The sequence below is a fragment of the Photobacterium proteolyticum genome, from assembly GCF_001939735.1.
GTDB lineage: Bacteria > Pseudomonadota > Gammaproteobacteria > Enterobacterales > Vibrionaceae > Photobacterium > Photobacterium proteolyticum.
The window spans coordinates 57,672-256,083 of the sequence record NZ_MJIL01000101.1; the positions used below are offsets into that span (position 1 = coordinate 57,672).

The window sequence follows — 198,412 nt, forward strand, 5'->3', positions numbered from 1 at the left end:
TACATCCTTGAGCTTAACCCGGAGCACGCTCTGGTCAACAAGATGGCCGATGAACCTGATGAAGAGGCATTTGGCCGCTGGGTTGAAATGCTGCTAGGTCAGGCAATGCTGGCAGAACGTGGTTCGATGGACGATCCGTCTCAGTTCCTGGCCGCCGTTAACAAGTTGCTGGCATAAATTTGCTAACAGGTGTCGATGTGACTAAGGTCTTATCGATTCTATTGTCAGCTTCAAATAGTATTCTGATAAAGCATGTAATCCAGGCTCGGCAATAGTGCCGGGCTTGCGACTGCGGGCTAATCAGTGTATTTTTCTGTTTTTTGAAAAACTCCATCTTATTTAAAGGGGATCAAGATGCGCATCATTCTTCTGGGCGCTCCAGGTGCAGGTAAAGGTACTCAGGCACAATTCATCATGGAGAAATTTGGTATTCCTCAAATCTCTACTGGTGACATGCTACGTGCGGCGATCAAAGCTGGTACTGAGCTAGGTAAGCAAGCGAAATCAGTAATTGACGCTGGACAGTTGGTGTCTGACGATATCATTCTTGGTCTGGTTAAAGAGCGTATTGCTGAAGACGATTGTGCAAAAGGCTTCCTGCTAGACGGCTTCCCACGCACAATTCCTCAGGCTGATGGCCTGAAAGAAATTGGTGTAGCTGTTGACTATGTTATCGAGTTTGACGTTTCTGACGATGTTATCGTAGAGCGTATGGCTGGCCGTCGTGCCCACCTGGCTTCAGGTCGTACTTACCACACGGTATACAACCCGCCGAAGGTTGAAGGCAAAGATGACGTAACGGGTGAAGATCTTGTTATCCGTGAAGATGACAAGGAAGAGACAGTACGTGCTCGCCTGGGTGTTTACCATGACCAGACTTCGCCTCTTATTGCTTACTATGGCAAAGAAGCAGAAGCGGGTAACACTAAGTACCTGAAGTTTGACGGTACGCAGCCTGTTGCTGCAGTAAGTGCTGAACTGGAGAAAGCACTGGCTTAATCGACGCTTCGCATCGAATCGAAAAAACGGGTTAGCTTTAGGGCTAACCCGTTTTTTATATGCATGATTTTATTAAAGCTGATAAAGTTAAGCCGTCAGCGCATTTTTAAAACGCGAAGGAAAGTATGAGCGAAAAAAATAATAATTACGGAGTATTGCTGGTTAACCTGGGGACGCCGGACGAAGCCTCGCCTGCAGCCGTTAAACGCTTTTTATCTGAATTTTTGCATGATCAGCGAGTCGTCGATATGTCTCGCTGGCTATGGTGCCCGATCCTTCATGGCGTTATCTTGCCGATTCGTTCTCCGAAAGTCGCCAAGCTATACCAGTCTGTCTGGATGGACGAGGGTTCACCCCTGATGGTGTATTCCCGACGCCAGCAGAGGCAGCTGGCTGAAGCCTTGCAGGTGCCTGTCGAGTTGGGAATGACTTACGGTAACCCCTCGCTTGCGAGCGGTTTGGAGAGCCTGAAGCAGCAGGGCTGCCATAGGGTACTGGTTCTGCCGTTGTATCCGCAGTATTCACAAACCACAACCGCCGCAGTTTTCGATAAAGTGGCAAAGGTGCTCAAGTCCTGTCCGGAAATTCCTGAACTGCGCCTTGTGCACAACTATTTCGATCATCCCGAGTACATTAGTGCGTTGGCAGAGTCAGTGACAGAGTTTTGGGATGATCACGGCAAGCCGGATTACCTGTTATGTTCCTACCATGGCATTCCCAAGCGCTACGCCGATAACGGTGATCCGTACCCGCAGCACTGTAACGGTACGACTGCGTTGCTAGCGGAAAAACTTGGTCTGCCTCGCGAGCAGATGAGTATGAGCTACCAGTCCATCTTTGGTCGGGAAGAGTGGTTAAAGCCCTATACCGAGCAAACTATCTCGGAGCTGGCCCAAAAGGGGATAAAGCGACTGGATGTGATGTGTCCGGCTTTCTCTGTCGATTGCCTCGAAACGCTGGAGGAGATTGCCGAACAGTGCAGGGAAACCTTTATCGAGGCAGGTGGAAAGGAGTTTAATCTGATCCCGTGCCTTAACGATAATCCCGCTCATATTGCAATGATGGCGCAGATCGTCAGTCAAAATACCCAAGGCTGGTAAAGCCGTGTACAGACTGTACCTAATACTTTCCTCTTAAAAAGTTGAAGCTCTCAAAAACTGTGAGAGCTTTTTCTTTTCTGTTCTATATTCTGTGATAGAATTCGCAAAATTTTCCCAACTGACAGCTCATTGACATGAAATTTCCAGGCCAACGAAAATCGAAGCATTACTTTCCCGTACATGCCCGTGATCCTCTTTTGAGTCAAGCCAAACAAGAAAAGCGCCTCACACGTACGCACGTTGTGGGCATCGATCAGACTCTGGTGGATATCGAAGCATGTGTTGATGATGAATTCCTGGAACGCTATGAGCTAAGCAAAGGCCACTCTTTGGTTATTACCGATGATAAGGCCGAAGCGCTGTATCAAGAGCTGAAAGAAAATGACCTGATCAGTCATGAATTTGCTGGTGGTACGATCGGTAATACCCTGCACAACTATTCTGTTCTGGCTGATGACAAGTCGGTGTTGCTCGGTGTAATGAGCAAAGATATCGAAATCGGCAGCTATGCCTACCGTTATCTTTGCAATACCTCGAGCCGTATGGATATGAACCACCTTCAGCCAGTACATGGCCCTATCGGTCGCTGTTTTGCACTGATCTCGAAAGAAGGCGAGCGGACATTTGCGATCAACGAAGGCCGAATGAACCAGCTGGATCCGAATAGCATTCCAGAGAAGGTATTCGAAAATGCTTCTGCTTTGGTACTGACTGCTTACCTGGTGCGTTGTAAAGAAGGCGATCCGATGCCAGAAGCGACCATGCGTGCGATTGAGTATGCGAAAAAGCATGATGTACCTGTGGTACTGACGCTGGGTACTAAGTTTGTTATTGAAGACGATCCGCAGTGGTGGCGAGATTTCCTACGCGACCATGTGACGGTTGTTGCGATGAACGAAGATGAAGCCGAAGCACTGACTGGCGAAGCAGATCCGCTTGTTGCCTCTGAGAAAACCCTGGAGTGGGTTGATTTGGTACTGTGCACCGCAGGCCCTGTTGGTCTGTATACTGCGGGTTATACCGAAGATGATGCGAAGCGCGAAACTAGTTTGCCGCTGTTGCCGGGTGATATCCCTGAGTTCAACCGCTACGAGTTCAGCCGTCCAATGCTGAAGAAAGAATGTGAGCAGCCATTGAAGGTCTTTTCTCACATTGCACCGTACATGGGTGGCCCAGAGCGCATCAAAAATACCAATGGTGCCGGTGATGGTGCACTGTCAGCCCTGCTGCACGATATGTCAGCAAACCGTTACCACAAAGAGAACGTGCCTAAATCAAGCAAGCACCAGCATAACTTCCTGACCTATTCGTCGTTCTCACAGGTTTGTCTGTACTCGAACCGCGTAAGCTACGAAGTGCTGGCGCAGCACTCTCCGCGTCTGTCCCGTGGTTTGCCAGAGCGTGAAGACAGCCTGGAAGAGGCATACTGGGAGCGTTAATCCCCAGAGGCGAGGTGTTAGTTCCTAGTCTCGAGAAGAAAAACCGCCGGAAGGCGGTTTTTTATGTCTGTATTTTGTGAGTTAACCCCTCCCAGCCTCCCCTTGAAAAGGGGAGGGGAAAGGCAATGAGAGCAAAAACAAAAACGAGAGCGCAAGGCTCTCGTTTCAGTATTTAGATGATAACTGGGCCGTTAGGCTTTCTGCTCATAAGCTTCGTTGTGAACGGCAGCGACAGCACGGCCTGATGGATCGGCACTGTTCTTGAAACTCTCATCCCATTCAATGGCCTTAGCACTTGAACAGGCGATTGACGGGCCGCCAGGTACACATTTCGCGGCATCTTCAAGCGGGAACAGCTCTTCAAAGATTTCACGGTACATATAGCCTTCTTTGGTTGTCGGCGTGTTGTACGGGAAACGGAACTTGGCTGTTTCAAGCTGCTGCTCGGTGACCTTGGCTTCTGCAACTTCTCTTAGTGAGTCAATCCAGCTGTAACCAACACCATCAGAGAACTGCTCTTTCTGACGCCATGCAACGGATTCTGGCAGGTAGTGGCCGAAGCATTCACGGATGATGTGTTTCTCCATCTTGCCATTACCGCACATTTTATCTTCTGGGTTCAGGCGCATTGCCACTTCAAGGAATTCCTTGTCCAGGAACGGTACACGTGCTTCGATGCCCCAGGCAGCCATTGACTTGTTGGCACGGGCACAGTCAAACATGTTCAGTGCCAGCAGCTTACGTACTGTTTCTTCGTGGAACTCTTTTGCGTTCGGTGCTTTGTGGAAGTAAAGGTAGCCGCCGAAGACTTCATCTGCCCCTTCGCCGGAAAGCACCATCTTGATCCCCATAGCACGGATCTTACGTGACATCAGGTACATTGGCGTTGAAGCACGGATTGTCGTGACATCGTAAGTTTCAATGTGGTAAATCACATCACGAATGGCATCCAGGCCTTCCTGAACTGTATAGGTCAACTCATGGTGAACGGTACCAATGCTGTCTGCTACCACTTTAGCCGCTTTTAAATCAGGCGCGCCTTCAAGGCCGATAGCAAAGGAGTGCAATGTCGGCCACCATGCTTGAGATTGCTCGTCATCTTCGATACGACGGGCCGCGAACTTTTTGGTGATAGCGGAGATGACAGATGAATCCAAACCACCTGACAACAGCACACCGTATGGAACATCTGTCATTAGCTGACGCTTAACCGCACTCTCTAGTGCATTGGTCAGTGCAACTTTATCGGTCTTTGCGTCGGCAACGGTATCAAACTCCATCCAGTCACGCTTGTAGTAACGCACCGGCTCGCCTTTCTTGCTCCATAGGAAGTGGCCTGGAGGAAACTCGCTGATGGTTTTACAAACCGGTACCAGTGATTTCATTTCAGAAGCAACATAGTAGTTACCGTGCTCGTCATAGCCGTGGTACAGCGGGATAATACCGATATGGTCACGACCGATCAGATAGGCATCTTCCGTCTCATCATAAAGGATGAAGCCAAAAATACCGTTGAGGTAGTCAAGCAGTTCCGGGCCTTTCTCCTTGTAGAGCGCCAGAATAATTTCACAGTCAGACTCAGTCTGGAAAGGGTAGTCGGGTGCAAACTCAGCCTGAAGTTCTTTGTGGTTGTAAATTTCACCGTTTACCGCAAGAGCATGTGTTTTATCTTCGTTGTACAGAGGTTGCTCACCGCTGTTTAGGTCAACGATAGCCAGGCGCTCGTGCACCAGAATGGCTTTATCTGACGAGTAGATACCTGACCAGTCAGGACCGCGATGACGCATTTTCTTGGACATTTCTAGCGCGGTTTCGCGCAACGCTGCTGCATCACTCTTGATGTCTAAGATACCGAATACTGAACACATACTTCTGACTCCAACTTTTAAATCGCTTGTCGCTATCCATAATTGTTTGGGAGGGAGTAAGAATTGAGTATCTAGTTCCTAGTCTAGAGACTTAATTCTTACTCCTTGCTGCTAACGTCTCCCGTTCTTAATTGTTAAAATTGCGTATTCGGTAAAATAAAGCAACCTTTAATCTCTATTCAATTGAAGAAAAGCCTTGTCGGTGAATATTATCTAATAAAAAAGACTTTATCTGAATTTTATCTATTATTAGCTGGTTTTTTGAACGAAAAAACAAACGGCAGCCGAGGCTGCCGTTATAAAAAGTGAAGAATGGTTGAGGGGCTAGAGTGGTTTTATATCGGGCGACAGGTGCTCACAGACATGGCGGGCAAACCCACTACCTGCCTCGTTGTAAATGTTGAATGCCGCATCGACTCCCAGTTCGCTGAGCAGGGCTTCATCATCACTGTATTTGGCTATCGCCGCGATCTTACCTTGGTAATGACCTTCTCGAATCTGTTCCAGGGCAAAGCTGTTGGCCTGGCTATGAGGCATTGCCAGCAAAATCAGTTCGGTGTTGTGGCGTGAGATAACTCGAGCCCAGAAATCGGGGTCGGTAGCGTCGCCGTGGATCACATTGCGCCCGGCGGCTCGATGGAGCTGGACGGAGTCTTCACGGGTTTCGATACCAATGACTTGCTCGCCATAGCGTGCGACTAGTTCGTCGTAGGCACCTGAACCAATACGGCCCATGCCCAGAATCATGATTTTCTTGTTTCCGAGGTCAATCAGTTTATCGCTCGAATTAAGTTTGTCTGGCTCAAACTCTTTTAGCCACTTCGAAGCATCTTTGTATAACCGGTGGCCGATGCTATTGAGTGGAGCCGCGATCAGGAATGACAATGAGACGGCAATGGCGATGGCAACCAGAAAGTTGCCAGGCAGCATTCCCAGACTGTACGCTAGCCCGCCGACAATGAGGCCGAACTCGCTGTAGTTGAACAAGGTGAGCGTACCAAGCAGTGATGTCCGGACCCGGTAGCGGAACAGGTTAAAGATGATGTAGTAGAGGATGCCTTTTATCGGCAGCAGCAGAAGTAGTAGAATGGCCATCAGGAAGCCGTCGAGGGTCGGCTCTTCCGACAGACCTATGTTGAGGAAGAAGCAGACAAGCAACAGCTCTTTCAGGTTGAACAGTGATTTTGACAGCTCCGAGGCCTTAGGGTGAGCGGCTAGCATCATCCCCAGGATCAGAGCGCCCAAATCGGCCTTCATGCCGACAGCCTCGAACAGGCCTGCACCGGCGACCAAGGCAAGGAAAATCCCATATAGCACCAGCATTTCCCCGTGGCCGGCCTTGTCGAGAATTTTAAACAGTGACGGACGCAATAGGGGCAGGGCAAACAAGGCCAGTGCAGTGATCTCGGGCACCTTGCCGGTTGAAACGGTCAGGAAAATAACGGCAAAAATATCCTGCATGACCAGTACCCCAATGGCAAGGGTACCGTAGGTAGAGTTGAGCTCGCCTTTTTCCTGCAGCGCCTTGATCGCAAAAACGGTACTTGAAAATGAGAGTGCGAAGGCAAGCAGGCCAAGCTGCACCATATCCAGCTCGCTGAGCATTCCGAGGCCGAGTTGTTTCAAAGCCAGCAGGGCAAGGGTAAAGAGGCCGGTTGTCAGCAGGTTATGCAGTGTCGCCCCTCCCCAGATTTCTTTGGCAAGCAGGGTTTTGACATCGAGTTTGAGGCCTATCGAGAACAGTAGCAGGGTAACGCCGAGATCGGCCAGGACACTGAGGACCTCGGTTGACTGGTAGCCTGCGCTATTGAGGGCAAATCCCGCGACAAGGAAGCCTACCAGAGGAGGAAGCTTGCACCTCAGGGCTATAAAGCCAGCCAGGAAGGCGGCTATGATAAAAATAAGTTCCATGTTGAGACTAATTATCCTTTCTTATTGTGTTCCCGGTAGCGTTATCGCATAAGCCATAGTGTAGTTTGGGTGTAGAGGCTTAATTTTTTGCGCAATATACCACAAGGGGCATGTACCTGTCCGGTACATGCCCCTTTTTAGTGTGGTGAAAAAGCTGCTGTGCTATGAGCTTGGCTTGCTGTCAGGCACTGTGGTGTCGGGCCTAATCTTCAAGTAGTCGTTGAAGCAGCACGCCGTTAAGCATAGCACGCTTGATCATTGAAAATGCCCCGATGGTAGGCTGGCTATAGAGCTCAGATTCTACAATCGGCAGATCTTTATGGAACGTCGACAGTGACTGGGTTTCAACGCAGCGGCGAATAGCCGGGAAAATGACATCTTTGGCCTGGATGATATTGCCGGCAACCACGATTTTTTGCGGGTTGAATAAATTAATCGTCATAGCCAATGCCTTGCCGAGTTGATTACCGACCTTGATCAGTACCTGGCAGGCCAGTTCGTCACCCTTGTTGGCCGCTTCGCAGATGGCTGGCATAGTGACTTCCTCCAGCTCCTGCAGGCTGCTACGGTAACCTTGGGCCAGCAGGCTCTGAGCCTGTTTGATGATGGCCGGATCTGCCGCCACTGTTTCCAGGCAGCCGAAGTTGCCGCACTGGCACTTGTCACCGAGCGGATCAATCTGGATATGGCCTATCTCACCGACATTACGGTTAAAGCCAAGGAATACCTGTCCGTTCACGATGATCCCGGCACCGGTACCGTGGTGGACACTGATCAGGATTGAATCTTTACAGTCCTGGCTCGCGCCGAAATAGTGTTCGGCTAACGCCAGGCCTCGGATGTCGTTACCGACAAAGCAGGAAACGCCGAATTTCTCGCTGATAATTTCCGAGAGCGGAAAGTTATCCACCTCAATATGTGGCATATATTCGACCACGCCGGTTTCCGGATCAATCAGTCCCGGCAGGGTAATACCGAAAGCGACCAGCTCACGCATGATATTTTGGTTGTCTGCGATGAACTGGCGGATATGGCCAAGCAGGCCGTCGGTCAGTTCTTGCTGGTTGGCGTAGTTAAACTGATGAGCGGCGCTGGCTATGTGCTTGCCGCTCAAGTCGTAAATGGTTAATTCGATATAGTTGCGTCCAAGCCGGATAGCAATCGAATGGAAAGGCGCTGACTCTGTCGTCAGCGAAATGGCACGTCGTCCACCGGTGGAAGCCTGCTGCGCGACCTCTTTGATCAGGCCGCGTTCAAGCAATTGGCGGGTGATTTTAGTAACGCTTGCAGGAGCCAGCTGACTTACGTCTGCTACCTGGATACGTGAAATAGGGCCTTGCAAGTCAATGAGTCTGTAAACAGCTGCACTGTTAAGCTGCTTTACCAGATCTACATTACCAATTTGTCCGCCTGTCATAGTTAGTTCTGCTCGTATTCACCGTTAACAACAGTCGCCCGAACATGGTAGTCACGATCAAAAATAGCCAGGTTAGCAACCATGCCTTTTTTGATGGCCCCCAGTGTCTTGTCCGCACCAATGGCACGAGCAGGATACAGGGTTGCCATACGAATCGCTTCGTCCAGGGCGATACCTGCATGCTCGACACTGTTTTGAACTGCTTCTATCATAGTGAGTGCCGAACCGCCAAGTGTGCCATTTTCATCAACACACTTGCCATCACGGTAATATACTTTCTTACCGACAAAAATAAAGTGATCAATGTCTGCTCCTGCTGGTGCAGTTGCATCGGTGACCAAAACAAGTTTTTCGCCTTTCATCCTGTGAGCCATACGAATATTGGCATAATCTACATGAAAACCGTCCGCTATCACCCCGGTGTAGACATCCGGCGTGTCGTAGATGGCCCCGACCATGCCTGGCTCGCGGCCGGCAATCGGTGTCATGGCATTAAACAGGTGGGTCGCAAAGCTGATACCGGCCTCAAAGCCTTTGCGCGCCTCGACATAGGTCGCATTGGTATGGCCTGCAGAAACAACAATACCGGCCTCGGCCAGATGTCGGATATGCTCGTGGGAGTTTTGTTCCGGTGCCAGTGTTACCTTGGCCACGATATCGGCATTGTCACAGATGGTCTGGATCATGGCGTCATCGGAACGACGGATGTGATCGACACTGTGGATACCTTTTTTCATCACGTTCAGGTAAGGACCTTCCAGGTGCAAACCGAGCGAGTGGTTTTGATACTGGGCATGATATTCGCGGGCTGCGGCAATGACCGTTTTCATATCTTCGTCAGACGAGGTGATCAGCGTCGGCAAGAAGCTGGTGCAGCCTGATTTCAGGTTGGCGCGGTGCATGGTATGGATGGTATCGGCATTGATCTCATCGTTTAGCATGACGCCGCCGCAGCCGTTGAGCTGCAGATCGATGAAGCCTGGTGTCAGGTTGGCCCCGTCCAGATCCAGCGTTTCAATATCTTGAGGTAGCTCGTCGGCAGGGCAAATAGCGTGAATGTTCACGCCGTCAATAATGACGGCGTGGTTACTCAGCACATCGCTACCGGTAAAAATACGGCAGTTGGTAAGCGCGTACATGAACAACTCCTATTACAGGTTCTTGATGTTTTCAGCTTCCAGTTCCTGGAAGTATTTCACAGTTTTGACTTTCAGCTCCTGTGTTGACGGCTCGTCACAGACAATCAGTGATTTAGGGTGTAGCTGAAGGGCAGATACCGTCCACAGGTGGTTAACCGAACCTTCAACGGCGGCTTCAAGAGCCTGGGCCTTGTTGTGGCCGGTAACCAGAATCATGATTTCCCGTGCATCCAGCAGCGTACCAACACCGATGGTTAGTGCGTACTTTGGTACCTGATCCATATCACCGTCAAAGAAGCGCGAGTTTGCAATACGTGTGTCTTCGGTCAGTGTTTTGATACGGGTGCGTGATGCCAGCGAAGAAGCCGGCTCGTTGAAGGCAATATGTCCGTCATTGCCTACACCGCCCATGAACAAATTAATTTTACCGTAAGATTTGATCTTGTCCTCGTAACGCTGACATTCTGCTTCGTGATCGTCAGTATTACCATTCAGGAGATTGATGTTTTCTTCTTGAATATCAATGTGTTTAAAGAAGTTGTTGTACATGAAGCTGCGGTATGACTCAGGGTGGTCGGCCGAGATACCGATATACTCATCCATGTTGAAGGTAACAACGTGCTTAAAACTTACTTCTCCAGCTTCATAAAGCTCGATCAAACGCTTGTATGTTGCCAGTGGAGTACCACCAGTCGGTAAACCTAATACAAAAGGACGGTCGGCTGTTGGCTGAAATTTATTAATAGAATCAGCGATATAGCGAGCGGACCACAAACCTACATCTTTAGCTTTATTCAGCGGGATTAGTCTCACGGTGATACCTCATTCCTAGTAGAAAATACGATTAAATCTTAGCGGCATATTACCTTTGTTTTGGATAATAAAATAAGTTTTATGATCGGGCTAGCAAAATCGCTCTATTGTTAGTTAATCAGGTGATAAAGATCACAATTGATGAGGTTTTAATTTGCGGGGCGAAATTAATCTCTTACACTGCAAATGACTTAATCGGATAACTAAAAAAAGTTATCTGGATCGCATCTAAGAAAACCATAGGGGGAACTAAGGGTGAATATTCTTGGATATTTTCAGAAAGTAGGTAAGGCGCTGATGGTACCTGTTGCCACGCTGCCTGCCGCCGCAATATTAATGGGTATTGGTTACTGGATTGATCCGAACGGCTGGGGTGCAAACAGTGCACTGGCAGCCTTTTTGATCAAGGCTGGTGCCGCTATTATTGATAACATGTCTGTACTGTTCGCAATCGGTGTTGCGTACGGTATGTCTAAAGATAAAGATGGTGCAGCAGCACTTTCTGGTTTTGTTGGCTTTTTAGTCGTTACAACGCTGCTGTCTCCGGGCGCAGTTGCACAAATTCAAGGCATTGACCCTAGCGCAGTGCCTGCAGCATTCGCGAAGATCAATAACCAATTTGTCGGTATCTTAGTCGGTATCGTATCTGCTGAAATCTATAATCGCTTCTCTGCTGTAGAACTTCACAAAGCCCTGGCATTCTTCTCGGGCAAGCGTCTGGTTCCTATCCTGACGTCATTCGCAGGTATCTTTATTGCTTTCATTCTGATGTACATCTGGCCAGCTGTTTATGGTGGTCTTGTGAACTTCGGTGAAGGTATCCAGGGTATGGGTGAGCTAGGTGCCGGTATCTATGCATTCTTTAACCGTCTATTGATTCCTGTTGGTCTTCACCACGCACTGAACTCTGTATTCTGGTTTGACGTTGCCGGTATCAACGATATTCCTAACTTCCTTGGTGGCGCGAAATCTATTGCTGAAGGTGTGGCGACTCCGGGTGTGACCGGTATGTATCAGGCAGGCTTCTTCCCAATCATGATGTTCGGCCTGCCGGGTGCGGCACTTGCGATGTACCATACAGCGAAAGCCAAGAACAAAGAAAAAGTTGCTTCAATCATGATTGCAGCCGGTTTCGCATCATTCTTCACCGGTGTTACTGAGCCGCTAGAGTTTGCCTTCATGTTCCTGGCACCTGCGCTATACGTTGTTCACGCAGCACTAGCTGGCTTGTCTGTATACATTGCGGCATCAATGCAGTGGATTGCTGGCTTCGGCTTCTCGGCTGGTCTGGTCGATATGGTGCTGTCGACGCGTAACCCGCTAGCGGTTAACTGGTACATGCTAATTGTTCAAGGCCTGGTATTCTTCGGTCTGTACTACGCAATCTTCCGTACTGTCATTGTTAAGTTCAACCTGAAAACACCGGGTCGTGAAGACGATGATACGGAAGAAGGTTCAGTTGCTGGTTCAGAAGAAACGGGTGAGCTGGCTAAACAGTACCTGAAAGCGCTGGGTGGCCACGGTAACCTTGAGAACATCGATGCATGTATCACGCGTCTGCGCCTGACACTGAAAGACAGCAGCCTGGCTGATGAGAAAACTCTGAAGGCTCTGGGTGCCATGGGTGTGGTTAAACTTGGTACCAACAATATTCAGGTTATCCTTGGCCCGCTGGCGGAAATCGTTGCTGGCGAAATGAAAAAAATCCCGGCATCTGAAGATCTCTCTTCGGTAAAACTGCCTTAATGACCTAAAGCCGGGCTCCTGGTCAGGGAGCCTGGATAACGGCGTGAAGAGCGGCCTCTTGTTGGAGGCCGTTTTTTTTCCAAAACAAGATTACAATGAGGCTTGGCCATCGCTACCGCAAGGCTCCGCTCTGGTTCGGCGGGTTGTGCCTTGCTAGTTTCCGAATACGCTTTCCCCGAAGTGTATTCCGAAGCTGCCCTGGTAGTTTTAGGCTTGGGTTGCCCTGCATCTTGAGGTTGCTTGGGTATAGTGATGCTCGAATTGGGTGTCATCTGTTTATATTGCCCTGCGATAGCGGGGTTTTTTTATACATATCGACAAACAATGCACACTATTTGTTGAGTCGTGCACCATATTTATGGATCATAGAGGGTTCTAAAATCCTGTAAGCACACGAGGTGTAATAGATGAGTGAATCTGAAGCTCGTCCAACTAACTTTATCCGCCAGATCATTGATGCGGATTTAGCAAGTGGCAAACATACAAGCGTACATACCCGATTCCCGCCGGAGCCGAACGGCTACCTGCACATCGGTCATGCTAAATCAATTTGTTTGAACTTCGGTATTGCTCAGGACTATCAGGGTCAATGTAACCTACGTTTCGACGATACTAACCCTGAGAAAGAAGACATCGAATACGTTGAGTCTATTAAGAACGATGTTAACTGGTTGGGCTTCGAGTGGAGCGGTGAGATTTGCTATTCATCAAACTACTTCGACAAGCTATACGGGTTTGCTATTGAATTGATTAATAAAGGCTTAGCGTATGTTGATGAGCTAAGTCCAGAGCAAATGCGTGAATACCGCGGCACATTGACTGAGCCGGGTAAACACAGCCCATACCGTGATCGCAGCGTTGAAGAAAACCTGGCGCTGTTCGATAAAATGAAAAATGGCGAAGTGGAAGAGGGCAAGATGTGCCTTCGCGCCAAGATCGACATGGCTTCACCGTTTATGGTGATGCGTGATCCGGTTATCTACCGTGTGCGTTTCGCCACTCACCACCAGACTGGCGACAAGTGGTGCATCTATCCGATGTACGATTTCACGCACTGTATCTCTGATGCGTTGGAAGGTATTACGCACTCTATTTGTACCCTGGAGTTTATGGACAACCGTCGTCTGTACGACTGGGTGCTGGATAACATTACGATTGACTGCCAGCCGCGTCAGTATGAGTTCAGCCGCCTGAACCTTGAGTACACGGTTATGTCCAAGCGTAAGCTAAACCAGCTGGTAACCGATAATCTGGTTTCTGGTTGGGATGATCCGCGTATGCCGACTATCTCTGGCCTGCGTCGTCGTGGCTTTACTTCTGCCTCTATCCGCGAGTTTTGTAAGCGCATTGGTGTAACCAAGCAAGACAACACCATCGAGATGGGCTCACTGGAATCTTGTATCCGTGATGATCTAAACGAAAATGCACCTCGTGCAATGGCCGTTCTGGATCCTGTTAAAGTTGTTATCGAAAACTTTGATGGTGAAGCGGAAATCTTGAATGTAGCGAACCATCCGAATAAGCCTGAGATGGGAACCCGCGAAGTACCTTTCACTCGTGAGTTGTATATCGAGCGTGAAGACTTCCGTGAAGAAGCTAACAAGAAGTACAAGCGTCTGGTGCTGGGTAAAGAAGTGCGTCTACGCGGTGCCTATGTGATCAAGGCTGAACGTATCGAGAAAGACGAAGAAGGTAATATCACTACCATCTTCTGTACTTACGATAACGAAACGCTGGGCCAAAACCCAACAGACGGCCGTAAGGTGAAGGGCGTGATCCACTGGGTATCAGCGGAAGCGGGTATCCCTGCTGAAATTCGTCTGTACGATCGTCTGTTCACTGTACCGAACCCTGGCGCTGCTGATGACTTTGTTTCTGTGATCAACCCGGAATCACTGACCACTAAGCAAGGTGTCGTAGAGCCGTCGTTGGCTGATGCTGAAGCAGAGAAAGCATTCCAGTTTGAGCGTATGGGTTATTTCTGTGCAGATAGCAAAGACTCTTCTAAAGAGAAACTTGTGTTTAACCGCACGGTTGGCCTGCGTGATACTTGGGCTAAGATTGGCGATTAATAGCAAAGCCAGCTAAGGCTGGCTTTTTGATCCCATAAAAAAAACCAGCCGCTTGGCTGGTTTTTTGATTTAGAGTCAAGCGCCTAAGCCGCCATCTGTCATAGTCAATATATCGCAGTAAAGGCTTAGGGCATTAATTATTTTTGATCGTGCAGCTCTGGGTTTTCGTTACAGTCACCTTCCATGCAGTGACCATAGAGGTACAGGCTGTGGTTAGTCAGGCGAACGTTGAAGCTGGAAGCAATCTCTTTCTGGCGCTGTTCGATAACTTGGTCAGAAAACTCAATAACTTTTCCACAATCAAGACAAACCAGGTGGTCATGATGGTGCTGAGTGGCCAGTTCAAATACTGATTTACCGCCTTCGAAATGGTGGCGAGTCACAATACCAGCATCATCAAATTGGTTCAGTACGCGGTAAACCGTTGCCAGGCCAATCTCTTCACCAATATCGATTAGTTTCTTGTATAAGTCTTCAGCACTAATGTGTTGGCAATCAGGCTGCTGCAATACTTCCAGAATTTTAAGACGCGGAAGCGTAACTTTTAAGCCTGCTTGTTTAAGTGCGTGATTATTATCTGACATCCGAGTTTCCTATTGGCTAGCCGCAACAACATGAAGCGGTAGTCTTTCTCATATCTATTTATTATAAGTGACGACAAGGTAACAATAAACCTTAAAAAGCGATGAATCTACCTGATATGTAACTTTTCTTTACTTTGCAGGCTTGTTACAAAAATGTTGGTGTGCTCTTCGTGCTAGTGGCTAGGGGGGGCTGAGGATGAAAGAGATTTTCCGGCTGGCTAGTATAGCGTTGCCCCTAAAGAAGTGGCGGCTGCTCTGGGGAATGAGGTTCGGAACATCATATACTTCCCAATACTGCTGTTATTTCAGAACTTGTCTGAAGTTAACGTAGTGGAATATAAATGCTAATCGTACTCAATACCGCCGTGAAATCTTCTCATGAATTGAGTTGTTATATGCGCTTTTGTTTATATGCGGTTAGGGTATGTAAGCTATATCGAGGTATGCAGATCTGATTGCGATTACAGAAATAAAAAACGCGCCAGAGGGCGCGTTTATTGGGCATAACAGTGACGATTAGTCGGCCAGTTCAGCCAGGCACATTTCGTCATAGATTTGGTTTACCCACTTCTCTACGCGCTCGTCAGTCAGTTCCGGCTGGCGATCTTCATCGATGCAAAGGCCAACGAAGTGGTTGTCGTCAACAAGTGCTTTTGATGCTTCAAACTCAAAGCCTTCCGTCGGGAAGTGGCCAACGATAGTTGCGCCGCGGCCTTCTACGATTTCGCGAACCGTACCCATAGCGTCACAGAAGTACTCTGCGTAATCTTCTTGGTCACCACAACCGAAAATAGCAACAAGCTTAGTCGAGAAGTCGATACCTTCCAGCTCAGGGAAGAAGTCATCCCAGTCACACTGCGCTTCACCGTAGTACCAGGTAGGGATACCTAACAGTAGCAGGTCGAAGTTGTCGATATCTTCTTTGCTGCTTTTAGCGATATCTTTTACTTCAACCAGTTTTTTGCCCAGTTGCTTCTGGATCATTTTAGCGACAGCTTCTGTATTACCTGTGTCGCTACCAAAGAAGAGTCCTACACTCGCCATAGTAGAGATTACCCGTATTAGTTGTTGACCGTTATCCTTGATGATAACGATATACATAAATCTTATCAGGACGCTGGTCCTGAGTTTCAATGATCACTTATCAAGCGGTGACACTTGTCACTTGAATGCTCGATGCTGTTTTATCTGATGACCACTAGCTCTTTGTCAGAGCATGTTCTATTTCATGATTCGGCTTTGTTGCACGCTCGGCAGTCGCTGAATTCAGCTATAAATGTTAACCAATGCCAGCGCCTTCCCAGCTAATCTGGATCAGGCCCTTGGTGATAAACCCGGCGCAGCCCAGAAAAAGGACAAGCCAGACAATTTTGCGGCCAAATGGTGGCACATTACCCTGCTTCAGTACATCCTTTATGGCCATGCCGATAAAGAAAAATATTGCGGCGAACAACAAGTCCAGCCCAATCGATTCAAGCAGTTCCATGTGCTCGTATAACATTTCTGTCTCCTTACAGCCGTTGAAGCCGAGCTAGGCGCGCACTATAACACAGACAGTAGGTGCCTGTTAACGGTATAGGGGTGCTTGATTCGCCTTAAGCTGATTGTAAGAAGTTCAGAATTATACGGTTTACTGTCTCTGGTTTCTCGGCATGCAGCCAGTGTCCGGTATTTGCCACCATGTGGGCCTTGGCCGAAGGAAACTGGCGTGCGATAGATTCTCTGTGCTCTGGCAGGATATATTCGGACTCCTGCCCCTTGACGAACAAGGTCTTACCTGTGAATTCAGGCACTTCCTGCCACCCCATAATGGTATCGTAGTTGGCGATCAGGCCCTCGACATTGAAGCGCCAGTTATAGCCGCTGTCTGTCTTGGCAAAAGACTTGAGCAAAAATTGCCTTACACCCGGTTCGAGCACATGTTTAGCCAAGTGAGTTTCGGCTTCACTGCGTTTGCCAACGGTGTGCCTGGCGACTTCCCGCAGGCCGGCAAAGACATTTTGGTGGCGGTGTACGTGGTAATGGACCGGCGCCATATCCAGGACGATTAAATGGTTAAAGCGGGGCGCTGCCAGCTCGGTCATTGCCATGGCAACTTTTCCGCCCATAGAATGGCCAATGAGCGAGAACCGCTCTATATCACATAGGTCGATGACCTTCAGGACGTCGGCAGCCATTTCGCGGTAGGTAAATGTATCTGAATGGGGGGAGCGGCCATGGTTTCGAAGATCGATGCTGATCACTTTATATTTATCTTTCAACGATCTGGCGAGCAGTCCCAGATTGTCGGCACTGCCGAAAAGACCATGGATCAAAATGATCGCTTCACCTTGTCCGTCCACTTGGTAATGAAGATTCACTGACTATTTTCTCTTGTTGATAACGCTTTACCGTAGAGTATAACCTCGGATCACGTTATAATCTCACGGTGATTTTCAAACGGAACGATAATGAACACTACGATGAAGAGTATTGAGGTAGACGAAGAGCTATATCGTTATATTGCCAGCCAAACCCAGCATATTGGCGAGAGTGCATCCGACATTTTGCGCCGCCTGTTAATGGTGCCAGAGCAGAGCGAACAGCAGCCAGAGGTTGTTATGCCTGTTCGACCTAAGGGTATCGTGGTAAGTAAAGACGCGGGTAATGTAACGAAAATGGATCGTGTAAAAGAGATGCGATCGTTGTTGATTTCAGATGAGTTCGCCGTCCAGGAAAAAGCCATCGGCCGCTTCATGATGATCTTGTCGTCGCTTTATCGTATCGATCCGAAAGGCTTTACAGAAGCTGCGGCAATCAAAGGTCGTACCCGCATTTACTTTGCCGAGAGCAAAGACACACTGCTGGCGAGTGGTAAAACGACCAAGCCGAAAGCGATTCCCGAGACCCCGTTCTGGGTAATAACGAATACGAATACTGATCGCAAACGTCAGATGGTTGAGCAGTTGATGGGCAAAATGAACTTCGGTGCAGATATCATCGACAAAGTTTGCGGTGAAATTTAACTGGCGTTTCGCCTTTTTATTACAAGGATAAGTTAATGGCAATCCATCCTCGAGCCGGGCAGCGTGCCCAGCAAGAAGATATGCATAACATTCCCGCATTAGTGGCAAATTATTTTCTTATTGAGCCGAGCGTTACTCAACCACAGCAGAAAGTTGCCTTTGGGACTTCTGGTCACCGTGGTACGGCTGATAAAGGTACATTCAACCAGCACCATATCTGGGCTATCGCCCAGGCTGTTGCTGAAGTACGTGCTGCTAAAGGTGTGACAGGCCCGCTGTTTTTGGGTAAGGATACTCATGCGCTGTCTGAGCCTGCGTTCACTTCTACGCTAGAAGTGCTGGTTGCGAACAATGTGAAGGTAGTGATCCAGCAAGGGCGTGGCTATACCCCGACTCCGGGTGTCTCACACGCTATTTTGTGCCATAACAAAGCCAACGCCGATAAAGCTGATGGCATTGTGATCACCCCGTCTCACAACCCGCCTCAGGACGGTGGTATCAAGTACAACCCTGTCCATGGTGGTCCTGCCGAAGGTGAACTGACTACCGCGATCGAAAAGCGTGCCAACGAGATCATTGCCAATGGCATGGTCGATGTGAAGCGTGTGTCGATTGAGCAGGCATTTGCCAGTGAGCTGGTGGTCGAGCAAGAGCTGGTGTCACCTTATGTCGATGATTTGGTCAACGTTATCGATATGGCTGCAATTCAGAAAGCCAACCTTAAAATCGGTGTTGATCCACTTGGTGGTTCTGGCATTGAGTATTGGCGTCAGATTGCCAGTCATTACGGGCTGGATCTGACGCTGGTCGACGAGTCTATCGACCCGTCTTTCCGCTTTATGTCGCTGGACAAAGACGGTGTGGTCCGTATGGACTGCTCGTCGCCTTATGCGATGGCTGGTCTGCTGGCACACAAAGACAGCTACGATCTGGCTTTTGGTAACGACCCTGACTACGATCGCCACGGTATCGTTACGCCTGCCGGCCTGATGAACCCTAACCACTTCCTTGCAGTGTGTATTGACTACCTTTACCGTCACCGTCCGGACTGGAGCCAGGAAGTGGCCGTTGGTAAAACACTGGTATCCAGTGCGCTGATTGACCGTGTTGTGGCTGATCTGGGCCGTGAGCTGTGTGAAGTACCGGTTGGTTTCAAATGGTTCGTTGACGGTCTGTACTCTGGCGAGCTAGGTTTCGGTGGTGAGGAAAGTGCTGGGGCATCTTTCTTGCGCATGGACGGTACGCCTTGGTCTACCGACAAAGATGGTATCTTGCTATGTCTGCTGGCGGCTGAAATCACGGCTGTTACCGGTAAGAACCCGCAGCAGTACTACGAAGAACTGGCTGACAAGCACGGCGCTTCGCAATACAACCGTCTTCAGGCTGTCGCCAACGGTGAGCAGAAAGCGGTACTGAGCAAGCTGTCTCCTGAAATGGTGGCTGCAGAGACTCTGGCTGGTGATGCAATCACAGCCCGCCTGACACATGCACCGGGTAATGGTGCGGCGATTGGCGGCCTTAAAGTGACCACCGAGAATGGCTGGTTCGCTGCGCGTCCATCAGGCACCGAAGATATCTACAAGATTTACTGCGAAAGCTTCAAAGGCGAAGAGCACTTAGCCCTTATTGAGCAAGAAGCGCAGGAAATTGTCAGTAAGGTATTTGCCGACGCTGGTCTGTAAGATTATTTAGCTGATAAAAACGCCCTTCGAGGGCGTTTTTTTATGCCTGTAAAAAGTCATTAACGGTCTCTGTTATGCGTTGGCCAGTGATCGGGCACCACAAACCAGACTTGGTCATCAGGGCTGACGGCTTGTGTCGGGATCGACAGCTCACAGGTATCAAGATACATTTTGAGATCCTGGTAACAGGGGGGGCTGATCCACTGGGTCTTGCTCAGTTGCCTCAGTTGTAAATCTGGTGCCTGTGACTGATAACACCATTTGCCGTTCAAAGCATCCGGGTTGATGGCTATACCTGAACCTAGATCTGAACCTGAGCTGAGCTTGTCATGGGGATAAAAGAGTCGTCCCTGCATGATCAGGCGCTTGATAGCGGGTTGGCCGAACTGGGGAGCAAGTTGGTGTCTAAAGGCTGGATGGTCACAGAGCGCTAACTGGTGCTCCAGCATGCGAGCCGTTTTTTTATCCAGGTTGTCGCTGGCATTCGGGCCGGGCCAGCTGTTCTGGAAAGCAAGGTAGAACTTAATGGCGACTTCCCAGTGTTCGAGCTGGCCGGTGATTGTATTTTTGATCAGAAAATCGATAGCGCCGAGTGTTTGCTTGTTCCACTTTAGCTGAATTTCTTCAGCCACGAGCAAATAATCGGGATGTGCTGCAATCAGTTGTTGCCATAACCACTGGTAATAAAAGCCAAGCCGTCTGTTGCCCTGGTAATCGGTGTGATCTGGCATGGTTGCCTTAGCCCTAAAATTAGACAGCCAGGCCTCATCGGCGACAAACGGTTGGCCACAGGTGAGCGACGGGCAGGTAAGCACCGCATTGATGTCGTTTCTAAATTGTTCCTTGCTTGTTAGCTTACTGTAAGTACATGACATGTTGGGACTTAGTTTACTCATCAATTATAAAATTTGGTCGAAAAGTGTGCGTTGTGATGCAGTGCGACAATATTATTTAGATTATTGTTTATACAGGTTAGACCAGTTGTTGAGGCCCTTATGTACAAGTCATTTTCTAAGATCCGCATCTTGTTTCGCCGGGTGTTTGTCGTGCTTGTCGGCGTCATTAGCTTCCCTGTTATGATTTTCTTGCCGGTCGATAAGCGTTCTCGTTTTTATAGCTACCTGCATCGATTTTGGGTTAAAACCAGTACCAAGCCAGTGTGGCTCGAGGAGTCTGAACATGGCTCACAAGATCTATATTAGCTAGCTGCTAGTTAGAATATTGAAAAAGCTGCAGTGATGCAGCTTTTTTGATCTTGCGGGTGGGGAAGGCCGGTCCTTGTCTGAGTTCTGCATTTTGAGGGGATTTGGGTATAGAATAACGCTAACTGAAAAAAGGAAGCGATAATGAATAACCTTAAATTGGAAGCAGTACTCAACGGGCTGCTGAGCCCGCATCTCATCAAAGACTATTGCCCGAACGGCCTACAGGTGGAAGGGAAGTCAGAAGTAAAAAAAGTGATCACTGGGGTGACGGCTTGCCAGGCCCTGATTGATCGCGCTATTGAAGAAAAGGCTGATGCAATCCTTGTTCATCATGGTTACTTCTGGAAAGGTGAGCCGGCAGAAATTCGCGGTATGAAGTTTCGTCGTATCAAGGCATTGATAGAAAACGGGATTAACCTGTATGCCTATCACTTGCCGTTAGATGTTCATCCTGAGCTGGGTAACAATGCCAAGCTGGCCGAGCTGCTTGAAATTGAAGTGCTGGGGGGAATGGAAGAGGGCAATCCACAATCTGTTTCTGTTTTTGGTCAGTTTGAGCAGCCGTTGACAGGGGAAGAGCTGGCCTCGCGCCTGTCGATTGCACTTCATCGCGAGCCGTTACATATTGGCGACAATGCCCCGGCTGAAATTAAAACTATCGGCTGGTGCACCGGCGGCGGACAGGACTTTATTGAACTGGCAGCTCACAAAGGGCTGGATGCCTTCATCTCCGGTGAAATCTCTGAACGTACCGTTCATACGGCAAGAGAGTTGGGAATTCATTATTTTAGTGCCGGTCATCACGCCACCGAGCGCTATGGTATTCTGTCACTGGGAGAGTGGCTGGCTGACGAGCACGATCTGGATGTCCGGTTTATTGATATCGACAACCCGGTTTAGTGGTTGTAAAAAAAGGCGAATAAAAAAGGTTGAGCATTTCTGCTCAACCTTTTTTGTTTCAGGCTCGAGAACGGTTATTCGCGTTCGTGGATCGGGCTGAACTCACGCTGCGTGTAACCGGTGTACAGCTGGCGAGGACGGCCGATACGGTTGCCCGGATCGTTGTGCATTTCGTTCCAGTGCGCAATCCAGCCGATAGTACGGGACATCGCGAAGATCACGGTAAACATAGACACTGGAATACCGATCGCTTTCAGGATAATACCTGAGTAGAAATCAACGTTCGGGTACAGTTTCTTGTCGATGAAGTATTCATCTGAAAGTGCAATACGCTCCAGTTCCATAGCTACATCAAGCAGTGGATCCTGAATGTTCAGTTCTTCCAGTACCTCATGGCAAGCTTCACGCATTACCGTTGCACGTGGATCGTAGTTCTTGTAGACACGGTGACCGAAGCCCATAAGGCGGAATGGGTCATCCTTGTCTTTCGCTCGTTCGACATATTCTGGAATATTGTCGACACTGCCGATCTCTTCCAGCATCTTCAGGCAGGCTTCGTTGGCACCGCCGTGTGCAGGACCCCAAAGCGAGGCAATACCGGCTGCAATACAGGCAAACGGGTTGGCACCCGACGAGCCCGCCAGACGTACAGTTGACGTCGAGGCATTTTGCTCGTGATCAGCATGCAGGGTAAAGATTTTGTCCATTGCCCGTGCAACAACTGGGCTGACTTCGTATTCTTCACATGGTGTCGCAAACATCATATGCAGGAAGTTCTCTGCATAATCAAGATCATTGCGAGGGAAGATAAACGGCTGACCAATTGAGTATTTGTAACACATTGCAGCCAGTGTCGGCATTTTTGACAGCAGGCGGAAAGCCGTAATTTCACGGTGGGTATCGTTATTGATATCCAGTGAGTCATGGTAGAACGCTGCAAGCGCACCAACTACACCACACATAACTGCCATTGGGTGAGCGTCACGGCGGAAGCCGTGGAAGAAGCTGGCAATCTGTTCGTGGACCATGGTATGGCGAGTAACAGTAGTACGGAATGTTTCGTACTGTTCGCGCGTAGGGACTTCGCCGTACAAAAGAATATAACAAACTTCTAAATAATCAGCGTTATTCGCTAATTGGTCGATCGGGTAGCCACGGTGAAGCAGCACGCCTTTATCGCCGTCAATATAAGTAATTTGAGATTCACATGATGCAGTGGCTAGAAAACCAGGGTCGAATGTGAAGTAACCGTTCGCGCCAAGTTTACGCACATCGACTACATCTGGCCCTTGTGAGCCCCCGAGAATCGGCAGTTCGACTGGTGCTTCCCCTTCAATGTGAAGAGTAGCTTTCTTGTCTGCCATAACAATCTCCTTTGCTTTTTTATAATCCTAATCCAAAGCGGATGTGCATTTGTTGTACCGATTGAGACGCCATTTGTCAATTTTTGTGCCTGTTTGTGTGCGCTTGTTAATAACTTTGATTGAAAACGTGCAAAATTTCCAAATCGTGTTAGAGGTCATGTAACGGGATTTGTAATTGGTTGTTACGGGGCGTATACTCGCCGCAGGTCTCTGGTTCTGCAGCTGCCAGGAACGAATGCTTAAGTTGTCAGCAATATTAGTCACTTAGGTTGCTTTTTGTTTTTAGGTCCCCGTTAAAACATTATTGCAACTAAAGGTTACAAAGATGTTAAGTTTGTTTTTCTGGCTTAAGCGGATCGGAGAATTCTATAAAAAAATAAAATGCTTCAATGGAGCTGAGTGGGCAAACCGTGAAAGTAAATAAGCCAAGACCTGTCAACCTCGACCTACAGACGATTCGCTTTCCTCTGACGGCGATTGCGTCAATCCTGCACCGTGTATCAGGCGTGATCACATTTGTTTCTGTTGCCATCCTACTTTGGCTATTAGGCCTTTCCCTTTCCTCCCCTGAAGGTTTCGCAAGCGCTGCCAACATTGTTGACAGTTTTTTTGTGAAATTTGTTTTGTGGGGTGTACTGACTGCATTGTTCTATCACATTGTGCTGGGCGTGCGTCACCTGTTGATGGATATGGGATATTTTGAAGAAATGGATACCGGCATTGCGAGCACCAAAGTGAGCTTCGCAATCGTCGCAGTTCTAGCTATCTTCGCTGGAGGCCTAGTATGGTAAACAACGTATCGACAATCGGCCGTAATGGTATACACGATTTTATTCTGATTCGCGCAACAGCAATCATTCTAACCCTTTACACCATTTATATGGTCGGATTCTTCGCCTTTGGCCCGGATCTAAACTATGAAACATGGACCGCCTTTTTCGGCAAGCTGAGCACCAAGGTCTTTACTATGTTGGCTCTGCTGTCGGTTCTGATCCATGCCTGGATCGGTCTGTGGCAAGTGCTGACTGACTACATTAAACCTGCCGCCCTACGAGCAGGTATTCAGTTTGGTGTTGTAGCCGTCCTTTTTGTATACCTGTTTTCAGGTTTCTTCATTGTGTGGGGTGCGTAAGTGAGCATTGCAGTTCGTGAGTTTGATGCCGTAGTAATCGGTGCTGGTGGTGCAGGTATGCGTGCCGCACTACAAATTTCTGAACAAGGTCTGAAATGTGCCTTGTTGTCTAAAGTTTTCCCTACCCGTTCACATACCGTGTCGGCGCAGGGCGGGATTACCGTTGCGCTAGGTAATTCGCACCCGGATAACTGGCAGTGGCATATGTATGACACTGTAAAGGGCTCTGACTACATTGGCGATCAGAATGCCATCGAATATATGTGCCAGAACGGTCCTAAGTCGGTTATCGAGCTGGAGAAAATGGGCTTGCCGTTTTCTCGTTTTGATAACGGTACTATTTATCAACGTCCATTCGGTGGTCAGTCCAAAGAGTTCGGTGGCGAGCAGGCAGCACGTACTGCCGCGGCGGCTGACCGTACCGGTCATGCTTTGCTTCATACGCTTTACCAGCAGAATGTTAAGCACAAGACCACGATTTTCTCCGAATGGTATGCATTGGATCTGGTGAAGAACCAGGACGGTGCGATTCTGGGCTGTACTGCGCTTTGCATGGAAACCGGTGAGATTTGCTACTTCAAGTCGAAGGCAACCATCTTGGCTACCGGTGGTGCAGGCCGTATCTATGCCTCGACCACAAACGCCCACATTAACACTGGTGACGGTGTTGGCATGGCATTGCGTGCCGGTGTACCGATGCAGGATATGGAAATGTGGCAGTTCCACCCGACAGGAATTGCCGGTGCCGGTGTACTGGTGACCGAAGGTTGTCGTGGTGAAGGTGGTTACCTGTTGAACAAAGATGGCGAGCGCTTCATGGAGCGTTATGCGCCGAACGCCAAAGACCTTGCCGGTCGTGATGTTGTTGCCCGCTCGATGATGGTCGAAATCCGTGAAGGCCGCGGCTGTGACGGTCCGTGGGGCCCACACATCAAGCTGAAGCTGGATCACCTTGGCAAGGACGTGTTGGAGTCGCGTCTGCCGGGTATCTGTGAACTTTCGCGCACCTTTGCCCACATTGACCCGGTGAAAGAGCCTATTCCGGTGATCCCGACCTGTCATTACATGATGGGTGGGGTACCAACTCAGGTATCAGGGCAGGCTGTGAAGCAGAATGCGGCTGGTCAGGACGAGGAAGTCCAGGGCTTGTTTGCTTGTGGTGAGATTGCCTCGGTATCGGTTCACGGTGCCAACCGCCTGGGTGGTAACTCACTGCTTGACCTTGTGGTATTTGGCCGTGCAACGGGTCTGCACCTTGGTGAAACCCTGCTGGCACAGGCTGAGGCCCGTCCTGCTACCGATTCTGATATCGAAGCTTCCCTTGAGCGTGTTAATCGCTGGAACAGCACTCAGAAGGGGGAAGACCCTGTTCAAATTCGTAAAGACCTGCAGTCGTGCATGCAGAATAACTTCTCGGTATTCCGTGAAGGTGACGCAATGGCGACCGGACTGGAAGAGCTTAAAGGTATCCGCGAGCGCCTGAAGGAAGCGCGTCTGGATGATACGTCTACCGAGTTCAACACCCAGCGTATCGAATGTCTGGAGTTGGAAAACCTGATGGAAACGGCCTATGCAACGGCTGTTGCAGCAAACTACCGTACCGAGAGTCGTGGTGCCCATGCCCGATTCGACTTCCCTGAGCGTGACGATGCAAACTGGTTATGTCATTCAATTTACAACCCCGAGACAGAGCAAATGTCGAAGCGTGATGTAAATATGTCACCTGTTCATCGAGAGGCGTTCCCGCCTAAAGCACGTACTTACTAAGGGAGGGATGAAAGATGAACTTGAATTTCTCGATTTACCGCTACAACCCAGACGTAGACAACGCCCCGCACATGAAAGGCTACACCCTGGAGGTGCCTGACGGTTCGGACATGATGGTATTGGATGCGTTGATCCTATTGAAAGAGCAAGATCCGACGCTTGCCTTCCGCCGCTCATGCCGTGAAGGTGTCTGTGGGTCGGACGGCATTAACATGAACGGTAAGAACGGCCTGGCGTGCATTACACCGCTATCGGCACTGACTGGCGAGAAGACCATTGTGATCCGCCCGCTGCCTGGCCTGCCGGTTATCCGTGATCTGATCATCGATATGGATCAGTTCTATACTAACTATGCCAAGGTTAAGCCGTTTCTGATTGACGACGATGCGCTGCCACCATCACGCGAGAACCTGCAGTCGCCGGAAGATCGTGCCCACCTCGATGGTTTGTATGAGTGCATTATGTGTGCGTGCTGTTCGACATCTTGTCCTTCGTTCTGGTGGAACCCGGATAAATTTATCGGTCCGGCAGGTCTGCTGGCAGCCTATCGTTGGCTAATTGACAGTCGTGATACTGCAACAGATGAACGATTATCAGATCTTGACGACGCTTTTAGTGTTTTTCGTTGCCATGGCATCATGAACTGTGTAAATGTTTGTCCTAAGGGATTAAATCCAACGAAGGCGATAGGCCACATTAAATCAATGTTGCTAAAACGCGCGGTATAAATTAGTCGAATTATCGATATGCTGGCTTCTTGACTCGCTATCGGAAGCCAGCTTTAAAGCCCGGCCTAGAGACCGGCGCAAATGGCGATAACTAGTGGTTAAGGGAAAAAAATGCAGAACGGCGTTATGAAGGCTTGGCTTGAGTCTTCACACCTGGCTGGCGCCAATGCAACTTATGTAGAAGACCTCTACGAGTTGTATCTTAGCGACCCAGAATTAGTCGACGAAAAATGGCGTCATGTATTTAGTGATTTGCCTGTGGTGAGTGAAGTTGCTGTCGAGCAACCGCATTCGCGTGTTCGTGATTACTTCCGACGTCTGGCTAAAGAGACAACCCATCTAAGTGCTTCCGTCAGCGATCCAGATGTTGATGCTAAACAGGTTAAGGTATTGCAGCTTATCAACGCATACCGTTTCCGTGGCCATCAGCATGCAAACTTAGATCCGTTAGGGCTATGGCAGCAGGAGCGAGTGCCTGATCTCGAACCTGAATTCCATAACCTGACCGCAGAAGATTTTAACGAAACCTTCAATGTCGGCTCTTTCGCTATTGGCCAAGAGACGATGAAGCTTTCTGAAATCTATGATGCGCTGAAAAAAACCTATTGTGGTTCGATTGGTGCTGAGTACATGCACATTACCAATACCGATGAAAAACGCTGGCTTCAGCAGCGTCTGGAATCGGTAGTGGGTCAAGGTGCATTTTCGAAAGACGAAAAACTGACTTTCCTCGATGAGCTCACAGCTGCCGAAGGTTTGGAGCGCTATCTGGGAGCCAAATTCCCGGGTGCCAAGCGTTTCTCCCTGGAAGGTGGTGATGCGCTTATTCCGATGGTGAAGGAACTTATCCGCTACGCCGGTACAAACGGCGCCCGCGAAGTGGTCGTCGGTATGGCGCACCGTGGCCGCCTGAATATGCTGGTTAACGTGTTGGGTAAAAAGCCGCAGGACTTGTTTGACGAATTCGCCGGTAAGCACGGTGAATCTTGGGGAACCGGTGATGTAAAATACCACCAGGGTTTCTCTGCGGATTTTGCAACGCCAGGTGGTGATGTACATTTAGTTTTGGCATTTAACCCATCTCACCTTGAAATTGTGAACCCGGTGGTTGTCGGGTCTGTGCGTGCAAGACAGGATCGCCTTGGCGATAAAGACGGCTCGCAGGTGCTGCCGATCACCATTCACGGTGACTCCGCAATTGCTGGCCAGGGCGTGGTAGCTGAAACATTCAACATGTCTCAGTCACGTGGTTACCGAGTCGGTGGTACGGTTCGAATCGTGGTCAACAACCAGATTGGTTTCACGACCTCAAACCCGAACGATACCCGTTCTACCCAGTACTGTACTGATATTGCGAAAATGGTCCAGGCACCAATTTTCCATGTTAATGCCGATGATCCTGAAGCGGTAGCCTTTGTTACACGCATTGCACTGGACTTCAGAAATACCTTCAAGCGTGATGTTGTGATTGATTTGGTGTGTTACCGCCGACATGGTCACAACGAAGCTGATGAGCCAAATGCAACTCAGCCGCTGATGTATCAGAAGATCAAGAAGCACCCGACTCCGCGTAAGATCTATGCTGATGCGTTGACAGACAACGATACCGTTGATCTGGAAACAGCGACATCACTGATCAATGAATACCGTGATGCGCTGGATCGTGGTGACTGTGTCGTCAAAGAGTGGCGGCCGATGAAGCTCCATTCAGTTGACTGGGCGCCGTATCTGGGTCACGACTGGACGGCGGAATGGCCTAATACCATTGAAGCATCTCGTCTCACAGAACTTGCTCAGCGTGTTTGTCAGTTCCCGGAAAGCCATAAGCTGCAAAGCCGGGTCCAGAAACTGTACAACGACCGCCAGGCCATGATCGCAGGCGACAAGTTGGTCGATTGGGGTATGGCCGAAACATTGGCTTATGCTACGTTGGTTGATGACGGTAACCGTATCCGGATCACCGGCCAGGATTCGGGGCGTGGTACTTTCTTCCATCGCCATGCTGTCCTGCATAATCAAAGCGATGCCAGTACCTATGTTCCGCTTGCCAATGTTCACGATAAACAGGGTGCATTCCAGGTTTTTGACTCGGTATTGTCAGAAGCTGCGGTATTGGCATTCGAATATGGCTACGCGACGGCTGAGCCTGGTGGCTTGACTGTTTGGGAAGCGCAGTTTGGTGACTTTGCCAACGGTGCCCAAGTGGTCATTGACCAGTTTATCAGCTCCGGTGAGCAGAAGTGGGGCCGTATGTGTGGCCTGACGATGTTGCTACCACACGGCTATGAAGGGCAGGGGCCGGAACACTCGTCTGCACGTCTTGAGCGTTATCTTCAGCTTTGTGCGGAACAGAACATGCAGGTGATTATCCCGTCGACTCCAGCGCAGGTTTATCACATGCTTCGCCGTCAGGTGCTTCGTCCGATGCGCCGTCCGCTGATTGTAATGTCTCCGAAGTCCTTACTTCGTCACCCTCTGTGTGTGTCGACGATGGATGATTTGGCTAGCGGTAATTTCTTGCCGGCTATTCCAGAAATTGATGACTTGGATCCGAAGCAAGTTAAACGCGTGGTGTTCTGTTCCGGTAAGGTTTACTTCGACCTGCTAGAACAACGCCGTAAAAACGAGCAGACAGATGTAGCTATTGTTCGTATCGAACAGCTATACCCATTCCCGAAAGAAGACGTTGAAGCCGCGTTGGCTGATTACCAGCACGTGACAGACTTCATCTGGTGTCAGGAAGAACCGCAAAACCAAGGTGCCTGGTATTCAAGCCAGCACAACTTCCGTTCGGCAATACCGCAAGGTGCTGCCTTGAACTATGCGGGCCGTCCGGCATCTGCTTCACCGGCTGTAGGTTACATGTCGGTTCATTTGAAACAACAAAAAGCGCTCATCGAATCAGCGTTGACCATAGATTAACAAGAACTGGAACAATAAGGACAAAACCGATATGACGATCGAAATTCTGGTTCCCGATTTACCTGAATCAGTTGCAGATGCGACAGTGGCAACTTGGCACAAGCAGCCTGGTGATGCCGTTACGCGTGATGAAGTTCTGGTTGATATCGAAACTGACAAAGTGGTGCTGGAAGTTCCGGCACCTGAAGACGGTGTTCTGGAAGCAATTCTAGAGACAGAAGGTACTACTGTATTAACCAAGCAGTTGATTGGTAAAATTAAAGCCGGTGCTGTTGCCGGTGAACCTACGGCCGATGTTCCTGCTGAAGCAGAAGCCTCGCCAAACAAGCGCAATACTGCGTCACTGTCTGAAGAAACGAACGAAGCACTGAGCCCGGCGGTTCGCCGTCTGCTTGGCGAGCACAGCATCAATGCTGCTGACGTCAAAGGTACCGGTGTTGGCGGCCGTATCACTCGTGAAGATGTCGAAGCGTATGTCAAAGAGGGTAAAGCACAGGCACCTGTTGCGGCACCTGCACCTGCTGTCGAGGCTAAGGCAGAAGCGCCTCTGGCTCACCGCAGTGAGAAACGTGTTCCGATGACACGCCTGCGTAAGCGTGTGGCAGAGCGCCTGCTTGAAGCGAAGAACAGCACAGCGATGCTTACAACGTTCAATGAAGTGAACATGAAGCCGATCATGGACCTTCGCAAGCAGTACAAAGACATCTTTGAAGAGCGCCATGGTATTCGCCTGGGCTTCATGTCTTTCTACGTCAAGGCTGTTGTTGAAGCGCTGAAGCGCTACCCGGAAGTGAATGCATCGATTGATGGTGATGACATTGTTTACCACAACTTCTTCGATGTAAGCATTGCGGTATCAACGCCACGCGGCCTGGTGACTCCTGTTCTTCGTGACTGTGACAAGCTTAGCCTGGCGGAGATCGAGAAAGGTATTCGTGAGCTCGCTATCAAGGGCCGTGACGGTAAGCTAACCGTTGATGAGCTGATTGGTGGTAACTTTACTATCACTAACGGTGGTGTGTTCGGCTCACTGATGTCGACCCCTATTATCAACCCGCCGCAATCAGCTATTTTGGGTATGCACAAAATTGCTGACCGCCCAATGGCCGTTGACGGCAAGGTTGAAATCCTACCTATGATGTACCTGGCACTGTCTTATGATCACCGTTTGGTTGATGGTCGTGAGTCGGTTGGGTATCTGGTAACGATTAAAGAACTTCTAGAAGACCCAACACGTCTGCTACTGGACGTTTAATACTTAAAGCTAAGCCGGGCAAGGCTCGACGCCCGGCTTTAACACGGTTTTAGGTATCATTGACGAAGAAATACCCAAGAGTATTTCAGATGGAATAACAAGTCCCCAAGGGATATAAAACGGATAGAACATCATGAATCTGCATGAATATCAGGCAAAACAGCTGTTTGCTGAGTACGGTCTGCCAGTTCCAGAAGGCTATGCTTGTGATACTCCACAAGAAGCTGCTGAAGCTGCTGGTAAAATCAGTGGTGACAAGTGGGTAGTTAAGTGCCAGGTCCACGCTGGTGGCCGCGGTAAAGCGGGCGGTGTTGAGCTGCACGATACCAAAGAAGGTATTAAAGAGTTTGCTCAGAAATGGTTGGGTAAAAACCTGGTGACTTACCAGACAGATGCCAATGGCCAGCCGGTAACGAAAATTCTTGTTGAAGAAGCCTCGAATATTGCCAATGAACTGTACTTAGGCGCGGTTGTTGACCGTGGTACTCGTCGCATTGTGTTCATGGCATCGACTGAAGGTGGTGTTGAGATCGAGAAAGTTGCGGAAGAGACACCGGAGCTTATCCATAAAGCCGCAATTGATCCTTTGGTCGGCCCTCAGCCATACCAAGGCCGTGAACTCGCATTCAAACTGGGTCTTAAAGGCGACCAAATCAAGCAGTTCACCAAGATCTTCCTGGGCCTTGGCAACATGTTTGCCGATTACGATTTGGCATTGCTTGAGATCAACCCGTTGGTTATCACTGGTGATGACAATCTGCTGTGTCTTGACGGCAAAATCAATATCGACTCCAACGCGATGTACCGTCAGCCTAAGCTACGTGAAATGCACGATCCTTCGCAGGAAGACGAGCGAGAAGCACACGCGGCGCAGTGGGAACTGAACTACGTAGCGCTAGATGGCAGCATCGGCTGTATGGTTAACGGTGCAGGTCTGGCGATGGGTACGATGGATATCGTTAACCTTCACGGTGGCCAGCCAGCAAACTTCCTTGATGTCGGCGGCGGCGCAACCAAAGAGCGTGTGACTGAAGCATTCAAGATCATCCTCTCTGACAGCAACGTAAAAGCTGTACTGGTTAACATCTTCGGCGGTATTGTCCGCTGTGACCTGATTGCTGAAGGTATTATCGGCGCTGTTGAAGAAGTGGGTGTCGAGGTACCGGTTGTTGTCCGTCTTGAAGGTAACAACGCTGTACTGGGTGCAGAGACACTGGCTAAGAGTGGCCTGAATATTATTGCTGCGACTTCCCTAACTGAAGCAGCGGAAAAAGTAGTTGCTGCAGCGGAGGGTAAATAATGTCAGTTCTAATTAATAAAGATACCAAAGTCATTTGTCAGGGATTCACTGGCGGTCAGGGAACTTTCCACTCTGAGCAGGCGATTGAATACGGAACGCAAATGGTCGGTGGTGTTTCGCCAGGTAAAGGCGGTACAACCCACCTTGGTCTGCCTGTCTTTAACACTGTGCGTGAAGCTGTTGAAGCGACTGGCGCAACAGCAACCGTAATCTATGTACCGGCACCATTCTGTAAAGATGCCATCCTTGAAGCAATTGATGCGGGAATCGAGCTGATCGTTACGATCACCGAAGGTATCCCTACGCTTGATATGCTGGATGTCAAAGTACGCCTGGACGAAGCTGGCGTGCGTATGATTGGCCCTAACTGTCCGGGTGTTATCACGCCGGATGAATGTAAGATCGGTATCATGCCGGGCCACATTCATAAAGCCGGTAAGGTTGGTATCGTGTCGCGTTCAGGTACGCTGACTTATGAAGCGGTTAAGCAGACTACGGATGAAGGTTTCGGCCAGTCAACTTGTGTTGGTATCGGTGGCGACCCAATTCCTGGCGCAAACTTTATCGACGTCCTGGAGATGTTCGAGAAAGATCCAGCGACTGAAGCCATCGTGATGATTGGTGAAATCGGTGGTACGGCTGAAGAGGAAGCGGCAGCTTACATCAAAGAGCATGTCACCAAGCCTGTAGTTTCGTACATTGCAGGTGTTACAGCGCCTCCGGGTAAGCGTATGGGCCATGCCGGTGCGATCATCTCTGGTGGTAAAGGTACCGCTGATGATAAATTCCAGGCGCTTGAATCTGCCGGTGTTAAAACCGTCAAGAGCCTGGCTGATATCGGTAAGGCACTGCGCGAAGTTACTGGTTGGTAATATTTGCTGCAAAGATGATGAAAACCCGCCACCTGGCGGGTTTTTTTGTTTGGTATTACCCTCAGTTTGTACAAGCTTGGAAATAAGCGAAAAGGGTAGGCAGAAATGAAGTGGCTGAGCGGTATTATCATCATTGTTTTGAGTTTGCACGTCGGTGCGAAAGAAGACAAAGCTGGCTATGAAGATTGCATACTGGCGCATGTATCCAGAACGGAAGATACGTTGGCTGCCAACTTGATGACCTACGCTTGCCATCGCCTATATATCGATAACTTTATGCTCTCCGAACAGGATCAAGGTTATTACCAGTGCCTGTTGGAGTACATGCCTGATGCCAAGAAAGCTGAAATTACACTTCAAATCAAACGCACCTGTAACGACAAGCACCGAAGCTTGTTTCGTTAATTAACCCTAATGATACTAAAAAGCCAGCAAAGACTGTCTGCTGGCTTGATAATGACAAGGCTAATATACCTGCTTAAGCGTCCGTTCTTTTAAACTGGCTGAGAATAAACATTGCAGCGGCGGCAACTACAACGGAAGGGCCGGCAGGGGTGTCGTAGTGCCATGACATGGCAAGGCCGATCATTACGGCAACGCAGCCGATAGCTGATGCTAAGCCAGCCATAAACTCTGGACTGTGAGAAAATTTCCGTGCCGTTGCGGCAGGGATAATCAGCAGCGAGGTGATTATCAGCGCACCGACAAATTTCATGGCAATGGCAATGACCATACCGACCATCAGCATCAGCAACAGACGCATAAAATCGACATTGACGCCCTCAACCTGGGCAAGCTCTTCGTTGATCGTCATCGACAGCAGAGGACGCCAAAGGAAAGCTAACAAAGCCATCACAACAGCGCCGCCACCATAGATCCATAACAGATCGGTAGTGGTGACTGCCAGTAGATCACCAAATAGGTAGGCCATTAAATCGATACGGACATGATCGAGAAAACTGACGGCAACCAAGCCTAGCGACAAGGCGCTGTGGGCAAGGATACCCAGCAGGGTGTCAGTTGCGACATACTTTTGTTTCTGCAGGCCTACGAGGATCACGGCAAGTGCCAGACAGCAGATAACCAGTGCCAGATTGAGGTTGATATTGAACAGAAAGCCTAGGGCAACACCCAATAAAGACGCATGAGATAGGGTATCGCCGAAATAAGCCATTTTTCGCCAGACGACAAAGGAGCCCAGTGGCCCGGCCAGGGCGGCAATACCGATGCCTGCAATCAGTGCCGGCAGGATAAAATCAAGCATTGTGTTTCTCTTGTTGCTCGTGGTGATGGTGCTGACAAGGCCCTACCGGGCTACCGGCAAGATCATGTTCATGATTGTGGTGGTGGTGATAAAGTGCCAGCTGCTCGCTTTGCTGTGCCCCAAACAGGGCTACATACGACGGGTGATTGGTAATAGCTTCCGGCGCGCCTGAGCAGCAGATATGATGATGCAGGCAGATCACATTGTCTGTTTTTGCCATGACTAGGTGCAAGTCGTGCGAGACCATCAAAATAGCACAATTGAGCTTATCACGCAGTGACTGGATCAAACTGTATAGTTCTAGCTGGCCATTAACATCTACGCCTTGTACTGGCTCATCAAGTACCAGTAAATCAGGGCGCTGGAGCAGTGCCCGGGCCAGCAGAACACGCTGCATTTCCCCGCCTGAGAGCGAGTGCATATTACTGTGGTGCAAATGCGCACCGCCAACCAGTTTAAGGGCATCGATCCGGTCGTTATTCGTATATCGCCCTGCGAGTCGCATAAAGCGGTCAACACTGAGTGGTAGTGATGCATTTAGCTGTAATTTTTGCGGCACATAGCCTATCCGGAGTCCTTTCTGACGAATGACCTTCCCTGCAGTGGGCTTGCGTAGGCCGGTGATGACTTTCACCAGGGTCGATTTGCCTGCACCGTTGGGACCGATCAGGGTGGTGATCTGGCCTCGTTCAAGTTTTATCGAGACTTGATCAAGCACGTGCCGTTCCGAAAAAGTCACGGTAACGGTCTGTAATTCAACTAGAGTAGTCATAAAAAGTGCTTCAAGGTATTTGCCAAAGTGAGATGTTATAATATAACATTTCAACTCTACTTGTAATCAATTATTATTTCGGAAACCATTATGCGCCGTTTGTTACTTTGCATCAGCTCTGTTGCTCTGCTCTTCTCATCAGCCCTTTCAGCCAGTGAGTTTAAGGTGGTGACAACCGTTAAACCCCTAAATTTGATCGTACAGGAGCTAACTGACGGCGCGGCAACCAGTGAGGCCATATTACCACCAGGTGCATCCCCGCACGATTACGCATTGCGTCCGTCAGATGTAAAGAAGCTAAGAGACGCCGACTTGGTCGTTTGGGTTGGACCAGAGCTGGAGATGTTCCTGTCAAAAGTGCTGGATGCGAAAGGTAACAGCTTGGCACTGACGGAACAACATACAATCGATCTTCGCTCTTATGAAGAGGGTGCTGAAATTGACCACGGTGATCACAGCCATAGCCATGACGGGGTTGATCCGCACCTGTGGCTGGGGCCAAAGCAAGCGATTCAGGCGGCGAAGGTGATTTCTGAGGCGCTTATCAAGTTTGATCCATTGCATAAAAATAAATATGAAGATAACCTTTCTCGGTTCGTGTCTGAAGTGGAACTGGCCATTGACGAATTGAACACTGAGCTGAAACCACTAGCCAGCCGGGGCTATTATGTTTTTCACGATGGCTACGGCTATTTCGAAGCACAGTTCGGACTGAATAATCTCGGGCACTTTACTGTTGACCCCGATCGTCGTCCGGGTGCGAAAACATTAGTTTCTATCCGTCGCTCATTACAAAACAAACAGGCACAGTGTGTATTCAGTGAGCCGCAATTTTCACCGGCTGTAGTAAAGAGTGTCGTTAGTGGCACAGAAGTCAATATTGGAACCCTTGACCCAATGGCAACGGAGATTGCAGAGGAAAAGGGAGGTTATGTCCGATTTTTGCAAGAATTGGGGCAGAGTTTTACCAAGTGTCTTAAATAATAATGAAAATATTCAAGGTTGCGGCCTTAACAATTAAACAATTACCCCGCCAGCATCGAATTGCTTTAGCCTCAACCTCATTGATCGTCGTGGCTGCCTTGGTATGGCAGCCTTCATCGCCGCTTAAGCAAACTGTAACCTATCAGTCTGATCAACGTATTGACGTTGAGATCCCGCTTGAAGAGTTAGATGTCCTGTCTGAGCAGAACAGCGAGCCGATGGGTGCTGTTCTTGATCCCGAAGATCCGGAGTTTTTGGCTCCGAAAGATGAGCTGGAGCAACAACTCGAAGAAGTGGTTGATATCGCTCATAACCATAAGGTGGCTTCTGGCGAGACATTAGGCGCGATATTCTCACAGTACGCGTTGCCCCTCGCTGATATGTACCGTTTGATCAAGGTGAACAAGTCGATCCAGAACCTCCGCGTGGGTCAGATGATTGAGTGGTCTGTCGATGACGAGGGCCGGGTCACAGAGTTCAGCATCAAGCGCAGTGCAAAATTGACTGATTTATATACGCTTGCCGGGCCGGGCTATGAGTTCAAAAAGCTGGAAGAAAACGGCGAAATCAAGCCGGTAATGTTAACCGGGCGGATTTCTGGCAGCTTTTATCAGTCGGCACGCGCCGCTGGCCTGACGCCCAATCAAATTCAAACCGTGGTTCAGGCACTGCAGTGGCGTTTTGATTTCGGCCGGGAGGCGCGTAAAGGCGACCGGTTTGCTGTTTCTGTCGAGCGTGAGTTTATTGATGGAAAAGCGGTAACACGGGGCGATGTGAAGTCGCTTTATTATTTGAGTGGTTCTCGCGAAGTGTTCGTGATGCGCCATGAAGACGGCCTGTTCTATGATGCCGAGGGCAAGAGCCTGAACCGTGCGTTGCGCCGGATACCGTTAGCCAAGCGTTACCGAATCAGCTCGTCGTTTAACCCAAGGCGTAAGCATCCGGTTACCGGGCGAATATCTCCGCACAACGGAACGGATTTTGCCACACCGATAGGCACGCCTGTGCTTGCTGCCGGTGACGGTGTGGTCGTCAAAGCAAGAAAGCACCCGTTGGCTGGCAACTACGTGGTTATTAAGCATGGTCGGGAATATATGACCCGCTATCTCCATTTACACAGACTGCTGGTGAAGGTTGGAGACAAAGTGACGATGGGCCAGCGTATTGCGCTGAGTGGTAATACCGGGCGATCAACCGGACCTCACCTTCATTACGAGTTGATCAAGAAAAATCGTGCGGTAAATGCGATGAAGGTTCCCTTGCCGCAGGCCGAGCCTATCTCGTCAAAACTGCGAGGTCGTTTTGTTCAGCTTGCCAGCGACGAAAGACAGAAGTTACTGGCGGTAATGCCGGGCTGATGAAAAAGCGCACAAAAGTGCGCTTTTTTTATGTCTCACCACTCATTTTATAAAATCATCCTTATACAACAAGTCAACTTACTTCATAATGTTTCGTTACGCTGTTGTGAGTTATTGCAGGGATACGCTGTACCAATAGTTCCTGGTTGTTATGAATAAAGCCTTTTTCATATTTTCCTTCTGTCTGTCAGTACTGTTGCACTGTAGTTTTGCTACAGCAGAAAACAGTCATGCCTTTTATCCGCTTCCTCATCAGGAACGCGGAAGCTTTGTGGCAGCCCAAAAGGTCATTGCCAATACCAACGGTGGGCTGTGGCTCGTTGATGCTCAGGGGGCGCTGATTTTCTATGACGGTGAGCGGTTAGACAGGGCGGTCGACCAAACCGGCGAACCGATCACCGGTGTCACAGACGCTGTTATGCAAGGACAGACGCTGTGGCTGGTAAAAGACGGCTATGCCTATCGCTTCCTCCCTACAACTGCCGAGCTAAAGCGGTTGAAGTGGCAATCGGCGCCGCTTAGATATGTTATCAGCCATCAGGCAGGTATCTGGTTTGCCAGCAGTAAAGGTTTATATGTCATTACGGATGAGCATCGGCAGCCGGAGTTTGTTTCGGTTCCAGAGTCACTCACGGTTACTGGTCTCTATAGCGCGGGCAATTCATTATTTGTTGCTGGGGAGCTGGGCATCTATGAGTTTAGAGACCGCCAGTTCTTAACTCCGCGTTTGTATCCGAGGCACAGAGTTACAGCGGTTTTTGAAGACAGCACAGAGCAGTTATGGTTCGGAACTCATTCCGGCTTGTTTTTATCCCGTCAGGTGCGCCCCGTTCTTTCTTCTCAAGATTCATCAAGACATCAGCTTTCGGTTTCAGCGATTGCCGAAACAAAATCCGGTATCTGGGTGGGGACTGCGCAGGGACTTAAGCTGATTGATAAGTCGTCATCGGCCGTGAGCCATTATCGTGCCGACGCTGATGATGAATATACGATCAATAACAACCGCGTGATGGCACTGCTTGGTGATGAGAAGTACGGACTGTGGATTGCCACCGAGAGCGGTATTAATTATTTACCGGCCTCAACGTCGGCCTTGAAAAGGTTTCCTTATGGCTCTGGGGGTAATAATGCAATAAAGGTCGGTCGAATTAATCAACTTCAGCAGATTGAAGATGGCAGCATCTGGCTTGCGACCGACAAAGGGCTGACAGAGCTTGATGATAGTTTGGGGATTGTGCGCCAGCTACCTTTATCTGGAGGCGTTGACTCTTTTGCATATAAAAAGGGGACTTTCTGGCTTGCAACCAGAACGGGACTGAAAGCTTATTCGTTAGTTGATAATGAGTGGTTGGCGCTATATTTTCCGAGCTGGTTTGAAGGTCAGTCGATAACCAGCGTGATGGTCGATCACTACAATTCGGTCTGGATAGGTATGGAGTCGCACCTTTACCGTTACTGGCCAAAAACGTCAGAGCTTAATTCGTTTGGTAGTCATTGGTTTCAGGCTCCTTACGGCAGCGAGGCCGTCACTGTATTGTTCGAAGACAGCCATCACAATATTTGGGTCGGTACGGATTACGCTTTATACCAGTTTGATACCGGGCTGCTTAGCATGGTTAAGCAAACGGCTAGCCTGGGCGGCGTGATCGACATCTATGAAGATATACTGGGCCAGCTATGGGTGGTAAATAATCATAGTCTTCAATATTCACCGAAGCAGGACAAGTTGCCACTGGAGCCGATTGTTCTCAACGGAGCCTATGCAAAGCCATATTGTATCGATGGTGACAATGGCGGGAGTTGGGTGACAACGAGCCAAGGGCTGTCGTACTACTCGCTATCCGCACAGCTGAGGTTGCACCTTCCGCCCTTGGTCGGCGGGGTTGAAAAAGAATCGTATTCACAAGCGTGTGAGATCTTGCAATCAGGAAAATTACTGCTCGGGGGAAAGAAAGGGCTGCTTGAAATTGATCCGAAGAAGTTACTTGCTTCGGAAAAGCAGCAGTTTTCTATTATTGTTGGCAATATCCGGGTCGATAATCAGCTGGCACGTTTGGCCGGTGGCTCTGAAACCTTGCTTACCGTGCCGTATGGTTCTTCGGTAAGCTTTGATATTGGCGTGCTGCCGTTTTCCGGATTTACCAAGCTGCAATATCGCTTGATAGGGGAACGGGAAGTGCCTTGGGTAAGCTTTAGTCATTCCTCATTGTTTTTTGATAACCTGAACCCCGGTGATTACCTGCTGGAATTGCGCTTTGATGGTGAAAACCCGCAGGATCAACCCGAAATTCGTTATGCTTTCCAAGTATCTGGCCCCTGGTACCTATCTTACTGGTCAACCTCGTTGTTGGTTGCGTTATTGGCCCTGTTGCTGTTTCTCTTTATTGGCTGGCGAGCACGCGCTTATCACCGTCAGAATCTAGCGCTCAAGCAGGCGGTCTTTCGCAGTACGGCCAGAATAGAGCTGCATAAAAAGCAGCTTTACGCCAGCAACAAACATCTGCAGCGTATATTGCATATGCGGCAAAATTTCATGGCCCAGCTATACAGTGAGCTGCGATCACCTTTGTCATTGATCCTTGGACCCATTCGGAAGATGCAGGCTACCAGCCATGGCGAAGAGAATGAACAGCTTCATCTGGTTGCTAACAACATAGAGCGCTCGCTGCATTTGGTCGAGCAGCTACTTACCCGAGATGCGCAAGCTTTCATTGAGCCTGAAAAGCGATGTGAACAATGGATTAGCCCGATCATCCAGGCCTGTTGCCTGAGTTGGCAGCTAGAGGCCGAACAGAGGGGGATTGCGCTCTGCCTTGAGGATGAGACTGACGGGGTGAGTGTGAAGGTGGCTCCGTATCATCTTGAAATTATGCTCGGTAATCTATTATCCAATGCCCTGAAATACACCCCCCGGCTCGGTTGTATCAATGTGGTGGTGAAGAGTATCGATCACAGGCTGGTGATGTCGGTCAGTGATACCGGCAAAGGAATGTCAGAAGAAGTCAGGGACAACATTTTTGATAGCTACTTCAAAGAGGATACCGACTTTAATCCGGAGGCCGGCTTTGGCCTGGGACTGAGTACTGTCAAGCAGCTTGTCGAACTCTATGAAGGAGAGGTTTCCGTTGTTAGCTACCCGGGAGTCGGCAGTGAGTTTGTGATAACCCTGCCTTTGTACCGTGAAGGTTGTACGAAGCCCTTGGCTGTCGAAGAGAATAGGGAGGTATCTGCTGCGCCACAGGACGACTTGCCAAAGCTGTTGATAGCATCGACGGACGAGGAGGTTGTAGCGTGCCTGACTGCTTTGCTTGAGGAATACCCCCTGTTGGTCGCAAGCGACGGTTATGAGGCGGTTTTTTTAGCGAAAGAAAATCAGCCCGACATGATTCTGTGTGATTTGGACTTACCCGGGCTTGGCGGGCTCCAAGTACGAGAAAGGTTGCAGGAAGATCCGAGAGAGTGCCTGCCTGCGTTCGTGCTCATGGTTGACAATAGTCCTCAGGAGCATATAGCAGCTGGCGTTGACTCAGTGCTAACTAAGCCTTTTGAGCCAGGTGATGTCCTTAATCATATCCAGTTTTTGCTAAGCGGTGAGTGTCCGCCTTTTCAGGCACTGATCTCCAGCCAGGCAGGGCTACCTGCTGAGGTTGTTGAAACCTCCTGGCGGCAGAGTGTGATGAGCTTGGTTGAGGAGCAATTTGATCAGGCGAACTTCGGTACCGCCATGGCTGCCAATGCCCTGTATATGTCGGAGCGTAGCTTACAGCGGAAATTTAAGCAGGAGTTCGGTATGTCGTTTAAAGACTATGTTAGTCAGTTCCGTTTTGAGCAGGCCAAGCGGAAGCTTAAGCATGGAGAACGTGTCTCGGATGTGGCGCTTTCCTGCGGCTTCAATGATCCGTCATATTTCAGCGCACGCTTTAAAGGTAACTTTGGTATCACACCTTCCCAATATGCAGCCCAGCATCAGCACTGATAGCCGATGACGCTACCTCTGACGTAAAGATTCCAATACTAAAAAAAGAACGTGATATGGTCAGCCCGACCATATCACGGGTACCAATGGCACCTTCGCTTGCTGCCGGCAATATGACGGGCGCCATATTGCCTTAGGAATAGGAGCAGGCCTCGTTGCCTGTTGGTGGCGCACTATACCGTTGTTGATAATAGGTAGCCATAAGATATGCGACACGGTGCATTAATAGTGCGCCAAGATGACAAATGCGGGGGGAAGCAGCTGCAGCGTTAAAAACTGCGAGCGGGTGTTAACAACGTCAAATTCGTCATTTTCATGATATTTGGGAATGCGATAGGTCGGTATTGACAGCCTTAATAGACATACAAACACCATGGTTTTTTGATTTAAGACAATACGCAAGATGTTTCAAATTGTGTAATATCGCGTATAGGAATAAAAATAATTCTTATTAAGGTGTGAGAAATGAAACTGTCCGAGTTGTCGTGCGGTGCAAACGGAATCGTAACCAGCTTGTCTGAGCTTCCTTCCGCAACGCGCAAGAAGCTAATGGTTATGGGGATGTTGCCTGATACTCAGGTGACTGTTGTTCGTTTGGCGCCGTTGGGTGATCCCCTACAGGTGCGTGTCCGTGGTGTCGATATTGCGTTGCGTAAGCAGATTGCGGCCAATATCGAAGTGGAGGTACGCTGATGCAATACAATATTCTGACTGTTGGTAACCCTAATAGCGGGAAAACAACATTATTTAACGGTCTGACAGGCGCCAAGCAGCAAGTGGGTAACTGGGCGGGTGTGACGGTCGAGAAGAAAACCGGCAACTACCAGTGTGCCGGTGACGACTTTGCCCTGACGGACCTGCCGGGGATCTACAACCTGGACAGTGCCAATGATGCCAACAGTTTAGATGAGGCCATTGCCTCTCGCGCTATTTTGACCATGCCGGCAGATGTGATCATCAATGTGGTTGACGCTTCTTGCCTGGAACGCAGTCTGTACATGACCTTGCAGTTGCGAGAGCTAGGTCGCACGATGATTGTTGTACTTAATAAGATGGATGTACTACAACGTCAGCGTCAGGTACTGGATATCAAGGCTCTGGAAAAAAATCTGGGTTGTCCGGTACTGTCCCTGTCTGCAAACAATCTTAAGCAGGTACAGGAGTTCAAGACCCAGCTTCACAAGATGCTGGCGCAGGGGATCGCTGTTAACGATCTCAGCCTGAACTACGGTGATCAGTTCGAGACTGCGATTGGCGAGCTTGAGTCAATGTTTGGCAGTGAAACACTGAACGTGCGTGCCCAGGCGATCCGCGTGCTTGAAAATGACACTTTGGTAATTAACGGATTATCTGAAAACGAGAAAAACAAGGCGTGTAACATCCGTAACAAGCTGATGGTTGATGTTGACCCGGATATTCAGGTTGCCGATGTCCGTTATACCTATCTTCACCAGTTATGCCAGAAGGTACGTCGTCAGGAAGGCAAGTTAAGCCGTAGCCTGAGTGACAAGATTGACCGGGTTCTGTTGCACCGCGCTTTTGGTATCCCATTTTTCTTTATTGTCATGTACCTGATGTTTATGTTCTCTATCAACATCGGTAGCTCGTTCATTGACTTTTTCGATATCAGTGCAGGGGCTCTGCTGGTTGATGGCGGTCATTACCTGCTCGATGATCATCTGCCGGTTTGGTTGGTAACGATCATTGCCGATGGTATCGGTGGCGGTATCCAGACAGTAGCCACTTTTATTCCTGTTATTGCCTGTCTGTACCTGTTCCTTGCGGTACTGGAAAGCTCGGGTTATATGGCGCGAGCCGCTTTCGTACTCGACAAAGTGATGCAGAAAGTAGGCCTGCCGGGCAAGGCATTTGTTCCGTTGGTGCTGGGTTTTGGTTGTAACGTTCCTTCTATCATGGCAACTCGTACCTTGGAACAGGAGCGTGAACGCAAGCTTGCCGCCGCAATGGCACCGTTTATGTCATGTGGTGCACGTCTGCCGGTATACGCGTTATTTGCAGCGGCATTCTTCCCTGAAAGCGGTCAGAATGTCGTGTTTGCTCTTTACCTACTAGGTATTCTCGCCGCTGTTATGACTGGCATGATCCTGCGTAGCACGCTGTACCCGGGAACAAGTGATAGTTTTATTATGGAAATGCCGGACTACGAATTGCCGACTATGCGTAACGTAGGCATCAAAACTTGGCAGAAACTAAAGAAGTTTGTTCTGGGTGCCGGTAAGACAATTGTGGTCGTGGTAGCTTGCCTGAGCTTCTTTAACTCGCTGGGGGCAGATGGCTCGTTTGGCAACGAAGATACAGAAAACTCGGTACTGTCCAAGGCGGCTCAGGTGGTGACACCGGTGTTGGCGCCAATTGGTGTGAAGGAAGATAACTGGCCAGCGACTGTCGGTATCATTACGGGTATTTTTGCCAAAGAAGCCGTTGTCGGTACGCTAAATAGCCTTTATGCGCCGTCAGAAGGCGAAGAGGGTGGCGAGTATGATCTGCTGGCAAGCCTGCAAGAAGCGGTTGAGACGATTCCGGCTAACCTTGCTGATCTAAGTTATTCTGATCCTCTGGGTATCGAAGTCGGTGAGTTGAACGATCTTGATACTGTTGCCGAAGATCAGGGTGTGGAAACGTCAGTCTTTGGTAATATTCAGCACCACTTTGTGAGTTCGGCGGCGGCAATGGCTTATCTGGTCTTTATCTTGCTTTACACGCCTTGTGCTGCAGCGATGGGCGCCTATGTACGTGAGTTCGGCCAGAAGTTCTCGGCCTTTATTGCTGGTTGGACGATGCTGCTAGCCTACACCTTCGCTACGGTCGTGTATCAGGTGGCCCACTTTGCTGAGCATCCTGCTACCAGTATGCTGTGGATTGGGTTCTTTGCCTTGATTAATATTGGCTTATATATCTTGTTCAAGCGTCAGGGTCAGAAACAGCCGGAAGAGGTGTTGGCACTGTGATCCTTCAGCGACTGAAACAGTATATTGAGCAGCATGGCCGCTCCAGCAGAAAGGATCTGGCCAATCACTTCGGTATGAGCGAGGACGGGGTCGATACCATGCTGGATGTCTGGGTACGCAAAGGAGCAATCAGCAAAGAGCTGATAGGCTGTGGCAAAGACATTTGTTGTCAGAGTGCCGAAGACGTCTGGTATCGGAGCCAGAAGGCCGATGAGCTGTCGGTGACTGTTTTGCGCTGATGAAAATGAAGAGGCAGCCTTTAGGCTGCCTTTGTTTTATTTGCCCTCAGACAAATATGTTCGGTTAAATAGCCTTGAACCCGTCGATATTGGCTAGCTCGTCCCGTAGCTCTTCTGCCAGTGCTTGCTGTATCCCTTCTTCTCGCTGTGTTCCGTCGGTATTTCCCCATATCGGTCCCGGCCAGGCTATGTCCGACTGAAATCTTGCAATATGGTGAACGTGCAGCTGGGGAACCAGGTTGCCCAAGGCACCGATGTTAATTTTATCTGCTTTGTAGTCGGTTTCCAGCAGGCTGGCAACCGCACTTGATTCGCGTATCAGCTGAAGCTGATCCAGTTCGGGCAGGTGGTGAATTTCGGTGATCTCGTTTCTACGTGGAACCAATATCAGCCAGGGGCCCAGTGCTTCTTTTGACAGTAACACCCGGCATAACGGCAAGTCGCCAAGAACCGTAGTATCTGCTGCCAGTCTCGGATGGAGTGAAAAATGCATTGTTGTATTCCTTAAATGTATTGTGCGGCTCACATGCTGGAACATTGTTCATCGTTATCGGTGAAGGCTGCTTGTATGCTGGTAATACCACAGAAGGATAAACAGTCTTCTAACTACTCATGTCATGGTAATACCAATTGAAATAAAGACCAGTATTGATAACCACAGATTGATGAAATCGGTGGTAGTTGGGCGGTGGCGAACACATTGAGCTTGCGATAATCGTTGGGGGGTAAAGTATGGTCGCGGAATATCAGGAAGTTCTGGATTTTTGGTTTGGCGAGCTTGGTGAGGAAGTTCCGGCTACCGATCGAAATTCGCTCTGGTTTCAGGGGGGAGAGGAAACGGATCAGCTTATTGCCAAACGTTTTCAGCCTCTGGTGAGCCGGGCCGGGCTCGGTGAGTTGAGTCACTGGGCGGAGGAGCCGAAAGGGGCATTGGCCATGATTATCTTGCTGGACCAATTTACCCGCAATATCTACCGTGGCCTGAGCGCGGCGTTTCGTTATGACTCCTTGGCGCTGGCAATTTGCAAGCGGGGGCTGGCCAACAATTTCGATGAGCAGCTTAGCCCTATTGAACGCGTCTTTTTTTATCTGCCGCTAGAGCATTCGGAAACGGTTGAAGATCAAGAAGAGTGTGTGTTTCGTTTTGACCGTTTGCGCCAGTCTGTCTCGCCGGCACATGCCGTTGTTTTCGAAGGGTTTTACCAATATGCCGTGAGTCATCACGATGTGGTTAAACGCTTCGGTCGATTTCCGCATCGCAATGCGGTTCACGGGCGACTGTCTACCCAGGAAGAGCTTGACTGGCTCCATGGCGGGGGCCAGCGCTTCGGGCAGTAAAAGCGGCCATTCAATAAAACCACCACCGTACCTGAAGAGTCCAGGGGTAGGGTGGTGTTTTTGTTTCAATCTGCTGCCAGGGTGAACAACAATCAGTTGATGGGAAGTACCCGGTTTCTTCCCAGTTGCTTGGCTTGATTGAGGTGGCTGTCGGCGCGGGCAATCACATCGGCCGTGGTTTCGTCTTCCTGCTTGGTGGCAATACCAAACGAGGCGGTAACAGAGTTGATCCGCTTACCTGATTTTTTATCCAGCACCGATATTTTCTCGATGGCACGGCGTATAGTCTCAGCCTGCTGCCTTGTCGAGGATAATGTTTTGTGCGGCAAGATGATAACAAACTCCTCACCACCAAAACGATAGGACTGTGCATAGTCACGGCTGCACTCAAGCAGCCGGCGAGCCACGATTTTGAGTACCTGATCACCGAGCAGGTGGCCGAAGTTATCGTTGAAGTCTTTGAACTTGTCGATATCCATCATGATAAGGCTGTAAGGGATTTGGTTATCGGAATAACTGTGGATATCTCGTTCAAAAGCCCTTCGATTGTTAAGGCCGGTCAGGGCATCCTGGTTTGCTTCTTTTTGGCTTTCGCTCAAGGCTTCCCGTAGCGCGGCAATCTCTTGCTGGGCATTGCTTAGCTGACCTTTAAATGTGCCGGTCGTTAGCTGGATCTGACGGGATTCCCGAATGAGCTCGCGAACAAGTGTCATCGTGTCTTCCAGCGACAGTCCCTCTCTTTCGGCCGACTCCAGTTTGCTGAAGGTATGGCTCAACGCCCCCTGGAATGTCTCGGCATTAGACAGCGTATCTGACATTGTACTGGTTAGTTCCTGCATCATTGCCGTCAGGCTTTGCTTGAGCTGAGCCACGTCCTTATCGGTCTGGCTGGCCAGGTGTTCCTGATACAGGCTGTCACACAGCGTCGGCGTGCAATGCCCTAATGCCTCGATTCCCTGATCAACTGCGTGGTTGAGTGTTGGCTGTTGCTGAGTAGCATAGGTATACCAGAGCGCATAGTTGGTCGGGGTGGTTGGTACTTTGTGTTTGATCATCAGGGGAACCGTTTTTTTCAACGTTTCCGTCGATTCCACAAAGCTGTCTTTGCTCATACTTTGAATTCCATTTTTGTCGCAAATACAAAAGCAAACTGATTGAATGCTGGTAGCATAAAAAAAGCCTTCTAAGGATACCCTAGAAGGCTTTGGATTTTTAGTATGTAACAGGTTATTTCTTTGAATGAAATAGCAAAAATTACATACGTTCTAGTGTATCAATACCTAGCAGATCAAGACCTTGCTTGATAGTGTTAGCTGTCAATAGTGCCAGTTTCAGACGGCTTTGCTTCACCGCTTCCTCAGCATTGAGGATAGGGCAGGCTTCATAGAAGCTAGAGAACTTGCCGGCCAGCTCGAACAGGTAGCTACACATTACGTGAGGGTGACCTTCGCGAGCAACGGTCTGAACGGCTTCTTCGAACTGAAGCAGGGTAGACAGAAGTGCCTGCTCTTTTTCTTCGTTGATCACAACAGGGTGAGTCAGATCAGCGAGCTCAACATCGGCACGCTTGAAGATAGAAGCAACACGTGTGTATGCATACTGCATGTATGGTGCCGTGTTTCCTTCAAAGGCCAGCATGTTGTCCCAGTCGAAAATGTAGTCAGTGGTACGGTGCTTGGAAAGATCTGCGTATTTAACCGCGGCCATCGCTACCGTCTTGGCAATGTTCTCTTTCTCCGCTACATCCAGATCAGGGTTCTTCGCTTCGATTAGCTTCGCTGCGCGCTCTTCTGCTTCGTCAAGAAGATCGGCAAGACGAACGGTACCACCAGCACGAGTCTTGAACGGACGACCGTCTTTACCTAGCATCATACCGAAGGCGTGGTGCTCCAGGGTAACGTCTTCAGGCACATAGCCAGCCTTACGAACAATCGTCCAGGCCTGCATCAGGTGCTGATGCTGACGTGAATCGATGAAGTAAAGCACACGATCAGCGCCCAGCTGCTCGTAACGGTATTTGGCACAGGCGATATCTGTGGTGGTGTATAGGAAGCCGCCATCGCGCTTCTGGATGATAACACCCATTGGCTCGCCGTCTTTGTTCTTGTATTCATCCAGGAAGACAACTTGCGCGCCGTCGTCTTCAACCGCCAGACCTTTTTCTTTCAGGTCAGCAACAATGCCTGGTAGCATGTCGTTGTACATGGATTCGCCCATGACGTTATCACGGGTCAGGGATACATTCAGGCGATCGTAGTTATGCTGGTTTTGGACCATAGTAACGTCAACCAGCTTCTTCCACATTTCAGCGCAGTACTCGTCGCCGCCCTGTAGCTTAACAACGTAGTTACGTGCGCGTTTTGCGAACTCTTCGTCTTCGTCGTAAAGTTTTTTGGATTCGCGGTAGAAGGCTTCAAGGTCGGACAGCTCCATCGACACTTCGCCAGACTCTTGCTGAACACGCTCCAGGTTGGCAATCAGCATACCGAACTGAGTACCCCAGTCACCGATGTGGTTGGCACGCACGACTTTGTGACCCAGGTGCTCAAGGGTACGAACAACAGCATCACCAATGATAGTCGAGCGCAGGTGGCCCACGTGCATTTCTTTGGCAACGTTCGGTGCTGAGTAGTCAACAACAATGGTTTTCTGCTCTTCCTTGGCTACGCCAAGACGTTCGTCAGCCAAAGCTTCTTCCGCACGCTCGGCCAGCCAGGTTTTGCTTAGGAAAATGTTGATGAAGCCAGGGCCTGCGATTTCTACTTTCTCTGCGATACCGTCAAGATCCAGTACGTCGATAACTTTCTGTGCGAACTCGCGAGGGTTAGTGCCAAGCTTTTTGGCAACGCCCATGACACCGTTAGCCTGGTAGTCACCAAACTGTGCCTTTGCAGACTGGCGAACCGCTGCTGGGCTACCTGCTGGTGCGCCTGCGGCTTCTAATGCCTGAGATACTTTATCGTTAATTAGTGCTTGAATGTTCACACGCTTATCCTTTAAATCATTTAGTTCGCCAGCAGTTTCGTTGTACTGGCGAGGCAAAAACGTCACGGTATTCAAGAGCTGCCAGAAGCAAAACCGTCAAAAATAATCACGTAAGCAGGCCACATCAATTGCAGCATAATGAATGCTGGTGGGGATCACATGAGTATTTTTGACGGGACACTCTCTTGGATCAGAGGTGATATCTTGAATACGTACATTGCATTGCCTTAATAATACCCACAAAGTTAGGTGTTTTGGCAACCCGAAAAAGGCATTGTTTGCGATTTTTTTTTCGTTTTGGCTAGAACGTGAAAATTATGCACAAATCAAGCAGCAACAAGGCCTGTCGTCGCCTTGGACGGGGTTTCTATAAACCTAAAACTGTGGATAATTATGCGTTCGTTTCCCGATGTAGTATTAACTGGAGAAAAAACATGCAGAAGCTAATTGATGCCGGTCTTCACCCCGAACAAATGCTGGCAGGGCTGCCTGCTTTTGGTGCGCGTATCGAGTCTCTGGCGCAAGAGATGAATATATCGTTGTCTGGTTACCGGGCTGATCATATTGCATTACGGGTAAATGACCTTGAAGTGGCCAAGGCGCTGCATCAGGCCTGGCTGGAATACGGCGAGGAGTGGTCGAATAATGAAATCAACGGTCGGCCGATTATTGTAATCGGTTTTCACCAGCCGCTTGAGGTAGGGAGCTGGCGTGTAGAGGCACTGGAACTGCCGTATCCGGGCGACAAGAGCTACCCGCAGCAAGGCTGGGAGCATATTGAGTTTGTTATTGCGGCCAAGGCGAACAATACCGATGAGCTTAAAGTCAAACTGGATGAGGCGTTTCCGCTGTTGCCGTGGGATAAACTGGCTGAGAAAAATATTAAGGTAAAGGCCAGCATGCCGTCGGGTGAAAAAGAACGCCTGCCGAATCCAACGTATGCCTTTAAGAAGCAGGGTGTGTGTATCAAGCTACATCCTTGTTCGCTCAAAGATGTGATTGCAAGTGAACAAGGCTAGTTCAGAATGAGCATTGTGTAGCGGGCCAGTTAGCAGCCCGCAACGTAAAAGGTATTTGTTGTTAGAGAATGACGGTGCGGTTTCCGTGTACAAAGACCTTGTCGTCAAGCACCAGGCCAAGTGCCTTGCTCAGAACCGACTTTTCGACATCACGCCCTGATCGGGCCATATCGCCAGCGCTGAAGTTATGATCCACATTGATGACATTCTGAGTAATGATCGGGCCTTCATCTAAATCATTGGTTACAAAGTGGGCAGTCGCCCCGATGATTTTTACCCCGCGATCGAATGCCTGCAGGTACGGCTTGGCACCGATAAAGGCCGGCAGGAAGCTGTGGTGGATATTGATGATTTGGTGCGGGAACTGGGCGACAAAGTTTGGCGTCAGGATCCGCATATACTTGGCCAGTACGACATAGTCGGGACTGTACTGCTTGACTGCCTCAAGCATTTTTTCCTCGTGAGCTTCGCGGCTCAGCCCTTCATGGCAGACATGGTGGAACGGGATATCAAATTTCTCTGTTAGTCCGGCCAGCGTATCGTAGTTGCCGACAACGGCTGCAATCTCAACATCCAGGGTCCCGTCGAAGGCTTTGACAAGAATGTCACCCAGACAGTGCGCTTCCTTCGTGACCATAATGACAATGCGTTTGCGGGCCGAGCTAACCAGACGGCGGTAGCTGCCTTCAGGCAGCGCACGATCGAGATCGAACAGGAAGGTTTCGTCGTTAAATACCCCCTCCAACTCCGTACGCATAAAGAACCGGGTATGGGAGTGATCAACAAATTCATTATTGTGGATAATGTTTAGCTGGTGTTTGTAACAGATGTTGGTGATTTTCGATATTAAACCCATTGCATCTGGGCAATCGGTGAGAAGGGTTTTGGTTTCCATGTGCTTCCTTGAACTACTATATTTATATTTCCGTTCTCTTTTATTTACCGCGTATTTATTTCAGGGTCAAAACAAAATTTCGAATTAGTTTCAATGATAGTTGCCATTTGTACACTAATGAGTTGCATTATCTAGGAGTAAGCTATGTGGTCACAACGGCTGACATATTTTTTGAAAACCCTTTTGCTCGTCCTACCGTTTCTTGGTATCGGCTTTGCCTATGCTGACAGTCATTCCCAGGACACCAAGTCGCTGTATACCCGGCTGGGGGGGCTGCAGCCTATTTCGGTTGTCGTCAGTGATTTTATTGATGTGATAGTGGTCGATGATACCCTTAATGCCAACCCGGCAATTGATGCAGCACGAAAAGTGGTTCCGGCGCCCTACCTGAAATACCAGGTCACGGCGATGGTTTGCAATGCTACCGGCGGTTCGTGTAAATACCAGGGGCGGTCCATGAAAGATGCCCATGGCCACTTGAACATTTCGGAGAAAGACTGGCTGCAGATGGAGGGAGGTCTTGCTGAAAGGGGTACTGGACAAACATGGCGTGCCGGAAAAAGAACAGCAAGAGCTGATGGAAATTGTCGGCTCGACCAAAGGCGATATTGTTACAGCGCCCTAATTAGTATCTCTGGTTGCTGATATTGCAACCAGAGAGCTGCTCGTCTAATACGTTGTCACCCTGAGTATAAATAACCGTAGTCGCAGGCTGGCAAACTTGGCATAATGTTATTTTCCTACTGTATATATAACCAATAAGCTCGTTGGAATGATTGCCAAGTTTTTCGCCTCAGGTGGCGCACTCGACAAAGCCATACCGGGTTTCCAGGCTCGCCAGCCGCAGATTGATATGGCCCAGGCTGTCGATGATGCAATTTGTGAACAGACCCAGCTGGTGGTAGAGGCGGGGACGGGGACCGGCAAGACCTTTGCCTATTTAGTTCCGGCGTTGGTTCGCGGTAAAAAAACCATTATCAGTACCGGCTCGAAGAACCTGCAGGAGCAGCTTTTTCACCGGGATCTGCCTTTGATGGCCGATGCCCTGGGCTTTACCGGGTTGGTCTCCCTGCTGAAGGGACGGGCCAACTACTTGTGCCTCGACCGCTTGAGTCGCCAGATCACCGAAAGTCATGGTACGCATGTCGATCCTACCTTGTTGAGCCAACTGGTGAAGGTCCGCAGCTGGTCTTCGACCACCCACACCGGCGATCTTGGCGAGTGCGAAACGATTGCCGAAGACAGTCCGGTGATCCCGATGATCACTTCAAACAACGACAACTGCATCGGCCGGGAATGCCCGTCCTATGAGGATTGCTTTGTTGTCAAAGCGCGCCGCAAGGCAATGGAAGCGGATGTCGTTGTCGTGAATCACCACCTGTTCCTGGCGGATCTGGCCATCAAGGAAACAGGGTTTGGTGAATTAATTCCTGAAGCAGAAGTCTTTATCTTCGATGAGGCTCACCAGATGCCGGATATTGCCAGTCAGTATTTTGGCCAGAGCCTGACCAGCCGCCAGGTGCAGGAACTGGCAAAAGATGTCGAAATAGGCTATCGCACCGAAGCAAAAGATATGCGTCAGCTGCAGAAAACGGCCGATAGGCTTGCCCAATCAGCTTCGGATTTACGTATTGTGCTGGGCGAACCCGGTTTTCGAGGCAACTGGCGCGAAGCGGTAACCAGCCCGGCGATTCAGCGTGAGCTGACCCGGTTAAATGACGCGCTTGATCTTACCCATGAGGTGCTTAAGCTGGCTCTTGGGCGCAGCCAACTGCTCGATGCGGCTTTCGAACGGGCGACCTTGCTAAAAGCAAAGTTGGCCAGACTTTCCGATACCTCGATCACCGGCTATTCCTACTGGTATGAATGTACGCCGCGTCATTTCAGCCTGAATATCACCCCGCTGTCGGTGGCGGAAAAATTCCGTGAACAGATGCAGTTGCAGCCGGGAGCCTGGATATTTACCTCAGCCACCCTGGCGGTCGATGACGATTTTAGCCATTTCAGCCATCGCCTTGGGTTAGAGCCCAAGCAGCAGTTTGCGCTGGAAAGCCCTTTCGACTATCAGCAGCAGGCCCTGCTGTGCGTGCCCCGTTTTCTCCCCGAGCCCAATAGCTTTGGTATTGCCGACAGGCTGGTGGAGATGCTGGCTCCGGTCATTGAGGCCAACGAGGGCCGCTGCTTCTTCCTGTGTACCTCGCACCAGATGGTCCGTGAGCTGGCAGAAGGGTTTCGGGCGGTACTGGATTTGCCGGTACTGGTTCAGGGAGAAACGACCAAGCAAAAGTTATTGGCGGAATATCTGGAACGTGGCAATGCCTTGTTGGTAGCGACAGGGGCATTTTGGGAAGGCGTCGATGTTAGAGGACAAGCCCTTAGCTGTGTTATCATCGACAAATTGCCCTTTACAGCACCGGATGATCCGTTGCTGAAAGCGCGAATCGAGGATTGTCGCCTGCGTGGCGGGGACCCCTTTTCGCAAGTTCAAATACCCGATGCAGTGATCACCCTGAAACAGGGTGTTGGGCGTCTTATTCGCGATAAGCAGGATAAAGGCGTGTTGGTCATCTGCGATAATCGTTTGGTAACGCGTCCGTATGGCGCGGTATTTTTAAGAAGCTTGCCACCAATTCCGCGTACGCGGGATGTTGATGGTGTCGGGCAGTTTTTGTCTGCAGTGAACGGAAACGCGAGTACTGTTCAGTGCGACGACCAGCATTCAGAGGCTTGAATGAGCACCAAAATCCTTGCAGTCGATACTGCAACCGAAAATTGTTCTGTTGCCCTAATGGTAGGCAACGATGTCATTTCACGTTGTGAGTATGCCCCGCGTGAGCATACGACGAAGGTTCTGCCGATGGTGGATACCGTTCTGGCCGAAGGCGGCCTGAAGCTCAACCAGCTAGACGCACTGGCCTTTGGTCGTGGACCTGGCAGCTTTACCGGTGTCCGTATCGGTATTGGCATCGCTCAGGGATTGGCCTTTGGCGCGGACTTGCCGATGCTTGGCGTCTCGACGTTGGCTGCCATGGCTCAGGGATCCTATCGCCTGCATCAGTCAGAGCAGGTATTGGCGGCCATTGATGCCCGTATGGGTGAGATTTACTGGGGACAGTACCAGCGCCAGGCCGATGGCGACTGGCTAGTCGTTGACAACGAGCTGGTTATTCGCCCTGAAGGGTTGCTTGAGCAGTTCCGCGCTGATAATGGCCCTTGGTTAACAGCTGGTACAGGTTGGGAAAGTTATGCTGAACCTCTCGCTCAGCTGAAGGTCCAAATGGAAAAAGGAACTGTTTTATATCCGGATTCGCAGGATATGGTTCACTTGGCGAAATTTGCGCTGGCTCGAGGCGAGGCCGTTGATGCAGAGCATGCCAGCCCGGTTTACCTACGTGATACGGTCACCTGGAAGAAGCTGCCTGGCCGTGAGTAATAACTAGAATCAGGGTGCCGGGCTTCGAAAGCACAGCACCCCGATCTTAAGTACCGTAATGAGCCCTGTTTGGCTCTTCTGTCGGTCTTTGAAATCAGCTGAAGGATCCACTCTGCCGATAGGTATTGCATTATGGTTTCAATTCAACGTTTACCAACATCAATACACTCCCCGCACAAGCCCCGGGTCAATAAACCGGTACAGGCACCAGTGGCTGCCGAACAGACGGTGGTCGCAAAAGCGGTGGCCAAATCGGTCCGTGATCCGGAGCTGATCCAAGATGCCCATTCCAAAATTCAGTATGACGAACCTGAGGGCAAGAATCGCCAGGCCCTAGATTCCTACATGGGTGTAATGTATCAAAACCGTAAAGAAGAGCTATCCTCTCTGGTTGGTGTCGACGTCTACGTTTAGCCTGTCTGACAATCTGGAAAGTTGACTGGATAATGAGCATTTGTCTAGGAGTATCTGATGTTTAGAGTGCTATTTCTTGGGCTGTTAACGGTCTTTATGGTAGGCTGCGCCAGCGTGCCTGAAAGCTTGCGCACTCAGTCAGAGAGCCCCATCACCGACTTTATGCTTATACGCGATAATCCTGCGATTGCTCAGGATCAGGAAGTGAGACTCGGTGGCGTTATCGCTGCTATCCGCAATGAGAAACGACGTACTCGGATCGAGATAGTCAGCCTGCCGTTGACCAGCGATGGCAGACCCAAGATAGATGCAAAACCGCAGGGGCGCTTTGTCGGATATGCCGAAGGGTTTATCGAACCGTTGGAATACCGTCCCGGTCGATTACTGACCGTGGTCGGCAAAGTCAACGGTCAGGAGCAGGGGACAGTGGGCGAGTTTGACTACCAGTTTCCTGTCGTGGTTATTTCCGGTCGGCAGTTATGGCAGGTCAAGCAGGAGATTCGGATTGACGATTTTGCTCGCTACCATGACTGTATTGGTACACGATGCTCGTTTATGAGCTACGGCGTGGGCTTTACCCGGGGCGAGGTAACGCAACGGGTGACCAAGTAGATTGAGAGTGTTGTGTCGAGTGTAATGTACAATACACACTTCCGGCTGGCGGAGATAACGCTGGCGGGATTGTGTTCATTTCAGCATCTGGGCGAGGTTGTTTCACCTTCATCGCCGCTGACCTACCCGTGTGATCAAAAGCCGATATTACTGTTCTTGCATGGTTGGCAGGATAATGCCGCCAGCTTTGACGCCTTGTTTGTGACGCTGGCCGAAAAGTTTCATCTGATTGCGATTGATTGGCCGGGCCATGGTTATTCTCAGCCTAGGAGCAAGGATAACTATTACCATTTTGTTGATTATATTGATGATCTTAATCAGCTGATGGCCTTGTTGCCAGACCGGGAGGTTTTTCTGGTCGGGCATTCGCTGGGGGCGTTGGTTGCCGGCTGCTATGCGGCTGTCTTTCCGGACAAGGTTGCCGGGGCTGTGCTGATTGAAGGGCTTGCTCCGCTGCACGAGTCGCCGGAGCAGGCGGTACAACGCCTGCGTGACGGGATCGCCAGCAGGCAGCGCTACCGTCGCCGGGCCGAGCGATGGGGAAAGGGCAGGGGAATGTCGTCGTTCCAGGAGGCCTTGCAGTTACGCTGTGTAGTCAACCACCTGTCGGCAGAACAACTTGCCCCTTTGGTGGCAAGAGGCACCTATCAGGACGGCTCGAACTGGTATTGGCGGCATGATCATAAATTGCGCTGTGACTCCTTGTATCGCATGGCCAAAGAGCATGCCAAGACACTGGCGTCGCAGATCCAATGTCCGGTGCTGTCGATTCTTGGTCGGAGCGGATTTGAAGCCCTGCGTCAGCCGGGGGGCGGAAGATATTGGTTGCAGAATGGCTCACAGGTGGTGGTTGGCGGTGCTCACCACTGTCACATTGAAAGCCCGCAGGCGGTTTGTGAACACATAGTGGTATTCACATCAAAATTCAGATAACTGGTCCAATCAGTTGTTGTTAATTATTTGTTAGTTATGTTGTAATGGCGGTAACAAACACTTGTTTGAATTAGTCCCCTACAACAAGCTTTGGGCGATGACGCCAGATAATATAAGGAGAGTGCAAAGTGGATAAGGTTTGGCTTAACCGCTATCCGGAAGATGTACCGGCAGAAATTAACCCGGACATGTACCCGTCTCTGGTAGAGATGTTTGAGCAATCTGTACAGAAGTATGCAGACCAGACAGCCTTTATCAATATGGGGCAGGTCATGACCTTCCGCAAGCTGGAAGAGCGCAGCCGTGCTTTTGCTGCATATTTGCAAAATGAGCTCAAGCTGAAAAAGGGTGACCGTGTCGCAGTGATGATGCCGAACCTGCTGCAGTATCCGATCGCCTTGTTTGGAATTTTGCGTGCCGGTTGTGTGGTGGTTAATGTTAACCCGCTGTATACCCCGCGAGAACTTGAGCATCAGCTAAACGATTCCGGCGCCAAAGCGATTGTTATTGTTTCGAACTTTGCACACACTCTAGAAAACGTGGTGAAAAACACCGGTGTCCAGCACGTTGTCCTGACAAGGCTGGGTGATCAGCTCTCACGGCCGAAAGGTACGCTGGTTAACTTTGTCGTCAAGTACATCAAGAAGATGGTGCCGAAGTACCACCTTCCCCACGCTACCTCGATGCGATCGGCGCTGAGCAAAGGCCGCCGGATGCAGTATGTTAAGCCGTTCATGTCCGGCGACGATACCGCCTTTCTGCAGTATACCGGTGGGACAACCGGTGTCGCCAAAGGGGCGATACTGAGTCACCGCAATATGCTGGCCAATGTGATGCAGGCCAAAGGGGCCTACGGGCCGGTACTGACCGAGGGACGTGAGCTGATTGTGACGGCACTGCCGCTTTATCATGTCTTTGCGCTGACGGTGAACTGTCTGCTGTTTATTGAAATGGGCGGCCGAAATCTACTGATCACCAACCCGCGTGACATTCCGACTTTTGTCAAAGAACTTCAGCGCTACCCGTTTACGGCGATCACCGGGGTAAATACGTTGTTTAATGCCCTTGTGAACAATGAGGACTTCCACGAGCTTGACTTTAGCAACCTGCGCCTGTCGGTGGGCGGTGGCATGGCCGTACAGCGAGCCGTGGCTGACAAGTGGAAGCAGATGACTGGCAACTACTTGCTGGAAGGGTACGGTTTGACGGAATGCTCTCCGCTGGTAGCAGCTTATCCCTATGATCTTGTTGATTACAACGGTTCTATCGGTCTACCGGTACCGTCTACTGATGTGCGTATGGTAGATGACGAAGGCAATGTGCTGGGTAACGATCAAACTGGTGAGCTGCAGGTCCGTGGTCCTCAGGTGATGCAGGGCTACTGGCAGCGTCCGGAGGCGACCAAGGAAGTACTGACGGACGATGGCTGGCTATCAACCGGCGATATCGTTCGCTTTGACGAGGACGGCTTCTTGCATATTGTCGATCGTAAAAAAGACATGATACTGGTCTCGGGTTTTAATGTTTACCCTAACGAAATTGAAGATGTTGTAGCCCTGAACAGCAAGGTTCTGGAAGTGGCCGCGATTGGTCTGCCGCATGAAGTCTCCGGCGAAGTGGTGAAGATTTGCGTGGTCAAGCGGGATCCGAATCTGACCCGCGATGAGCTTCTGATGCATTGCCGCGAGCACCTGACCGGGTATAAAGTACCAAAGGTTGTCGAGTTCCGTGACGAGCTGCCGAAAACCAATGTCGGTAAAATCTTGCGCCGAGCTTTGCGTGAAGAGTCGGATAAGCAGCCGCAAGAAGCATAAGCTGCCAATTCAGGTTACAATGAGATTAATTCGAGTGCCGGCTATAACGCCGGCACTTTCTTTCGGTTAGTCATAGCTGATAAAAAAGGTTTGCTGTGAATTTTGAAATCATAACAACAACTGAGCGGTTGGAAATTGTCTGCGAGCATGCCCGCACCAAGGCGGCAGTCATGCTTGATACGGAATTTGTCCGCACGCGCACTCTGTACCCCAAGCTCGGATTGATCCAGCTGTTTGACGGGGACAGTTTGGCTTTGATTGATCCGCTGGAAATTGACGATCTAGAGCCGCTATGGGCCCTGCTTCGCGACCAGTCAGTCACCAAGGTACTGCATGCCTGCGGCGAGGATCTGGAAGTCTTTCAGCATTACGCTGGCTGCCTGCCGACACCAATGATCGATACCCAGGTGATGGCTGCGTTTCTTGGCTATGGCGTCTCTGCCGGTTTCGGAACCCTGGTTAATGACTTCCTGGGGATAGAGCTGGATAAAGGCGAAGCTCGCACTAACTGGCTGGCTCGTCCGCTATCGGCAAAACAGCTCGATTATGCGGCGGCAGATGTATTTTATCTGTTGCCGCTGTATCAGAAGCTCTCGGCACAGGTTGAAGAGAAAGGATGGCAGGATGCATTGGTGCAGGAGTGTGCTGCGCTGATGTTAAAGCGCATTAAGCCGGTTGATCCCGAGAAAGTGTATCTGGATATCAAGAATGCCTGGCAGCTTGAACCCAAGCAGCTGGCCGTGTTGCAGAAAGTGGCCAAGTGGCGTTTGCTGGAAGCCCGCAAGCGGGACTTAGCCCTGAACTTTATTGTCAAAGAGCTGCACCTGTGGAAGTTGGCGCGCTATAACATTCGCTCCAAGGCCGTTATGGCCAAAGAGGGCTTTGATAATATGGAGATTCAGCGCCATGCCAATCGCCTGTTGAAAATGGTGCATGATGTTGATGATATGCCTCCTCAGCAGTATCCGGAAAAAATCGTTCGGCTTGTTGATCTGGCTGGCTACAAGCAGCTGGTGAAGCGGATAAAGGATGAAGTCGCGAAAGTTGAGAAGGAAACAGGTCTTGCCCCGGAGTTTCTGGCCTCCAAGAAGCAGGTCAACCAGCTGATTTCATGGGCGTGGAAAAAGCAAAGGCCTGACGATGATCGTCCCGATATGCTAAAGAACTGGCGAAAGGAGCTGTTCGAAGCACGTGTGCTCCCTTTGTTGGACAGATAACCGTACGGATATGGCTGGCAGATAAAAAAAAGCCCCGGTTCAGTGACCGGGGCTTTGATTTTGAATAACCGTTATTTTTCTTCTTCCGGCAAGGTGACATTGAGTTCCAGAACAGAGAGATCTTCTTCTTTCTGATCTAGGTTGACACTGACTTGGTCCGGAGTGATCTCAACATATTTGCGGATCACCTCAAGAATATCTTGTTTTAGCTGCGGCAGGTAGCTAGGCGTGCCTTGGTTGGCCGTACGCCTTTCGGCAACGATGATTTGTAGCCTTTCTTTGGCTACGCTCGCCGTTGTTGGTTTCTTGGGGCGGAAGAACTCTAGCAAAGCCATAGTGAATTAGCCTCCAAACAAGCGTTTAAGGAAGCCTTTTTTCTCTTCCTCTAAGAAACGGAACGGGCGTTCTTCACCCATTAGACGGCCGACAGTATCTTCATAGGCCATGCCTGCGTCTGATTCCTTGTCGAAGATAACAGGCTCACCTTTGTTGGAGGCATTAAGTACCGCCTGACTTTCAGGGATCACGCCCAACAGTGGAATGTGTAGTATCTCTTCGACATCACCAACACTGAGCATTTCACCCAATGTCACGCGAGCAGGGTTGTAGCGGGTCAGAAGCAAGTGTGTTTTCACTGGCTCCAGCGAGTTTTCCGCACGGCGCGACTTGGAATCGAGAATACCCAGGATACGGTCGGAATCTCGGACCGAAGAAACTTCCGGGTTCGTAGTGACAATCGCTTCATCGGCGAAATACAGCGCCATCAGCGCACCAGTTTCAATACCTGCCGGCGAGTCACAGATAATAAAGTCGAAGCCCATCTCATCCAGATCATTGAGTACACGCTCAACGCCTTCACGGCTGAGGGCGTCCTTGTCACGTGTCTGGGAGGCCGGCAGCACGAAGAGGTTCTCGACGCGCTTGTCTTTGATCAGCGCCTGGTTGAGGTTGGCTTCACCGTTAATCACATTGACAAAGTCATATACGACACGACGCTCGCAACCCATGATCAGGTCAAGGTTACGCAGGCCGATATCGAAATCAATAACTGCAGTTTTTTTGCCGCTTAAGGCAAGGCCCGATGCGATAGCTGCACTGGAGGTTGTTTTACCAACGCCACCTTTCCCCGAGGTAACAACGATAATACGTGCCATCTATAAATTCCTTATCAAACGTTATAAAGCCAAATGCTCTATGTTTAAATTATTTTCAGCAAGTGAGATAACGACACCTTTACCCCAGAACTCAGCTTCAATTTTATCACTTAGCCAGTAGTTTCCGGCAATGGAAATCAGTTCAGATTGCAAATTTTGACAAAAAATACGCGCCTGTTGCTGGCCGCTGGCCCCGGCAATTGCCCGGCCGCGCATTGTACCGTAGATATGGATACAGCCATCGGCAATAATTTCGGCACCGGCACTGACATGGTTCATGACGACCAAATCACAATTTTTGGCATAGATTTGCTGGCCTGAGCGTACTGGCGTGCGAATAATCCTGGTTGGCTCCATGGCCGTTTCGGCCGCTTTAGTTTGTCGTGCAGCATTCATGATAGCAAACCCGGCGCGCTTTGCCTGACTTTGCAATTGAGTATCTTTACAGCCACTTATCCCTACAGGGATCATTCCTGCCTTTTGCACTTCCGATTTTAACGTACTGAAGTCGATGTTGTTGCCGGCTTGGCTAATGTCGATGACGACAGGTGCAGCGGCGAAGAAATTGGGCGCCTGACTGACTTTTTCTTTTAAGAAGTCTGTCGCCTTTTCGATGTCCCCATCAACAAGATGCAGGGCCGAGAGCGTGAAAGAGCTCCCTTTCAGTTCTGCTGGTTTTGTCATACTCATTTAATGACTGTCGCTTAATTAGCCGTTAAGGCTCGTTATCACATAGATACTTGCATGTTATATTCCCAAGGGTATATCAGCAAGCTATCCTTGCTTTAGCGTTGGAAATTCAGACAAGCGTCCCATCTGTGCCGTCTTAGACTGGCTATTCGAGGGAATGATTTCGCAAAATCGCGGTCTGAATGAGATGAAAGCTTTAACTAACAGGCTATTTTTAATGTTTTGTGCAATCTACAAAAGCCCTAAGAAAGAAAACACATATCTATATATCAATACTAAAGATGACTTCTCCGATGTTCCTGAGAGTCTGATGGCAACCTTTGGTACCCCGCAGTTTGTGATGGTACTTAAGCTTGATAATGGACGTAAATTAGCACTGGCTGATGTGGAGAAGGTAAAAGAAGCTCTGGCGACAGTTGGTTATTACCTTCAGGTTCCACCGCCAGTTACGAATTTGCTTGAGAAATATAAGGCCGACAAAGTCGGAAAAGATGCAAAAGGGTAACTATGCGTAAGAGATTGATGTCGGCCCTGGTGGCCTTAGGTTTAGGGATCTCGTCATCGGCCTTCGCGGCTGATGCAGGGTTTGACGAATATGTACTCGGGCTGAAAGCCGAAGCCCGGGAAAATGGAATTTCAGAGTCGATAATCAACTCTGCTTTTGACGGTATTACATTTACCGAGCGTGCCGTTAAGGCTGATAAAAACCAGCCTGAAAAAAAGTTGACCTTAGATGAATATATCCCCCGGGCAGTCCCTAAATGGAAAGTTAAGCAAGCAAACCAGTTATATCGGAAGCACAAAACGGCATTGGATAAAATTGGTCAGCAGTTGGGCGTACAGCCAAGGTTTATTGTTGCCTTGTGGGGCGTAGAAAGTAATTTCGGTCGTCTGATGGGAAATTACAATGTGATTGAAGCGCTCTCTACATTAGCTTATGAAGGGCGTCGAGAAGCTTTTTTCCGTAGCCAGGTGATGGCGGCGTTAGAAATTTTGGATGCCGGACATATCACCCCAGCTAAGATGAAAGGTTCCTGGGCGGGAGCAATGGGGCAGCCTCAGTTTATGCCGACGTCATTTTTGGCCTATGCAGTCGATGGAAATAATGATGGTCGCATTGATATTTGGAACACGGAAGCAGATGTATTTGCCTCGGCAGCCAATTATCTGAGCAAGTCAGGCTGGGATGATAAATATACCTGGGGACGGCAAGTGAAAATACCGAATGGTATAGATGAGTCACTTCTGGGTATTGAAAAGGATAAAGGCCGCCCTCTGGCAGAATGGCAACAGCTAGGTGTCAGAAGATTAAATGGGCAGCCTTTACCCAAGGCTGATATTAAAGCTTGGCTTATTCAACCCGATGATAATCATGGCAGGGCATACTTGGTATACGGAAATTACCAGACATTGCTAAAGTGGAATCGGTCGCATTATTTTGCGCTCGCTGTCAGCCACCTGGCTGATCAAATTCGATAAGGTCGAAAAGAAAGCCAGACATTATGTCTGGCTTTCTTTTCTCTGATAAAACACGCTGAGTACTATCGCCAGAGTTATTTGTTCTCTGAATGGTATATACCTTCGAAGAGGCGAGATCCCCCTTTTAGCCTGACAGGTATGTCTGCCAAGGCCAGATACAAAAAAGCCTGGAATTATTCCAGGCTTTTGTTCAGCTTATATTCAGCGATTATTTGATTTCGAAATCTTCTAGAGATTTGCCTTCATCAAGTGCTTTCTTCAGTGCACTTGGTGTACGGCCTTGACCTGTCCAAGTCTTTTCTTCGCCGTTTTCATCAAGGAATTTATATTTAGCAGGACGAGCAGCACGTTTTGCTTTAGGAGCTTTGCTTAGTGTTGCTAGTAATTCTTCTGGGTCGATGCCGTCAGCTAGAAGCATTTCACGGTATTGAGCCAGTTTCTCGTTACGCTCATTTTCTTTTGCACGTTCTTCAGCTTCAGCTTCTTCACGTTCAGTAACGACTGTTTGTAGTTTCTCAAGAGCTTCTTGAAGTTGTTCTAGAGTATATTCACGTGAAAGAGCGCGAAGGCTACGTAGGTTTAACAGCGCTTTCATTGCATCAGACATTTTTAATTTCCTGTTGGCCTAAAACTATTTTAAATAATAATAGCAGTCACAAATCAATAATTGCAATAATAATACTTTTAATACCCTGATGCCAAATAAAATATCCACTCTATATTTGAATTTTTTCTAATTGAGTTCAAATAATCTCATTTGTAATAACATCTAATCCATGCTGTTAGTGCAATTAATCAAGAGAAGAGTGGTATTGAGCAGAATAATGAAGTGCGTGCTATTTCATATTATGGCAATATAGAGGCTCGATAGTTGGTTGTTTTTTCAGCATGCAGGCAAGATTATTCACTATTCGTGTTAATTTTTTCACTTGAAGTTGTTGCAAATGAATCGCTATCCCGTAGAATTAGCCATTCCTTGACTAAGGGTAGAGGCGCATTGTCTATAAGTAGCAGGTTGGAGGGTGATTCCAATGATGATCTGCAAAAGGAGCCAATGCCGAAGTAAGTAAGGATTATCACTCCTTCTTGCTGGGGTTGTCACCGAATAGGGGCAACACTGCCATAGTATATAATTACATTAACTATGGAGCGCTACTGTGGGGTCGGAAAAGGTAACATCCTCTTCTTATGCTCTTTTCTCGCGACATTGTCGTGTTCAGCAGTAGATCTCCAACCAAGATCGGTTGTTATAGAGATCATGAACATTGTAGATTTTTCCCATTCTTCTATTTCGCTTCTACCGCCACTGGTGGCGTTAGGCCTAGCGATTTTAACTCGCCGCGTTTTGATTTCATTAGGCGTTGGTGTCCTTCTCGGCTCATTGTTATTGACTGACTTTTCCTTCGGTGAAACGGCAGGATATGTCGGCAGCACAGTGAAGGGACTTTTCATTGATGACGGAGCAATTAATAGCTGGAATATGAGTATTGTCGCCTTCCTTATTTTACTGGGGATGACGACGGCGTTATTGACTCTTTCGGGCGGTACCCGTGCATTTGCCGAGTGGGCGCAGACCAAAATTAAAAGTAAGCGTGGCGCTAAGCTGCTGGCAGCTTTCCTGGGTGTATTCATTTTTGTCGATGACTATTTTAATAGCTTGGCAGTCGGCTCGATTTCTCGCCCGGTAACTGACCGCTTTTATGTGTCTCGTGCAAAACTGGCCTATATCCTTGACTCAACGGCTGCTCCGATGTGTGTGCTGATGCCTGCATCCAGCTGGGGGGCTTATATTATTACCCTGATTGGCGGTATTCTGGTTTCACATGGCATTACTGAGTATTCAGCATTAAGTGCATTTATTCAGCTTGCCCCAATGAACTTCTATGCGGTCTTTGCACTATTAATGGTATTTGTTGTTGCCTGGTTCCAGCTGGATATCGGTGCAATGAAAAAGCATGAACTTCAGGCGAGCCATGGCCATGGTTTTGACGAAGGCGATGACGACAGCCAGGCAAAAGATTTGAATGACGAGCTGGAAATTGAAGAAAGCGACAAGGGACGTGTATCCGATTTGATCATGCCAATCGTTGCCCTGATCTTCGCGACCTTCTTCTTTATGATTTTCACTGGTTACCAGGCGCTGGCTGCCGACGGTCTTGCCTTTAATATTCTGGGCGCGTTTGAAAATACCGATGTTGGTATGTCGCTGGTATACGGCGGTATTGTCGGTCTGCTGGCTGCGCTAGTACCAGTATTGCGTCAGCGTCTGCCAATGGCTGATGTTGCCAGTACGATGTGGATTGGTGCGAAGTCAATGTTTGGTGCCATCCTGATCTTGTTGTTTGCCTGGAGTATCGGTAGCGTGATCAGCGATATGGCAACGGGTAAATACCTTTCGACCTTGGTGCAGGGCAATATCAACCCGATGCTACTTCCGGCAATCCTGTTCCTGCTGGCAGGCCTGATGGCGTTCTCGACCGGTACCTCTTGGGGGACATTCGGTATTATGCTGCCAATCGCCGGTGACCTGGCGGGAGCGACTGAGATTGCTCTGATGTTGCCGATGCTGGGCGCAGTACTGGCTGGTTCGGTGTTTGGCGACCACTGTTCGCCAATCTCGGATACGACAATTCTGTCTTCGACCGGTGCACGCTGTCATCATATTGACCACGTTGCAACGCAGCTGCCATATGCTGTAGCCGTGGCGGTGGTATCGACAGTCGGCTTCCTGGTGCTGGGTTTGACCAGCTCGATGGCTGTGGCATTCATGGCGGCAACAATTACCTTTGTCCTGGTTTGTCTGCTGCTGATGTGGTTGTCCCGTCGCCCTTCAGCGCTGGCCGCTAATATGAAAAGCTAATAGATCCCAGCCTTTGTTTTGATGAAAAGCCTGCAATGTGATTGCAGGCTTTTTTCTTATCTTCCGCTTAGTAATTGTTACCTTTTCATTGATTCTGACGCTTTTAATTCGGTGCTATTTTCTGTAGCATTTCGGCAGTTTTTTTGCGCTTGGACGGGGAGCCTTATGGCCCAGATGTATTTCTATTACTCGGCAATGAATGCGGGTAAGTCGACGACGTTATTGCAGTCATCTTTTAACTATCGTGAGCGTGGAATGACTCCGGTAATTTTTACCGCTGCTATCGATGACCGCTACGGCAAAGGCAAGGTGAGCTCGCGTATCGGGCTACAGGAAGATGCCGAACTGTTTAACTCGAAGGATGATTTGTACTGTAAGCTTCAGGATATTCATGCAACAAATAAAATCGACTGTGTATTAATTGATGAGTGCCAGTTCCTCACCAAAGAGCAGGTATATCAGTTGACCGAGGTGGTGGATAAAATGCATATTCCTGTCTTGTGTTACGGCCTTCGCAGTGATTTCCGTGGTGAATTGTTCGAGGGAAGCAAATACTTGCTGTCATGGGCTGACAAGCTGGTCGAGCTGAAAACAATTTGCCATTGTGGCCGAAAAGCCAATATGGTGATCCGACAGGATGAAACCGGCCGTGCGATTGCCGATGGTGATCAGGTCGAAATTGGCGGTAATGATCGATATGTGTCTGTTTGCCGCAAGCATTATAAAGAAGCGCTTGGCCGCTAATTTCCGGTAGAAACTGGCGGTAGATTCGAAAAAGCCTGAGTCATGGACTCAGGCTTTGTTATTTCTACGCCGCTAACGGAACCCGTTCGGCAGGGCTCCGGTTATCTATAGCTCCGGCTTATTTATGGCGCTCTTGCAGCTTGGCTGTGACATCAGATAAGGAGAGTCCTTGGTCCTGAAGCAAGACGATCAGGTGATAGATCAGATCGGCCGACTCGCAGACTAGCTCCTTCTTGTCACCCGACGTTGCCGCAAGCGCGACTTCAACGCCTTCTTCGCCCACTTTTTGCGAAATACGCTTGGTACCACGGGCGTAGAGGCTGGCGGTGTAGGAGGAGTCAGGATCGGCATCTTTACGAGCAGCCAGAACTTGTTCAAGTTGATGAAGGAACACCAGGGCAGGTTGCTCGTCCTGTCCTTCGATGGCGTTATCGCTGTCAAAACAGGTGGTGGTACCCAGGTGGCAGGTCGGGCCGACAGGATTTACCTTTACCAGCAGGGTATCCTGATCACAGTCTAGCTTGATGCTTTTTAGCTCCAGCACGTTGCCTGAGGTTTCTCCCTTGGTCCACAGGCGGCTCTTGGTACGTGACCAGAAGGTAACCTGCTTGGTTTCCAGAGTTTTATTCAGAGCCTCGTCATTCATATAACCCAGCATCAGCACCTGGCCGCTGGTATTGTCCTGAACAATGGCGGGGACCAATCCGTCTACTTTTTCCCAGTTAATACTTGTTGTTAGGCTCATAGTCGGATCTCCACGTCCTGTTGTTTCAAATACTGCTTAAGTTCACCGATATTGATGACTTGTTTGTGGAAGACAGAAGCGGCTAGGGCACCGTCTACATTGGCTTTGTTGAAGGCGTCGGCAAAGTGAACCATCTCACCGGCACCGCCGGATGCGATAAGCGGGACATGGCACACTTCACGTACCATATTAAGCTGAGTCAGATCATAGCCGTTGCGAACGCCGTCCTGGTTCATCATGTTCAGGACAATCTCGCCGGCACCGCGTCGCTGCACCTCCTGTACCCAGTCGCGCGTTTCCCACTGGGTCGCCTTGGTACGGGCCTCGTCACCGGTAAACTGGTACACCTGATACTTGCCGGTATCGGCATCGAAGTAGGAGTCAATGCCGACAACGATGCACTGCACGCCAAATTTATCGGCCAGTTCGGTGATTAGCGCCGGGTTGGCTAGAGCCGGTGAGTTGATAGAGACTTTATCGGCGCCAAATTGCAGGATGCGGCTGGCATCTTCTGCTGACTTAATGCCGCCGGCGACACAGAACGGGATGTCGATAACCTCGGCTACCCGGGCCACCCAGCTTTTGTCGACCACCCGGCCGTCGCTTGAGGCGGTGATATCATAGAACACCAGCTCGTCAGCCCCTTCTTCGGCGTAGCGCTTGGCAAGCGGTACAATGTCACCGATGATTTCGTGGTTGCGGAACTGAACGCCCTTTACCACCTGTCCGTCACGGACGTCTAAACAAGGAATGATTCGTCTTGCTAGCATACTGTTACTCCTTGTCTGTTAGTTGTTCCAGCACTGAAAAGCTTCTTCAGCGCTGAACTTTCCATCGAGTAGTGCACGACCGACAATCACGCCCGCTACACCACTTCCCTTGAGGGCTTCGATATCTTTCAGGCCGCCGATGCCGCCCGAAGACTGGAACTGCACCTGCGGATACTGGGCACAAAGATCGACATAGAGTTCGACATTTGACCCGGCCAGTGTGCCGTCACGGGAGATATCGGTACACAGTACATGCTTGAGGCCGACGGTGAGGAAGTCATCCAGCAGGGCTTCGATACTGACCCCTGAGTCTTCCTGCCAGCCCGAAATGGCAACATGGCGGTTGCCGTCTTCGTCGATGTTGACGTCGAGCGCCAGAACAATATGTTCCGGGCCATATTTTTCCATCCAGCCTTTAACCAGCTCCGGCTGTTTTACCGCTGTCGAACCAATAACCACACGCTGGGCACCGGCTGCCAGCAGATCAGCGACGTCCTTTTCGGTTCTTACTCCGCCGCCAATCTGAATGTTGGCAGGGGTACTGGCGAGCAACTGGCTGATCAGATCCAGCTGACGTGCCGAGGTGTCTTTGGCCCCGGTCAGATCGACCAGGTGCAGCCAGTCAGCCCCGGCCTGGTTATAAAGCTTGAATTGCTCGGCAGGGTCGATTTTATATTCTGTGACTTGGCCGTAGTCGCCCTGAAAAAGGCGAACAACCTGGCCGTTAATTAAATCAAGTGCGGGAATAATCATCCTAAGTCCTTTTGATGTGTTTTAGCTCGCTAAATTATCAAGTCACATCTCTAAAAAGTTTTTAATAAGCTGGGCACCGGCTTTGCTGGAGCGTTCCGGGTGGAACTGTACGCCATAGTAATTCCCGCTCTGTACCGCAGCAGTAAAAGGTTGCCCATATTCACAGCGGGCGATGGTATAGCCGCCTTGCTCTGCCTCCTCGGCAGAAACCGGCATCGCATAGCTGTGAACAAAATAAAAATAACTACCGGCTGGAATGTCCTTAAACAGCGGGTGTCCTTTTGCCGGAGTGACAGTATTCCAGCCCATGTGCGGCAGCGGTAGCGCGCCAGTCTTCAGCTTTTTGATCGGGGCATCACAAAGAGCAAGACACGGGACGAGCTCGGTACCGCTCTGGCCCTGCTCCTCAGAGAAGGCGCCCAGTAGCTGCATCCCGAGGCAAATACCCAGCAAGGGTTTGTCGACCTGTTTGACAAGCTCGACCAGTTCACGTTGCTCCAGGTTGTTCATCGCTTCGCTGGCGGTGCCGACACCCGGCAAAAACAGCTTGTCAGCCGCCAGTACGATGTCTGGTTCCTTGCTGACGGTGACGCTGTAGCCAAGGCGCTCGATGGCAAACCGGACCGATGAGACATTGGCGCAGCCTGTATCAATAATGACGACTTTCTGGTTCTCGCTGGCCATTACAGTACTCCTTTACTGCTCGGTAGTTCGGTCCCTTCAACCCGGATAGCCTGGCGTAATGTGCGGCCAAACGCCTTGAACAGGCTCTCAACGATGTGGTGATCGTTCTCACCCGTCGAAGACAGGTGCAGGGTACAGGCCAGAGTATCGGTGAGTGAACGGAAGAAGTGCGACACCATCTCCGTCGACAAATCGCCCACTTGTTCGCGACCAAACTCGGCATCGAATTTCAGGAACGGGCGGCCGGAGAGATCCAGCGCGCATTGCGCCAGGCACTCATCCATCGGCAGGCTGAAGCCGAAGCGGCCAATTCCGCGTTTGTCGCCTAAAGCATCTTTCAATGCTTGCCCGAGCGCCAGTGCGGTATCTTCGACACTGTGGTGGTCATCAATGTGCAAGTCTCCCTTGACGGTCAGCTCCATGCGGAAACCGCCGTGGGTAGCAATTTGATCCAGCATGTGATCGAAGAAGCCAAGGCCGGTTTCGATCTTGTTGCCGCCAGCCTCATCAAGGTTAACCTTGACCCGGATATCGGTTTCCTTGGTGGTACGAACGACCTCGGCGATCCTTGGGTTAGTGGTCAGATCTTTAACGATCTGTTGCCAGTTCATGCTTTTCTCGTTTAAGGGATTAGGATTGTACTGGATCCCACGAATGGCCATATTCTCAGCGAGCTGCAGATCGGTCTGGCGATCGCCGATAACCGCCGAGGTGGCGAAGTCCACACGCCCTTGTTGCAGGTACCCTTTAACAAGGCCCAGCTTTGGTTTGCGGCAGCTGCAGTTGTCTTCGTCGAAGTGCGGGCAGATCAGGACATCATCGAATTTGACGCCCTGTGATTCGAAGATTTCCATCATCATGTTGTGCGGCGCATCGAAGTCTGGTTGCGGGTAGCTGTCTGTGCCCAGGCCATCTTGGTTGGTTACCATGACAAGTTTATAACCCGCATCCTGAAGCTGAAGCAGCGCCGGGATCACGAAAGGCTCAAGCTTGAGTTTATCCAGGCGATCAACCTGGAAATCTTCAGGCGGCTCGACAATCAGGGTGCCGTCGCGATCAATAAATAAAATCTTTTCCTTGCTCACAATGTTCTTCCTTTAATGCTTAATTCTGGGTCAGCTGCTCGCGGATAAATGCCAGCGTCTTTTCACATTCATCGCGGTTGCCGATACTGATGCGAATACAGTTTTCAATCGGGGAGCGTCGCAAAATAATGCCATGGTCCCACAAGGCTGCGAACAGGGCGTCTGCATCCGGGAATTTCACCAACAGGTAGTTGCCATAGCCGTCGAAGACAGTGACACCTTCGAGCATGCTCAATCCGGCCTGCAGGTAGGCACGGTTGGCGTTGAGATCGAGCACCTGGAACTTGGTCTTTGCCAACCCGGCAGGTGAAAGAGCCTGTACGGCAATGTCAGTGACAGGAACTGGCACTGGGTAGGGGGCAATGACTTTGAGCAGTAGCTCGATAACTTCCGGATTGGCCAGTGTAAATCCACATCGTAGACCAGCCAGTGCAAAGGCTTTTGACAGGGTACGCAGGATGACCAAGTTCGTGTAGCGATCCAGTAAATCGACCGTGGAGGCTTCCGGGCAGAAATCAATGTAGGCTTCGTCGACCACAACCAGCGCATCGTCTGCCGTCATATCAAGCAGTGCCTCAATATCCTGGCGGTTAAGCAAGTTGCCGGTCGGGTTGTTCGGGCTGCAGACAAAAATCAGCTTTACACCGTTGAGGTTGTCGCGGATGGTGGCGAGATCCAGCTGCCAGTCGGCGGTCAGCGGGACCGTTTTGGCGCTGACATCAAATGTTTCGGCGCTGATCGCATACATGCCATAGGTCGGCGGGCAATACAGGATGCTATCCTGATTGGGCTCACAGAAGGCACGGATCAGAAGCTCAATACCCTCGTCCGCCCCACGGGAAGTGAGCACCTGCTCTTTCTTTATTCCCGCGTAGTCGGCATAGGCCTGGATCAGCTCATCCGGCTGGCAGGTACTGTAGCGATTGAGGCGATCACACTTGATGTTGTATTCATTGGCGAAGGGAGACTCGTTGGCATTGAGCCAGATATCACCGCTGCCACCGAGGCGACGGGCTGACTGATAGGGTGTCAGCTCCCGGACTGTTTTTCTCGCTAGCTTTGAAACTGTCATACCTATGCTTCCTTTGCTGCTGTCTGGACGGCTTGCTGAGTCTGTAGTTTCTCGACCCTGATCGTGACGGCACGTTTGTGGGCATCGAGGCCTTCTGCTTCGGCAATCGTCACCACTGTCGGTGCCAGCTGCTGCAGGCCGTCGGCACTGAGTTCCTGTACGGTCATGCGCTTGGTAAAGTCGGCCAGTCCCAAGCTGGAATAGGTTCGAGTATAGCCATATGTCGGCAATACGTGGTTGGTTCCTGATGCATAGTCACCGACAGATTCCGGTGACCAGTCGCCGAGGAAGATGGAGCCCGCATTGTCTAACAGTGGCACCAGCTCACGCGGATTCCGAGTCTGGACAATCAGGTGCTCGGGACCGTAGTGGTTCGAGATAGCAATACACTGGGTCAGGCTGTCGGCCACAATCAGCAGACTTGATCCGAGTGCCTGGCGGGCAATCTCGGCCCGTGGCAGCTCGGCTAGCTGCTTCTGGATAGCATCGGCAACGCGATCGGCGATACTTGGCTCCGGAGTAACCAGTACAACCTGGGAATCAGGACCGTGTTCGGCCTGGCTGAGCAAATCAGCGGCAATGAAATCTGGGTCTGCCGTTTCGTCGGCAATCACCAGAACCTCAGAAGGGCCAGCAGGCATATCGATTGCCGAGCCGCGGAAGTCGTTGCTGACCTGACGCTTGGCCTCGGTAACAAAGGCATTACCCGGCCCGAAGATTTTATCTACTTTGACTACCGATTCTGTGCCGTAGGCCATTGCGGCAACAGCCTGGGCCCCGCCGACATTGTATATGTCGCTAATGCCGCACAGCTTGGCCACGTACAGAATTTCATCGGCGATAGGCGGTGGCGAGCACAGAACCGCCTGGCGGCAACCGGCAATTTGTGCCGGTACACCGAGCATCAGCACCGTGGATGGTAGCGGCGCACTGCCGCCGGGAATATACAGGCCGACCGTGTTAATCGGACGCGTTACCTGTTCGCATACAACGCCTGGCTGAGTTTCTACCCGCAGCGTCGGTTGCTTTTGTGCTTTGTGGAACGTCGCGATGTTGTCATAGGCCTGCTTGAGGGCCTGCTTCATTTCGTCGCTGAGGCGCTCTGCTGCCGCTTCCACTTCCAGGTTGCTAACCTTGATTGATTCCGGGCGGATCTTGTCGAATTTTTCGGTCAGCTCCAGCAGGGCTTCATCGCCGCGTTGACGGACACCCGCAATCACGTCAGAGACGATCGCCGTGATATTGGCCCCTTCGGTGATCGCCGGACGCTGGAGCAGGGATTCCTGCTGGTTATCGCTTAAAGATTGCCACACAACCGTCTTCATGGCTTACTCCATCATCTTTTCAATTGGCAGGACAAGGATTGAGCTTGCGCCAAGCTCTTTAAGCTGTTCCATGGTTTCCCAGAACAGGTTCTCTGAGCTGACAAGATGGATGGCCACACGGCTTTTATCAGCAGCAAGCGGCAGCACGGTCGGGTCTTCGGCGCCTGGCAGCAGTGCCGTGATTTGGTCCAGGCGATCTGTCGGGGCGTGTAGCATGATGTACTTCGACTCTTTGGCCTGGATAACACCCTGCATTCGGGTAAGAATACGCTCGATGAGTGCTTGTTTGTCTTCGCTGAATTCACCCGTACGCTGGATCAGGACTGCCTTGGAGCGCAGAATAACTTCGACTTCCTTCAGGCCATTGGCCTCGAGGGTCGCGCCGGTTGATACCAGATCACAGATAGCATCGGCCAGGCCTGCTCGAGGTGCGACTTCGACTGAACCGTTTAACATACAAGGGCTGAACTCGACACCTTGCTCGTCCATATAGCGCTTGACCAGCTGTGGGTAGGTGGTAGCAATACGCTTGCCATGCAAGTCTTGCGGGCCGGTATATTGCTCGTCCTTGTCGATGGCAATCGACAGGCGACAACCACCAAAATCAAGTCGGCGCAGTTTGGTGTAGTCGCACGGCTCATTAAGGGCGGCACGTTCAAGACCGACTTCCTCAAGCTCATTTTCACCGATGACACCTAAATCGACCACGCCATCCATGATCAGGCCCGGGATATCATCATCGCGTACCAGCAACAGGTCGATAGGCATGTTTTCAGAGTGTACGACCAGGCGCTCACCCATCAGGTTGAATTTAATGCCGCAGCGTTTGAACAGGTCCTGGCACTCTTTGCTCAGGCGTCCTTTCTTTTGAATCGCGATTCGTAGTCGTTGAGTCTGCATCGTTGTGTTCCCTGTATCGATTATTCTTAAAGCCTGAAAACGAAAAAACCCTCGGAAGTGAGTTCTTCCGAGGGTCTGAATTCTGTTATTTCTAATGACCGCTGGAAGAGTTTTTGTCCGTCTTCCAGAGCGAGGCGTATCCTCCCGAAAGACTAGTCAGGATGATGATGGTGATGTAGGTTTACCATTGGGATACGCATAATTATGTACTCTGTTTAAATCGTTATTAACTCGTTGCTTGCTATTCACACTAACCAAGCTAATTTGATTTTGCAACAGTATTTTTACCGAAATGTTGATTTATTAAAAAAAGGTAAATAAAACAGGTGCAAACGGCTCAGGACCAGTGAGTTATCGAATGGGGTCCCTGAGCAATAAAATGAAATATTTAACATTTGCCGCTAATGGTAGGCATAAAAGCTAAACATAAATATCAAGCAGGCCTTTGGGCGGGCGCTTTTGGGATTGCTCCTTGGGGGGATCCTGCTTGTTGTCTTCGCTTTTGGCTTCGACTTTTTGTTTGCGTTCATCAATCAGTGATGCCTGGGTAACTTTCTTTAGCTGTTTATGAGCGTTCAACGGCAGATTGTTATTGGGGTTTATCATGTCATTGCCTCATTTCTTTAAAGAGTCATGGTCAATTTATCGTCAATGAGGTATTGATATTGAGTGTTTTTTGTTCATCATATCTGTGTTGTTAGACAAAATGTGACCTTGCTCAAACTGTTACGGAGAATCGTGATACTTATTCGGAGAAGCCGATCAGACAACAGTGAAGGGGGAAATCGTCAGTTGGGTAATAGAGTGAATGGGTAAAGAAGGGTTGGAAGGGGTAAAAAGAAGCCCGATAATTCGGGCTTCGAGCTGGGCTTACCTGTTAGCCGCAGCACTTTTTGAATTTTTTGCCGCTACCGCACGGGCATGGGTCATTACGACCGACTTTATCGCTGATAGCCGGTGTTGGTGCCTCAACTGGCTGTTCTTCTGCCGGTTGCGGGTACTCCCCGTCGATATAAAACCACTGGCTTTCCTCACCGACAGGCTCGCGTAGGAAGCGTGACTTTTCTTGCAGGCAAAACTCATCGTCGCCTTCTTGATAATAGGCCTTGAATTCAACATACCCTTCACCGTTTTCGGCAACTTCGCTGCTGATCACTTCCAGGCCCAGCCAGTGAGAATGTACTGATTCGGCAATGGCCTCGCGGTATTGCTCTGCCTCGCAGCTTGGATGATAGGTGGCAACGACAAAGTCAACAAGACCAAGGACATGTGCACTGTACCTGGCGCGCATTAGTTGCTCAGGGTGATGGGCTCGTGATGGTTGTTGATGGATGGGCTGGCAGCAAGTTATTAGTGTTTTCTTGCTGCCGCACGGGCATTGCTGGTCTGGCGTAGACATGGATTAATCAGTCGCTGTATGTTCAAAGTAAGAAGACCATTTTAAAGACTCCAGATACAGTTCTGCAACGTCTGATTCATTGATTTGGAGTTGTTTGCTCAGCAGGCTAACAGCTTCCCACTGGGCTTTGTCATACGCTGTAATTAACTTGAGAATAAGCCCCAGTGGACCGGTTTGGTGCACCAGTGCCTGCTGGACTTGCTTATCCAGAGGAAGCAGGGTGATCACTTCCTCAATCGGCTGGTCGAGCAGGGAGTCCAACAGCGAGAACAGTCCGGTCAGGAAGGCCTGGTTCCCGATGATGTCGGTTCTTGCCAGATTACTCAGGCGCTCGCAGAAATGGGCTCGCTGCAGCGACAGGCTATAGAGTGACTGCGGTTTTTTTTCGGTGGCATGGGCTGTGGCTACGAAGGTAACAAATCGTCTCAGGCGCTCTTCACCGAGATAGACAAGCGCCTGTTTGAACGAGGAGATCGGTTTGGCCCGGGTATATGTCAGGTTGTTGACATGGCGCAGCAGCTTGTAAGACAGCGAGACATCGGTGGCGATGATACTTTCGATGGTGCCAAAGTCGACGTCGGAAAGGGTAATCTCCTTGTACAGGCGCAGCGTGGTCAACGCATAGGGCGTCAGTGTCTTACGCTGCAATAATTCCGGCTTGCTGAAGAAAAAGCCCTGGAAAAGGTCAAAACCTGCCTCGCAGGCTTCGGTGAACTCGTCGTGCGTTTCTACTTTTTCGGCCAGAAACAGGATCTTGTTCGTCTTGTCCTTATGGTGGCGGATAAAAAAGCGGGCCTTGGCAATAGGTACCGTGCGAATATCAAATTTGATGATATGGATATACGGCAGGAAACGCTTCCACTCGGCACTGGGAACGAAGTCATCCAGCGCAAGGGTATAGCCTTTGCTGTTGAGTTCGATCACCGCTTCGAGTAATTCGTCACTGGGATCGCAGGTTTCAAGGATCTCGATAACAAAGCTTTTTTTAGGGAACATCAGCGGGGTGCGCTGAATGAGGCTGGTATAGGGAAAATTGACGAAGGCTTTTTTCCCTGATGTTGCTTCTATGGCCCCCGAGGTAAAGAAATTATCAGCTAACAACCGATTGGTTGCATGTTCGTCACCAACATCCGGAAAACAATTATTAGGGCCATCACGGAACAGCAACTCGTAACCAACGGTTGCTTTGTCTCTGTTTAAAACAGGTTGTCGAGCAAGATATGAGTGCATGAAATCTGACGTAATCTATTGATATTGTAATTAATGAGCCGTCCGGCACCAGAGTTTGCTTGGCAGGCGATAAAACGCTTTATCAGGCTGCCTTAAAGACAAAATACTATAAATGATGATGGTTTCACAGAGTGTATCCAATAGCAAATCACGTCTGTGACCAGTAGCATAGAATTAATCACTAAGTTAATCCACAATATAGTCCCTTTTGAGAAAATTTTGTGCAAAATATGACAGTCTTTACAGTCATACAAGCTGGATTGCTTGTAGGTGGAGGCATTTTTGTTGTCATGCTGCTAAATGCGTGGCGCAAAAATCGTAAGCAGGAAGCGCAAACTAAGATTTTTCCGATTGGCCTTATTGGTGGCTTTGCCAATTTTTGCGATACCCTCGGAGTGGGTAGCTTTGCAATTAAAACGGCCGGGTATAAACAATTCAAGCTCGTTGATGACAAGCTCCTGCCCGGCACCCTGAACAGTCAGGCTGTAGTAGCGACTGTTGCCCAGTCACTGATCTTTTTAACCGCGGTTGATGTTGACGAAGTTACCATGGTTAGCCTGGTCCTGGCTGCCTGTCTTGGGGCGACGGTTGGCGCTCGGCTGGTATCCGGCTGGGATCGCCAGCTGATACGGTTGGCGATGAGTGCGGCGTTGCTGGTGGTTGCCACTCTGATGCTTGCCGGTCAACTGGAGCTGTTCCCGCTTGGCGGATTGGCCCTCGGGCTGAGCGGCTGGAAGCTGGGGGTTGCCATTGCCGGTAACTTCTTGTTCGGGGCGTTGATGACGGTGGGAATTGGCTTGTATGCGCCGTGTATGACGATGGTGTACCTGCTGGGCATGCATCCGTTGGCAGCCTTCCCAATCATGATGTGTTCCTGTGCGTTCTTGACGTTCTTCTCGGCCGGCAGCTTTATCCGAATGAACCGTATTAACAGCCGTGCGGCCTTGGTAGTAGCGATAACCGGACCGATCGGGGTGGTGATTGCGGCATACCTGGTTAAGTCGCTAAATCTGCAGTTGTTAGCCTGGCTGGTGATTGGCGTTGTGCTCTACACCTCGTTCTCTATGTACCGCTCATGGGCAGGTGAACGCGCAAAATTGAGCTCCGCGCACTCACTATCCTAGCCGTTAGAATCAGTCGCAAACACAATAAAAAGGTACGCGATGGCGTACCTTTTGAGTGATGAGCAAAAGGCGAGCGGCCCGGCTGAACCATTAACGCTCAGGGAGACTGGGTAAAGTCGCGCGTTTCCAGTTGGCAGCCGCCAGGTGTGCAGACCAGTACCGAGCCATGATCATACCAGTCACCCAGTACCGTCCTCGATGCAGGCAGGCTGCCGACATTTAGGTGATGGATTGCCGGGCGATGGGTATGGCCGTGGATCATTGCCGTTACCTGGTACTGCGCCATGATCTTTTCCACCTCATCCAGGGTGACATCCATGACATCCTGCGCTTTTTCCTGGTTCGTCATGCTGCTGTTACTGCGCATCTTGTTACCGATTTTCTGTCGGTAGGACAGCGGCAAGCGGAAGAACAACCATTGAATGAATCGGTTATGTACTTTTTTCCGGTAGCGTTGATACTCTTCGTCCAAGGTGCATAGTGTATCGCCATGGAGGATCAACGTCGGCGTACCATACAAGTCGATCACACTATGCTCCGGTAGTAGCTGGACCCCGGTTTCCCGGCTAAATCGCTGCCCGACCAGAAAATCACGATTACCGTGGATGAAGTAGCAGGGGACTCCCGAGTCAGTCAATTGCCTGAAGGCTGACTTGATTTGTTGGTGGAAGGGAGAGTCGTCATCGTCGCCAATCCACATTTCGAATAGATCACCCAACACGTACAGGGCATCGATCCCCGTGGTTTCTTCTTTCATGAAAGTAAGAAAACAGTCGGTGATATCGGTACGCTCGGCACTGAGGTGCAGATCAGAAATAAACAGTGTTGTCATAAGGAAGGGAGGGCGGCCGTAAGGCCACCCTGAGAGTATGGATTACTCTTCGATAGTGACGCTGTTGATGACCACTTCTTCAACAGGTACGTCCTGATGCACATAGCCCCAGTTACCGGTAGAAACCGCTTTGATTTTGTTAACAACGTCCATGCCTTCAACAACTTCTGCAAATACACAGTAGCCCCAGCCGTCAGGTGTTTCTGATTTGAAGTCCAGGAACTTGTTGTCGTTTACATTGATGAAGAACTGCGAGCTTGCAGAATGCGGCTCCATAGTACGCGCCATTGCCAGCGTACCGACTTTGTTGCTTAGGCCGTTGTTCGCTTCATTTTTGATTGGCGCGCGAGTTTCTTTCTCTACCATGCCAGAAGCCATGCCGCCGCCCTGGATCATGAAACCATCGATAACACGGTGGAATAGTGTATCGCTGTAGAAACCGTCACGGCAGTATTGCAGGAAGTTTGCACACGTTTCAGGCGCTTTTTCTGTGTTTAGCTGAATCTTGATGTCACCAAAAGTAGTGTGAAGCGTTACCATGAGCTTGTCCTTTAATGGATGTTTATTGCTTTAAATACCGGATTTTATACCCAAGCTACCTCAAGATGCTAGTTTCCGCGAGAATTACTACCATCATTTTCCTTGAACTGAACCCGCTGGTCTCACTCTGAATACTGCCTATTGAGGTAGCTTGGGTATATAACTAAGGAAAGGCGTCAACATGATCTCTCATCATTCTCCGTCTATGGTGAAATAAGATGATTATTTCACCGAATTTCATGCCAAACCAATAAGTAACCACATTGGTATAACTATAGGTGAACCGTGATGAAAGCGGGAAATCAATTACCCTGCGATTGCGGACTTTCCGGCACAGTGGTTGTTTTCTCTCCCTGGCCGGTATAAACCGCGTCCTGAGCGTATTTTTCCTTGCCTTCATTAGTTATTAGAGGTGTAATTACTCCTCTTAAAGTAACCCCATAAAATGAGTAACTACGAGACATGTTAAAGATCTATAACTCGCTCACTAGACAGAAAGAGGAATTTACACCCATCCAGCCTGGTAAAGTAGGCATGTACGTCTGTGGGGTTACCATTTACGATTTGTGTCACATCGGTCATGGCCGTACTTTTGTTTCGTTCGACGTGGTTTCGCGCTACCTGCGCTATTCCGGTTATGATCTGACCTTTGTACGTAATATCACCGACATCGATGACAAGATCATTAAGCGTGCGGCAGAAAATGGCGAAAGCTGTGATTCGCTGACCGAGCGCCTGATCGGTGAAATGCACGCCGACTTCGATGCGCTGGGCATGAAGCGTCCGGATATTGAGCCTCGTGCTACGGACTATATCGCTGAAATTATTGCCATGTGTGAGCGCCTGATCGAGCGTGGTTTTGCCTACGTTGCCGATAATGGCGATGTGATGTTTGAAGTCAGCAAGTTTGACGAATACGGCAAGCTGTCCAAGCAGGATCTTGAGCAGCTGCAGGCCGGTGCCCGCGTTGATATCGAAACGGCCAAGCGTAGCCCGCTGGATTTCGTGTTGTGGAAAATGTCCAAGCCGGGTGAGCCGACGTGGGAATCGCCATGGGGCGCAGGTCGTCCGGGCTGGCATATTGAATGTTCGGCAATGAACTCGGCGATCCTGGGTGATCACTTTGATATCCACGGTGGCGGTTCTGATCTGCAGTTCCCGCACCATGAAAATGAGATTGCCCAGTCATGCTGTGCAACAGGCTCGCAGTATGTGAATACCTGGATGCACAGTGGCATGGTAATGGTTGATCGCGAGAAGATGTCCAAGTCTCTGGGTAACTTCTTTACCATCCGTGACGTACTGGGTTATTTCGATGCCGAAACCGTACGTTACTTCCTGATGTCCGGTCACTACCGCAGCCAGCTGAACTACAGCGAAGATAACCTGAAGCAGGCTCGCTCAGCCCTTGAGCGCCTGTATACCTCGCTACGCGGTCTGGATGCCGACGCACCAGCAGCTGGCGGCGACGAGTTCGTGACTCGCTTCAAAGAAGCGATGGATGACGATTTCAATACGCCGGAAGCGTATTCTGCACTGTTTGATATGGCACGTGAAATTAATCGCCTGAAATCGGATGATCTCGCTGCGGCATCGGCACTGGGCGCACGTATGCGTGAGCTGGCTGATGTTCTTGGCCTGTTGGCGCAGGAGCCGGAAGCCTTCCTGCAGGGTGGTGCCGGTGAAAGTGATGACGTGGCTGAAATCGAAGCGCTTATCCAACAGCGCCTTGATGCGCGTGCAGCTAAAGACTGGGCGGCAGCCGATGAGGCCCGTGACAAGCTCTTGGCAATGGATATCATCCTTGAAGATGGTCCTCAGGGCACGACATGGCGTCGTAAGTAGTTGTATATAATAACTGCCCAATAGATTGAAAACCGGAGCTTTTTGCTCCGGTTTTTTATGCCTGACGATGAGGCCTGAGCTTGAGAGGAAAGTGCAGGTAGACCTGTATAGATTGACGGACGAGGTAACACATTTCGAACGAGTATGGAAATGGACCCAATATCACTATTCGAAACTATTATGTGGTTATTCGAATGTATCTGATCACGTTTAGAGTAAAAGTTCAGAAATTGTCATCCAATAGTGCTTATTATGATTGCCGTTGTATAAGCCGGTATTGGCTTTGCTTCCCCAGATAAGAGCACCGAACGTTAAGGATTGATAATAATGAAAAAAATATGTCTTGCCGCAGCTATTGCCAGCACTTTGCTTGCTGCTCCTGCTTTCGCTCAATCAGCCCCTGACTCAGACAAGATAGTTGTCGCCCACCGTGGCGCTTCCGGATACCTGCCAGAGCATACTCTACCGGCCAAAGCGATGGCATACGCGATGAAGCCTGACTATATCGAGCAGGATGTGGTCATGACCAAAGATGACCGGTTGGTGGTACTGCATGACCACTACCTGGATCGTGTGACTAATGTGGCCCAGGTCTTCCCTGATCGAGCCCGTGAAGACGGCCGTTATTATGCGATTGATTTTACCTTGCCTGAAATCAAGCAGCTGAGCGTAACCGAAGGCTTTAACATTAAAGACGGCAAACAGGTTCAGGGCTTCCCTGAGCGTTATCCGATGTGGCAGTCGGACTTCAAAGTACCGACTTTCGAAGAAGAGATCGAGATGATCCAGGGCTTGAACAAGTCGCTGGGCTATGACATCGGTATCTACCCAGAAATCAAAGCGCCATGGTTCCACCGCCACGAAGGCAAAGACATCAGTAAAGCGGTGCTGAAGGTGCTTAAAGACTATGGCTACATCAGCAAAGATAGTAATGTCTTCCTCCAGACGTTTGATTTTAATGAACTCAAGCGTATCCATGACGAGCTGATGCCGGCCATGGGAATGGACGTTAAGCTGGTGCAGCTACTGGCCTACACCGACTGGAACGAAACCATGGTCTATGACGGCAAAGGACTGGCCCAGCCATATAGCTATGACTGGATGTTTGCCAAGGGCGGAATGGAAAAAGTGGCCAAGTATGCCGACGGCGTGGGTCCTTGGAAGCCAATGGTGGTATCTGACAAGTCAACCAAAGGAAACATCAAGCTAACTGGTTTGGTGAAAGCCGCTCATGAGCAAGGTATGCAGGTTCACCCTTATACCTTCCGTGCCGATACCGGCCGCATTCCGGCTTATGCCAATGACTTCAACGATATGCTGGATATCTTCTACAATACGGCCAATGTAGACGGTGTCTTTACCGACTTCCCGGACAAGGCCGTGGGCTACTTGTCATCTAAGGGCCGTAAATAAGGATGTGACTGCGGATAAAGGGTCAAACTGGCTCTTTAGTCCAGCAACGGCAAAGGTGAGTCAAGAAAAGGCGATCTAAATGATCGCCTTTTTTTAGGCGTAATTACAATGATTACTCCAAAGCTGTTTGTTCGGGAGTGTCATTAATCCATAAGGTCGAGAAATCACACCAACCTACGTGATTGACCTCGAGTCCCTGGAGCTTGATCGGTGCGGTAATCGAGAAACCCTTGGCGTTCAGGCGACGGATAACCTTGATCTCCTCCAGCCAGTCAAGCAGGCCTACTAGCATATCTAGCGCCTTCTTTTCTACGGGCTGAAGCTGGGTTTCGAGCAGTTTGCTTCGAAAGAGTTGGTATTCGGGCTTTGTCAGAATTGCCTGCCAGTTCATATCGCATTGGAAAAAGTAGCGCAGGCTGGTGATTTTACAGCCTTCTGTCCTTATTGCGCCAAGCAGCACATCTTCGTTGCTGTTGCTATCGTTGATGCAGCGAGAAGAAAAGGTCAGTTCAGAGTCGCTATCCTGCGCCGCCTTGATTTCTTCGGCCTGCTTGCGACCGTCATTATTGTTTTCGACCGCAATGTGGATATTTCCTTTTATCGGCTTATCAGCCGGATTGCCGAGTAGCAGGTTGCCGATGTCAGCGATAACCGGGCTGTCTCGGCATTCCCTATTTGTTGTTAGCATATAGAAGATGCCGCCGCCGGAGCGACTGACGGTGTAGACCGGTTGGTGCTGCTCGAGAAAAATCAGGTGCTCCCGGCATTCTTTCAGATCTTCCCACTCATTGTGAAACCATATTTCGATCACCGGGGCGAGAGCAAGCTGTCCGACATAGCTGGGGTTGCGTTTTAGCCTCAGCATTCTTGTCGATACGACATCGGGGTAGAAAGGTCCGGATCCGACGGGGCCATCTTGCACCGTGGCCGTCTTGATCGTGGCCGAACTCATGATCGAGGCTTCCGGTCTTGCAAGCAGCCGAGGCAGGCACCAGTCAGGATGTGACAACCTGACCGTTAAAGTGGTCGAGGAAATGATATCGATGCCGGTGATGTGACCGTAAAGCTGTTGCCAGAAGGGGCGCCTTGCCAGCCATAACAGACTGGCTTTAATGTCTTTGGCACTCAGTTCGCTCTGATTATGAAAAAAGACGGAAGGGCGCAGATGGAATGTCCATTCATCACCCGTTGAGTTCGACTGCCAGTGATGGGCGAGATCCGGCATGACCTTATCATTTTTATATTGCGTAAGGCGCTGGAAAATTTGCAATATCAAATGGCGTTCGGTGCGCTCGAATGCCAAATGGGGGTGAAGCGATTTTAACTGACGATGAAAAGGGATCCGAATGGCGGACTGGCTTCTGTCGAGAGACGATGCCAGAAAATGTTGAAGCTCGGTAGATAGCTTGCGGTCATTGAAGTCCATAAGCTTGATCGCGGCTTCCGTTTTTCCCTGTGCCATCAACTGGTCAACAAGCTGATAACAGGCATCGGTGGGTTCTATTTTGCACGTTATCTTGGCTCGTTTGCCCCGGCCGGGAGCTGCCTGCCAGTCAATCCAGTCCATATCGGTGAGCTGGTGCAGCAGATTTCGCGCATGGCGTGGTGAACAGAAAACAATTTCGGCTACGTCTGAAAGCTGCGTATCGACACAGCAGGGACCAAAGCGTCTGAAAAGTCGCTCGTAGTTCTCGAGTGCGCGCTTGTAGTTCATTGAGGTGGTGCTTTCCTTATTCCTGTGGACTTGCAGCTGTGAATGCTGCTAGGGGCGATCAAGTTCCCTCTCATCCGCCTGTTTGAATCCAGTATTCTGGGTTGGTTACAAGCGGAAAAATAGAGAAGGAAACGAGCAACAGTTCCGTAAATTGATAATATGCCTGAGACATCAAAATGACAGGCTCGTGACTAGGGATGCTGAGGTAATTCGGCTCCGCATTTTCTACAGTAATTGGCATCGGTTTCATGCCCGCTGGTGGCACAGTTCAGGCAACGAAGAAGATCACGCTGAGTCTTCATTTCCTGACTGAGTTCTGCGGTGATAATACCAGTGGGCACGGCCAGGATGGAGTAACCGAGCAGCATGGTAAAAGCGGCCAGTGTCTTGCCGAGATCCGTCTGCGGAACTATGTCGCCGTAGCCGACGGTGGTGATGGTGACGATAGCCCAGTAGATACTGGTCGGAATGCTGGTAAAGCCGTTATCCGGTCCCTCAATAGCGTAGAGCAATGCACCCAGTACAGTGACAAGGATGGCGACGGTGCTGAAGAAAACCAGGATCTTCCGTTGCGCCATTAGCAGGGATCTAAGCAGGATATTGGAGTCTTTGAGAAAGCGGGCCAGTTTCAGGATCCGGAATATGCGCATGACCCTGATCAACCTTACGATCAATAGATAATTCGATCCCGGGAACAAGAAGGCGATATAGCTCGGCAGGATTGCGATGAGGTCTATAACGCCATAAAAGCTTTTGGCGTATGCCCAAGGGCGCGGCGAGCAGTAGAGCCGGGCGATATATTCGACGGTAAATAACAGGGTAAAAACCCACTCCATGACGAATAGAAGGCTGGAGAACTCTGCCGCCACACCTTCGAGCGACGAGAGGATGAGGACAAGCTCAGAGCACAAGATTGCAAGGATCAGTATAATGTCAAAGTACTGCCCGGCTTTGGTTTGGGTGCCAAAAATAACTTGATAGAATTTTTGCCGAGTGTTGAGCGTAACCATAAAACCCTGAAATGAAAATAGAAGTACTATTAATTAGGATAATGAACATTAAAGGGGGTTACCAGCTAACGGCAAGGAGTACCTCTCCAAAATGAGATGGAGAGGTACAATTGTGCGGAGACTCCGCGGGAAGTGTGTTAGGCGAGACCCGGGAATAAGGCGCGAAGGCCGTTAGCAATGAACTCAATGCCCAGGGCTGCCAGGATCAGACCCATGATACGGGTGATAACATTGATGCCGGTTTGACCCAGAAAGCGAACGATAATTGGGGCTGCGCGGAACAACATCCAACAACAAAAGGCAAATGCCACTATCGTAGCTGCAATTCCCAGCGTACTGGTCATGCCCGGGTAACGTGAGCTATAGACAATTGTCGAGCTGATTGCACCCGGACCGGCCATAAGCGGCATAGCCAGCGGGACGACACCAATTTGCTCGCGGCTAATTGATTCTGATTTTTCCTGCTTATTCTGTTTATCCTCACCCAGCTTACCGCTCATCATCGAGAAGGCGATTGTCAGCAGCAGTAAACCACCGGCAACGCGGAACGAGTCGAGGGAGATACTGAACATATCCAATAAAAACTGCCCGGCAAGCAATGAGACGATAAGGATAACGCTGACGGCGAGACTGGCGGTATAGGCTGTTTTGTTTCTCTCCTCGGTATTCATGTGGCCGGTAAGAGAAACAAAGATAGGCATAATACCGATCGGGTTGACGGCTGCGATCAGACCGACGAAAAACTGTAAGAAAATGGCAATTTCGATTGTTTGCATTGTGGGATCATCTAACAAACGTAAAAAACAAGAAGCTAACTTCCTCCTCTTTAACAGGTTGCCATGTAATATCTGAAGGTGCTTAGAAAAAAGGCGTAAAAAGCAGTGCGTGAAAAGTGCTGCTTTGGGGCCTGAGTTGCGATGATATTAGGCGGCCTCCTGTTATTTGGCGCTACTTTAAGCTAAAGCTTGACGTCAGACCAATTAAAAATAGTTATCTCTACCCTTATTAATAATTATCGGTAAATTATGTGTTACACCCCTGTAAAAAGGCGGTGTTTTGGATTACTCTTTATGGGCAGTCGGCGTGCCACACGCAATGTAATTAAGGTAACTGTATCCTGCTAAACCTGTGATTTGCTTCACATTAAGTGTTTAAAGTGGCCAGTTGTGTATGTTTGTTACGTAATATTTGTTACTTGAAATGTCGCTTTATGAAGTAATTTGATAGAATTTCAATATTGCCGGTCACATTCTGAACGTTTAAGTTCTTGAATTAACATGACGCAGCTCGGATTTTGACAAAAAGTACTCCTATAGGGTTACAAGTGATCTAAATCAATTTTTTTCGGGGTGTGAAAGAATATAATCAGTTTTGAAAGCAATTTACTAAGTATGTGTGTTGTCGGGGCGTTAAAAGCAGGGCTTCCCTGGTAGCGATAAGTCGAAAGAAGCGGCGACAGATTCTTACTAAAAAGTTTTTAATATTAAGTTAGGAGTTAACTATGCCTGTAACAAATATGGCTGAACTAGATGCAATGATTGCACGCGTTAAGAAAGCGCAAGAAGAGTTCGCTACTTACTCTCAGGAGCAAGTAGACAAAATCTTCCGTGCAGCTTCTCTGGCAGCTAACCAAGCTCGTATCCCGCTAGCACAACAAGCGGTTGCCGAGTCTGGTATGGGTATCGTTGAAGATAAAGTAATTAAGAACCACTTCGCATCTGAATTCATCTACAACAAGTATAAAGATGAGCAAACTTGTGGCATTCTTGAAGAAGACGACAACCTGGGTACTATGACTATCGCTGAGCCTGTAGGCATCATCTGCGGTATCGTACCAACGACTAACCCAACTTCTACTGCAATCTTCAAATCTCTAATCTCTCTGAAGACTCGTAACGGTATCATCTTCTCGCCACACCCACGTGCGAAGAACTCTACCAACGACGCCGCTAAACTCGTTCTAGATGCAGCAGTAGCCGCTGGTGCGCCAAAAGACATCATCGGTTGGATCGACCAGCCATCTGTAGAGCTTTCTAACGCGCTAATGAAGCACGACGACATCGCTCTGATCCTTGCAACTGGTGGTCCAGGTATGGTTAAAGCTGCTTACTCTTCAGGTAAGCCAGCAATCGGTGTAGGTGCAGGTAACGTTCCTGTTGTTATCGACGAAACTGCTGACGTAAAACGTGCAGTTGCTTCTATCCTGATGTCTAAGACTTTCGATAACGGTGTTGTATGTGCTTCTGAGCAGGCAGCAATCGTTGTTGACGAAGTATACGACGAAGTGAAAGAGCGCTTCGCTTCTCACAAAGCATACGTACTGAGCAAAGCAGAAGCTGAGAAAGTACGTAAAGTGCTTCTAATCGACGGCGCACTAAACGCGAAAATTGTTGGCCAGCCAGCTGCGGCAATCGCTGAGATGGCAGGTGTTTCAGTTCCAGCTGACACTAAAGTACTTGTTGGTGAAGGTCTGGGTAAAGTGTCTTACGACGACGCATTCGCTCACGAGAAACTATCTCCGACACTTGGCCTGTTCCGTGCCGATAACTTCGAAGACGCTGTTGCTCAGGCTGTGACTATGGTTGAGATCGGCGGTATCGGTCACACATCTGGTCTATACACTAACCAAGATGTAAACGCAGACCGTATCCGTTACTTCGGCGACAAGCTGAAGACAGCTCGTATCCTAATCAACATTCCAACTACTCACGGTGGTATCGGTGACCTGTACAACTTCAACGTTGCACCGTCTCTAACACTAGGCTGTGGTTCTTGGGGTGGTAACTCAATTTCTGAGAACGTAGGTCCTAAGCACCTAATCAACAAGAAAACTGTTGCGAAGCGAGCTGAAAACATGTTGTGGCACAAACTACCTAAGTCTATCTACTTCCGCCGTGGTAGCCTTCCAATCGCTCTTGGCGACCTAGAAGGTAAGAAGCGTGCATTCCTGGTAACTGACCGTTTCCTATTCAACAACGGTTACGCAGATGATGTTGTTCAGCTACTGAAAGCACAGGGTATGGAAGTTCAAACGTTCTTCGACGTTGAAGCTGACCCAACGCTAACAGTTGTTAAGAAAGGTGCAGAAGCAATGCAAAGCTTCCAGCCTGACGTAATCCTGGCTCTAGGTGGCGGTTCACCAATGGATGCTGCGAAGATTATGTGGGTAATGTACGAGCACCCAGAAACAGCATTCGAAGAGCTGGCAATGCGCTTTATGGATATCCGTAAGCGTATCTACAAGTTCCCTAAAATGGGTCAGAAAGCTGAGCTTGTATGTATCACTACCACTTCAGGTACGGGTTCAGAAGTTACTCCATTCGCAGTTGTTACCGACGACGAGACTGGTGCTAAGTACCCACTGGCTGACTACGAGCTAACGCCACAGATGGCTATCGTTGATGCTAACCTGGTTATGAACATGCCTAAGTCTCTGACAGCGTTCGGTGGTTACGATGCAGTAACTCACGCACTGGAAGCTTACGTATCTGTTCTTGCTAACGAATACTCTGACGGTCAGGCTCTGCAAGCGCTTAAGATGCTTAAAGAGTACCTACCTTCAAGCTACGCGAATGGTGCTAACGACCCAATCGCTCGTGAGAAAGTACACAACGCAGCAACTATCGCTGGTGTAGCATTTGCGAACGCATTCCTGGGTGTGTGTCACTCAATGGCTCACAAAATTGGTGCTGAGTTCCACCTACCTCACGGTCTGGCAAACGCGCTGCTTATCTCTAACGTTGTACGTTACAACGCGAACGATAACCCAACTAAACAAACTGCGTTCTCACAGTACGACCGTCCACAGGCACGTCGTCGTTACGCAGAAGTTGCTGACCACCTAGGCCTAAGCCAGGCTGGTGACCGTACTGCTCAGAAGATTGAACGTCTTCTAGCATGGTTGGACGAGCTTAAAGGTGACCTAGACATCCCAATGTCTATCCAGGCAGCAGGTGTTTCTGAGGCTGATTTCAATGCGAAACTGGATGAGCTATCAGTAGAAGCGTTCGATGACCAGTGTACAGGTGCTAACCCTCGTTACCCTCTAATCAGCGAGCTGAAAGAAGTTCTTCTAGCTTCGTACCACGGTACGCCTTACGTTGAAGGTGAGACTTTCGAAGGTACAACTGTAATCAAGAAGAAAGCTGACCAGAAAACAGCTGAAGCGCCAAAAGCTGCAGCAAAGAAAGAGACGGCTAAAGCTTAATCATTGTTTTAGCTAGCGCACTTTAAGCCCGCCATTTTGGCGGGCTTTTTCGTTTTATCACGATAAAGAAGTGCAAATTAGAAACCAAACCTGATGACGGCTATTTCGCTTACCCAACTTCGGCCTCTATCATTCGGCCATTAAAATAGTCGTTGGCGACAATGTATTCGGCGCTTCTGACAATTTCGTACTGGAGTGGCTGGCTGAGTAAGTTACCGAGCGGTGGGTGGTCATCCTCGTGGGCAAAGCTTAATGGAACAACGCCCCCGACCCGGATATTGAACTCTGCCAGTTCTTTGGCCCAGCTCTGGGTCAGCCCCGAAATCATGGCTTTCGAGCCGTTGTTGATGGGCTGATGGGTGTTTATCAGATTCGCCGCCAGATTGACGATGACCCCTTCACAGTGATGTACCCGCATGTAATTGGCGGCCTGTTTGCCAAAAATGAAGAAGGGGGTTGCGCCTTCTGACATGGAGCGGCAAAACTGATCGACAGAGGACGGGCTGAATAAAGTGGGCAGATCTGAGCCGAACCAATAGTTAATCAATACATCAATAGTGCCAAAGCGATGATGGACCCTATCGATGAGGTTGGAAATCGATACTTCATCTTGGCATTCAAGCAAGAAGGGGTGAGAGTTCCCTCCTGCTGCCAGGCAGGCTTGCTGTGTTTGCTGCAAGCGGTCAGCTTCGACATCCACAAGAGCTAGCTTAGCTCCTAATGACGCGAAGTGGAGTGAAATCGCTTTGCCCATTGGGCTGCCAGCGGCAGTGATTACAATGACAGATTGCGCGATATTCATAACTCGTTCTTTCCCCCGTTTGTACCGGATGGTGCGCTGCGTGATAGCAGTTTCTGGGCACTTCGAAAGTCAAAGGTTTTCAATTTGGCCTTGTTAGGATGTCGCGTTAGTTATTGCCAAACTCCCTTAACCCCAAAGTTACGCACTTGGCCGATAAATCGATCATCAAGTAAACGAAAAAGATAATTATATACTGAAGCCTTGGGCGGGGATTAACTGTGAAAAGGCGCCCAATTTGCCCCAAACCGCCACTAAATGTTAGTGAATTGTGAGCAGTGTGCTGCCGGGAAATAACAAAGCTATGATGGTTGTCACGAAAATACGGATACTGTGAGCAACGGGGGAGTTTGGTTGCAATTTAGGCAGTTTGATACATTTCGGCAAAGCGTTTGGCGTGGATCAGTGACAGGTACAAATCCTGTGGCGATGCCTTAATGGTCGCGTCTTCCTTCGGGGGAAGCATCCGGCGTTCATGGCCGGACAGGTTATGATACACCTCCTCCGGCATGCCCTTGGTACCCTGCGGCGGAAAGTTGAGTGCCGTCGGCTGCAATTCGTGGAGCAGACGGGCGTCGGCAAGTCCGCTGGTATGAAAGGCTTTGGCTTGTGCTGCGCCATTATCATAACAGTGCTCGGTAGTGCTTAGCGGCTGTGGATCTTGCAGCTCGAAGTAGGCGCGCAGTTCGGGTTCTGTCTTGCCGGGCTTGGGCAATGCGTCAACCGGGATAGTTTCCAGATGATCCGGCGACAACATGGCGAGCATCAATGCAAAGTCGGCACGGCGGCCACCTTCAACCGCATGGTTGAGGTTGTTGCCGAGCTGCACTTCATTTATGAGCTGCGCTTTGTCTAACGTATGGATCTGCATTGTCTGAGAAAAATAGGTTCCCGGTTTGTAATACTCCTTTATCGGGTTTAATTGTCAGAACTTTAGCAGTATTTTTATTTCGTCTGACCTAGCTCATCGATGGCTGTACGCATTCTGCGCAGCCCTTCATCCAGCGTATCGCTCCGGCAGGCAAAATTGAGTCGCACAAAGCGGGAGTTGCCAAAATCGGCCCCCGGTGACAGCCCGACACCGGCGCTTTCGAAGAATTTGAACGGACTGGTTACCGGTAGCGCCGAGGCATCTATCCAGGCGAGGTAGGTTGCCTCAATCGGGTGAAGCTTGAGATACGGCATCGCATTGATGGCCTGTTCGACTTTTGTCCTCTGATGGCGAAGAAAATCAAGCTGCTGATCGAGCCAGGGCTGACAGTTCTCGTAAGCCGCCTGTGCCGCTGTATAAGCCAGCACATTGACATCCGGAACGATACCGGCCTTGGCCCGGATAAACTGCCTGCGCAGGTCCGGATTTGGGATGATGGCCATCGAAGCGCCCAGACCGGCAATATTGAAGGTCTTGCTCGGTGCGATGAGTGTCACCGAACGCTGGGCAGCATCTTCGTTCAGGCTGGCAAAAGGAATATGCCGGGCGGTTTCATCGAGAATTAAGTCACAGTGAATTTCATCGGAGCAGACATAAAGATCATGTTTCTTAGCAAAGTCAGCCAGTGCTAGCAGTTCATCGCGGCGGTACACCGTCCCACCGGGGTTTAACGGGTTGCAGAGTAACATCAGTTTGGATTCAGGCGTGACCTCCGTCTGCGCTAAGTCTATCCGCCAGCGATTATTTTGCAGGGTAACCGGAGCGACGGATAATGATCGCTTGGCCAATCGTACCGATGACATAAACGGCGGATAAATTGGCTTGGGGCTGATCACGCCCTGGTCAGCTTCGGTCAGGGCTCTGACTGCAAGGTTAAGTCCACAGACCAGCCCCGGCAGGTAGGCAATCCATTCAGGCTCTATATCCCAGTCATAGCATTGCTTCATCCGCTCGACAAGCAGCTCGGTAAGGCGTTCAGGTGCCTGCCCGTAGCCAAAAATACCGTGTTCAACATGCTGGTGCAGCGCGGCTGTAATGGATTCCGGCACGCGAAAGTCACTGTCGGCTACCCACATTGGCAGAATATCCCTGCCTTTGTATTTGTTCCACTTTATGCTGTTGGTGTTGATACGGTCGATAGGTTGCTCGAAGAGCTGGAAAGGGGAGTGCGTCATAGTGAGTCCATTCATGATGCTGTCGGGTGAGTATTATCTTATACCAACTGAGTTAAACGTTTGATTTTTTAGCTGCGTAGTCGTGGATAAGATTGATAAAAAAGCCCTGATGATGAGATCAGGGCTTTCGTTTTTAGCGGTATGCTCAGAAAGTGGACTTGGTGCCAAACTGTTTGGCTGCGTAAGCCACACGCTCTTCCGGCGTCGGCGGGGTATTCGGGGTACCGAGGTTCTCGATGTGATGCAGACGGGGTAGCAAGCCACAGCCGTTGGCAGTCTGGATAGCCAGTCCGGGGCGCGCATTGAGTTCCAGCACCATCGGCCCCTGTATTTTATCCAGCACCATGTCGGTGCCCATGTATCCCAATCCGGCCATCTCCCAGGCGCTGGCAGCAAGGGTTAGCAATTTATGCCAATTAGGAACGGCCAGCTCGCTAAGCAGTTTACCGGTATCCGGGTGGCGCTCGACCGGTTGATCGAACTGTACGGCCCGGATCGCCTTGCCGGTGGCAATATCGATACCGACCCCAACGGCCCCCTGGTGGAGGTTTGCCTTGCCGTCCGAGGCTGCCGTCGAGCAGCGCATCATGGCCATCACCGGATAGCCCTTGAAGACGATAACCCGGACATCGGGCACACCCTCATAGCTGAAACCGTCAAACACGTCATCAAACTGGATCAGGTTCTCGACCATGGCGACGTCATTCTTTCCACCGAGCGAAAAGAGGCCCGCCATGGTGTTGTTGATATGGCGCTCGACATCCTGCTTGTTGATCTCAACACCGGATGGCTTGGTGTAGACGCCATCCTTATGCTTGGTAATCACTAAAATGCCCTTGCCGCCAGAGCCCTGGGCTGGTTTGATCACAAAGCCCGGCCAGTCTTTTACCATGTCGTGGATTTTCTTCACATCAACCTGGCTGTCAATAACGCCAATCAGCTCGGGAACGGTCGCTCCCGCCCGCTGGGCGATATGCTTGGTCTTGAGCTTGTCATCCACCAGCGGGTACAGGCTACGGTCGTTGTAGCGGCCGATATAGCTGTGGTTGCGCTGGTTCATGCCCATGATCCCGCGCTCACGTAGCTTGAACGGAGAGGTAAACTGTGAAAATAGAGACATAGTTTAGCTCTCCGCGAGTGGTTTAAAGCGACGAAGCTCACTGAGTCGGTAGCCTGTGTAGTTACCCAGCATCAGGATTAATGCCAGAATAATTAGCTGGATACCAATAAAGTTAAACGTCAGGTGGCGAACCAGGCCGTTAGTCATCGCCAGGTAGACCAGAATTGCGGTAAGCAGTGAGCCGCCACCCTGGATCAGTACTTCCTTGGCACCTTCCTCCTCCCACAGGATCGACATACGCTCGATGGTCCATGACAGGATGATCATCGGGAAGAAGGTTATGGACAAGCCCTCAACCAAGCCGATCTTGAAGGCAACGACGGTAAAGACCGAAATGATCATGATAACCGTAATGATCACTGCGGATATTCGGGCAACCAGCAGCAGGTTGAGTTTCGACAGGTAGCTACGGATAACCAGGCCGGTACCGACAATCAGCAGGAAGCCGAGAATACCGGTGACTAGCTGAGTCTGAACAAAGGCAACCGCAATCAGAACCGGCATAAAGGTACCGGACGTTTTCAGGCCGACGATGATCCGCAGGAAGACGACAATCAGGGCACCGATCGGTACCAGCATGATGGTCTTGAACATCGCCTGTTCTTCAACCGGCAGACTGTGAATGGAGAAGTTCAGCAGATCTTCTGCCTGGACTTTTTCCCGGGTGGCCTGCTGTGGCGTGATGTCCTGGGCGATGATCGAGAAGCTGATATTGGAGTTACGGCCGCCAATGACATCCAGCAATGAGTGACCCTGCTGGTTCCATACCAGGATGTCATCAGGCTTGCCCTCCTGCCCGGTCTGGATATTGAACAGTTGCCATTTGGTACCGTCCCAGACTTCAACCATCGGATTGATACTTTGTCGGCGGCGACCGTCTTCAAGCAGCAGGCCGCCGACAATGCGCGCATGGATGTTTTCCAGCGACAGCAGGTTGATAATGGCCTGCTCGCGGCTCAGGCTGTTGAGCAGCAGCGAGGCATTCTGGTTGGTCTTGTCGTTGAACTGTTTGATGAGTTCGCGGGCGAGGGTGATATTGTCGGCAGACAGGCTGCGCGCCTGGCTAATCAGGGCCGTTGCTGCTGTTTGCTGCGGGTTATCCAGGCTGACAGAGACTGTTGCACCTTTCGGAGGCTCGGCAGAGAAGGTTGCCTGCTGGTCAACCAGCATTTGGGTTTTGTAGTAGAGGATTTGCTTACCGCTGGCTTCACGGATCGACCACTCGGCTCGGCGTCCCATGTCGGTATCAATCAGGGCAACGCCATAGCCTGGTGACGACGTGCTCTCGTCGATGAGGGTAAAGCCCTGCTGGGTTTCCGGGGCCGCCATTGAGACTTTGACCGGATCGCCGATAGCATCAAACTCGATACGCGCTTCCAACTCCCATAACGCGCGCTCTTCACCTGGTGTCCACGGCACACCGTAGACATCATGACGGTACATGCTCAGCGCAGCCCCGGCAATGACGAGCAAGGTGATTAAGAAATAAAACGGAATTCTTGACGTCATGGCATCCTCATCAATTAATTAGTCGTTGTTAGTATTTGTTGCTCATTCATTCCCTGAACGAACTTTTTGCCGACATCAACTAAGGCGATATCTTTGAAGAACTCGCGGCCAAGCAACACCGGGTAGGTCATGTGGCTGCGATCAGCCAGCGTAAACTGGGCTTTTTCGTGCAACTGTCCAAGTTTGACCCAGGCTTCGATAACTGGCCGGCGCTCTGCCTGTTCCGCTGTCGACTGACGAACTTTTACCCAGCGTACAACCGGGGCTTCGACAATTTCGCTATTATCACCGTTTCCTTCAAATGTATGGTTTAGATTGAAACGAGCCCACTCTTTTCCATCACGTTCGAAGATCTGAATATCGATTGCATTGAGAGAGGATGTCGTTGCACCAGTATCGATTCTGGCTTTGAAGAATGATTGTATTGAGTCTAGCCAAACCCATTCTTCCTCGCCCAATATGACTTTACCGTGAGCCACTTTGGTATCAATAACCGGCTCTGCAGCGGCAACGGCTTCCTCTTCTTCAACCATCGTCTCGACTACCGGAGCAACATGTACCGGCGGCCGTGACAATTCTTCTGAAATTGATGATAACTCTTTTTCTAGATTAGCAATATATTCATTTTGTTCATTAATTTGCTGAATCATTGTCGCAAATTGAAAATTAACACGCTCTTCCATCGTATTGATGGCGTTCATTGTTTTTTCATGATTGGCTGATTGCGTGAGAGTGCAGCCGGAAAGTAAAGCAATAGTGAGTAATGGCACACAGCGGCGAAGCATTATGTCTCCTAGAAGTACTTCTTATTTTTCTATAGGCGGCAATATTTTAACGTACAAAAAGGGATGCGAATAGCATCCCTTGTCAATAGTTAGTCAGGATTTCTGGCCACCAGGACCGCCCGTTTGGGGGCTGGGTAGCCTTCTATTGTCAGGCTTGGGTTTTGCGGGTCTAAATATTCAGGAAGTGAATTGTTGGTCATCCAGTCAGTCGACCTTTGCTCGTCGGTTGTGGTGACACATTCGTCGACAATGCGAACGTCCTCAAAACCACATTTCTCCATCCACACCTTGAGTGCTTTTGCCGACGGGAAGAAGTAGACATTGTGCATCTGGGCATAGCGGCCGGTTGGTACCAGGACGTCATTTTCATCGCCCTCGATAACCAGGGTTTCAAGAATAACTTCGCCACCTTTACGCAACTGGTTCTTTAGCTGAATGATATGATCAAGCGGTGAGCGGCGGTGATACAGCACGCCCATGCTGAATACAGTGTCAAAGGCTTTCAGCTCCGGCAGCTGCTCGATGCCGAGCGGTAGCAGAAATGCACGGTTATCCTGGCCCATCAGGCGGCGTATGGCCTCGAACTGGATCAGGAACAGATTAGACGGGTCGATACCCACAGTCAGTTTGGCACCTTCACCCAGCATGCGCCACATGTGGTAGCCGTTGCCGCAGCCGACATCAAGCACCGTCCGCCCTTTTAGTGGCGAGATATGCGGCAGGACGCGATCCCATTTCCAGTCTGAGCGCCATTCGGTGTCAATGTGGATGCCGTGCATGTTGTACGGCCCTTTGCGCCAAGGATGAAGCAGGCGAAGCAGGCTTTCCAGACGTTTCTGTTCGCCATCGGCAATTCCGTCTTCATAACAGACACTGACTTCATTTTTCAGGTCGATGATATCAGGCGTGGCAGTCGGGAATTTTTGCAGTGCGCGCATCCAGCGGCCCATGTCGCCATGCTCGGCCGCTTCCCAGTCACTTAGCTGCTTAGGCAGTGTATTGAGCCAGGGACGCAGTGTTTCATGTTGGGCAATGAGTTGATAAAACTCAGAAAAACTAAACATAGTGGAACGAAATACCTTATTTAATGGCGAACATAGAGCCGAAGTTGAAGCATTGGAACCAGACTTCAGAGCTGCTGAAACCGATATCGGCAAAGCGCTGCTTATGGGTGTCGATGCTATCAGGGCGCATGACATTTTCAATGGCACTGCGCTTTTGGCTGATTTCCAGCTCGCTGTAGCCATTGGCACGTTTGAAATCGTGGTGGAGATCGATCAGCAGCTCGTGGGAGCGCTCATCGTCAAAAATGTACTTTTCAGACAGGATTAGAATGCCACCGGGACGCAGGCCGGCAAAGATTTTTTCCAGCAGTGCCTGACGATCTTCCGGTACCAGAAACTGCAGAGTGAAGTTCAGCACCACGACCGAGGCATCGCTGATGTCAATATCGCGGATATCGGCTTCGATAACTTGTACCGGGGTGTCAGAGCGGTAGGCGTCGATATGCAGACGGCAACGTTCAACCATGGCCGCAGAGTTATCAACGGCAATGATCTCGCAACCTTCCTGGTTGATGTGGCGGCGCATAGATAAGGTTGCGGCACCCAGGGAGCAGCCCAGATCATAGATTTTGGAGTGTGGCTTGGCAAAGCGTTCGGCCAGCATGCCGATTGCAGAGATGATATTGCTGTAGCCAGGTACAGAGCGTTGGATCATATCCGGAAACACTTCAGCAACGCGTTCATCAAATGTGAAATCGCCGAGCTTTTCTATTGGCGCAGCAAAAATGTTGTCGTGGCCTGCCATTCTCACGAACCTCTTATCATGTATAAAGAACTGGGATCCCTAGATTCAATTCGGGCGATCCATCACCGTCTGAAAGGTCGCGTATTGTAGAGAAAATGTGGCCATTTGTCTTTAGTGAATTGCTTCCCCTATCAGAACGACAATATGAACTTGGGTTACATGGCTCAGATTTGCAGTACACGATGTTTTGAAAGAAGGCCCACATTATAGAAATAACCATTTAGCATGATGGAGAGTAATTCATTCCTAGATGGTGTTTAGAATAAAGTAATTCTCAATTTCGTATATTTATTTATTGTGAAAAATAGTGAGGTGAAAGAGGTGGCGGATATGCAATCAAGTGTTTTGTTTTTATCGGTATATATATTATAAGTGATTATAAGGATTTTTATATGACACAGGTTTAGCAATAATCACTTATATCTTTATCATTAATTTGAGGTCCGTCAACTTTATAACTGCTGTCATAATTTTGTTGGTTTTGTTTTCGTAATTAATCGTTACAGTGGATTTGAATGAGTAGTAAAGAAAAGGAAGTTCAATGAAACTACAACAACAATTAATAAGTGGCTTTGGCTTACTAATAGTTCTGTTACTTGCACTGTCTATCTCATCATTCTTTCGGTTTAGTACGACACTGGATGGGTTTGTTGAGTATAGAGGCCTTGCAATATCAAGTGTCTCTTCAGGTCGCATTCAAGCCAATATTTTAGAGGCGCGATTAGCGGCTAGTAAATATATAAAAAATCAGTCAGAAGATCTGAAGCAAGCGATTAACAATCGTATCGATATCGCCATGGGGTTGTTGGACCAGGAGCTGGCGGCTGAGTTGGAGCCGGAGCTACGACGCCGATTCCAGGACATTAAAACGGGAGTCGAGAACTATCAGCAAGGTTTTGATCAAGTAGAAACCCTAATAGAAGAGCGTCATCAAACTGTCGAGAACAGGCTTGATCCTAATGGTTTAACCATGCGGAAAATGCTAACTGATATTGCACACACTGCATATGATGATGGTGATTTAGAAGCGGCCTTCTATTCCGGTGAATTACAGGAAAGTGTCATGTTAGCGCGGCTATATGTGACTAAATATCTGGTAAGTAATGATGCTGCGGATAAAGAAAGAGCATTATTAGAATTTGATAATATTAAACGTCGCGCTGGAGAATTAATTAATCAGATTCAAAACCCCAAGCGAATTGAGTTATTTGGAAGTTTTGAAAAATCCTTTTCTGCTTATCGGGTTGCATTTAACGATACGTCAGACATTATCGAGAAAAGAAATAACTTGGTGGCTGAAGTTTTAGATGTGGTCGGGCGAGAATCGGCTGCCTCAATTGAAGAGATAAAGTTAGAGGCAAAGAAACATCAGGATGAAATTGGCCCCGCTTTACAGAGTGATATTATTAATACCAAGTATATATTAACTATTTTATCTATAGTATCTGTCATTATTGGTTTGTTATCTGCTTTATATATCTACAAAGGCGTGATGCGTGTTGTGGGTGGCGAACCAAGCCAGATAGCAGAAATGGTGAAGAAAGTCTCCGAGGGAGATCTAACCTCTGATTTTACTGTCAGTGGGAAAGAAACCGGTATTTACGCCAATACAATTGCTATGCACCGGGAATTGAAGCGGATAATCGCAGGCTTTCACTCTATTTCTGACAATGTCTCCTCGGCATCGGTCGAGCTGACGGCAGTGATGGCGGAGTCTAAGGCCAATTCGGAGCAGGAGCTTGCTCAGGTGGAGCAGGTGGCAACGGCGGTGAACGAGTTATCCAGTACCGCGGCAGAGGTCAGTGCCAATGCTGCCAGCGCTGAAGAAGCGGCGAATGTGGCGGGAAGAAATGTTGCCGACGGACAGCAAGCCTTGCAGCGTTCGGATAAGATTTCGGAACCAATTAATAGTTCGGTGCAAGAGTCAACACAAATCGTCAATCAGCTCAAAGACTACTCGAATGAAATTGGTAGTGTGGTTGATGTGATTAATGGGATCTCCGAGCAAACAAACCTGTTGGCACTGAATGCGGCTATTGAGGCGGCTCGGGCCGGAGAGCAGGGACGTGGATTTGCTGTGGTAGCTGATGAGGTACGCTCGCTAGCGGCCAAGACGCAGCAGTCGACCATTGATATTCAAGAGATTATTTCCCAGCTTCAAAGTCAGGCTCAAAAAGCGGATGACTTTATGCAGTCCAATGCCGAGCTGATTGCGGAATCGCTGGTTATCACTCAGCAAGTCGGTGAGGCGTTTAGTAGTATTTCCAGCTCCGTCGCCCAGATATCGGAGCTCAATACCTTGGTCGCGACAGCTTCTGAAGAGCAATCAGGTGTGACCAAGGAGATCTCCGAGAACGTTGAAACGACGTCTGAGATTGTCCATCAGAATGTGAGCGGCATTACTCAGAGTTCCCATGCAAGCGAAGAGCTATCGCGTTTGTCCGAAGAGCAGAAGTCGCTATTGGCGTACTTTAAAGTGTAGCGATTGAAGCAAAGTGATTGGTTGTTACTGATAGCGGCGATAACCGCGCTTAATCATCCGAAGAGTTGCCCTTGCCACTGGCAGGGGGGGACTTTGGGGCGGTTGGCTATATTGGACTACAGGTTGTTATGGCTATGTCGATAGCCACAACTCTTTGTTATTCAAGGTTATAGCAAATCAAATTGCGGATTGGCCTCGGTTTTCGGGGGAAGCTTGTGATCCGGTAGCTGGAGTGAACCGGACATTTGCTGCTGTAATTGTGCGTAGAGACGGACGGCCAGCTCCGGAGCATGGTTGTTGTCGGGTGTGTGGATAAAAAGATAGGGCTGCTTGCCATTGTCCAGCCATGCGGGCAGGCGTTTAAGCCAGTTGGCAAAGAACGCATCATTGCTGGGATCGTCAGGATGGCCGATAAACCGGATCATCGGGTTATCGGCTGTCGCAATGGCATGCACCGGAATCTGTGGCTTTTTCTGATGGGCATCAATGACGGCCTCGGAAGTCGGCGGGGCGGCAAAGACCGGGCGGCTATCCATAATAATGCGGTTGGCCTTGTTGTTGACCAGTAGCCGGTTCAGTGCTTTTTCTTCTTCCCCTTTGGCAAAGAAAGCTGGATGGCGGACCTCGACACCACAGGTAAAGTGAGTGGGCAGTTTTTGCAGGAACTTTTCAAGGGCTGGCAGAGCCTGCGGGCCGAAGTGGGCGGGCAGCTGAATTTTCCACAGCCCGACCTTTTCTTCGAGCGGACTCATCACCGTCAGAAAATCTGCCAATAGCTGATCACAATGCATCAGCTGGTTCTGGTGGGTGATGGCAGACGGTAGCTTGAAGGTAAAGCGAAAGTCATCTGGTGTCGTGTCATGCCATTTGCGGACTGTCGTGATGGCCGGCGTTGCGTAGAAGGTGGTATTGCCTTCTACGGTATCAAAGGTCTCTGCATAGCGGGCAAGGCGCTCACCGGTCTTGCAGCCTGTACCATACAGGCTCTGCTGCCAGTGGCTGTGGGACCACATGGCCAAACCAAGACGCAGTGGGCGGGCAGAAAGTACAGGCATAATCAAAACCGTGTATTTGGTTGAAATTGAATCAATGGCTGAGACGTCGAAATGCTGCTAATGATTCATTGTGAATAGTTTGTTTGCGGTAAGTCAATCATCGCCCAAAAGAATAGGGGATTTTTGCTTGATTTCGGGGCGCTATTTTTCCTACAGTGACGTTTTTGCTTTATAATACCTCGTTATTTTTGCCTCTCGGCCAGTGTTAATCCCCTATTTCGGATAAAGATTGAGCATTCTGGGCCGGGATTGAATCAGCCTGTGAAGGAAAGTGACTAGCAAATCTAGTTCACCCACAGGATAGTAAGTAAACAGATCGGGAATTTCATATGCGCACCCAATATTGTGGTCACCTGAACAAGTCCCTAGCAGGACAAACAGTAGAGTTATGCGGCTGGGTTAATCGTCGCCGTGATTTAGGCGGTCTTATCTTCATCGATATGCGAGATCGTGAAGGTATTGTTCAGGTAGTTGTCGACCCGGATATGAAAGACGTATTTGAGGTGGCTAACCACCTGCGCAACGAATTCTGTATCCGCCTTACCGGTGAAGTACGTGTTCGCCCTGAAAGCCAGGTCAACAAAGATATGGCGACGGGTGAAGTAGAAGTCTTGGCTAGCGGCCTGGAAATCATCAACCGTTCAGATGTGTTGCCACTGGATTTTAACCAGAAGAATACTGAAGAGCAGCGCCTGAAGTATCGTTACCTTGATCTTCGTCGTCCGGAAATGAGTGATCGCATCAAGCTGCGCGCTAAAGCGTCTAGCTTTGTTCGTCGTTTCCTTGATGACAACGCATTCCTGGATATCGAAACGCCGGTACTGACCAAAGCGACACCGGAAGGTGCCCGTGACTACCTAGTACCGAGCCGTGTTCATAAAGGCAGCTTCTACGCACTGCCACAGTCTCCGCAGCTATTTAAGCAGCTGCTGATGATGTCTGGCTTTGATCGCTACTACCAGATCGTAAAATGTTTCCGTGATGAAGATCTTCGTGCTGACCGTCAGCCTGAGTTCACCCAGATCGATATCGAAACGTCATTCATGTCTGCCGAGCAGGTACGTGACGTAACTGAGCGTATGATCACTGAAATGTGGCAGGAACTGCTGAATGTAGATTTGGGTACTTTCCCAATTATGCCATTCGAAGAGGCAATGCGTCGCTTCGGCTCAGACAAGCCGGATCTTCGTAACCCGCTGGAGCTGGTAGATGTTGCTGATCTTGTTAAAGACGTTGACTTCAAAGTATTCTCTGGCCCGGCTAACGACGAGAAAGGCCGTGTTGCAGTGATCCGTGTACCTGGCGGTGCTTCTCTGTCTCGTAAGCAAATTGACGAGTACGGTAAGTACGTGGGTATCTACGGTGCCAAAGGTCTGGCATGGATGAAGGTGAACGATCGCGAAGCGGGCTTCGACGGTGTTCAGTCTCCGGTTGCTAAGTTCCTGAGCGAAGATGTGGTTGCGGGCATTCTTGACCGCACCCAGGCGCAGACTGGCGACATCATTCTGTTTGGTGCTGACAAGAAGCGCATTGTTGACGAAGCGATGGGTGCACTTCGCCTGAAACTAGGTACTGATCTTGAGCTGACAGATACGTCTGCATGGGCTCCGCTTTGGGTTGTTGACTTCCCGATGTTCGAGGAAGACGACGAAGGCAACCTGCACGCGATGCACCACCCGTTCACCTCTCCACTAGGCGTTAGCCCTGAAGAGCTGAAGGCAAGCCCTGCAACAACCAACTCAAACGCCTACGATATGGTAATCAACGGTTACGAAGTGGGTGGTGGTTCTGTACGTATCCACAACGCTGAGATGCAGTCGGCGGTATTTGACCTTCTGGGTATTGAAGCCGATGAGCAGAAGCTGAAGTTCGGCTTCCTGCTAGATGCGCTGAAGTTCGGTACACCTCCTCATGCTGGTCTGGCATTCGGTCTTGACCGTCTGGTGATGCTACTGTGCGGTACCGAGAACATCCGTGACGTGATTGCATTCCCTAAAACAACAGCGGCGTCTTGCCTGCTGACAGATGCGCCAAGCCTTGCTAATCCAGCGGCACTTGAAGAGCTGGCTGTGACTGTATCTGTTGCGAAAAAAGAAGAAGCGAACCAGGAATAATTGATTCGCATACTGGCCAGCCTTTGTCACCTTCAGGGGGGGCAGGCTGGCCATATTTATTTTTGTGAAACTTGAAGCCACTTAGGCTACATATACGGAGCGTGTTATGGCAGGTCATAGTAAATTCGCCAACATCAAACACCGTAAAGCAGCACAGGATGCTAAACGCGGTAAGATTTTCACCAAGCTTATTCGTGAAATTGTCGTCGCGGCCAAAGAAGGCGGCGCAGAGCCAGAAAATAACCCGCGTCTGCGTGCCGCAGTCGACAAAGCACTGTCAAACAACATGACGCGCGACACCATTAACCGTGCGGTTAACCGCGGTGCTGGTGGCGAAGGTGACGAAGGCGTCGAAACTGTTATCTACGAAGGCTACGGCCCGGCAGGTACGGCTGTGATGGTTGAGTGTATGACAGACAACCGTAACCGTACGGTTTCAGGTGTGCGTCATGCATTTAGCAAGGCTGGTGGCAACCTTGGTACCGATGGTAGCGTAAGTTACCTGTTCGACAAAAAAGGGGTGATTTCTTACGCTCCGGGTCTGGACGAAGATGCCATTATGGAAGCGGCGCTGGAAGGCGGTGCTGATGATGTCGAAACCAATGATGACGGCTCGATCGATGTCTACACAACGCCGGCTGATTTCGGTGCAGTAAAAGATTCGCTGGATGCTGCGGGTTTTGAAGCGGCCAATGCAGAAGTAACCCTTGTGCCATCCACCAAGGCAGATCTGGATGCTGATACGGCACCTAAGCTGCTACGCCTGATTGACGCGTTGGAAGATCTTGATGACGTTCAGGAAGTCTATCATAACGGTGACATCTCTGATGAGGTTGCAGCGCAGCTTTAAGTTCATAAGAGCTTTAGGCTTGCAGCAGCTTCCTTGCAAAGGAGCGTGACTGAATGTCAGTCATCTTAGGGATTGACCCCGGATCGCGAATTACCGGTTACGGCGTAATTCGGCAAGTCGGGCGACACCTCGAATATCTCGGCAGCGGGTGCATTCGTACCTCTGTCGAAGATATCCCCGGCCGGCTAAAACAGATTTATGCCGGTGTATCAGAAGTTATCACCCAGTTTCAGCCTGATTTTTTTGCCATTGAAGAAGTGTTTATGGGCAAGAATGCCAGTTCGGCACTTAAGCTAGGCCAGGCGCGCGGAAGTGCGATTGTCGCAGCCGTGAATGCCGACCTACCTGTCAGCGAGTATGCGGCACGCTTGATCAAGCAGGCGGTGGTTGGCAGCGGGGGGGCCGATAAAGCTCAGGTACAGCATATGGTGTGCTCAGTGTTGAAGCTGCCGGGTAAACCCCAGGCGGATGCTGCCGATGCCTTGGCTGTTGCAATTTGTCATGCCCATACGCACAAGACATTGATAGCGATGTCTGGTCAGGCACGCGGTGCTCGTCGCGGGCGGTATCGATAATAAGTGCGATAACAATTTGTTATCGATGTACTATCTCAGTTGCATAGTGATATCTTGATCAAAAAAGCAGCCATTGGCTGCTTTTTTCTTTTGTTAATTTATTGTTTCTTGGCATATATTGGTCGGAGGTCATACAAGTGATAATATTATTGATAAGGATGTGATTAATGACCCCACTGGCGATATGGCGAGCCCTGTTCTTGCCGTCTTCGCATAGCTGGCAGGGAGAACACGCCCGCTATGTCGATACTCTTCTTTTTTTCACCCTGCTGTCTTTCTTTGTTGGGTGTTACAGCTTACTTAAATGGTTTAATCACGATCACTCTCTGCTGGTCATGACATCAATGTTGCTTATCGGTTGCGAGCTGATGGCTGGTGTGATTTTACGCCTCGTACGTTCACCAGTTCTGGCCCTGAACGTTGGTTTTTTCGGTATGGTTGTCCATGCGATGAATATTGTCTATCAGAGCGGCGGCATTGTGGTATCGACACAGTCGTTTTGGATGCCGTTGTTGATTGTTGCCTTTTTTCTTGCGGCCAAGCCGGTTATGGCAGCTATTTGGAGCATCGCTGTGGTGATTGTGTCGGCCTGGATGATTGGCCAGCACTTGTCCGGCTATGCATTTCCGCACCTAGAACTGATCGATACGGCAGCGGCTGTTGAAGTGTGGTCAGGCATGCTTATGCCGTTGGTAGTGATTGGGATTGCGCAAGCTTATACCGTTAGGCAGCGGCAGGCTGCGATTCAGTCATCCGAACAGGCTCAGCAGTCTAGTCAGTTGCTTGCCGAGCAGGCCCAGCAGGGGGAACATCAGCTTTCCTCGGTATTGGCACAGGCTACAGATAATGCCACACAGCTTGGCCGGGTTGCCGAGCAGCTAGAACAACAGTCGGGCAGCCTCCATCAGCAAGTGACTGATCTGAATCTAAACTGTGACTCGCAGGCTAGCGCGGCTGAGCAAATGAGCCAGCAGTTGGCGCAGATGACCTCAGGGATAGACGAATCAGACTGTTTTGTCGGTGAGCTGAAAAACCGTAGTGAGACTATTCGTGCCCAGGCCGAGAAAAGCTCTGCCTCGCTGAGTGCGTCTACCGAGGCGATAGCTCAGATTCTGAGCAGTAATGACGAGATTATGTCGGTCGCTGATCTCATCACCTCGGTGGCAGAGCAGACCAACTTGCTGGCGCTTAACGCTGCCATTGAAGCTGCGCGGGCCGGTGATCAGGGACGTGGTTTCGCCGTGGTTGCCGATCAGGTGCGTGAGTTGTCCGCTAAAAGCAACAGCTCGGCTGTCGAGATCCGTGCCTTGCTGGATAAAAGCCGGCAGGAAGTACAGCACGGACAGGCGGTAATAGAGGCCAGCGCCAATGAGCTGTCGGGGATCATCGAACAGGTGGGAAGCATCTCGGGTGATGTGAACAAACTGGCAGACATTATCGGCCATCAGGTCCATGCCCTGAAAGAGCTCAATACGGCCAGCAGCAATGTAGCAAATGGTGTGGTGGAGACCAATCAGGTTTCTGACTTGGTTGCCACGCAGGGCACCCAGTTGGCCGAGTTGGTGGAAACGTTAAAGACACTGGCAGATAGCCTGAATACGGTGGTGTCAGCCAAGCCCCATACGTACTGATATTCTGTCGAGATAACCTGAAAAAAGAGCTGGATATATATCCAGCTCTTTACTATCCTAAAGCCTATTTTGTGAATCAATAAAGAGATGTTGCTGTGATAGGCCGACTACGTGGAACGATTTTAGAAAAACAACCGCCTGAAGTACTGCTTGAAGTAGGTGGTATTGGCTATGAAGTACAGATGCCGATGAGTTGTTTTTATGAACTACCGGAAGTTGGTCAGGAAGCGGTGATCTCCACGCATTTTATCGTTCGAGAAGATGCCCAGCTACTTTATGGCTTTAACAAAAAAAGTGAGCGAGAACTGTTCCGTGAAGTGATAAAAGCCAATGGTGTCGGGCCTAAGCTGGGACTGGCTATTCTGTCGGCGATGACTGCCAGCCAGTTTGTGCTTAGTGTGGAAAATGAAGATATTACGACTCTGGTGAAAATCCCGGGTGTGGGCAAGAAAACCGCCGAACGTCTGGTAGTTGAAATGAAAGATCGTCTGAAAGGCTGGGGCGAGGGTGACTTGTTTACGCCGGCACTTGATTCGGCGGCGTCCAATGCGCCGGTTGAGGATCATTCTGCTGCCCGTGCTGAAGACGAAGCAGTGAGTGCGCTGATTGCGCTGGGATATAAACCTCAGCAGGCATCGAAAGTGGTGTCTCAGGTCGCACAGCCAGATATGTCTAGTGAAGCGATGATCCGCGATGCACTGCGTTCCATGGTTTAAGGTGTAATATTCGATGATTGAAGCAGATCGACTTGTTTCGAATGATTTTCCTGTTAGTCGCGAAGATGACATTATTGACCGCGCGATTCGCCCGAAGCTGCTGGACGATTATCAGGGGCAGGATCATGTCCGTGATCAGATGGAAATCTTTATCAAAGCGGCCAAGCTTCGCGATGAGGCGCTGGATCACCTCTTGATCTTTGGCCCTCCCGGGCTGGGTAAAACAACATTGGCGAACATTGTTGCCAATGAGATGGGCGTGAGTATTCGGACGACATCAGGCCCGGTGTTGGAAAAGGCGGGCGATCTTGCGGCATTGCTGACCAACCTTGAAGAAAACGATGTCCTTTTCATCGATGAGATCCACCGTTTGAGCCCTCAGGTCGAAGAAGTACTATACCCGGCGATGGAAGATTACCAGCTGGATATCATGATTGGCGAGGGCCCGGCAGCACGTTCGATCAAAATTGACTTGCCGCCTTTTACCCTGATCGGCGCGACAACACGTGCTGGCTCGCTGACATCACCGCTGCGTGACCGTTTTGGTATTACCCAGCGTCTCGAGTACTACAAGGTTGACGATCTTAAGGATATTGTACAGCGCAGCTCAAACTGTTTAGGCCTGTCGATGGAAGAGGCCGGGGCGATGGAAGTGGCCATGCGTGCCCGTGGTACGCCTCGTATTGCCAACCGCTTACTGCGACGCGTCCGCGATTATGCAGAGGTGAAAGGGAATGGTCATATCTGTCCGGACATTGCTGCCAAAGCGCTGGATATGCTGGATGTTGACAGCAGTGGCTTTGACTACATGGATCGCAAGTTGCTAATGGCGATTATCGATAAGTTTATGGGTGGGCCCGTCGGTTTGGATAATCTGGCGGCAGCGATTGGTGAAGAAAAAGATACCATTGAAGATGTGCTGGAACCGTATTTGATCCAGCAGGGCTTTTTGCAACGTACTCCCCGCGGGCGCATTGCGACCCAGCGTGCGTACCTGCATTTTGGTTTGGATCTTCCTGAAACCCGTTAACTCTATCCACTAGACTGTCAAAAATAGAAACGAGGCCCGGAGGCCTCGTTTTTTTATTCTCTCTTTTCTGTTACAGCTGGGTGAAGCCTGCCGCACGCATTTTGCTGACGACGTCTGCTTTTTGCTCGTCGGTCAGAGGCTTAAGCGGAAGACGAGGATCACCGGCATCAATATCATGCAGTGCCATTGCCGCTTTGCCAGCCGCGACTCCGCCGTATTGAACGAGTACTCGGATCAGCGCAATAACACTGTCCATATCTTTATAAACAGCTGCCTGATCGCCTTTGGTGAAATCGTCGATGATTTTATGGAACAAAGGGGCGGCATAGTTATAAGTACTACCGACAGCGCCGGTTGCACCAACAGCTAAGGCACCCGGCAAGTGCTCATCAACCCCAAACGGAATATCAAACTTGCCGTTGCAGGCGCGCAGGCAGCGTTGGTACTCGTAAAGATCACCGCTATTAAATTTCAGGCCGTATAGATTCGGAATGCGCGGCTCTGCCTTGATAAGGAACTGCTCCATATCCAGGTTCACCCCGGACATACCCGAGTGATAATAGTAAAAACCTTTGGAAGGGGCAGCCGCGGCCACTTGCGCGCAGTAGTCAACGAGATCATCGACAGAGCCGGGTTTGAAGAAACATGGACCAATGGCAGATGTTGCAAAAATGTCGAGCGTTTCAGCGTGGCGGGTTAATTCCAGGGTATCAACAATACTCAAGGCACCAGTATGGACGGTAATTTTTAGCTTTCCTTCGGCTGCACTTACCCAGCGCTCGGCAATAGCCTTACGCTCCTCAACCGAGCAGTGGATACCTTCACCCGTCGTCCCGCAGATATAGACGCCGTTAACACCATCGCTTATCAGGTGTTGGGCGATTTGATCAATGACGGAGAAGTTAACATTGCCGTCAGCATTAAACGGCGTATGCGGAGCGGCGATAAGGCCTGTGAGTTTTTCCATTGTGTGGCACCTCTAAGCAATGAAGCCAAACTTCATTGTTTGGTTAATATTTGGAGTTTTGGTTTATTCTATGGAGTAAAATTTCATCTGACAATCATGTTCGAAAGTTTTTTTCTACCGTGGCTTAAAAATGTGACACCGCTTACAAAGCCTCATTTTTGCGACAATAGTGGATAAAATAGGTGAGGCAAAGGTGATTGGCTGCATATTTTTTCGATATCTACGGAGTAATACTTCACAATAAATGGAGCTCATGGGAAAATCACTGCAACGAATAAGACTTAGTCGATAGCCAGAGGTAGAAGGATGGTTATGCAACATATTCCGGCAAAAGCAGGGAAAGTGCTTGATATGATGGGCAGCCTGCATGAGAGCCTGACTCCATCGGCAAGACGTATATCCGATTTTGTCTTGGCCAATCCCGCTGAAGTCACCAAGTTGTCCATTGCGGAATTGTCTCACACGGCCAATGTCGGTGAGGCGACGATCATTCGATTTTGCCGCACGCTTGGCTTCAAAGGATTTCAGGACTTTAAGATGGAGCTGGCCATTGAGCTCTCCAGCCACAGCAAAAATGAGAAATCGATTCTTGATACCGATGTCACCCCAGAAGATGATGCTGAGCTGATCGGACAGAAACTGCAGACCACGATAAACAGTGTATTAGCTGAAACACTTAACTTGCTCGATTTTACGACCTTAGAGAAAGTGGCTGAGCAAATTCGCACCTCGCGGGCTGTTTATTTCTTTGGTGTCGGCTCGTCCGGTATTACGGCAGAGGATGCCAAGAATAAATTTATGCGGATTGGCTATAACGTGGATGCACTAACCAATAATCACTTTATGTATATGAAGGCTGCGTTACTGCAGCCCGATGATTTGGCAATAGGTGTGAGCCATTCAGGTAGCTCTGCAGAAACCGCCAAGGCGTTGAAACTGGCGAAAGAAACTGGAGCCAAGACAGTTGCGATAACCCACAATCCGCGCTCGACTATTACTGAGCATGCCGATTGGGTGCTGGTGAACGGTAACCGCCAGGGCAAGCTGCAGGGAGACTCCATTGGTACCAAGATCTCTCAGCTTTTTGTATTGGATTTGGTGTATACGTTGCTGGTCAGAGATGATGTTTCCGGCGCTCAGGTCAAGAAGCTAAAGACAACAAAAGCTCTGGAGTCATAGTAGAAGCACTATATTAGGTGCAAAATTTTACTAGAGCCGTGCCCGGCTATTGATAATTAGCCGGGCTTTAGGTGTATGTGTCAGTTTTGCTCTCGGCTGAGGTTTAGGCTTAGCCTTTCCCAATACTTGCCTTTTCTCACATTTAGCTTTCCCGCCATTTGTTTTTTCTTTAAGCATTATCTCTGCTTGTAGAGTGAAGTCGCTTCTTCATCCCAACTACACTTAACATCCCCTACATTTCTTGTCTGTCAGTCTAAGGTACACCGCTTATCATGAGTGGAGGGTAGCTTTGTAGACACCTATATGGAGTATAACTCCATTGCGATCTGTGCTGATGACGGTAAAGTTTGCGCGTGATCGCGTTTATTGTGAAGTTTTTGGTCAAAAGTGGGCTTGAGATCGCTGTTTTGAGTTAAAGGTGTTGAAGTTTAACTCCGCAGTAAATAAATTGGAGTTAAACTTCATTAGTAAATATTATGCCGGAGTGGTGCTACACATGACTGCCATATCTAAAAACTGCTTTCTTGCCTTGCAACAGGGGTTTGTTGCTTCCTGTCAGCCTGTTGATGATGGGCCGATGGATTCTCCTGAAATTGTGGCTGCAATGGCGCAGGCTGCCGTTGCTGGTGGGGCTGCTGGCCTCAGAATTGAGGGGATCGATAACCTGAAAGCCGTTCGAGCGGCTGTATCCGTACCGATTATTGGGATTGTTAAACGCGATCTTGCAGGTTCCGAGGTTCGCATTACCCCTTATCTTGAAGATATCCGGGCCCTAAAAAGTGCTGGGGCGGACATTATTGCTATTGATGCCACGGAGCGCGAGCGCCCGGTGCCGGTATCCGAGTTGATCAATGAGATCCACCGACTTGGCTGTATGGCAATGGCTGACTGCGCAACATTTGAAGAGGGAGTGCGCTGCCATCAACAAGGTGTAGAGATTATTGGATCGACTTTGTCGGGTTATACCGGTGGTCCGGTTCCCGAGGAGCCTGACTTCGAACTGGTTCGTCGGCTCAAAGAGGTCGGGTGTAATGTGATGGCGGAAGGGCGTTACAACACACCGGTGCTTGCTCGTAAGGCAATAGAAGCAGGAGCTTTTTGTGTGACTGTCGGCTCGGCAATTACACGTATCGAACACATATGTGACTGGTTCCGCTCTGAAGTAGATCTTGGTCGACAGCATGTTTCACAAGCTCAGGCATCGTAGGTGTCGTTATGAAAACATATTTAGCCGTTGACCTGGGTGGAACAAAAATCGCTGCGGCATTGATTCGAAATAATACCATTGTTCGGCGAGAGCAGATAGAAACCCCGTCATCACAATCACCAGCAGCGCTTTCTGATGCTTTGAAAGCCTTGTTGTTACCTCTTTCTCATGAGGCTGACTCCGTCGCGATTGCCTCGACGGGGATCATCGACAACGGGGCTTTGACAGCACTTAATCCGGATAACCTGGGTGGCCTGAATAACTACCCGTTGCAGGACGTTGTTGCTGATATAACGGGGTTGGAGACAGTTGCGATCAATGATGCCCAGGCAGCGGCATGGGCTGAATATAAGGCGCTGTGCCAACCTGCTGAAAATATGGCTTTTATTACTGTATCGACAGGTGTAGGGGCCGGATTGGTCATTGATGGAAAACTACTGGCCGGGCCTCGCGGCGTAGCTGGTCATGCCGGGCATATGCTGGCAGATCCTAATGGGCCGATGTGTGGTTGTGGCCGCAGAGGGTGTGTCGAAAGCGTGGCATCCGGCAGAGCTATCGCACGAGCGGGAGAAGCTTATTTCGCTGCCGGTTGTAGCGGATATGCGGTTTACCAGCAATTTCTGGCGGGCGATGAAAATGCCGAGGCGATTATCCACCGCTCTGCAAAGGCGATAGCCAATTTGATTGCTGATCTGACTATCAGCCTTGATCTTGACGTCGTGACGCTCGGTGGCAGTGTCGGGCTCGCTGAAAACTACCTCGATCTGGTTCAGTCATATTTATCCCAATTGCCTGCAATTTACCAGCCCAGGTTGATCCCGGCAGTAACCGGGGCAGACGCAGGCCTCATCGGCGTCACCCGATGGGCTGAAGCCAATACCTAAAACAGAATAAATGAATCAACTTACCTCAACCTACTTTCATTGACAGGAGTTAAGGCATGGAAATGCATGCATTTGGTACCCTCAATTATATCGTTTTGCTGGTGTATCTCGCCGCCATTATGCTCGTGGGGGTGTATTTTGCGCGTCGCCAAAAGTCAGCGGATGACTACTTCAAGGCGGGGGGCCGTATCCCCGGCTGGGCTGCCGGGATCAGTGTTTTTGCCACAACATTAAGCTCGATCACCTTTATGTCGATCCCGGCCAAGGCCTATACCGGAGACTGGACGTTTCTGATTGGCCAGTACATCGCGATCCTGATTTTGCCGTTCGTGTTTATGTACTATATTCCGTTCTTCCGTAAGCTGAACCTCACCTCGGCCTATGAGTATCTGGAAAAGCGTTTTGATATCAAGATGCGACTGTTTGCCAGCATCTCTTTTATGCTGTTTCACATCGGTCGTATTGCAATCATTACCTACCTGACGGCGCTGGCACTTATCCCTTTCATCGATATCAACCCGCTGACCATTGTCTTCCTGATTGGTGTTCTGTGTATTATTTATACCTTTATGGGCGGGATTGAAGGCGTTATTTGGACCGATGTGATCCAGGGGATAATGCTCTCTGTGGCTGCGGTGATGATTTTTGTCATGATCTGTTTCAATGTCGATGGCGGAATGACCGAGATATTCAGCATGTCAGCACAGGCCGACAAGTACTTCCCGTCGGAAAAGTTTGCCTGGAGCTGGTCTGAAAGTACGATTCCGGTACTGATGATAGGGTTCCTGTTCGCCAGTCTGCAGCAATTCACGGCCAGCCAGGATGTTGTCCAGCGCTACATCGTAACCGATTCCATTGATGAGACAAAAAAGGCCCTGGTGACAAATGCAAAGCTGGTTGCCTGCATCCCGGTATTCTTCTTTGCGGTAGGGGCGGCGCTATACGCCTATTACACTCAAAATCCGTCGTTACTGCCTGAAGACTTTAATACCGGCGGGATCCTGCCTTTCTTCGTCATTTCGCAGATGCCAGCCGGGATTGCCGGGCTTATCATTGCCGCTATTTTTGCCGCATCACAATCAAGTATTTCTAGTAGCCTGAACAGTATCTCGGCCTGTTTCACTTCTGATATCTACAACCGTCTCGGCACGACCAAGACGCCGGAAGAGAATCTGAAGGTAGGGCGAATCGTGACAGTGCTGGCCGGTGTCTTTGGCGTACTGGCATCAACCTATCTCATCATGTCGAATGAAAGCGAACTGTGGGATGCCTTTAACAGCCTGATTGGCTTAATGGGCGGCCCGATGACAGGTCTGTTCATGCTGGGCGTCTTTGTACGCAGAGCCAATGCCAATAGTGCTTTGGCTGGTGTGGTTGCCGCCGTTGCCTCGGTGCTGTGGGTTCGCTCGACAACCGATCTGAACTTCTTCTTCTATGGTGTTATCGGTACCCTGGTGGTGGTCATCGTCGGCTATCTGACTGCGCCACTATTCAAAAACACTCACGCGAAAGAAGAGATTGAAGCCCTTACGATTCAGGGCCAAAACTAACCGCTTGATTTGAATTTCCTCCAATTCCCCCGGAAGGCTTAAGTCTTGATGGCTTAGGTCTTCTCTTTTAGAGAGTCAGACAATGATATTAGGTCATATAGAACAGCCGGAGAGCTATGCCTTTCTTCCTGGTGCAATAAAAAAGAGCCTCGACTATTTACGCGCTACCGACTTACAGGCACTTGAGCCTGGTCGGCATGATATTGATGGCGACAAGATCTTTGCTAATGTGATGGCATTTGAAACTACTAATGCCAATGAGAAACTGGCCGAGGTCCACAAGGAGTATATCGATATCCAGTACTTGATATCAGGTACCGAGCGAATTGGCTTTGGCCTGCCGTCAGCGGCTAATCAGGTAGCCAAAGAATATGATCAAGCGGACGATTACTATCTGGTTGAAGGTATGGAGTGCGAATCTGAAGTGAACCTCGGACCGGATATGTTTGCCATATTTTTCCCGGAAGAACCTCATAAGCCGGGTTGCCGTTGTCAGAGCAGAAGTTCTATCAAGAAAGTGGTGGTCAAGGTACATAAAAGTTTATTGGCCGCCAGTGCATAGGGATAGCCTTTCACCTTCAGTGAGCCGGTTGGACTAAAGTGAGTAGGCATAAAAAAACGAGGCACGATGGCCTCGTTTTTCGTTTTTGCTAATCCCAGAGCATATTAATCGCTTAACGTGTTCCTGTTCCGTTTACATTACGTTGACAATTCACATAGTGGCCTTGAGCCCTTTGAGTTTTGCCAAGTGAGTTAACGGCGATTAATGGGGCGTTTTTAGCCCAATTTAATGATTGCTTTTGTACAACTCGGCAAAGCTTGGTTGGTACAGGGCAATCACTTTTTCAAAAATACGAGCCATAACTACTTCCTCAATCTAAAAACAATTCTGATGGGGAAACAGCTTACAACCCGCCTAAAAGACGTCTTTTACTGTCTGGGCGGCTTAATCTGTTTCTGACGCTGATTATAGATATTTATTTGTCATGCAAAAGCGAGATAAATTCTGTTTTGACATTAATTTTTCTAATCTGAAATATTATGACTATGTTCTCGCATATTAATGTTTTATAGCTTTTATAGAGAGTTGCCTGAGTGATTTATTGATACTGTGATCTCGATAGCCCTGTTTTTTCTAAGCCATTTCTTTGATGAATATGACGATTTAAAACAGATTGTGACCATGTATTAACTGGTCGTTTTTAGTATGAAAGATCGTGTTTTTTTCTATTCACAGAGAGATTTATCTAGTTGTGGCTTTGGTTGATCTAAATCAATTAAAATCGATGTGTATAAATCTTGAGCGGCGTTTCTTGATATTTATCAAAGCAAATTGTGAGATAAATAGATTGAGCGGGGCGGAGAATATCAGTAATATTAGCAATGACTTTATTAGCTGTAGCTTAACAACAAATTAACTAATTTGGCACATGACTGCAACATAGAAAGGAAGCCATTGATTCTTAATAAAATGGCTACCAGGAAGGTGACCTAAATAAGCGGTTTGTAAGCTACATTTTGCTAGCCCAACCATTGGTACACAGTGTAGTACTGTCGTCAGTCAGCCTGGCGAAAAAAGGAGTTCTCAATGTTCACTGATATCGTCGAACTATCGCGGTTACAGTTCGCATTAACTGCGATGTATCACTTTTTGTTCGTCCCCCTGACTCTTGGTATGGCGTTCCTGCTTGCCATCATGGAGTCGGTTTATGTAATGACCGGAAAGCAAATCTACAAGGACATGACTAAGTTCTGGGGTAAGCTTTTCGCCATCAACTTTGCCTTGGGTGTTTCCACGGGTTTAACCATGGAGTTTCAGTTCGGTACGAACTGGGCTTACTACTCCCACTACGTAGGTGATATCTTCGGTGCCCCGCTGGCTATCGAAGCACTTATTGCCTTCTTCCTTGAATCTACTCTTGTCGGCCTGTTCTTCTTCGGCTGGGATCGCCTGTCTAAGCGTCAGCACCTTGCTGTAACTTGGTTGGTGGCTCTTGGTTCCAACTTCTCGGCATTGTGGATCCTTATCGCAAACGGCTGGATGCAGAACCCTGTGGGTGCAGAGTTCAACTTCGAAACCATGCGTATGGAAATGGTGAGTTTTGCCGAAGTGGTGATGAACCCTGTTGCTCAGGTGAAATTTGTTCACACCGTCGCGTCTGGTTATGTCTGTGGTGCGATGTTTATCATGGGTATCAGTGCCTACTACCTGCTGAAAGGCCGAGATATTCCGTTTGCTCGCCGTTCCTTCGCGATTGCCGCTTCTTTCGGTATGGCGTCAATTCTGTCGGTTATCGTGCTGGGTGACGAATCTGGTTATGAGCTGGGTGACGTACAGAAAACCAAGCTGGCTGCTATCGAAGCCGAATGGCACACAGAAGAAGCACCGGCAGCGTTTACGCTATTTGGTGTTCCTAACCAGGAAACCATGGAAACGGACTTCGCGATTAAGATCCCTTATGTGATGGGGATTATCGCTACGCGTTCTTTTGACACCGAAGTGACTGGTCTTCGCGATCTTAAGGCCGAGCACGAAGTGCGTATCCGTAACGGTATGGTGGCCTATGGTCTGTTAGAAAAGCTGCGTGCCGGTGATAAGACACCTGAAAACATTGCAGCCTTCGATGAAGTGAAGCATGACCTGGGTTATGGCCTGCTACTTAAACCGTACGCTGACAATGTAGTTGACGCGACAGAAGCCGATATTGCCCAGGCAGCAGATGATTCAATCCCGACGGTTTGGCCACTATTCTGGAGCTTCCGTATCATGGTGGCTTGTGGCTTTATTATGCTGGGTATCATTGGTGCTGCATTTATTCAGACTTGCCGTCATAAGATCACAGGTAATAAGTGGGTACTAAAAGCAGCACTTTTCGGTATTCCTCTGCCTTGGATTGCTATTGAAGCGGGCTGGTTCGTTGCTGAATATGGTCGTCAGCCTTGGGCGGTGGGTGAAATTCTGCCGGTTTCAATGGCTGTGTCGAACCTTCAGGCCTCTGACATCATTACTTCCATGTTGGCTATTATCGCCTTGTACACCGTGTTCCTGATCGCTGAGATGTACCTGATGATCAAGTTCGCTCGTCTGGGTCCAAGCAGCCTGAAAACAGGTCGTTACCACTTTGAAACAACCGATGCACCGCAAAATGTGGTATCGCGTCAGGTTGAAGCGTAATCAGGGAGAATTAGGCAATGTTTGAATATGAAGTATTGCGATTTATCTGGTGGGTGTTGATCGGTGTGCTATGCATCGGCTTTGCAGTCACGGATGGTTTTGATATGGGTGTTGGTGTTCTGTCACGAATCATTGGTAAAACAGACACTGAGCGCCGAGTAATGATTAACTCGATCGCCCCGCACTGGGACGGTAACCAGGTTTGGCTGATCACCGCAGGTGGTGCGCTATTTGCGGCGTGGCCACTGGTTTATGCAACGGCATTTTCTGGCTTTTATTTTGCCATGATCATCACGTTGGCTGCGCTTTGGCTGCGTCCTATTGGTTTCGATTACCGTTCGAAAATTGAAAACCCACAGTGGCGTGAAACATGGGACAAGGCGATCTTTGTCGGTAGCTTCGTACCACCTGTGATCTTTGGTGTAGCTTTCGGTAACCTGCTGCAGGGTGTTCCGTTCGAGCTAAGCGATCTGTTGATCCCTACTTATACCGGTTCGTTCTTCGCGCTGCTTAACCCGTTCGCACTATTGTGCGGCATCGTGAGCATCCTGATGATCACCACCCAAGGTGCGGCTTACCTGCAGATGAAGACATCTGATGCGATCCGTGAGCGTGCTCGCCGCGTCGCAATGATCACTTCGATCGGTACAGCAGTGTGCTTTGCAATTGCCGGTTTCTGGGCCCAGAGCATTGAAGGTTATGTGATCACCTCTGAAATCATGACCAATGCGCCATCTAACCCTCTGACCAAAGAAGTCATGCGTCAGTCTGGTGCACTATTTGCCAACTTTGATGCCTATCCGTTGTTATGGATTGCGCCGGCACTGGCGGTATTCATGCCATTGCTGACAGTACTGGCTTCACGTGCGAACAGCGGTGCGCTGGCATTTATCACCTCTAGCCTGACAATGGCGGGTGTGATCCTGACAGCAGGCTTTGCGTTATTCCCGTTCATCATGCCTTCAAGCACGGTTCCTAATCACAGCCTGACAATGTGGGATGCGACGTCATCTGAGCTGACGCTGAACATCATGACGGGGGTTGCGGCGGTAATGGTGCCGATTATCCTGGCGTACACCTCATGGTGTTATTACAAAATGTTTGGCCGTCTTGATAACAAATATATCGAAGACAACAAGACTTCACTGTACTAAGGAGACAGACTATGTGGTATTTCGCTTGGATTCTCGGTGTTCTGCTAGCCTGCTCTTTCGGGATCATCAATGCCCTGTGGCTTGAGACAACCGAAAATATGGATGAGAACGGTGAGTAAGGTCGACCACTGGGTGAAGCGTGGCCATCAGTTGCTGGATAACGGGCTATTGCGCCTGTTATCCATGGCACTGTCGATGTCGGCAGCAGGACTGGTGATATGGGAACCCACACTCTTTGCCCAGGCAATTGGTGGATTCGGACCGATGATCTCACCAGCCCTGATATGGGCGACATGTACAGCAATGATTTTCGGTGTGGGTTTCGTCCCGCGCCGTTGGTACTGGCAGGTGTTCTTCACCCCGTATCTGGCATTGCCGATTTTGTCCTATATCATGTGGTTACGTCTGTTTCCTTCGGTGTAATCGCCGAAACAGACAGATAACGATAATTCACACAATGAAACAGCCCATTACAAAACAGTAGTGGGCTGTTTTTTTATACGTCTGTTAGTGTTTGTTGCCTAGATAAGTGTGCAAAATGCATATGCTGACACGAATTATGCAGTGTGAACGGTAACGAAATGACAAGCTTGTCAAAAAATCATCGCTTTTGTGAGTGTTAGTAAATGCGGCGTTTTATAAAGCTGCGCAACTTCGGTATAGTAAGCGATTATTTGAAGATCGGGCGAGTACCTGGCGGGTACTGGCTGTTATGTGATTGCATGGATATCTGATGACCGAAGAAAGTGCCTTTGAGTGGCCAATCACTATTTATTATGAAGATACCGATGTTGGTGGGATTGTTTACCATGCCAACTACCTGAAATTCTTTGAGCGGGCGAGAACGGAACTCTTCCGCAGTCATGATGTCAGTTTACAGGCATTATTTGCACAAAATGTTAGCTTTGTGGTGCGCCATATGGATATTGACTTCCTGAAAGGCGCCAGGCTCGATGAACGGCTGGTGGTCAGGACATGGCCGGTTAAAATACGCCGGGCCTCGATCGAATTTTGTCAGGTTTTAGTTAACAATGCCGGCCAAAACTTGTGCAAAGCGATGGTTCAGGTAGCCTGTGTGCATCCTGAATCCATGAAACCTATTCAGATCCCAGAAAATATTAAGTCGGAGATATCTAAGTGACTGCTGAACTATCGATTTTAGATCTTTTTTTACAGGCCAGCCTGCTTGTTAAGATCGTGATGCTTATCCTGTTAGGTATGTCTGTCATTTCCTGGGCGATGATCATCAAGCGCTCCTCGGTGCTGTCGGATGCCGCCTCCAAAGCGGAACGCTTTGAAGACCGTTTCTGGTCGGGCATTGATTTGTCACAGCTTTACCAGGAAGTGCAGGCAAGAAAAGACAGCCTGACAGGCTCAGAACAGATTTTCCATGCCGGCTTTAAAGAATTCGCTCGCCTGCACCGCAGCAATGGCAAAGTGCCGGAAGCGGTAATGGAAGGAACGGGACGTGCAATGCGTGTTGCCCTGTCTCGTGAAGTGGACGATATGGAAACCAACCTGCCGTTCCTGGCAACGGTGGGTTCAATCAGCCCGTATATCGGCCTGTTCGGTACGGTATGGGGTATTATGCACGCCTTTATTGCGCTGGGCGCGGTAAAACAGGCGACACTGGCTATGGTTGCCCCGGGTATTGCTGAGGCGCTGGTCGCTACGGCAATGGGTTTGTTTGCTGCAATCCCGGCAGTGATGTTCTACAACAAGCTGACCAACCAGGTGTCGAAGCTAGAGCACACCTATGCCACTTTCATGGAAGAGTTCTCAAGTATTCTACACCGCCAGGCATTTGCCGCTGCGCAGGAGTAATAAGCAATGGCTTATCAACCGAAAAAGCGCAAAATGACGGCGGAGATCAACGTCGTACCTTATATCGATGTGATGCTGGTACTGTTGATCATCTTCATGGTAACGGCCCCGTTTGTGACTCAGGGGGTCGATGTCGAGTTGCCGTCTACTCAGACGGCGAAGACCGCAGCTGAGCTGGTCGGTGATGAAAACAGCAATGCACCGATCATTGTTGAAGTCGACCAGGACGGTAATCTGGGTCTGAGCGTCGATAACGGCGACATGCTTCGCGGCCTCAGACTGAATGATCTGCTTACCCGGGTCAGGGCCGAGCTTCAGCTGAATCCAAAATCGACCGTCCTGGTCGGCGGTGACAGCCGTGCTCCTTACTCTTACATTATCGAGACGCTTGATGCACTGAATCAGGCCGGAGTAGGTTCTGTAGGTTTGATGACCGAACCTTTAGAGAAGTAGGCAGGCTTGCGGATGAAAAACAATAATTACAGCGCTGCCGTCATTATATCGTTACTTCTTCATGGTTTATTGTTAGCAGCTTTGTTATGGGGAACGGATTTCACCATGGACAAGCCAAAGACGTCGGGTAATACGATCAAAGCGGTTGTTGTCGACCCGGCGTTGGTTAATCAGCAGGCCAAGCAGATCCGCCAACAACGTGACGCGGCGAAAAAAGCCGAGCAGGATCGCCTGAAGCGACTTGAACAACAGGCTGCAGCGCTTGAACAGCAACGCCAGGCTGAAGAGAACAAGTTGCGCCAGCTGAAAGCCGATAAGCTCAAGGCCGAAAAAGATGCCCGTGCTGCAGAAGCTGAACGCAAACGAGTGGCTGCCGAGCAGAAGAAAGTGGCTGCGGCAAAACGCAAGGCGGAAGAAGAGAAGCGCAAAGCTGACGAAGCGGCCCGCATCTCTCGGGAGAAAGCAGCCCAGGCGGAAGCAGAGCGTAAGAAACAGTTAGCCCAGCAGCGCAAGGCCGAGGAAGCCAAGCGCAAAGCGGAAGAGCAAAAACGTCAGGCGGAAGCCGCTGCTCGTAAGGCAGAAGAAGAACGTCAGGCGAAAATTGCCGCGAAGAAAAAAGCGGAAGAGGAAGCCCGCAAGGCTGAAGCAGAGCGAAAAGCGAAGATCGCAGCGAGGAAGAAAGCCGAAGCTGAAGCTCGCAAGGCAGAAGCAGCCCGTAAGGAAGCCGAGCGTAAAGCGGCGGAAGCCCGCGAGAAGCAGCGACAGCAAGAAGCGGCCCTCAACGATATGTTCGCTGGGTTGGAAGCCGAAACGGAGCAGCGCGGCGGTGCCCGCGGCCAGTTTGTTGCCGATGAAACCCAGCGTTACGGTGCCATCTATACTCAGATGATCCAGCAGAACTTGCTGGTCGATCAGACTTTCATTGGCAAAGAGTGTGTTATTCGCATGCGCCTATCTACTAATGGTCTGGTACTGGATGCATCGAATGATGGTGGTGATGCAGCGCTATGCCGCGCAGCTAAAGCTGCTGTGGTAAAAGTGAGCCAGTTCCCGATGCCGGAAGATCCGACGGTAATCGAGAAGCTTCGTAGTATTAGATTAACAGTAAGCCCACAATGATGAAGGAGTTGTTATGAAACGTTGGATAATGGGCTTGTGTATTGCTCTTCTGAGTTTTAGCCAAATCGCACAAGCAGAATTGGAATTGGTGATCACTGAAGGTATTGATTCTGCCCGTCCGATAGGTGTGGTGCCGTTCCAATGGGAAGGCGAAGGCAAAATGCCGTCGGATATTTCCGCGGTGATTGCATCGGATTTGCGTCGCAGCGGTAAATTCAGCCCGGTCGCGACCAGTAAAATGCCACAGACGCCATATAGCGAAGATCAGGTCGATTATAATGCCTGGACATCGCTAGGGGTTGATGCGCTGGTAACAGGTAAAGTTAGCCTGAATGCCGATGGCAATTATGTGATTAACTACCAGCTGGTAGACGTGGTGCGAGGCCAGTTGACCAGTGGCGAAAGCCGAGGTCTGGAAAATGGCGAGCTGGTATTGACCAAAGATCATGTACTTTATTCTGGTCGTGCTGTTGTGAAAAAGAGCCGCCTGCGTCAGTATGCTCACCGAATTTCTGACATTGTTTATGAAAAGCTGACAGGTGAGAAGGGTGCATTCTTGACTCGCATTGCCTACGTGGTGATTGACGATAAGGCCAAGTATCCGTATCAGTTGCGTATTGCTGACTATGACGGATTTAATGAGCTTTTGGTACTGAAATCACAGCAGCCGCTGATGTCACCGTCATGGTCGCCGGATGGCAGCAAGCTGGCCTATGTCAGCTTTGAAAACAAGCAGGCGCAGATTTTCGTGATGGACATTTACAAGGGTAGCCGCGAGATGGTTGCGTCTTTCCCACGTCACAATGGTTCACCGCGTTTCTCGCCAGATGGCAAAAAACTTGCCATGGTGCTGTCTAAGAGTGGCAGCTTGCAGATCTACATTTTGGATCTGGAAACGAAAAAAATGACCCAAGTTACCCGTGGTCGGGCCAATAATACCGAGGCATTTTGGGATCCAAATGGTCAGTCTATGATCTTTACCTCAGACAGAGGTGGTAAACCCCAGATATATCGAGTAAATTTAGCAGATGGTTCGACCGAACGCCTAACTTGGCAAGGAAGTCAGAATCTGGGTGGTCAATTGACGCCTGATGGACGGTTCCTGGTAATGGTACACAGATCAGACTCTGGGTATAACATTGCCAAACAAGATCTGAAAACAGGTGCGCTTCAAATTTTAACGAAGACATTTTTGGATGAGTCGCCAAGTATTGCACCGAATGGCGGCATGGTGATATACAGCTCAGTTAATGATAAATCCAACGAGCTGTCGTTAGTGTCGATTGACGGGCGCTTTAAGGCACGATTACCTGCGACGAACGGGCGGGTTCGGGCTCCATCCTGGGGGCCGTTCCTCTAACGTTCACCGTAATTAGCGATATAAAAGGAAAAAAATAATGCAACTGAACAAAGTTCTAAAGGGGCTGGCAATTGCGCTGCCAATGATCACTCTTGCTGCGTGTAGTTCAACAGAAAGCACTGATAGCTCAGCTGCGTCTGAGTCAACTACTGGTACAGGTACTACTGCTACTGAGCAAACTACAGTTGCAACACCAGTAGAATCAGGTTCTGCAGCTCTGTCTGAGCAGGAGCTACGCAGCCAGCAGCTACGTCAGGAGCAAACTGTATACTTCAAGTTTGACAATGCTGAAATTCAGTCTGACTACCAGGAAATGCTAACGGCTCACGCTGACTACCTGCGTGACAACACAGCAGTTAAAGTGATTGTTGAAGGTCACGCTGATGAGCGCGGCACGCCAGAGTACAACATTGCACTGGGCGAGCGTCGTGCGGCAGCCGTTGCTAAATACCTTCAGGCTCTAGGTGTTTCTGCAAGCCAAATATCAATTGTCAGCTACGGTGAGGAAAAGCCTTTGGTACTAGGCCACTCTGAAGCTGACTATGCTAAGAACCGTCGTTCGGTTCTAGTTTACTAATTTATAGGTAAACACGATGAACAGTAACAAAATGCGGACCCTCGCGTTGACGTTGCTGGTTGGTGCGGCGACCCAGGTGGTCGCCGCACCTGCTCCTGTTACCGAACTTAACGGAAACAGTGCACAGGGCGGAGATAATAGCCTTGCGCGTTTGGAGCGTATGATTGAGGCGCGAAACCAGGTGCAGATTGATATGCAGCGTCAGCTGGATCAGCTTGCATCTGAAATGGATGAACTGCGCGGTCTTGTCGAGCGCAATAGCTATGACCTGAGTCAGATGCTGGAGCGACAGCGAGAATTGTACCGTGAGGTTGATGCACTTAGCCGCCAGCCTCAGAAAGAAGTCGACGAAACGTCAGATTCCACTCCGGCTTCTACTGAGACGTACACCAGTAACGTGAGTGAAAACGAAGCCTATGAAAGCGCCGTTAACCTGATCCTCAAGGAAAAAGATTATCCTGGTGCGGTCAAGGCATTTCAGGCGTTCTTGTCGGCTTATCCTGAATCTGTATACAAGCCCAATGCCCACTACTGGCTAGGTCAGCTGTACTTTACTCAAAGTCAGCTGAAAGAGGCCGGTGAGCAGTTTACGGCTGTGGCTAGTTTCAGTGACTCTAACAAGCGGGCTGATGCCATGCTGAAGCTTGGCGTTATCGCCGAGAGGAGCAAAAAGCCGGATGAAGCCAAGAAGTATTACCAGCAGGTAATTGAGCTTTACCCGGGCTCGACCAGCTCCCGCCAGGCTGAGAAAAACCTCAAGGCGCTTGCTAAGTAGCCATGGTGCAGCCATTGATAAAGGCCAGTTTTTACTGGCCTTTTTTATATCTGTAACGAAACAGTAACAGTGTGATTGCCAGAAAGGTGATTATTTCGATGTTTGCGGTGTATAATGCTCGGATTAGTAAGGACGAGCTGATAGAGCAATCGAGAAATGAGCCTGACATTTGATCCCTCAGAAATGGTGTATCCGTTTCCACCGAAGCCAACGCCGCTGACTGTTGATGAGCAGCTGGCATACAAAGAGAAAATCAAAGCCCTGTTGAAGGAAAAAGACGCGGTTTTGGTTGCCCATTATTATACTGACCCTGAAATCCAGGCACTGGCCGAAGAGACCGGTGGATTTGTCGGTGACTCTTTGGAAATGGCCAAATTCGGTAACCAGCATCCGGCGAAAACCCTGGTGATTTGTGGTGTTCGTTTTATGGGGGAGTCAGCGAAGATTCTGACGCCTGAAAAGCGCGTACTGATGCCGACGCTTGAAGCTGAGTGTTCTTTGGATCTTGGTTGTCCGGCAGATAAGTTTACCGAATTTTGTGATGCCCACCCTGACCATACTGTAGTTGTCTATGCCAATACCTCTGCAGCAGTGAAAGCACGTGCTGACTGGGTAGTCACATCAAGTATTGCGCTGGAGATTGTCGAGCACCTCGATAGCGAGGGCAAAGACATTATCTGGGGGCCGGACCGCCACCTTGGCTCTTACATCCAGAAGCAAACAGGCGCTGAAATGCTCTTGTGGCAGGGCGAGTGTGTGGTGCATGACGAGTTCTCGTCCAAGGCGCTGCGTGACATGAAGAACCTGTATCCAGATGCGGCTATCTTGGTTCACCCTGAGTCACCGGCATCTGTAGTTGCGCTGGCTGATGCGGTCGGCTCGACGAGCCAGCTGATCAAGGCGGCGAAAACCTTGCCGAACAAGCAGCTGATTGTGGCGACTGATACGGGTATCTTCTTTAAGATGCAGCAGATGGTGCCTGACAAGGAACTGATTGAAGCGCCGACTGCCGGTGCCGGGGCAACCTGCCGTAGCTGTGCCCACTGTCCGTGGATGGCAATGAACGGTCTTCAGGCTATCGAGCAAGGTTTGCGTGAAGGCGGCGAGCAACATGAAATTTTTGTTGATGAGTCACTGCGTGAAAAATCACTTATCCCGTTGAACCGTATGCTGGATTTTGCGGCAGAGCTGCAATTGAAAGTGAAGGGCAACGCGTAATATTATTGCAGAATAATTAAGATGAGAATGGCGACCTTATGGTCGCCATTTTTATCGGCTATAGTTCGACAGTTATTAATACTGGTATCACAAGGATAAACAACAATGAGCCAGACAATGTTAACCGTGGCATTGCCAATTGCCCTCGCATGGATGATGTACTGTGTCGGGCTGACGCTGTCTATCGCTGACTTTAAGCGGGTCGGGCAATATCCGGGCCGGGTACTAATGGGGCTGGTGACCCAGTTGCTAGGGTTACCGTTGCTGGCATACGTCATTATTACCTTGTTTGCGTTGCCAGAGCCGGTGGCGATAGGCCTATGGTTATTGGCACTGGCACCGGGTGGGGCCTCGTCGAACGCAATCACCCACATGAGCGGTGGCGACTCGGCGCTTTCTATCAGTATGACGGCGGTTAGCAGTCTGATCATTCCGTTCAGTCTGCCGCTGATGCTGGTCTTGCTTGTACCGGATGCCCAGCTGATCTTCCCAGTAAAAACGGCGATTTTACAACTTACGGCTGTCACCCTGGTACCAGTGTTGCTGGGCATGGCGACCCGGCATTGGGCGAAGGGGCGCTGGTTTGAAGGTTTTTCCCATTTTGCTGGCCGCTCGGCGCTGGGGGCGCTGTTTTTGACAGTCATGGTGACGGTTGCTGCCAATACTGGCGTTTTTCACCAGCTTTTCTCGGTCGCATCAGTAGCTGCTATTAGTCTGTGTGTTACGGGCATGCTGCTAGGTGCCTTTGTGGCTAAAATGCTGCGTGGTGACAAGGTACTGGCAAAGACACTGGCCATTGAAGTCGGGGTTCAGAATGCCGGGACGGCTATCTTCGTTGCGGTGGTACAGTTGCAACGCCCGGAGTTGGCTCTGACGCCGTTATTGTATGGATTGTTGATGAACTTGCCGGCTTTTGGATTGATCTACGTTTTTCAGCGCCGTAAGTTGGCTAGCGTCTGACAGGTCTTGGAGGGAAGCCTGGGTAGCAGGCTACGAAATGAGATATTAATAGCATTTCGTAGCCAATCATTGTTATTGCTCTTGCACCAGTGCCTGCGCTTTTATTGTCAGGCCGCAAAGCATGGTCGGAACCGATGTGAAGATTTCTTCGAACTGGGCAAGGCCGTCAGCACCTTCCTGAGACAGAGCTTCCATCGCATTTTCAGGATCATAAAGCAGGCTGAAGCATAGCAATACACCACCGAGCAGTGCATTGTCCTCACTGCCTTCCGGCATGATGGTATCCCAGTCGTCACGGGAAAGCTGCCAGCCTTGTAACATACCTTCTGCCAGCTCACGGGTTGCTTCGGTGACCAGCTCCTTGTCATCCAGCGCACAGCCTTCCGGCCATTGCCATTGGCCTGTCAGCAAGTCCTCGCGGCTTTGGTTCCACATATTGACGATTTCATTGGCGTAGGCTTCAAGCTCTTCGTGGCTTTCAAACGGTGAGGTTTCATCGCCTCCCCACAGAAAAGCCAGCCACTCGGCCGGATCAATCAGGTGTGGTGCTGCTGCCATCGCTGTAACAAAACCTCGGGTCTGGGCTTCGGACAGAAGTTGCTCGGCCAGCTGTGGGTTTTTCAGTAACTCACTTAGCGGTGAAGACATAATACAATCTCAGTTCGGTTGTATGTTTTCCCTCTACGCCGACATTGTCTGGCATAAAGTGTTAACAGTAATAGATAGAATGGTTGCAATGCTGGCTATTGTAGCAGCCTGCGGTGCTCAGCACAGCTTAAGTACTCTTTTTATCGTCGTGATGGCCAATACCGTCGTAAAAATAGACACCTGACAGCGTAAATATTGATTTTTATTGACCTTCCACCGCGAGAGCACTATAGTAGCCCTCCGTTGAGAAAATAGCAGCTTGTTCCTATCGCTCAACAACAAGATGGTGAGGTGTCCGAGTGGCTGAAGGAGCACGCCTGGAAAGTGTGTATACGGCAACGTATCGAGGGTTCGAATCCCTCCCTCACCGCCATCAAATTCAGAGAAAACCCGTTGAGTATCAACGGGTTTTTTCGTATCTGGCGCATGTCAAATCACTTTGGTTGACGGGATGCATTGCCCGGCACTTATTCATCCCCCCGTTTTATTTTCCGTAATGCCAGAGGCGATACGGAGAAAAACTCTTTGAAGCAGCGACTGAAATAAGTTGTGGTGACAAATCCGGATGCTGCTGCGATGGTGGCTACAGAGTCATTTGATTGCAGAAGCAACTGTCTGGCATGGGTTAGGCGTAACTCCAGATAATACCGGGAAGGAGACGTTTGCAAGTGGATACGGAACAAGCGTTCCAGCTTACGTCGCGAAGAGCCTATCCAACTGGCCAGTTCATCGATGGAAAGAGGCTCTTCCATATTGCCAGTCATTAATTGTACGGCGTCCTGTAGCATTTGCGGTGTTGACGGTGCAAACACTTCCCGAAATTTTGGCAGTTCGGTGGGCTGGGTAGCACGATCACAGGACAGGATTTCTTTGACGGCATTAACAATCTCTATCCCTTGCAGCTGCTCTATCAGTACTAGCATCATTTCCAGGGAGCTACTCGGACCTGCTGCAGAAATGATCTTATCTTCAATGACATAAGCTAACTCGGTGATCTTGCTGGCAGGAAAGTGTTCTCTGGCGTAGGCATGGTTGTCAGGATGCAGGGCATATCTGACTTCTTTGAGTACGCCGGCGTGGGCCAGAGCAAGCGCACCATTCCATATTCCCCCAAACCTCGCTTTTCGAGCTGCAATCTGGCGCAGTTTACGGGACAGTTTCGGTATCTCTTCAAGTTGGCTTCGGAACCCGCCGCAGACGACCAGTAAATCAATTCTTGTTTCATAAGAAAGTTCATCCAACGTTTGATCCGCCGAGATTTTGATCCCCAAGTCACTGGTAATTTGCGTGCTATCGATCCCGACGGTGGAAAACGTAAACCTCTGTGAGGTCGTTACCAGGTTAGAAGTTACCAGGGTATCGGCGGCACTGGTGAACGACACTAATGAGAAATGCTCCAGCAGCACAAAAACAACATGGAGTGGTGCGGTGTCCGGGCGTTGAGGGGGAAGAAAAGAGCTGTTGGTATCCCGTAGTGCGCCGGTAAATTGTCTCTTCTGGCTCATTGAATAGCTCTTCTTGTTAAGGGTTTGTTGGTGCTTTGTTGGTGGTTAAGGATAAATTAAATGATGAATTTACATCATTTCAAATAATGGCGAAACAGTTATGTTTAAGAGGCTTAAAGCTAATTGATGCCTGATATTAATGGGGTTTGATGTGATTTTGAACGATGGTATTAAGCAGTATTACTATTTTAAGCTGTCGCAAAATTAGCATTTATCGCCGTAAATGGTCACTCGTTCATCGTGTCTGCCTTGTAATATCAATCGTGATTTAACAATTTCTTTACAGGTTTCGCCTGTAAGTATGTTTCACCTGACGGAGTGCAAGGCATGTTTTACAACAATGATCGTATTCAAGGATTTGACAACGAATTGTGGCAGGCGATGCAGGCGGAAGATGTGCGCCAGCAAGACCATATTGAACTTATTGCTTCTGAAAACTACACCAGTAAGCGAGTGATGGAAGCTCAGGGAAGCCAGCTGACAAACAAGTATGCCGAGGGGTACCCGGCAAAACGGTATTACGGTGGTTGCGAGCATGTTGATGAGGTCGAAGAACTGGCTATCGAACGTGCCAAAACTTTGTTTGGTGCAGACTATGTTAATGTCCAGCCGCATTCTGGATCCCAAGCCAATGCTGCCGTGTATATGGCGTTGTTGAATCCGGGCGATACCGTTCTGGGAATGAGCCTGGCCCATGGCGGCCACCTGACTCATGGAGCCAAGGTTAGCTTCTCAGGAAAAATTTATCATTCTGTGCAATACGGCTTGAATGAAGCGACTGGCGAGATTGATTTCGATGAAGTTGCGGCGCTGGCCCGTGAACACCAACCCAAAATGATTGTGGCGGGCTTTTCGGCTTACTCTCGGATCATTGACTGGCAGCGTTTTCGTGATATTGCCGATGAAGTCGGTGCCTATCTGTTCGTCGATATGGCCCATGTTGCCGGGCTGGTAGCAACCGGGCATTATCCAAACCCTATTCCCGTTGCTGATGTGGTTACCACGACTACACACAAAACCCTGCGCGGCCCGCGTGGCGGTCTTATCCTGGCTCGCCGCAATGAAGACTTGGAGAAAAAACTGAACTCTGCTGTTTTCCCTGGCGGACAGGGAGGGCCATTGATGCATGTGATAGCCGCTAAGGCGGTTGCTTTTCGCGAGGCATTGTTGCCCGAATTTACCGACTACCAGGCACAAGTGGTGAAAAACGCCCAGGTTATGGCAGACGGCTTCATTAAACGCGGCTATGACGTCGTTTCCGGTGGCACCGACAATCATCTATTTCTGGTCAGCCTTATTCGTCAGGGCATTACCGGCAAAGATGCCGATGCCGCGCTAGGCCGGGCCCATATCACTGTAAACAAGAATGCCGTGCCCAATGATCCGCAGTCGCCCTTTGTGACCAGCGGGCTCCGTATCGGTACCCCGGCGGTGACATCACGTGGCTTCAAAGAAGAGCAAGTTGCGCTGCTGACTGAGTGGATTTGCGACATTCTTGATGCTCTTCACAACGATGACGTGATCGCAACAGTTCGAAGTCAGGTTGCTTCACTTTGCGCTGAATATCCGGTTTATCGCTGAGCAGAAAGGAAAACGGGCCCTGCTAGCGGGGCCTGATGGAGGATATTGTGATGGCTATCAGTTTGTTTGACATGCTGAAGATCGGTATAGGCCCTTCCAGTTCACACACGGTCGGTCCGATGCGTGCTGCCAGGCGTTTTGCCAGTCAGCTGCGCTCTGAAGGGGGGCTAGCGTGTACCCGGCGGGTCAGCTGCCATTTATACGGTTCACTGGGAGCCACCGGAGTCGGGCATGGCACCGGGCCTGCGGTGTTGATGGGATTGGAAGGCCATGAGCCTGAAACTATCGACCCGGATAGTGTGACTGAGCGGGTGGCGGCGATTTATCACCAAGGTCTGCTGAACCTGGCTGGCGAACAAAAAATTGATTTTTCTGACACCGCTGACTTGCTCTATATCCCGCTTGAAAGCTTGCCGGAACATCCCAACGGCATGCGTTTGAGAGCCTTTTCAGAAGGTGGAGATGTCTTGCTGGATAAAGCCTATTACAGCATTGGTGGTGGGTTCGTATTAGATGAGGAGGAGATCGGGCAGCCTGCTGCCAATGAGCAGAACGAGTGGCCGTATCCGTTTGCTTCAGCTGATGAGCTGCTGTTGCTGTGTAAACAGAATGGGTTGCGGATCTCCGAGCTGATGCTGGAAAACGAAAAGGTACTCCGTCCCGATCACGAGGTTCGTCAGGGCATCCTGGCTTTTTGGCAGGTGATGCAGGGGTGTGTTCAGCGCGGCCTTACCCAGGAGGGGATTTTACCCGGCGGGCTTAAAGTGAAGCGTCGAGCGGCGGCCATGCACCGCAAGCTTATCGAGGAATCAGGCCGTGTGAACAATCATCATCTGGCAGCAATGGACTGGGTCAACCTTTATGCCCTGGCTGTCAACGAAGAAAATGCCGGTGGTGGAAGGATTGTTACGGCACCGACCAACGGGGCCGCAGGCATCATCCCTGCTGTGTTGCACTACTACGTGAATTTCTGCGATGGCGCTGATGAAGAAGGCGTGATCCGTTTCTTGCTGACAGCATCTGCCATTGGGGCACTGATAAAAATGAATGCGTCGATATCCGGGGCAGAAGTTGGCTGCCAGGGCGAGGTGGGGTCGGCTTGTGCGATGGCGGCGGCGGGATTGGCCGAGGTGCTTGGAGCGACGCCTGAGCAGGTGGAAAACGCGGCGGAAATAGGCATGGAGCATAACCTGGGGCTGACCTGCGATCCGATTGGCGGACTGGTACAGGTTCCTTGCATCGAGCGAAATGCCATGGCGGCGGTGAAAGCCATAAACGCCGCGTCTATTGCCATGCGGGGAGACGGTGAACATTTTGTCTCGCTTGACAGTGTGATCCGCACCATGCGCGAAACCGGCAAAGACATGATGGATAAGTACAAGGAAACATCTCGTGGCGGCTTGGCTGTGAATGTGATCGAGTGCTGAGTCAATCCTATTCGGTGCAGGCAAGAGCTATCTGTGCCGCACTAAGGAAGGTGAAAAATGAACAACTATTCTGGATTTGGGCTGTTCAAACATGCCCTGAGCTACCATGAAAACTGGCAGCGGGTGTGGCGCAACCCCACCCCGAAAAAACAGTATGACGTAGTGATTATCGGCGGTGGCGGTCATGGTTTGGCAACCGCATATTATCTGGCAAAAGAACACGGGATCACCAATGTTGCCGTGATTGAAAAAGGGTACTTGGGGGGCGGTAATACAGCCCGTAACACGACCATTGTGCGTTCCAACTATCTGTGGGACGAAGCTGCCCATTTATATGAGCACTCTATGAAGCTCTGGGAAGGCTTATCCCAGGAACTCAATTACAACATGATGTTCAGCCAGCGCGGGGTGTTGAATCTGGGGCATACCCTGCAGGATATGCGGGATATAGAACGCAGGGTGAGTGCTAACCGACTGAACGGAATTGACGGCGAAGTGCTCACCGCTGCCGAAGTGCAGGAGATGGTACCGATTCTCAATTGCTCCCCGGATGCCCGTTACCCTGTACTGGGAGCCAGTTGGCAGGCTCGTGGCGGTACTGCCCGCCATGATGCGGTGGCCTGGGGCTTCGCTCGTGCCGCCGATCAACTGGGGGTTGATTTGATCCAGCAAAATGAAGTTACCGGTATCCGTGTCAGTGGCGGCAAAGTGGAAGGGGTGGAAACCCAGAAAGGGTTTATCGGTGCCCGTAAAGTCGCCTGTGTCGCTGCCGGGAACTCGGGGGAGCTGGCGAAAATTGTGAATATGACCCTGCCGCTCGAGTCACACCCGTTGCAGGCGATGGTGTCGGAACCGCTGAAGCCTTGCCTTGATACTGTGGTGATGTCGAACCATGTCCATGGTTATATGAGCCAGTCAGATAAAGGTGATTTAGTGATCGGTGCCGGGATCGACAGTTACCTGGGGTATGGTCAGCGTGGTTCGTTCCCGGTTATCGAGCATACAATTGCCGCGATTATCGAAATGTTCCCGATTGTCAGCCGGGTTCGCCTGAATCGTCATTGGGGGGGCATTGTTGATACTTGTCCGGATGCCTGTCCGATTATCAGCAAGACCCACATCGACGGCCTTTATTTCAACTGTGGCTGGGGAACTGGTGGATTTAAGGCGACCCCGGGATCGGGCCATGTGTTTGCCCATACGGTTGCCCATGATGAACCGCACCCACTTGCCAAGCCATTCAATATCGACCGCTTTGTTACCGGCCATCTGATTGATGAGCATGGTGCTGCGGGTGTCGCGCACTAATCCAGGGAGGAGAAACGATGTTGCAAATATACTGCCCTTACTGTGGCGAGGCGCGTGAAGAGGAAGAGTTCCACTATGGCGGAGAAGCCCATATTGTGCGACCTGTCGATCCGGAGTTACTCAGTGATGAAGAATGGGGCCATTACCTGTTTCACCGCAAGAACATTAAAGGCCGCCATCAAGAGATGTGGTTCCACGCTGCGGGATGCCGCAAGTTTTTTAATGTCACCCGCAATACGGTGACCTATCAAATCGAGCATGTGTACAAGATAGGCGAGAGTGCACCGGCTGAGAGTGAGGAGGCCCAGGGATGAGCCAGAAAAACCGACTTGATAAAGGCGGGCGGATTGACCGCCGAGCCGCCATGCAATTTACATTTAATGGCCAGCAATATCAGGGCTTTCAGGGCGATACCATCGCATCGGCTCTGCTGGCAAACGGCATCGATGTTGTTGGCCGAAGTTTCAAATACTCGCGTCCACGAGGCATCCTTGGCGCTGGGGCAGAGGAGCCGAATGCCATTTTGCAGGTCGGCAGCAATCAAAGCACGACAATTCCGAATATCCGGGCAACCCAGGCAGAACTTTACCCGAACCTGCAGGCAACGTCAGTGGCCGGCTGGCCCAATGTCGACTTTGACATGATGGAAGCGGTGGGCAAAGTGGGGGGAGCCATGATGCCGCCGGGGTTTTATTACAAAACGTTTATGCAGCCACAGAGCCTGTGGCCGACCTATGAGAAGTATATCCGCAAGGCGGCTGGTTTGGGCAAGGTGCCCGGTACCCCTGATCCCGATACTTACGACAAAATGAACCATCATTGTGAAGTACTGATTGTCGGTGGAGGAGCGGCTGGCCTGGCTGCGGCGCGGACTTTATGCGGCGCTGGCCTGCGGGTGGTACTTGTTGATGAGCAAAATGAGTTTGGCGGGTCGATGCTGTCGACAACCCTGACTCTGGATGGACAACCTGCGACGGCATGGCTAGCGGAAACACTGGAGATGCTGTATGCCGATCCGGACTTTACCTTGTTGCCTCGCACCACGGCTTTCGGCTATTACGATCAGAATTTTGTTGGTGCCGTCGAGAGGCGTACTGATCATTTGGGTGAGAGTCTTCCGGGGGCCCGCCAGCGCCTGCATCGCATCCGGGCTCAAAAGGTGATCCTTGCTACGGGCTCGCTGGAGCGCCCGTTAGTGTTTGCCAATAATGATGTGCCGGGTTGTATGCTGGCCTCCGCTGTGTCTACCTATATTCAGCGTTATGCGGTGGTACCTGGTGACAGGTTGGTGCTGATGACTACCAACGATCACGCCTATCATGCCGCGATTGACTGGCATCGTGCCGGCCGGGAGGTGGTGGCGGTGATCGATACACGCCAGCAAGCGGAAAGCGAGCTACCGACACGGGCCCGTGAACTGGGGATCAAGGTGATCACTGGTCATGCCGTGATAAACGTTCAAGGCAAAAAGCGGGTGAAGGCGGCAGAGATTGCGCCAATCAGTGAGGATGGCAGTAAGCTGACCGGCAAAGTGATGTTGCTTGATTGTGACACGATTGCCAGTTCCGGGGGCTGGAGCCCGGTGGTGCACCTGTCTTGCCACTCAGGTAGCAAGCCGGTCTGGCGCGATGATATTGCCGGGTTCGTACCGGGTGCGACTCTGCAGCAACATCTCAATGCCGGAGGTATCGTCGGAACCTATAAGCTGACCGAGGTGTTGGCGGAAGGGGCGGGAGCCGGATTAACGGTCGGAGAGGCGCTGGGGGGGATGTTGGTTGAGTGTTATTTTTCGACACCGATAGCCAATGATCCCGAAGAAGCCCCGGCAATGGCGCTGTACCATGTGCCGCATACCCGGCCAACCAGTCGGGCGCCAAAGCAATTTGTTGATTTTCAGAATGATGTTACGGCAGCAGGGATTGAGCTGGCCACCCGTGAAGGTTTCGAGTCGATAGAGCACGTCAAGCGTTATACAGCGATGGGTTTTGGCACCGATCAGGGCAAGACCTCGAATATTAATGGAATGGCAATTGCCGCCAAATCGCTGAACCAGACGATTGAACAAACCGGTACGACGATTTTCCGCCCTATGTATACCCCGGTGACTTTCGGGGCTCTGGCTGGGCAGGATGCCGGACACCTGTTTGATCCTGCCCGGTTTACTGCAATGCACCTGTGGCATATTCAGCACGGCGCTACCTTTGAAGATGTTGGGCAGTGGAAGCGACCGTGGTATTTCCCGAAAGAAGGGGAAACCATGCAGCAAACACTTAACCGCGAGTGCCTGGCGACGCGGCAAAGCGTCGGTATCCTTGATGCTTCTACCCTCGGCAAGATAGATATCCAGGGCAAAGATGCCCGGGAGTTTCTTAACCGTGTCTACACCAACCCCTGGAGCAAGTTGGCTCCTGGACGCTGTCGATACGGGATCATGTGTAAAGAAGACGGCATGATCTTCGATGATGGCGTGACATCCTGCATCGATGATAACCATTTCATTATGACCACTACGTCTGGAGGGGCGGCAGCGGTGCTGGAATGGCTGGAACTTTGGCACCAGACGGAGTGGCCCGAGCTTGAGGTCTATTTTGCCAGCGTGACCGATCACTGGTCGACGATGACCGTATCCGGCCCGAACAGCCGCAAATTACTGGAAAAGCTGGTTGATGGCCATGATGTATCGAATGAGGGGTTCCCGTATATGAGCTGGCAGTCCGTCAAGGTTGCCGGTGTCGATGCCCGGGTGTTTCGGATCAGTTTTACCGGCGAGCTATCGTTTGAAATCAATGTTCAGGCCAATTACGGGCTGTATGTCTGGGAGCAGGTAATGGCTGCCGGTAAAGAATTCGATATAACCCCGTATGGCACGGAAACCATGCATATTCTGCGGGCCGAGAAGGGCTTTATTATCGCCGGGCAGGATACGGACGGTTCGGTCTCGCCTCAGGACATGGATATGAACTGGATTGTCGGCAAGAACAAAGCGTTTAGCTATATCGGCAAGCGTTCGTGGGCCCGGCCCGATAACCTGCGAGATGACCGTAAGCAGTTTGTCGGTCTGCTGACGACCGATCCGAAACAAGTGCTGCCGGAGGGAGCACAGGCGGTGCGAGATCCTAATGAGTCGATACCGATGACCATGGTGGGGCATGTCACTTCCAGCTACTACAGTGCCTGCCTTGGCCACTCGATTGCTCTCGGTGTGATTAAAGGTGGTTTGTCCCGTATTGGCGAGAAGGTGTACTTCCCGTTGGCAGATGGCACGACGGTCGAGGCCGAAATAACCAGTTCTGTATTCTATGATCCTAAAGGAGAGCGCCAGAATGTCTGATGTTACAGCTGTCAACGATGTAAAAAGCAAAGTGAAGGTGCACTCTGGAGCGGCTTGGCTGCCACGGGCTGAGTCCCCTTTGCACCATGTTGAAGTGGTGAAGTTGACCCAGCCTTCGCAGCAACCGACTGTAAATATCGAAGAGCTGAAAGGGATGAGCCACCTGGTACTGAGAGGCAATGCTGCCAACGCTGATTTTGTCTCAGGGGCAGAAGCCGTGCTGGGTATCGGATTGCCACTTGTCCCTGGGACTTCAGTGCAGAATGAAGCATTGCGGGTGTACTGGCAGTCTCCCGATGAGTGGCTGATTATTGGTGAGCCGGAGCAAGCTGTCTCAATTGAAACAGCGTTGCGCGAACATCTCAGCGGACATTTTGCGGTGACAGATGTCAGCGGCGGACAGACGCTGGTGTCATTATCCGGCTCTAATGCTGAAAACGTGCTGAAAAAGTCGACTCATTATGATGTGCATATTCGTCACTTTCCCATCAATAAGGTGGTAGGCACGTCATTTGCGAAATCGCAAGTCCAGCTGCGCCGAACCGGTGAACAGGCTTTCGAGCTGATCCTGCGCCGTAGTTTTGCTGACTATCTGTGGATGTGGCTGCTGGATGCCTGTCAGGAGTATGGTGTGGCGTTCCGGCGGTGAGGCTTCTGTAATTGCTTCGGCAGTTTGGATCCCCAGGGAGCATGCTGCCGGACTTGATACTGAATAGGATGAGGATATGAACCAGCAAAGTTTGACTTATATATTGACTGCGAGCTGCCCCGGACGTTCGGGAACCGTGGATGTTGTCACCCGCTTCCTGCGAGAGTTTGGTTGCTATATCACCGAGCTGAATTCCTTTGATGATTCGCTGAATCACCGCTTTTTTATTCGTGCGGTCTTTCGCGTTGAAGATAATGATCCGCTTGACCAAACGGCGTTTTGTACCGACTTTGCCGAACGGGCCAAAGCATTTGATATGGAGTGGGAGCTCACGGCGTCAGACTATCGGCCTAAAGTAGTGATCATGGTATCTAAATACGATCACTGCCTGAATGATCTGCTATATCGCTACCGAACCGGTAATCTTCCGGTTGATATTCGAGCGATAATTTCCAACCACCCCGATCTTCAGTCACTGGCCCAGTGGCATGAGATCCCTTATTACCACTTTCCAATCACCGCCGCTACTAAACCGGAGCAGGAAGCTCAGGTACAAGCGGTACTAGACGAAACCGGGTGCGAGTTGCTGGTACTAGCCCGTTATATGCAGGTACTCTCCCACGAAATGTGCGTTCGCTGGGCAGGAAAGGCGATCAATATCCATCACTCGCTGTTGCCGGGCTTCAAAGGAGCCAAACCCTACCATCAAGCCTACAACAAAGGGGTAAAGCTGGTGGGGGCGACAGCCCATTATGTCAGTGATGATCTCGACGAAGGGCCGATTATTACTCAGGGAATGGAAACAGTAAACCATACCTATTACCCCGCTGATTTGGCCAGAAAAGGGATGGATGTCGAATCCCTGACGCTGGCCCGGGCCATTCAGTATCACGTTGAGAAGCGCGTATTCCTGTTTAACGACAAAACCGTGGTGTTCGAGCGTTCGTGAGCTAACGGTACGTCTCGCCAACAGGTTCGCTGAGAGGATGTAGCGGGCTGTGGCAATCAGCTGTAAACGAAACAACTAAAGGAAAGGGTTGTCAGGCAGGCAGATCTCTGCTGACTGGCATGCCCCGGGTGCTTGCACCTGTTATTCGGCAATAAACTTGAAACAAGGAAGATGAGGTATGACAGAACATAGTCAAAGCGCAAAACCCAGCTTGATGATGGCACTGCTCCCGATAGTGCTAACGTTGTCGATACTGGCAGTCCAGCTGTTTATATTTGATGATTTCACTCCGCATATACCGCTAGTGATAGGTATCGGGCTGACGGCTTTTCTGGCCTGGATGCGGGGCTATCGCTGGCATGATATTGAAGATGGCATGCTGCACACCGTGCGGGTCGCACTGCAGTCGATTGCTATCTTGATGCTTGTCGGGATGATCGTGGGTGTGTGGATAGCCAGCGGCACTGTGCCGATATTGATTTACTACGGCCTGAACACCTTGAGCCCTGAAATATTCTTGGCTGCCAGCATGTTGCTGTGCTCGGTTGTTTCGCTCTCGCTGGGAACGTCCTGGGGAACAGTGAGCACCGTGGGTCTGGCACTGGTTGGGATAGGCGTCGGTTTTGATATTCCGGTTTACTGGACGGCTGGGGCTGTTGTGTCGGGGGCATTCTTCGGTGATAAGATGTCGCCCCTGTCAGACACTACCAACCTTGCCCCAGCCGTTATCGGGGTGGGCCTGTTTGACCATATTAAAAACATGCTGCCCACCACGGTGCCTGCGATGCTTCTGGCTTTTGGTATCTACCTTTTTGTTGGCTTTGATGCCAGCGGTTTACAGTCTACCGATTTTGCCAAGGTGGCGCTGATCACTGAGGGTATTGAAAGCAACTTTACTTTATCTGGCTGGTTGCTACTGCCGCCGCTGCTGGTTTTCGGGTGCTCGTTCGCCCGTTTGCCGACTTTGCCGTCGCTGTTTGTCGGTGTTGTCAGTGGTGCGGTGCTGGCCATTGTCGCCCAAGGTGCAACCCTACATGATGTATTCCGTTACATGCAGAGCGGATATGAGATCAATACAGGGGTATCGGAAATTGATTCGCTTTTAGGGCGGGGCGGTATTCAGTCGATGACCTGGGTGATCACTCTGGTGATGATTTCTCTGGGATTCGGTGGTGCTTTGGAGAGAACCCGCTGCCTCGAAACCATTGTCGAAGCCATTCTCAAGAAAACGCAGTCCTTCGTTCGCCTGCAAAGCTCAGCGATTGGTACCGCAATGGCGACGAACCTGGTTGCCGGCGACCCGTACCTGTCTATTAGCCTGCCAGGGAGAATGTTTGCCCCCGTTTTCACCGAGCGTGGGTATTCGAAGTTGAATCTTTCTCGCGCCGTAGAAGAAGGGGGGACGCTGATTTCGCCGTTGGTACCGTGGAATGCGGGCGGCTCGGTAGTGATCAGTGCGTTGGGGTTGGGTATAGCAGAAGGCAACATAGAAAACCTGCTATATATACCGCTGGCATTTGCCTGCTGGATTTCGCCGTTGCTCAGTATTGTGTATGCAGCGACTAACAAGTTTACTGTGCTGGAACCTTCACCCGGTGAGCCTCAGGTGGAGATAAAATAACAGTTCGACCCTTGATAGCTAACAGTAAGGGGAGCTTAAACGTTTCCCTTGCTGTGCTTGTCCTTGGCCAAAGTTCAGTTTGCTTGCATAGCCTCCGTTTCTAATAGCACTTTAGCCTTCATCTCTTTATATCCCAATGGTTTGTCTTGTCTTACTCTCTGATTTTCAGTTTCATTTGTGTAATTAAATTACACTTAAATGTGCTGAACTTTTGACGTTAATCAGCTGTTATCAAAGGGCTATTGTTGGTACTTATCATAAATGCTGTTGCTTTTAGGTGGAGGGAGAAGTCAATAATATCAACTTAAATCAGGAGTGTAATGAAATCAGGTAGTACCAGAATAAATGTATTCACTTATAGCGTTAAAAAAGTCGTATTGTTGGTTTTTTATTGATATTTTGGGCTTTTAATTCGTTTGGGGGTGTTATATTTTAATAAAATAATATCGATATTAATCAGTTGTTTAGTGTGATTTTCTCTTCGGTGATTAAAGGTGATTGTTTTTTGACCTTGAATTTTTTAGGGTTTAAACTGACTGTTGATGCTAATTCTCTTCTTTCTTTCCTTTAATGCTCGCATTTCAGCTAAAACTGTAAAGTTTAGTGAGTGTTTTGCAGCCTCTTTCTACCAAATTTTAACATGCAGCACGGCAGTGCCGCCTTTGTGGTGATTTGTGCCAATTTGTATGTCAAAAGCAGATGTAAGTTAACCAGATAAATAGATCTTTGGTGATTAATTCTAGTTAAAACCTGTTCTAATACGCAAATCAACTGGTTAAATGCTCTTTATCCAGTGAATGAGTCTTTTAATTCTGTTTTTTCTGGCCTTATTTTCTATTTTTGGAGGTTTGCGGTATGTCTGTTAAAGGTCAATTCAATATGCGTAATGCGGCTGCTGATACATTTGCTATGGTAGTTTTCAGTTTTGTGACTGGCATGTTGATTGAGGTGTTCGTGTCGGGGATGACATTCGAACAATCTTTAGCATCGCGAACCTTATCTATCCCGGTCAATATTGCGATTGCCTGGCCATACGGGCTTTTCCGTGACTTTGTGATTCGCTCAGGTTATCGCTTTTCACCAACCAACGGGATGAAAAGCCTGTCTGATATGGTTGCCTATGTACTGTTTCAATCGCCGGTCTATGCAGGCATTTTGTTTGTTGTTGGGGCTGATTTCGATCAAATCATCACGGCTGTAACCAGTAATGCATTTGTATCTGGCGCACTGGGTGTGGTGTATGGCCTGTTCCTGGATAGCTGCCGCCGTATGTTCCGTGTACCTGGTTATTATCACCAGCAAGCCTAATAGGCCATAACGGCACAGTGTCAAAAAGCTCCTACGGGAGCTTTTTTCGTACCTGGACAGTAGATATTGTTAGTAAACATAATATGCAACCAGTTATGTAACCTGGTGCCGAAATGGAAATACTCCCACATTTAGCAAAATATCCTGAATATCTCAATATGGCAGCGGAACTAGTTGATAGTTTTCAATATTTGAACTTCGTCAAGGTTTTGAGTTATAGCGTATTCGGTTATGCCTTTCTTTCAATATTCCATTAGTTTGTGTGCCTATACTTCAGTATTCCATCTGGGAACATTTTGTATTGAATTTGGCAGCGGGGCTTTATGGAAAGAAGCCGTTTTTTATGGGTACCTGTAGGACTGTCCAGTGTTGCGGCAACTGGGGTACTTCTGGTAGGCGAAGTCAGTGATCTGTCTTGGGTAATTGCTGGCGGACTTATCTTAAGCAGCTATTTTGCTGCGCGTTTTCTGCTCGCGGGCTATGACAGGGCGATGACAGATATTCGTGACAGGCAATGTAACGAGTTGCTGTCTAAACAGCAACATGCTCAGCAAGAGCTAAAACAACTGATTGATTTGTGCTTGCAGATCTTGCCTATCTGGCAGAGGCAACTATGTACCGTCAGGGTGCAAACCGAAACGGAAGTGACAGCTCTGTCGCAGCGTTTTTCTGAAATCATCAATGAATTGGATCAGGCCGTTGCCGAATCACAGAATGTTGCCGGTGGTGGGGCGGATAAAAGCGACAACGGTGTGTTTGCTGTACTTAACGACAGTGAGCTGCGGCTGGGCCAGGTTATCGAATTGCTTCGCTCGGCGATGCAGGCAAAAGAAGAAATGCTGGCTCAGGTTCGTCATTTGGCTAGCTATACCGAAGAACTCGATAATATGGCGGTTGATGTCGCCAAGATTGCCGAGCAGACGAATTTACTGGCCCTGAATGCAGCGATTGAGGCGGCGAGAGCGGGTGAGCAGGGCCGGGGCTTTGCCGTCGTCGCCGGTGAAGTGCGCAAGCTATCGCAGCTCTCCGGTGAAACAGGGAAGCATATCCGAGACAAGGTCCAGCTGATCAATCAGGCCATGGACGATACCGTCAGTATTGCCGAGCAGAGTGCCCGCCAGGATGCTCAGGCTGAAGCGGCATCTGAAGCCAACATAGAATCAATACTGGCGAACTTCAAACAGCTGGCCACCGAGCTCACTGACTCGACCTCATTACTTCAAGATAAAAATCTGGATATTCAGCGCGAGATATCCGGTGTGATCGTGTCGCTGCAGTTTCAGGATCGTGTCAGCCAAATCATTACCCAGGTAGAAAAAAATCTGGACAAGTTGCAGGTAGAAATCACTGACTATGAGTCAGAGCAGCATAGTGATGACGAGGCTCACCGCCTTGATGTGACCAACTGGCTCAATGAAATGAAGCGAGACTATGTTGCCCAGGAGCAACACCATAATCATGAAAAAGGTGAGGCGACGACAGCTTCTTCTAAAGATAGCGAGATAACTTTCTTTTAACCCTCGGAGAGTACTATGGCTAAGACAATTTTGATTTTGGATGATTCGGCGCCGATCCGTCAGGTCGTTGGAATTGCCCTCAGAGGAGCTGGCTATGAGGTGATTGAAGCGAATGATGGTGTTGACGGGCTGGGTAAACTTGACGGCAAGAAGGTGAACCTGATTATTACCGACGTCAATATGCCGAGGATGGACGGGATCACGTTTGTCAAAGAGGTCAAAAAGCTGCCTCGCTATAAGTTTACCCCCATCATTATTCTCACTACCGAGTCGCAGGACCACAAGAAACAGGAGGGAAGGGCCGCGGGAGCCAAAGCCTGGGTGGTCAAGCCTTTCCAGCCTCCTCAGTTGCTTGATGCCGTCTCCAAATTGATATTGCCTTGAGTGGGAACTACCAATGGACATCACGATTGCACAGGAACAAGCGGGTACGCAGTGCAGGCTAAGCCTCAGTGGGGAGATATCTATCTACAATGCCGCCGAGCTAAAGCCTCAACTATTGGCCTGTTTACAGGATGCAGAGTCACTGGCTCTCGATCTTACAGAGGTCTCCGAGCTGGATACCGCCGGTTTGCAGCTGCTATGGCTGTGTCAGCAAGAGGCTGCACTGACAGGCAAGACCTTTGCTATCACCGCTACCAGTGCAGCGGCAATGGAATCCATCGCCTTGCTGCGACTCGAGCCGCCGTTTAACTTACCGCCGATGTAGCCGCCGGGTTTCATTGCCCCATGATCAAGGAGCGAAAATGGAAGAGATGGAACATGCCCAAGAGATGTTTGTCGATGAGAGCCTGGACTTGCTGCAGGAGATGGAATCGGCTTTAAACAAGCTGAAGGCGGCCCCGGAAAACATCGAGATGATCAACTTGGTATTTCGTGTTGCTCATACCATCAAGGGGGCGGCAGGACTGTTTGGTTATGACAACATTGTTGCCTTTACCCACACGGTTGAAAATGTCCTGGAGAAGGTCAGAGGCGGTGAGCGTTTTTGCGACGATACGCTTATTGCTGTGTTGTTAGATTGCCGGGATCATATTGAGAGCTTGATTGAACGGCTTGGCAGTGAGGATTTGTCGGGCGAGCAGGAACTGACACAGCAAGGGCAGGCATTATTGGCGCAATTGTCGGGATCGGCGGATCCTCAGCAAAACTGCAGCGTTAATGATCTTTCATCATTGGGCCAATATACCGAGCATTTGCCGGGATTGGATCACAGTAATATCAACCGAGCAGCATTCAACCCCTATTGGCATTTTTCGTTGCGGTTCGGCGAGGATGTGCTGCGTAACGGTATGGATCCGTTGTCATTTTTACGATATCTCCGCTCCTTGGGAGACATCGTGGAATTGGTTCCCTTGTTTACCTTGCCCGGCAGTAGCCTGATGGATCCCGAGTCCTGTTATCTTGGCCTGGAGCTGCTACTTGATAGTGATGCTGATCAGCCAACTTTGGAGTCGGTGTTTGAGTTTGTTGCCGACGAGTGCCAGATCCATATCATTCCTCCCCATAGTGATCTTCAGCAGTATGTCTCGCTGATAAAGGAGCTTGACCAGGAGGTTGATGAACTCAGTCAGTTGTTTATTCAGTGTGGTGCGCTGACACAAGAAGAATTGGCCTATGTGATGGAGGCACCCCAAACTGACATTATCCAGCCTGCTCAGTCTATGTATAAGCCTGAGTCAGAATCCCAATCACTGTCACAGCAACAACTAGAGCCACAGATACAGCCACAAACGCTACTTCAGTCGGAAGTCGGGGAGCCTGCGCAGCAGTTATTGCCTCAAGAAACAACTTCGAAAAAAACTTCAGCAGGTCTGCCTGATCTCAAGCGCCAGGAGAGCCGCAGCCTCAGGGTTGATGCCCACAAGCTGGATCAGTTGATTAACCTGGTGGGGGAGCTGGTGATTGCCGGTGCCAATACAAGCTTGCTGGCGAAACAAAATGGCGATCCTGAACTGATGGAATCCAGTGCGGCAGTTTCTTTGCTGGTTGAAGAAATCAGAGGGCTGTCGTTGCACCTGAGGATGATACCGATAGACGAGACCTTCAAGCGCTTTCATCGTGTGGTCCGGGAGATCAGCCGGGATTTGGACAAAGATATCCGGCTGACGATTGAAGGTGGTGAGACCGAGTTGGATAAAGGTGTTGTGGAGAAAATCAACGATCCACTGATGCACTTGGTTAGAAATGCGATTGACCACGGTATTGAAGCCAAGGAAGAGAGGCTTGCCAAAGGAAAGCCTGTCACCGGTACGGTGATCCTCCGGGCCTATTACGATTCGGGCAGCATAGTGATTGAAGTGTGTGACGACGGGGGAGGTATCGACCCGGTCAAGGTACGGGCTAAGGCGGTCGAAAATGGGCTTATCAGCGCAGAACAGCCAATGAGCGAGAAAGATATTCTGCGGCTGATATTGGAGGCTGGTCTGACGACCAAAAACGCCGTGAGCGATCTTTCGGGACGAGGGGTCGGCATGGATGTGGTCAAACGTAACATCGAGGCGCTGCAGGGCAGCATCGAGGTTGAGAGCAGGCTGGGTGAGGGTTCTCTGCTGCGCCTTCGTCTTCCTTTGACGCTTTCTATTATCGACGGCTTTGCGGTCGGGGTAGGGGCATCGAGCTATGTTATCCCGCTAGATGCGGTTGTCGAGTGTATCGAGTACAGCGAAGAGCACAGTAAAAACGGTAATTACGTTAATCTGCGGGGGGAAATCCTGCCCTTTATCAACCTGAGGCAGCGATTCAAAGAAAGCTATATTGACGTTAAACAACGCAACATCGTTGTGGTACAGAGCGGCGAGCAAAAAGCCGGGTTCGTCGTCGATCAGTTACAGGGCGAGCTGCAAACCGTTATTAAGCCGCTAAGCAAAATCTTTTCCCATCTTAGCGGGATCAGCGGGTCGACGATCCTTGGCAGTGGCGACGTGGCAATGATCCTGGATGTCCCGGCACTGATCCGGGATGCAGAAACACATTGCTCACCGCGATATATCGGCCATGGCGAGGTAGTGCCTTAGCATGGGATCAAAGCCACAACGGTGTACAGCTCGAAGTCTGAATAAATGGGTATTTAGCCTGGTTGTAGCATATGAAGGGGGGCGCAATGACGCAAAGCCTAACTCTGGCAGAGCCCAGAGGCCAAGAAGATAAGGACGTTGATATTACACATGAGCAACAGCAGTTCCTGACATTTGTTCTGCGGGAGGAGCTGTTTGCTATCAATATCCGTCCCATAAAGGAAATTATCGAGTATGGCCAGCTGACCGTGGTACCCATGGTGCCTGAGTTCGTCCGCGGCGTGATTAATGTACGCGGCAACGTCGTTCCCATTATTGACCTGGCAGTACGTTTTGGCTGGCCGACCACAGAGGTGACCAAGCGCAGCTGTATTGTGATTGTCGAGGTGGAAAGCGAAGGGGAGCGGATCGAAATTGGCGTAGTGGTTGATGCCGTCAGTGAAGTGCTTGATATACCGCTGGCTGATATTGAGCCGGCACCGAGCTTTGGTGCCCGGCTCCGGACTGATTTTATCGAAGGAATGGGCAAAGTGAATGATGAGTTCATTGTGTTGCTCAATGTTGGACGGGTGCTGTCAGTGGAAGAGCTGTCATCGCTAGAGGCACTGCAGGAATAGCCGTTCATATGCGGTTGCTGTTGGTTAGGCTGGCTGCAAAAGCGGGTGATTATTGAATAATTAATAACCGGAATATTAATCCAGGGAGGCGTTATGCTCCGTTTTAGTGACATCAGGATGAGACCTAAGTTGATCGGCCTGTTTTTGCTGGTCAGTCTTATTCCATTGGCTATCGTTGTATTCATTGCCGTAAAAGCGGCTGCCGATGCGTTGACCACAGAGTCTAACCATCAGCTTATCGCTATGCGGGATGTGAAAAAGTCTCAGTTAGAGTCTTATTTTGCGGAGCGTCAGAGTGACTTAGGCGTTTTGATCGATACAGTCGATACGCTACGTACTAATACGCTCAATAAGCTGCATGCAGCAAAAGAGAGTAAGCGTGCCCAGATAGAAGGGCATTTTTCGGCGCTGCAGGATGATATCGTTATTCTGGCGGAAAGCGATGCAGCCTCCGAGGCGTTAATTGGTTTTGACATTGCCTATCGAAATGCTGGTTTGCAAGCCGGTGGTGTTGATTGGCAAGCCGTAGATAGTCAGTACGGGGCATGGCTGACTCGCTATACCGAACACTACGGTTTTTATGATTTGTTTCTGGTGAATGTCGACGGTGAAGTCGTTTATTCAGTGACGCAGGAAGCTGATCTCGGGCAAAACATAAAGTCCGGCCCTTTACGTGACAGCGGTATTGGCCGGTTATTTAGCAAGGCCCAGTCAGGTGTTGCGATTGAAGATTTCTCCCCCTACGCCCCGTCCAATAATCAGCAATCAGCATTCATTGGTGCGCCCGTTATTGTCAACGAGGAGCTGCTAGGGGTGCTTATCATGCAGATCCCGACTGAAGGTATTGATGCCATCATGCATCGGGATGACAATTTGGGTGAAATGGTGGAAACCTATCTGGTCGGGCAATACTCCGGCAGTAATACCTTGCGCAGTAATTTTATCGGCACGGATGGAACAGAGCATCAAATTGGTATGCCTGCCAATGATCTTTTTGTCGAAGAGTCTTTGGCTGGCAAGGTGGTAGACGGTGCCTATACCGATCAGAGCGGTCGGCTTTTGATGGTATCGGCTTCTCCGCTTGAGATATATGGTCTCAACTGGGCGCTGGTATCGGCCATGGATCTGGAGCAGGCGTTCATCAGTATCAAGCCCGGCGAGACAACGGATTTTCTGGCAAATTATAGCCAGAAGTACGGTTACTACGATCTTTTCCTTATCCACCCGGACGGTGAAGTGTTCTATAGCGTGAGCCATGAGGCGGACTATAAGAGCAATATGGTGGATGGAAAATATGCTGATTCCAATCTGGGTCAACTGGTTCGGCAGGTCTTGCAGACGCGGCAGTACGGCCTGGTTGATTTTGCCCCCTATGCACCGAGCAACGATGAGCCGGCCGCCTTTATTGCCCAGCCGTTGATTGAACATGGCGACATTGAGCTGGTGGTGGCTATTCAGTTGCCGCTGGAAGCGGTTAACACCATTATGCAGCAGCGAAGCGGGATGGGTGCGACGGGAGAAACCTACCTGGTGGGTATGGATAAGCGGATGCGATCTGACTCATTCCTTGATCAGGAAGGACGTTCGGTGAAAGCCTCTTTTGCCGGTACGATTGCGCGTAACGGGGTCGACACCCAGGCAAGTAGCGCCGCCTTGGGTGGTGAAACTGGCATTGCCCGGATTCAAGACTATAACGGTAACAATGTACTGTCGGCCTATACCCGGGTCGATGTCGGGGATACTCATTGGGCACTGTTGGCCGAGGTAGATGTCGCCGAGGTGAACGAACCTATCGATAATTTGCTGATGATGGTCGGTATTGTTATTGCTGTGGCGGTTATTCTGATAGTGCTGGTGGCTATGATGGTTGCCTCGACTATTACCCGTCCGTTGGCGACAGCGTTGCAGGTTGCCGATGCCATGGCGAACGGTGATCTCAACAGCAAGATTGAAACCAGCAGCAAAGATGAAACCGGCCAGTTGCTAAGCCGAATGGGGCACATGAGCAACCAGCTGCGCCAGATTGTCGGCGATGTGAACAGCAATGCCAACGGTTTGGCCAGTGCCTCTGAAGAGATCAGCGCGACTGCGCAGTCCCTAAGCCAGGCTGCCAGCGAGCAGGCCGCCAGTGTCGAGGAGACCAGTGCCTCTCAGGAACAAATAGCCGCATCTGTGCAGCAAAATGCCGAAAATGCCAAGGTCACAGACGATCGCGCTACTAAGGCGTCGAGTCAGGCAGCCGAAGGCGGACGGGCAGTCAGTGAAACCGTGGTAGCCATGAAGGAGATTGCCGAGAAAATCAGCATTATTGAAGATATTGCTTATCAGACTAATCTGCTGGCACTGAACGCTGCCATCGAAGCAGCCAGAGCTGGCGAACATGGCAAAGGGTTTGCGGTAGTGGCAGCTGAAGTGCGCAAGCTGGCGGAACGCAGTCAGGTAGCCGCACAGGAGATTAGTAATCAGGCCGGAAGTAGTGTTCAGGTCGCCGAGCAGGCTGGCCACTTGCTTGATGAGATTGTCCCCAGTATTACCAAAACGGCTGAGCTGGTGCAGGAGATAGCGGCAACTTCGGATGAGCAGGCTAGTGGCGTGACCCAGATCAGCGTAGCGATGGGACAAATGGATCAGGTGACTCAACAAAATGCCTCGGCGTCTGAAGAGCTGGCATCGACGGCTGAAGAAATGAGTGCGCAGGCCGAGCAGTTACAACAGCTGATGAGCTTCTTTACCATCAATGAGTCGCCTGCTGTTGCCCCTGCTCCACATACAGCAAATGTGGCTGGAAAACGGACTGTTGTTCCATCCGCGCTCGCTCCGAAAAAGCCGGCCAAGAAACTGGAGAGCAGGCACCAGGAAATCATTGAGGAGGATTTTGAGGCATTTTAGCCGTAGCGAGTACGATTTCTGACACAGATAGCGCCTTGTTATCGTGATGACTATTAGCAAGACCAAGGCGCTTGTCAGGACAATAGGGAAATGATTGTTGTAATGGCGAAAGGGGGGACAACATGGAGTCAAAACATGCAGTCCAGAAACGGTCTGGTGATTTATTCAATCAGAGCGCCATTACAGACTGGGAGTTCGCACGGTTTCGGCAGCTTATCTTTGATTTGGCTGGTATTACCCTTAGTGAACATAAGAAAAACCTGGTTGCTGTCAGGCTGGCAAGTCGGCTCCGATATTATTCTCTAACGAGTTTTGCCGATTATTACCGGATGCTGATAAATGCCCCCCCGGAGGGGGAGCTGCAAACAGTGGTTGATCATCTAACCACCAACGAAACCCACTTTTTCCGGGAGCCTAGACATTTTGGCTTCATTAAGCGGCATATTCTGGACAACACCTCATCGCAGACGCCTTTACGTTGCTGGAGTGCCGTCTGTTCTACGGGCGAGGAGCCGTATAGTTTGGCAATGCTGCTAGCAGAGCATTGTGGTTATACGTCGGACTGGCGTGTACTGGGGTCTGATATTAACTCTAATGTGTTGGAACAGGCGCGTAACGGGTTATATCTAAACTCGAGGCAGGCTGAAATTCCGAGACGGTATTTGCAGAAATACTGTCTGAAAGGGGTGCGCTCCCAGCAGGGGACATTGTTAATCAACAACAAGGTGCGGGAGCATGTTCGTTTTAAACAGATCAACCTCAATACATCGTTGCCAAACGTTGGCTTCTTCGACCTGATATTGCTACGCAATGTGCTTATCTATTTCTCTGCAGAAACCAAGCATGAGGTTGTGTTACGGGTGGTAGAAAAGCTCAAGCCCGGCGGCCATATATTGGTTGGCCATTCAGAAACTATAACGGGGATCAGTGATCGGCTGCGTCTGATAAAGCCCAGTATCTACCAAAAGGTATGATGAGAATCACATCAAGGATGGCATTTTAGGTAGGTCATATGAGAAGAAAAAAAATACAGGTCATGATTGTTGATGACTCGGCTGTGGTGCGCCAGGTTATCTCTTCTGTCTTGAAGACAGACAGCGAGCTCGAGGTGTGTGGCGCTGTTGCCGATCCGCTGTTTGCAATGACGAGGATGCGGATGCAATGGCCGGATGTCATTGTCCTCGATATAGAAATGCCGCGGATGGACGGGATCTCTTTTCTTAAGAAAATCATGGCTGAACGACCGACACCGGTGGTCATTTGCTCGACACTGACTGAGAAAGGAGCGGAAACGACGATGCAGGCAATTTCAGCCGGTGCCGTCGAGATCATCACCAAGCCCAAGGTGGGGTTGAAAGGCTTTCTCCATGACTCGGCAAAGGTATTGATAGGTGCCGTCAAGGCGGCCAGCAAAGCTAATCTCAAGCCGATTCAGGCTGCCTCGGTTAAGGCTTCAAGCCTAAAAGTGAAGCCTAAATTGAGTGCCGACACCATACTCGCTGCCGGCAAGCTCTCGATACTTAAGACTACGGAGCAGGTCGTTGCCATTGGTACCTCGACAGGGGGGACTCAGGCGCTGGAACTGGTATTAAAGGCGTTGCCGCGATTGTCTCCGGGCATTGTTGTTGTGCAGCATATGCCTGAGAAGTTTACGGCGGCCTTTTCTGAGCGGCTGAATAGTTTATGTGAGATCAGCGTCAAGGAAGCCCGGCATAAAATGCGGGTGCTGCCTGGCCAGGCGCTAATCGCGCCCGGGGGAAAGCATATGCTGCTCAAGCGGAGCGGGGCGCAATATTATGTCGAGGTGATTGACGGGCCGTTAGTCAGCCGCCATCGTCCTTCGGTTGATGTGCTGTTTCGTTCGGTGGCCCAGTCGGCAGGGGCCAATGCGCTTGGGATCATTATGACCGGCATGGGGGATGATGGCGTCAAGGGGATGCTCGAGATGCGGCAGGCCGGCGCTTTGACGCTGGCACAGGATGAAGCAAGCTGTGTCGTTTATGGTATGCCCAGGGAGGCCGTAAACCGTGGTGCGGTTGAGCGCAGTCTGCCGCTTGTTGAGGTCCCGCAGGCTATATTGGATTACAGTCAGTAGCAGAGTCATTAAGCCAGCGTCTTATCTTAAATGAGCCGAGCTTAGTGGCTAAGCGGATGAGCTTGTTTCTTCTTGATGGTAACTTCCAACTGAGGATGGGCAATGGAGATATTGTGCTGGATAAACTTGGTTTTTATTCGATTGTGCAGGTCATGAGTCAGGCTCAGCCGGTGAGCGGTTTCTGCCGCGTAGGCTCGGACTTCGAAATTTTGGCTGTCGGCGGTCAGGGTCAGGAAAAAGACTTCAGGCGCCGGGTTATCTAATACCAGGTCGCATTCTTCGGCGGCTTCAAAGAGCAGCTTGGTGACTAACTCGCTGTCAGCGAGATATTTGACGCTGATAGAGATAGTCACTCGGGTAATGGGATCGGACAGCGACCAGTTTATAAACTGCTCGGTCACAAATGCCTTGTTCGGTACAATCACCTCTTTTCGGTCCCAGTCAACAATCGTGGTAGCACGGGTTTTGATTACTGCCACAACGCCGGTCAGCTGGCGGATAGTGACGGTATCTCCGATGCGGATAGGCTTTTCGAACAAAATGATCAGGCCGGAAATAAAGTTGGCGAAGATTTCCTGCATGCCAAAACCCAGCCCGACGCCGAGCGCGGCAACCAGCCATTGCATTTTTGACCAGTCGAAGCCGATAAGCCCCGAGCCAATGATGATCCCGAGGAAAATAGCGACATAGCGGGTTAGCGAAGTAATGGCATAACCAGTTCCCGGCGAGAGATCTAAATGTTGCAGGATCAGCAGCTCCATTGCACCCGGCATGTCGCGGGCAATGATGGCGGTGAGCCAGAAGGCCAGAATAGCAAGCAATAGGCTTTTTAGCGAGATAGCACTGAGCTCGTCGATACCGTCAATGGTACTGGTCACGTCCCAAAGCGTTATGTCTTCAAGAAAGGTAATGGCCTGATAAAAATCTGACCATACGACGGCCACGACAGACAGGTAGATTAATAACAGCAATGAACGTAGCAGGCGTAAAGACTGGGCACTGATTTTTTCAAGATCGACTTCGGGCTCCTCGATTTCAATCTGCATTTCGCTGCTGCTGAAGCTGTCTTCCTTCTCTTCTTTCATTTCGGCTAATCGTTGAGCCAGAATCTCTTGTCGTTTGGCCTTGGCCCGGTCAAAAGCCAGACGTCTTTTCTGAATGAGCATCAGGCGTTTGATCAGGTAGTAAACAAGCAGAGTGACCACCCCAAGAACGGCTGATACTTCAAGCTTGGCCATGACGGACTGGGATGAGGTTAGGTAGCCCTTTAATGCCGTGTAGTTGAGAACCTGAGGGATGATGATCAATGCCCACCAAAATAAATTATGGCCGATGTGGGCTTTGCCCTCGGGCACCTCACCGTATGTCATGGGGATTTTTTCGTGATATAGCCGCCAGAGGAAAAAACTGATAGCGATATTGCTAATAACAAAGGCCAGACGGCCCAGGGTGGCACTGACGTCAATATCACTGTAGAGGTTGGCAAAATCCTGTATCACCATCATGGGAAAGTAAACCCACAATAGCCGCCGATAGTGGGCAAAGCAGCGATGGACAAGGCCGAGATCCCAGCCAAAGTGGCTGATGAACAGGCCATCGCTTCGGACAAGCTCGCGAATAAAGCAGAACACTGCCAGTGCTACCGGGATGGCAAGCGCCTGACCGAGGTGATGAACAAACGGGTATTGCCAGGCTGAGCTGAGCAATACACCGACAAGAGCAACAATAAAGGGAAACGGCCAGGCCAGGATAAAAGACGCACAAACATTTAAGGTACTGAACCGAAATTTATCCTGTGTGACCTTGCCTATCTGCTGGCTGGTGGAGGCAAGGTATTTTTTCCAGTGTTTTCTTATCCAGCTGAGTAAAATGATGATGACGCCAATAAAGCTCATCACAAAAATCAGGGTAGATATATCGACAACAGTGGGAACTTTTATCAGGTTTATCCATTGAAAAGGAGAGAAAAACCATTTTAACTTTTCCCAGGTATTGGTAATCAGGTTTACGCTAAGCGGGTTGGCATTTGGTGCCCAGAACAAGCGTTTGTTCGCCTGGCTTCTCAGGTCATTGAGGTTGGTATTGAGGTTTTCATAGGCAACTTTTAAGGTTGCCTGTTGATAGATAAGGGCATCGGATCTGTCGAGCAACCTGTCTATCAGGGTGAGATTGGTCTCAATCAGTTCCTGTTCCTTTTTTTGCTGATCGGGCGTTAGCTCTTTGGTACGTGGCCGCAGGGCGAGTTCTTTAAGAGAGTCATACTGTTGCTGGTATTCATATTTCTTAATTTGGTTCTGGGCAATGTCCTTATCAAGCGCGTCGATAGGGGGATTCGACGGCAGCCGGTTAAGCCGGGTCCGGAGGTTTTCGCTAAAGGCAGGACTGAGCTTTAGCCACTCGGCCATTGTCTCTAGGTCATCGGCAGTACTGTTCACCGTTTCGGTTTGCTCGGTGGCGGCCTGTTGTTGTTGTTGAACTTGCTCGGTTTTATCCGAGATTGTGGCAAGGTCACGGGTATAGCGTTTGTTTTCTTGTAAAAGACGTTTGAGGGCCTTGGGTTGGTCGTCAAGTTCCTGTGACAGCTCTTCGTTACTCTGGGAGGGCTCGGCGGCATTGGTTCGCATGACACGACTTAGCCTACGTTGCAGGTTGTTGCGGTAGGCCTGACGAGCTTCGATTTTGAGGTTATTGAGCTGGATGCGCTGTTTGGCTAATGTCCGCCGGTTCCCCGCACTGAGCTGTTTGGCCTCAAGGGCGTAAAGCTGGCTGACATAATACTGATGGGCGATTTCCAACAGTAGCAGGGCGTCCTCACTATCAGTCTGCTGCTGTTCATGTTTGAGCTGGCTTTCTGCTTTCTTGATTTTTTCGCGCAGTTGTTCGGATAAATAGGCAAACTCATCAATACCTTGCTCGACAGCTTGCAGTTCGTTTTTATTATTACTTCGGCTTTGCTCAAGCTGCTCTAGCCTTTTGTCCTGTTCGGTAATCTCCTGGGTCAGCTTTTCTTCTTCCCAGTTGCTGAAATCCGGAAATTCGGTAGTAGAAAAAGCCGATATCTGTTCAGCAAGCGCCTGTGTTTGTTCGCTAAAGTTGGTGACCAGCTCACGGTATCTTCGGGTTTGGTTATGAAACTCAATGGTTTTTTCCAGCTGGTTTTTTGCTTCGGTCAAGGAATCAAGGGTCTTGATGACCTCTGGTGTTTGATTTTGCTGGTGAAGGGCTTCTATTTTTTGATCGAGCAGTGTCAGGCGGGACTCATTCTCTTCCTTGACCGCGAAGGTCCAACCCGAGGTGATACTGAATAGGAAGAGTAGGAGTGAAAACCATATTCTCATCACTGATTCCTGTTGCTGGTGAGAAACTGCATAGTGCTTATCTTAGAGAGTGCGATTCTTTGAAGTGTAGCAGCGAATAAAAACAATCGATTGGGCTAAGAATGGAACGAATTGATCCATTCGTCGGCAGTCGTGAATAATTTCAATAAAAGCGCTTGACCCTAAGGCCCTAAGCCATTACATTAGCCGCCGTTGAGACGCACAGCGTCGAACAACAATGTGGTGAGGTGTCCGAGTGGCTGAAGGAGCACGCCTGGAAAGTGTGTATACGGCAACGTATCGAGGGTTCGAATCCCTCCCTCACCGCCATCATCTTTTAAGATGATACAATTCGGAGAGATGGCTGAGTGGTTGAAAGCACCGGTCTTGAAAACCGGCATACGTTTGTAGCGTATCTAGGGTTCAAATCCCTATCTCTCCGCCACTTTAAAAGGAAAAACCGCTGTTTTACAGCGGTTTTTTCGTTTTTATACCTCAAGAATCGACAAATACAAAAAGATGATACAGATGTATTTGTCGAGACCTCCAGACAGCGTGTACTACACGCGTGTAGCAACCCCTCTTTCTCTTCGCTCTATGGGATACNAAAAGGAAAAACCGCTGTTTTACAGCGGTTTTTTCGTTTTTATACCTCAAGAATCGACAAATACAAAAAGATGATACAGATGTATTTGTCGAGACCTCCAGACAGCGTGTACTACACGCGTGTAGCAACCCCTCTTTCTCTTCGCTCTATGGGATACCCAAAGGAGATCCGTTTCTCTTTATTTACTCACGAAAGACGATTGGCATACTTGCGCAATGTCAGGCAGACCAACACTTAAAAACGCCGTTTCCAACCGAGTGATACCGATATACAAGGAACTGCTCCATTCTGGCTTTCTTGCCTATGAGGAACAACGAAAAACAACAAGGTGCTATTCAGCTTATTGACCTCACGCACCGTGGTGATGACCTATGGGCATTATGCTAAACCACTCTCTCCAGAAGAGTTGGTTGATGCCGTGAATCGCTTCAAATTAAGCCTTAATTAGTTCGCTCATCTTTGGCACTGAAACTGTTACTGATGGCGCTTTCAGTGCCAAGTAAAGAGTGTAACGCTATAGCAACCCGCTGCATTCCCGTCATACTTTTGCTGCGCAAAAGATGAACGCGAGCTGCGGGGAAGAGAAAGCTCTCTTAACTCTTTGCCATATGTGCCTTTTAGGTAGGGATGAAAAGGAAAAAATCGGCAAGTATTTATCAGTTTTGCACACGGCTAAGAATTAGTCATAAATTGGTCAATCCTTGCACTTGACTCCATGTATATATGATTAATGTCATTGTTGTTCATGATTAACCAAAATTAAAACAAAAGCTTATATATACTTGCCACCTGAATAAAAGCGTTTTTGTATTTAAAGTACAATTGGCTAAATAATATAATGGACGATTTCAATTATGTTTAAGAAAAAGTTGGTTGGAGTCATATCTGCGCTTACTGCTATGACCGTGCTAACTGCTTGTGGTGGAGGTGACGGCGGCACAACTGCGGGTGGAAATACTGATCCAAATACGCCTAATAATAGCGGCTCAGAAATCATGCCGTACAGCGCCGAGCGCGTAGTGCAAAAAACATACGACTCTCTTGGTGCTGACATTCAGTACGTTAATGAGACTAACGATGAGCGTTGTACTTATAGCGCATTTGTGGGCTCTTGTGAGCACTACAGCTACAAAGATGTTGCGTACAATATTCCTCTCTCAGAGAGGACGAGCATGGATGATATCGCCACAGTAGCCTTTACGCTTCAGGGTTACATTGAAAAGCAAGCAGAGCTTTGGGGTTACGATAGCACCACTGACCTATTGTCAGCAGTATCTTTCACGTTCAAGCTATTTGACGAGGAAATTGCAGAGCTAGTCGCTTATGATCTTGACCGTCAAGATGCATTTATGCCGACAGTAATTGATTCTGCCATTCTAGCGGACGCAAAGAATGTTTCATTTGGGGGTAAGACTTGTTCAGAACTGGGCTACGGTGCTTACACGGCAAACCACTGTAAAGCAATTCGTTATCTAGATTCAATCAAGGCGCAGCAACTTGATTGGCAAGTTACAGCAGGCAAAATCCTTCGCTCAGTATCGGTTAAGCATGAAGAAAATGTAAGTTACTTCGATGGCTTGTGTTCAAGCGTAACATCTGCTCAAGTTATGTGTAATTTTCAAGGTAACACTAACGAGTTTATTCTGAATCAGATGACTTCTGTATTTGGTGCAAACAAGTCCGCTCAAATCTATGTTACAGGCTTTAACTACCAAGGCGATCAGGTAAAAGGCAAGTACAACCAAGGTCAAGACATTAACATGCCGAACAACCTTAGCTCATTCCCTGAGTTTGACGCAAAGGTATTCAACCATGAGCTAACTCACATGATGGTGTACACTCAAGCTCTTGAGCTATCACCGCTAATCTTTGACACTCTTGAGACGCGGTTCATGGAAGAAGGTATTCCAGTTGTATTCGCTAAGCAAGAGTTATGGACATGGGCTAAAATGGCAGAACTGGCACAAGGTGGAGTAGACAGCTTGCTTACATCAGGTGATTACACAACTCGCGGCTCTATGGTTAACTATCTTCTAGTAGCTAAGACTACAGCGGAAGCGCAAGCAAAGCATGAAGCACTGGTTAAATTCATTAAGACCATTCGAGTTCATGACAATGTGCCTGATGCGTTCAATAATGCAGGATTCACAAACCACAAGGGTGAAGCGATTACAATTGACTCCTTTGGTGACAATATTGCAGTGTGGATTCAAGAGCTAGCGAACGATCCTCAAGTGCTAAGCTACAAATCACTTGCTTACAATAACTTTAAGTAAGTAGTAATGGAAATAGTGGCTGTGAATTATTCTATATCAAGTGATTGATTCTTAGCCCGATATATGTTTTGTCTGTATCAGACACATGTCAAAATCGACTTTGGATGGCTTGTTTTAACTATTGTAAATAATTAGTTTAATCTTGTGGGCATAGCTTTCAAATCTCTATCTCTCCGCCACATTCTAAAGCCCCAGCAGAAGAGCGCTGGGGCTTTTTCGTTATGTCCTGCTTAGGGTTTTATATTCTGGTTCAGGTGAAACAGGTTGTCGATGGTCATGCCGTGTTTACGTGTAAGCCAGCCAAACCCGCCACCGATCGTAAGTCCAGAAATTCCGGTAGTAGAATTAATACCAACAGGTGTTGCCAGGCCATGTTCCTGTACTGCGGCACCGTGCCCCGCTGTCGGTAGTGATTAACCATTGGGAGTTTAGTCAAAACACCGGACATTAAGTCTTTGGTCAATACTGATATCGATCAAGATATAGCTTCTATTTCAAAAGATATCTTTTTAATGCACCTTTTGTGGTGTAGGATCACTCGTACGATAAAACACTACTTTTTGTAGTTCTATACCACTAGTACGCGAGGCGCATATGGCTAACATCAATACTTATATGACTCAACATCACAGAAGCTGTGACCACCTGTTGGTTGAGGCAGAAGGCCCGCTAGCCGAAGGTAACTGGACGGCATTTAGTCAGGCGTGGAGTCAGTTTGAAGCCGAAACCTTGCACCATTTCGATCTTGAAGAAGACATTCTTTTTCCTGCATTTGAAGCCCAAACAGGCATGACGTCGGGACCGACCATGGTGATGCGTCAGGAACATGCCCAGGTTCGCTCTCTGTTTGAGCAGATGCAGCAAGCCATTAGCGAGCAGGCCACCGAGCGTGCTATGGGAATTGTGGAAAGTACCATGCTGCTTATCCAGCAGCATAATATGAAAGAAGAGCAAATTCTTTACCCGATGTCGGATGCCCATTTGGCTAACAGTGAGGAAATTGTTGCCCAGATGGACGCCAAGCCTAACAACGCAGCGTCCTAATCACGGAGGCAGATCCTATGGATTCTATTATCACTCTGGATGTTAGTGAGCTTGAGCCGCCTCAGCCGATGCATAAGATCTGCCAGACTCTGACCACCTTGCAGCGAGGCCAGTTGCTGCATGTCAGGCACCGGCGAGAACCTGTTCCGCTGTTTGCCATTCTTGCCCAGCAGCAATTTGATTATCGTCATACCGAAGAAGAGGCGGGTAAGCACCATATCTGGATTTGGCACCAGGGTGATGAGCAAGCTTATAACTGCTTGATGAGAAAGAGCGATGAGACTGACCGGGCTTAACTTCGATGATATTCCGCAGCTGGACGTGCCGCTGCGCTTTTACCTTACCGCACCGTTGTTTGCTGTGATTGCCTCACTGATGCTGATTTGGCAAGGTGACGCCATCTGGCTGGGACGTTGGCTGCCTGCTTCTCTGGCGATCACTCACCTTGTAGCGATAGGTATGATGGCAATGATCATGATTGGGTCGTTGTTTCAAATTATGCCGGTATTATGTGGCGCTCCGATCACTATCCCACCTATACCTCTGTTTCTGATGCAGGCAAGTTTAATTCTCGGTACGCTCGCCCTAAGTGCCGGTTTTTTTGGTTTGCCAACGTTTAGCGCTAGCTTTGTCTTATTGGGCCTGAGTTTGGGCTATTTTGTTATTTCACTGCTGGGTGTACTGCTGCGAAAAGCAGGCGGGCAACAGACCAGGGGTCCTATAATGCTTGCCGGGTTGGCACTTGCCGTTGTTGTGCTGGCCGGATTGTTGCTGCTGGCGGGTTACCTGTGGGGTTATTTCCCGTTCGCCGGTAAGAGCCTGACTAACTTTCATGCCAGCACGGGCATTTTTGGCTGGGTCTTGTTGTTGATAATGGCGGTCAGCTTTCAGGTGATCCCGATGTTCCATGTTACGCCTGAGTTTCCAAGGCATTGGCGTATCGCGCTGCCTGGCTTGCTGGTCGTCGGTTTGGCTTCCCTCGCAGTGGCGAGTGTGTTCCAGCTCAGCCTTTATTACAGCACTGCCTTGATAGCGGCCGTAGGGATTCTGTATGCAGTGATCGGATTACATCGACTCCGACAGCGAAAGCGCAAACTTCCGGATACCGTCGTCAGTTATTGGCAATGGGCGTATTCATGCCTGATTTGTGGATGCGTGCTGGTGATTTCCATGCCGTTGATCCCGTTTCATCTTCAGGGCAGGGCAGGGCAGAGGTCTTTATTGCGCTTATTATCGGCATGGGATTTGTCCTTGGGGTGATCCAGGGCATGCTGCTGAAAATTGTCCCGTTCTTGATCACTCTGCACCTTCAGCCTATTGCGATGGCTAACCCTAGTGCCATGATGCTGCTGCCTGATCACTATAGCTTGATCAGTCGGCAACAGATGAAGATCCAGTTTCGGTTATACCTACTGGGATTGTTGAGTATTGTGGGTTCGTTGTGTTTCCCGCAATTAACGGTGAGCCTCGGCCTGATGATGCTGCTTAACTGGTTGTGGATTGGTTATAACATTGCCTCTGCCAGTATCACCTATCGCAACGTACGCCAGGAGATGATGGCGAGCTAAAACTGAATTAGCCCGCCTGATTTATCAAACAGAGTGCTTTCAGGTAGTGGGTTATTGGAGCGGGCCTTAACCGGATGAAATCAGTATCTGTTCATCTAACAGTTGCTGGATTTCAGATATGCAGCTGCCGCAACCCGTTCCGGCCTGTGTATTACGACTTATCGCTTCGACTGAAGATAATCCCTGTTCTTTTATCGCCTGGCAGATGGTGTTTTTTCCTACTTGCTTGCAGGCACACACTGTTTTGCCGCCAGCCAACTTCCCTTCAACTCGCCCAGAAATGAGGCTGCGTTCTACCGATGAATCAATGGGTTCATCTAACAGGTGATTGAGCCAGTCCACATCTTGTTGCTGCAAGTCTGATGCTATCAGGTAGCAGCTTCGCAGGCGCTGTTGCTGAATATTCGCATAGCGGTAAGGCCCGTTTTCTGCGCCGCTGTAGCTGAGCTCTTTGCCGTTTTCGTATTGGCAATAGCGGGCAAGCCGGGGCATTAGTTGCTCAGGGGGCAGAATACTGGCGATGCGATATAAATATCCGTTGCTGACTTTTTGCTGCACCCAGTAGTCAAACTCGCTGATGTCCCGGGGAGTATTTAACAGCAGTATTGCTTCACTACGAAAAGATAACGGTGCGACAGAGGCCGGGGTGAACTTAAATTCAGGCTGGCCCGATAGTGTATCGGTATCCGGGGTTATCAGGCTGCAGACCTTACCGGCACTGGAGGTTGTGTCATTCCAGTGAATTGGGATAAACAACTCTCCCGGCTTTACGTTTTGGGTGATGTCTACCCTGACCGTGGCTTTGCCATATTCACTGGTAACCGCAGCTATCTGGCTGTCATTGAGCCTATAGCGTTTGGCATCCGTGGGGTGGATGGAGACATAGGGCTCTGGGGTATGTTCGCCAAGTCGCGCCGAGAGCCCGGTCCGGGTCATGGTATGCCATTGGTCGCGAATACGACCGGTATTTAAGACTAGCGGATAGTCCTTTCTGGTATGGCTTGCAGGCGGCTGGTACCTGACCGCAACAAACCGGGCCTTACCGGAAGGGGTTGCAAACACGCCGTCGGTAAAGAGTCGCTTGTGGGGAAGGTGTTGCGGCAGCTCCTGGCTGTGGTGATGAAGTTCGCTTTTATCTGCGACGGGCCACTGTTGCGGACTGAGCTGGTGGTATTGCGCTGGCGTTAAGTCAGATAACCCGGACAGGTTAAGAGGGCGCTGATCTGAACCATGGTTCCCTAGCCCTGTCATCTTGCAGTATTCGTGGAAAATATCGGCTTCATGCTGATAGTAAAAAGCATGGCCAAAGCCCATTTTTTTGGCAACCTCGCTGATGATCCACCAGTCGGGTTTGCCTTCGCCGGGGGTTGGCAGTAGTCTGCGCTGGCGGGAGATACGTCGCTCCGAGTTGGTAACCGTACCGGATTTCTCACTCCATCCCTGTGCAGGAAGCAGTACATTGGCGTGGCGGGTAGTATCAGTATCGGCAATACAGTCCGACACAACCACTAATGGACACTTCTCCAGTGCCCGGTTTATTTTTTCGCTGTCGGGCAGACTAACGGCTGGATTGGTGGCCATTACCCAGACAGCTTTGACTTTGCCGCTGTCGATGGCATCAAACATGTCGATAGCTTTCATACCCGGTGCGTTTGACAAGGTGTCGGTTTGCCAGAAATCGCTGATCCGCTGGTGCTGGGTCTCGTTACCAAATTCCATGTGGGCAGCCAGTGTGTTGGCCAGCCCGCCAACTTCCCGTCCACCCATGGCATTGGGTTGGCCAGTGACCGAGAACGGTCCGCTGCCGGGGTTACCAATTCGCCCGGTGGCGAGGTGGCAGTTGAGCAGGCTGTTGACTTTGTCTGTGCCATGCGTTGACTGGTTAACCCCTTGAGAATAGACAGTGACGACCTTTTCAGTATTGCTAAAGAGCTGGTAGAAATCGGTGAGCTGCTGCGGTGATAATCCGGTAATGCATGATAGTGTATTATTGTCCTCAGCATCTTGGCGGGCACCGGCTAAAGCGAGCTCAAAGCCTTCGGTGTGCGCGGTGATATAGTCAGGGTCGAGTTGTCCATGCTCGGCGAGATAGGCCAGCAGGCCGTTAAACAGGGCGACATCGCTGCCCGGCAGAATTGCAAGATGAAGATCGGCGATTTCACAGCTGCTGGTCACTCGGGGATCGATGACAACGACCTGCAAGTTTGGCCGCTCGGCTTTGGCTGTTTTGATCCGCTGAAACAATACCGGGTGGCACCAGGCCAGATTAGATCCGGTCAGAATGATCAGATCTGCCATTTCCAGATCCTCATAGCAACCGGGAACACAGTCAGCACCAAAAGCCCGTTTATGGCCTGCCACACTCGATGACATACAGAGACGGGAGTTGGTGTCGATATTGCTGCTGCCGATAAAGCCTTTCATGAGTTTGTTGGCGACATAATAGTCTTCGGTCAGTAGCTGACCGGAGACATAAAAAGCCACGGCATCGGGGCCATATTCCCTGATGATCGAATTAAATTGTTCGGCAACAAAACCCAGCGCCTGATCCCAGTCACACTCTTCGCCGTTAATTGACGGGCTCAACATGCGTCCCTGATGGGTGACGGTTTCACCCAGTGCCAATCCTTTTGAGCAGAGACGACCATAATTGGCAGGGTGCTCGGCATCCCCGCGGATCTCCAGTCGCCCGTCAGATGTCGGTTTCGCTTCTATACCACAGCCTACGCCACAGTATGCGCAGGTGCTCTTTATCCATCCATTGCTATTTGTTATGCCCAAAGCATCCCTCCTGAGCCCAATAAGCTGTCGTTATCTCAATCCTTTCATCATCTATATATCGTTACAGCAATAACCAAGCCAGCTTCGTCGCTATAGAAGGAAAAGAGGGAATACAAGGAGGGAATAGACGAATATAGGCTTTCCAAATGGAATATTTTTCTGTTTCTACCACTAAAGTGGTAGTTTTGGTGGTGTTTGATATCGGTAATTTTACTAAAGCGATGCATTATTCTGGTGTGTGATGCACTAAATATGTGCGAAGCCCTGACAACCAGGCTATGTACTATCGGAGCAATAGGCGAGGAAATAAATTAAATTTTATTTATAAATCATGTAAATACAGTTTCTTGTTACATGGTTTGAACGGTAGTGGCACCTTCCTTGCTCTGACGAGTACAGAGCAAATAAAGACGTACACGGAAGGTACGTAAGGATGAGAGATGTCACTAATTCCAAAGATTGCAAACAAGACGACAGAGGTTGTCAGTTTCACGTCTGTCGCCGTCAATGAGCCTAGGCAATCTGGCCGTGTGAGTCTGGTGGGAGCAGGCCCCGGCGATCCTGATTTACTGACAGTAAAGGCACTGCGGGTGATCCAGCAGGCTGATGTGATTGTGTATGACCGCTTGGTAAGCAAGGAAATCTGCCAGCTTTTCCCACCATCAACACCAACGATTTATGTCGGCAAGGCGAAAAATCATCACAGTGTGCCTCAGCAGGACATTAATGAACTCCTGATCATCAAGGCCAAACAAGGGTTGAATATCTGTCGCCTGAAAGGCGGCGATGCCTTTGTGTTCGGTCGTGGTGGCGAAGAAATGCTGGAGCTTAGAGAGCAGGGAATCAAGGTCGACTTGGTCCCCGGTATCACTGCGGCGGCCGGTTGTACAAGCTATGCCGGGATCCCGCTTACCCATCGCGGACTCTCGCAGGGTTGCACCTTTGTCACGGCACATGCCGAGAAAGATCTTCAAATCTGCTGGCAGTCGCTGGCCCAGCTTAATCATACCCTGGTGTTTTATATGGGGTTATCCAAAGCCGAGATGATTGCCAGCAGCCTGACTCAGGCTGGTTTGTGTGCCCATACCCCTGTCGCGTTGATTGAAAATGGCTGTTGTCCTCAGCAGCGGGTGATCCGTGGCGAGCTGCATCAGCTAGCCGACTTGGTTACCCGGGAGCAAGTGAAGTCACCCGCCTTGATTGTCGTCGGCAAGGTGGTGGCCTTGGCTGAGCAGTTGCAATGGTTTGCTGAAATGGCCAGCCAGCAGGCGAACAGATTGTCCGCGTAGAAATATTGTCGGTATACAGAATTAGAAACAGTGAGGAAGTTATATGAGTAAGCAGCGTGTTGTGGTGGTCGGCAATGGAATGGTTGGCCACAAGTTTATCGATGATTTGGTACAGCGGGACAAAGACGAACAGTTTGAGGTTATTACTTTTTCTGAGGAGCCGAGACTTGCCTATGACCGGGTTCAGCTCAGCAAATACTTTTCCGGGGCAACAGTGCAAGAGCTGGCACTGACCAATGAAAATTACTACCAGGAGTGCGGAGTCAGTTATGTTCTCAATGAAAAGGTGACAGCCATTGATAGTGAGCAACGCCAGGTGATCACCGCCTCTGGCAGGGTGGAGAGCTATGACAAGCTGGTACTGGCGACAGGATCTTATCCGTTTGTTCCGCCGATCCCGGGCAATGACCAGTCACACTGCCATGTTTATCGGACCATCGAGGATTTGGAGGCAATTGAAACCTCCGGACGTCAAAGCGAGGTGGGCGTGGTAGTTGGAGGCGGGTTGCTGGGGCTGGAGGCCGCCAATGCATTGCAAAGTATGGGATTGAAGACCCATGTGGTTGAGTTTGCGCCGAGACTGATGGCGGTACAGCTTGATGCCGGTGGCGGTAAGTTGCTCGAGCGAAAAATCTCTGAGCTGGGGGTTGAGGTACACACCGAAAAAGCCACTACGGAAATCGTTGCCGGTGAAACTTGCCGCTACCGAATGAATTTTGCCGATGGTAGTTTTCTCGAAACGGACATGATTGTGTTTTCGGCCGGGATCCGGCCGCAGGACGAGCTGGCACGACAGTGCGGGCTGGAGCTTGGCGATCGGGGCGGTATTGTCATCGATGATAGCTGTCAGACCAGCGTGACCGATATCTATGCCATCGGTGAGTGTGCACTGTGGCAGGGGCAGATTTTTGGTCTGGTGGCACCGGGCTACCAGATGGCGAAGGTTGTCGCCTCGCAATTGTGCGAGAAGCCGGGAAGTGAAGCTCAGAATGCGTTTACCGGTGCCGATATGAGCACCAAGCTGAAATTGCTGGGCGTAGATGTAGCCAGTATAGGCGATGCCCACGGTAATACACCGGGCGCGCAGTCGTATACCTTTAATGATGAGATAGAGCAGGTCTATAAGCGGCTGATTGTCTCTCAGGACGGCAAGAAGATCATTGGAGCCGTATTGGTCGGAGATGTCGAGGCATACAGCAGTTTGCTGCAGATGAAGCTCAATGATATGCCGTTGCCGGAAAACCCGGCAGTACTGCTATTGCCAGCGATAGGCGATGAAGAGGGGGCGGCGACCATGGGGGTGGAGGCGTTGCCTGACAGCGCGCAGATCTGTTCTTGTTTTGATGTCACCAAGGCTGATATCAAGCAGGCCGTGGCTGGTGGATGTACTGATATGGCGAGCCTGAAAGGGAGCACCAAGGCATCAACAGGATGTGGTGGTTGTTCGGCGCTGGCCAAGCAGGTGCTTGATGCCGAGCTGGCAAGCCTAGGCTTTGAGATTAATAATCATCTTTGTGAGCACTTTGCCTACTCGCGTCAGGAACTGGCCGATATTGTCCGGGTCAAGCAGATCAAAACCTTTGATCAGTTACTGGATGAGTATGGACAGGGTTTGGGCTGCGATGTGTGTAAACCCACAGTAGGCTCTATTCTGGCTTCATTTTGGAACGACTATGTGCTGGATGAACAGCATATCGGTCTGCAGGATACCAATGATATTTTCCTCGGTAATATGCAAAAAGACGGTACCTATTCGGTCGTGCCTCGGGTCGCTGGTGGGGAAATCACCCCGGATAAGCTGATCGTACTCGGCGAGGTGGCCAAAGAGTTTGACCTGTATACCAAGATCACCGGTGGACAGAGGGTGGACTTGTTTGGGGCACAGCTACATGAACTACCGCTAATCTGGCAAAAGCTGATTGATGCCGGTTTTGAGACCGGCCATGCCTACGGAAAATCGGTGCGAACGGTTAAGTCGTGTGTCGGGAGTACCTGGTGCCGCTACGGAGTGAAGGACAGTGTGGGTTTTGCGATTGAATTGGAAGACCGTTACAAGGGATTACGTGCGCCTCACAAGTTGAAGTTTGCGGTATCGGGTTGTACTCGCGAGTGTGCAGAAGCGCAGTCTAAAGACATCGGTGTGATTGCGACTGAGAACGGCTGGAACCTCTATGTGTGCGGAAATGGCGGTATGCGTCCGCGTCATGCAGATTTGTTTGCGGCTGATCTGGATGACGAAACGCTGGTGACCTATATCGACCGTATTTTGATGTTCTATATTCGGACCGCAGATCGCCTCCAGCGCACGTCGGTATGGCTCGAAAATCTTGAGGGAGGTCTGGACTACCTGCAACGAGTTGTGATTGAAGACAAGCTAGGCATTGTTGCGGAGCTGGAAAGCGAAATGGCGCATAACCTCAGTCAGTACCAGTGTGAGTGGAAGACAACACTGACTTCTCCCGAGAAACTGAAACGCTTCCAGCATTTCGTTAATAGCGAGGCAACAGATAACAAGCTCAGCTACGTCACCGAGAGAGGGCAGCGCCGGCCGAGGAACAAGCTTGAGCAGATTGAAATTGTCGATGTAACCGAATAGGAGCAGGGAATGATGGAACAGGTAATTATAGAGCCGGCCACTCAAGGCTCGGTATTGAAAGAAAAGTGGCAAACTATCTGTAAACACAGCGATCTGGTGAAAAACACCGGCGTATGTGCCCTGGTGGATGACGAGCAGGTGGCTATTTTCTATTGTGGCCGCAGTCAGTCTGTCTATGCTCTGTCAAATTATGATCCAATTGGTGATGCCAACGTGATGTCGAGAGGGATCATCGGTTCAGTTGAAGGTGAGACGGTAGTGGCATCACCGCTCTATAAACAACACTTTAGTTTAACGACTGGTGAATGCCTTGAGGATCCTCAGTTCAGCTTAAAAACCTACCCGGTGCGAGTAGAAGAAGGGGAAATCCAGTTGCAGGTATAATGGGTATTTTTCGGTAAATATTTAAAAATGGAGCTTTTTAGCTCCATTTTTTGTATTGAATTCCTTGGAAGACCTATTTTTAATGGGGTGGCCGTTGGCAAAAAAACACAAAACCCATAATAAAATGAGGGTAATTGCCAGTAAATGGTGCACTCACGCACCAATATTATGATTATTATCTTGTGAGGTTTGCTTTTATTGCGCTTGATGATTTTAAGTTGTTGTAATTGCATGGTTTAGATTTGTGGCATGATAACTGCTAATAACTTATCAGAGAGTCAATAAAGGAATTGAATAATGACAGATACAGGTAAGTTCAACATATTCTCCATGACCGGAAAAATGAAGATCCTTCATTACAGCTGGTTTGCATTTTTTATTACATTTATGGTGTGGTTTAACTTTGCGCCCTTGCTTCAGGCGGTGAAAGAATCGCTTGGCCTGACCACCGCCGAGATTAAGACCCTGCTAATTTTGAATGTCGCCTTTACGATACCGGCTCGGGTTATTATCGGGATGTTAACTGATAAATATGGGCCCCGGATCGTCTATTCGGCGCTGCTGGCAATTTGCTCCATCCCCTGTTTCATGTTTGCTTTTGCTGATAGCTTTGTCCAGGCCGCGATAGCACGTTTTGCCCTCGGGCTTATCGGTGCCGGTTTTGTTGTGGGGATCCGACTGGTGTCGGAATGGTTCCCTCACAATGAACTAGGAACCGCGGAAGGAATATACGGCGGCTGGGGGAACTTTGGTTCTGCAGCGGCTGCTTTTACACTGCCGACCGTCGCTGTGATGTTTGGTGGTGAGGATGGCTGGCGTTACGCGATGGCGATTACTGGTGCCATGAGCCTGATTTTTTCCTATATCTTTTATATCAATGTTACCGATACGCCGAAGGGGGCGACATATTTCAAGCCTAAGAACTTAGGGGCCATGGAAGTAACCTCTAAAGGCGATTTCTTCTTATTGCTGCTAATGAAGTTGCCGATGTATGGTGCCCTGGCGCTATTGGCCTGGAAACTGTCTCCAAGCGGTGTGTCTATGCTTAGCAGTGAGATGGTTAACGGCATTTACGTGTTGCTTACCCTGATTTATTGCTACGAGATCAGCCAGGCTTGGAAGGTCAACAAGACGGTATTCAAAGAACCAGTCCCAGAAATACACCAATATAAATTCAAGCAGGTTGCCATTTTAAATGTGCTCTATTTCGCTACTTTTGGCTCGGAGCTGGCTGTTGTCTCGATGTTGCCGTTGTTTTTCTCAGATACCTTCGAGCTGACTCCGGTAATGGCCGGGATGGTGGCATCTGCCTATGCATTCATGAACCTGATGTCACGACCGGGTGGCGGCTGGATCTCCGACAAGTTTGGCCGTAAGCCAACATTGCTGATTTTAACTGCCGGACTGGCGGCGGGTTATTTCCTGATGGGACAGGTAGATGGAAGCTGGCCAGTGTGGCTGGCAGTCGCAGCGGCTATGGCTTGTTCGTTCTTTGTTCAGTCGGGTGAGGGAGCGGTATTTGCAACAGTGCCTCTGATCAAGCGTCGCATGACAGGTCAGATAGCCGGGATGACAGGGGCGTACGGTAACGTTGGTGCTGTTTGTTATCTCACGATTTTGTCACTGGTGGATTACAGCACCTTTTTCTATGTGATTGCGGCAACGGCAGTGCTCGGATTTGTCACCTTGCTGATGATGGAAGAGCCTTCTGGCCAGATTGCGGAAATCAATGAAGATGGCAGCGTCACCATGATTGATGTAGCCAAAAGCTAGATGCCAAACGTCTAACTAGATGATGGGTAATGTAGTGGTGGCCTTCTTTGAGAGGCTGCCACTCAGTCGTACAAGGATATAACGATGGCAGAGACAATGGATATCTCGCAGGCTGTGGCTGAGGAGTTACAGGTTTCGGTAGGGGGCTTTTCCAGTGCCGGCTGCCGGGAAGCCAACCAAGATGCTTTTGCTGCGAAACATGCGGTGCGCAAAAATGTCGCCAAGTATAAGGGAGTGGTGGCATGCATTGCAGACGGCGTCAGTTGCAGTGATAACGGACAACAGGCTAGCCATACCAGTGTGACTCAGTTTATCGATGACTACTACAGTACACCGAATAGCTGGGGAGTCAGAAAGTCAGCGGCTAAGGTGCTGACCGGGCTGAACAGCTGGTTATATCATCATGGGCTGCAAAGTGATCTGCGACATAACGGGCTGGTGAGTACTTTCAGCAGTGTAATTGTCAAATCCAATACCGCGCATTTGCTTCATGTTGGTGATAGTCGAATTTACCGTTATCGGGCTGGGAAACTTGTTCAGCTCACACAGGATCACAGTCGTAAGCAAGGCGGGCGTAGTCATTTCCTGACCCGGGCGCTGGGGATGGATAGTCGGCTCGATGTGGATTATCAGCAGGAGCCTGTCGAGGTAGACGATGTATTGGTACTGACCACCGACGGCCTGCATGATTGGCTGAGCAAACAAGAGCTAGAAGCACTGCTATCGCGAACGGAGCTGACAGCCGAAGAGTTGGCGCATCTGATCGTGCAGTACGCCATGAAAAATGGCAGTGATGACAACCTTACCTGCCTGCTGGTGAAAATTGACGCGTTGCCGCAAGAGGATCTGCAAGAGGCGAGCAGACAATTGACACAAAGGGTCATTCCACCGGTATTGGCCGAAGGGAATCGGATCGATCAGTATGAAATTCTAAGGGTGTTGTACAGCGGTACCCGGAGCCATGTCTATTTGGCCAAAAGCCATTTTGACAAAAAATGCTATGTACTGAAGGCACCTTCACCGAACTTTGCGGATGATTTTGTCTATTTGCAGGGGTTTGTCCGGGAAGGCTGGGTTGGAAGGCAAATAGATCATCCGTCGGTGATGAAAATCCATCCCTATGCCGATGCATCGCCGTTTTTGTACCATGTCTGTGATTATGTGGAAGGCAAAACACTCAGGCAGTGGATGATTGATAATCCGGCACCGAGCCTAGAGAAAGTACGTCAGGTGGCAGCTGAAATAGTAAAGCCAATTCGTTTTTTTCAGCGAATGGGTATCGTCCACCGCGATTTAAAGCCTGAGAATATTATCCTGACCGAGAATGGCAGGGTAGTGTTAATTGATTTTGGTACGGCACAGGCGGAAGGGTTCGATGAAATTTCCACTGTCATCACTGAGGACGTCCCGGTTGGCGCAACAGACTATATTGCCCCCGAATATTTGGCGGGCGAAAAAGCGACAGCCTATTCAGATTTATTTTCCGTTGGGGTGATTGTATATGAAATGCTGACCGGAAAATTGCCATACCGCTCTCGACATTCTCAGGTATTTGATGGAATAAAGCCTCATTACTATCAATATATTCCAGCGACTAAATACAGATCTGATTTACCGGCATGGCTAAACTTGGTATTAAAAAAAGTCTGCCACCCTTTTCCTGATATACGCTATCAAGTCATTTCTGAATTTATTCAGGATTTATCCACACCTAACCAGAAAATACTTAAAGAGTTGAGAGAGTCACCTTTGATCCAGCGTAACCCATTGCGGTTTTGGAAGATCATGGTGTTGGTACTAGTAATGGTTGTTTGTATAGAAACATACATTATTGCCCTTGGGTAGTGATTGGTTTATTTAAAGTAGGAATGTGTTTTGCGATAGTAATATATTCCAATTATATTCATAGGGGTGATTAATTAACTTTTAAATATCTTTTGCTAATTATTAATATCATGGTTTATTCTGATTGATATAATTGTATTGGGACTATGATTCCATAATATCATCTCGTTTTTTGATAACTGCAAAATTATGCCTATAAATACCCCTGTCAGCTAAAGGCAACTGATTTGAAAAGATCAGGCGCAAAACTACCGACCTAAAGAAAAACAACTATGTTTATATGGTTTTATTTCTATGGCAGCGGAGTTACCTGATAGGAATGAAGTAGACAATACCAAGCTGGATAAGTAGATGATCTATTTTTTATGAGGGAAAATTGCCAAATACAAGGCGGAAGTCGCAGTAACTAGTGGTTCTAATTACAAGACTTCCAACAAAGTAGTTGGTGATTTTAGCCATAAAGAGTGATCAGATATTTATTTAGCTTGGTATAAGCAGTGGCTATTTTGTTTCCCGCTAGCTGGCTTCCCAACCATTCATTAGGAAGCTAATAAAATGAAAAGAATAATGACTCTCTCTTTTGCAGCCAGCTCTGTACTGGCTGCATTGGTGCCTATCCAGGCAAGTGCCCATGGATGGGCAGACTTTCCCAAAGCCCGTCAAGTGATCTGCCAGGAAGATGGCGGCCACTGGGGCGCGCCGGATGGTTCGCAGATCCCTAACGAGGCATGCCGGGCCTCTTTCCAGGAGTCCGGGACGTATCCTGTTGTGCAGGTCAACGAGTTTGCGACTTTGGTAAAGGACTACACCAATATGGATGCGGTAAAGGCCGCGGTGAAGGATGGCCTGATTTGTTCCGGCGGTGACGAGCGAAAAAGCGGTATGAGCGTTGCGTCGCAGTATTGGCAGCGGACCGAGATGCAGTCGGGCGAAACTTTCACCTTGAAATACCGCGCTACAGCGCCGCATAACCCGAGTCATTGGCAGATCTACCTGACAAAGCCTGGCTATAACGCAGCCCATAGTCGCCTTGGCTGGGATGATCTTGAACTGATCCAGGAATTTGGCAACATTGAGAAGGTTAATGTCGATGGTGCCAATTACTACTTCATGAATGTTACCTTGCCAGCCGGGCGAAGCGGGGATGCTACCTTGGTAACCCGCTGGCAGCGTAATGATCCCGCCGGTGAAGGCTTCTATAACTGCAGTGATATTAAATTTGAGGGGGATACGCCGCCGCCAGAGTGGTCGGCAATCGGTTCGTTTGTCAAACCGGGAGTTGTTGCCGATGAAGGCGACGTGGTGTTGTTCCGAATTTTCTCTGCGCAGGGCAACCAGGAGCTAGTGTCTGAGAAGCTGCCGATCACTGCGTCAAATAGCGATGTGAATGCCTGGTCCTATGAACTTGCGCAGCGAGTGAATCAAGAGCACAGCGCCATCACGCAGATCGGTATCGAGCAGGATTCTGGCGATATTGTGTATAGTCCGGAAGACATGTATGCCAACCAAGTCTTTGTGACCAATCCGAATTATAGCTATGCGGTAGATGTTCGCGATGGCGATACTATTGAACCGGCACCTCTAACGGTGATAGGCCTGCAGGATGAATATACCCAGAATGAAGAAGGGCTTGCATATATCAGTGCCGCTGTTGAATCTGAAGGCCGATATCTTATTAACATGAAGCTGCTGGACAGTACGGGTCATCAGCTGTCACTGGCGAGTGACATCGTTGATAACGGTAAGATCGATCTGGCAGTGTTCACCTCCCAGTTGGGGGATTTCACCATTGAGGTATATGCCGCCGAGCAAGATGCTGAACACAAGTTGATCGAAACCAAGTCTGTCACAGTGAAGGTCCCGTCAGGAGGGGGAGATTATGACTATGCCTATCCTGAAGGCATCGGCCAGTATGTCCCGGGTGAAACACTGGTATTGGGGCGCGATGGTAGTACCTATCAATGTCGTCCATTCCCGGAAGGCGGCTGGTGTAACATCGACTCGGCTATCCACTATGAGCCAGGTTTTGGCTCGGCCTGGGAAGACGCCTGGATCCGCCAGTAACGATTGATGATCTTTTAATTAAAGCTATGAGAAAGCGCTGACATGTTTCGGCGCTTTTTTGTGTGCGGATCCTCTCATTTAATGGACTGAATCTATGACGATACGAAAGAGAATGTTTCCATGAGTGAACAATTCTGAGTGCATTTTTAGTGAAAAAGTGATCGAATTCAAAAAAAACAACGCTGACCAGTCACTTTTTTTCATAAATTGTCCGAGATCAAATTGTTGCACATTTTGAAAGTGTTAGATATGTATGCCTAGCCCGAATGGGGTATGCGGGATACTCATTACAGGTAGCTTTTTAATCCGCAAAGAGATTGGCGGTTTAGTTGGTTAAAGTAATTAGTATTTGATAATTATGGAGAATTAGATATGAGCAGTGCATTTTTTATCCCTACAGTTAACCTAATGGGTGCAGACTGCCTAGTTGAAGCGGCTGATGCAATTAAAGCACAAGGCTTTAAAAAAGCACTAATCGTTACCGATAAAATCCTAAGCCAAATCGGTATGGTTAAGCAGGTTGCTGATCTGCTAGCAGAACGTGAAGTTGAATCTGTTGTTTTCGACGGTACACAACCAAACCCAACAATTGGTAATGTTGAAGCGGGTCTTGAGCTGCTAAAAGCGAACGAGTGTGACTTCGTTATCTCTCTAGGTGGTGGTTCTCCACACGACTGTGCCAAGGGTATTGCACTTGTAGCCTCTAACGGCGGCAAGATTGCTGACTACGAAGGTGTTGACCAGTCTGCGAAGCCTCAGCTTCCGCTAATTGCGATCAATACTACAGCTGGTACGGCTTCTGAAATGACTCGTTTCTGCATCATCACTGATGAAGCGCGTCACATCAAGATGGCGATTGTTGACAAGAACACTACACCGCTGATGTCTGTTAACGATCCTAAGCTAATGCTGGCTAAGCCTGCGTCTCTGACTGCGGCAACAGGTATGGATGCACTAACTCACGCTATCGAAGCATATGTGTCTACTGCGGCAACGCCAATTACTGATGCGGTAGCAATTAAAGCAATTGAGCTTATCCAGGCGCACCTACGTACAGCCGTTAAAGATGGCCAGAACCTGGAAGCTCGCGAGCAAATGGCATACGCTCAGTTCATGGCAGGTATGGCATTCAACAACGCATCTCTAGGTTACGTACACGCAATGGCGCACCAGCTAGGCGGTTTCTACGACCTTCCACACGGTGTTTGTAATGCCGTTCTGCTTCCGCATGTACAGCGCTACAATGCACAGGTTTGCCCTGAGCGTCTGCTGGATGTTGCAAAAGCAATGGGCGTGAACGTTGAAGGCATGACAGCTGAGCAGGGTGCAGAAGCGGCACTGGAAGCGATTCAGGTTCTGTCTAAAGACGTAGGTATCCCTGCAGGTCTTACAGAGCTAGGTGCTAAAGCAGAAGACATCTCAGTTCTGGCTGATAATGCGCTGAAAGATGCTTGTGGCTTCACTAACCCTAAACAAGCAACTCACGAAGAGATTTCTGGTATCTACGCTGCAGCAATGTAAGCTGATAGAAAACCAAACTATTCCCAATAAAAAGCGGTCTTCTGACCGCTTTTTTATTTTGGGTTGTAGACAAACAAGACCTCAGCTCATTACTCGCTGGTTATCAGGCAACGAAGATAATGTACGGTAATGCAATAGGCCATCTTTTCCTTGTTGTTTGACCTCGTACATCGCAAAGTCGGCCTGTTTCAGGACTTCAGAGACAGACTTGGCTTCTTTGGGAAATTGGCTGACCCCGATACTGGCCGAAATCGGATGAAATGAACCGGCAAACATGGCTGGCTTTCTGAAGATCTCTGCTAACTGCTCACTGATACAGGAGCTGTTGTCGCCAGTCGGCTGGCAAAGCTCAATAACGGCGAACTCGTCACCGCCCATGCGAGCAGCACAATAATGCTTGCAACGTAGTCTCGATAGTCGTCGGGCAACTTCGATCAGCAATTCATCCCCGGCGTGGTGGCCCATGGTGTCATTGATCCGCTTAAAACCATCCAAATCTATAAGATAAAAATGAAAAGAGGTGTTGGTCTGTCCAAGCTCACAGAGCTTTTGGTTGAGCCAGAGTCGGTTGTGAATACCTGTCAGGGAGTCTTTCATGGCTAACGCATGGTGTGAATTGGACTCTCGAAGAAGAAGATACGTCATAAGCGCCCCCATCAGCAGTGTTGTCAGAAGTAGGTAGCGAATGACAGTTTCAACTTCCGAGATCGCTGTGATCCGATCCCCAAGATCGCCGCTTGATAGCCGGAACTTGTAATTGAGGAAAACTATTAGTTTTTCGTAGTCTTCCCTAAATATTTGCAGTATCGGCTGAGTATCCTGCGGAGAGGAGAGAGCAATAAGGCGAAGCTCGAGGATTTTCACACGCTCAAAATGGCTGTTAATTTCATCAATTGCGCCTTTAAATTGGTCAAAGTGCATGATTTGACTGTTGCTTACAATGGTATTGAAACGACTCCAGAGTATTTCATACTGGATCATCATTTCGTCATGGCTGCTATTCCCGAATTGGTAGTTTTGTAACTGGTAGACAAATTCTGAGTACTCTTTTGTCAGCTGCAGAACGAACCATATCGCTTCATTTTGGCTTTTTGATACGATTTCGGAGTTGTTTTTCAAATGGTTGACAGCAACCAATGTACTGGCAATCAGTAACGGGGTGATGATATATAAAATCATCTTGACCCATTTTTTCTTTGAAATTCTAGAACTGCGTCGGATCATAGCTTATTCCGCTTTGATAGTTTCCAGCTGCCAGACCATTTTAGCCAGGTTTTTTCGTTGGCCGAGCTCTGGATATTTGTCGATAGAAAAAACTAGCCAGTAGGGGCCGTAGTCGCGGATTTTCAGGTATTGGTTGTTTTTCTTAATTGCAATAATCGGTTCGTATTTGCTGATGTGCTTCCAGCTTGATGATGCTGAGTAGTCATTCAGGGCGCTCATTAAAACCTGGGTGGGCTTTAGCTGATAGGCCCTAAGCAGGGTGGTTAGCTTTACACCTTCAAACTCAGCTTGCCCCTTGATCCAGGGAAGGTGTGTTGTCAGGGTGGTTTGCGGCAATTTTTCTAGTTCTGAGCGGTTAAGGGTGACATCAACCTGTTGCCCTGATGAATTCAGGCCCGAGATCGTTAGCGTTGTCTCATAGGCAAGAGATGACGCAGATGCAAAAATGCATAGCAAAATAATGATTAAATCAGTTACAGCTGATGACAACCTAACGGACATCCTGATACCTCATGGTGGTTATCGAAAAAACAGTGCTGACGTATAAACTAAGGCAATGAGTAAGCCTGAGTATTAAATTAGCACTTTATGTACATGTTTTTGTATATTGTAGTCCGGATTCTATAAACAACATGAATGTCATAATGTGATCAGTCACGTCAGTTTTTTGACATTCTAACCGAACTTTTAACGATGTAATCGATTTTTTGTGTCAAAAAGTTCTTTTTTTAGCCGCTTGTAGCAAATCCAGCCCTAAATCTAATGCAAAATTCGGGCTAGAATTTTCATATCTATTTATCACTTGTATCTATTACGTCATTAGTCTACGAGACCTGCTGATAAATAGGGGGATCCTGGTGGCTGCGGCCTAGCCAGTAGCAAATTACCTGCAGCATTCTGTTTTTATCTATCGGTTTGGAAAGAAAATCATCCATTCCGACGGATAAACATTGCCGCCTGTCCGTGTCACTGACGTTGGCTGTCATAGCAACAATGGGAACTTGCTTCTGGGCATTTGTTAATTTGCGTATTTCACTGCAGGCATCAAGCCCGTTCATTTCGGGCATCTGCAAGTCCATCAGTACCAGAGCAAACTTGTTGCTTCTCATCGCCTGAACGGCTTCAAGTCCATTATTGGCTGTATTGACTTGAAACCCATGCTTGGCCAGAAGAGTTTTTGCAATCAACTGATTGGAGGGGCTGTCTTCAACCAGCAATATTGGTAGTGCCTGCTGTTGGAGAGTCGGGACAATAGGTGTGCAATTGCTATTGTCTTTGGTGTTGTCGACGGGCTGGAGTGTTAACTGGAAAGAGAAGGTTGAGCCTTTCCCCAAACTGCTGTTGATGTCGAACTGTCCTCCCATCATAGCGAGGAGCTTGTTACTGATGGCAAGCCCCATGCCGGCTCCGCCATAACGTCTCGAAAAAGACGGATCGCTTTGAACAAACGGATCCAAAATAGCGCCGATCTTTTCTTTATCGATGCCTATTCCGCTATCCTCTACCGTGAAGGTGAGGGTTGTGTTGTCATGTGATTTCTTGCTGGTGACGGCGAGTGAAATTGTTCCGCTTTCAGTGAACTTAATGGCATTTCCCAACAGGTTGGTTAATACCTGGGTGATTTTACCTTCGTCCCCAATGAAACGGGACTGACTTGCCGGATCAGAATGGAATGCCAGTTCGATGCCCCTTTTAGTCGCCTGCTCAGCAAAAAGTGCGATAACATTTTCTACCGTATTTACCGGCGAAAATGCTGCATTATTGACAGCCACTTTATTGGCGTCCAGCTTTGAATAATCAAGTATATCGTTGAGTTGATTTAGCAAGAGCTTGGCGGCATTCTGTGCCGTTGAGGTGAACTGCTTGGCTGTTGTTGATAGCGACTCATCCTTGAGAATATCAAGAGATCCAAGTATGACATTCATTGGGGTTCGGATTTCATGGCTCATGGTTGCAATAAACTCAGTTTTGCTCTTGTTGGCTTCTTCGGCATGTCTCTTTGCTAACTGAAGCTGGCGCTCTTTATCTTTCTGTGCCTTTAGTACCTTCTGAAGCACATTGACGGATTTGTCGAGACGCGCTAACTCTGATAAGTGCTCCGGATCCGGCTTGACGGGCAGAGCAAGCCCGTCAATGGATAGTAACCTTCTGTTGATTCTATTTAATGGTGAAAGCAGGAGGTAATGGGTTAGGAAATAGCAGAAAAAACCAAGCAGCAATAACGAGGCGGCCGAGATAAAACGTATCTGATCGACATGGTGATTGATGTCAGCCAGCAGCCTTTCTTTGCTGAGCGCAAGGGTCATCGAGCCAAAAACCTCACCTTCGAACATGATAGTGCGATGATACTGAGCCGTTAGCGGGTTGTTGCTGCCGGGAGCTTGCCCTGAACTGGCTAAGAGCACTCCAGCCTCATTACTGATAAGGACGTAGATAAGGTCAGGATTATGAGCGGTTGCCTGCTCCAGTATGGTTTCCAGGTGGGGGACATCTTCGGTCAGAACATCCTCTATGGTTGTCGACGATAATGCCTGGAAGTAGCTTTGCAACTGCCTGTCTACCTTGTCTTCGAGGTAATTTCTTTCGTAACCTCGAACAACTTCTCCGGCACAGAAGCTTAGCAACAGCGTGATCAGCGATATCAGAAAGGCATACTTGAACCACAGAGTTAGTGATTTGGTATAGGCAGCCATAAGCCCTCCTACTCAGCAAAGAAACGGTTGTCGGTCATGGCAAGGCGGATCTTTTCATAATCGCTGTCGCTACCGGGAAGGAATCCATTTTTCTTCAGCGCTGTTAACGCTTTGGGGTCGGTCAGCTCAAGCAGGCTTTCTTTCAGGCTGACAGCGATTTTCGGCTCGAGTGTCGAACTGGCAATCCATGGCTTGGTGACATTTTCAAAACGGGCAATAGCACGAAGTGGCGCCCCTTTTTTGACCAGTTTGTTGAAGGTGCTTTCTTTAAGCGCCCCGGCATCGTATTGCTCTGAACCAACTGCTGCCCCGACCTTGTCGTGACGTCCCAGATAGCTGTAGGAATCCAGAGTACTGGCAGTAATGTTGTGGTCGGCCAGATAACTTTGCGACAGGTATCGGCCGATTGTTGAGTTCTCGTCGCCAAATGCAAATGATTTTCCGGCTAGATCCGCGGCAGATTGAATCTTGCTGTCATCGTGCACGCAGATAACGCCGTTAAAGGTTTTTCCGCCGTTGTTGCTCTCTACCGCTAAGATATTAATTTCCGGGTTGTTTTTCTTTGCCAAAATATAGGAACTCGGACCAAACCGTGAGAAGTCGACCCGGCCCTCGACAAGATTGCTGAGCCCCTGCTGGTAGTCTTTTGAAATTTGCATCCTAATTTGCACAGGTTGATTGAGTTTTACTGTCATTTTGGCTTCGAGAGCATTAAGCACAGGACGAAACTGCTTAACCATAGCCGTTGCCTTGTCTGAGGTGTATACCCCAAAGGTCAGCTGAATATCGGATAGTGCAGGGAAGCTAATAAAAGCTAAGGCAATTAGCAGGGAATGGACTTTTTTCATGGTGGCTCTCACTCCTGGATAGACAGTTAGTAAGAGCAATAAACAGACCATGCTGTGCTAAAGGTGAGAATCTGAGGTAGAGAATGCTTGGCTGTGATGTATGTAAAAGTAATACAGCCCTTTATAGCAAAGGGCTGAACATATAGAAAAACTGTTCAATCAGCTTGTTGATCACCGGACGCTTTTCCCATTCACTAAGCTCGATATGGGCGGAGTCCTTGATGTATTCCTGCTGTAACCAGCTCAGTTGCTGGGTGAACTCAGGGTTATCGACAGCCAGGGTGACTTCAAAGTTAAGCCATAGACTGCGCATGTCGAGGTTTACGGTACCGATGAGGCAATGATTGTTATCGATCACAACGGACTTGGTATGCAGCAGCCCGCCATGGAAGCGGTGGATGTTGACGCCGGCTGCGAGAAGTTCAGTAAAGAAGGAGCGGCTGGCCCACTCAACCATGATCGAGTCATTTTTGTCGGGAATGACAATGTGAACGCTTATACCACGTTCGGCGGCACTTTCCAGGGCATGGAGCAGGTTCTCGCTCGGGACGAAATACGGCGTGGTGATAACAATACTCTCTTTCGCCTGATAGATGCTCAGCAGCAGTACCTGATGGATAATTTCATCCGGCATTCCGGGACCCGAAGGGATCACCTGGATCATATCAGAGCTGTCTGCTGGCGAGGGGAGCTGACAGGCCGGCAGTGGCGGTAGATAGCGTTCGCCTGTTTCGACTTCCCAGTCCCAGGCCTGGATACAGTTCAGCACAGAGACGGTCGGCCCTGTAACTCGTACCATGACATCAATCCACTGGCCAACACCCGCATCGGTCTTAAAGTACTCGGGATCGACCAGGTTCATCGAACCGGTATAGGCGATATTGTTATCGATAACGACAATTTTCCGGTGCTGGCGGAGATCAAGTCGACGGAGGAACATCCGTAGAGGAGACACCGCCAGTGCAGCGGTGATCTCGATACCTGCATCACGCATTAATTTCGGCCAGTACGAGCGGAAAAAACGCATACTGCCAGCAGCATCGAGCAACACTTTCACTTTGACACCGCGTTTTGCAGCTACGATCAGTGCACTGGCCACTTCGTCAGCCAGACCGCCCGGGTGCCAAATGTAAAATTCGAGATGAATCGCTTCCTTCGCCTGTTGAATATCTTCTATCAGCGAGTGCAAGATTTTATGCGGGGCGTCCTGTAGGGAGAGGCTATTGCCACACAGTGCCGGGATACCGAGCCGGTTTTCACATAAATCGCTGATTGGGCGGGCATGAAGGCTCATTTGCTGTAGCTGGTGGCCGGGGCAGTCATTCAGGCGCTGAAACCAGTCGGCAAAGGGCTGGAACATTTCCAATGCACGTTCAGCCCTTTTTTTACCCAGGTTGAGCTCGCCCACAAGCAGATAAGCAAAGACGCCGCCGATAGGAATGATATAAATGATCATCAACCACGCCAATGACACGCCTACGACGCGGCGCTTAAACACAACCCGCATTGTCACACCAGCGATGATCAGCCAGTAAAAGAAAACGCCGACCCAAGCGAGTATTTGATAAAACTGTTCCATGTGAATGGCTTATCTGATTAATAAAGAGTTATATGCTCTCTATTTTGCATTGAAATAGAAGGAATACCAACGTTATCTTTCCGGCAGAAATATCTGCCAATACTTTTAACAAGAGTGAAACAAAACAGTATAAATTGAACAATAAGTGTGCAGAAAAACGCGTTTGATAGAGAAATGCTAGTGATAGATCAAAAAATAGAATCGCGGGCTTCACATTCTATTCCTAAACTGTTTTACTTGCCAATGTTGACGGTGTGATTGATACTCTTTTAAATGTACACAAAACTTTACACCCGAAATAAGACATAACAAATAGCAGCACAATAATTATCAACTAGTGTAGAGAGCTCGTATGGCAAGTGGATCAAGAGCGCAATTTAGCTCAAGGATAGGTTTTATTTTGGCAGCAGCTGGTTCTGCTGTCGGTTTGGGGAATATTTGGGGCTTCCCGACTCAGGCTGCAAGCAACGGCGGTGCCGTCTTTCTGATGGTTTACCTACTGATGGTGTTCGCACTGGCGTACCCATTGCTAGTGGCAGAACTGACAATTGGCCGCTACGGCAGTGCCAACCCGATTAAGTCATTGCGTTCGGTATGGCCTCAGCAGCGCGGCATTGCCACGTTGCTTGGTGTGGCAGGGATGATAGCGGTTTCGATGATCCTGAGTTTCTACGCCATTGTTGCCGGCTGGTTGTTTGGTTTCCTTGTCGGCCCGATCTTCGAGGCAATTGGCTTGACATCTGCGGCTAACTGGCTGGAATCTTTCAGTGCTTCACGTAACCTGGCCCTGATGGTCTTCTTCATGGTGCTGACTATTCTGGTGGTACGCAACGGGGTAGCAAACGGTATTGAGCGCTGGTCGACCCGATTGATGCCTGTGCTGTTGCTGTTGTTCGTGGTGATGGTGATCTACATCCTGACTCAGGACGGTGCTATCGATGGTCTGAAAATGTATTTGGTGCCGGATTTCTCTCATTTCAGTCCGAGCCTGGTGGTGAGTGCCATGGGACAGGCATTCTTCTCGCTATCGCTGGGCGTCTGCTCAATGATGGTGTACGGCTCATATATTAAAAAAGATGTGAACCTGCCGAAAACTGCGGCGCAGGTTGCCTTGCTTGATACCTCGGTTGCCTTTATTGCCGGCCTGCTCATTCTGCCTGCAATGTTTGTTGCCCAGCATAACGGTGTCGAGATCTACAGCGATACCGGTGCGCTGCTGTCGTCAGATACCCTGGTGTTTAGCGTATTGCCTGCAATGTTCGATACCATGGGAGCGGCGGGTCTGTTCATCGGTGTGCTGTTCTTCGTCTTGATGGTGATTGCGGCCCTGACTTCGTCTATCTCGATGCTTGAAGTACCGGTTGCCTGTGCAACTGAAGAGCTTAATCAGGATCGTAAAATTGCCGTGTGGTGGATTGGCGGCCTGATCACCTTGTTCTCTGGCATTATCGTATTCAACTTTGGTGATATGTTTGGCCTGGTTATCTCCATTACGACAGAATATGCCCAGCCTATCCTGGGCATGTTGTTTGCCCTGCTAGTCGGCTGGGTCTGGAAGCGTGACAAGGTACTGCAGGAGATCAAGGAAGGCTATCCTGAGCTAGAGCAGGGACTGTTCTGGAAAATCTGGCCTTGGTATGTTCGCGTTGTTTGTCCGCTGATGATGCTGTGGGTATTCTTCGCCTGATTTAGGGCTGAAGTACCTTCCTCGATATAGTGACCGTACAAAGCCGCTCGATTGAGCGGCTTTTGTGTGTCAGGCATTTGGGTATATACTCCGCGTCTCGATTTGTCTTGTTCAATGGTATTTGGTTATGTTCACTCTGGTTTATCAGCATCCTGATTTTTTGGTTATCAACAAACATCCGGATGTGAGCGTGCATAAAGATGATAATGAACAGCCCTTGCTGGCTGCCGTGGCCGAGCAAACCGGGGATGAGAAGCTATACCTTATCCATCGCCTTGATAAGATGACCTCCGGGTTGCTGTTACTAGGAAGAAATCAACAGGCGGCCTCGGTGCTGTCGGGCAATTTTGCGCGTCGTGACGTCGAGAAGTTTTATCTGGCTATCGGTACGAAAAAGCCAAAGAAAAAGCAGGGCGTAGTGATTGGCGATATGACCCGCTCCCGCCGTAGCAGCTGGAAGCTTGAAAGCAGCAAAGACAACCCCGCCGTGACGCAATTCTTCTCGACGGCGGGTGGTAACGGGCGTCGGCTGTTTCTGTGCAAGCCCCATACCGGGAAAACCCACCAAATTCGCGTTGCATTACGCAGTGTCGGATCGGGGATTGCCGGGGATATGATTTATGGCTGCGAGGAGGCCGATCGCGGCTATCTTCATGCCTATGCGTTGCGTTTTCCCTATCAGGGCGAGTGGTGTCAGTTTATTTGTGTGCCGGACCGGGGCGAGCTGTGGCAAACCGCAGAAGCCCAGCAGGCCTTGAATGACTGGCAGTCTCCGTGGGAGCTGAGCTGGCCGAAGTTATCCGTCAATAAATAGCAACAGGTTATGTATTGACCACAATTGTTAAAAAAGAGTATTGAAAAAAGGCCTTTAAGGCTTTTTTTTACACATAATCAGTAAAAACATAAATTAAAATCGCCCAACCGGCTGTAACTTGAGCAAACGCAATTAATTTATTGATAAAGATCACATATAATGTCGGCCTAGGAAACGCCTAGACAGAGGATTACAATGCGCCTGACCCGCACCATGTCGCTTCGTATGCGACTGAAGAAGAAAAAGAACAAATCTCGTTTTTGGGGGCTGGCAACATTTCGTCGTAATCGTCTAAAGTTCAAATCCCGCGTTAAACGTCAAAGACAAGTCCGTATCACCGCTGAATACGTCACCCTCGCCAGTCATCGCCTTCCTGATGAAAATACTAAACTCGTTGCTTGATCTCTCTTAATCATTCTTATGTTGTCGCACCTTTGTATAGGCAGGCTGTGCTATCGATAATTGTGTGGAATGGCATGAGGCATTGGTATTAGAATAGCGCCCTCATTTTGATCAAGATTGTAGAGATATGGAAACCACCGCGCTGCCGACCCTAGAACAACACCTGTTAAATGAACTGATGTCACCGCCGACCGAAGTTCGCCGCTTATTTCACGGTCGGGGACGCTGTTGGCAGGGCTTAGAACAGCTGACTGTTGACTGGCTGAGTGGTCAGGTCTTAGTTTCCTTATTTAAGGAGCCATCTGAACCGTTCCTAGCTGCATTGCATAACACTCTGACGACTTTGGTCTCCTCCGAAACCTGGCTGCAAAGCGGGGCGACATCGCTGCTGCTGCAGCATCGCGACCGACAGGGATCACCGATGGAGCTTCTATGGGGCGAAAGCGGTGAGTACCAGGACGTGGTGGAAAATGGGCTGACATTTAAGCTGGATCTGGGGCGTAAGCAAAATAACGGCCTGTTTCTTGACATGCGCTATGGTCGCCGCTGGGTGATGGAGCATGCCGCAGGTAAACGGGTGCTGAATTTGTTCGCCTATACCTGCGGGTTTTCGGTGGCAGCCATCGAGGGTGGCGCCGAACATGTGGTTAACCTCGATATGGCCAAGGCAGCATTGAGCCGCGGCCGTGATAACCATCATCTCAATAAGCATGATCTGAAGAAAGTGAGCTTCCTAGGGCACGAGCTGTTCAAGTCATGGGGCAAAGTCCGCAAACTGGGGCCTTACGACTTGATCATCATTGATCCGCCTTCATTCCAGAAGGGCAGCTTTGCCCTGACCAAGGATTATCAGAAAATCCTCCGGCGTCTGCCCGAACTACTGACAGAAAAAGGCCAGGTCGTCGCCTGTGTGAATGATCCGTCTGTGTCGTCTCAGTTCTTGATTGATGGTATGGCGACAGAAGCGCCGGAGCTGACTTATACCGAGCGCTTGGCCAATCCTCCGGAGTTTAAGGACATTGATCCTGAAGGCGGGCTAAAAGTACTGGTATTCGACAGAAAGTAATTTCAAAAAAATACCGCCAGAGGTTTAACACTGGCGGTATCGATGATTTATAGACCCGAGGAAGGGAATACCTTCGCGAACTATTACGCCACCGGTTATTTCATCAGACCTTGGCAGTATTGGTCATAGACGGGCTGTTCTGCCATGGTGCGGCCACGCATATCCATGATCATTATCTTATAGTTCACGCCTTCGTTAAACAGAGGGATGAGCTCTTCACTGTTGCAGTAATTCACGGCTGCATTTTTGACTGCCTGCGAAGGTGGGATCTTGCCGCCACCACCATATAAAATGGTGATCTCAACCGTTTTCTCGCGTGCTTGTGCTTTCATGATCTGGTATTCACCCACCTTGTCATAGGGGGCTTTGTTGTTGATCAGTGACGCACGACTCTTGGCCAGCGCTTTCGCTGCATCATCTGGGCTTGATGCGCAGCCAGCCAGTGAAAGTAATGCGATGCATATAAGTGTTTTCTTTAACATCAGATAATTAATCTCGATCTATGCGGGTGTGTAATGTTGTGGCCGATTAAGGGAGGACTTTCTTAAATGGCTTAACAATAACGTTGTCATACACACCGGCCTCAATGTAAGGATCGGCGTCTGCCCATGCTTTGGCATCGGCCAAAGAGTTGAACTCAGCAATGACAGTTGAGCCAGTGAAACCGGCTTCGCCCGGATTGTCGCTGTCGATAGCCGGCATTGGACCCGCAACCAACAGGCGCCCTTGTTCTTGAAGCTCTTTCAGGCGGGCAAGGTGTTTTTCGCGAACACTCAGGCGGCGCTCTAAGCTGTTTTCAACATCCTGAGAAAAGATTACATACCACATTCGCTGAATTCTCCCTGTAGCTAAATTAGACCATGCCGCTTCTGTTTGAATAATGAAGGGCTTGGATTGATACTGGAGGGTTATCTTAAAGCAAAAAAAAAGCCCCAACCAGAGGTTAGGGCCAATTGTGAGGACAGCTTTACGCTTTTCGTATCGGGCGAGGGCGTCCTTCGCTATTGATCGCGACATAGTTGAAGGTGGCTTCGCAGACGCGGTAGCGCTCGCCGACACCATCAATGGCAACCGGTTTTACCCAGACTTCCAATGCCACGCTCATCGATGTGTTGCCGATGCGACTGCATTCGCCGTAACAGCAAACAACATCGCCGACGCTGACAGGAGCTTTAAAGGCAATACTTTCGACAGAGACAGTAACAACGCGTCCGCCTGAAATCTCTTTGGCCAGAATGGCACCGGCCAAATCCAGCTGAGACATAATCCAGCCACCAAAAATATCGCCGTTGGCATTGGTGTCTGCAGGCATAGCTAGAGTGCGGAGCAGCAGCTGTCCGCGAGGAATATTATTTTCTGTGGTCATGGTTCGATCTTACAATTATTCAGAATCAGTTTCTTTTGGCATATGGTGGTAAATATAACCGCCGGTGGCAAGGGTGAAAATCAAAGTTAGGGCTAATAGGCCAAAGACTTTAAAGTTTACCCATATATCAAGCGGAAGCTGGAAAGCGATATAGACATTGGCGATGGAACATGTGACGAAAAACAGGATCCAGGCCATATTGATCCGTTTCCATATCAGCTCCGGCAGATTGATTTCGTTACTCAGCATCCCTTTGATTAGTGGCTTGCCCAGGTATTGGCTGACGGCGAGGCCGATAGCAAATAGTACATAGACAATGGTGACCTTCCATTTGATGAAATTGTCATCATGGAGAAACAGGGTCAGCCCGCCAAATACAGCAACCATAGCGAAGGTGATCAGCTGCATTTTCTCTACTTTCTTGTACAGGAACCATGTGAGAGCCACCTGAACCGCCGTTGCCGCAATCAAGGCTCCTGTCGCGACATAAATGTTATGGGTTTTATACAAGATAAAGAAGACAATCAGCGGAATAAAGTCGATCAATTGTTTCATTCAATAGCAGCCTTATTATTGCCAGGTCGTAAGTAACCTGACGAAATGAATCTATAGCTTGCTACTAGTATACCTAATCGCCAGAGGGATAAATATCTGCCGAGTGAATTCTCCCGTATGAATAACGAAAAAGGCCGCTGATAGCTATCAGCGGCCTTTGCTATACAGGCTTAGAGATTATGCGTTCTGTACGTTTTCTTCAGACACCTGGCTAGGCTCTTTGCTGATCATGTCGTCGATAATGACGGCACAGGCAGCATCGCCGGTGATGTTCAGCGCGGTACGGATCATATCGAAGATACGGTCAAGAGCGAACAGTAGCGGCAGACCTTCAATTGGGATACCGGCAGAAAGCAGTACGGCAACCACCAGGAATGACGGGCCCGGTACACCGGCCTGGCCAACAGCACCCAGCGTCGAAGTTACGATAATCGCAAGGTATGCACCCATGCCAAGATCAATGTTGAACATCTGGGCAAAGAAGATAGCAACCAGGCCGTAGTAGATTGCGTTACCGCTCATGTTGATGGTCGCACCCAGCGGCAGGACAAAGGCTGCGGTTGAGTTTTTCACGCCCAGCTCTTCTTCACAGGTTTCCATGGTAACCGGCAGGGTTGCCATTGAAGACGCCGTAGAAAGTGCAACAGCCTGTGGCTTTTTCATTGCCGACAGGAACTTCAGTGGTGATGTTTTGCTGAATGCCTTGATCATCAGCGGGTAGAAAACGAAGCCGTAGACCAGGATCGCAACGACGTAGACCACAAATAGCTTGAATACTACCATCAGGGCACTAAAGCCAAAGGTACCTACGGCATCTGCCATCAGTCCGAATACACCCAGAGGTGCAATCTTCATAACAACATTGATCATCCAAACCATGGCATCAACAATGGAGTTAACACCATTGATCAACGGATCACGGCGATCTTTTTCCAGCTTCGATAAAGCGATACCAAAGAAAAGGCAGAAAACGAGGATTTGTAGAATATTCGCTTCGTTAAGAGACTGGAATACATTCGTCGGGATCATTCCAAGCACGGTCGCCCAGAAAGATGGCAGGTCGCCTTTGTCGGCATAGACATTAGAGAACAAGCCTTCGACACCTGTCAGGTCAACGCCCATTCCCGGCTCAAACACTTCACCCATGAACAGGGCAAGCGCTACGGCAACGGCAGATGTAAAGCCGAAGAAGCCCAATGTTGCAAAGCCAACTTTACCGGCTGAGTGGCTGCTGCCAAGTCCGGCGGCACCGGAAATAATCGCAACGGCAACCAGTGGGATAACAAGCATTTTGATCAAGTGGATAAAAATGCTACCCAGTGGCGCAAACATGCTGGCGGATTGCCCCATCATAGCGCCGACAAGCGTACCTACACACATGGCAATGACGACTTGGACGCCGATATTGCCTAATAGTCCTTTTTCTTTTAACACCTTCGATACCTCTGTTGTGTTTGTTAATTCTGTCTAGGGTTAAGTGTTGTATTTGTTGTAAATGTTAACCCAATATTTTGCGGTTGTGTTTTTACACGCAATTATTCCATTTATCAATCATTGTTTTCGATATTTTGCTTTGCTGTTATCTGGTGTGACAATGTCTGATGACAAAATGGCTACGTGTAACAACTCGGCTACTGTATGCCGGGGAGGGGGGAAGATCTTTGATCTAATACGGGTTTAGCATTGTTAATAACGGAAAATGTGGTGGAATCTTGCACGTAAATGGTGTGTTTGGAGTGAAAAGCCGCACCAAGTGCGGCTTTTTAAGGTGATCATCTTGTTAATGTGGCCTTTTAGAGACGTGTGGCCGTTTTCATACTGCTGATGAACTGACCCATCTGAGTGAGCATTTCATCATCGTGTCCCAGGTTCTGCTCGATAACCTTTACCACGGCGGAGCCTGAGATGGCACCTGCAGCGCCCGCCTCGATGGCTTCTTTTACCTGTGCGGGCTCTGAAATACCAAAACCAAGCAGTGCTGGTGGCGCCTTGTGAACCTTCAGGCTTTCCAGCAGGTGTCCAATAGGCATCCCCGCCTTGGTTTCGGCACCGGTAACACCGGCACGAGACAATAGGTAGGTATAGCCACCACCATACTCGGAAACTGTTTTCAGCGTTTGCTCGTCGGCATTCGGTGGCGCAATGAATATCGGGTGAATGCCGTACTTCTCGGCGGCTGCCCGGAACTCGGCAGACTCCTTGACCGGTACATCAGCGATTAGCACAGAATCAACCCCGGCATCGGCACACTTGCGGTAGAAGTTCTCGATGCCTGCACCGAAGACAAGGTTGGCGTACATCAGCAAGCCAATGGGCAGCTCCGGGTATTTGGCGCGGATCTTGGCCAGAAGCTCAAAACACAGTGCCGGCGTCGTTCCTGATTCCAGTGCCCTGATTGTCGCGCCCTGGATAGTCGGGCCGTCAGCCAGCGGATCCGAGAATGGGATACCCAGCTCTAATGCATCGGCGCCGGACTCGACCAGGGTGTCGATAATCTTCAGCGACTGCTCGGGATTGGGATCGCCGATGGTTACAAAAGGAACAAATGCGCCTTCATGTTTTGCCGCCAGGCGGTCAAATAGTGCTTGATAACGATCCATTACAGCGCTCCCTTTTCTTCAAGAATATCGTGGACTGTGAAAATATCTTTGTCGCCGCGCCCAGACAGGTTGACGACAAGAATCTGTTCTTTTTCTGGTTCTTTCTCAATCATCTGCAGGGCATAAGCCAGTGCATGGGCAGATTCCAGGGCCGGAATAATGCCTTCGTTGCGGGCCAGTGACTGGAAGGCTTCCAGTGCCTCGTCGTCAGTCACCGAACCATAGACCGCGCGGCCGGTAGCGTTCAGGTGAGCATGCTGCGGGCCGACAGACGGGAAATCCAAACCGGCAGAGACCGAGTAGGACTCTTCAACCTGGCCGTGTTCGTCCTGCATCAGTGGGGCTTTCATGCCAAAGAAAATGCCCAGCTTGCCGTGTTTCAGTGGTGCACCGTGCATGTCGGTATCAAGGCCTTTGCCGGCCGGCTCAACACCAATTAGGCCGACTTCTTCATCATCGATAAAATCGGCGAACATCCCGATAGCATTGGAGCCACCGCCGACACAGGCGATAACGGCATCAGGCAGGCGACCTTCTTTGGCCAGGATCTGCGCTTTGGTTTCCTCACCGATAATATGCTGGAACTCGCGGACAATGGTCGGGAACGGGTGCGGACCTGCCGCCGTACCTAACAGGTAGTGAGCTTTGTCGTAGGTTGCAGACCAGTCGCGCATCGCCTCGTTACAGGCATCCTTCAGGGTTGCCGAACCGGAGTGTACCGGGATCACTTCTGCGCCCATCAGCTTCATTCGAAATACGTTCGGGCTCTGGCGCTCAACGTCTTTGGCTCCCATGTATACACGGCATTTTAGTCCCAGCAGGGCGCAGGCCAATGCTGTTGCTACACCGTGCTGACCGGCACCTGTCTCGGCGATGATTTCTTCTTTGCCCATTCGTTTGGCAAGCAGTGCCTGACCCAGCACCTGGTTGGTTTTGTGCGCGCCTCCGTGCAGCAAGTCTTCACGCTTGAGGTAGAGCTTGGTCTTGGTACCTTTGGTCAGGTTCTGACACAGGGTTAGTGCGGTTGGGCGACCGGCGTATTCTTTCAGCAGTGTAATGAACTCTTCTTGAAAGCTTGGGTCTTGCTGGGCCTCGACGAAAGCTGCTTCCAGCTGGTCAAGGGCCGGTACCAAAATCTGGGGAACGTATTGTCCACCAAATTCACCGAAGTAGGCGTCTAGTTTGCTCATAATTTTATTTATCCTTAATACTTTCTGATTGCCGCGAAGGCCGCATTCAATTTTGTCTGATCTTTTTTACCCGGGGCGCTTTCAACACCTGAGTTTAAATCCAATCCCTTGCAGCCCAGCTTGGCTGCCTCACAGGCATTTTCCGGTGTCAGGCCTCCTGCCAGCATGATGTTTTGCTTGTCGGTATCGCTAAGCAGACTCCAGTCAAAGGCGATGCCTGTTCCGCCTGACTGCTGGCCGACCTTGCTGTCGAGCAGGTGTTTGTCGGCCGGCCATCGTTCGAAGTCCGGGACTTCCATACTGATGCCATGGGCTTTCCAAATCTCACAGTCATCGGGAAGGTGAGCCTTTAGCCCCTGGACATATTCCGGAGATTCTTCACCGTGGAGCTGGACGGCTGACAAAGACAGGGTATTGGCAGCCTTGGCTACAGCATCGGGATCAGCATTGCGGAACACGCCGACGTACTTGAGCGGTGCTCCGCTCATTACCATGCGGGCCTGCTCGATATCGACCTGACGTGGCGAGGTGGAAACGAAGATCAGCCCGCCGTAGACAGCACCACTTTGATAGGCGGCGCTGGCATCATCGGCTCGGGTCAGACCGCAGACTTTGTTTTCACCCAGTAGTACCCGGCGCACGGCAAGCTCAAGATTGTCCTCGGCCATCAGGGAACTGCCAATCAGGAAGCCGTTGGCATAGGCGGCAAGATCACGAACCTGCTGGTGGTTGTAGATCCCTGATTCCGAAATGACAATGGTGCCTTCAGGCAGGCGCGGTGCCAGCTCTTTGGTGCGGTTAAGATCAATGCTCAAGTCACGCAGGTTGCGGTTGTTGATCCCGACTACCTTGGCGTTCAGTGCGATAGCCCGCTCCAGTTCGTGTTCATTGCTGACCTCGGTCAGAATGCCCAGGTTCAGTGATTCGGCAACGGCGGCCAGCTCGCGGTATTCGTCATCATTGAGCACCGATAGCATCAGCAAAATGGCATCGGCATTGTAGTAACGCGCCAGATACACCTGATAGGTATCGATCATGAAGTCTTTGCACAGAACGGGCTGCTGTACCTGGTTACGAACCAGTGGAAGAAAGTCAAAATTACCCTGGAAGTACTTCTCATCCGTCAGAACTGAAATGGCACTGGCATGGCCGTTGTAGACCTTGGCAATGTGATCCAGGTTGAAGTCATGGCGGATCAGGCCCTTTGACGGTGAGGCTTTCTTGCACTCAAGAATAAAGGCTGTCTGCTCGCCGGACAGAGCATCGTAAAAGCTCCGGTCACTCGGGGTTAAGCTGTCAATAAAATCGCCAAGTGGCTGCTCCTGTTTGCGCGCTTCCACCCACAGGTGTTTGTCGGCCACAATTTTTGCTAGTACGGTTTCCATGGTTAACCTCGTGCTGCCAGTTTCTCAACCAGCTCAAATGCTTTGCCTGATTGCATCACGTCAATGGCTTGTTGGGTATTGGCTTTTAAATCTTCGTTGCCGAACAGGCGTAGCAGCATAGCAACATTGACTGCAACGGCACCTTGCTGGGCAGCTGTTCCTTTGCCGGTCAGAATATTGGTGATAATAGCTCGGTTCTCTTCCGGCTCACCGCCCTTGATAGCTTCAAGCGGGTAGGTATCAAGGCCAAAGTCTGCCGGAGTCAGGGTGTATTCCTTGATTTCGCCATTGATGATTTCAGCAACTGTCGTCTCGCCGTGGATGGCAACTTCATCCAGCCCGCTGCCGTGAACCACGGCTGCCCGCTTCATGCCCATGGCTGCCATGGTTTCGGCAATCGGGCGTACCAGTGCCTGGTCGTAGACACCCATCAGCTCGATAGTTGGCCGGGCCGGGTTAATGAGCGGACCAAGCACATTGAAGATAGTCCGGGTTTTTAATGTCTGGCGCACCGGCATCGCGTGGCGGACACCGCCGTGATATTCCGGTGCGAACAGAAAGCAGACACCGAGCTCGTCAAGTGCCCCACGGGCATTGTCAGGTGTCATGGCCAAATTAATTCCGAATTTGTCGAGCAGATCGGATGAACCTGACTTGCTCGATACCCCGCGGTTGCCGTGTTTGGCAACCTTAACGCCACAGGCGGCAGCGACAAAAGCCGCAGTGGTCGAGATGTTGATGGTGTTGGCGCCGTCACCACCGGTGCCGACGATATCGGCAAAATCATAGTCCGGGCTAGGGAACGGGTTGGCATTGGCCAGTAGGGCACTGGCGGCACCGGCGATCTCTGCCGGGGTTTCACCTTTGATCTTCAGGGCAGTCAGTATGGCTGACAGCAGGATCGGCTCGACTTCGCCTTTGATGATGGCATCGAACAGGGTATGGCTTTCTTCCTGGCTCAGCGCCTGCTGGTCATATAATTTGTTGGCAATGGTGTAAATGCTTGCATCCATAATCTTATTCTCCCTAAAGCTTTATTTATTCGTTGCCACGCTATGGCTCTCTGGCTTTGACATTACCCAGTTCAGCGTATTGGTAAGCAACTGAGCCCCTTGTGTAGTTAGAATCGACTCAGGGTGGAACTGGTAGCCACACACACGATCCTGATCATTGGTTACTGCCATCACCAGACCGTCGACATCGGCAACGGTTGTCAGGCTGTCCGGTACCTCCGTGGCAACCAGAGAATGGTAGCGGGCAATGGAGAGCGGACTTGGCAAGTCACCAAATACAGTATGGCCACTGTGACGCATCATGGCTGCTTTGCCGTGGACGATATCGCCGGCACCTTCCACCTTGCCGCCGTATGCTTCGACGATAGCCTGGTGACCAAGGCAGATACCAATCATTGGCACTTTGCCGCGAACCCGCTTGATAAGCTCGGGCATACAACCGGCATCGGCTGGCGCACCAGGGCCGGGAGAAAGCACCAGCACCGGGTTGGCTTTTTCAGCCAGCGCCTGTTCCATCTGGTCCGCACTCAGGCTGTTACGGTAGATGGTGACCGGGTAACCCAGCGAGCGAAACTGATCGACCAGGTTGTAGGTAAAGGAATCAAAGTTATCGAGTAGTACAATTTCAGCAGCTGTCATGACTTTGATCCTTATACTGACTGGGTTGGGGCACTGTGTGCCTTGCGGATAGCGGCGATCACAGCCTGCGCCTTGCCACGGGTTTCATCGGCTTCGGCCTGCGGGACAGAGTCATAGACCACACCGGCACCGGCCTGGACACTGGCTACGCCATCTTCGACATAGGCTGAGCGGATCACAATACAGGTGTCCATATCGCCGTGCCCGGTCAGGTAGCCGACAGCACCACCGTAGCTGCCGCGGCGACGTTGCTCAACATCACGGATCAGCTGCATTGCGCGGATTTTCGGTGCACCGGTCAGCGTGCCCATGTTCATGCAGGCCTGATAGGCATGCAGCGCATCGAGATCGCCACGCAATTGACCGACAACACGGGAGACTAGGTGCATCACATGGCTGTAGCGGTCGACTTTGAGCAAGTCGGCTACATAGCGGCTGCCGGGTTCGCTGATCCGGGCCACATCGTTACGGGCCAGATCAACCAGCATCATGTGCTCAGCGTTTTCTTTCATGTCACTGCGCAGTTCAAGCTCAATGCGGCCGTCGAGATCCAGGTTAATGGAGCCGTCCGGATTCTTACCGCGGTGGCGAGTACCGGCAATCGGATAGATTTCCACCTGGTTGCTCTCGGTACAATATTTCAGTGCACTTTCCGGCGAGGCGCCGAACAGGGTGAAATCAGCGTCCTGCAAGTAGAACATATAAGGGCTAGGGTTACCGATTTTCAGCTCTTTGTAGGCCACCAGTGGCGACGGGCACGGCAGCGTGAACTGCCGGGACGGTACGACCTGGAAAACATCGCCATTAATGACGTGCTGTTTGAGATCGACCACGGTCTGGCAGAATGCCTCGTCACTGACGCTGGCAACCGGCTCGCACTGGTCCTGGAACTCAGCTTCTGGCAGCGGTTTCGGCTCCAGACAGGCCTCTTTGATATGCTGCAACCGACGACTTAGCTCAAAATAGCTGGAAGTGTATTGATCGCCGCCAAACAGCGTTGCCTGCAGCTTGCCCCGGCGGCGCTGGTGGTCGATAACCAACAGGGTCTCGGCAATATAGAACAGGTAGTCCGGGCATTTGTTGTCCTCGGCGACGTCCGGCAGCGGCTCGAAACCGGCGACGACGTCATAGGCAAACAGGCCGCCGAGAAATAAGGCTTCCCGCGGGTGGCCAGAGGTATCAAAGGCGTGCTGGATCATGCGCAGCGCGTCAAACGAAGAAGTTTGACGCAGGCGGCTGTCTTCATCGAGCGCGCGCTCGGCACTGGGAAAATCGAGGATCAGGCAGTCGTTTTCACGTCGTCCCTGAATATCGGCAGCCAGTGCCTGCTCAAGGGTCTGCAGGACATTGAGTCCGTTGTCGGTTAATGCTTCCAGCCGGACTTGCTTGCCGCGGCATACAATACGGACCGCAGCATCAATCAGCATCAGGCTTTTCAAATCCTGCTTGGAGTCAATTTCGGCTGACTCCAGCAGTAAGTTATGCGGGCGGTTGCCACAGACGGAATAATACAATTCCGTCGGGTCGGCCACATAGGGTACGTCGAGACTAAGTAGTTCCAGCTCGCCAGTACCTAAAGGGGTCGTATTCACAGCGTTCTCCCTGCCGCTTCTACAAACGGTTTCAACTCTTGCATTAACTGTTCAAACATTGGGCCAGTCAGCGCCTGGTGGCCGTCGGACAAGGCCTCACACGGGTTAAGGTGTGATTCGACAATGATGCCATCAGCGCCAACTGCCGCTGCTGCCCGTGAGAGCGGGATAACCAACTCGCGTACACCGGTGCCGTGGCTTGGATCAACCACGACAGGTAGGTGGGTACGCTGTTTGAGATAGGCAACGGCATTGAGGTCCAATGTATTCCTTGTTGCTGTCTCGTAGGTGCGGATACCACGCTCACACAGGATAATGTTAGGATTTCCTGCGTCATAGATGTATTCCGCGGCCAGTAACAGCTCTTCGATAGTGGCGGAAAGTCCGCGTTTGAGCAAGACCGGTTTTTTACTTTCACCCACAGCTTTTAACAAAGCGTAGTTCTGCATATTGCGGGCACCAATCTGTAGGCAGTCAACATATTCACACATTGTATCGACCTGACCGACTTCCATGACCTCAGACACCGTCGGCAGCCCAAGCTGCTGGTTGGCTTTATGCAGCAGTTTCAGTCCTTCTACCCCCATGCCCTGGAAATCATACGGGCTGGTACGAGGCTTGTAGGCACCGCCGCGAAGTGCCACGGCACCGTGTTGTTTTACGACTTCGGCAACCGCCATCAGTTGTGCTTCGGACTCTACGGAACATGGACCGGCGATAACGGCAAACTTGTTGCCACCAACTGCGGCATTGCCGAAACGCACTACTGTGTCGTGGGCCTGAACTTCACGGCTTACCATTTTGTACTTGGTTAGGATCGGTTTGACGTTCTCGACGCACGGGTAGGCATCCAAGTGTAGCTGTTGCAACACGCGCTCATCACCCAGGGCACCCAGTACGATACGCTCGACACCCGGCATGTAGAGTGGTTTTAGACCAGCAGACTCGATACGGCTGAGGATTTCTTTGGCTTGCTCTTCGGTCGCGTTGGGCTTTAGTACAATAATCATTTCGCTATCTCTTAATCTGTGTCGTGCACTTGCAGGCTGTTGGAAGAGGCTACATTGTGCTGAAAGTCGTAGTCGTCAATTCTGGTATAAAAAGTCGGGGTATAAAAAAGCCCGCAGTAAGCGGGCTTGTGTCTGTTTGGCCGTTAGGCACAGCAAATCACACCACCCGCAGAGGGAAGTGCCACCACCAAGAAAAGAAAGCGCAGAGCTGATGATGAATTTGCTGTAACATGTAAATATCCTGTAATTCTATTACTGGGTAACTGCGTACTAGTAAACTAGTTCATGAAAATAATGTCAAGAAATTTAATTTATGTTGTTTGATTTACATAGCCATACCACAGCATCGGATGGCCGTTTAGTGCCTGAAGAGCTGGTAAGAAGAGCGGTTGAACGACGCGTTGATGTGCTTGCGATCACAGATCACGATACCGTGGCGGGCCTTGAATTGGCACAGCAGGCAATCGATGCAGAAAATCTGCCTCTAACTCTCATCAAAGGTATTGAAATATCGACACTTTGGCGAAATTTTGATATTCACATTGTCGGCTTGAACATAGACCATGAACACCCGGCGATCACGGCCTTGATCGCTGAACAGGCGGCGCGGCGTGAAACTCGGGCTGCGCTGATAGCCGAGCGACTTGAGAAAAACCGTATGCCGGGTGCGCTGGCCGGAGCCAAGGCGCTGGCTGGCGGTGCAACGCTGACGCGGGCGCATTTTGCCCAATGGCTGGTAGAACAAGGTTATGCCAAAAATATGCAGGCGGTGTTCAAAAAGTTCCTGACCCGGAATAACCCGGGCTATGTTCCGCCCAGCTGGTGCTCGATGGCTGAGGCCGTTGAGGCCATTCATGCTGCCGGAGGCCAGGCGGTATTGGCACACCCGGGCCGCTACAAGATGACGGCAAAGTGGTTGAAACGTCTGCTGACGGCGTTCGTTGAAGCCAACGGGGATGCAATGGAGGTTGCACAACCCCAGCAGTCTCAGCAGGAGCGCAGGACGCTTGCTGACTACTCGATAGAATATAACTTGCTCGCTTCGCAAGGTTCTGACTTTCATTATGCCTCTCCATGGACCGAACTTGGGCGCAACCTCTGGTTGCCAAAAGGAGTGACTGAGGTCTGGCAAGAGTGGAATGTTGAAAAGAAGCGGGTTGATGACGAGGTTCCGCAGAGAACGGAACTATCCTAGGAGGAACAATGAGCCAATTTTTTTACGTTCACCCCGAAACACCGCAAAACCGGCTGATTAATCAGTCCGTGGCAATTATTCGCAATGGCGGGGTGATTGTTTACCCGACAGACTCGGGCTATGCCCTGGGCTGCCAGTTGGAAAACAAGCAGGCGCTGGAGCGTATCTGCCAGATCCGTCGTCTTAACGATAAGCACAACTTCACGCTGCTGTGTCGTGATCTGTCCGAGCTGTCGTTGTATGCCCGTGTCGATAACACGGCCTTTCGCCTGCTGCGCAATAATACGCCGGGCGCCTATACGTTTATTTTCAAAGGGACCAAGGAAGTACCGCGTCGCCTGATGAACCCTAAGCGTAAAACCATAGGTATCAGGGTGCCAGACAATGCTATTGCCCTGGCTTTGTTGGATGCGCTGGGTGAGCCGATGATGTCGACCTCGCTGATTCTGCCTGATAGTGATGTCGCCGAGTCTGATCCGGATGAAATCCGCGATAAGCTGGAGCATGCCGTCGATTTAATTATCAATGGCGGTTACCTGGGCGAGCAACCGACAACGGTAATTGACTTCAGTAACGACGAGATGGAAGTGGCACGTGTCGGTGCCGGGGATCCCGCTCCGTTCGAGTAGTCGCTTGATAGATAGGCATCACGTTTCTTATTGGTTGCTTTGGGCGGATCTCCGGACGAAAAAGAAGTCGTTGCCGATGGCTATCTAATCCGTCTTTTCGGTGGTATCTGCATCAAGCTTTTGGCATAATCCACGGTCGCTTTAAGAGGGCTTAGGGCGTGATACCAAGCAGTGTGCGGATACAGCCGAAGAGGCTTGATAAGCGTGCTGCCGGTATATTTGATGATATTTCGACGCCTGTGAAGGCGACAAAGGTTTATCCAAATGAGTGAAAAATTACAGAAGGTGCTGGCTCGTTCAGGCCAAGGTTCCCGTCGCGAGCTTGAATTAATGATTCAAAATGGCCGGGTAAGCATTGATGGCAAGACCGCAAAGCTAGGCGATCGTCTTGAAGACGGTCATGATTCAATTGTTCGCATTGACGGACATAAGATCAATCTAGTTGCACCTTCTGAAGAAGTGTGTCGTGTCCTTGCCTATAACAAACCTGAAGGTGAGTTATGTACGCGCCACGATCCTGATGGTCGTCGTACTGTTTTCGATCGCCTTCCACGCCTGGAGTCGGGCCGTTGGGTGTCCGTTGGCCGTCTGGATGCGAACACGTCAGGTCTGTTGCTTTTCACTACCGATGGTGAACTGGCAAACCGACTGATGCACCCGAGCCATCGCGTTGAGCGTGAGTACATGGTACGTGTCTTCGGTGACGTTAACGAGCAGATGATCAAGAATCTGGTTAACGGTGTTGAACTGGAAGACGGTATGGCACGTTTTGAGGACGTGGTATACGCCGGTGGTGAAGGAATGAACCACACTTTCTACGTTATGCTGACTGAAGGTCGTAACCGTGAGGTTCGTCGTCTGTGGGACTCCCAGGGTGTGACGGTAAGCCGTCTGAAGCGTGTTCGCTACGGTGATATCTTCCTGACCAAGGACATTCCCCGTGGTGGCTGGATGGAGCTTGAACTGAAGGAAGTGAACTACTTGCGTGAAATGGTTGAGCTGAAACCGGAAGAGAACACCATGCTGACGGTTGAAGGCCAGAAGCGTAAGAAAGGCGTTCGTCAGATCCGTCGTGCAGTTCGTCGTCACGAAGAGCGTATCAATGATGATTCGCCGCGTGGTCGACGTGGTCGTCAGGACAAGCGCCGTTCTTCTTCACGTAACAAAGATGCCGAAGCGACTTCGCAAGGCCGACGCAAGCCTTCCGGCAATGCGGCTAACCGCCGTAATCCGCTGAAGAACAAGCCGGCCAAGCCGCGCACGCGCAAATAAGGCGTGATTAGATTTAAAAAAGCAGCCAGTTGGCTGCTTTTTTTATATTGTGCGCCGAGCATGGCGTTGTTCTAGGAGGTGAAAGTCCTCTACGGGCTCAGTCGAGCGAGAACCGTTAGCCTATGC

171 protein-coding genes, 3 tRNA genes, 1 pseudogene, 2 riboswitches and 2 other annotated features (1 of these 179 running past the window's edge) are annotated in these 198,412 nt (G+C 49.9%); of the genes and pseudogenes, 107 read left to right on the plus strand and 68 right to left on the minus strand.

The window, feature by feature from the left end; all coding sequences use genetic code 11:
- The 4 genes from htpG to BIT28_RS28085 form a co-directional block, all read left to right on the plus strand.
- On the plus strand, positions 1–177 hold the 3' end of the coding sequence (gene htpG, locus BIT28_RS28070; RefSeq protein ID WP_075768276.1) for a molecular chaperone HtpG. 1,725 nt of this gene lie to the left of the window's left edge; the window shows 177 of its 1,902 coding nt (coding positions 1,726–1,902); its start codon lies beyond the left edge, outside the window; the stop codon is at positions 175–177.
- Between the two features lie 177 nt (positions 178–354).
- Entirely contained in the window at positions 355–999 is a 645-nt protein-coding gene (gene adk / locus BIT28_RS28075; protein ID WP_075768277.1) for an adenylate kinase, read from the plus strand.
- A 125-nt stretch (positions 1,000–1,124) separates the two neighbouring features.
- A complete protein-coding gene (gene hemH / locus BIT28_RS28080; protein ID WP_075768278.1) occupies positions 1,125–2,099 on the plus strand; it encodes a ferrochelatase in 975 nt (324 codons plus the stop codon).
- A 134-nt stretch (positions 2,100–2,233) separates the two neighbouring features.
- Positions 2,234–3,538 (plus strand): inosine/guanosine kinase, encoded by a 1,305-nt coding sequence (locus BIT28_RS28085; RefSeq protein ID WP_075768279.1) that lies wholly within the window; start codon positions 2,234–2,236, stop codon positions 3,536–3,538.
- Between the two features lie 191 nt (positions 3,539–3,729).
- On the opposite strand, the gene asnB is transcribed toward BIT28_RS28085, so the two are convergent.
- From asnB to nagB, 5 genes are all read right to left on the minus strand, one after another.
- Complete coding sequence (asnB, locus tag BIT28_RS28090; RefSeq protein WP_075768280.1) at positions 3,730–5,406, minus strand: asparagine synthase B; 1,677 nt, start codon at positions 5,404–5,406, stop codon at positions 3,730–3,732.
- A gap of 324 nt (positions 5,407–5,730) precedes the next feature.
- Positions 5,731–7,317, minus strand: a complete 1,587-nt coding sequence (locus tag BIT28_RS28095; protein WP_075768281.1) for a cation:proton antiporter family protein — start codon at positions 7,315–7,317, stop codon at positions 5,731–5,733.
- A 202-nt stretch (positions 7,318–7,519) separates the two neighbouring features.
- On the minus strand, positions 7,520–8,734 hold the full coding sequence (gene nagC, locus BIT28_RS28100; RefSeq protein WP_075768282.1) for a DNA-binding transcriptional regulator NagC: 1,215 nt from the start codon (positions 8,732–8,734) through the stop codon (positions 7,520–7,522).
- A 2-nt stretch (positions 8,735–8,736) separates the two neighbouring features.
- Positions 8,737–9,873 (minus strand): N-acetylglucosamine-6-phosphate deacetylase, encoded by a 1,137-nt coding sequence (nagA, locus tag BIT28_RS28105; protein WP_075768283.1) that lies wholly within the window; start codon positions 9,871–9,873, stop codon positions 8,737–8,739.
- Positions 9,874–9,885: 12 nt separating this feature from the next.
- Positions 9,886–10,686, minus strand: coding sequence for a glucosamine-6-phosphate deaminase (nagB, locus tag BIT28_RS28110; RefSeq protein WP_075768284.1), 801 nt, complete (start codon positions 10,684–10,686; stop codon positions 9,886–9,888).
- A gap of 255 nt (positions 10,687–10,941) precedes the next feature.
- Between nagB and nagE the strand changes: the two genes are divergently transcribed.
- Both nagE and glnS read left to right on the plus strand, forming a co-directional pair.
- Positions 10,942–12,432, plus strand: coding sequence for an N-acetylglucosamine-specific PTS transporter subunit IIBC (nagE, locus tag BIT28_RS28115; RefSeq protein WP_075768285.1), 1,491 nt, complete (start codon positions 10,942–10,944; stop codon positions 12,430–12,432).
- 407 nt (positions 12,433–12,839) lie between these two features.
- Positions 12,840–14,504 carry a glutamine--tRNA ligase gene (gene glnS, locus BIT28_RS28120; protein ID WP_075768286.1) on the plus strand — a complete coding sequence of 555 codons (1,665 nt, stop codon included), beginning with the start codon at positions 12,840–12,842 and terminating at the stop codon, positions 14,502–14,504.
- Between the two features lie 137 nt (positions 14,505–14,641).
- Here the strand turns inward: glnS and fur are convergent, their stop codons facing one another.
- The 4 genes from fur to BIT28_RS28140 form a co-directional block, all read right to left on the minus strand.
- The gene (gene fur / locus BIT28_RS28125) at positions 14,642–15,088 is read right to left on the minus strand and encodes a ferric iron uptake transcriptional regulator (protein WP_075768287.1); all 447 of its coding nucleotides are present in this window, start codon (positions 15,086–15,088) and stop codon (positions 14,642–14,644) included.
- Positions 15,089–15,604: 516 nt separating this feature from the next.
- Positions 15,605–16,132, minus strand: a complete 528-nt coding sequence (gene fldA, locus BIT28_RS28130; RefSeq protein WP_075768288.1) for a flavodoxin FldA — start codon at positions 16,130–16,132, stop codon at positions 15,605–15,607.
- A 235-nt stretch (positions 16,133–16,367) separates the two neighbouring features.
- The gene (locus BIT28_RS28135) at positions 16,368–16,589 is read right to left on the minus strand and encodes a DUF2788 domain-containing protein (RefSeq protein WP_075768289.1); all 222 of its coding nucleotides are present in this window, start codon (positions 16,587–16,589) and stop codon (positions 16,368–16,370) included.
- A gap of 94 nt (positions 16,590–16,683) precedes the next feature.
- Entirely contained in the window at positions 16,684–17,448 is a 765-nt protein-coding gene (locus tag BIT28_RS28140) for an alpha/beta fold hydrolase (RefSeq protein ID WP_075768290.1), read from the minus strand.
- Between the two features lie 102 nt (positions 17,449–17,550).
- On the opposite strand from BIT28_RS28140, the gene seqA reads away from it, so the two are divergent.
- Both seqA and pgm read left to right on the plus strand, forming a co-directional pair.
- Positions 17,551–18,093 carry a replication initiation negative regulator SeqA gene (gene seqA / locus BIT28_RS28145; RefSeq protein ID WP_075768438.1) on the plus strand — a complete coding sequence of 181 codons (543 nt, stop codon included), beginning with the start codon at positions 17,551–17,553 and terminating at the stop codon, positions 18,091–18,093.
- 35 nt (positions 18,094–18,128) lie between these two features.
- A complete protein-coding gene (gene pgm, locus BIT28_RS28150; RefSeq protein WP_075768291.1) occupies positions 18,129–19,775 on the plus strand; it encodes a phosphoglucomutase (alpha-D-glucose-1,6-bisphosphate-dependent) in 1,647 nt (548 codons plus the stop codon).
- A 59-nt stretch (positions 19,776–19,834) separates the two neighbouring features.
- Here the strand turns inward: pgm and BIT28_RS28155 are convergent, their stop codons facing one another.
- Positions 19,835–20,650, minus strand: coding sequence for a DUF1853 family protein (locus tag BIT28_RS28155; protein WP_075768292.1), 816 nt, complete (start codon positions 20,648–20,650; stop codon positions 19,835–19,837).
- 120 nt (positions 20,651–20,770) lie between these two features.
- Between BIT28_RS28155 and BIT28_RS28160 the strand changes: the two genes are divergently transcribed.
- Both BIT28_RS28160 and BIT28_RS28165 read left to right on the plus strand, forming a co-directional pair.
- On the plus strand, positions 20,771–20,977 hold the full coding sequence (locus BIT28_RS28160) for a DUF2517 family protein (RefSeq protein ID WP_075768293.1): 207 nt from the start codon (positions 20,771–20,773) through the stop codon (positions 20,975–20,977).
- 144 nt (positions 20,978–21,121) lie between these two features.
- Complete coding sequence (locus BIT28_RS28165; RefSeq protein ID WP_075768294.1) at positions 21,122–21,880, plus strand: Nif3-like dinuclear metal center hexameric protein; 759 nt, start codon at positions 21,122–21,124, stop codon at positions 21,878–21,880.
- Positions 21,881–21,954: 74 nt separating this feature from the next.
- Here the strand turns inward: BIT28_RS28165 and BIT28_RS28170 are convergent, their stop codons facing one another.
- Positions 21,955–23,244, minus strand: coding sequence for a citrate synthase (locus BIT28_RS28170; RefSeq protein ID WP_075768295.1), 1,290 nt, complete (start codon positions 23,242–23,244; stop codon positions 21,955–21,957).
- A 389-nt stretch (positions 23,245–23,633) separates the two neighbouring features.
- Here BIT28_RS28170 and sdhC point away from each other — a divergent pair, with 389 nt between their 5' ends.
- From sdhC to BIT28_RS28215, 9 genes are all read left to right on the plus strand, one after another.
- Complete coding sequence (sdhC, locus tag BIT28_RS28175; protein ID WP_075768296.1) at positions 23,634–24,035, plus strand: succinate dehydrogenase cytochrome b556 subunit; 402 nt, start codon at positions 23,634–23,636, stop codon at positions 24,033–24,035.
- Positions 24,029–24,376, plus strand: a complete 348-nt coding sequence (sdhD, locus tag BIT28_RS28180) for a succinate dehydrogenase, hydrophobic membrane anchor protein (protein WP_075768297.1) — start codon at positions 24,029–24,031, stop codon at positions 24,374–24,376. Before sdhC ends, sdhD begins: the two co-directional genes overlap by 7 nt.
- Positions 24,377–26,143, plus strand: coding sequence for a succinate dehydrogenase flavoprotein subunit (sdhA, locus tag BIT28_RS28185; protein WP_075768298.1), 1,767 nt, complete (start codon positions 24,377–24,379; stop codon positions 26,141–26,143). It abuts the gene before it with no gap.
- A gap of 14 nt (positions 26,144–26,157) precedes the next feature.
- Positions 26,158–26,871, plus strand: coding sequence for a succinate dehydrogenase iron-sulfur subunit (locus BIT28_RS28190; protein ID WP_075768299.1), 714 nt, complete (start codon positions 26,158–26,160; stop codon positions 26,869–26,871).
- A 111-nt stretch (positions 26,872–26,982) separates the two neighbouring features.
- Positions 26,983–29,793 carry a 2-oxoglutarate dehydrogenase E1 component gene (sucA, locus tag BIT28_RS28195; protein ID WP_075768300.1) on the plus strand — a complete coding sequence of 937 codons (2,811 nt, stop codon included), beginning with the start codon at positions 26,983–26,985 and terminating at the stop codon, positions 29,791–29,793.
- Between the two features lie 31 nt (positions 29,794–29,824).
- Positions 29,825–31,048 (plus strand): 2-oxoglutarate dehydrogenase complex dihydrolipoyllysine-residue succinyltransferase, encoded by a 1,224-nt coding sequence (gene odhB / locus BIT28_RS28200; RefSeq protein WP_075768301.1) that lies wholly within the window; start codon positions 29,825–29,827, stop codon positions 31,046–31,048.
- Positions 31,049–31,181: 133 nt separating this feature from the next.
- Positions 31,182–32,348, plus strand: coding sequence for an ADP-forming succinate--CoA ligase subunit beta (gene sucC, locus BIT28_RS28205; RefSeq protein WP_075768302.1), 1,167 nt, complete (start codon positions 31,182–31,184; stop codon positions 32,346–32,348).
- On the plus strand, positions 32,348–33,220 hold the full coding sequence (gene sucD, locus BIT28_RS28210) for a succinate--CoA ligase subunit alpha (protein WP_075768303.1): 873 nt from the start codon (positions 32,348–32,350) through the stop codon (positions 33,218–33,220). Before sucC ends, sucD begins: the two co-directional genes overlap by 1 nt.
- A 105-nt stretch (positions 33,221–33,325) precedes the next feature.
- Positions 33,326–33,625: a VF_A0006 family four-cysteine protein gene (locus BIT28_RS28215; protein ID WP_075768304.1), complete on the plus strand. Its 300-nt coding sequence runs from the start codon at positions 33,326–33,328 to the stop codon at positions 33,623–33,625.
- 73 nt (positions 33,626–33,698) lie between these two features.
- Here BIT28_RS28215 and znuB read toward each other — a convergent pair whose 3' ends face one another.
- Together znuB and znuC are read right to left on the minus strand one after the other, a co-directional pair.
- On the minus strand, positions 33,699–34,484 hold the full coding sequence (znuB, locus tag BIT28_RS28220) for a zinc ABC transporter permease subunit ZnuB (RefSeq protein WP_075768305.1): 786 nt from the start codon (positions 34,482–34,484) through the stop codon (positions 33,699–33,701).
- Positions 34,477–35,256, minus strand: a complete 780-nt coding sequence (gene znuC, locus BIT28_RS28225; RefSeq protein WP_075768306.1) for a zinc ABC transporter ATP-binding protein ZnuC — start codon at positions 35,254–35,256, stop codon at positions 34,477–34,479. Before znuC ends, znuB begins: the two co-directional genes overlap by 8 nt.
- 90 nt (positions 35,257–35,346) lie before the next feature.
- Here znuC and znuA point away from each other — a divergent pair, with 90 nt between their 5' ends.
- The 6 genes from znuA to BIT28_RS28255 all read left to right on the plus strand — a co-directional run bounded on the left by znuA (position 35,347) and on the right by BIT28_RS28255 (position 44,782).
- Positions 35,347–36,240: a zinc ABC transporter substrate-binding protein ZnuA gene (gene znuA / locus BIT28_RS28230; protein WP_075768307.1), complete on the plus strand. Its 894-nt coding sequence runs from the start codon at positions 35,347–35,349 to the stop codon at positions 36,238–36,240.
- Between the two features lie 2 nt (positions 36,241–36,242).
- Positions 36,243–37,598, plus strand: a complete 1,356-nt coding sequence (gene mepM, locus BIT28_RS28235) for a murein DD-endopeptidase MepM (protein ID WP_075768308.1) — start codon at positions 36,243–36,245, stop codon at positions 37,596–37,598.
- A gap of 151 nt (positions 37,599–37,749) precedes the next feature.
- The gene (locus BIT28_RS28240) at positions 37,750–41,574 is read left to right on the plus strand and encodes a helix-turn-helix domain-containing protein (RefSeq protein WP_075768309.1); all 3,825 of its coding nucleotides are present in this window, start codon (positions 37,750–37,752) and stop codon (positions 41,572–41,574) included.
- 465 nt (positions 41,575–42,039) lie between these two features.
- Positions 42,040–42,267: a FeoA family protein gene (locus tag BIT28_RS28245; protein ID WP_075768310.1), complete on the plus strand. Its 228-nt coding sequence runs from the start codon at positions 42,040–42,042 to the stop codon at positions 42,265–42,267.
- Complete coding sequence (gene feoB, locus BIT28_RS28250) at positions 42,267–44,543, plus strand: Fe(2+) transporter permease subunit FeoB (protein WP_075768311.1); 2,277 nt, start codon at positions 42,267–42,269, stop codon at positions 44,541–44,543. The genes BIT28_RS28245 and feoB overlap by 1 nt, the downstream gene beginning before the upstream one ends.
- Positions 44,540–44,782, plus strand: coding sequence for a FeoC-like transcriptional regulator (locus BIT28_RS28255; RefSeq protein ID WP_075768312.1), 243 nt, complete (start codon positions 44,540–44,542; stop codon positions 44,780–44,782). The genes feoB and BIT28_RS28255 overlap by 4 nt, the downstream gene beginning before the upstream one ends.
- 64 nt (positions 44,783–44,846) lie before the next feature.
- On the opposite strand, the gene BIT28_RS28260 is transcribed toward BIT28_RS28255, so the two are convergent.
- Complete coding sequence (locus tag BIT28_RS28260; protein ID WP_075768313.1) at positions 44,847–45,275, minus strand: HIT domain-containing protein; 429 nt, start codon at positions 45,273–45,275, stop codon at positions 44,847–44,849.
- Between the two features lie 239 nt (positions 45,276–45,514).
- Here BIT28_RS28260 and BIT28_RS28265 point away from each other — a divergent pair, with 239 nt between their 5' ends.
- Positions 45,515–46,120 (plus strand): DUF924 family protein, encoded by a 606-nt coding sequence (locus BIT28_RS28265; protein ID WP_075768314.1) that lies wholly within the window; start codon positions 45,515–45,517, stop codon positions 46,118–46,120.
- Positions 46,121–46,212: 92 nt separating this feature from the next.
- On the opposite strand, the gene BIT28_RS28270 is transcribed toward BIT28_RS28265, so the two are convergent.
- Positions 46,213–47,232, minus strand: coding sequence for a GGDEF domain-containing protein (locus BIT28_RS28270; protein ID WP_075768315.1), 1,020 nt, complete (start codon positions 47,230–47,232; stop codon positions 46,213–46,215).
- 142 nt (positions 47,233–47,374) lie between these two features.
- Positions 47,375–49,105 (minus strand): arginine--tRNA ligase, encoded by a 1,731-nt coding sequence (gene argS / locus BIT28_RS28275; RefSeq protein ID WP_075768316.1) that lies wholly within the window; start codon positions 49,103–49,105, stop codon positions 47,375–47,377.
- 434 nt (positions 49,106–49,539) lie between these two features.
- Here argS and BIT28_RS28280 point away from each other — a divergent pair, with 434 nt between their 5' ends.
- Positions 49,540–50,124: a VOC family protein gene (locus BIT28_RS28280; protein ID WP_075768317.1), complete on the plus strand. Its 585-nt coding sequence runs from the start codon at positions 49,540–49,542 to the stop codon at positions 50,122–50,124.
- Between the two features lie 61 nt (positions 50,125–50,185).
- Here the strand turns inward: BIT28_RS28280 and purU (BIT28_RS28285) are convergent, their stop codons facing one another.
- Positions 50,186–51,019, minus strand: coding sequence for a formyltetrahydrofolate deformylase (gene purU, locus BIT28_RS28285; RefSeq protein ID WP_075768318.1), 834 nt, complete (start codon positions 51,017–51,019; stop codon positions 50,186–50,188).
- Positions 51,020–51,163: 144 nt separating this feature from the next.
- Here purU (BIT28_RS28285) and BIT28_RS28290 point away from each other — a divergent pair, with 144 nt between their 5' ends.
- From BIT28_RS28290 to rnd, 8 genes are all read left to right on the plus strand, one after another.
- Positions 51,164–51,664, plus strand: coding sequence for a group I truncated hemoglobin (locus BIT28_RS28290; protein WP_245823935.1), 501 nt, complete (start codon positions 51,164–51,166; stop codon positions 51,662–51,664).
- 127 nt (positions 51,665–51,791) lie between these two features.
- A complete protein-coding gene (yoaA, locus tag BIT28_RS28295) occupies positions 51,792–53,750 on the plus strand; it encodes a DNA repair helicase YoaA (protein WP_075768319.1) in 1,959 nt (652 codons plus the stop codon).
- Positions 53,751–54,452: a tRNA (adenosine(37)-N6)-threonylcarbamoyltransferase complex dimerization subunit type 1 TsaB gene (gene tsaB, locus BIT28_RS28300; protein ID WP_075768320.1), complete on the plus strand. Its 702-nt coding sequence runs from the start codon at positions 53,751–53,753 to the stop codon at positions 54,450–54,452.
- A 132-nt stretch (positions 54,453–54,584) separates the two neighbouring features.
- A complete protein-coding gene (locus BIT28_RS28305; protein ID WP_075768321.1) occupies positions 54,585–54,866 on the plus strand; it encodes a hypothetical protein in 282 nt (93 codons plus the stop codon).
- Positions 54,867–54,923: 57 nt separating this feature from the next.
- A complete protein-coding gene (locus tag BIT28_RS28310; protein WP_075768322.1) occupies positions 54,924–55,478 on the plus strand; it encodes a Slp family lipoprotein in 555 nt (184 codons plus the stop codon).
- A gap of 24 nt (positions 55,479–55,502) precedes the next feature.
- Positions 55,503–56,411: an alpha/beta fold hydrolase gene (locus BIT28_RS28315; RefSeq protein ID WP_075768323.1), complete on the plus strand. Its 909-nt coding sequence runs from the start codon at positions 55,503–55,505 to the stop codon at positions 56,409–56,411.
- A 128-nt stretch (positions 56,412–56,539) separates the two neighbouring features.
- Complete coding sequence (fadD, locus tag BIT28_RS28320) at positions 56,540–58,225, plus strand: long-chain-fatty-acid--CoA ligase FadD (protein ID WP_075768324.1); 1,686 nt, start codon at positions 56,540–56,542, stop codon at positions 58,223–58,225.
- Between the two features lie 95 nt (positions 58,226–58,320).
- Positions 58,321–59,442, plus strand: coding sequence for a ribonuclease D (gene rnd / locus BIT28_RS28325; RefSeq protein WP_075768325.1), 1,122 nt, complete (start codon positions 58,321–58,323; stop codon positions 59,440–59,442).
- Positions 59,443–59,513: 71 nt separating this feature from the next.
- On the opposite strand, the gene minE is transcribed toward rnd, so the two are convergent.
- Genes minE through minC form a run of 3 tightly spaced genes read right to left on the minus strand, consistent with a single transcriptional unit; the run spans position 59,514 to position 61,280 of the window.
- A complete protein-coding gene (minE, locus tag BIT28_RS28330) occupies positions 59,514–59,777 on the minus strand; it encodes a cell division topological specificity factor MinE (RefSeq protein WP_075768326.1) in 264 nt (87 codons plus the stop codon).
- 6 nt (positions 59,778–59,783) lie between these two features.
- Positions 59,784–60,596, minus strand: coding sequence for a septum site-determining protein MinD (minD, locus tag BIT28_RS28335; RefSeq protein WP_075768327.1), 813 nt, complete (start codon positions 60,594–60,596; stop codon positions 59,784–59,786).
- Between the two features lie 21 nt (positions 60,597–60,617).
- On the minus strand, positions 60,618–61,280 hold the full coding sequence (minC, locus tag BIT28_RS28340; protein ID WP_075768439.1) for a septum site-determining protein MinC: 663 nt from the start codon (positions 61,278–61,280) through the stop codon (positions 60,618–60,620).
- A 223-nt stretch (positions 61,281–61,503) separates the two neighbouring features.
- Here minC and BIT28_RS28345 point away from each other — a divergent pair, with 223 nt between their 5' ends.
- Both BIT28_RS28345 and BIT28_RS28350 read left to right on the plus strand, forming a co-directional pair.
- Positions 61,504–61,791 carry a YcgL domain-containing protein gene (locus tag BIT28_RS28345; protein WP_075768328.1) on the plus strand — a complete coding sequence of 96 codons (288 nt, stop codon included), beginning with the start codon at positions 61,504–61,506 and terminating at the stop codon, positions 61,789–61,791.
- 2 nt (positions 61,792–61,793) lie between these two features.
- On the plus strand, positions 61,794–62,765 hold the full coding sequence (locus BIT28_RS28350; protein ID WP_075768329.1) for a lytic murein transglycosylase: 972 nt from the start codon (positions 61,794–61,796) through the stop codon (positions 62,763–62,765).
- A gap of 208 nt (positions 62,766–62,973) precedes the next feature.
- Here the strand turns inward: BIT28_RS28350 and BIT28_RS28355 are convergent, their stop codons facing one another.
- Positions 62,974–63,372 carry an H-NS family histone-like protein gene (locus BIT28_RS28355; protein ID WP_075768330.1) on the minus strand — a complete coding sequence of 133 codons (399 nt, stop codon included), beginning with the start codon at positions 63,370–63,372 and terminating at the stop codon, positions 62,974–62,976.
- Positions 63,373–63,744: 372 nt separating this feature from the next.
- Positions 63,745–63,928, plus strand: a riboswitch (Lysine riboswitch).
- Positions 63,929–64,023: 95 nt separating this feature from the next.
- On the opposite strand from BIT28_RS28355, the gene BIT28_RS28360 reads away from it, so the two are divergent.
- Entirely contained in the window at positions 64,024–65,625 is a 1,602-nt protein-coding gene (locus BIT28_RS28360; protein ID WP_075768331.1) for a Na+/H+ antiporter NhaC family protein, read from the plus strand.
- A 165-nt stretch (positions 65,626–65,790) separates the two neighbouring features.
- A complete protein-coding gene (locus BIT28_RS28365) occupies positions 65,791–66,369 on the plus strand; it encodes a thymidine kinase (protein WP_075768332.1) in 579 nt (192 codons plus the stop codon).
- A gap of 118 nt (positions 66,370–66,487) precedes the next feature.
- On the opposite strand, the gene hisIE is transcribed toward BIT28_RS28365, so the two are convergent.
- The 11 genes from hisIE to BIT28_RS28420 all read right to left on the minus strand — a co-directional run bounded on the left by hisIE (position 66,488) and on the right by BIT28_RS28420 (position 76,332).
- Positions 66,488–67,114, minus strand: a complete 627-nt coding sequence (gene hisIE / locus BIT28_RS28370; protein WP_075768333.1) for a bifunctional phosphoribosyl-AMP cyclohydrolase/phosphoribosyl-ATP diphosphatase HisIE — start codon at positions 67,112–67,114, stop codon at positions 66,488–66,490.
- Positions 67,111–67,884, minus strand: coding sequence for an imidazole glycerol phosphate synthase subunit HisF (hisF, locus tag BIT28_RS28375; protein WP_075768334.1), 774 nt, complete (start codon positions 67,882–67,884; stop codon positions 67,111–67,113). Before hisF ends, hisIE begins: the two co-directional genes overlap by 4 nt.
- 18 nt (positions 67,885–67,902) lie before the next feature.
- Positions 67,903–68,637 (minus strand): 1-(5-phosphoribosyl)-5-[(5-phosphoribosylamino)methylideneamino]imidazole-4-carboxamide isomerase, encoded by a 735-nt coding sequence (gene hisA / locus BIT28_RS28380; protein WP_075768335.1) that lies wholly within the window; start codon positions 68,635–68,637, stop codon positions 67,903–67,905.
- 42 nt (positions 68,638–68,679) lie between these two features.
- Entirely contained in the window at positions 68,680–69,321 is a 642-nt protein-coding gene (gene hisH, locus BIT28_RS28385) for an imidazole glycerol phosphate synthase subunit HisH (RefSeq protein ID WP_075768336.1), read from the minus strand.
- The gene (gene hisB, locus BIT28_RS28390; protein ID WP_083652204.1) at positions 69,321–70,406 is read right to left on the minus strand and encodes a bifunctional histidinol-phosphatase/imidazoleglycerol-phosphate dehydratase HisB; all 1,086 of its coding nucleotides are present in this window, start codon (positions 70,404–70,406) and stop codon (positions 69,321–69,323) included. Before hisB ends, hisH begins: the two co-directional genes overlap by 1 nt.
- 19 nt (positions 70,407–70,425) lie before the next feature.
- On the minus strand, positions 70,426–71,478 hold the full coding sequence (gene hisC, locus BIT28_RS28395; protein WP_075768338.1) for a histidinol-phosphate transaminase: 1,053 nt from the start codon (positions 71,476–71,478) through the stop codon (positions 70,426–70,428).
- A 2-nt stretch (positions 71,479–71,480) separates the two neighbouring features.
- A complete protein-coding gene (gene hisD / locus BIT28_RS28400) occupies positions 71,481–72,803 on the minus strand; it encodes a histidinol dehydrogenase (RefSeq protein ID WP_075768339.1) in 1,323 nt (440 codons plus the stop codon).
- Between the two features lie 3 nt (positions 72,804–72,806).
- Positions 72,807–73,703: an ATP phosphoribosyltransferase gene (hisG, locus tag BIT28_RS28405; RefSeq protein ID WP_075768340.1), complete on the minus strand. Its 897-nt coding sequence runs from the start codon at positions 73,701–73,703 to the stop codon at positions 72,807–72,809.
- Positions 73,704–73,742: 39 nt separating this feature from the next.
- Positions 73,743–73,880: a sequence feature (His leader region), on the minus strand.
- A gap of 243 nt (positions 73,881–74,123) precedes the next feature.
- Complete coding sequence (locus BIT28_RS28410; RefSeq protein ID WP_075768341.1) at positions 74,124–74,309, minus strand: hypothetical protein; 186 nt, start codon at positions 74,307–74,309, stop codon at positions 74,124–74,126.
- A 271-nt stretch (positions 74,310–74,580) separates the two neighbouring features.
- Positions 74,581–75,102, minus strand: a complete 522-nt coding sequence (locus tag BIT28_RS28415) for a YchJ family metal-binding protein (RefSeq protein WP_075768342.1) — start codon at positions 75,100–75,102, stop codon at positions 74,581–74,583.
- Positions 75,103–75,105: 3 nt separating this feature from the next.
- Complete coding sequence (locus BIT28_RS28420) at positions 75,106–76,332, minus strand: EAL and HDOD domain-containing protein (protein WP_075768343.1); 1,227 nt, start codon at positions 76,330–76,332, stop codon at positions 75,106–75,108.
- A gap of 230 nt (positions 76,333–76,562) precedes the next feature.
- On the opposite strand from BIT28_RS28420, the gene BIT28_RS28425 reads away from it, so the two are divergent.
- Entirely contained in the window at positions 76,563–77,456 is an 894-nt protein-coding gene (locus tag BIT28_RS28425; protein WP_075768440.1) for a sulfite exporter TauE/SafE family protein, read from the plus strand.
- A gap of 97 nt (positions 77,457–77,553) precedes the next feature.
- Here BIT28_RS28425 and lpxH read toward each other — a convergent pair whose 3' ends face one another.
- Complete coding sequence (gene lpxH, locus BIT28_RS28430) at positions 77,554–78,288, minus strand: UDP-2,3-diacylglucosamine diphosphatase (protein ID WP_075768344.1); 735 nt, start codon at positions 78,286–78,288, stop codon at positions 77,554–77,556.
- Positions 78,289–78,330: 42 nt separating this feature from the next.
- The gene (locus BIT28_RS28435; protein WP_075768345.1) at positions 78,331–78,828 is read right to left on the minus strand and encodes a peptidylprolyl isomerase; all 498 of its coding nucleotides are present in this window, start codon (positions 78,826–78,828) and stop codon (positions 78,331–78,333) included.
- 462 nt (positions 78,829–79,290) lie between these two features.
- On the opposite strand from BIT28_RS28435, the gene cysS reads away from it, so the two are divergent.
- Entirely contained in the window at positions 79,291–80,673 is a 1,383-nt protein-coding gene (gene cysS / locus BIT28_RS28440; protein WP_075768346.1) for a cysteine--tRNA ligase, read from the plus strand.
- Positions 80,674–81,000: 327 nt separating this feature from the next.
- A complete protein-coding gene (gene glpQ, locus BIT28_RS28445) occupies positions 81,001–82,086 on the plus strand; it encodes a glycerophosphodiester phosphodiesterase (RefSeq protein WP_075768347.1) in 1,086 nt (361 codons plus the stop codon).
- Positions 82,087–82,198: 112 nt separating this feature from the next.
- On the opposite strand, the gene BIT28_RS28450 is transcribed toward glpQ, so the two are convergent.
- The 3 genes from BIT28_RS28450 to BIT28_RS28460 form a co-directional block, all read right to left on the minus strand.
- Positions 82,199–83,800 (minus strand): SgrR family transcriptional regulator, encoded by a 1,602-nt coding sequence (locus BIT28_RS28450; protein ID WP_075768348.1) that lies wholly within the window; start codon positions 83,798–83,800, stop codon positions 82,199–82,201.
- Positions 83,801–83,991: 191 nt separating this feature from the next.
- Entirely contained in the window at positions 83,992–84,810 is an 819-nt protein-coding gene (locus tag BIT28_RS28455) for an ion transporter (protein ID WP_075768349.1), read from the minus strand.
- Between the two features lie 137 nt (positions 84,811–84,947).
- Positions 84,948–85,586, minus strand: coding sequence for a YchE family NAAT transporter (locus tag BIT28_RS28460; protein ID WP_075768350.1), 639 nt, complete (start codon positions 85,584–85,586; stop codon positions 84,948–84,950).
- Positions 85,587–86,311: 725 nt separating this feature from the next.
- Here BIT28_RS28460 and adhE point away from each other — a divergent pair.
- Positions 86,312–89,017, plus strand: coding sequence for a bifunctional acetaldehyde-CoA/alcohol dehydrogenase (gene adhE / locus BIT28_RS28465; protein WP_075768351.1), 2,706 nt, complete (start codon positions 86,312–86,314; stop codon positions 89,015–89,017).
- 109 nt (positions 89,018–89,126) lie between these two features.
- Here the strand turns inward: adhE and BIT28_RS28470 are convergent, their stop codons facing one another.
- The 8 genes from BIT28_RS28470 to cmoA form a co-directional block, all read right to left on the minus strand.
- A complete protein-coding gene (locus tag BIT28_RS28470; protein WP_075768352.1) occupies positions 89,127–89,819 on the minus strand; it encodes an SDR family oxidoreductase in 693 nt (230 codons plus the stop codon).
- A 358-nt stretch (positions 89,820–90,177) separates the two neighbouring features.
- Positions 90,178–90,687 (minus strand): VC2046/SO_2500 family protein, encoded by a 510-nt coding sequence (locus BIT28_RS28475; RefSeq protein ID WP_075768353.1) that lies wholly within the window; start codon positions 90,685–90,687, stop codon positions 90,178–90,180.
- A gap of 74 nt (positions 90,688–90,761) precedes the next feature.
- Positions 90,762–91,922, minus strand: coding sequence for a MalY/PatB family protein (locus BIT28_RS28480; protein ID WP_075768354.1), 1,161 nt, complete (start codon positions 91,920–91,922; stop codon positions 90,762–90,764).
- A 145-nt stretch (positions 91,923–92,067) separates the two neighbouring features.
- The gene (locus BIT28_RS28485) at positions 92,068–93,042 is read right to left on the minus strand and encodes an alpha-L-glutamate ligase-like protein (RefSeq protein WP_075768355.1); all 975 of its coding nucleotides are present in this window, start codon (positions 93,040–93,042) and stop codon (positions 92,068–92,070) included.
- Between the two features lie 3 nt (positions 93,043–93,045).
- Complete coding sequence (locus BIT28_RS28490; RefSeq protein ID WP_075768356.1) at positions 93,046–94,551, minus strand: inactive transglutaminase family protein; 1,506 nt, start codon at positions 94,549–94,551, stop codon at positions 93,046–93,048.
- Positions 94,552–94,565: 14 nt separating this feature from the next.
- Positions 94,566–95,336: an ATP-dependent zinc protease family protein gene (locus BIT28_RS28495; protein ID WP_075768357.1), complete on the minus strand. Its 771-nt coding sequence runs from the start codon at positions 95,334–95,336 to the stop codon at positions 94,566–94,568.
- An 89-nt stretch (positions 95,337–95,425) separates the two neighbouring features.
- Entirely contained in the window at positions 95,426–96,400 is a 975-nt protein-coding gene (gene cmoB / locus BIT28_RS28500; protein ID WP_075768358.1) for a tRNA 5-methoxyuridine(34)/uridine 5-oxyacetic acid(34) synthase CmoB, read from the minus strand.
- A 16-nt stretch (positions 96,401–96,416) separates the two neighbouring features.
- Complete coding sequence (cmoA, locus tag BIT28_RS28505) at positions 96,417–97,145, minus strand: carboxy-S-adenosyl-L-methionine synthase CmoA (RefSeq protein ID WP_075768359.1); 729 nt, start codon at positions 97,143–97,145, stop codon at positions 96,417–96,419.
- A 541-nt stretch (positions 97,146–97,686) separates the two neighbouring features.
- Here cmoA and BIT28_RS28510 point away from each other — a divergent pair.
- Positions 97,687–99,627 (plus strand): methyl-accepting chemotaxis protein, encoded by a 1,941-nt coding sequence (locus BIT28_RS28510; protein ID WP_075768360.1) that lies wholly within the window; start codon positions 97,687–97,689, stop codon positions 99,625–99,627.
- 167 nt (positions 99,628–99,794) lie between these two features.
- Here BIT28_RS28510 and BIT28_RS28515 read toward each other — a convergent pair whose 3' ends face one another.
- Positions 99,795–100,682, minus strand: coding sequence for a DUF72 domain-containing protein (locus tag BIT28_RS28515; RefSeq protein WP_075768361.1), 888 nt, complete (start codon positions 100,680–100,682; stop codon positions 99,795–99,797).
- A 329-nt stretch (positions 100,683–101,011) separates the two neighbouring features.
- Between BIT28_RS28515 and aspS the strand changes: the two genes are divergently transcribed.
- From aspS to ruvB, 6 genes are all read left to right on the plus strand, one after another.
- Positions 101,012–102,796, plus strand: coding sequence for an aspartate--tRNA ligase (gene aspS, locus BIT28_RS28520; protein WP_075768362.1), 1,785 nt, complete (start codon positions 101,012–101,014; stop codon positions 102,794–102,796).
- Positions 102,797–102,902: 106 nt separating this feature from the next.
- Complete coding sequence (locus BIT28_RS28525; protein ID WP_075768363.1) at positions 102,903–103,646, plus strand: YebC/PmpR family DNA-binding transcriptional regulator; 744 nt, start codon at positions 102,903–102,905, stop codon at positions 103,644–103,646.
- 53 nt (positions 103,647–103,699) lie between these two features.
- Complete coding sequence (gene ruvC, locus BIT28_RS28530) at positions 103,700–104,221, plus strand: crossover junction endodeoxyribonuclease RuvC (RefSeq protein ID WP_075768364.1); 522 nt, start codon at positions 103,700–103,702, stop codon at positions 104,219–104,221.
- A 167-nt stretch (positions 104,222–104,388) separates the two neighbouring features.
- Positions 104,389–105,852 carry a methyl-accepting chemotaxis protein gene (locus BIT28_RS28535; protein WP_075768365.1) on the plus strand — a complete coding sequence of 488 codons (1,464 nt, stop codon included), beginning with the start codon at positions 104,389–104,391 and terminating at the stop codon, positions 105,850–105,852.
- A gap of 95 nt (positions 105,853–105,947) precedes the next feature.
- The gene (gene ruvA / locus BIT28_RS28540) at positions 105,948–106,568 is read left to right on the plus strand and encodes a Holliday junction branch migration protein RuvA (protein ID WP_075768366.1); all 621 of its coding nucleotides are present in this window, start codon (positions 105,948–105,950) and stop codon (positions 106,566–106,568) included.
- A gap of 13 nt (positions 106,569–106,581) precedes the next feature.
- Positions 106,582–107,598, plus strand: a complete 1,017-nt coding sequence (gene ruvB / locus BIT28_RS28545; protein WP_075768367.1) for a Holliday junction branch migration DNA helicase RuvB — start codon at positions 106,582–106,584, stop codon at positions 107,596–107,598.
- 70 nt (positions 107,599–107,668) lie between these two features.
- On the opposite strand, the gene BIT28_RS28550 is transcribed toward ruvB, so the two are convergent.
- Positions 107,669–108,565, minus strand: a complete 897-nt coding sequence (locus tag BIT28_RS28550) for a dihydrodipicolinate synthase family protein (RefSeq protein ID WP_075768368.1) — start codon at positions 108,563–108,565, stop codon at positions 107,669–107,671.
- A 306-nt stretch (positions 108,566–108,871) separates the two neighbouring features.
- Between BIT28_RS28550 and BIT28_RS28555 the strand changes: the two genes are divergently transcribed.
- From BIT28_RS28555 to BIT28_RS28640, 18 genes are all read left to right on the plus strand, one after another.
- Positions 108,872–109,744 carry a MurR/RpiR family transcriptional regulator gene (locus BIT28_RS28555; RefSeq protein WP_075768369.1) on the plus strand — a complete coding sequence of 291 codons (873 nt, stop codon included), beginning with the start codon at positions 108,872–108,874 and terminating at the stop codon, positions 109,742–109,744.
- Positions 109,745–110,240: 496 nt separating this feature from the next.
- Complete coding sequence (locus BIT28_RS28560) at positions 110,241–110,951, plus strand: N-acetylmannosamine-6-phosphate 2-epimerase (protein WP_075768370.1); 711 nt, start codon at positions 110,241–110,243, stop codon at positions 110,949–110,951.
- Positions 110,952–110,959: 8 nt separating this feature from the next.
- A complete protein-coding gene (locus BIT28_RS28565) occupies positions 110,960–111,835 on the plus strand; it encodes an N-acetylmannosamine kinase (RefSeq protein WP_075768371.1) in 876 nt (291 codons plus the stop codon).
- Positions 111,836–111,891: 56 nt separating this feature from the next.
- A complete protein-coding gene (locus tag BIT28_RS28570) occupies positions 111,892–113,385 on the plus strand; it encodes a sodium:solute symporter family protein (RefSeq protein WP_075768372.1) in 1,494 nt (497 codons plus the stop codon).
- An 82-nt stretch (positions 113,386–113,467) separates the two neighbouring features.
- Positions 113,468–113,947, plus strand: a complete 480-nt coding sequence (nanQ, locus tag BIT28_RS28575; protein WP_075768373.1) for an N-acetylneuraminate anomerase — start codon at positions 113,468–113,470, stop codon at positions 113,945–113,947.
- A 1,026-nt stretch (positions 113,948–114,973) separates the two neighbouring features.
- Positions 114,974–116,560, plus strand: coding sequence for a cytochrome ubiquinol oxidase subunit I (gene cydA, locus BIT28_RS28580; RefSeq protein WP_075768374.1), 1,587 nt, complete (start codon positions 114,974–114,976; stop codon positions 116,558–116,560).
- Between the two features lie 17 nt (positions 116,561–116,577).
- Positions 116,578–117,714: a cytochrome d ubiquinol oxidase subunit II gene (cydB, locus tag BIT28_RS28585; protein ID WP_075768375.1), complete on the plus strand. Its 1,137-nt coding sequence runs from the start codon at positions 116,578–116,580 to the stop codon at positions 117,712–117,714.
- Positions 117,715–117,725: 11 nt separating this feature from the next.
- A complete protein-coding gene (cydX, locus tag BIT28_RS28590) occupies positions 117,726–117,833 on the plus strand; it encodes a cytochrome bd-I oxidase subunit CydX (RefSeq protein WP_075768376.1) in 108 nt (35 codons plus the stop codon).
- Positions 117,826–118,137, plus strand: coding sequence for a cyd operon protein YbgE (gene ybgE / locus BIT28_RS28595; protein WP_075768377.1), 312 nt, complete (start codon positions 117,826–117,828; stop codon positions 118,135–118,137). The genes cydX and ybgE overlap by 8 nt, the downstream gene beginning before the upstream one ends.
- Positions 118,138–118,447: 310 nt before the next feature.
- Complete coding sequence (ybgC, locus tag BIT28_RS28600; RefSeq protein WP_075768378.1) at positions 118,448–118,855, plus strand: tol-pal system-associated acyl-CoA thioesterase; 408 nt, start codon at positions 118,448–118,450, stop codon at positions 118,853–118,855.
- Positions 118,852–119,538 (plus strand): protein TolQ, encoded by a 687-nt coding sequence (gene tolQ, locus BIT28_RS28605; protein ID WP_075768379.1) that lies wholly within the window; start codon positions 118,852–118,854, stop codon positions 119,536–119,538. Before ybgC ends, tolQ begins: the two co-directional genes overlap by 4 nt.
- A 6-nt stretch (positions 119,539–119,544) precedes the next feature.
- On the plus strand, positions 119,545–119,991 hold the full coding sequence (tolR, locus tag BIT28_RS28610) for a protein TolR (RefSeq protein WP_075768380.1): 447 nt from the start codon (positions 119,545–119,547) through the stop codon (positions 119,989–119,991).
- 12 nt (positions 119,992–120,003) lie between these two features.
- Positions 120,004–121,110 (plus strand): cell envelope integrity protein TolA, encoded by a 1,107-nt coding sequence (tolA, locus tag BIT28_RS28615; RefSeq protein WP_075768381.1) that lies wholly within the window; start codon positions 120,004–120,006, stop codon positions 121,108–121,110.
- 13 nt (positions 121,111–121,123) lie between these two features.
- The gene (gene tolB / locus BIT28_RS28620; protein WP_075768382.1) at positions 121,124–122,470 is read left to right on the plus strand and encodes a Tol-Pal system beta propeller repeat protein TolB; all 1,347 of its coding nucleotides are present in this window, start codon (positions 121,124–121,126) and stop codon (positions 122,468–122,470) included.
- Between the two features lie 37 nt (positions 122,471–122,507).
- Positions 122,508–123,047 carry a peptidoglycan-associated lipoprotein Pal gene (pal, locus tag BIT28_RS28625; protein ID WP_075768383.1) on the plus strand — a complete coding sequence of 180 codons (540 nt, stop codon included), beginning with the start codon at positions 122,508–122,510 and terminating at the stop codon, positions 123,045–123,047.
- 16 nt (positions 123,048–123,063) lie between these two features.
- Positions 123,064–123,822 carry a tol-pal system protein YbgF gene (gene ybgF, locus BIT28_RS28630; RefSeq protein WP_075768384.1) on the plus strand — a complete coding sequence of 253 codons (759 nt, stop codon included), beginning with the start codon at positions 123,064–123,066 and terminating at the stop codon, positions 123,820–123,822.
- A 156-nt stretch (positions 123,823–123,978) separates the two neighbouring features.
- Positions 123,979–125,040: a quinolinate synthase NadA gene (nadA, locus tag BIT28_RS28635; RefSeq protein ID WP_075768385.1), complete on the plus strand. Its 1,062-nt coding sequence runs from the start codon at positions 123,979–123,981 to the stop codon at positions 125,038–125,040.
- Positions 125,041–125,145: 105 nt separating this feature from the next.
- Positions 125,146–126,000, plus strand: a complete 855-nt coding sequence (locus tag BIT28_RS28640; RefSeq protein ID WP_075768386.1) for a bile acid:sodium symporter family protein — start codon at positions 125,146–125,148, stop codon at positions 125,998–126,000.
- A 72-nt stretch (positions 126,001–126,072) separates the two neighbouring features.
- On the opposite strand, the gene BIT28_RS28645 is transcribed toward BIT28_RS28640, so the two are convergent.
- Entirely contained in the window at positions 126,073–126,648 is a 576-nt protein-coding gene (locus tag BIT28_RS28645) for a UPF0149 family protein (RefSeq protein ID WP_075768387.1), read from the minus strand.
- A 285-nt stretch (positions 126,649–126,933) separates the two neighbouring features.
- On the opposite strand from BIT28_RS28645, the gene BIT28_RS28650 reads away from it, so the two are divergent.
- Positions 126,934–127,021, plus strand: a tRNA-Ser gene (locus BIT28_RS28650).
- A gap of 94 nt (positions 127,022–127,115) precedes the next feature.
- Here BIT28_RS28650 and BIT28_RS28655 read toward each other — a convergent pair.
- On the minus strand, positions 127,116–128,153 hold the full coding sequence (locus BIT28_RS28655; RefSeq protein ID WP_075768388.1) for a GlxA family transcriptional regulator: 1,038 nt from the start codon (positions 128,151–128,153) through the stop codon (positions 127,116–127,118).
- A gap of 327 nt (positions 128,154–128,480) precedes the next feature.
- Here BIT28_RS28655 and glyA point away from each other — a divergent pair, with 327 nt between their 5' ends.
- The 17 genes and pseudogenes from glyA to BIT28_RS28740 all read left to right on the plus strand — a co-directional run bounded on the left by glyA (position 128,481) and on the right by BIT28_RS28740 (position 150,462).
- A complete protein-coding gene (gene glyA / locus BIT28_RS28660) occupies positions 128,481–129,734 on the plus strand; it encodes a serine hydroxymethyltransferase (protein ID WP_075768389.1) in 1,254 nt (417 codons plus the stop codon).
- A 50-nt stretch (positions 129,735–129,784) separates the two neighbouring features.
- Complete coding sequence (locus tag BIT28_RS28665; RefSeq protein WP_075768441.1) at positions 129,785–131,161, plus strand: L-serine ammonia-lyase; 1,377 nt, start codon at positions 129,785–129,787, stop codon at positions 131,159–131,161.
- 57 nt (positions 131,162–131,218) lie between these two features.
- A complete protein-coding gene (locus BIT28_RS28670) occupies positions 131,219–132,469 on the plus strand; it encodes a sarcosine oxidase subunit beta family protein (RefSeq protein ID WP_075768390.1) in 1,251 nt (416 codons plus the stop codon).
- A gap of 17 nt (positions 132,470–132,486) precedes the next feature.
- Entirely contained in the window at positions 132,487–132,783 is a 297-nt protein-coding gene (locus BIT28_RS28675) for a sarcosine oxidase subunit delta (RefSeq protein ID WP_075768391.1), read from the plus strand.
- Entirely contained in the window at positions 132,780–135,800 is a 3,021-nt protein-coding gene (locus BIT28_RS28680) for a sarcosine oxidase subunit alpha (protein WP_075768392.1), read from the plus strand. Before BIT28_RS28675 ends, BIT28_RS28680 begins: the two co-directional genes overlap by 4 nt.
- A complete protein-coding gene (locus tag BIT28_RS30130; protein WP_175577627.1) occupies positions 135,793–136,449 on the plus strand; it encodes a sarcosine oxidase subunit gamma in 657 nt (218 codons plus the stop codon). Before BIT28_RS28680 ends, BIT28_RS30130 begins: the two co-directional genes overlap by 8 nt.
- 76 nt (positions 136,450–136,525) lie before the next feature.
- Positions 136,526–137,398, plus strand: coding sequence for a formyltetrahydrofolate deformylase (purU, locus tag BIT28_RS28690; RefSeq protein WP_075768393.1), 873 nt, complete (start codon positions 136,526–136,528; stop codon positions 137,396–137,398).
- A gap of 178 nt (positions 137,399–137,576) precedes the next feature.
- Entirely contained in the window at positions 137,577–139,019 is a 1,443-nt protein-coding gene (nhaC, locus tag BIT28_RS28695) for a Na+/H+ antiporter NhaC (protein WP_075768394.1), read from the plus strand.
- An 855-nt stretch (positions 139,020–139,874) separates the two neighbouring features.
- Positions 139,875–140,327 carry an L-alanine exporter AlaE gene (locus BIT28_RS28700; protein WP_075768395.1) on the plus strand — a complete coding sequence of 151 codons (453 nt, stop codon included), beginning with the start codon at positions 139,875–139,877 and terminating at the stop codon, positions 140,325–140,327.
- Between the two features lie 323 nt (positions 140,328–140,650).
- Complete coding sequence (locus tag BIT28_RS30445; RefSeq protein ID WP_075768396.1) at positions 140,651–141,844, plus strand: methyl-accepting chemotaxis protein; 1,194 nt, start codon at positions 140,651–140,653, stop codon at positions 141,842–141,844.
- A gap of 15 nt (positions 141,845–141,859) precedes the next feature.
- Positions 141,860–142,228: a response regulator gene (locus tag BIT28_RS28710; protein WP_075768397.1), complete on the plus strand. Its 369-nt coding sequence runs from the start codon at positions 141,860–141,862 to the stop codon at positions 142,226–142,228.
- A gap of 13 nt (positions 142,229–142,241) precedes the next feature.
- On the plus strand, positions 142,242–142,553 hold the full coding sequence (locus BIT28_RS28715; RefSeq protein ID WP_075768398.1) for an STAS domain-containing protein: 312 nt from the start codon (positions 142,242–142,244) through the stop codon (positions 142,551–142,553).
- A gap of 37 nt (positions 142,554–142,590) precedes the next feature.
- Complete coding sequence (locus BIT28_RS28720) at positions 142,591–144,861, plus strand: chemotaxis protein CheA (protein WP_075768399.1); 2,271 nt, start codon at positions 142,591–142,593, stop codon at positions 144,859–144,861.
- Positions 144,862–144,947: 86 nt separating this feature from the next.
- A complete protein-coding gene (locus tag BIT28_RS28725; protein ID WP_075768400.1) occupies positions 144,948–145,478 on the plus strand; it encodes a chemotaxis protein CheW in 531 nt (176 codons plus the stop codon).
- Between the two features lie 1,824 nt (positions 145,479–147,302).
- Positions 147,303–148,208 (plus strand): annotated as a pseudogene (locus BIT28_RS30450) (methyl-accepting chemotaxis protein); the annotation flags it as partial.
- 281 nt (positions 148,209–148,489) lie between these two features.
- Positions 148,490–149,341, plus strand: coding sequence for a CheR family methyltransferase (locus BIT28_RS28735; RefSeq protein ID WP_075768402.1), 852 nt, complete (start codon positions 148,490–148,492; stop codon positions 149,339–149,341).
- Positions 149,342–149,379: 38 nt separating this feature from the next.
- Positions 149,380–150,462, plus strand: a complete 1,083-nt coding sequence (locus BIT28_RS28740) for a protein-glutamate methylesterase/protein-glutamine glutaminase (RefSeq protein WP_075768403.1) — start codon at positions 149,380–149,382, stop codon at positions 150,460–150,462.
- Positions 150,463–150,503: 41 nt separating this feature from the next.
- Here BIT28_RS28740 and mscM read toward each other — a convergent pair whose 3' ends face one another.
- Positions 150,504–153,800 carry a miniconductance mechanosensitive channel MscM gene (gene mscM, locus BIT28_RS28745; RefSeq protein ID WP_075768404.1) on the minus strand — a complete coding sequence of 1,099 codons (3,297 nt, stop codon included), beginning with the start codon at positions 153,798–153,800 and terminating at the stop codon, positions 150,504–150,506.
- Between the two features lie 221 nt (positions 153,801–154,021).
- Between mscM and BIT28_RS28750 the strand changes: the two genes are divergently transcribed.
- The 7 genes from BIT28_RS28750 to BIT28_RS28780 all read left to right on the plus strand — a co-directional run bounded on the left by BIT28_RS28750 (position 154,022) and on the right by BIT28_RS28780 (position 159,274).
- Positions 154,022–154,109, plus strand: a tRNA-Ser gene (locus tag BIT28_RS28750).
- 24 nt (positions 154,110–154,133) lie between these two features.
- A tRNA-Ser gene (locus BIT28_RS28755) sits at positions 154,134–154,224 on the plus strand.
- 1,016 nt (positions 154,225–155,240) lie between these two features.
- On the plus strand, positions 155,241–156,662 hold the full coding sequence (locus tag BIT28_RS28760; protein ID WP_075768405.1) for a hypothetical protein: 1,422 nt from the start codon (positions 155,241–155,243) through the stop codon (positions 156,660–156,662).
- Between the two features lie 594 nt (positions 156,663–157,256).
- Entirely contained in the window at positions 157,257–157,706 is a 450-nt protein-coding gene (locus BIT28_RS28765) for a hemerythrin domain-containing protein (protein WP_075768406.1), read from the plus strand.
- Positions 157,707–157,723: 17 nt separating this feature from the next.
- Positions 157,724–158,002 carry a DUF2249 domain-containing protein gene (locus tag BIT28_RS28770; RefSeq protein ID WP_075768407.1) on the plus strand — a complete coding sequence of 93 codons (279 nt, stop codon included), beginning with the start codon at positions 157,724–157,726 and terminating at the stop codon, positions 158,000–158,002.
- Positions 157,983–158,966: a hypothetical protein gene (locus BIT28_RS28775; protein ID WP_075768408.1), complete on the plus strand. Its 984-nt coding sequence runs from the start codon at positions 157,983–157,985 to the stop codon at positions 158,964–158,966. The genes BIT28_RS28770 and BIT28_RS28775 overlap by 20 nt, the downstream gene beginning before the upstream one ends.
- Positions 158,967–158,974: 8 nt before the next feature.
- Positions 158,975–159,274: a hypothetical protein gene (locus BIT28_RS28780; protein WP_139310531.1), complete on the plus strand. Its 300-nt coding sequence runs from the start codon at positions 158,975–158,977 to the stop codon at positions 159,272–159,274.
- Between the two features lie 66 nt (positions 159,275–159,340).
- On the opposite strand, the gene BIT28_RS28785 is transcribed toward BIT28_RS28780, so the two are convergent.
- Positions 159,341–162,049: a nitrate reductase gene (locus BIT28_RS28785; protein ID WP_075768443.1), complete on the minus strand. Its 2,709-nt coding sequence runs from the start codon at positions 162,047–162,049 to the stop codon at positions 159,341–159,343.
- A gap of 446 nt (positions 162,050–162,495) precedes the next feature.
- Here BIT28_RS28785 and cobA point away from each other — a divergent pair, with 446 nt between their 5' ends.
- From cobA to yiaY, 7 genes are all read left to right on the plus strand, one after another.
- Positions 162,496–163,344 (plus strand): uroporphyrinogen-III C-methyltransferase, encoded by an 849-nt coding sequence (gene cobA / locus BIT28_RS28790; RefSeq protein WP_089153735.1) that lies wholly within the window; start codon positions 162,496–162,498, stop codon positions 163,342–163,344.
- Positions 163,345–163,387: 43 nt separating this feature from the next.
- Complete coding sequence (nirB, locus tag BIT28_RS28795) at positions 163,388–165,940, plus strand: nitrite reductase large subunit NirB (protein ID WP_075768410.1); 2,553 nt, start codon at positions 163,388–163,390, stop codon at positions 165,938–165,940.
- A gap of 12 nt (positions 165,941–165,952) precedes the next feature.
- Positions 165,953–166,324, plus strand: a complete 372-nt coding sequence (gene nirD, locus BIT28_RS28800) for a nitrite reductase small subunit NirD (RefSeq protein ID WP_075768445.1) — start codon at positions 165,953–165,955, stop codon at positions 166,322–166,324.
- Positions 166,325–166,621: 297 nt separating this feature from the next.
- Positions 166,622–168,097: a NarK family nitrate/nitrite MFS transporter gene (locus tag BIT28_RS28805; protein WP_075768411.1), complete on the plus strand. Its 1,476-nt coding sequence runs from the start codon at positions 166,622–166,624 to the stop codon at positions 168,095–168,097.
- An 84-nt stretch (positions 168,098–168,181) separates the two neighbouring features.
- Positions 168,182–169,942 (plus strand): bifunctional protein-serine/threonine kinase/phosphatase, encoded by a 1,761-nt coding sequence (locus BIT28_RS28810; protein ID WP_245823938.1) that lies wholly within the window; start codon positions 168,182–168,184, stop codon positions 169,940–169,942.
- A gap of 207 nt (positions 169,943–170,149) precedes the next feature.
- A riboswitch (cyclic di-GMP riboswitch) is annotated at positions 170,150–170,256 on the plus strand.
- Between the two features lie 241 nt (positions 170,257–170,497).
- Complete coding sequence (locus BIT28_RS28815; protein ID WP_083652205.1) at positions 170,498–172,006, plus strand: lytic polysaccharide monooxygenase; 1,509 nt, start codon at positions 170,498–170,500, stop codon at positions 172,004–172,006.
- A gap of 372 nt (positions 172,007–172,378) precedes the next feature.
- The gene (gene yiaY, locus BIT28_RS28820) at positions 172,379–173,527 is read left to right on the plus strand and encodes an L-threonine dehydrogenase (protein ID WP_075768413.1); all 1,149 of its coding nucleotides are present in this window, start codon (positions 172,379–172,381) and stop codon (positions 173,525–173,527) included.
- Positions 173,528–173,608: 81 nt separating this feature from the next.
- On the opposite strand, the gene BIT28_RS28825 is transcribed toward yiaY, so the two are convergent.
- From BIT28_RS28825 to cls, 5 genes are all read right to left on the minus strand, one after another.
- The gene (locus BIT28_RS28825; RefSeq protein WP_245823939.1) at positions 173,609–174,706 is read right to left on the minus strand and encodes a GGDEF domain-containing protein; all 1,098 of its coding nucleotides are present in this window, start codon (positions 174,704–174,706) and stop codon (positions 173,609–173,611) included.
- Between the two features lie 48 nt (positions 174,707–174,754).
- The gene (locus tag BIT28_RS28830; RefSeq protein ID WP_075768415.1) at positions 174,755–175,252 is read right to left on the minus strand and encodes a putative pterin-binding protein; all 498 of its coding nucleotides are present in this window, start codon (positions 175,250–175,252) and stop codon (positions 174,755–174,757) included.
- A 323-nt stretch (positions 175,253–175,575) separates the two neighbouring features.
- Positions 175,576–177,444, minus strand: coding sequence for a response regulator (locus tag BIT28_RS28835; RefSeq protein WP_075768416.1), 1,869 nt, complete (start codon positions 177,442–177,444; stop codon positions 175,576–175,578).
- 8 nt (positions 177,445–177,452) lie between these two features.
- Complete coding sequence (locus tag BIT28_RS28840) at positions 177,453–178,292, minus strand: PhnD/SsuA/transferrin family substrate-binding protein (RefSeq protein WP_075768417.1); 840 nt, start codon at positions 178,290–178,292, stop codon at positions 177,453–177,455.
- A 121-nt stretch (positions 178,293–178,413) separates the two neighbouring features.
- On the minus strand, positions 178,414–179,871 hold the full coding sequence (cls, locus tag BIT28_RS28845; RefSeq protein ID WP_075768418.1) for a cardiolipin synthase: 1,458 nt from the start codon (positions 179,869–179,871) through the stop codon (positions 178,414–178,416).
- A 352-nt stretch (positions 179,872–180,223) separates the two neighbouring features.
- Between cls and BIT28_RS28850 the strand changes: the two genes are divergently transcribed.
- The 4 genes from BIT28_RS28850 to BIT28_RS28865 all read left to right on the plus strand — a co-directional run bounded on the left by BIT28_RS28850 (position 180,224) and on the right by BIT28_RS28865 (position 183,840).
- Positions 180,224–181,558 (plus strand): sodium-dependent transporter, encoded by a 1,335-nt coding sequence (locus BIT28_RS28850; protein WP_075768419.1) that lies wholly within the window; start codon positions 180,224–180,226, stop codon positions 181,556–181,558.
- A 127-nt stretch (positions 181,559–181,685) separates the two neighbouring features.
- Positions 181,686–182,372, plus strand: a complete 687-nt coding sequence (locus tag BIT28_RS28855; RefSeq protein ID WP_075768420.1) for a TIGR01621 family pseudouridine synthase — start codon at positions 181,686–181,688, stop codon at positions 182,370–182,372.
- A gap of 195 nt (positions 182,373–182,567) precedes the next feature.
- A complete protein-coding gene (locus BIT28_RS28860) occupies positions 182,568–182,774 on the plus strand; it encodes a hypothetical protein (protein ID WP_075768421.1) in 207 nt (68 codons plus the stop codon).
- Between the two features lie 127 nt (positions 182,775–182,901).
- On the plus strand, positions 182,902–183,840 hold the full coding sequence (locus BIT28_RS28865) for a class I SAM-dependent methyltransferase (RefSeq protein WP_075768422.1): 939 nt from the start codon (positions 182,902–182,904) through the stop codon (positions 183,838–183,840).
- 95 nt (positions 183,841–183,935) lie between these two features.
- On the opposite strand, the gene BIT28_RS28870 is transcribed toward BIT28_RS28865, so the two are convergent.
- The 12 genes from BIT28_RS28870 to BIT28_RS28925 all read right to left on the minus strand — a co-directional run bounded on the left by BIT28_RS28870 (position 183,936) and on the right by BIT28_RS28925 (position 195,190).
- On the minus strand, positions 183,936–184,322 hold the full coding sequence (locus tag BIT28_RS28870) for a GspS/AspS pilotin family protein (RefSeq protein ID WP_075768423.1): 387 nt from the start codon (positions 184,320–184,322) through the stop codon (positions 183,936–183,938).
- A gap of 46 nt (positions 184,323–184,368) precedes the next feature.
- Positions 184,369–184,668 (minus strand): YciI family protein, encoded by a 300-nt coding sequence (locus BIT28_RS28875; protein WP_075768424.1) that lies wholly within the window; start codon positions 184,666–184,668, stop codon positions 184,369–184,371.
- A gap of 139 nt (positions 184,669–184,807) precedes the next feature.
- Entirely contained in the window at positions 184,808–185,206 is a 399-nt protein-coding gene (yciA, locus tag BIT28_RS28880) for an acyl-CoA thioester hydrolase YciA (protein WP_075768425.1), read from the minus strand.
- 15 nt (positions 185,207–185,221) lie between these two features.
- Positions 185,222–185,761, minus strand: a complete 540-nt coding sequence (locus BIT28_RS28885) for a septation protein A (protein ID WP_075768426.1) — start codon at positions 185,759–185,761, stop codon at positions 185,222–185,224.
- Between the two features lie 177 nt (positions 185,762–185,938).
- Positions 185,939–187,195 carry a dicarboxylate/amino acid:cation symporter gene (locus tag BIT28_RS28890; RefSeq protein WP_075768427.1) on the minus strand — a complete coding sequence of 419 codons (1,257 nt, stop codon included), beginning with the start codon at positions 187,193–187,195 and terminating at the stop codon, positions 185,939–185,941.
- Between the two features lie 359 nt (positions 187,196–187,554).
- Positions 187,555–188,361 (minus strand): tryptophan synthase subunit alpha, encoded by an 807-nt coding sequence (trpA, locus tag BIT28_RS28895; protein WP_075768428.1) that lies wholly within the window; start codon positions 188,359–188,361, stop codon positions 187,555–187,557.
- Positions 188,361–189,551 (minus strand): tryptophan synthase subunit beta, encoded by a 1,191-nt coding sequence (trpB, locus tag BIT28_RS28900; RefSeq protein ID WP_075768429.1) that lies wholly within the window; start codon positions 189,549–189,551, stop codon positions 188,361–188,363. The genes trpA and trpB overlap by 1 nt, the downstream gene beginning before the upstream one ends.
- Before the next feature lie 14 nt (positions 189,552–189,565).
- Entirely contained in the window at positions 189,566–190,936 is a 1,371-nt protein-coding gene (gene trpCF, locus BIT28_RS28905; RefSeq protein WP_075768430.1) for a bifunctional indole-3-glycerol-phosphate synthase TrpC/phosphoribosylanthranilate isomerase TrpF, read from the minus strand.
- Between the two features lie 2 nt (positions 190,937–190,938).
- Positions 190,939–191,949, minus strand: coding sequence for an anthranilate phosphoribosyltransferase (gene trpD / locus BIT28_RS28910; RefSeq protein ID WP_075768431.1), 1,011 nt, complete (start codon positions 191,947–191,949; stop codon positions 190,939–190,941).
- Between the two features lie 21 nt (positions 191,950–191,970).
- Positions 191,971–192,588, minus strand: coding sequence for an aminodeoxychorismate/anthranilate synthase component II (locus tag BIT28_RS28915; RefSeq protein WP_075768432.1), 618 nt, complete (start codon positions 192,586–192,588; stop codon positions 191,971–191,973).
- 11 nt (positions 192,589–192,599) lie between these two features.
- Positions 192,600–194,180, minus strand: coding sequence for an anthranilate synthase component 1 (locus BIT28_RS28920; RefSeq protein ID WP_075768433.1), 1,581 nt, complete (start codon positions 194,178–194,180; stop codon positions 192,600–192,602).
- Positions 194,177–195,190, minus strand: a complete 1,014-nt coding sequence (locus BIT28_RS28925) for a bifunctional 3-deoxy-7-phosphoheptulonate synthase/chorismate mutase (protein ID WP_075768434.1) — start codon at positions 195,188–195,190, stop codon at positions 194,177–194,179. Before BIT28_RS28925 ends, BIT28_RS28920 begins: the two co-directional genes overlap by 4 nt.
- 101 nt (positions 195,191–195,291) lie before the next feature.
- Positions 195,292–195,386: a sequence feature (Trp leader region), on the minus strand.
- Positions 195,387–195,503: 117 nt separating this feature from the next.
- Here BIT28_RS28925 and rnm point away from each other — a divergent pair.
- The 3 genes from rnm to rluB all read left to right on the plus strand — a co-directional run bounded on the left by rnm (position 195,504) and on the right by rluB (position 198,286).
- The gene (gene rnm, locus BIT28_RS28930; RefSeq protein WP_075768435.1) at positions 195,504–196,385 is read left to right on the plus strand and encodes an RNase RNM; all 882 of its coding nucleotides are present in this window, start codon (positions 195,504–195,506) and stop codon (positions 196,383–196,385) included.
- 8 nt (positions 196,386–196,393) lie between these two features.
- Positions 196,394–197,014 (plus strand): L-threonylcarbamoyladenylate synthase, encoded by a 621-nt coding sequence (locus BIT28_RS28935; protein ID WP_075768436.1) that lies wholly within the window; start codon positions 196,394–196,396, stop codon positions 197,012–197,014.
- Between the two features lie 264 nt (positions 197,015–197,278).
- Complete coding sequence (gene rluB / locus BIT28_RS28940) at positions 197,279–198,286, plus strand: 23S rRNA pseudouridine(2605) synthase RluB (protein ID WP_075768437.1); 1,008 nt, start codon at positions 197,279–197,281, stop codon at positions 198,284–198,286.
- The last annotated feature ends 126 nt before the right edge of the window (positions 198,287–198,412 follow it).

What these genes read in the sequence shown, in the direction of transcription:
- adk (WP_075768277.1), top strand. Translation starts at nt 355, where the DNA reads ATGCGCATCATTCTTCTGGGCGCTCCAGGTGCAGGTAAAGGTACTCAG.
- hemH (WP_075768278.1), top strand. Translation starts at nt 1,125, where the DNA reads ATGAGCGAAAAAAATAATAATTACGGAGTATTGCTGGTTAACCTGGGG.
- BIT28_RS28085 (WP_075768279.1), top strand. Translation starts at nt 2,234, where the DNA reads ATGAAATTTCCAGGCCAACGAAAATCGAAGCATTACTTTCCCGTACAT.
- asnB (WP_075768280.1), bottom strand. Translation starts at nt 5,406, where the DNA reads ATGTGTTCAGTATTCGGTATCTTAGACATCAAGAGTGATGCAGCAGCG.
- BIT28_RS28095 (WP_075768281.1), bottom strand. Translation starts at nt 7,317, where the DNA reads ATGGAACTTATTTTTATCATAGCCGCCTTCCTGGCTGGCTTTATAGCC.
- nagC (WP_075768282.1), bottom strand. Translation starts at nt 8,734, where the DNA reads ATGACAGGCGGACAAATTGGTAATGTAGATCTGGTAAAGCAGCTTAAC.
- nagA (WP_075768283.1), bottom strand. Translation starts at nt 9,873, where the DNA reads ATGTACGCGCTTACCAACTGCCGTATTTTTACCGGTAGCGATGTGCTG.
- glnS (WP_075768286.1), top strand. Translation starts at nt 12,840, where the DNA reads ATGAGTGAATCTGAAGCTCGTCCAACTAACTTTATCCGCCAGATCATT.
- fur (WP_075768287.1), bottom strand. Translation starts at nt 15,088, where the DNA reads ATGTCAGATAATAATCACGCACTTAAACAAGCAGGCTTAAAAGTTACG.
- fldA (WP_075768288.1), bottom strand. Translation starts at nt 16,132, where the DNA reads ATGGCGAGTGTAGGACTCTTCTTTGGTAGCGACACAGGTAATACAGAA.
- BIT28_RS28135 (WP_075768289.1), bottom strand. Translation starts at nt 16,589, where the DNA reads ATGTTATACGAGCACATGGAACTGCTTGAATCGATTGGGCTGGACTTG.
- seqA (WP_075768438.1), top strand. Translation starts at nt 17,551, where the DNA reads ATGAAGAGTATTGAGGTAGACGAAGAGCTATATCGTTATATTGCCAGC.
- pgm (WP_075768291.1), top strand. Translation starts at nt 18,129, where the DNA reads ATGGCAATCCATCCTCGAGCCGGGCAGCGTGCCCAGCAAGAAGATATG.
- BIT28_RS28155 (WP_075768292.1), bottom strand. Translation starts at nt 20,650, where the DNA reads ATGTCATGTACTTACAGTAAGCTAACAAGCAAGGAACAATTTAGAAAC.
- BIT28_RS28160 (WP_075768293.1), top strand. Translation starts at nt 20,771, where the DNA reads ATGTACAAGTCATTTTCTAAGATCCGCATCTTGTTTCGCCGGGTGTTT.
- BIT28_RS28165 (WP_075768294.1), top strand. Translation starts at nt 21,122, where the DNA reads ATGAATAACCTTAAATTGGAAGCAGTACTCAACGGGCTGCTGAGCCCG.
- BIT28_RS28170 (WP_075768295.1), bottom strand. Translation starts at nt 23,244, where the DNA reads ATGGCAGACAAGAAAGCTACTCTTCACATTGAAGGGGAAGCACCAGTC.
- sdhC (WP_075768296.1), top strand. Translation starts at nt 23,634, where the DNA reads ATGGAGCTGAGTGGGCAAACCGTGAAAGTAAATAAGCCAAGACCTGTC.
- sdhD (WP_075768297.1), top strand. Translation starts at nt 24,029, where the DNA reads ATGGTAAACAACGTATCGACAATCGGCCGTAATGGTATACACGATTTT.
- BIT28_RS28190 (WP_075768299.1), top strand. Translation starts at nt 26,158, where the DNA reads ATGAACTTGAATTTCTCGATTTACCGCTACAACCCAGACGTAGACAAC.
- sucA (WP_075768300.1), top strand. Translation starts at nt 26,983, where the DNA reads ATGCAGAACGGCGTTATGAAGGCTTGGCTTGAGTCTTCACACCTGGCT.
- odhB (WP_075768301.1), top strand. Translation starts at nt 29,825, where the DNA reads ATGACGATCGAAATTCTGGTTCCCGATTTACCTGAATCAGTTGCAGAT.
- sucC (WP_075768302.1), top strand. Translation starts at nt 31,182, where the DNA reads ATGAATCTGCATGAATATCAGGCAAAACAGCTGTTTGCTGAGTACGGT.
- sucD (WP_075768303.1), top strand. Translation starts at nt 32,348, where the DNA reads ATGTCAGTTCTAATTAATAAAGATACCAAAGTCATTTGTCAGGGATTC.
- BIT28_RS28215 (WP_075768304.1), top strand. Translation starts at nt 33,326, where the DNA reads ATGAAGTGGCTGAGCGGTATTATCATCATTGTTTTGAGTTTGCACGTC.
- znuB (WP_075768305.1), bottom strand. Translation starts at nt 34,484, where the DNA reads ATGCTTGATTTTATCCTGCCGGCACTGATTGCAGGCATCGGTATTGCC.
- znuC (WP_075768306.1), bottom strand. Translation starts at nt 35,256, where the DNA reads ATGACTACTCTAGTTGAATTACAGACCGTTACCGTGACTTTTTCGGAA.
- znuA (WP_075768307.1), top strand. Translation starts at nt 35,347, where the DNA reads ATGCGCCGTTTGTTACTTTGCATCAGCTCTGTTGCTCTGCTCTTCTCA.
- mepM (WP_075768308.1), top strand. Translation starts at nt 36,243, where the DNA reads ATGAAAATATTCAAGGTTGCGGCCTTAACAATTAAACAATTACCCCGC.
- BIT28_RS28240 (WP_075768309.1), top strand. Translation starts at nt 37,750, where the DNA reads ATGAATAAAGCCTTTTTCATATTTTCCTTCTGTCTGTCAGTACTGTTG.
- BIT28_RS28245 (WP_075768310.1), top strand. Translation starts at nt 42,040, where the DNA reads ATGAAACTGTCCGAGTTGTCGTGCGGTGCAAACGGAATCGTAACCAGC.
- feoB (WP_075768311.1), top strand. Translation starts at nt 42,267, where the DNA reads ATGCAATACAATATTCTGACTGTTGGTAACCCTAATAGCGGGAAAACA.
- BIT28_RS28260 (WP_075768313.1), bottom strand. Translation starts at nt 45,275, where the DNA reads ATGCATTTTTCACTCCATCCGAGACTGGCAGCAGATACTACGGTTCTT.
- BIT28_RS28265 (WP_075768314.1), top strand. Translation starts at nt 45,515, where the DNA reads ATGGTCGCGGAATATCAGGAAGTTCTGGATTTTTGGTTTGGCGAGCTT.
- BIT28_RS28270 (WP_075768315.1), bottom strand. Translation starts at nt 47,232, where the DNA reads ATGAGCAAAGACAGCTTTGTGGAATCGACGGAAACGTTGAAAAAAACG.
- BIT28_RS28280 (WP_075768317.1), top strand. Translation starts at nt 49,540, where the DNA reads ATGCAGAAGCTAATTGATGCCGGTCTTCACCCCGAACAAATGCTGGCA.
- purU (WP_075768318.1), bottom strand. Translation starts at nt 51,019, where the DNA reads ATGGAAACCAAAACCCTTCTCACCGATTGCCCAGATGCAATGGGTTTA.
- BIT28_RS28290 (WP_245823935.1), top strand. Translation starts at nt 51,164, where the DNA reads ATGTGGTCACAACGGCTGACATATTTTTTGAAAACCCTTTTGCTCGTC.
- yoaA (WP_075768319.1), top strand. Translation starts at nt 51,792, where the DNA reads ATGATTGCCAAGTTTTTCGCCTCAGGTGGCGCACTCGACAAAGCCATA.
- tsaB (WP_075768320.1), top strand. Translation starts at nt 53,751, where the DNA reads ATGAGCACCAAAATCCTTGCAGTCGATACTGCAACCGAAAATTGTTCT.
- BIT28_RS28305 (WP_075768321.1), top strand. Translation starts at nt 54,585, where the DNA reads ATGGTTTCAATTCAACGTTTACCAACATCAATACACTCCCCGCACAAG.
- BIT28_RS28310 (WP_075768322.1), top strand. Translation starts at nt 54,924, where the DNA reads ATGTTTAGAGTGCTATTTCTTGGGCTGTTAACGGTCTTTATGGTAGGC.
- BIT28_RS28315 (WP_075768323.1), top strand. Translation starts at nt 55,503, where the DNA reads ATGTACAATACACACTTCCGGCTGGCGGAGATAACGCTGGCGGGATTG.
- minE (WP_075768326.1), bottom strand. Translation starts at nt 59,777, where the DNA reads ATGGCTTTGCTAGAGTTCTTCCGCCCCAAGAAACCAACAACGGCGAGC.
- minD (WP_075768327.1), bottom strand. Translation starts at nt 60,596, where the DNA reads ATGGCACGTATTATCGTTGTTACCTCGGGGAAAGGTGGCGTTGGTAAA.
- minC (WP_075768439.1), bottom strand. Translation starts at nt 61,280, where the DNA reads ATGACAAAACCAGCAGAACTGAAAGGGAGCTCTTTCACGCTCTCGGCC.
- BIT28_RS28345 (WP_075768328.1), top strand. Translation starts at nt 61,504, where the DNA reads ATGTTTTGTGCAATCTACAAAAGCCCTAAGAAAGAAAACACATATCTA.
- BIT28_RS28350 (WP_075768329.1), top strand. Translation starts at nt 61,794, where the DNA reads ATGCGTAAGAGATTGATGTCGGCCCTGGTGGCCTTAGGTTTAGGGATC.
- BIT28_RS28355 (WP_075768330.1), bottom strand. Translation starts at nt 63,372, where the DNA reads ATGTCTGATGCAATGAAAGCGCTGTTAAACCTACGTAGCCTTCGCGCT.
- BIT28_RS28360 (WP_075768331.1), top strand. Translation starts at nt 64,024, where the DNA reads ATGAACATTGTAGATTTTTCCCATTCTTCTATTTCGCTTCTACCGCCA.
- BIT28_RS28365 (WP_075768332.1), top strand. Translation starts at nt 65,791, where the DNA reads ATGGCCCAGATGTATTTCTATTACTCGGCAATGAATGCGGGTAAGTCG.
- hisIE (WP_075768333.1), bottom strand. Translation starts at nt 67,114, where the DNA reads ATGAGCCTAACAACAAGTATTAACTGGGAAAAAGTAGACGGATTGGTC.
- hisF (WP_075768334.1), bottom strand. Translation starts at nt 67,884, where the DNA reads ATGCTAGCAAGACGAATCATTCCTTGTTTAGACGTCCGTGACGGACAG.
- hisA (WP_075768335.1), bottom strand. Translation starts at nt 68,637, where the DNA reads ATGATTATTCCCGCACTTGATTTAATTAACGGCCAGGTTGTTCGCCTT.
- hisH (WP_075768336.1), bottom strand. Translation starts at nt 69,321, where the DNA reads ATGGCCAGCGAGAACCAGAAAGTCGTCATTATTGATACAGGCTGCGCC.
- hisC (WP_075768338.1), bottom strand. Translation starts at nt 71,478, where the DNA reads ATGACAGTTTCAAAGCTAGCGAGAAAAACAGTCCGGGAGCTGACACCC.
- hisD (WP_075768339.1), bottom strand. Translation starts at nt 72,803, where the DNA reads ATGAAGACGGTTGTGTGGCAATCTTTAAGCGATAACCAGCAGGAATCC.
- hisG (WP_075768340.1), bottom strand. Translation starts at nt 73,703, where the DNA reads ATGCAGACTCAACGACTACGAATCGCGATTCAAAAGAAAGGACGCCTG.
- BIT28_RS28410 (WP_075768341.1), bottom strand. Translation starts at nt 74,309, where the DNA reads ATGATAAACCCCAATAACAATCTGCCGTTGAACGCTCATAAACAGCTA.
- BIT28_RS28415 (WP_075768342.1), bottom strand. Translation starts at nt 75,102, where the DNA reads ATGTCTACGCCAGACCAGCAATGCCCGTGCGGCAGCAAGAAAACACTA.
- BIT28_RS28420 (WP_075768343.1), bottom strand. Translation starts at nt 76,332, where the DNA reads ATGCACTCATATCTTGCTCGACAACCTGTTTTAAACAGAGACAAAGCA.
- BIT28_RS28425 (WP_075768440.1), top strand. Translation starts at nt 76,563, where the DNA reads ATGACAGTCTTTACAGTCATACAAGCTGGATTGCTTGTAGGTGGAGGC.
- lpxH (WP_075768344.1), bottom strand. Translation starts at nt 78,288, where the DNA reads ATGACAACACTGTTTATTTCTGATCTGCACCTCAGTGCCGAGCGTACC.
- BIT28_RS28435 (WP_075768345.1), bottom strand. Translation starts at nt 78,828, where the DNA reads ATGGTAACGCTTCACACTACTTTTGGTGACATCAAGATTCAGCTAAAC.
- cysS (WP_075768346.1), top strand. Translation starts at nt 79,291, where the DNA reads ATGTTAAAGATCTATAACTCGCTCACTAGACAGAAAGAGGAATTTACA.
- glpQ (WP_075768347.1), top strand. Translation starts at nt 81,001, where the DNA reads ATGAAAAAAATATGTCTTGCCGCAGCTATTGCCAGCACTTTGCTTGCT.
- BIT28_RS28450 (WP_075768348.1), bottom strand. Translation starts at nt 83,800, where the DNA reads ATGAACTACAAGCGCGCACTCGAGAACTACGAGCGACTTTTCAGACGC.
- BIT28_RS28455 (WP_075768349.1), bottom strand. Translation starts at nt 84,810, where the DNA reads ATGGTTACGCTCAACACTCGGCAAAAATTCTATCAAGTTATTTTTGGC.
- BIT28_RS28460 (WP_075768350.1), bottom strand. Translation starts at nt 85,586, where the DNA reads ATGCAAACAATCGAAATTGCCATTTTCTTACAGTTTTTCGTCGGTCTG.
- adhE (WP_075768351.1), top strand. Translation starts at nt 86,312, where the DNA reads ATGCCTGTAACAAATATGGCTGAACTAGATGCAATGATTGCACGCGTT.
- BIT28_RS28470 (WP_075768352.1), bottom strand. Translation starts at nt 89,819, where the DNA reads ATGAATATCGCGCAATCTGTCATTGTAATCACTGCCGCTGGCAGCCCA.
- BIT28_RS28475 (WP_075768353.1), bottom strand. Translation starts at nt 90,687, where the DNA reads ATGCAGATCCATACGTTAGACAAAGCGCAGCTCATAAATGAAGTGCAG.
- BIT28_RS28480 (WP_075768354.1), bottom strand. Translation starts at nt 91,922, where the DNA reads ATGACGCACTCCCCTTTCCAGCTCTTCGAGCAACCTATCGACCGTATC.
- BIT28_RS28485 (WP_075768355.1), bottom strand. Translation starts at nt 93,042, where the DNA reads ATGTCTCTATTTTCACAGTTTACCTCTCCGTTCAAGCTACGTGAGCGC.
- BIT28_RS28490 (WP_075768356.1), bottom strand. Translation starts at nt 94,551, where the DNA reads ATGACGTCAAGAATTCCGTTTTATTTCTTAATCACCTTGCTCGTCATT.
- BIT28_RS28495 (WP_075768357.1), bottom strand. Translation starts at nt 95,336, where the DNA reads ATGCTTCGCCGCTGTGTGCCATTACTCACTATTGCTTTACTTTCCGGC.
- cmoB (WP_075768358.1), bottom strand. Translation starts at nt 96,400, where the DNA reads ATGTTTAGTTTTTCTGAGTTTTATCAACTCATTGCCCAACATGAAACA.
- cmoA (WP_075768359.1), bottom strand. Translation starts at nt 97,145, where the DNA reads ATGGCAGGCCACGACAACATTTTTGCTGCGCCAATAGAAAAGCTCGGC.
- BIT28_RS28510 (WP_075768360.1), top strand. Translation starts at nt 97,687, where the DNA reads ATGAAACTACAACAACAATTAATAAGTGGCTTTGGCTTACTAATAGTT.
- BIT28_RS28515 (WP_075768361.1), bottom strand. Translation starts at nt 100,682, where the DNA reads ATGCCTGTACTTTCTGCCCGCCCACTGCGTCTTGGTTTGGCCATGTGG.
- aspS (WP_075768362.1), top strand. Translation starts at nt 101,012, where the DNA reads ATGCGCACCCAATATTGTGGTCACCTGAACAAGTCCCTAGCAGGACAA.
- BIT28_RS28525 (WP_075768363.1), top strand. Translation starts at nt 102,903, where the DNA reads ATGGCAGGTCATAGTAAATTCGCCAACATCAAACACCGTAAAGCAGCA.
- ruvC (WP_075768364.1), top strand. Translation starts at nt 103,700, where the DNA reads ATGTCAGTCATCTTAGGGATTGACCCCGGATCGCGAATTACCGGTTAC.
- BIT28_RS28535 (WP_075768365.1), top strand. Translation starts at nt 104,389, where the DNA reads ATGACCCCACTGGCGATATGGCGAGCCCTGTTCTTGCCGTCTTCGCAT.
- ruvB (WP_075768367.1), top strand. Translation starts at nt 106,582, where the DNA reads ATGATTGAAGCAGATCGACTTGTTTCGAATGATTTTCCTGTTAGTCGC.
- BIT28_RS28550 (WP_075768368.1), bottom strand. Translation starts at nt 108,565, where the DNA reads ATGGAAAAACTCACAGGCCTTATCGCCGCTCCGCATACGCCGTTTAAT.
- BIT28_RS28555 (WP_075768369.1), top strand. Translation starts at nt 108,872, where the DNA reads ATGGTTATGCAACATATTCCGGCAAAAGCAGGGAAAGTGCTTGATATG.
- BIT28_RS28560 (WP_075768370.1), top strand. Translation starts at nt 110,241, where the DNA reads ATGACTGCCATATCTAAAAACTGCTTTCTTGCCTTGCAACAGGGGTTT.
- BIT28_RS28565 (WP_075768371.1), top strand. Translation starts at nt 110,960, where the DNA reads ATGAAAACATATTTAGCCGTTGACCTGGGTGGAACAAAAATCGCTGCG.
- BIT28_RS28570 (WP_075768372.1), top strand. Translation starts at nt 111,892, where the DNA reads ATGGAAATGCATGCATTTGGTACCCTCAATTATATCGTTTTGCTGGTG.
- nanQ (WP_075768373.1), top strand. Translation starts at nt 113,468, where the DNA reads ATGATATTAGGTCATATAGAACAGCCGGAGAGCTATGCCTTTCTTCCT.
- cydA (WP_075768374.1), top strand. Translation starts at nt 114,974, where the DNA reads ATGTTCACTGATATCGTCGAACTATCGCGGTTACAGTTCGCATTAACT.
- cydB (WP_075768375.1), top strand. Translation starts at nt 116,578, where the DNA reads ATGTTTGAATATGAAGTATTGCGATTTATCTGGTGGGTGTTGATCGGT.
- cydX (WP_075768376.1), top strand. Translation starts at nt 117,726, where the DNA reads ATGTGGTATTTCGCTTGGATTCTCGGTGTTCTGCTAGCCTGCTCTTTC.
- ybgC (WP_075768378.1), top strand. Translation starts at nt 118,448, where the DNA reads ATGACCGAAGAAAGTGCCTTTGAGTGGCCAATCACTATTTATTATGAA.
- tolR (WP_075768380.1), top strand. Translation starts at nt 119,545, where the DNA reads ATGGCTTATCAACCGAAAAAGCGCAAAATGACGGCGGAGATCAACGTC.
- tolA (WP_075768381.1), top strand. Translation starts at nt 120,004, where the DNA reads ATGAAAAACAATAATTACAGCGCTGCCGTCATTATATCGTTACTTCTT.
- tolB (WP_075768382.1), top strand. Translation starts at nt 121,124, where the DNA reads ATGAAACGTTGGATAATGGGCTTGTGTATTGCTCTTCTGAGTTTTAGC.
- pal (WP_075768383.1), top strand. Translation starts at nt 122,508, where the DNA reads ATGCAACTGAACAAAGTTCTAAAGGGGCTGGCAATTGCGCTGCCAATG.
- ybgF (WP_075768384.1), top strand. Translation starts at nt 123,064, where the DNA reads ATGAACAGTAACAAAATGCGGACCCTCGCGTTGACGTTGCTGGTTGGT.
- nadA (WP_075768385.1), top strand. Translation starts at nt 123,979, where the DNA reads ATGAGCCTGACATTTGATCCCTCAGAAATGGTGTATCCGTTTCCACCG.
- BIT28_RS28640 (WP_075768386.1), top strand. Translation starts at nt 125,146, where the DNA reads ATGAGCCAGACAATGTTAACCGTGGCATTGCCAATTGCCCTCGCATGG.
- BIT28_RS28645 (WP_075768387.1), bottom strand. Translation starts at nt 126,648, where the DNA reads ATGTCTTCACCGCTAAGTGAGTTACTGAAAAACCCACAGCTGGCCGAG.
- BIT28_RS28655 (WP_075768388.1), bottom strand. Translation starts at nt 128,153, where the DNA reads ATGAGCCAGAAGAGACAATTTACCGGCGCACTACGGGATACCAACAGC.
- glyA (WP_075768389.1), top strand. Translation starts at nt 128,481, where the DNA reads ATGTTTTACAACAATGATCGTATTCAAGGATTTGACAACGAATTGTGG.
- BIT28_RS28665 (WP_075768441.1), top strand. Translation starts at nt 129,785, where the DNA reads ATGGCTATCAGTTTGTTTGACATGCTGAAGATCGGTATAGGCCCTTCC.
- BIT28_RS28670 (WP_075768390.1), top strand. Translation starts at nt 131,219, where the DNA reads ATGAACAACTATTCTGGATTTGGGCTGTTCAAACATGCCCTGAGCTAC.
- BIT28_RS28675 (WP_075768391.1), top strand. Translation starts at nt 132,487, where the DNA reads ATGTTGCAAATATACTGCCCTTACTGTGGCGAGGCGCGTGAAGAGGAA.
- BIT28_RS28680 (WP_075768392.1), top strand. Translation starts at nt 132,780, where the DNA reads ATGAGCCAGAAAAACCGACTTGATAAAGGCGGGCGGATTGACCGCCGA.
- BIT28_RS30130 (WP_175577627.1), top strand. Translation starts at nt 135,793, where the DNA reads ATGTCTGATGTTACAGCTGTCAACGATGTAAAAAGCAAAGTGAAGGTG.
- purU (WP_075768393.1), top strand. Translation starts at nt 136,526, where the DNA reads ATGAACCAGCAAAGTTTGACTTATATATTGACTGCGAGCTGCCCCGGA.
- nhaC (WP_075768394.1), top strand. Translation starts at nt 137,577, where the DNA reads ATGACAGAACATAGTCAAAGCGCAAAACCCAGCTTGATGATGGCACTG.
- BIT28_RS28700 (WP_075768395.1), top strand. Translation starts at nt 139,875, where the DNA reads ATGTCTGTTAAAGGTCAATTCAATATGCGTAATGCGGCTGCTGATACA.
- BIT28_RS30445 (WP_075768396.1), top strand. Translation starts at nt 140,651, where the DNA reads ATGGAAAGAAGCCGTTTTTTATGGGTACCTGTAGGACTGTCCAGTGTT.
- BIT28_RS28710 (WP_075768397.1), top strand. Translation starts at nt 141,860, where the DNA reads ATGGCTAAGACAATTTTGATTTTGGATGATTCGGCGCCGATCCGTCAG.
- BIT28_RS28715 (WP_075768398.1), top strand. Translation starts at nt 142,242, where the DNA reads ATGGACATCACGATTGCACAGGAACAAGCGGGTACGCAGTGCAGGCTA.
- BIT28_RS28720 (WP_075768399.1), top strand. Translation starts at nt 142,591, where the DNA reads ATGGAAGAGATGGAACATGCCCAAGAGATGTTTGTCGATGAGAGCCTG.
- BIT28_RS28725 (WP_075768400.1), top strand. Translation starts at nt 144,948, where the DNA reads ATGACGCAAAGCCTAACTCTGGCAGAGCCCAGAGGCCAAGAAGATAAG.
- BIT28_RS28735 (WP_075768402.1), top strand. Translation starts at nt 148,490, where the DNA reads ATGGAGTCAAAACATGCAGTCCAGAAACGGTCTGGTGATTTATTCAAT.
- BIT28_RS28740 (WP_075768403.1), top strand. Translation starts at nt 149,380, where the DNA reads ATGAGAAGAAAAAAAATACAGGTCATGATTGTTGATGACTCGGCTGTG.
- mscM (WP_075768404.1), bottom strand. Translation starts at nt 153,800, where the DNA reads ATGAGAATATGGTTTTCACTCCTACTCTTCCTATTCAGTATCACCTCG.
- BIT28_RS28760 (WP_075768405.1), top strand. Translation starts at nt 155,241, where the DNA reads ATGTTTAAGAAAAAGTTGGTTGGAGTCATATCTGCGCTTACTGCTATG.
- BIT28_RS28765 (WP_075768406.1), top strand. Translation starts at nt 157,257, where the DNA reads ATGGCTAACATCAATACTTATATGACTCAACATCACAGAAGCTGTGAC.
- BIT28_RS28770 (WP_075768407.1), top strand. Translation starts at nt 157,724, where the DNA reads ATGGATTCTATTATCACTCTGGATGTTAGTGAGCTTGAGCCGCCTCAG.
- BIT28_RS28775 (WP_075768408.1), top strand. Translation starts at nt 157,983, where the DNA reads ATGAGACTGACCGGGCTTAACTTCGATGATATTCCGCAGCTGGACGTG.
- BIT28_RS28780 (WP_139310531.1), top strand. Translation starts at nt 158,975, where the DNA reads ATGCTGCTGAAAATTGTCCCGTTCTTGATCACTCTGCACCTTCAGCCT.
- cobA (WP_089153735.1), top strand. Translation starts at nt 162,496, where the DNA reads ATGTCACTAATTCCAAAGATTGCAAACAAGACGACAGAGGTTGTCAGT.
- nirB (WP_075768410.1), top strand. Translation starts at nt 163,388, where the DNA reads ATGAGTAAGCAGCGTGTTGTGGTGGTCGGCAATGGAATGGTTGGCCAC.
- nirD (WP_075768445.1), top strand. Translation starts at nt 165,953, where the DNA reads ATGGAACAGGTAATTATAGAGCCGGCCACTCAAGGCTCGGTATTGAAA.
- BIT28_RS28805 (WP_075768411.1), top strand. Translation starts at nt 166,622, where the DNA reads ATGACAGATACAGGTAAGTTCAACATATTCTCCATGACCGGAAAAATG.
- BIT28_RS28810 (WP_245823938.1), top strand. Translation starts at nt 168,182, where the DNA reads ATGGCAGAGACAATGGATATCTCGCAGGCTGTGGCTGAGGAGTTACAG.
- BIT28_RS28815 (WP_083652205.1), top strand. Translation starts at nt 170,498, where the DNA reads ATGAAAAGAATAATGACTCTCTCTTTTGCAGCCAGCTCTGTACTGGCT.
- yiaY (WP_075768413.1), top strand. Translation starts at nt 172,379, where the DNA reads ATGAGCAGTGCATTTTTTATCCCTACAGTTAACCTAATGGGTGCAGAC.
- BIT28_RS28825 (WP_245823939.1), bottom strand. Translation starts at nt 174,706, where the DNA reads ATGATTTTATATATCATCACCCCGTTACTGATTGCCAGTACATTGGTT.
- BIT28_RS28830 (WP_075768415.1), bottom strand. Translation starts at nt 175,252, where the DNA reads ATGTCCGTTAGGTTGTCATCAGCTGTAACTGATTTAATCATTATTTTG.
- BIT28_RS28835 (WP_075768416.1), bottom strand. Translation starts at nt 177,444, where the DNA reads ATGGCTGCCTATACCAAATCACTAACTCTGTGGTTCAAGTATGCCTTT.
- BIT28_RS28840 (WP_075768417.1), bottom strand. Translation starts at nt 178,292, where the DNA reads ATGAAAAAAGTCCATTCCCTGCTAATTGCCTTAGCTTTTATTAGCTTC.
- cls (WP_075768418.1), bottom strand. Translation starts at nt 179,871, where the DNA reads ATGGAACAGTTTTATCAAATACTCGCTTGGGTCGGCGTTTTCTTTTAC.
- BIT28_RS28850 (WP_075768419.1), top strand. Translation starts at nt 180,224, where the DNA reads ATGGCAAGTGGATCAAGAGCGCAATTTAGCTCAAGGATAGGTTTTATT.
- BIT28_RS28855 (WP_075768420.1), top strand. Translation starts at nt 181,686, where the DNA reads ATGTTCACTCTGGTTTATCAGCATCCTGATTTTTTGGTTATCAACAAA.
- BIT28_RS28860 (WP_075768421.1), top strand. Translation starts at nt 182,568, where the DNA reads ATGCGCCTGACCCGCACCATGTCGCTTCGTATGCGACTGAAGAAGAAA.
- BIT28_RS28865 (WP_075768422.1), top strand. Translation starts at nt 182,902, where the DNA reads ATGGAAACCACCGCGCTGCCGACCCTAGAACAACACCTGTTAAATGAA.
- BIT28_RS28870 (WP_075768423.1), bottom strand. Translation starts at nt 184,322, where the DNA reads ATGTTAAAGAAAACACTTATATGCATCGCATTACTTTCACTGGCTGGC.
- BIT28_RS28875 (WP_075768424.1), bottom strand. Translation starts at nt 184,668, where the DNA reads ATGTGGTATGTAATCTTTTCTCAGGATGTTGAAAACAGCTTAGAGCGC.
- yciA (WP_075768425.1), bottom strand. Translation starts at nt 185,206, where the DNA reads ATGACCACAGAAAATAATATTCCTCGCGGACAGCTGCTGCTCCGCACT.
- BIT28_RS28885 (WP_075768426.1), bottom strand. Translation starts at nt 185,761, where the DNA reads ATGAAACAATTGATCGACTTTATTCCGCTGATTGTCTTCTTTATCTTG.
- trpA (WP_075768428.1), bottom strand. Translation starts at nt 188,361, where the DNA reads ATGGATCGTTATCAAGCACTATTTGACCGCCTGGCGGCAAAACATGAA.
- trpB (WP_075768429.1), bottom strand. Translation starts at nt 189,551, where the DNA reads ATGAGCAAACTAGACGCCTACTTCGGTGAATTTGGTGGACAATACGTT.
- trpCF (WP_075768430.1), bottom strand. Translation starts at nt 190,936, where the DNA reads ATGGAAACCGTACTAGCAAAAATTGTGGCCGACAAACACCTGTGGGTG.
- trpD (WP_075768431.1), bottom strand. Translation starts at nt 191,949, where the DNA reads ATGGATGCAAGCATTTACACCATTGCCAACAAATTATATGACCAGCAG.
- BIT28_RS28915 (WP_075768432.1), bottom strand. Translation starts at nt 192,588, where the DNA reads ATGACAGCTGCTGAAATTGTACTACTCGATAACTTTGATTCCTTTACC.
- BIT28_RS28925 (WP_075768434.1), bottom strand. Translation starts at nt 195,190, where the DNA reads ATGATTATTGTACTAAAGCCCAACGCGACCGAAGAGCAAGCCAAAGAA.
- rnm (WP_075768435.1), top strand. Translation starts at nt 195,504, where the DNA reads ATGTTGTTTGATTTACATAGCCATACCACAGCATCGGATGGCCGTTTA.
- BIT28_RS28935 (WP_075768436.1), top strand. Translation starts at nt 196,394, where the DNA reads ATGAGCCAATTTTTTTACGTTCACCCCGAAACACCGCAAAACCGGCTG.
- rluB (WP_075768437.1), top strand. Translation starts at nt 197,279, where the DNA reads ATGAGTGAAAAATTACAGAAGGTGCTGGCTCGTTCAGGCCAAGGTTCC.